General features: G+C 70.3%; 221 protein-coding genes, 4 tRNA genes, 7 pseudogenes and 1 riboswitch (1 of these 233 running past the window's edge). Of the genes and pseudogenes, 73 read left to right on the top strand and 159 right to left on the bottom strand.

Going from position 1 to position 226,760, the window contains the following annotated elements; translation table 11 throughout:
- The 31 genes from truA to rpsJ all read right to left on the bottom strand — a co-directional run.
- Positions 1–854: the 5' portion of a tRNA pseudouridine(38-40) synthase TruA gene (gene truA, locus QF032_RS23820; protein WP_307045306.1), read on the bottom strand. Its footprint begins 4 nt before the window's first position; 854 of the gene's 858 nt are visible here — the first part of the coding sequence; it begins with the start codon at positions 852–854; the stop codon falls past the left edge of the window.
- Between the two features lie 139 nt (positions 855–993).
- Positions 994–1,479, bottom strand: a complete 486-nt coding sequence (gene rplQ / locus QF032_RS23815) for a 50S ribosomal protein L17 (RefSeq protein ID WP_107442405.1) — start codon at positions 1,477–1,479, stop codon at positions 994–996.
- A 214-nt stretch (positions 1,480–1,693) separates the two neighbouring features.
- The gene (locus tag QF032_RS23810) at positions 1,694–2,716 is read right to left on the bottom strand and encodes a DNA-directed RNA polymerase subunit alpha (protein ID WP_307045305.1); all 1,023 of its coding nucleotides are present in this window, start codon (positions 2,714–2,716) and stop codon (positions 1,694–1,696) included.
- A 122-nt stretch (positions 2,717–2,838) separates the two neighbouring features.
- The gene (gene rpsK / locus QF032_RS23805; protein ID WP_010354218.1) at positions 2,839–3,243 is read right to left on the bottom strand and encodes a 30S ribosomal protein S11; all 405 of its coding nucleotides are present in this window, start codon (positions 3,241–3,243) and stop codon (positions 2,839–2,841) included.
- 65 nt (positions 3,244–3,308) lie between these two features.
- Positions 3,309–3,689: a 30S ribosomal protein S13 gene (gene rpsM / locus QF032_RS23800; protein ID WP_020132619.1), complete on the bottom strand. Its 381-nt coding sequence runs from the start codon at positions 3,687–3,689 to the stop codon at positions 3,309–3,311.
- A 215-nt stretch (positions 3,690–3,904) separates the two neighbouring features.
- On the bottom strand, positions 3,905–4,018 hold the full coding sequence (gene rpmJ, locus QF032_RS23795) for a 50S ribosomal protein L36 (protein ID WP_003998809.1): 114 nt from the start codon (positions 4,016–4,018) through the stop codon (positions 3,905–3,907).
- A 72-nt stretch (positions 4,019–4,090) separates the two neighbouring features.
- Positions 4,091–4,312 (bottom strand): translation initiation factor IF-1, encoded by a 222-nt coding sequence (gene infA, locus QF032_RS23790; RefSeq protein WP_003948620.1) that lies wholly within the window; start codon positions 4,310–4,312, stop codon positions 4,091–4,093.
- Between the two features lie 189 nt (positions 4,313–4,501).
- A complete protein-coding gene (gene map / locus QF032_RS23785) occupies positions 4,502–5,338 on the bottom strand; it encodes a type I methionyl aminopeptidase (protein WP_307045304.1) in 837 nt (278 codons plus the stop codon).
- Between the two features lie 206 nt (positions 5,339–5,544).
- Positions 5,545–6,207, bottom strand: coding sequence for an adenylate kinase (locus QF032_RS23780; protein ID WP_307057414.1), 663 nt, complete (start codon positions 6,205–6,207; stop codon positions 5,545–5,547).
- Positions 6,207–7,520, bottom strand: coding sequence for a preprotein translocase subunit SecY (gene secY, locus QF032_RS23775; protein ID WP_307045302.1), 1,314 nt, complete (start codon positions 7,518–7,520; stop codon positions 6,207–6,209). Before secY ends, QF032_RS23780 begins: the two co-directional genes overlap by 1 nt.
- A 259-nt stretch (positions 7,521–7,779) precedes the next feature.
- Entirely contained in the window at positions 7,780–8,235 is a 456-nt protein-coding gene (gene rplO, locus QF032_RS23770) for a 50S ribosomal protein L15 (protein WP_057584672.1), read from the bottom strand.
- Positions 8,236–8,237: 2 nt separating this feature from the next.
- Positions 8,238–8,420, bottom strand: a complete 183-nt coding sequence (gene rpmD, locus QF032_RS23765; protein WP_030788246.1) for a 50S ribosomal protein L30 — start codon at positions 8,418–8,420, stop codon at positions 8,238–8,240.
- Entirely contained in the window at positions 8,420–9,028 is a 609-nt protein-coding gene (rpsE, locus tag QF032_RS23760; RefSeq protein ID WP_013001409.1) for a 30S ribosomal protein S5, read from the bottom strand. The genes rpmD and rpsE overlap by 1 nt, the downstream gene beginning before the upstream one ends.
- Positions 9,029–9,069: 41 nt before the next feature.
- A complete protein-coding gene (gene rplR, locus QF032_RS23755) occupies positions 9,070–9,453 on the bottom strand; it encodes a 50S ribosomal protein L18 (RefSeq protein WP_057584673.1) in 384 nt (127 codons plus the stop codon).
- A 3-nt stretch (positions 9,454–9,456) separates the two neighbouring features.
- Entirely contained in the window at positions 9,457–9,996 is a 540-nt protein-coding gene (gene rplF, locus QF032_RS23750; RefSeq protein WP_057584674.1) for a 50S ribosomal protein L6, read from the bottom strand.
- Positions 9,997–10,020: 24 nt separating this feature from the next.
- Entirely contained in the window at positions 10,021–10,419 is a 399-nt protein-coding gene (gene rpsH / locus QF032_RS23745; protein WP_030788259.1) for a 30S ribosomal protein S8, read from the bottom strand.
- A 214-nt stretch (positions 10,420–10,633) separates the two neighbouring features.
- Positions 10,634–10,819, bottom strand: coding sequence for a type Z 30S ribosomal protein S14 (locus QF032_RS23740; protein WP_030890724.1), 186 nt, complete (start codon positions 10,817–10,819; stop codon positions 10,634–10,636).
- A 5-nt stretch (positions 10,820–10,824) separates the two neighbouring features.
- Positions 10,825–11,382: a 50S ribosomal protein L5 gene (gene rplE, locus QF032_RS23735; RefSeq protein ID WP_030788262.1), complete on the bottom strand. Its 558-nt coding sequence runs from the start codon at positions 11,380–11,382 to the stop codon at positions 10,825–10,827.
- The gene (rplX, locus tag QF032_RS23730; protein WP_030039760.1) at positions 11,382–11,705 is read right to left on the bottom strand and encodes a 50S ribosomal protein L24; all 324 of its coding nucleotides are present in this window, start codon (positions 11,703–11,705) and stop codon (positions 11,382–11,384) included. The genes rplE and rplX overlap by 1 nt, the downstream gene beginning before the upstream one ends.
- A gap of 2 nt (positions 11,706–11,707) precedes the next feature.
- A complete protein-coding gene (rplN, locus tag QF032_RS23725; protein ID WP_003998823.1) occupies positions 11,708–12,076 on the bottom strand; it encodes a 50S ribosomal protein L14 in 369 nt (122 codons plus the stop codon).
- Between the two features lie 118 nt (positions 12,077–12,194).
- Positions 12,195–12,485, bottom strand: a complete 291-nt coding sequence (gene rpsQ / locus QF032_RS23720) for a 30S ribosomal protein S17 (protein WP_069770397.1) — start codon at positions 12,483–12,485, stop codon at positions 12,195–12,197.
- On the bottom strand, positions 12,485–12,709 hold the full coding sequence (gene rpmC / locus QF032_RS23715) for a 50S ribosomal protein L29 (RefSeq protein ID WP_003998824.1): 225 nt from the start codon (positions 12,707–12,709) through the stop codon (positions 12,485–12,487). Before rpmC ends, rpsQ begins: the two co-directional genes overlap by 1 nt.
- On the bottom strand, positions 12,709–13,128 hold the full coding sequence (gene rplP, locus QF032_RS23710) for a 50S ribosomal protein L16 (RefSeq protein ID WP_006140905.1): 420 nt from the start codon (positions 13,126–13,128) through the stop codon (positions 12,709–12,711). Before rplP ends, rpmC begins: the two co-directional genes overlap by 1 nt.
- Before the next feature lie 5 nt (positions 13,129–13,133).
- Positions 13,134–13,970 (bottom strand): 30S ribosomal protein S3, encoded by an 837-nt coding sequence (gene rpsC, locus QF032_RS23705; RefSeq protein ID WP_057584676.1) that lies wholly within the window; start codon positions 13,968–13,970, stop codon positions 13,134–13,136.
- On the bottom strand, positions 13,970–14,317 hold the full coding sequence (gene rplV / locus QF032_RS23700) for a 50S ribosomal protein L22 (protein WP_003974262.1): 348 nt from the start codon (positions 14,315–14,317) through the stop codon (positions 13,970–13,972). The genes rpsC and rplV overlap by 1 nt, the downstream gene beginning before the upstream one ends.
- 42 nt (positions 14,318–14,359) lie before the next feature.
- The gene (gene rpsS / locus QF032_RS23695) at positions 14,360–14,641 is read right to left on the bottom strand and encodes a 30S ribosomal protein S19 (RefSeq protein ID WP_020132632.1); all 282 of its coding nucleotides are present in this window, start codon (positions 14,639–14,641) and stop codon (positions 14,360–14,362) included.
- 12 nt (positions 14,642–14,653) lie between these two features.
- Complete coding sequence (rplB, locus tag QF032_RS23690) at positions 14,654–15,490, bottom strand: 50S ribosomal protein L2 (RefSeq protein WP_306949763.1); 837 nt, start codon at positions 15,488–15,490, stop codon at positions 14,654–14,656.
- A gap of 40 nt (positions 15,491–15,530) precedes the next feature.
- Positions 15,531–15,950, bottom strand: a complete 420-nt coding sequence (rplW, locus tag QF032_RS23685) for a 50S ribosomal protein L23 (RefSeq protein WP_057584678.1) — start codon at positions 15,948–15,950, stop codon at positions 15,531–15,533.
- Positions 15,950–16,609: a 50S ribosomal protein L4 gene (gene rplD, locus QF032_RS23680; RefSeq protein WP_057584679.1), complete on the bottom strand. Its 660-nt coding sequence runs from the start codon at positions 16,607–16,609 to the stop codon at positions 15,950–15,952. The genes rplW and rplD overlap by 1 nt, the downstream gene beginning before the upstream one ends.
- 8 nt (positions 16,610–16,617) lie before the next feature.
- A complete protein-coding gene (gene rplC, locus QF032_RS23675; RefSeq protein ID WP_057584680.1) occupies positions 16,618–17,262 on the bottom strand; it encodes a 50S ribosomal protein L3 in 645 nt (214 codons plus the stop codon).
- A gap of 17 nt (positions 17,263–17,279) precedes the next feature.
- Positions 17,280–17,588 carry a 30S ribosomal protein S10 gene (rpsJ, locus tag QF032_RS23670; protein ID WP_003948644.1) on the bottom strand — a complete coding sequence of 103 codons (309 nt, stop codon included), beginning with the start codon at positions 17,586–17,588 and terminating at the stop codon, positions 17,280–17,282.
- Positions 17,589–18,087: 499 nt separating this feature from the next.
- On the opposite strand from rpsJ, the gene QF032_RS23665 reads away from it, so the two are divergent.
- From QF032_RS23665 to QF032_RS23640, 6 genes and pseudogenes are all read left to right on the top strand, one after another.
- Entirely contained in the window at positions 18,088–18,678 is a 591-nt protein-coding gene (locus QF032_RS23665; protein ID WP_307057412.1) for a hypothetical protein, read from the top strand.
- Positions 18,675–19,415, top strand: coding sequence for a hypothetical protein (locus QF032_RS23660; RefSeq protein WP_307057410.1), 741 nt, complete (start codon positions 18,675–18,677; stop codon positions 19,413–19,415). Before QF032_RS23665 ends, QF032_RS23660 begins: the two co-directional genes overlap by 4 nt.
- On the top strand, positions 19,415–21,145 hold the full coding sequence (locus QF032_RS23655) for a putative T7SS-secreted protein (protein ID WP_307057408.1): 1,731 nt from the start codon (positions 19,415–19,417) through the stop codon (positions 21,143–21,145). The genes QF032_RS23660 and QF032_RS23655 overlap by 1 nt, the downstream gene beginning before the upstream one ends.
- Entirely contained in the window at positions 21,146–21,442 is a 297-nt protein-coding gene (locus QF032_RS23650; protein WP_307057407.1) for a YrhB domain-containing protein, read from the top strand.
- Positions 21,443–21,451: 9 nt separating this feature from the next.
- Entirely contained in the window at positions 21,452–22,750 is a 1,299-nt protein-coding gene (locus QF032_RS23645; RefSeq protein ID WP_307057405.1) for a YrhB domain-containing protein, read from the top strand.
- A 60-nt stretch (positions 22,751–22,810) separates the two neighbouring features.
- Positions 22,811–23,113 (top strand): annotated as a pseudogene (locus tag QF032_RS23640) (ADP-ribosylglycohydrolase family protein); the annotation flags it as partial.
- 84 nt (positions 23,114–23,197) lie between these two features.
- Here QF032_RS23640 and QF032_RS23635 read toward each other — a convergent pair.
- The 5 genes from QF032_RS23635 to QF032_RS23615 all read right to left on the bottom strand — a co-directional run bounded on the left by QF032_RS23635 (position 23,198) and on the right by QF032_RS23615 (position 27,157).
- Positions 23,198–23,581, bottom strand: coding sequence for a hypothetical protein (locus QF032_RS23635; protein WP_307057403.1), 384 nt, complete (start codon positions 23,579–23,581; stop codon positions 23,198–23,200).
- Positions 23,582–23,731: 150 nt separating this feature from the next.
- The gene (locus QF032_RS23630) at positions 23,732–24,151 is read right to left on the bottom strand and encodes a hypothetical protein (RefSeq protein ID WP_307057401.1); all 420 of its coding nucleotides are present in this window, start codon (positions 24,149–24,151) and stop codon (positions 23,732–23,734) included.
- A 175-nt stretch (positions 24,152–24,326) separates the two neighbouring features.
- A complete protein-coding gene (locus tag QF032_RS23625; protein ID WP_307057400.1) occupies positions 24,327–24,896 on the bottom strand; it encodes a hypothetical protein in 570 nt (189 codons plus the stop codon).
- Positions 24,877–26,703 (bottom strand): alpha/beta hydrolase, encoded by a 1,827-nt coding sequence (locus tag QF032_RS23620; RefSeq protein WP_307057398.1) that lies wholly within the window; start codon positions 26,701–26,703, stop codon positions 24,877–24,879. Before QF032_RS23620 ends, QF032_RS23625 begins: the two co-directional genes overlap by 20 nt.
- A 19-nt stretch (positions 26,704–26,722) precedes the next feature.
- Complete coding sequence (locus QF032_RS23615) at positions 26,723–27,157, bottom strand: hypothetical protein (RefSeq protein WP_307057396.1); 435 nt, start codon at positions 27,155–27,157, stop codon at positions 26,723–26,725.
- 215 nt (positions 27,158–27,372) lie between these two features.
- Here QF032_RS23615 and QF032_RS23610 point away from each other — a divergent pair, with 215 nt between their 5' ends.
- Positions 27,373–27,615: a hypothetical protein gene (locus tag QF032_RS23610; protein WP_307057393.1), complete on the top strand. Its 243-nt coding sequence runs from the start codon at positions 27,373–27,375 to the stop codon at positions 27,613–27,615.
- On the opposite strand, the pseudogene QF032_RS23605 reads toward QF032_RS23610, so the two are convergent.
- Positions 27,589–27,678 (bottom strand): annotated as a pseudogene (locus QF032_RS23605) (hypothetical protein); the annotation flags it as partial. The gene QF032_RS23610 and the pseudogene QF032_RS23605 sit on opposite strands and share 27 nt — an antisense overlap.
- A gap of 49 nt (positions 27,679–27,727) precedes the next feature.
- Positions 27,728–27,977: pseudogene (locus tag QF032_RS23600) on the bottom strand (Scr1 family TA system antitoxin-like transcriptional regulator); the annotation flags it as partial.
- 712 nt (positions 27,978–28,689) lie between these two features.
- Here QF032_RS23600 and QF032_RS23595 point away from each other — a divergent pair.
- Both QF032_RS23595 and QF032_RS23590 read left to right on the top strand, forming a co-directional pair.
- Positions 28,690–29,574, top strand: coding sequence for a helix-turn-helix domain-containing protein (locus tag QF032_RS23595; RefSeq protein ID WP_307057392.1), 885 nt, complete (start codon positions 28,690–28,692; stop codon positions 29,572–29,574).
- Between the two features lie 49 nt (positions 29,575–29,623).
- Complete coding sequence (locus QF032_RS23590; RefSeq protein WP_307045293.1) at positions 29,624–30,217, top strand: Uma2 family endonuclease; 594 nt, start codon at positions 29,624–29,626, stop codon at positions 30,215–30,217.
- A gap of 146 nt (positions 30,218–30,363) precedes the next feature.
- On the opposite strand, the gene tuf is transcribed toward QF032_RS23590, so the two are convergent.
- The 4 genes from tuf to rpsL all read right to left on the bottom strand — a co-directional run bounded on the left by tuf (position 30,364) and on the right by rpsL (position 34,733).
- Positions 30,364–31,557, bottom strand: a complete 1,194-nt coding sequence (gene tuf / locus QF032_RS23585; RefSeq protein ID WP_057584687.1) for an elongation factor Tu — start codon at positions 31,555–31,557, stop codon at positions 30,364–30,366.
- Positions 31,558–31,721: 164 nt separating this feature from the next.
- Entirely contained in the window at positions 31,722–33,848 is a 2,127-nt protein-coding gene (gene fusA / locus QF032_RS23580) for an elongation factor G (protein WP_307045292.1), read from the bottom strand.
- A gap of 39 nt (positions 33,849–33,887) precedes the next feature.
- Positions 33,888–34,358 carry a 30S ribosomal protein S7 gene (gene rpsG / locus QF032_RS23575; protein ID WP_030788318.1) on the bottom strand — a complete coding sequence of 157 codons (471 nt, stop codon included), beginning with the start codon at positions 34,356–34,358 and terminating at the stop codon, positions 33,888–33,890.
- Between the two features lie 3 nt (positions 34,359–34,361).
- A complete protein-coding gene (rpsL, locus tag QF032_RS23570; RefSeq protein ID WP_003948652.1) occupies positions 34,362–34,733 on the bottom strand; it encodes a 30S ribosomal protein S12 in 372 nt (123 codons plus the stop codon).
- 627 nt (positions 34,734–35,360) lie between these two features.
- On the opposite strand from rpsL, the gene QF032_RS23565 reads away from it, so the two are divergent.
- The gene (locus QF032_RS23565) at positions 35,361–35,882 is read left to right on the top strand and encodes an RICIN domain-containing protein (protein WP_307057390.1); all 522 of its coding nucleotides are present in this window, start codon (positions 35,361–35,363) and stop codon (positions 35,880–35,882) included.
- Between the two features lie 450 nt (positions 35,883–36,332).
- On the opposite strand, the gene QF032_RS23560 is transcribed toward QF032_RS23565, so the two are convergent.
- From QF032_RS23560 to QF032_RS23510, 11 genes are all read right to left on the bottom strand, one after another.
- On the bottom strand, positions 36,333–40,232 hold the full coding sequence (locus tag QF032_RS23560; RefSeq protein ID WP_306949778.1) for a DNA-directed RNA polymerase subunit beta': 3,900 nt from the start codon (positions 40,230–40,232) through the stop codon (positions 36,333–36,335).
- A gap of 110 nt (positions 40,233–40,342) precedes the next feature.
- A complete protein-coding gene (rpoB, locus tag QF032_RS23555; protein WP_057584691.1) occupies positions 40,343–43,828 on the bottom strand; it encodes a DNA-directed RNA polymerase subunit beta in 3,486 nt (1,161 codons plus the stop codon).
- A 580-nt stretch (positions 43,829–44,408) separates the two neighbouring features.
- The gene (gene rplL, locus QF032_RS23550) at positions 44,409–44,789 is read right to left on the bottom strand and encodes a 50S ribosomal protein L7/L12 (protein WP_307057388.1); all 381 of its coding nucleotides are present in this window, start codon (positions 44,787–44,789) and stop codon (positions 44,409–44,411) included.
- A gap of 126 nt (positions 44,790–44,915) precedes the next feature.
- Complete coding sequence (gene rplJ, locus QF032_RS23545; RefSeq protein ID WP_057584693.1) at positions 44,916–45,446, bottom strand: 50S ribosomal protein L10; 531 nt, start codon at positions 45,444–45,446, stop codon at positions 44,916–44,918.
- A gap of 318 nt (positions 45,447–45,764) precedes the next feature.
- Entirely contained in the window at positions 45,765–46,556 is a 792-nt protein-coding gene (locus QF032_RS23540; RefSeq protein ID WP_307045289.1) for a hypothetical protein, read from the bottom strand.
- A 93-nt stretch (positions 46,557–46,649) separates the two neighbouring features.
- On the bottom strand, positions 46,650–47,582 hold the full coding sequence (locus QF032_RS23535; RefSeq protein ID WP_307045288.1) for a hypothetical protein: 933 nt from the start codon (positions 47,580–47,582) through the stop codon (positions 46,650–46,652).
- A 148-nt stretch (positions 47,583–47,730) separates the two neighbouring features.
- Positions 47,731–48,456 carry a 50S ribosomal protein L1 gene (gene rplA / locus QF032_RS23530; protein ID WP_306949783.1) on the bottom strand — a complete coding sequence of 242 codons (726 nt, stop codon included), beginning with the start codon at positions 48,454–48,456 and terminating at the stop codon, positions 47,731–47,733.
- A gap of 85 nt (positions 48,457–48,541) precedes the next feature.
- Positions 48,542–48,976: a 50S ribosomal protein L11 gene (gene rplK, locus QF032_RS23525; RefSeq protein ID WP_005481290.1), complete on the bottom strand. Its 435-nt coding sequence runs from the start codon at positions 48,974–48,976 to the stop codon at positions 48,542–48,544.
- A 171-nt stretch (positions 48,977–49,147) separates the two neighbouring features.
- A complete protein-coding gene (gene nusG / locus QF032_RS23520; RefSeq protein WP_306949784.1) occupies positions 49,148–50,011 on the bottom strand; it encodes a transcription termination/antitermination protein NusG in 864 nt (287 codons plus the stop codon).
- 80 nt (positions 50,012–50,091) lie between these two features.
- Entirely contained in the window at positions 50,092–50,379 is a 288-nt protein-coding gene (gene secE / locus QF032_RS23515) for a preprotein translocase subunit SecE (protein WP_057584698.1), read from the bottom strand.
- Positions 50,380–50,493: 114 nt separating this feature from the next.
- Positions 50,494–50,566: transfer RNA gene (locus tag QF032_RS23510), tRNA-Trp, on the bottom strand.
- A 227-nt stretch (positions 50,567–50,793) separates the two neighbouring features.
- On the opposite strand from QF032_RS23510, the gene QF032_RS23505 reads away from it, so the two are divergent.
- Positions 50,794–52,020 (top strand): pyridoxal phosphate-dependent aminotransferase, encoded by a 1,227-nt coding sequence (locus tag QF032_RS23505; protein ID WP_306949785.1) that lies wholly within the window; start codon positions 50,794–50,796, stop codon positions 52,018–52,020.
- A 123-nt stretch (positions 52,021–52,143) separates the two neighbouring features.
- Positions 52,144–53,175, top strand: coding sequence for an adenosine deaminase (locus QF032_RS23500; protein WP_307057386.1), 1,032 nt, complete (start codon positions 52,144–52,146; stop codon positions 53,173–53,175).
- A gap of 61 nt (positions 53,176–53,236) precedes the next feature.
- Here QF032_RS23500 and QF032_RS23495 read toward each other — a convergent pair whose 3' ends face one another.
- From QF032_RS23495 to QF032_RS23470, 6 genes are all read right to left on the bottom strand, one after another.
- Positions 53,237–54,292 carry a UDP-N-acetylmuramate dehydrogenase gene (locus QF032_RS23495; RefSeq protein ID WP_307057384.1) on the bottom strand — a complete coding sequence of 352 codons (1,056 nt, stop codon included), beginning with the start codon at positions 54,290–54,292 and terminating at the stop codon, positions 53,237–53,239.
- Positions 54,293–54,399: 107 nt separating this feature from the next.
- On the bottom strand, positions 54,400–54,831 hold the full coding sequence (locus tag QF032_RS23490) for a MaoC family dehydratase (RefSeq protein ID WP_306949788.1): 432 nt from the start codon (positions 54,829–54,831) through the stop codon (positions 54,400–54,402).
- A gap of 7 nt (positions 54,832–54,838) precedes the next feature.
- Positions 54,839–55,309 carry a MaoC family dehydratase N-terminal domain-containing protein gene (locus QF032_RS23485; protein ID WP_307057382.1) on the bottom strand — a complete coding sequence of 157 codons (471 nt, stop codon included), beginning with the start codon at positions 55,307–55,309 and terminating at the stop codon, positions 54,839–54,841.
- 121 nt (positions 55,310–55,430) lie between these two features.
- Positions 55,431–55,595, bottom strand: coding sequence for a 50S ribosomal protein L33 (gene rpmG, locus QF032_RS23480; RefSeq protein WP_003948671.1), 165 nt, complete (start codon positions 55,593–55,595; stop codon positions 55,431–55,433).
- 88 nt (positions 55,596–55,683) lie between these two features.
- A tRNA-Met gene (locus QF032_RS23475) sits at positions 55,684–55,756 on the bottom strand.
- Between the two features lie 46 nt (positions 55,757–55,802).
- Positions 55,803–55,875 (bottom strand) — tRNA-Thr (locus tag QF032_RS23470).
- Positions 55,876–56,177: 302 nt separating this feature from the next.
- Here QF032_RS23470 and QF032_RS23465 point away from each other — a divergent pair.
- Both QF032_RS23465 and QF032_RS23460 read left to right on the top strand, forming a co-directional pair.
- Positions 56,178–57,443 carry an amidohydrolase family protein gene (locus QF032_RS23465; protein ID WP_307057380.1) on the top strand — a complete coding sequence of 422 codons (1,266 nt, stop codon included), beginning with the start codon at positions 56,178–56,180 and terminating at the stop codon, positions 57,441–57,443.
- A 183-nt stretch (positions 57,444–57,626) separates the two neighbouring features.
- Positions 57,627–58,283, top strand: coding sequence for an SDR family oxidoreductase (locus tag QF032_RS23460; protein ID WP_307057377.1), 657 nt, complete (start codon positions 57,627–57,629; stop codon positions 58,281–58,283).
- A gap of 152 nt (positions 58,284–58,435) precedes the next feature.
- Here the strand turns inward: QF032_RS23460 and QF032_RS23455 are convergent, their stop codons facing one another.
- The gene (locus QF032_RS23455) at positions 58,436–58,648 is read right to left on the bottom strand and encodes a hypothetical protein (RefSeq protein ID WP_306955975.1); all 213 of its coding nucleotides are present in this window, start codon (positions 58,646–58,648) and stop codon (positions 58,436–58,438) included.
- A 107-nt stretch (positions 58,649–58,755) separates the two neighbouring features.
- Between QF032_RS23455 and QF032_RS23450 the strand changes: the two genes are divergently transcribed.
- Complete coding sequence (locus tag QF032_RS23450) at positions 58,756–59,052, top strand: hypothetical protein (protein WP_307045282.1); 297 nt, start codon at positions 58,756–58,758, stop codon at positions 59,050–59,052.
- A gap of 1,202 nt (positions 59,053–60,254) precedes the next feature.
- Here the strand turns inward: QF032_RS23450 and QF032_RS23445 are convergent.
- A complete protein-coding gene (locus tag QF032_RS23445) occupies positions 60,255–60,932 on the bottom strand; it encodes an AAA family ATPase (RefSeq protein ID WP_307057375.1) in 678 nt (225 codons plus the stop codon).
- Positions 60,929–61,687 (bottom strand): GntR family transcriptional regulator, encoded by a 759-nt coding sequence (locus QF032_RS23440; RefSeq protein ID WP_307057373.1) that lies wholly within the window; start codon positions 61,685–61,687, stop codon positions 60,929–60,931. The genes QF032_RS23445 and QF032_RS23440 overlap by 4 nt, the downstream gene beginning before the upstream one ends.
- Before the next feature lie 471 nt (positions 61,688–62,158).
- Between QF032_RS23440 and QF032_RS23435 the strand changes: the two genes are divergently transcribed.
- From QF032_RS23435 to QF032_RS23375, 13 genes are all read left to right on the top strand, one after another.
- The gene (locus QF032_RS23435; protein WP_307057371.1) at positions 62,159–62,428 is read left to right on the top strand and encodes a DUF6284 family protein; all 270 of its coding nucleotides are present in this window, start codon (positions 62,159–62,161) and stop codon (positions 62,426–62,428) included.
- Entirely contained in the window at positions 62,425–62,874 is a 450-nt protein-coding gene (locus QF032_RS23430; protein ID WP_307057369.1) for a Pycsar system effector family protein, read from the top strand. The genes QF032_RS23435 and QF032_RS23430 overlap by 4 nt, the downstream gene beginning before the upstream one ends.
- On the top strand, positions 62,871–63,743 hold the full coding sequence (locus tag QF032_RS23425) for a protein spdB (protein WP_307057367.1): 873 nt from the start codon (positions 62,871–62,873) through the stop codon (positions 63,741–63,743). Before QF032_RS23430 ends, QF032_RS23425 begins: the two co-directional genes overlap by 4 nt.
- Positions 63,743–64,090 carry an RRQRL motif-containing zinc-binding protein gene (locus tag QF032_RS23420; protein WP_307060347.1) on the top strand — a complete coding sequence of 116 codons (348 nt, stop codon included), beginning with the start codon at positions 63,743–63,745 and terminating at the stop codon, positions 64,088–64,090. The genes QF032_RS23425 and QF032_RS23420 overlap by 1 nt, the downstream gene beginning before the upstream one ends.
- 1 nt (position 64,091) lies before the next feature.
- Entirely contained in the window at positions 64,092–64,409 is a 318-nt protein-coding gene (locus tag QF032_RS23415; protein ID WP_307057366.1) for a hypothetical protein, read from the top strand.
- A 111-nt stretch (positions 64,410–64,520) separates the two neighbouring features.
- Positions 64,521–66,626, top strand: a complete 2,106-nt coding sequence (locus QF032_RS23410) for an FtsK/SpoIIIE domain-containing protein (protein ID WP_307057364.1) — start codon at positions 64,521–64,523, stop codon at positions 66,624–66,626.
- 247 nt (positions 66,627–66,873) lie between these two features.
- Positions 66,874–67,182, top strand: a complete 309-nt coding sequence (locus tag QF032_RS23405; RefSeq protein ID WP_307057362.1) for a hypothetical protein — start codon at positions 66,874–66,876, stop codon at positions 67,180–67,182.
- Between the two features lie 16 nt (positions 67,183–67,198).
- A complete protein-coding gene (locus tag QF032_RS23400; protein WP_307057360.1) occupies positions 67,199–67,513 on the top strand; it encodes a hypothetical protein in 315 nt (104 codons plus the stop codon).
- Positions 67,514–67,615: 102 nt separating this feature from the next.
- Complete coding sequence (locus QF032_RS23395; protein ID WP_307057358.1) at positions 67,616–68,701, top strand: DNA cytosine methyltransferase; 1,086 nt, start codon at positions 67,616–67,618, stop codon at positions 68,699–68,701.
- Positions 68,698–69,537, top strand: a complete 840-nt coding sequence (locus tag QF032_RS23390) for a bifunctional DNA primase/polymerase (protein WP_307057356.1) — start codon at positions 68,698–68,700, stop codon at positions 69,535–69,537. The genes QF032_RS23395 and QF032_RS23390 overlap by 4 nt, the downstream gene beginning before the upstream one ends.
- The gene (locus tag QF032_RS23385; RefSeq protein ID WP_307057354.1) at positions 69,537–71,015 is read left to right on the top strand and encodes an ATP-binding protein; all 1,479 of its coding nucleotides are present in this window, start codon (positions 69,537–69,539) and stop codon (positions 71,013–71,015) included. The genes QF032_RS23390 and QF032_RS23385 overlap by 1 nt, the downstream gene beginning before the upstream one ends.
- A gap of 462 nt (positions 71,016–71,477) precedes the next feature.
- Positions 71,478–71,666, top strand: coding sequence for a helix-turn-helix transcriptional regulator (locus tag QF032_RS23380; RefSeq protein WP_107442457.1), 189 nt, complete (start codon positions 71,478–71,480; stop codon positions 71,664–71,666).
- Positions 71,667–71,727: 61 nt separating this feature from the next.
- Positions 71,728–73,107: a tyrosine-type recombinase/integrase gene (locus QF032_RS23375; RefSeq protein ID WP_307057351.1), complete on the top strand. Its 1,380-nt coding sequence runs from the start codon at positions 71,728–71,730 to the stop codon at positions 73,105–73,107.
- A gap of 174 nt (positions 73,108–73,281) precedes the next feature.
- Here the strand turns inward: QF032_RS23375 and QF032_RS23370 are convergent.
- Positions 73,282–73,363, bottom strand: a tRNA-Tyr gene (locus QF032_RS23370).
- A 225-nt stretch (positions 73,364–73,588) separates the two neighbouring features.
- Between QF032_RS23370 and QF032_RS23365 the strand changes: the two genes are divergently transcribed.
- On the top strand, positions 73,589–74,077 hold the full coding sequence (locus tag QF032_RS23365) for a YajQ family cyclic di-GMP-binding protein (protein ID WP_057584707.1): 489 nt from the start codon (positions 73,589–73,591) through the stop codon (positions 74,075–74,077).
- Between the two features lie 67 nt (positions 74,078–74,144).
- Here the strand turns inward: QF032_RS23365 and QF032_RS23360 are convergent, their stop codons facing one another.
- The 13 genes from QF032_RS23360 to QF032_RS23300 form a co-directional block, all read right to left on the bottom strand.
- Complete coding sequence (locus QF032_RS23360; protein ID WP_057584708.1) at positions 74,145–74,411, bottom strand: GlsB/YeaQ/YmgE family stress response membrane protein; 267 nt, start codon at positions 74,409–74,411, stop codon at positions 74,145–74,147.
- A 272-nt stretch (positions 74,412–74,683) separates the two neighbouring features.
- Positions 74,684–75,076, bottom strand: a complete 393-nt coding sequence (locus QF032_RS23355; RefSeq protein WP_107442460.1) for a YccF domain-containing protein — start codon at positions 75,074–75,076, stop codon at positions 74,684–74,686.
- Positions 75,073–75,936 (bottom strand): zinc metalloprotease HtpX, encoded by an 864-nt coding sequence (htpX, locus tag QF032_RS23350; RefSeq protein ID WP_307057349.1) that lies wholly within the window; start codon positions 75,934–75,936, stop codon positions 75,073–75,075. Before htpX ends, QF032_RS23355 begins: the two co-directional genes overlap by 4 nt.
- Positions 75,937–76,139: 203 nt before the next feature.
- A complete protein-coding gene (locus QF032_RS23345) occupies positions 76,140–77,675 on the bottom strand; it encodes an NADH-quinone oxidoreductase subunit N (RefSeq protein WP_307057347.1) in 1,536 nt (511 codons plus the stop codon).
- On the bottom strand, positions 77,672–79,246 hold the full coding sequence (locus QF032_RS23340; protein WP_307057345.1) for a complex I subunit 4 family protein: 1,575 nt from the start codon (positions 79,244–79,246) through the stop codon (positions 77,672–77,674). Before QF032_RS23340 ends, QF032_RS23345 begins: the two co-directional genes overlap by 4 nt.
- A 6-nt stretch (positions 79,247–79,252) precedes the next feature.
- Positions 79,253–81,247 carry an NADH-quinone oxidoreductase subunit 5 family protein gene (locus QF032_RS23335; protein WP_307057343.1) on the bottom strand — a complete coding sequence of 665 codons (1,995 nt, stop codon included), beginning with the start codon at positions 81,245–81,247 and terminating at the stop codon, positions 79,253–79,255.
- Positions 81,244–81,645: an NADH-quinone oxidoreductase subunit NuoK gene (gene nuoK, locus QF032_RS23330; protein WP_307045260.1), complete on the bottom strand. Its 402-nt coding sequence runs from the start codon at positions 81,643–81,645 to the stop codon at positions 81,244–81,246. The genes QF032_RS23335 and nuoK (QF032_RS23330) overlap by 4 nt, the downstream gene beginning before the upstream one ends.
- Positions 81,645–82,322: an NADH-quinone oxidoreductase subunit J family protein gene (locus QF032_RS23325; RefSeq protein ID WP_306949799.1), complete on the bottom strand. Its 678-nt coding sequence runs from the start codon at positions 82,320–82,322 to the stop codon at positions 81,645–81,647. Before QF032_RS23325 ends, nuoK (QF032_RS23330) begins: the two co-directional genes overlap by 1 nt.
- Complete coding sequence (locus QF032_RS23320) at positions 82,319–83,035, bottom strand: NuoI/complex I 23 kDa subunit family protein (protein ID WP_307057341.1); 717 nt, start codon at positions 83,033–83,035, stop codon at positions 82,319–82,321. Before QF032_RS23320 ends, QF032_RS23325 begins: the two co-directional genes overlap by 4 nt.
- A 2-nt stretch (positions 83,036–83,037) precedes the next feature.
- Positions 83,038–84,006: a complex I subunit 1/NuoH family protein gene (locus tag QF032_RS23315; protein ID WP_307045258.1), complete on the bottom strand. Its 969-nt coding sequence runs from the start codon at positions 84,004–84,006 to the stop codon at positions 83,038–83,040.
- The gene (locus QF032_RS23310) at positions 84,003–85,460 is read right to left on the bottom strand and encodes an NADH-quinone oxidoreductase subunit C (RefSeq protein WP_307057339.1); all 1,458 of its coding nucleotides are present in this window, start codon (positions 85,458–85,460) and stop codon (positions 84,003–84,005) included. The genes QF032_RS23315 and QF032_RS23310 overlap by 4 nt, the downstream gene beginning before the upstream one ends.
- Entirely contained in the window at positions 85,457–86,125 is a 669-nt protein-coding gene (locus tag QF032_RS23305) for an NADH-quinone oxidoreductase subunit B (protein WP_307045256.1), read from the bottom strand. The genes QF032_RS23310 and QF032_RS23305 overlap by 4 nt, the downstream gene beginning before the upstream one ends.
- Positions 86,116–86,523, bottom strand: a complete 408-nt coding sequence (locus QF032_RS23300; RefSeq protein ID WP_107442472.1) for an NADH-quinone oxidoreductase subunit A — start codon at positions 86,521–86,523, stop codon at positions 86,116–86,118. The genes QF032_RS23305 and QF032_RS23300 overlap by 10 nt, the downstream gene beginning before the upstream one ends.
- A 200-nt stretch (positions 86,524–86,723) precedes the next feature.
- On the opposite strand from QF032_RS23300, the gene QF032_RS23295 reads away from it, so the two are divergent.
- The 5 genes from QF032_RS23295 (at position 86,724) to QF032_RS23275 (ending at position 93,984) form a co-directional block, all read left to right on the top strand.
- Entirely contained in the window at positions 86,724–87,944 is a 1,221-nt protein-coding gene (locus QF032_RS23295) for a sensor histidine kinase (protein ID WP_307045255.1), read from the top strand.
- A gap of 135 nt (positions 87,945–88,079) precedes the next feature.
- Positions 88,080–89,540 (top strand): sensor histidine kinase, encoded by a 1,461-nt coding sequence (locus tag QF032_RS23290; RefSeq protein ID WP_307057338.1) that lies wholly within the window; start codon positions 88,080–88,082, stop codon positions 89,538–89,540.
- 471 nt (positions 89,541–90,011) lie between these two features.
- The gene (locus tag QF032_RS23285) at positions 90,012–90,683 is read left to right on the top strand and encodes a response regulator transcription factor (RefSeq protein ID WP_266726382.1); all 672 of its coding nucleotides are present in this window, start codon (positions 90,012–90,014) and stop codon (positions 90,681–90,683) included.
- 282 nt (positions 90,684–90,965) lie between these two features.
- Positions 90,966–92,909 (top strand): 2-oxoacid:acceptor oxidoreductase subunit alpha, encoded by a 1,944-nt coding sequence (locus QF032_RS23280; protein WP_306949806.1) that lies wholly within the window; start codon positions 90,966–90,968, stop codon positions 92,907–92,909.
- Complete coding sequence (locus QF032_RS23275) at positions 92,902–93,984, top strand: 2-oxoacid:ferredoxin oxidoreductase subunit beta (RefSeq protein ID WP_307045252.1); 1,083 nt, start codon at positions 92,902–92,904, stop codon at positions 93,982–93,984. The genes QF032_RS23280 and QF032_RS23275 overlap by 8 nt, the downstream gene beginning before the upstream one ends.
- Before the next feature lie 93 nt (positions 93,985–94,077).
- On the opposite strand, the gene QF032_RS23270 is transcribed toward QF032_RS23275, so the two are convergent.
- A complete protein-coding gene (locus QF032_RS23270; RefSeq protein WP_307045251.1) occupies positions 94,078–94,464 on the bottom strand; it encodes a winged helix-turn-helix transcriptional regulator in 387 nt (128 codons plus the stop codon).
- A 96-nt stretch (positions 94,465–94,560) separates the two neighbouring features.
- Between QF032_RS23270 and QF032_RS23265 the strand changes: the two genes are divergently transcribed.
- The 4 genes from QF032_RS23265 to QF032_RS23250 all read left to right on the top strand — a co-directional run bounded on the left by QF032_RS23265 (position 94,561) and on the right by QF032_RS23250 (position 98,427).
- Positions 94,561–95,418, top strand: a complete 858-nt coding sequence (locus QF032_RS23265) for an SDR family oxidoreductase (RefSeq protein ID WP_307057336.1) — start codon at positions 94,561–94,563, stop codon at positions 95,416–95,418.
- Between the two features lie 149 nt (positions 95,419–95,567).
- Positions 95,568–96,518 carry an EamA family transporter RarD gene (gene rarD / locus QF032_RS23260; RefSeq protein ID WP_307057334.1) on the top strand — a complete coding sequence of 317 codons (951 nt, stop codon included), beginning with the start codon at positions 95,568–95,570 and terminating at the stop codon, positions 96,516–96,518.
- 140 nt (positions 96,519–96,658) lie between these two features.
- On the top strand, positions 96,659–97,198 hold the full coding sequence (locus QF032_RS23255; RefSeq protein ID WP_373430374.1) for a VOC family protein: 540 nt from the start codon (positions 96,659–96,661) through the stop codon (positions 97,196–97,198).
- Positions 97,199–97,473: 275 nt separating this feature from the next.
- A complete protein-coding gene (locus QF032_RS23250) occupies positions 97,474–98,427 on the top strand; it encodes a M28 family metallopeptidase (protein ID WP_306949812.1) in 954 nt (317 codons plus the stop codon).
- Between the two features lie 170 nt (positions 98,428–98,597).
- Here QF032_RS23250 and QF032_RS23245 read toward each other — a convergent pair whose 3' ends face one another.
- Positions 98,598–100,301 (bottom strand): tetratricopeptide repeat protein, encoded by a 1,704-nt coding sequence (locus QF032_RS23245; RefSeq protein WP_307057332.1) that lies wholly within the window; start codon positions 100,299–100,301, stop codon positions 98,598–98,600.
- Positions 100,302–100,518: 217 nt separating this feature from the next.
- On the opposite strand from QF032_RS23245, the gene QF032_RS23240 reads away from it, so the two are divergent.
- The 3 genes from QF032_RS23240 to QF032_RS23230 all read left to right on the top strand — a co-directional run bounded on the left by QF032_RS23240 (position 100,519) and on the right by QF032_RS23230 (position 103,002).
- Positions 100,519–101,037 carry a DUF6668 family protein gene (locus tag QF032_RS23240; RefSeq protein WP_307045247.1) on the top strand — a complete coding sequence of 173 codons (519 nt, stop codon included), beginning with the start codon at positions 100,519–100,521 and terminating at the stop codon, positions 101,035–101,037.
- Positions 101,038–101,068: 31 nt separating this feature from the next.
- Positions 101,069–102,325, top strand: a complete 1,257-nt coding sequence (locus tag QF032_RS23235) for an amidase family protein (RefSeq protein ID WP_307057330.1) — start codon at positions 101,069–101,071, stop codon at positions 102,323–102,325.
- A gap of 89 nt (positions 102,326–102,414) precedes the next feature.
- Positions 102,415–103,002: a flavodoxin family protein gene (locus QF032_RS23230; protein ID WP_307057328.1), complete on the top strand. Its 588-nt coding sequence runs from the start codon at positions 102,415–102,417 to the stop codon at positions 103,000–103,002.
- 34 nt (positions 103,003–103,036) lie between these two features.
- Here the strand turns inward: QF032_RS23230 and QF032_RS23225 are convergent, their stop codons facing one another.
- The 4 genes from QF032_RS23225 to QF032_RS23210 all read right to left on the bottom strand — a co-directional run bounded on the left by QF032_RS23225 (position 103,037) and on the right by QF032_RS23210 (position 107,789).
- Positions 103,037–104,119 carry an ABC transporter permease gene (locus QF032_RS23225; protein WP_307057326.1) on the bottom strand — a complete coding sequence of 361 codons (1,083 nt, stop codon included), beginning with the start codon at positions 104,117–104,119 and terminating at the stop codon, positions 103,037–103,039.
- Positions 104,106–105,080: an ABC transporter ATP-binding protein gene (locus QF032_RS23220; protein WP_307057324.1), complete on the bottom strand. Its 975-nt coding sequence runs from the start codon at positions 105,078–105,080 to the stop codon at positions 104,106–104,108. The genes QF032_RS23225 and QF032_RS23220 overlap by 14 nt, the downstream gene beginning before the upstream one ends.
- Before the next feature lie 167 nt (positions 105,081–105,247).
- Positions 105,248–106,513 carry a LolA family protein gene (locus QF032_RS23215; RefSeq protein ID WP_307045242.1) on the bottom strand — a complete coding sequence of 422 codons (1,266 nt, stop codon included), beginning with the start codon at positions 106,511–106,513 and terminating at the stop codon, positions 105,248–105,250.
- Between the two features lie 265 nt (positions 106,514–106,778).
- Positions 106,779–107,789 (bottom strand): polyprenyl synthetase family protein, encoded by a 1,011-nt coding sequence (locus tag QF032_RS23210; RefSeq protein WP_266727648.1) that lies wholly within the window; start codon positions 107,787–107,789, stop codon positions 106,779–106,781.
- Positions 107,790–108,551: 762 nt separating this feature from the next.
- Positions 108,552–108,753, top strand: a riboswitch (cyclic di-AMP (ydaO/yuaA leader).
- Between the two features lie 4 nt (positions 108,754–108,757).
- Here QF032_RS23210 and QF032_RS23205 point away from each other — a divergent pair.
- Positions 108,758–109,241 (top strand): annotated as a pseudogene (locus QF032_RS23205) (transglycosylase SLT domain-containing protein).
- Positions 109,242–109,250: 9 nt separating this feature from the next.
- Here QF032_RS23205 and QF032_RS23200 read toward each other — a convergent pair.
- Positions 109,251–110,075 (bottom strand): HAD family hydrolase, encoded by an 825-nt coding sequence (locus QF032_RS23200; RefSeq protein ID WP_107442488.1) that lies wholly within the window; start codon positions 110,073–110,075, stop codon positions 109,251–109,253.
- A 453-nt stretch (positions 110,076–110,528) separates the two neighbouring features.
- Between QF032_RS23200 and fahA the strand changes: the two genes are divergently transcribed.
- The 8 genes from fahA to QF032_RS23160 all read left to right on the top strand — a co-directional run bounded on the left by fahA (position 110,529) and on the right by QF032_RS23160 (position 120,538).
- Positions 110,529–111,740, top strand: coding sequence for a fumarylacetoacetase (fahA, locus tag QF032_RS23195; protein ID WP_307057322.1), 1,212 nt, complete (start codon positions 110,529–110,531; stop codon positions 111,738–111,740).
- 340 nt (positions 111,741–112,080) lie between these two features.
- Complete coding sequence (locus QF032_RS23190) at positions 112,081–113,019, top strand: M56 family metallopeptidase (protein ID WP_307057320.1); 939 nt, start codon at positions 112,081–112,083, stop codon at positions 113,017–113,019.
- A gap of 142 nt (positions 113,020–113,161) precedes the next feature.
- On the top strand, positions 113,162–113,950 hold the full coding sequence (locus tag QF032_RS23185; RefSeq protein WP_307057318.1) for a GntR family transcriptional regulator: 789 nt from the start codon (positions 113,162–113,164) through the stop codon (positions 113,948–113,950).
- A gap of 138 nt (positions 113,951–114,088) precedes the next feature.
- Positions 114,089–114,316 carry a 4Fe-4S dicluster domain-containing protein gene (locus tag QF032_RS23180; protein WP_020130156.1) on the top strand — a complete coding sequence of 76 codons (228 nt, stop codon included), beginning with the start codon at positions 114,089–114,091 and terminating at the stop codon, positions 114,314–114,316.
- Between the two features lie 16 nt (positions 114,317–114,332).
- Complete coding sequence (locus tag QF032_RS23175) at positions 114,333–115,676, top strand: ABC transporter substrate-binding protein (RefSeq protein ID WP_307045238.1); 1,344 nt, start codon at positions 114,333–114,335, stop codon at positions 115,674–115,676.
- Complete coding sequence (locus QF032_RS23170; protein WP_307057316.1) at positions 115,673–116,629, top strand: ABC transporter permease; 957 nt, start codon at positions 115,673–115,675, stop codon at positions 116,627–116,629. Before QF032_RS23175 ends, QF032_RS23170 begins: the two co-directional genes overlap by 4 nt.
- 280 nt (positions 116,630–116,909) lie before the next feature.
- Positions 116,910–117,608: an ABC transporter ATP-binding protein gene (locus tag QF032_RS23165; protein WP_307050256.1), complete on the top strand. Its 699-nt coding sequence runs from the start codon at positions 116,910–116,912 to the stop codon at positions 117,606–117,608.
- An 11-nt stretch (positions 117,609–117,619) separates the two neighbouring features.
- Positions 117,620–120,538 carry a fumarate reductase/succinate dehydrogenase flavoprotein subunit gene (locus QF032_RS23160; RefSeq protein ID WP_307057314.1) on the top strand — a complete coding sequence of 973 codons (2,919 nt, stop codon included), beginning with the start codon at positions 117,620–117,622 and terminating at the stop codon, positions 120,536–120,538.
- A 211-nt stretch (positions 120,539–120,749) separates the two neighbouring features.
- On the opposite strand, the gene recQ is transcribed toward QF032_RS23160, so the two are convergent.
- The 15 genes from recQ to QF032_RS23085 all read right to left on the bottom strand — a co-directional run bounded on the left by recQ (position 120,750) and on the right by QF032_RS23085 (position 139,115).
- Positions 120,750–122,819, bottom strand: a complete 2,070-nt coding sequence (gene recQ / locus QF032_RS23155) for a DNA helicase RecQ (RefSeq protein WP_307060343.1) — start codon at positions 122,817–122,819, stop codon at positions 120,750–120,752.
- A gap of 229 nt (positions 122,820–123,048) precedes the next feature.
- Positions 123,049–124,707, bottom strand: a complete 1,659-nt coding sequence (gene nuoN, locus QF032_RS23150) for an NADH-quinone oxidoreductase subunit NuoN (RefSeq protein WP_307057312.1) — start codon at positions 124,705–124,707, stop codon at positions 123,049–123,051.
- Positions 124,704–126,299 (bottom strand): NADH-quinone oxidoreductase subunit M, encoded by a 1,596-nt coding sequence (locus tag QF032_RS23145; protein WP_306949827.1) that lies wholly within the window; start codon positions 126,297–126,299, stop codon positions 124,704–124,706. The genes nuoN and QF032_RS23145 overlap by 4 nt, the downstream gene beginning before the upstream one ends.
- A gap of 5 nt (positions 126,300–126,304) precedes the next feature.
- Complete coding sequence (gene nuoL, locus QF032_RS23140) at positions 126,305–128,218, bottom strand: NADH-quinone oxidoreductase subunit L (RefSeq protein ID WP_307057310.1); 1,914 nt, start codon at positions 128,216–128,218, stop codon at positions 126,305–126,307.
- A 15-nt stretch (positions 128,219–128,233) separates the two neighbouring features.
- Positions 128,234–128,533, bottom strand: a complete 300-nt coding sequence (nuoK, locus tag QF032_RS23135; protein ID WP_003974374.1) for an NADH-quinone oxidoreductase subunit NuoK — start codon at positions 128,531–128,533, stop codon at positions 128,234–128,236.
- Complete coding sequence (locus QF032_RS23130; RefSeq protein ID WP_307045234.1) at positions 128,530–129,384, bottom strand: NADH-quinone oxidoreductase subunit J; 855 nt, start codon at positions 129,382–129,384, stop codon at positions 128,530–128,532. Before QF032_RS23130 ends, nuoK (QF032_RS23135) begins: the two co-directional genes overlap by 4 nt.
- Positions 129,381–130,022, bottom strand: coding sequence for an NADH-quinone oxidoreductase subunit NuoI (gene nuoI, locus QF032_RS23125; RefSeq protein WP_307045233.1), 642 nt, complete (start codon positions 130,020–130,022; stop codon positions 129,381–129,383). Before nuoI ends, QF032_RS23130 begins: the two co-directional genes overlap by 4 nt.
- On the bottom strand, positions 130,015–131,376 hold the full coding sequence (gene nuoH, locus QF032_RS23120) for an NADH-quinone oxidoreductase subunit NuoH (protein WP_307045232.1): 1,362 nt from the start codon (positions 131,374–131,376) through the stop codon (positions 130,015–130,017). Before nuoH ends, nuoI begins: the two co-directional genes overlap by 8 nt.
- On the bottom strand, positions 131,373–133,877 hold the full coding sequence (locus QF032_RS23115) for an NADH-quinone oxidoreductase subunit G (protein ID WP_307045231.1): 2,505 nt from the start codon (positions 133,875–133,877) through the stop codon (positions 131,373–131,375). Before QF032_RS23115 ends, nuoH begins: the two co-directional genes overlap by 4 nt.
- Positions 133,874–135,226 (bottom strand): NADH-quinone oxidoreductase subunit NuoF, encoded by a 1,353-nt coding sequence (gene nuoF / locus QF032_RS23110; RefSeq protein ID WP_306949833.1) that lies wholly within the window; start codon positions 135,224–135,226, stop codon positions 133,874–133,876. Before nuoF ends, QF032_RS23115 begins: the two co-directional genes overlap by 4 nt.
- A complete protein-coding gene (nuoE, locus tag QF032_RS23105; RefSeq protein ID WP_306949834.1) occupies positions 135,223–136,095 on the bottom strand; it encodes an NADH-quinone oxidoreductase subunit NuoE in 873 nt (290 codons plus the stop codon). The genes nuoF and nuoE overlap by 4 nt, the downstream gene beginning before the upstream one ends.
- On the bottom strand, positions 136,092–137,429 hold the full coding sequence (locus QF032_RS23100; protein ID WP_306949835.1) for an NADH-quinone oxidoreductase subunit D: 1,338 nt from the start codon (positions 137,427–137,429) through the stop codon (positions 136,092–136,094). Before QF032_RS23100 ends, nuoE begins: the two co-directional genes overlap by 4 nt.
- Complete coding sequence (locus QF032_RS23095) at positions 137,426–138,190, bottom strand: NADH-quinone oxidoreductase subunit C (RefSeq protein ID WP_307057308.1); 765 nt, start codon at positions 138,188–138,190, stop codon at positions 137,426–137,428. The genes QF032_RS23100 and QF032_RS23095 overlap by 4 nt, the downstream gene beginning before the upstream one ends.
- Entirely contained in the window at positions 138,187–138,741 is a 555-nt protein-coding gene (locus QF032_RS23090) for a NuoB/complex I 20 kDa subunit family protein (RefSeq protein WP_057584832.1), read from the bottom strand. The genes QF032_RS23095 and QF032_RS23090 overlap by 4 nt, the downstream gene beginning before the upstream one ends.
- Positions 138,742–138,755: 14 nt before the next feature.
- Positions 138,756–139,115, bottom strand: coding sequence for an NADH-quinone oxidoreductase subunit A (locus QF032_RS23085; RefSeq protein ID WP_007383963.1), 360 nt, complete (start codon positions 139,113–139,115; stop codon positions 138,756–138,758).
- Positions 139,116–139,855: 740 nt separating this feature from the next.
- On the opposite strand from QF032_RS23085, the gene QF032_RS23080 reads away from it, so the two are divergent.
- Positions 139,856–140,656 carry a C40 family peptidase gene (locus QF032_RS23080; protein WP_306949837.1) on the top strand — a complete coding sequence of 267 codons (801 nt, stop codon included), beginning with the start codon at positions 139,856–139,858 and terminating at the stop codon, positions 140,654–140,656.
- A 328-nt stretch (positions 140,657–140,984) separates the two neighbouring features.
- Here QF032_RS23080 and QF032_RS23075 read toward each other — a convergent pair whose 3' ends face one another.
- The gene (locus QF032_RS23075; RefSeq protein WP_306949838.1) at positions 140,985–142,292 is read right to left on the bottom strand and encodes a geranylgeranyl reductase family protein; all 1,308 of its coding nucleotides are present in this window, start codon (positions 142,290–142,292) and stop codon (positions 140,985–140,987) included.
- A 97-nt stretch (positions 142,293–142,389) separates the two neighbouring features.
- Here QF032_RS23075 and QF032_RS23070 point away from each other — a divergent pair, with 97 nt between their 5' ends.
- Both QF032_RS23070 and QF032_RS23065 read left to right on the top strand, forming a co-directional pair.
- Positions 142,390–142,896, top strand: coding sequence for a GNAT family N-acetyltransferase (locus QF032_RS23070; protein ID WP_307045229.1), 507 nt, complete (start codon positions 142,390–142,392; stop codon positions 142,894–142,896).
- Positions 142,897–143,028: 132 nt separating this feature from the next.
- Positions 143,029–143,343 (top strand): PASTA domain-containing protein, encoded by a 315-nt coding sequence (locus tag QF032_RS23065; RefSeq protein WP_306949840.1) that lies wholly within the window; start codon positions 143,029–143,031, stop codon positions 143,341–143,343.
- 103 nt (positions 143,344–143,446) lie between these two features.
- Here the strand turns inward: QF032_RS23065 and QF032_RS23060 are convergent, their stop codons facing one another.
- Complete coding sequence (locus QF032_RS23060) at positions 143,447–144,142, bottom strand: demethylmenaquinone methyltransferase (RefSeq protein ID WP_307045228.1); 696 nt, start codon at positions 144,140–144,142, stop codon at positions 143,447–143,449.
- A gap of 32 nt (positions 144,143–144,174) precedes the next feature.
- A pseudogene (locus QF032_RS40660) lies at positions 144,175–144,657 on the bottom strand (acyltransferase family protein); the annotation flags it as partial.
- 562 nt (positions 144,658–145,219) lie between these two features.
- Between QF032_RS40660 and QF032_RS23045 the strand changes: the two are divergent.
- Positions 145,220–146,293: a chitinase gene (locus QF032_RS23045; protein ID WP_307057302.1), complete on the top strand. Its 1,074-nt coding sequence runs from the start codon at positions 145,220–145,222 to the stop codon at positions 146,291–146,293.
- Between the two features lie 97 nt (positions 146,294–146,390).
- Here the strand turns inward: QF032_RS23045 and QF032_RS23040 are convergent, their stop codons facing one another.
- The 5 genes from QF032_RS23040 to QF032_RS23020 form a co-directional block, all read right to left on the bottom strand.
- The gene (locus QF032_RS23040) at positions 146,391–146,996 is read right to left on the bottom strand and encodes a hypothetical protein (RefSeq protein ID WP_306949844.1); all 606 of its coding nucleotides are present in this window, start codon (positions 146,994–146,996) and stop codon (positions 146,391–146,393) included.
- A 7-nt stretch (positions 146,997–147,003) separates the two neighbouring features.
- Positions 147,004–148,203, bottom strand: coding sequence for a cyclic dehypoxanthinyl futalosine synthase (gene mqnC / locus QF032_RS23035; RefSeq protein WP_306949845.1), 1,200 nt, complete (start codon positions 148,201–148,203; stop codon positions 147,004–147,006).
- A gap of 73 nt (positions 148,204–148,276) precedes the next feature.
- On the bottom strand, positions 148,277–149,173 hold the full coding sequence (locus QF032_RS23030) for a prepilin peptidase (RefSeq protein ID WP_307057300.1): 897 nt from the start codon (positions 149,171–149,173) through the stop codon (positions 148,277–148,279).
- A 93-nt stretch (positions 149,174–149,266) separates the two neighbouring features.
- Positions 149,267–151,111: a serine/threonine-protein kinase gene (locus tag QF032_RS23025; protein ID WP_307057298.1), complete on the bottom strand. Its 1,845-nt coding sequence runs from the start codon at positions 151,109–151,111 to the stop codon at positions 149,267–149,269.
- 38 nt (positions 151,112–151,149) lie between these two features.
- Positions 151,150–152,007, bottom strand: a complete 858-nt coding sequence (locus tag QF032_RS23020) for a menaquinone biosynthetic enzyme MqnA/MqnD family protein (RefSeq protein ID WP_307045223.1) — start codon at positions 152,005–152,007, stop codon at positions 151,150–151,152.
- A 288-nt stretch (positions 152,008–152,295) separates the two neighbouring features.
- Between QF032_RS23020 and QF032_RS23015 the strand changes: the two genes are divergently transcribed.
- On the top strand, positions 152,296–152,499 hold the full coding sequence (locus QF032_RS23015; RefSeq protein ID WP_073499902.1) for a cold-shock protein: 204 nt from the start codon (positions 152,296–152,298) through the stop codon (positions 152,497–152,499).
- Between the two features lie 249 nt (positions 152,500–152,748).
- On the top strand, positions 152,749–153,471 hold the full coding sequence (locus QF032_RS23010) for a class I SAM-dependent DNA methyltransferase (RefSeq protein ID WP_373430373.1): 723 nt from the start codon (positions 152,749–152,751) through the stop codon (positions 153,469–153,471).
- 4 nt (positions 153,472–153,475) lie between these two features.
- Here the strand turns inward: QF032_RS23010 and kstD are convergent, their stop codons facing one another.
- The 3 genes from kstD to QF032_RS22995 all read right to left on the bottom strand — a co-directional run bounded on the left by kstD (position 153,476) and on the right by QF032_RS22995 (position 159,074).
- Positions 153,476–155,230, bottom strand: coding sequence for a 3-oxosteroid 1-dehydrogenase (kstD, locus tag QF032_RS23005; RefSeq protein ID WP_307057296.1), 1,755 nt, complete (start codon positions 155,228–155,230; stop codon positions 153,476–153,478).
- 277 nt (positions 155,231–155,507) lie between these two features.
- A complete protein-coding gene (locus tag QF032_RS23000; RefSeq protein ID WP_307045221.1) occupies positions 155,508–157,433 on the bottom strand; it encodes an AMP-dependent synthetase/ligase in 1,926 nt (641 codons plus the stop codon).
- 294 nt (positions 157,434–157,727) lie between these two features.
- Positions 157,728–159,074: an acetyl-CoA C-acetyltransferase gene (locus tag QF032_RS22995; RefSeq protein WP_307045220.1), complete on the bottom strand. Its 1,347-nt coding sequence runs from the start codon at positions 159,072–159,074 to the stop codon at positions 157,728–157,730.
- A gap of 88 nt (positions 159,075–159,162) precedes the next feature.
- Here QF032_RS22995 and QF032_RS22990 point away from each other — a divergent pair, with 88 nt between their 5' ends.
- Entirely contained in the window at positions 159,163–160,527 is a 1,365-nt protein-coding gene (locus QF032_RS22990; RefSeq protein ID WP_307060339.1) for a 3-oxoacyl-ACP reductase, read from the top strand.
- Complete coding sequence (locus QF032_RS22985) at positions 160,527–161,417, top strand: MaoC/PaaZ C-terminal domain-containing protein (RefSeq protein WP_307057294.1); 891 nt, start codon at positions 160,527–160,529, stop codon at positions 161,415–161,417. Before QF032_RS22990 ends, QF032_RS22985 begins: the two co-directional genes overlap by 1 nt.
- Positions 161,418–161,485: 68 nt before the next feature.
- On the opposite strand, the gene QF032_RS22980 is transcribed toward QF032_RS22985, so the two are convergent.
- The 8 genes from QF032_RS22980 to QF032_RS22945 form a co-directional block, all read right to left on the bottom strand.
- On the bottom strand, positions 161,486–162,130 hold the full coding sequence (locus QF032_RS22980; protein WP_306949855.1) for a TetR/AcrR family transcriptional regulator: 645 nt from the start codon (positions 162,128–162,130) through the stop codon (positions 161,486–161,488).
- A 39-nt stretch (positions 162,131–162,169) separates the two neighbouring features.
- Complete coding sequence (locus tag QF032_RS22975) at positions 162,170–162,475, bottom strand: DUF4229 domain-containing protein (RefSeq protein WP_307057292.1); 306 nt, start codon at positions 162,473–162,475, stop codon at positions 162,170–162,172.
- A gap of 93 nt (positions 162,476–162,568) precedes the next feature.
- Positions 162,569–163,093, bottom strand: coding sequence for a GNAT family N-acetyltransferase (locus tag QF032_RS22970; RefSeq protein ID WP_306949857.1), 525 nt, complete (start codon positions 163,091–163,093; stop codon positions 162,569–162,571).
- A gap of 104 nt (positions 163,094–163,197) precedes the next feature.
- Complete coding sequence (gene mqnE / locus QF032_RS22965; RefSeq protein WP_107442524.1) at positions 163,198–164,361, bottom strand: aminofutalosine synthase MqnE; 1,164 nt, start codon at positions 164,359–164,361, stop codon at positions 163,198–163,200.
- A gap of 149 nt (positions 164,362–164,510) precedes the next feature.
- Entirely contained in the window at positions 164,511–164,966 is a 456-nt protein-coding gene (locus tag QF032_RS22960; RefSeq protein ID WP_307045217.1) for an Lrp/AsnC family transcriptional regulator, read from the bottom strand.
- A 68-nt stretch (positions 164,967–165,034) separates the two neighbouring features.
- Complete coding sequence (locus tag QF032_RS22955) at positions 165,035–165,697, bottom strand: UbiX family flavin prenyltransferase (RefSeq protein ID WP_306955981.1); 663 nt, start codon at positions 165,695–165,697, stop codon at positions 165,035–165,037.
- 66 nt (positions 165,698–165,763) lie between these two features.
- The gene (mqnP, locus tag QF032_RS22950) at positions 165,764–166,669 is read right to left on the bottom strand and encodes a menaquinone biosynthesis prenyltransferase MqnP (RefSeq protein WP_306949859.1); all 906 of its coding nucleotides are present in this window, start codon (positions 166,667–166,669) and stop codon (positions 165,764–165,766) included.
- Entirely contained in the window at positions 166,666–168,123 is a 1,458-nt protein-coding gene (locus tag QF032_RS22945; protein WP_307045216.1) for a menaquinone biosynthesis decarboxylase, read from the bottom strand. The genes mqnP and QF032_RS22945 overlap by 4 nt, the downstream gene beginning before the upstream one ends.
- A gap of 87 nt (positions 168,124–168,210) precedes the next feature.
- Here QF032_RS22945 and QF032_RS22940 point away from each other — a divergent pair, with 87 nt between their 5' ends.
- The gene (locus QF032_RS22940; RefSeq protein ID WP_306949861.1) at positions 168,211–168,606 is read left to right on the top strand and encodes a PLD nuclease N-terminal domain-containing protein; all 396 of its coding nucleotides are present in this window, start codon (positions 168,211–168,213) and stop codon (positions 168,604–168,606) included.
- Here QF032_RS22940 and QF032_RS22935 read toward each other — a convergent pair.
- Positions 168,593–168,703 (bottom strand): annotated as a pseudogene (locus QF032_RS22935) (DUF397 domain-containing protein); the annotation flags it as partial. The gene QF032_RS22940 and the pseudogene QF032_RS22935 sit on opposite strands and share 14 nt — an antisense overlap.
- Positions 168,675–169,589 carry a helix-turn-helix domain-containing protein gene (locus QF032_RS22930; protein WP_307057290.1) on the bottom strand — a complete coding sequence of 305 codons (915 nt, stop codon included), beginning with the start codon at positions 169,587–169,589 and terminating at the stop codon, positions 168,675–168,677. The pseudogene QF032_RS22935 and the gene QF032_RS22930, both read right to left, overlap by 29 nt.
- 123 nt (positions 169,590–169,712) lie before the next feature.
- On the opposite strand from QF032_RS22930, the gene QF032_RS22925 reads away from it, so the two are divergent.
- Entirely contained in the window at positions 169,713–170,306 is a 594-nt protein-coding gene (locus QF032_RS22925; protein WP_307045214.1) for a DUF7848 domain-containing protein, read from the top strand.
- Here the strand turns inward: QF032_RS22925 and QF032_RS22920 are convergent.
- The 11 genes and pseudogenes from QF032_RS22920 to hemL form a co-directional block, all read right to left on the bottom strand.
- Entirely contained in the window at positions 170,270–170,566 is a 297-nt protein-coding gene (locus tag QF032_RS22920) for an ATP-binding protein (protein ID WP_307057289.1), read from the bottom strand. The two genes, QF032_RS22925 and QF032_RS22920, sit on opposite strands and share 37 nt — an antisense overlap.
- A gap of 143 nt (positions 170,567–170,709) precedes the next feature.
- Positions 170,710–171,705 (bottom strand): isopenicillin N synthase family dioxygenase, encoded by a 996-nt coding sequence (locus QF032_RS22915; RefSeq protein ID WP_307057288.1) that lies wholly within the window; start codon positions 171,703–171,705, stop codon positions 170,710–170,712.
- Positions 171,706–171,721: 16 nt separating this feature from the next.
- The gene (locus QF032_RS22910; protein ID WP_307045211.1) at positions 171,722–172,183 is read right to left on the bottom strand and encodes a nucleoside deaminase; all 462 of its coding nucleotides are present in this window, start codon (positions 172,181–172,183) and stop codon (positions 171,722–171,724) included.
- Between the two features lie 638 nt (positions 172,184–172,821).
- A pseudogene (locus tag QF032_RS22905) lies at positions 172,822–172,968 on the bottom strand (RNA polymerase sigma factor); the annotation flags it as partial.
- Between the two features lie 120 nt (positions 172,969–173,088).
- The gene (gene ccsB, locus QF032_RS22900) at positions 173,089–174,222 is read right to left on the bottom strand and encodes a c-type cytochrome biogenesis protein CcsB (protein WP_307057287.1); all 1,134 of its coding nucleotides are present in this window, start codon (positions 174,220–174,222) and stop codon (positions 173,089–173,091) included.
- Complete coding sequence (gene resB / locus QF032_RS22895) at positions 174,219–175,976, bottom strand: cytochrome c biogenesis protein ResB (RefSeq protein WP_307045210.1); 1,758 nt, start codon at positions 175,974–175,976, stop codon at positions 174,219–174,221. Before resB ends, ccsB begins: the two co-directional genes overlap by 4 nt.
- 3 nt (positions 175,977–175,979) lie before the next feature.
- Complete coding sequence (locus QF032_RS22890) at positions 175,980–176,753, bottom strand: cytochrome c biogenesis CcdA family protein (RefSeq protein WP_373430371.1); 774 nt, start codon at positions 176,751–176,753, stop codon at positions 175,980–175,982.
- 1 nt (position 176,754) lies between these two features.
- Positions 176,755–177,357: a TlpA family protein disulfide reductase gene (locus tag QF032_RS22885; protein WP_306949868.1), complete on the bottom strand. Its 603-nt coding sequence runs from the start codon at positions 177,355–177,357 to the stop codon at positions 176,755–176,757.
- Between the two features lie 66 nt (positions 177,358–177,423).
- Complete coding sequence (locus QF032_RS22880) at positions 177,424–178,749, bottom strand: hypothetical protein (protein WP_307060337.1); 1,326 nt, start codon at positions 178,747–178,749, stop codon at positions 177,424–177,426.
- Between the two features lie 208 nt (positions 178,750–178,957).
- Entirely contained in the window at positions 178,958–179,668 is a 711-nt protein-coding gene (locus tag QF032_RS22875) for a histidine phosphatase family protein (RefSeq protein ID WP_306949869.1), read from the bottom strand.
- Complete coding sequence (gene hemL, locus QF032_RS22870) at positions 179,665–180,984, bottom strand: glutamate-1-semialdehyde 2,1-aminomutase (RefSeq protein WP_307045209.1); 1,320 nt, start codon at positions 180,982–180,984, stop codon at positions 179,665–179,667. The genes QF032_RS22875 and hemL overlap by 4 nt, the downstream gene beginning before the upstream one ends.
- 393 nt (positions 180,985–181,377) lie before the next feature.
- Here hemL and QF032_RS22865 point away from each other — a divergent pair, with 393 nt between their 5' ends.
- The gene (locus tag QF032_RS22865; RefSeq protein WP_306949871.1) at positions 181,378–182,019 is read left to right on the top strand and encodes a hypothetical protein; all 642 of its coding nucleotides are present in this window, start codon (positions 181,378–181,380) and stop codon (positions 182,017–182,019) included.
- A 305-nt stretch (positions 182,020–182,324) separates the two neighbouring features.
- Here QF032_RS22865 and QF032_RS22860 read toward each other — a convergent pair whose 3' ends face one another.
- The 6 genes from QF032_RS22860 to QF032_RS22835 form a co-directional block, all read right to left on the bottom strand.
- Positions 182,325–184,850 (bottom strand): SpoIIE family protein phosphatase, encoded by a 2,526-nt coding sequence (locus QF032_RS22860; RefSeq protein ID WP_307057285.1) that lies wholly within the window; start codon positions 184,848–184,850, stop codon positions 182,325–182,327.
- A gap of 235 nt (positions 184,851–185,085) precedes the next feature.
- Entirely contained in the window at positions 185,086–186,567 is a 1,482-nt protein-coding gene (locus tag QF032_RS22855) for a sensor histidine kinase (protein ID WP_373430370.1), read from the bottom strand.
- Positions 186,568–186,578: 11 nt separating this feature from the next.
- Positions 186,579–187,301, bottom strand: a complete 723-nt coding sequence (locus QF032_RS22850; RefSeq protein WP_307045207.1) for a response regulator transcription factor — start codon at positions 187,299–187,301, stop codon at positions 186,579–186,581.
- A 204-nt stretch (positions 187,302–187,505) separates the two neighbouring features.
- Positions 187,506–188,114, bottom strand: coding sequence for an FMN reductase (locus QF032_RS22845; protein WP_307057283.1), 609 nt, complete (start codon positions 188,112–188,114; stop codon positions 187,506–187,508).
- A complete protein-coding gene (locus tag QF032_RS22840) occupies positions 188,111–189,247 on the bottom strand; it encodes an LLM class flavin-dependent oxidoreductase (RefSeq protein WP_307045205.1) in 1,137 nt (378 codons plus the stop codon). The genes QF032_RS22845 and QF032_RS22840 overlap by 4 nt, the downstream gene beginning before the upstream one ends.
- 339 nt (positions 189,248–189,586) lie before the next feature.
- Entirely contained in the window at positions 189,587–190,243 is a 657-nt protein-coding gene (locus QF032_RS22835) for a TIGR03086 family metal-binding protein (RefSeq protein WP_307057281.1), read from the bottom strand.
- 62 nt (positions 190,244–190,305) lie between these two features.
- On the opposite strand from QF032_RS22835, the gene QF032_RS22830 reads away from it, so the two are divergent.
- A complete protein-coding gene (locus QF032_RS22830) occupies positions 190,306–191,127 on the top strand; it encodes a helix-turn-helix domain-containing protein (protein ID WP_307045203.1) in 822 nt (273 codons plus the stop codon).
- Between the two features lie 39 nt (positions 191,128–191,166).
- Here QF032_RS22830 and QF032_RS22825 read toward each other — a convergent pair whose 3' ends face one another.
- The 3 genes from QF032_RS22825 to QF032_RS22815 are packed head-to-tail and all read right to left on the bottom strand — an operon-like array spanning position 191,167 to position 193,507.
- On the bottom strand, positions 191,167–191,979 hold the full coding sequence (locus tag QF032_RS22825; protein ID WP_307045202.1) for a TIGR03943 family putative permease subunit: 813 nt from the start codon (positions 191,977–191,979) through the stop codon (positions 191,167–191,169).
- A complete protein-coding gene (locus QF032_RS22820) occupies positions 191,976–192,983 on the bottom strand; it encodes a permease (RefSeq protein WP_306955985.1) in 1,008 nt (335 codons plus the stop codon). Before QF032_RS22820 ends, QF032_RS22825 begins: the two co-directional genes overlap by 4 nt.
- A 50-nt stretch (positions 192,984–193,033) precedes the next feature.
- Positions 193,034–193,507 carry a MarR family winged helix-turn-helix transcriptional regulator gene (locus tag QF032_RS22815; protein WP_307045201.1) on the bottom strand — a complete coding sequence of 158 codons (474 nt, stop codon included), beginning with the start codon at positions 193,505–193,507 and terminating at the stop codon, positions 193,034–193,036.
- A gap of 267 nt (positions 193,508–193,774) precedes the next feature.
- Here QF032_RS22815 and QF032_RS22810 point away from each other — a divergent pair, with 267 nt between their 5' ends.
- Positions 193,775–194,551: an SDR family NAD(P)-dependent oxidoreductase gene (locus QF032_RS22810; protein WP_307045200.1), complete on the top strand. Its 777-nt coding sequence runs from the start codon at positions 193,775–193,777 to the stop codon at positions 194,549–194,551.
- Between the two features lie 57 nt (positions 194,552–194,608).
- Here QF032_RS22810 and QF032_RS22805 read toward each other — a convergent pair whose 3' ends face one another.
- Positions 194,609–194,914, bottom strand: a complete 306-nt coding sequence (locus QF032_RS22805; protein WP_306949882.1) for a hypothetical protein — start codon at positions 194,912–194,914, stop codon at positions 194,609–194,611.
- Positions 194,902–195,177: a hypothetical protein gene (locus QF032_RS22800; protein WP_159083160.1), complete on the bottom strand. Its 276-nt coding sequence runs from the start codon at positions 195,175–195,177 to the stop codon at positions 194,902–194,904. Before QF032_RS22800 ends, QF032_RS22805 begins: the two co-directional genes overlap by 13 nt.
- A 151-nt stretch (positions 195,178–195,328) precedes the next feature.
- Here QF032_RS22800 and QF032_RS22795 point away from each other — a divergent pair, with 151 nt between their 5' ends.
- Positions 195,329–196,585, top strand: coding sequence for a GNAT family N-acetyltransferase (locus tag QF032_RS22795; RefSeq protein ID WP_307045198.1), 1,257 nt, complete (start codon positions 195,329–195,331; stop codon positions 196,583–196,585).
- Positions 196,586–196,635: 50 nt separating this feature from the next.
- Here QF032_RS22795 and QF032_RS22790 read toward each other — a convergent pair whose 3' ends face one another.
- On the bottom strand, positions 196,636–197,829 hold the full coding sequence (locus QF032_RS22790; RefSeq protein ID WP_307057279.1) for an RtcB family protein: 1,194 nt from the start codon (positions 197,827–197,829) through the stop codon (positions 196,636–196,638).
- A gap of 211 nt (positions 197,830–198,040) precedes the next feature.
- On the opposite strand from QF032_RS22790, the gene QF032_RS22785 reads away from it, so the two are divergent.
- The 3 genes from QF032_RS22785 (at position 198,041) to QF032_RS22775 (ending at position 201,429) form a co-directional block, all read left to right on the top strand.
- Positions 198,041–198,892 (top strand): DUF3558 domain-containing protein, encoded by an 852-nt coding sequence (locus tag QF032_RS22785; RefSeq protein ID WP_307057277.1) that lies wholly within the window; start codon positions 198,041–198,043, stop codon positions 198,890–198,892.
- A 118-nt stretch (positions 198,893–199,010) separates the two neighbouring features.
- Positions 199,011–199,994 (top strand): DUF3558 domain-containing protein, encoded by a 984-nt coding sequence (locus QF032_RS22780; RefSeq protein ID WP_307045195.1) that lies wholly within the window; start codon positions 199,011–199,013, stop codon positions 199,992–199,994.
- A 76-nt stretch (positions 199,995–200,070) separates the two neighbouring features.
- Positions 200,071–201,429 (top strand): DUF2637 domain-containing protein, encoded by a 1,359-nt coding sequence (locus tag QF032_RS22775; protein WP_307057275.1) that lies wholly within the window; start codon positions 200,071–200,073, stop codon positions 201,427–201,429.
- Positions 201,430–201,530: 101 nt separating this feature from the next.
- On the opposite strand, the gene lysS is transcribed toward QF032_RS22775, so the two are convergent.
- On the bottom strand, positions 201,531–203,273 hold the full coding sequence (gene lysS / locus QF032_RS22770; protein ID WP_307045193.1) for a lysine--tRNA ligase: 1,743 nt from the start codon (positions 203,271–203,273) through the stop codon (positions 201,531–201,533).
- Positions 203,274–203,489: 216 nt separating this feature from the next.
- Between lysS and argS the strand changes: the two genes are divergently transcribed.
- Positions 203,490–205,259, top strand: coding sequence for an arginine--tRNA ligase (argS, locus tag QF032_RS22765; protein ID WP_307045192.1), 1,770 nt, complete (start codon positions 203,490–203,492; stop codon positions 205,257–205,259).
- A gap of 68 nt (positions 205,260–205,327) precedes the next feature.
- Here argS and QF032_RS22760 read toward each other — a convergent pair whose 3' ends face one another.
- Positions 205,328–205,795, bottom strand: a complete 468-nt coding sequence (locus QF032_RS22760; protein WP_307045191.1) for a peptidoglycan-binding protein — start codon at positions 205,793–205,795, stop codon at positions 205,328–205,330.
- A gap of 227 nt (positions 205,796–206,022) precedes the next feature.
- Here QF032_RS22760 and QF032_RS22755 point away from each other — a divergent pair, with 227 nt between their 5' ends.
- Entirely contained in the window at positions 206,023–206,808 is a 786-nt protein-coding gene (locus tag QF032_RS22755; protein ID WP_307057273.1) for a DUF4253 domain-containing protein, read from the top strand.
- Between the two features lie 45 nt (positions 206,809–206,853).
- Here the strand turns inward: QF032_RS22755 and QF032_RS22750 are convergent, their stop codons facing one another.
- Complete coding sequence (locus tag QF032_RS22750; protein WP_307045189.1) at positions 206,854–208,059, bottom strand: aminotransferase-like domain-containing protein; 1,206 nt, start codon at positions 208,057–208,059, stop codon at positions 206,854–206,856.
- A 253-nt stretch (positions 208,060–208,312) separates the two neighbouring features.
- Here QF032_RS22750 and QF032_RS22745 point away from each other — a divergent pair, with 253 nt between their 5' ends.
- Complete coding sequence (locus tag QF032_RS22745) at positions 208,313–208,528, top strand: hypothetical protein (protein ID WP_307045188.1); 216 nt, start codon at positions 208,313–208,315, stop codon at positions 208,526–208,528.
- Here QF032_RS22745 and hemB read toward each other — a convergent pair.
- From hemB to QF032_RS22715, 6 genes are all read right to left on the bottom strand, one after another.
- A complete protein-coding gene (gene hemB, locus QF032_RS22740; protein ID WP_307045187.1) occupies positions 208,525–209,517 on the bottom strand; it encodes a porphobilinogen synthase in 993 nt (330 codons plus the stop codon). The genes QF032_RS22745 and hemB overlap by 4 nt on opposite strands.
- Positions 209,518–209,785: 268 nt before the next feature.
- Positions 209,786–211,492 carry a bifunctional uroporphyrinogen-III C-methyltransferase/uroporphyrinogen-III synthase gene (locus QF032_RS22735; RefSeq protein WP_306949895.1) on the bottom strand — a complete coding sequence of 569 codons (1,707 nt, stop codon included), beginning with the start codon at positions 211,490–211,492 and terminating at the stop codon, positions 209,786–209,788.
- Positions 211,489–212,448 (bottom strand): hydroxymethylbilane synthase, encoded by a 960-nt coding sequence (gene hemC / locus QF032_RS22730; protein ID WP_306949896.1) that lies wholly within the window; start codon positions 212,446–212,448, stop codon positions 211,489–211,491. The genes QF032_RS22735 and hemC overlap by 4 nt, the downstream gene beginning before the upstream one ends.
- A 5-nt stretch (positions 212,449–212,453) precedes the next feature.
- The gene (locus tag QF032_RS22725) at positions 212,454–214,172 is read right to left on the bottom strand and encodes a glutamyl-tRNA reductase (protein WP_307045186.1); all 1,719 of its coding nucleotides are present in this window, start codon (positions 214,170–214,172) and stop codon (positions 212,454–212,456) included.
- Complete coding sequence (locus tag QF032_RS22720) at positions 214,169–214,933, bottom strand: redox-sensing transcriptional repressor Rex (protein WP_306949899.1); 765 nt, start codon at positions 214,931–214,933, stop codon at positions 214,169–214,171. Before QF032_RS22720 ends, QF032_RS22725 begins: the two co-directional genes overlap by 4 nt.
- Before the next feature lie 269 nt (positions 214,934–215,202).
- Positions 215,203–215,475 carry a glutaredoxin family protein gene (locus QF032_RS22715; RefSeq protein ID WP_306949901.1) on the bottom strand — a complete coding sequence of 91 codons (273 nt, stop codon included), beginning with the start codon at positions 215,473–215,475 and terminating at the stop codon, positions 215,203–215,205.
- 102 nt (positions 215,476–215,577) lie between these two features.
- On the opposite strand from QF032_RS22715, the gene QF032_RS22710 reads away from it, so the two are divergent.
- From QF032_RS22710 to QF032_RS22700, 3 genes are all read left to right on the top strand, one after another.
- Positions 215,578–216,516 (top strand): HAD family hydrolase, encoded by a 939-nt coding sequence (locus QF032_RS22710; RefSeq protein ID WP_307045185.1) that lies wholly within the window; start codon positions 215,578–215,580, stop codon positions 216,514–216,516.
- Between the two features lie 503 nt (positions 216,517–217,019).
- Positions 217,020–217,808: an ECF subfamily RNA polymerase sigma factor, BldN family gene (locus QF032_RS22705; protein WP_306949904.1), complete on the top strand. Its 789-nt coding sequence runs from the start codon at positions 217,020–217,022 to the stop codon at positions 217,806–217,808.
- 246 nt (positions 217,809–218,054) lie between these two features.
- Positions 218,055–219,290: a DUF5667 domain-containing protein gene (locus QF032_RS22700; protein ID WP_307057272.1), complete on the top strand. Its 1,236-nt coding sequence runs from the start codon at positions 218,055–218,057 to the stop codon at positions 219,288–219,290.
- Positions 219,291–219,455: 165 nt separating this feature from the next.
- Here QF032_RS22700 and QF032_RS22695 read toward each other — a convergent pair whose 3' ends face one another.
- The 8 genes from QF032_RS22695 to QF032_RS22660 all read right to left on the bottom strand — a co-directional run bounded on the left by QF032_RS22695 (position 219,456) and on the right by QF032_RS22660 (position 226,693).
- On the bottom strand, positions 219,456–220,535 hold the full coding sequence (locus QF032_RS22695) for a lysophospholipid acyltransferase family protein (RefSeq protein ID WP_307057269.1): 1,080 nt from the start codon (positions 220,533–220,535) through the stop codon (positions 219,456–219,458).
- Positions 220,536–220,549: 14 nt separating this feature from the next.
- Positions 220,550–221,641 (bottom strand): NAD-dependent epimerase/dehydratase family protein, encoded by a 1,092-nt coding sequence (locus QF032_RS22690; protein ID WP_306949909.1) that lies wholly within the window; start codon positions 221,639–221,641, stop codon positions 220,550–220,552.
- A 311-nt stretch (positions 221,642–221,952) separates the two neighbouring features.
- A complete protein-coding gene (locus QF032_RS22685; RefSeq protein ID WP_003948845.1) occupies positions 221,953–222,051 on the bottom strand; it encodes a 30S ribosomal protein bS22 in 99 nt (32 codons plus the stop codon).
- A 178-nt stretch (positions 222,052–222,229) separates the two neighbouring features.
- Entirely contained in the window at positions 222,230–222,442 is a 213-nt protein-coding gene (locus tag QF032_RS22680; RefSeq protein ID WP_004984898.1) for a helix-turn-helix domain-containing protein, read from the bottom strand.
- A 134-nt stretch (positions 222,443–222,576) separates the two neighbouring features.
- Positions 222,577–223,392: a phosphatase gene (locus tag QF032_RS22675; RefSeq protein ID WP_307045182.1), complete on the bottom strand. Its 816-nt coding sequence runs from the start codon at positions 223,390–223,392 to the stop codon at positions 222,577–222,579.
- Positions 223,393–223,487: 95 nt separating this feature from the next.
- Positions 223,488–224,660, bottom strand: a complete 1,173-nt coding sequence (locus QF032_RS22670) for an acetoin utilization protein AcuC (RefSeq protein WP_307045181.1) — start codon at positions 224,658–224,660, stop codon at positions 223,488–223,490.
- Positions 224,611–225,840 (bottom strand): MFS transporter, encoded by a 1,230-nt coding sequence (locus QF032_RS22665; RefSeq protein WP_307057266.1) that lies wholly within the window; start codon positions 225,838–225,840, stop codon positions 224,611–224,613. The genes QF032_RS22670 and QF032_RS22665 overlap by 50 nt, the downstream gene beginning before the upstream one ends.
- Before the next feature lie 103 nt (positions 225,841–225,943).
- Positions 225,944–226,693 carry a VC0807 family protein gene (locus QF032_RS22660; RefSeq protein ID WP_307057264.1) on the bottom strand — a complete coding sequence of 250 codons (750 nt, stop codon included), beginning with the start codon at positions 226,691–226,693 and terminating at the stop codon, positions 225,944–225,946.
- Positions 226,694–226,760: the final 67 nt, after the last annotated feature.

The raw sequence follows: 226,760 nt of genomic DNA, 5'->3' as shown, positions 1-226,760 counted from the left end.
CAGCACCCGGCCCCGGGCAGCGTCCGCCGGTTGCGCGCCTCCTTGCTGCGCGCGGCGAGCAGCTCGTCCGCCGGGTAGCCGACCTCCTCCAGCGTCAGTCCGTGCGGCCGCACGACGTGCACGGCCGAGTCCCGCACGCCCGCCGCGAGCACCTTGGCGGGCCACTCCGGGCCGCGGTGCCCGTCCCCCACGAACAGCAGCGCCCCGATCAGCGAACGCACCATGTTGTGGCAGAAGGCGTCGGCCCGGACGGTCGCGGTGACGATCCCGTCGTCGCCCTTGGTCAGACTCAGCTCCTGGAGCGTGCGGATGGTGGTCGCACCCTCCCGCTTCTTGCAGTACGCGGCGAAGTCGTGCTCGCCGAGCAGCTGCCGGGCCGCCTCGTTCATGGCGTCCACGTCGAGCGGCCAGTCGTGCCACAGGACGTGCCCCCGCAGCAGCGGATCGACGCCCCCGGGGTTGTCGGTGACCCGGTAGGCGTACCGCCGCCAGATCGCCGAGAACCGCGCGTTGAACCCGCTCGGCGCCTCCCGCAGGGCCCACACCCGCACGTCCTTCGGCAACCGCCCGGCGAGCCGCTTCAGCAGCTTCTCGTGGTGCTCACGCCAGACCGCCTCCGGCAGATCGACATGCGCGACCTGGCCCCGCGCGTGCACCCCGGCGTCGGTGCGCCCGGCCACCGTCAGCTCGTACGTCGTCCCGCCCGAGCGGGTGACGGTCCGCAGCGCGTCCTCGATCTCCCCCTGCACGGTCCGCCGTCCCCCGGCCTGCTTGGCCCATCCGGAGAATTCGGCCCCGTCGTAGGACAGGTCCAGCCGCACCCGCACGAACCCGGGCTGTGCTTCGTCACTCACGTACAGATCCTCTCAGCAACACAAAAGCGGGCCCGCTCCTCGAAGGGAGCGGACCCGCGATCGCCCCAAGGGGCGCGTGGAACCGCGCGAGGGGCCACGGCGAACCCGCGGCCGCGGACGCACAGCCCCCGCAGAACGCTTACGCGTCCTTCGACTCCTCGGCGGGAGCCTCGTCGGCCTTGGTCTCCTCGACCTTGGCCTCCTCGGACTCCTTGACCGCACGCTTCGTGGCGGCCTCGGCCTCGCCCGTCGCCTGCTGCGCGACGGTCAGCGCCTCGACCAGCTCGATGACGGCCATGGGCGCGTTGTCGCCACGGCGGTTACCGATCTTGGTGATGCGGGTGTAGCCACCGGGACGGTTCTCGTAGCGCGGGCCGATCTCGGTGAAGAGCGTGTGCACGATGCTCTTGTCCGTGATGACCTGGAGCACCTGACGGCGGTTGTGAAGGTCGCCCTTCTTCGCCTTGGTGACCAGACGCTCGGCGTACGGACGCAGCTTGCGCGCCTTCGCCTCGGTGGTGGTGATGCGGCCGTGCTCGAACAGCGCCTTCGCGAGGTTCGCGAGGAGCAGCTTCTCGTGCGCGGCGCTGCCGCCCATACGGGCACCCTTGGTGGGCTTCGGCATGGTGTCTCTCCTAGGTGTCTGCCCCGGCCGTATCAGGTACCGGGGTCAGTATCCGAGCAGACGGTCGTCTGTCGAAGATCCGGACGCCTTGTCAGCGCGTCCGGAGGATCCGCGCCCCGTAGGGGCGCGGGGCGGTGTCGAACTGCGACTCCGTCGCGTGGGCGCGACCCTCCACGACGGACCCGCAGTCACGAACCGGCGGCCCGCGGAGCGCCTAGTACTGCTCGGTCTCCACGAACCCCGCGTCCGCGTCGTCGTCGGCGCCGAAGGCGTCGGCGGCGGCGGTCGGGTCGAATCCGGGCGGGCTGTCCTTGAGGGCCAGGCCCATGCCGGCCAGCTTCGCCTTGACCTCGTCGATCGACTTCGCACCGAAGTTGCGGATGTCGAGCAGGTCGGCCTCGGAACGTGCCACGAGCTCACCCACGGAGTGGATGCCCTCGCGCTTGAGGCAGTTGTACGACCGGACGGTGAGCTCGAGCTCCTCGATCGGCAGCGCGAGGTCGGCGGCGAGCGCGGCGTCCGTCGGGGACGGGCCCATGTCGATGCCCTCGGCGTCGATGTTCAGCTCGCGGGCGAGACCGAACAGCTCGACCAGCGTCTTGCCCGCGGAGGCCATGGCGTCACGGGGACGCATCGCCTGCTTGGTCTCGACGTCGACGATCAGCTTGTCGAAGTCGGTGCGCTGCTCGACACGCGTGGCCTCGACCTTGTACGTGACCTTGAGGACCGGCGAGTAGATCGAGTCGACCGGGATACGGCCGATCTCCTGACCGATCTGCTTGTTCTGAACAGCCGAAACGTAACCGCGGCCGCGCTCGACCGTCAGCTCCATCTCCAGCTTGCCCTTGCCGTTGAGCGTGGCGAGGACGAGGTCGGGGTTGTGCACCTCGACACCGGCCGGAGGCGCGATGTCGGCGGCGGTGACCAGACCCGGACCCTGCTTGCGCAGGTACATCACGACCGGCTCGTCGTGCTCCGAGGAGACGACCAGCTGCTTGATGTTGAGGATCAGGTCGGTGACGTCCTCCTTGACGCCCGGCACGGTGGTGAACTCGTGCAGGACGCCGTCGATGCGGATGGACGTGACCGCCGCACCCGGGATCGACGACAGGAGGGTCCGACGGAGGGAGTTGCCGAGGGTGTAGCCGAAGCCCGGCTCCAGCGGCTCGATCACGAACCGGGAGCGGAACTCGTCGACGACCTCTTCGGTCAAAGAGGGACGCTGAGCGATCAGCATGGATGAATCCTTCAGTCAGGGGCGCCCGCTATTTGACGCCCGACTCGGTACTGCAAGGGTACGGGCGGCACGCCTTGAACAGGACGTGCCGCCCGAAACCCGAAACCTGAGACGACCGTGCGTCAGACGCGGCGGCGCTTCGGCGGACGGCAGCCGTTGTGCGGGGTCGGGGTGACGTCCTGGATGGAGCCGACCTCGAGGCCCGTGGCCTGCAGGGAGCGGATGGCGGTCTCACGACCGGCGCCCGGGCCCTTGACGAAGACGTCGACCTTGCGCATGCCGTGCTCCTGCGCGCGACGGGCAGCCGACTCGGCGGCCATCTGCGCGGCGAACGGCGTGGACTTGCGGGAGCCCTTGAAGCCGACGTGGCCGGCGGAGGCCCACGAGATCACGTTTCCGGCCGGGTCCGTGATGGACACGATCGTGTTGTTGAACGTGCTCTTGATGTGCGCCTGGCCGTGCGCGACGTTCTTCTTTTCCTTGCGGCGCACCTTCTTGGCAGCGCCCTGACGTCCCTTGGGGGGCATCTATTAACTCCTACGGGAGGTGGTCGGTCCTACAGCGAAGACCGCTGATGAGCGTCCGCTGAGGACTACTTCTTGCCCGGCTTCTTCTTGCCGGCGATGGCGCGACGCGGGCCCTTGCGGGTACGAGCGTTCGTGCTGGTGCGCTGACCGCGGACCGGCAGACCACGACGGTGACGGAGACCCTGGTAGCAACCGATCTCGACCTTGCGGCGGATGTCGGCCTGGATCTCGCGACGGAGGTCACCCTCGGTCTTGATGTTGGCGTCCACGTACTCGCGGATCGCGACGAGCTGCTCCTCGGAGAGGTCGCGAACGCGGGTGTTCGGGTCGACGCCGGTCGCTGCCAGCGTCTCCTGGGAAAGGGTCCGGCCGATGCCGAACACGTAGGTGAGGGCGACCTCCACACGCTTTTCGCGCGGGATGTCAACACCGGAAACGCGTGCCATTCAATGGCTCCAGTTTGATCTTCGGAGGTCTGCCACAGGACCGACTCCCAGCCGCCGTCCTCTTCACTGCGGAAGATTTGGTACGGACTGGGTCCCCGGCCTCCGAACCGGGGGTGTCAGGCGGTGCGACCGCCCGGGCCCTGCGTATGAACATATTCAGCTCGCGTCGCGCGAAGTCTCTGCGATGTGGTGCAGAGGGTGTGATCTCTGAGCGATCAGCCCTGGCGCTGCTTGTGGCGCGGGTTCTCGCAAATGACCATGACCCGACCGTGACGGCGGATCACCCTGCACTTGTCGCAGATCTTCTTGACGCTCGGCTTGACCTTCATGGGATGTGAGGTTCTCCGGGTCAGTTGCCGGCAACCCCGCACGCGGGAGAGCGCACGGAGCCGGGGCAAGATCTACTTGTAGCGGTAGACGATCCGGCCACGCGTCAGGTCGTACGGAGACAACTCCACCACGACCCGGTCGTCAGGGAGGATACGGATGTAGTGCATACGCATCTTGCCGCTGATGTGCGCCAGGACCTGGTGGCCGTTCTGGAGCTCGACCTTGAACATGGCGTTCGGAAGAGACTCGACGACAGTGCCCTCGATCTCGATGGCACCTTGCTTCTTGGCCACGCTTCGCCCTTCGAATCGACTACCTTGATCGACTCCCCCACCCATTCCCCGAAGGGTGCATGCGGACATGCGGGTGCACGGGAGTCGACGAGTCAGTCTACGTCAGGGCCGACGGAAACACGAATCGTGAAGTCTGCCCCGCCGGGGAGATCCTTAAGCGGCACTGCCTGCCCACCCTGTCCAGCCGCTCTAGGCCAGCGGATCGGGCGCGGCCTCCACACCGTGCTCCGCGAGCTTCGCCCTGCCGCAGTCGGGAGCGGTCAGCACCAGCGGCCCCGCCTCCGTCAGCGCGACCGAGTGCTCCCAGTGGGAGGACCACGTGCCGTCCGTCGTGATGACCGTCCAGTCGTCCTCGAGGACCTCGGTGCGCGGGGTGCCGAGGGACACCATCGGCTCGATGGCGAGGCAGAAGCCCGGCACCAGCTTCGGCCCCTTGCCCCGCCGGCGGTCCACGTAGTTCAGCAGATGCGGGTCCATGTGCATCTCGGTGCCGATGCCGTGGCCGCCGTAGTCCTCGACGATGCCGTAGCGGCCGCCGCCCGGCTTGGGCTGGCGGCGGATGTAGGTCTCGATCGCGCGCGAGACGTCCACCAGGCGGTTGCCCGGCTTCATCGCGGCGATCCCGGCCCACATGGACTCCTCGGTGACCCGGGACAGCTCGACCAGCTCCGGGGCGTGGCCGCCGCCCACGAACGCCGTGTACGCCGCGTCACCGTGCCAGCCGTCCACGATCGCGCCGCAGTCGATGGAGATGATGTCGCCGTCCTTGAGGACGACCTCGTCGGAGGGGATGCCGTGGACGACCACGTCGTTCACCGAGGTGCAGATCGTCGCCGGGAAGCCGCCGTACCCCAGGAAGTTCGACTTCGCGCCGTTCTCCGCCAGCACCTTGCGGGCGACGTCGTCGAGGTCCTTCGTGGTCGCCCCGGGCACCGCCGCTTCCCGCGTCGCCGCGTGGATGGCGGCGACGACAAGCCCCGCCGCCCGCATCTTGGCGATCTGCTCGGGGGTCTTGATCTGCACCATGACGGTCTGCGCCTCCTGGGCCACTGGTATCGCGACGCTCCACAATACGCGTACGCACGCATGTACGCCGACGCGGCCGAGGCGTCACCCCTTCCCGGACCGGGCCCCGGAACGCGGGACGCCCGGCGGGGAGACCCCGCCGGGCGTTCTGCGCAGAATGCTCGCCGCACCGCACACCGGTCGTCGACCGCGGGGTGCGAAGGCTGCTACTCGCCGTCCTCGTCGCGCCGGAGTGCGTCCATGGCACGCGCCGTGACCTCGTCGACCTTGCCGAGCGCGGAGATGGTGACGACCAGCCCCTGCGCCTTGTAGTAGTCGATGATCGGCTCGGTCTGCGTGTGGTAGACCTCCAGCCGGGTCCGGACGGTCTCCTCGGTGTCGTCGTCCCGCTGGTACAGCCCGCCGCCGCAGACGTCGCAGACGCCCTCCGCCTTCGGCGGGCTGTAGGTGGCGTGGAAGACGTGGCTGGAGTCCTTGCGGCAGATCCGCCGGCCGGCGATCCGCTTGACGACCTCTTCCTCGGGGACCTCGAGGTCCAGCACCGCGTCCAGCTTCATGCTCTCGGTCTGCAGCACCTCGTCGAGCGCCTCGGCCTGGGACACGTTGCGCGGGAAGCCGTCCAGCAGGAAGCCGCCCTCGGCGTCCGGCTGCTCCATGCGGTCCTTGGCCATCGCGATGGTGACCTCGTCCGGCACCAGGTTGCCCGCGTCCATGTAGGACTTCGCGAGCTTGCCGAGCTCCGTCTGCTGGCTGATGTTGGCCCGGAACAGGTCGCCCGTGGAGATGTGCGGGATCGACAGGTTCCTGGCCAGGAACGCGGCCTGCGTTCCCTTACCGGCACCCGGCGGCCCGACGAGCACGATTCGCATCAGCGGAGGAACCCTTCGTAATTGCGCTGCTGGAGCTGACTCTCGATCTGCTTCACCGTCTCGAGACCCACACCCACGATGATCAGGATGCTGGTCCCGCCGAACGGGAAGTTCTGGTTCGCGTTGAAACCGACCAACGCCATCGTCGGCACGAGAGCGATCAGACCCAGGTACAGCGAACCCGGCCAGGTGATCCGGTTGAGCACGTACGACAGGTACTCAGCGGTCGGCCGACCAGCCCGGATGCCCGGGATGAAGCCACCATACTTCTTCATGTTGTCGGCTACTTCCTCGGGGTTGAAGGAGATAGCCACGTAGAAGAACGCGAAGAAAACGATCAGCAGGAAGTAGGTGACGATGTAGATCGGGTGGTCGCCCTTGGTCAGGTTGGTCTCGATCCACGTCTTCCAGCTGGAGGTTCCGCTGGAGAACTGGGCGACGAGAGCCGGGATGTACAGCAGCGACGAGGCGAAGATGACCGGGATCACACCGGCCTGGTTCACCTTGAGCGGGATGTACGTCGAGGTGCCGCCGTAGGACCGGCGGCCGATCATGCGCTTCGCGTACTGCACGGGGATCCGGCGCTGGGCCTGCTCGACGAAGACCACCAGGCCGACCATGACCAGGCCGACCAGGACGACGGTGCCGAACTCGATCCAGCCTCCCGCCAGCGTGCCCTGCTTCTTGATGGCCCACAGCGCGGAGGGGAACGTCGCGGCGATCGAGATGAACATCAGGATCGACATGCCGTTGCCGATGCCGCGGTCGGTGATGAGCTCGCCGAGCCACATGACCATGGCCGTACCGGCGGTCATGCAGACGACCATCACGATCGTGGTGAAGATCGCGCGGTCCGGGACGATGCTCGAGGCGACCGAGCAGCCGGAGAACAGGGCGCCGCTGCGGGCGGTGGCCACCAGGCCGGTGCCCTGCAGGATGGCGAGGGCCACCGTGAGGTACCGCGTGTACTGCGTGATCTTCGCGGTGCCGGCCTGGCCCTCCTTCTTGAGGGCTTCCAGGCGTGGGATGACCACGGTCAGCAGCTGGAGGATGATGCTCGCCGTGATGTACGGCATGATCCCCAGCGCGAAAATGGTGATCTGCAGCAGCGCGCCGCCGCTGAACATGTTCACCAGACCGAAGATTCCCTGCTGGCCGGAAGCTTCGTCCACACAGCGCTGAACGGACGTGTAGTCGACGCCGGGGATCGGGATGTGCGTGCCGACCCGGTAGACGACGATGATCCCGAGCGTGAAGAGCAGCTTCTTGCGCAGGTCGGGCGTCCTGAACGCCCGGGCGAACGCGGTGAGCACGGTGCCTCCTGCGACCCCCGCGCATCTGCGTCAAGGGTGACGGTCTTGAGGGTCCAATAAGAACAACGACTTACGACAACGACATGAGTAACGGTCGACTGCCGCTCAAGGTGCCCTCTTGGGGGAACCTTGTGAAAAGTGGGCAGTGCTGGTCACCATACCCGCGACACACCCGCCCTAGGAACGACCAACCGGGGATACCCCATTTGTGGGGTATCCCCGGTCGGGATCGATCAAGTCATCGAGACGCCTGAGGTGATCAGATGAGCTCGGTGACGGTACCGCCGGCGGCGGTGATCTTCTCCTTGGCGGAGCCGGAGACGGCGTCGACCGTCACCTGCAGTGCCACGGAGATCTCGCCCTGGCCCAGGACCTTGACGAGGCTGTTCTTGCGAACGGCGCCCTTGGCGACGAGACCCTCGACGGTGACCTCGCCACCCTCCGGGTACAGCGCGGCCAGCTTGTCGAGGTTCACGACCTGGAACTCGGTCTTGAACGGGTTCTTGAAGCCCTTCAGCTTCGGAAGACGCATGTGGAGGGGCATCTGCCCGCCCTCGAAGCGCTCCGGAACCTGGTAGCGGGCCTTCGTGCCCTTGGTACCACGACCGGCCGTCTTACCCTTCGACGCCTCACCACGACCGACACGGGTCTTCGCGGTCTTGGCGCCCGGGGCGGGACGGAGGTTGTGGATCTTGAGCGGGTTGTTCTCCGCCATGATCAGTCGACCTCCTCGACCGTCACGAGGTGGCGGACGGTGTGCACCATGCCGCGGAACTCGGGGCGGTCCTCCTTGACGACCACGTCGTTCAGGCGCTTGAGCCCGAGCGAACGCAGGGTGTCACGGTGGTTCTGCTTGCTGCCGATGTACGACTTCGTCTGCGTGATCTTGAGCTGAGCCATTACGCAGCACCAGCCCCGGCACGCGCACGAAGCAGAGCCGCGGGAGCGACGTCCTCGAGGGGCAGACCACGGCGAGCCGCGATCTCCTCGGGACGCTGCAGGCCCTTCAGGGCCTCCACGGTCGCGTGCACGATGTTGATCGCGTTCGACGAGCCGAGCGACTTCGACAGGATGTCGTGCACGCCGGCGCACTCGAGCACGGCACGCACCGGGCCACCGGCGATGACGCCGGTACCGGGGGAAGCCGGCTTGAGCAGGACGACGCCCGCAGCCTTCTCGCCCGTGATCGGGTGCGGGATGGTGCCCTGGATACGCGGGACCTTGAAGAAGTGCTTCTTGGCCTCCTCAACACCCTTGGCGATGGCGGCCGGCACCTCCTTGGCCTTGCCGTATCCGACACCCACGGTGCCGTCACCGTCGCCCACCACGACCAGCGCGGTGAAGCTGAAGCGACGACCACCCTTCACAACCTTGGCGACACGGTTGATCGCGACGACGCGCTCAACGTACGCGGTCTTCTCGGCGGCAGCAGCGCCGCCGTCACGGCCCTTCCGGTCCCGCCGCTCGCCGCCACCGGCACCGCCACCGCGGCGCTGGGGTCCAGCCATTGGAATTACCTCTCTCTGTTTCCGCTAGCTACGGAACCGACTCAGAACTTGAGTCCGGCTTCGCGGGCGGCGTCCGCCAGGGCGGCGATGCGCCCGGCGTACTGGTTACCACCACGGTCGAACACGACAGCCTCGACACCGGCGGCCTTGGCGCGCTCGGCGACCAGGGCGCCGACCTGCTTGGCCTGCGAGGACTTGTCGGCCTCACCACCGCGGATCGTGGTGTCCAGGGTCGACGCCGACGCCAGGGTGTGACCCTTGATGTCGTCGATGACCTGAGCCACGATGTGGCGGTTGGAGCGCGTTACGACCAGGCGCGGACGCTCCGCCGTACCCGAGATGTGCTTACGGATCCGGATGTGGCGACGCTTGATCGCGGCACGCTTGTAAGCGTCGCCCTTGAGGATCTTCTGTCCGTATGCCATGGCTTACTTACCCGCCTTTCCGACCTTGCGGCGGATGACTTCGCCCTCGTACTTGACGCCCTTGGCCTTGTACGGGTCGGGCTTGCGCAGCTTGCGGATGTTGGCCGCAACCTCGCCGACCTTCTGCTTGTCGATGCCCTCGACCTGGAAGCGGGTCGGGGTCTCCACCTTGAAGGTGATTCCCTCGGGCGCCTCGACGGTGATCGGGTGGCTGTAACCGAGCGCGAACTCGAGGTTCGAGCCCTTCGCGGTCACGCGGTAACCGACACCACTGATCTCGAGCTTCTTCACGTAACCCTCGGTCACGCCGGTGATCATGTTCGCCACCAGCGTGCGGGACAGGCCGTGCAGGGCCTTGCTCTGACGCTCGTCGTTGGGGCGAGTGACGTTCAGGACGCCGTCCTCAGCCTTGGCGATCTCGATCGGCGAAACGACGGTGTGGGTCAGCGAGCCCTTGGGGCCCTTGACCGAAACCGTCTGGCCGTCGATGGTGACGTCCACGCCGGCGGGAACCGTGATGGGGAGCTTGCCAATGCGCGACATAGCTGTTTCCTCCGTTCCCTTCCGCTACCAGACGTAGGCGAGAACTTCTCCGCCTACGCCCTTCTTGCCGGCCTGCTTGTCGGTGAGGAGACCGTGCGACGTGGAGATGATCGCCACGCCGAGGCCACCGAGCACCTTGGGCAGGGAGGTGGACTTCGCGTAAACCCGGAGACCGGGCTTGGAGATCCGCTTGATGCCCGCGATGGAGCGCTCACGGTTCGGGCCGAACTTCAGCTCGAGGGTGAGGTTCTTGCCGACCTCGGCGTCCTCGACCTTCCAGCCCGTGATGAAGCCCTCCTGCTGGAGGATCTCCGCGATGTGAGACTTGATCTTCGATGCCGGCATCGTCACGGAGTCGTGGTACGCCGAGTTCGCGTTCCGCAGACGCGTCAGCATGTCTGCGATCGGATCAGTCATGGTCATGAATTGGCCTGTGGCCTCTCTCGCCGGGGTTTCCTGGTGCGCCATCCCTCTCCCCGATCCGAGACGGGACGGGTGCGGCGCGGTGGACCTACGGCGTAGTAAGTCGTACGGGCGACCGTCAGGGCGCCCAACCCTCCCAGCCTAAGCCATGGAGGGGTGGGCACCTGACACGCCCATTGCTTACCGAGAGCCTCTGGAAACCCTAAAAGGGGTTTTACCAGGAGCTCTTGGTCACGCCCGGCAGCTCGCCACGGTGAGCCATCTCACGAAGGCACACACGGCAGAGGCCGAACTTGCGGTACACGGAGTGGGGACGGCCGCAACGCTGGCAGCGGTTGTACGCGCGCACAGCGAACTTGGGCTTGCGAGCAGCCTTCGCGATCAGAGCCTTCTTCGCCATCTCGCTCACGCCTCCTTGAAGGGGAAGCCGAGGTGACGAAGGAGCGCACGGCCCTCAGCGTCGTTGGTCGCCGTGGTGACCACGGTGATGTCCATACCCCGGACACGGTCGATCTTGTCCTGGTCGATCTCGTGGAACATGACCTGCTCCGTGAGACCGAAGGTGTAGTTGCCACGGCCGTCGAACTGCTTGGGGGACAGACCACGGAAGTCGCGGATGCGCGGGAGCGCGAGCGACAGGGTGCGGTCCAGGAACTCCCACATGCGGTCGCCACGAAGCGTGACGTGGGCGCCGATCGGCTGACCCTCGCGCAGCTTGAACTGCGCGATGGACTTGCGGGCCTTGGTGACGGCCGGCTTCTGACCGGTGATCGTGGTGAGGTCGCGGATGGCGCCCTCGATCAGCTTGGAGTCGCGGGCGGCGTCGCCCACACCCATGTTGACCACGATCTTGACGAGGCCGGGGATCTGCATGACGTTCTCGTAGGAGAACTCCTCACGCAGCTTGCCCGCGATCTCCTCGCGGTACTTCGTCTTCAGACGCGGAGTGGTGGTGGTAGCCATCAGATGTCCTCACCCGTCCGCTTGGCAACGCGGATCTTGTTGCCCTCGTCGTCGAAGCGGTAACCGACGCGCGTGACGACCTTGTTGCCGTCCTTCTCCACGACCAGCTGAACGTTGGACACGTGGATCGGGGCCTCGGTGGTCACGATGCCGCCGGCCTGCGAGCCCTTGGCGGTCGGACCGGCCTTCGTGTGCTTCTTGACCCGGTTGACACCCTCGACCAGGACACGGTCCTCACGGGGGAAGGCCGCGATGACCTTGCCCTGCTTGCCCTTGTCCTTACCGGTGATGACCTGGACCAGGTCGCCCTTCTTGATCTTCATGCTTACAGCACCTCCGGAGCCAGCGAGATGATCTTCATGAACTTCTTCTCGCGCAGCTCGCGCCCGACCGGGCCGAAGATGCGGGTGCCGCGAGGGTCGCCGTCGTTCTTCAGAATGACGGCGGCGTTCTCGTCGAAGCGGATGTACGAGCCGTCCGGACGGCGGCGCTCCTTGACGGTGCGAACGATGACCGCCTTGACGACGTCACCCTTCTTCACGTTGCCACCGGGGATCGCGTCCTTGACGGTGGCGACGATGACGTCACCGATGCCCGCGTAGCGGCGACCGGAGCCACCGAGCACACGGATGCAAAGGATTTCCTTCGCACCAGTGTTGTCGGCGACACGCAGTCGCGACTCCTGCTGGATCACGTCTATCTCCTGTTTGTCTGCCGGTTCCCGGCAGGGGCCGCCTCGTCACGAGGTGAGCCCCTGCCGAGCCTGGCGGAACTGTCCTGCGGGGCCCCTATGTGTTAGGGCCGCAGGAGAATTACTTGGCCTTCTCGAGGATCTCGACGACGCGCCAGCGCTTCGTCGCGGACAGCGGCCGGGTCTCCGCGAGGAGGACACGGTCGCCGACGCCCGCGGCGTTCTGCTCGTCGTGAGCCTTGAGCTTGTTCGTACGGCGGATGACCTTGCCGTACAGCGCGTGCTTCACACGGTCCTCGACGGCGACGACGACGGTCTTGTCCATCTTGTCGCTGACGACCAGACCCTCGCGGGTCTTGCGGAAGCCACGGGCCTCGGTCGTGGTGTTCTCAGTCACGTTGCTCTCGCTCATCAGGCGCTCTCCACCGTCTCGATGCCCAGCTCGCGCTCACGCATCAGGGTGTAGATCCGCGCGATGTCCTTACGGACGGCCTTGAGCCGACCGTGGTTCTCGAGCTGACCCGTCGCCGCCTGGAAGCGGAGGTTGAACAGCTCTTCCTTGGCTTCGCGGAGCTTCGCCAGAAGCTCCTCGTCACCCAGTTCGCGCAGCTCGGACGCCTTGGTACCGGCCGACATCACGCTTCACCTGCCTCGCGCTTGACGATCCGGCACTTCATCGGCAGCTTGTGGGCTGCGCGAGTGAGGGCCTCACGGGCGATCTTCTCGTTGGGGTAGGACAGCTCGAACATGACCCGTCCCGGGTGCACGTTCGCGATCCACCACTCGGGAGAACCCTTACCGGAACCCATGCGGGTCTCGGCAGGCTTCTTCGTGAGCGGGCGGTCCGGGTAGATGTTGATCCAGACCTTGCCGCCACGCTTGATGTGGCGGGTCATCGCGATACGGGCCGCCTCGATCTGGCGGTTGGTCACGTACGCCGGCGTGAGGGCCTGAATGCCGTACTCGCCGAACGAGACCGTCGTACCGCCCTTGGCCTGACCACGGCGCTTCGGGTGGTGCTGCTTGCGGTGCTTGACCCTACGGGGGATCAGCATGTCGGTCAGGCCTCCGTTCCGGTGCTCTCAGCCGGAGCGGCAGCCGCCGGAGCCTCGGCCTTGGGGGCCTCGGCAGCGGGAGCCTGCTGCGGCTTACGACCGCGACCGCCACGCTCGCCGCCACGGCCACCACGGGCCGGGCGGTCGGCGCCGCCGCCGCCACGGGCCGGGCGGTTGCCGGCGCGGGCTGCGGCGTTCTCGGCGCGGACCTCGGCGATGTTCTTGACGTCGCCCTTGTAGATCCAGACCTTCACGCCGATGCGGCCGAAGGTCGTCTTGGCCTCGAAGAAGCCGTAGTCCACGTTCGCGCGGAGCGTGTGCAGGGGCACGCGGCCCTCGCGGTAGAACTCCGAGCGGGACATCTCGGCGCCGCCGAGGCGGCCACCGCACTGGATCTTGATGCCCTTGGCGCCCGCCTTCATCGCCGACTGCATGCTCTTACGCATGGCGCGACGGAAGGAGACGCGGGAGGAGAGCTGCTCGGCGACGGCCTGGGCCACCAGCTGAGCGTCGACCTCGGGGTTCTTCACCTCGAGGATGTTCAGCTGGACCTGCTTCTTGGTCAGCTTCTCCAGGTCGCCGCGGATACGGTCGGCCTCGGCGCCGCGGCGGCCGATGACGATGCCCGGACGCGCGGTGTGGATGTCGACGCGGACGCGGTCACGGGTGCGCTCGATCTCCACCTTCGAGATACCGGCGCGCTCCATGCCGGACGTCATCATCCGACGGATGGCGACGTCCTCGCCGACGTATTCCTTGTACGACTTGTCGGCGTACCAGCGGGACTTGAAGTCCGTGGTGATGCCGAGCCGGAACCCATGCGGGTTAACCTTCTGGCCCATTACCGGGTCCCTTCCTTGCTGCTGACGACCACGGTGATGTGGCTGGTCCGCTTGCGGATCCGGTAGGCGCGGCCCTGGGCACGCGGACGGAACCGCTTCAGGGTCGGGCCCTCGTCGACGTACGCCTCGGAGATGAAGAGGCTGTCGGCGTCAGTGTGGTCGTAGTTGTGCGCGGCGTTGGCGATGGCGCTGTCCAGCACCTTGCCGACCGGCACGCTCGCGGCCTGCGGGGCGAAACGCAGGACCGCCTGAGCCTCCGTGGCGTCCATGCCACGGATAAGGTCCACCACCCGGCGGGCCTTCATGGGCGTGACGCGGATGTACCGCGCCTGGGCCCTGGCTTCCATGGTTGTCCTTCCAGTGTCTGTCATGGTCATTCCACCCCGCTGTTAGCGGCGCTTCGACTTCCGGTCGTCCTTGACGTGACCCCGGAAGGTGCGCGTCGGCGAGAACTCGCCGAGCTTGTGGCCGACCATCGACTCGGTGACAAACACCGGAATGTGGGTCTTGCCGTTGTGCACCGCGATCGTGTGACCCAGCATGGCCGGGATGATCATCGAGCGACGGGACCAGGTCTTGATGACGTTCTTGGAACCGGCTTCGTTCTGGGCGTCCACCTTCTTTACGAGGTGTCCGTCGACGAAGGGCCCCTTCTTGAGACTGCGCGGCATCTAAACCCGCTCCTAGCGCTTCTTGTTCGTCTTGCGGCGGCGGACGATGTACTTGTTCGAAGCCTTCTTCGGCGAACGAGTACGACCCTCCTTCTGACCCCAGGGGCTGACCGGGTGGCGACCACCGGAGGTCTTGCCCTCACCACCACCGTGGGGGTGGTCAACCGGGTTCATCGCCACACCGCGAACGGTCGGGCGGACGCCCAGCCAGCGCTTGCGGCCGGCCTTGCCCCAGTTGATGTTGCTCTGCTCGGCGTTGCCGACCTCGCCGACCGTGGCGCGGCAGCGCTGGTCGACCAGGCGGATCTCACCGGACGGCATGCGGAGGTGGGCCATGGTGCCCTCCTTCGCGAGCAGCTGCACGGAGGCACCGGCGGAGCGGGCGAACTTGGCGCCGCCACCCGGACGGATCTCGATCGCGTGGAGCGTGGTACCGACCGGGATGTTGCGGATCGCCAGGTTGTTGCCCGGCTTGATGTCGGCCCCGGGACCGTTCTCGACGCGGTCACCCTGCTGCAGGTTGCGCGGGGCGAGGATGTAGCGCTTCTCGCCGTCGGCGTAGTGCAGCAGCGCGATGCGCGCGGTGCGGTTGGGGTCGTACTCGATGTGCGCGACCTTCGCCGGCACGCCGTCCTTGTCGTGACGACGGAAGTCGATCACTCGGTAGGCGCGCTTGTGTCCGCCACCCTGGTGGCGAACGGTCACACGACCGGCGTTGTTACGGCCGCCCTTGCTGTGCAGCGGGCGGACCAGCGACTTCTCCGGCGTGGACCGCGTGACCTCGACGAAGTCGGCGACGCTGGAGCCACGACGGCCCGGCGTAGTCGGCTTGTACTTGCGGATTCCCATTATTCAGTCCTCGTCCGATATCGGACGATCCGGACCGCCCTCAGGCGGTCGGACCGCCGAAGATGTCGATACGGTCGCCCTCGGCAAGGGTCACGATCGCGCGCTTCGTGCCGGCACGCTGACCGAAACCGGTCTTGGTGCGCTTGCGCTTACCGATGCGGTTGATCGTGTTGACCCCGGTGACCTTGACCGAGAAGACCGCCTGGACGGCCTGCTTGATCTGGGTCTTGTTGGCGTTCGGGTCGACGATGAACGTGTACTTGTTCTCGTCGAGGAGCGCGTAGCTCTTCTCCGACACGACCGGCTTCAGCAGCACGTCACGGGGGTCCGTGTACGCCTTGCTGGGCGCGGTGACGACGGTGTTCTTGCCCTCGGCCTCGTGACGCTTCGCCTTGGCGACGCGGGCGGCCTTGGCGGCCTTGGCCGCCTTGGAGGCGATGCTCGGGTGACGCGTAGCCATCAGGCGTCACTCCCTTCGGTGTCGTTGGCCTTGTTCGGGCCGGACACGAAGGACTCAAGAGCGGCCTGGGTGAAGACCACGTCGTCCGAGACGATCACGTCGTACGTGTTCAGCTGGCCCGGCTCCAGGATGTGCACCTGGGGCAGGTTGCGGGCGGACAGCCACGCGGCCTCGTCGGCGCGGTCGACGACCAGGAGCAGGTTCTTGCGCTCCGAGATCTTGCCGAACAGCGTGCGAGCGGCCTTGGTGGAGGGAGCCTCGCCCTCGATCACGCCGGTGACGACGTGAATGCGGTTGTGGCGGGCCCGGTCGGTGAGGGCGTGACGCAGAGCGGCAGCCTTCATCTTCTTCGGGGTCCGCTGCGAGTAGTCACGCGGCTGCGGGCCGTGGACGACGCCACCGCCGGCGAACTGCGGCGCGCGGGTCGAGCCCTGGCGCGCGCGGCCGGTGCCCTTCTGACGGTAAGGCTTCTTACCGCCACCGCGAACCTCGCCGCGGGTCTTGGTCTTGTGCGTGCCCTGACGGGCAGCCGCGTTCTGCGCGACGACGACCTGGTGGATCAGCGGGATGCTGACCTTCTCCACGCCGAAGATCTCCGCGGGGAGCTCGACGCTACCGGTCTTCTCGCCTGCAGGCGAAAGGATGTCAACAGTGCTCATCGGTTACCTCAGGCCCCCTTGGCCGCGGTGCGGACCAGGACGAGGCCGCCGTTCGGACCGGGGACAGCGCCCTTGATGAGCAGCAGACCCTTCTCCGCGTCAACGGCGTGGACGGTCAGGTTCTGGGTGGTGACACGCTCGTTGCCCATGCGACCCGCCATGCGGAGGCCCTTGAACACGCGGCCCGGGGTGGCGCAGCCACCGATGGAACCGGGCGAGCGGTGCTTGCGCTGGGTGCCGTGTCCGGCGCCGAGGCCCTTGAAGTTGTGACGCTTCATGACACCGGCGAAGCCCTTGCCCTTGCTCTTGCCGGTCACGTCGACCTTCACGCCGGCCTCGAACACCTCAGCGGTGATCTCCTGGCCCAGCGTGTACTCGGAGGCGTCCGCGGTGCGGATCTCGACGAGGTGGCGACGGGGAGTGACGTCGGCCTTGGCGAAGTGACCCTTGAGGGGCTTGTTCACCTTGCGCGGGTCGATCTCGCCGAAGGCGATCTGGACGGACTCGTAGCCGTCGCTGTCGTTCGTACGGACCTGGGTGACGACGTTGGGGCTGGCCTTGACGACGGTGACCGGAACAACGCGGTTGTTCTCGTCCCACACCTGCGTCATGCCGAGCTTCTCGCCCAGGATGCCCTTGATCTGCTTGGTCATATCTCAGATCACCGGCCTCAGAGCTTGATCTCGATGTCGACACCGGCCGGGAGGTCGAGTCGCATCAGAGAGTCAACGGTCTTGGGGGTCGGGTCGAGAATGTCGATCAGGCGCTTGTGCGTGCGCATCTCGAAGTGCTCGCGCGAGTCCTTGTACTTGTGCGGCGACTTGATGACGCAGTACACGTTCTTCTCAGTGGGCAGCGGCACCGGGCCCGCGACCGACGCACCAGTGCGGGTCACCGTCTCGACGATCTTCTTCGCCGAGGAGTCGATGACCTCGTGGTCGTAGGCCTTGAGCCGGATGCGGATCTTCTGTCCCGCCATGGCTACTCAGTAGTCCTGTCTCTTTGTCCGCTCCGGAACCCGATGTTCCATTTCACCTTCTCCTCCGACCCACGCGGTCGGGCGTGTCGCTCTCCCGCTGACACAGATGTCCCTTGTTCGAACATCCCTGCGGAATGCACACGGCCCTACCGGAACCGCAAGCCGGGGGCGGAAGGCCCACCGGGCGCCTGGCCGGTGCCGCACTGCACTTCCCGAAAGATTCCCGTACGTCCGCCCCAGCGCTGCCATCAGGCAGTTAGGGCGACGAGTACTGTGGGACTCGCTTCCGGTCCTCCCGGCGGGAGGCGCACAGCATCAACACTCGACCGAGCAACTCCGACAGTCTGCCATATGGGGCACGCCCTCCGCCAATCGGGCCGGAGACAATACCCCGGACGTGACGCAGGTCAAACGCAGGGTGTGGAGAGTGTGTGCGAGCCGGGTGCCCGCGCGCCCCCGGAACGACCTCCGGTGACAGGTCCTCGCCATAATCGTCGGCATGTCTGAGTACGGGGGCAAGGCGAGCGGACCGCCCCAGAACAGTGTTCCCAGGTCACGTCTCGAGGACTACGCGGAGATGACGGCCCCGCCGCGGGAGCCGTCCGAGGGGCGGCCGAGGCCGCCGGCACCGGAACCAGCGGCAGCACCCGCGCCGCCGGACGTGGCCGCACCATCGCCGGCGCCGACTGCGGACGGCCCGGAGGCCGAGGCCCGGCGGCGATGGTTCACCGACCTGCTGGAGGAGTTCCGGCAGACCGCGGTACTGGTCCCGCTCGGCGACGGACCCGGCCCCGACAGCGAACGGGGCCTGCTCACCGCGGACCTGAACGGCGTCCGGTTCATCCTGGCCTTCTCCGACGAGCAGGCACTGTCCCGGTACGCCCTGGCCCGGGGCGAGTACCACCGCGAGTGGGCTTACCAGACGATCCTCGGCGCACGGCTGCTCGATGTGGCCGTGCCTGCGGCGGGCGTGCCCTGCGGGGTGGCGCTGGACTGCGCGGACGGCCCGGACGGCGCGGTGTTCCCGCCGGTCAGGGGCGTCGTACCGGACGAGGTGGCCGTGGATCGTGAGCAGGGGGGCGCCTGGTGAGCGGCGGTGAGGAGCAGCTGATCGGCGGCGGCGTGCCGGCGGACGGCGCATGGGTGCCCGTGAACGGCGGCGCGCCCATGAGCGGGGCCGCCGAGCCGGACCTCAAGGCGGTCGGCCTGGATCTGATAGCCAAGGGGCTGACCGAGGCACTGGGCGAACTCAAGGAGCTCGGCATGGTCGGCATGGCCGGCGCCGGGCGCGGCTTCGGCGACATCTCCCTGTCGGGGCTGGAGCTGGGCCACGACGGGCTGACCGAGACGTTCGGCTCGTTCTGCGAGCGCTGGGAGTGGGGCGTGCGCTCCCTGATCAACGAGGGCAACGGTTTCGCCGTCAAGACGGGACTCGCGGCCGGCACCCTCCACGAGACCGAGGAATACGTCGGGGGCACGTTCAAGGTGGTCACCAACTCCCTCATCGGCAATCCGTACGCCTCCGAGGACGAGGTCACCCGGATGGGCTGGGGCGACATCGCCACCTCCGGCGTCTTCAGCGGCGACGTCGACTACAGCCAGGAGTCCTTCGACCGGGCCAGCGAGAACATCAAGCAGGGCTGGAAGGACGCCGGCCGCGATGTGATGACCTCGCGGACCGTCGGACCCCTCGGCCTCAATCCCGAGAACCTGCACGACACGTTCGGGGTCTCGGACGCCGAGTACGACAAGATGCTGGACGACACCTTCGGCCCCTCGCCCGAGGCTCGCGCCCAGGCGGCCCAGCAGCAGGGTGGGGAGGGCTGATGGGGATCGTCGACGACATCAAGGGCGGTCTGAACAGCGGGCTGGAGTACGGCGAGAAACTCGTCGACGAGGGCAAGAAGAAGCTCGGCGAGGGCATCGACTACGCCACCGACAAGGTCGGCGACGGCCTCGACCACGTGGGCCTGCACAGCGCCGCCGACGCGGTGGAGGACTTCGGCGACGAACTCGCCTCCGACCTCGGCGCCACCCCCGGGGAACAGCAGCTCGGCCAGACCGAACAGGCCGACGAGCTCGTCCACGGCAGCCCCGCGAAGATCCGGGCGAGCGCCAAACACCTCAAGGACTTCCAGGCCGCGTTCGACAAAGTCGGCACCGGGATGAAGAAGGTCGACTCGGCCGGCTGGAAGGGGGTGGGCGGCGACGTCTTCCGCGAGAAGTTCGGCGTGCATCCCATGAAGTGGCTGTACGCGGCCGATGCCTGTGAGGCGGCGGGCGTGGCTCTGGACGCCTACGCGGACACGGTCGAGTGGGCTCAGCGGCAGGCCCAGGAGGCCGTCGAGCAGTACAAGAAGGGCAAGAAGGCCTCCGTGGACGCCGTGGAGGCGTACAACAAGAAGGTCGACGCCTACAACGCCAAGATCAAGGCCGACCAGGATCCGGGGCCGCAGCCCGAGCCGTTCCACGATCCGGGCATCGAGGGGATGAGGGCAGCGCGCGCCAGGCTCGCTCAGGCCCGCAAGCAACGCAACCTCGTCGCCGGTGAGGCGCAGACCCAGGTCAAGGCGGCGCTCGCGCACGCCCCCGCCGAACCACCGCCGCTGGACCGGTTCGGCAGCGACCTGATCGACGGCTATCAGGCCGTCAACACCGAGCTCACCCATGTCATCGGCGGCGCCCTCAAGGGCACGGCGGGGTTGCTGAACTTCGTGCGCGGACTGAACCCCACTGATCCGTACAACCTCATGCATCCGGCCGAGTACATCCAGAACGTCAACATGACGCTGGCCGGACTCGTCTCCACCGCCGCCCACCCCGAACGCGTCGTCCAGGCGACGGTGGACGGCTTCAGGAAGGACCCTTCCGAATTCACCGGCAGACTCCTGCCCGAACTGCTCGGGACGAAGGGCGCGGGACTGGCCCGCGGCGGGCTGCGGCTGGGGATGAAAGAAGGTCTGGAGAGCGGCGCGGCCCAGGGCCTCAAATACGGGGACGAACTCGTCGCCGGGCAGAAAACGGCTGAGGCGGCCGCTAATGCCCCCAAGGACTGGAGTGGTCTCGCCCGCAGCACGGATCACGTGTCGGAGAGGGCCATTCATGCCGACTCGGTGGATCCGAAGGTGGCCCAGGAATTCCTCGACGACCAGTATCCGTGGCTGAAGGACATCAACAACCGCTGGGAGGACGGGTACACGCAGAACTGCGCGCACACCACGGTCTCGACCGCGCGCCGGATCGAGGACATCGAGGTCAGCGCGGCGCCTCGGCCGGGCCCCGGACACCTTCCGTTGGAGCCGTTCAAGGTCCTGGACGAGACCCAGCCCTGGCGGAAGGCCGACAGCTACGATGATCTCATTCGCGACCTACAGGCTCGCGGCGACGGGGCGAAGAGTGCCGTCTTCATCGGCCGAGGAAATTCGGGCCACTTCTTCAACGCGGTGAACACCGACCACGGAGTGGTCTTCCTCGACGGGCAGACCGGAAAGCTCGCCACCCTGGAGAAGAACGTGGTGGAAATCCAGCACGTCCCCTACGAGAAGGTAGTCAAGTAGATGCCGAGCAGAGACGAGGCGTTGGATTCCGCGGCCGCGCTTCTCAGGGCGGTCTATCCCGAGAAGACGGAATCGCTGGTCATGCTTCCGGAGAAGTCCGTCGAATACCCCTACGGATGGGCGGTCGCCTTCGACTGGAAAGAGCACATCGAGACCGGGGACTGGCTGCTGTCGCCGATCACCAGCGTGGTCGTCGTGCCGCACGACGGAGGAAGGGCCCACTTCCCGCCGAGCGCCTTTCCGGTGGACGACTACATGTCCCGACGCGCCTCGGGCAACTGGCCCCCCAAGGAGTAGGCAGCCGTGATGAGCCCTGACACCCGAGCGGCCGCGTGGCTGACCGAAACATACCGGGGTCTGGTCGAACTCTCCGTTCCGCAACCGGTGCACGAGACTCCCACCGCGTGGATGTTCTCCTGCCGGACCCTGACCCAGCCGGGCTACCCCGCCACGCCCATGCTCGCGGCCTCCGTCGTCGTCCCGAAGGACGGCAGCCCGGTCTTCCACCCGTCGGCCAGCGACCCCCTCGGGGACATGGACGCGGTCGACCCCCGGCAGGCGGCGCGCAGGGTCACCGACCAGGCACGCAGGATCAACGCGCGCGGCTGTCTGGTGGCCGTGCACTCCGCTGTCGAGCGTGCCCCGTCGGTCCCGTTGCCCTGGCAGCCCTCCGACGAGGCGCCCGGCTGGTGGTCCAGGCTGACCCGGCGCTACTTCCCGTCATTCCAGCGGGTTCCCGTGCGCGGCTGGGACGACGTGATCGGCGCCATGAGCGAGCCGGGTCCCGACACGCGGGGCGTGGTCTGGGTCCGCCGCGCGATCGGCGGCGCCGAGGCGTCCGGGAACCTCCTCTACGCACACAACAACAACGGCCAGGTGGTCCTGCTGGACGGCCTGACCTCGTCCCTCGCCAGACTCGACAGAGCGGACCTGGTGCACGAGCTGGTCCTCCTGCGCTCCCTGCCCGCGACGCGGGAGGCCCCGCCGCAGGCGTGGGAGCGGGAGGCGCACGACTTCGCCTCCGCGGCAGCCAAGGCCCGGCTGTGGCTCGACGACGCGTACCACGGACAGGTCGACCTGGTGGCGCCGACGGCCGAGGACGAGATCCGGCGGGGCTGGGTCTTCTCCTGCAACACCAGGCGGTTCCTGGACGGCGGACGCTGGCAGGACGCCATGCTCGACGCGACGGTCGTCGTCCCCAAGGACAACGGCGCCCCGTTCGGCCTGCCCAACGCGGAGCCCTGGGCCTGGCTGGCGCGCTGGAACGCCGGCGAGAACCCGGGTCCGAAAGGCTTCCCCCCACCGCCCCCGCCCGGCCGCGCCAGCTGGTTCGAGCCGACGCTCGCGGAGCTGGGCACCGTCCTGTCCACGTCCGAGCACGTCGACTGGCAGACCGCGGCGGACGCCTTGTCGGCCCTGGCCGCCGGCGCGCGGGCGCTGGTCTGGGTACGGCGGACGGACGGCCGGTCGCGAGAAGCGGTGGGGTGGCTGCTGAACGCCGTCGTGACGGAGGAGGGCGTGATGCTGCTCGACGGTTCGTCCGACGCCCCCCTGTCACTGGACCCGGCAGGAGTCCACCGCCTGCACGTGATCCGCTACCGCTGAAACACCGGAAGCCACGCCGGCCCTGGGCCTGCCCGCACGAGCGGAGAAGGGAATCCTGCCCTGGACACCGTCGAGGCGGCGCTGCGCGCCCCGGATCCTGAGCGGGACCCGTGCGCGGCGGTCGGCGCGGGCTGGATCGCCGAGGAAGCGCTCGCAGCGGGCCTGTACTGCTTCCTTCTCTTTCCCGAAGAGCCGGTGACCGCGGTGCGCCGGGCGGCGTGGTCGTCGGGCGACTCGGACTCGATCGCGGCGCTGGCGGGGGCGTTCGCCGGGGCTTCGATGGGGGCGTCCGCCTGGCCGGGAGCCTGGTCCCGCGGCGTCGAGCACCGTGAGCGGATCCGCATGATGGTCGCCCCCTGGGACACGGGCCTGACCTCGCGCGGCTCGCGTGATTCCGGTGGCGCCCGTGGTGGCCGTGTTCGTGGCCGTGGCTGAGGCGCCCCCGGCCTACGCCTCGGGCGGCATCGTGAAACTCGCGGGGAGCCCTCCGCCGGCCTTGCAAACGAGCAGGCCGGCAAGGGCTCGGCTCGACTCGTACGCGACACCAAGCGTGTCCTGCCGAGCCGCGTCCTCGGCTTCGGACGTTTCGTACCTGCTACGGACTTCACCCCGCAGGAGGATGGTCGCTCCGGCACCCGCGGAGAACTTGTCGCTGGTGCACTCGAAATAGAGCACGCCCACCTTGACACCGGCGAGGGCGGCCTTGCCCATGCGGTATTCCTTGAAGATCGAGGCGGCCTTTCCCTTTCCCGGAGGATCCTCAGCCAGGGAGAAGCGGATGCGCACCGAGTCGAGCCCCGAAGATCCCTTGTACGCCCCGCAGAAATCCACGTGCGGAGCGCACCCTGCCGAGTCCTGCCATCGCACCGGCGCGCATCACACCTCGGGCGGCATGCTGAAGCTGCTCGGCAGGCCGGGCGTTCGACTGACAACGAGCCAGCGCGACAATCGCCGCCGCCACCATGACTCGCACTCGCGGGCTCATTCGGACCGGTAACAGGAAGATTCAACCGTCACCTCGATGAGCGAAGGGTCATCACCGTACTTTCGCTCATCAAGCAAGCGCAGATCGACCGCAAATTCCTTGCCTTTGGACTCGGCGACGATTTGCGGGCTCTTGGCCACGCTTCCGTCGACTCCAGCCATAACTATTGCCCAGCCCTTCTCGGGCAGCCCTGCTCGCAGGCGGTCCATGGATTTCTCCACCTCTGCCACGGGAACCTGATAGACGCTCCATGGATGGCGAGCGCGGTAGACCTTTTCGCTGGAGTCATAGTTCGCGCACGGAGAAGTCATGGCTCCGGCGTCATCGACCTTTCCCTTCAGCGCCATGATCTCAAGGATTCGGCTGGACGTCTGCTCGACCTCCGCCTTGACCGCATCAATGTCACGCACCTCCATTTCAGGCTCCTCACTCTCCCGCGAGCACGCGGCCAGCAGGAAACAAGCCGCTACCGCGCACGAAACCTTTACCCATATCCTCTTCACGGTCACCTTGCGAGATTTTCCGAAAGTCACGCTTCCGTGGTTGCGCCCGCGGATCATGGCGGGGCCAACGGACCGGAAGCTCCCGCCGCTACTCCGAGCCGCCCGCCGGCCGGAAGCACCTTGAGTACAGGTTCACCTCGATGAGCGGCTCGTGGCCGTCCAGTCCCTTGAGCCAGGTGATCTCGGCCTGGCTGAACGTCTTTTTGTGGACGGCCAGAATCTGCATGTTCTTGTTCTTGCTACCGTCGTCGCCGACCTTCTCGATCTTCCAGCCCTGCTCGGGGAGCCCCTGGCGCAGATTGGCCATCCCCTTCTCCATGACGTCGTTCCCCACTCCATAGGCCGACCACGGATGGCGGATCCGGAGCAACTTCCCCGTGTCGCCGTCGCCTGTGTCGCAGGGCTGAACGTTCGGCCCCGGTTCCGTGACCTTGATCTTGATGTCCATGACATCGAAGATCCGGCTGGAGATCCCCGAGACCTCGGTCTTGACCGCCTCGGTGGACCGGGACTGTGGCTCGTAGTCCAATGAGTTCTCACTCCCCTTTGTAGATGAACAGCCGGCCGTCAACACGAGAGCGAGCACAGCGAACAGCAATATCGCACCAAGGGACGCGCCCTTGCGGAGCTGAGGACTCTCAGTCGTCCAGAACGACATCTCCGTACCTTCCTGTGATCACTCGGGCCTGGTTTTTCAAACTGACCGATGCCTCGTGGCCGTTTGTATCCCAGAATCCGCTGTGCCCGTCCGAGTCGCTTTTCATCACGTTCCCACCGAACGATTCGTCAGTGGGGATGGTCAGGTTGTCACCGAGCCCCATCAAGCGACCGCCTTGGCGTACGAACTGGTCGTCCCCAGGTCCGCCCATCGCCCAGACGTGGTTCGCACCCACACCGAAGTCAGCCGCGTGATCTGCTTGGACGCCCGGGCTTCCTGCGAACATGTAGTCGTCCACGGCCTCGGGGTCTTGCCAGCTCCCCGACTGTGCGGAGGCGCCGACGACCGTGCTTCCGTAGCTGTGCCCGAGAACCGTGGTGTGTGCGGTGGTTCCGGTGGCCTCCTCATGGGCTGCTCTGCTTCCTTGGAGGAAGTCGTACAGGCGAGGACCACCCTCCTCCGCGCGCGATCCGCTGCTCGCCTCCGGAACGATGCTGTCCGGAGCGTCGTAGTCGAGCCAGGTGATCGTGGACACCTTCTGGCCGGGAGCGAGCTTGGAGCTCTCCGCCCACAGCGTCTCTCCGCGTCCGAGGTCTCCATGAGTGTCGTTCTCCCCGATCTTCTCGAGGCCGGCATGGGTACCGGGGACGTACACAGCCACGTGGTCCGCCACGTCCGGATTTCCGTTAGCCATGATGATCTTCCCGTCGTCCAGCCCCACGGGGTCGAAGCCGAGCAGATAGGCCTCGGGCAGGCCCCCTTCACCGGTCCGGTCGAACCGGTCCTGTATGTACTGCATGCCCTTGAGGTGCTGCTTCAGCTGCTCGGAGCGGTCCCCGTACTCTCTGTGCCAGTCCATCCATTCGTCGGTGTGGACCTTGGACGGATAGCCACCGGCAGTAATCCAGGTCCACTCGTTGGCCGGCGGCTTCGGGATCGAATCCAACTCCATCCGCATCTTGGCGCGCGTCTCCTCCAGCACCATGCGGTTAGCCTCGTCGCGAGCCGTGGCGGGCAGACCGTCCATCCCACCGACGGCGTCTGGGCGCATGGAGATCCACGCGGCCTGCTCCTCGGCGTTCAGGCCAGTCCACCATTCCGCGTTCGACTCCGGAGTACCGTCCTTGGGCGGTTGCGGAAGCGAGTCGAAATACTTCTTGCCTGCCTCCGCGACGCCCTTCGTGTCCGAGGACGCGTCGGCCCAGTCGCTGTCGGAGACGGTCAGGTCGTCGTCCGCCTTCAGCGCGCGCAGCTTCGGAGCCCACTTCTCGTCGGCCTCCGTAGCCTCCTTCAGCGCTGCGGCTATCTGGTCGGCGTAGTCCTGCGCCAGGCGGTGGTTCGGATTGGGGTCGAAGTTGGCCGCCTGCCGGCCGACCGCGGCGGCCGTGCCGTCCGTCAGACCGCTCACCGTGCCACCGTCGGGAATCTTGCCGTCGGCGTCCTTCTCCCCGCCCGCCGGGTAGGAGACCGAACCGTCCGCGTGCACGGTGAGCTTGGCGGCCTGAGCGCCGTCGAGGGCCGCGTCGAGCTTGGTCTTGGCGGCTCCCACCTCGTAGGAGAAGGCTTCGATCGCGGTACTGACGAGACCGCATTCCACCTGGATGTAGTGGAAGTTCTTGCCCAGTTCCGTCAGTTGGTTGATCGCGGCGGTCGCGGCCTCGCCCTTCAGCGCTTTACGCATCGCCACGGCGATCTGGTTCTCGATGCGATCCTTGGCCGCGCTCGCCATGTCCGAGGTGCTGCGGTATCCGTCGGCCGCTTCCGAGTACTCGGTGGGCTTGAGGGCCTTGAGCGTCGCGAGGTCCATGACGTCTCGTTACCGCCCCTCAGCCCTTGCCGCCGACGGCCGGAGTATCCGCGTACTCCACCTTCATGTTGCCTATCTCGGCGTTGATCGCCTCGTCCGTCTTCAACTGGTCGCTGCCGGCCTTCTCCAGCAGACCGGAGAGCTTTCCGCAGCGGTTACCGACGTTCTTGACGTACGTCTCCCACGAGCGGTAGACGTCCTTCTGGGCGGCCGCGGTCAGACAGCCGGCGTCCTCGCCGATGCCCTTCTGGCCGTCCGCCAGCTTGACCTCCACCTTGCCGAGGTCCTCGCGCAGTGAGCCGACGTCACTGCCGGCCTTGGACCAGGCCGGCTTGTTCGAGACCAGTGTGCCGCCGCTGCCACCCGGGTCGAGCGGAACGTGGTTCAGTTGCATCTGGGTCCCGTGCCGCTCAGCCGCCGCGCTTTTGAGCTGCTCCCACTCGTCCCACGCCACGCGTGTCTCCCGTTGTCCCCGTTGTCACTGCAAACTTGACATGTACCGTAGCGCGGTCCTCGCGGAGCCAGTTGAGTACCCGTACCTACGTCGCGGACGTACGTGTTCGGATGCATCGGGCGCGTGGCGCTGGTGAAGTGGAGCCATGACCGAGACCGAGACCCTGCCGGCCCCCGCTTCACGAGCCCCACAAGACGTGGTGGAGAGCCCCCTTCGTGGCTTCCGTGTTCGGGCTGCCGGTCCTCGCGATGGAGTACGCCCTCGTCCGGCATCACCATGGCATGGGGCAGTACGGCGGCATGTTCTACACGGCCATGGCCCTGTACGCCCTCGCCTGGGTGCTGCCGCACCGTCTCTCGTTTCGGATGCCCCGCATCCTGGCGGCCGGCGCAGCACTGCTGATCACGCTCTTCCCGGTGGGGCTCCTGGTGCTACTGGCCGCGATGGTCTCCGCCTGACGCGTACGTCACGAACTCCGTCCAGGCGGCCGAGGCGACGTGGAACGCGGGGCCGTCGACGACCTTGGAGTCACGGACGTGGACGGCGGCGGGGGTGGTGGCGACTTCGACAGATGAAACTGATCTCCGGTGCGGGGGTCCCGGTCGAAGACGGACTTGCGCGCCACGCGAGCAGCCACACCCCGAACGACCACGTCCTCCGCGTACGCGGGCCGTCGCATCCGCAGCAGCGCTCTCGTGTACTCAGGCGTCTGCAGCAGCCCGTGGACGCTCAACGGATCGTGGAGCTGGATTTCGACCGCCCTCGCCTCCAGCTCCGCGATCTCCCGCCCCTATTTCGGGTACTGGACCCTCTTCACGTCCCCCGGCGTCGCCCTCCGCGACTTCGACGTGCGCCTGTCCTCCACGCCCCGCGGAGCCGGCCGGCCCGGCTGCTCGCCACCGAGCAACTCCGCGTCCGGGGGCTGCCGCTGGACCCGGCCGCGCTCCTCGTCGCCGAGCCGGCCGCCGACGCCGTCATCCACGGACGCCTCCCCGGCCGTGACTTCCGCCTGCTCCTGTACGTCATCGGCGACGCCCTCCGCATCGAGGTCACGGACCCGCGCGGTGACCGGATGCGGCGCCTCGAACCGGGCGGCGGGGAAGGCGAGTCGGACCGCGGGCTGCTGCTGGTGGACGCGCCGGCCGACCGCTGGGGGGGTGCACGAGGGACGGTGGCCGCGCAAAACGGTCTGGGCCGAGATCCGCACGTCGCCGGCACCGGAACCCGATCTTCTGCACCTCGGTGACAGGGGCGCTCTTTTTTCCAAGGACCACCGGGGTGAAAGGACCCCACCAAGCCCCACCCCTCCCGCCCGCCGCGCAAACTCACTACCGCGAGTGAATATGCCAACTGGGGTGGATTCGGGGTGGGTTGTCTGCTCTACGCTCAGCGCAGCAGCACCGCTTCATCGGCTGCACCCCCCACGCCGCAGACACACGAATGGCCCCCGCAGGGACTGGCATCCCTTGCGAGGGCCTGACCACCTGGGAACACAACTTCCCGATGGACCTCACCAAGGACAAGCCTCCCTGATGAACACGGAAAACCCTAGCGCGCCCTCGGGTGCCAAGTCCCGCATCCCGGGCAGAACCCACCCTCACGTGGGTGGTCTGACCCACGACAACGCGCGCCACACCACCCGCTTCACGGTGATCGGCAACCACCTCGCCCAGCACGCGGAGCTGTCGTTGCTCGCGATCGGCCTGGGTGTGCGCATCCAGTCGCTGCCCCCGGGCGTCCGCGTCGACATCAGGACCCTCACCGCGCGCTTCCCCGAAGGGTCGGTCCGTATCGCCGCCGCGTTGCGCGAGCTGGAGGCCCACGGGTACCTCCGCCGCGAACGCACCCGCGTCCCCGGCGGCCGGATCATCACCCGCACGGTCTCCTGCAACCAGCCCGGTCACCGTGATCGCCGTCCGGCCTCGGACCACGCGCCGACGGGGCCGGCGGCCGCGCCTCAGCCCCGCGACACTCCGACCCGCAAGCCGCAGCCCCGCAAGGCGCTCCCCGACGTGCCCCGCCCCGCGTACCCGGCCCCCGCGCTCCTCCAGGCGGCGACGGATCTTCTCGCACGCCTCCGCCGCCACGACTCCCGCCTCCTGCTGTCCGCCACGGACGTGGAGCACCTCGCCCCCGGCGTCGCTGCCTGGCTGGAGCGGGATGTCAGCCCCGCAGCCATAATGCGAGCGCTCACCGCGGACCTCCCACCAGACCCGCTGCGCCGACCGGCCGCCCTCCTGGCCCACCGCCTCGCCGCCCAGCTCCCGCCCCCGCCGCCCTTCCGGACGCCACCCGAGACTCCACCGCCCGTGCGAGGCCCCCTCCCCACCTGCGACGGCTGCGACCGGCCCTTCCGCTCGCCGACCCCGGAGCTCCTCTGCCGCGACTGCCGACCCGATCGCCCTGAGGCCGCCTAGCATGAGCGTGACGATCCTTGCCCCCGGGCACCGACGAGGAGCGAGCGCCATGACCATCGCCTCGGACCACACGCAGCACGGTGCCTCCCTCCTCTACCGGGCCATGCGGGACTTCGTGGAGTCGACGGACGACAACCTCCCCGGCAAGTTCGAGATCACCAAGGAAGGGATCGTCCTCGACATGATGTCGCCCACGAGGCCGCACGAGCTCACCGTGCTGCGCGTCCGGAAGCGCCTGGAAAAGGCGATGCCGGACGAGATCGTGGCCCACACGGGTGAACCCGACGTGGAGGACGAACCCGAGGGCATCATGCGCCGTCCCGATGTGATGGTGATCGCCGAGGCGGACATGGAGGGAGAGGGCTCCTTCGATCCCCGGTCACTCGTCGCCGCCATCGAGGTGGTCTCCCGCTCCAACCCGGACAACGACTGGGTCAGCAAGGTGCGCGACTACCCGCTGATGGGCATTCCCGTCTACGCGATCTTCGACCCCCGCACCGGAACGGGCGCGGTCCTCAGCGACATCCACCCCACCCCCGACGGCCCCCGCTACGCCACGCGCAAGGACTTCGTCTACGGCGAGGACGTCACCGTCGCGGACTGGACCGTCTCCACAGAGGATCTCCCCCGCTACCCCGACTGACCGGCTCCACCGAGGTCTCCCCCGCTACCCCGCCCATGGGCCCGCCCTCCCGCGCCGTCCATGCGAAAGGGCCCGTACGACCGGAGTCGTACGGGCCCTCTCAGGTTGCTCAGCTCAGGCTGGAGCTACCAGGTCGATCAACGGACTTACTTGTTGATCTTGGTGACCTGGCCGGCGCCGACCGTCCGGCCACCCTCACGGATGGCGAACTTCAGGCCCTCTTCCATGGCGACGGGCTGGATGAGCTCCACCTTCATCTCGGTGTTGTCACCCGGCATGACCATCTCGGTGCCCTCGGGGAGGGTCACGACGCCGGTCACGTCCGTCGTACGGAAGTAGAACTGCGGACGGTAGTTGTTGAAGAAGGGGGTGTGACGGCCACCCTCGTCCTTCGACAGGATGTAGGCCTGGGCCTCGAACTCGGTGTGCGGCGTGACCGAACCCGGCTTGATGATGACCTGGCCGCGCTCGACGTCCTCGCGCTTGATGCCACGAAGCAGCAGACCGACGTTCTCACCGGCCTGGCCCTCGTCGAGCAGCTTGCGGAACATCTCGATGCCGGTGACCGTGGTGGTGGTCTTGTCCTGCTTGATGCCGATGATGTCGACGGTCTCGTTGACCTTCAGGACACCACGCTCGATACGGCCGGTGACGACCGTACCGCGACCGGTGATCGTGAAGACGTCCTCGACGGGCATGAGGAACGGCTTGTCGACGTCACGCTCGGGGGTCGGGATCGACTCGTCGACCGCGGCCATGAGCTCCAGGACGGTCTTCGCCCACTCCGGGTCGCCCTCGAGGGCCTTGAGCGCCGAGACCTTGACGACCGGCAGGTCGTCGCCCGGGAACTCGTACTCGGAGAGGAGCTCACGGACCTCGAGCTCGACGAGCTCCAGGATCTCCTCGTCGTCCACCATGTCGGCCTTGTTCAGGGCGACGACGATGTACGGAACGCCGACCTGGCGGGCCAGGAGCACGTGCTCCTTGGTCTGCGGCATCGGGCCGTCGGTGGCGGCGACGACGAGGATGGCGCCGTCCATCTGCGCCGCACCCGTGATCATGTTCTTGATGTAGTCCGCGTGACCGGGGCAGTCGACGTGGGCGTAGTGACGCGTCTCGGTCTGGTACTCGACGTGCGCGATGGAGATGGTGATACCGCGCTGGCGCTCCTCAGGAGCCTTGTCGATCTGGTCGAAGGCCGAGGCCTCGTTCAGGTCCGGGTACGCGTCGTGCAGCACCTTGGTAATGGCGGCCGTGAGGGTCGTCTTACCGTGGTCGATGTGACCGATGGTGCCGATGTTGACGTGCGGCTTAGTCCGCTCGAACTTCGCCTTCGCCACTGGGGTCCTCCTGGGAGTGGTTCTGGAACGCCTTGCTTCATCGGCGCCAGGTGATCTTTGCTGTCAAATCCCGGGGCCGGGGCAAACACTCACGATCCTTGACGAATGCGGGTGGTTGCCCCAGAGGCTCCGGAGTCAAGCCTAAAGCGTGTGAACGCGGAGCGTTACTCGCCCTTGGCCTTCGCGATGATCTCCTCGGCGACGTTCCGGGGAACCTCGGCGTAGGAGTCGAACTGCATCGAGTAGCTCGCGCGACCCGACGTCTTGCTGCGGAGGTCGCCGACGTAGCCGAACATCTCCGACAGGGGCACCAGGCCCTTGACGACGCGGGCACCGGCCCGCTCCTCCATGGCCTGGATCTGACCACGGCGGGAGTTGATGTCGCCGATGACCTCGCCCATGTAGTCCTCGGGCGTGGTGACCTCGACGGCCATCATCGGCTCGAGCAGCACGGGGCTGGCCTTGCGGGCGGCCTCCTTGAAGGCCTGCGAACCGGCGATCTTGAAGGCGAGCTCGGAGGAGTCGACCTCGTGGTAGCCGCCGTCGAGCAGGGTGACGCGCACGCCGGTCATCTCGTAACCGGCGAGGATGCCGAACTGCATGGCCTCCTGCGCACCGGCGTCGACCGAAGGGATGTACTCCTTCGGGATACGACCACCGGTCACCTTGTTCACGAACTCGTACGAGGCGTCGCCGCCCTCGATCGGCTCGATCGCGATCTGCACCTTGGCGAACTGGCCGGTACCGCCGGTCTGCTTCTTGTGCGTGTAGTCCACCCGGTCGACCGTCTTGCGGATGGTCTCGCGGTAGGCGACCTGCGGCTTGCCGACGTTGGCCTCGACCTTGAACTCACGGCGCATACGGTCGACCAGCACCTCGAGGTGCAGTTCGCCCATGCCGCCGATGATGGTCTGGCCGGTCTCCTCGTCCGAGTGGACCTGGAACGACGGGTCCTCCTCGGCCAGGCGCTGGATCGCGATGCCCAGCTTCTCCTGGTCGCCCTTCGACTTGGGCTCGATGGCGACCTGGATGACCGGAGCCGGGAAGTCCATGGACTCCAGGATCACCGGGTTCTTGTCGTCGCACAGCGTCTCGCCGGTCGTGGTCTGCTTCAGACCCATGACGGCGACGATGTCGCCGGCGCCGACCGCCTCGATCTCCTCACGCTTGTTCGCGTGCATGCGGTAGATCTTGCCGATGCGCTCCTTCTTGCCCTTGACGGAGTTCAGCACGGCAGTGCCGGACACCAGGCGGCCCGAGTAGACCCGGACGAAGGTGAGCTTGCCCAGGTGCGGGTCGCTCATGATCTTGAACGCGAGGGCGGACAGCGGCTCGTCGTCGGACGGCTTGCGCTTGACGACCTCCTCCGGGTCCTTCACGTCGTGGCCCTCGATGGCCTCGACGTCCAGGGGGGAGGGCAGGTAGCGCACGACCGCGTCGAGCAGGGGCTGGACGCCCTTGTTCTTGAACGCGGTGCCACAGAACACCGGGGTGACGGTGATGCCGTCGGACTTGCCGGACGCGATGGTGATACGACGGATCGCGGCGTACAGCTGCTCCACGGAAGGCTCCTGGCCCTCCAGGTACAGCTCCATGATCTCGTCGTCGTTCTCGGCGACGGTCTCGACGAGCTTGCCGCGGTACTCCTCGGCAGCCTCGGTGTGGGTGGACGGGATGTCGACGACGTCGTACATCTCACCCTTCTCCGCCTCGGCGGACCACACGAAGGCCTTCATCGTGACCAGGTCGACGACGCCCTTGAAGTCGGCCTCGGCACCGATCGGCAGCTGCATCACGATCGGGGTCGCACCCAGGCGGCCGCTGATCATGTCGACGCAACGGTGGAACTCGGCACCGGTCCGGTCGAGCTTGTTGACGAAGCAGATGCGCGGAACGCCGTAACGGTCCGCCTGACGCCACACGGTCTCGGACTGGGGCTCGACGCCGGCAACGCCGTCGAACACCGTCACAGCGCCGTCGAGCACACGCAGGGAACGCTCCACCTCGACGGTGAAGTCGACGTGACCCGGGGTGTCGATGATGTTGATGGTGTGGTCGACGTCGGCGAGCGGCCAGTGACAGGTGGTGGCAGCAGAGGTGATCGTGATGCCACGCTCCTGCTCCTGCTCCATCCAGTCCATGGTCGCGGCGCCGTCGTGGACCTCACCGATCTTGTAGGAGACGCCGGTGTAGAACAGGATCCGCTCGGTGGTGGTCGTCTTGCCCGCGTCGATGTGGGCCATGATCCCGATGTTGCGGACCTTGGCCAGGTCAAGTGAAGTGGTAGCCATAAGGCTTTCGTCTTCTCTCGGTCTCGATGTGGGTAGCGACTACCAGCGGTAGTGCGCGAAGGCCTTGTTGGACTCGGCCATCTTGTGGGTGTCCTCACGCTTCTTCACAGCGGCGCCGAGGCCGTTGGACGCGTCGAGAAGCTCGTTGAGCAGGCGCTCGGTCATGGTCTTCTCGCGACGGGCGCGGGAGTAGCCGACGAGCCAGCGCAGCGCCAGGGTGCTCGCGCGGCCGGGCTTGACCTCGACCGGAACCTGGTAGGTCGCGCCACCGACACGGCGGGACTTGACCTCGATGGTCGGCTTGATGTTCTCGAGAGCGCGCTTCAGCGTGATGACCGGGTCGTTGCCGGTCTTCTCGCGCAGGCCCTCCATGGCACCGTAGACGATGCGCTCGGCGGTGGAGCGCTTGCCGTTCAGCAGCACCTTGTTGATGAGCGACGTGACAAGAGGAGAACCGTAGACCGGGTCGATGATGACCGGGCGCTTCGGGGCAGGGCCCTTACGAGGCATTTCTTACTTCTCCTTCTTGGCGCCGTAGCGGCTGCGGGCCTGCTTGCGGTTCTTGACACCCTGGGTGTCGAGGGAGCCGCGGATGATCTTGTAGCGAACACCCGGCAGGTCCTTCACACGGCCACCACGCACGAGCACGATGGAGTGCTCCTGCAGGTTGTGTCCCTCACCCGGAATGTAAGCGGTGACCTCGATCCCGCTGGTCAGACGCACACGCGCGACCTTACGCAGGGCCGAGTTCGGCTTCTTCGGGGTGGTCGTGAACACGCGCGTGCAGACGCCGCGGCGCTGAGGAGAACCCTCGAGTGCGGGCGTCTTGTTCTTCTCGACCTTGTCCTGCCGGCCCTTACGGACCAGCTGCTGGATCGTAGGCACTACTTCTCCGGTTTCTGTGTGCCGATTTGTACAGCTAACCTGGAACTTCGCCGACCCACGCGGTCGGGTGTGTCGGACCTGCGGACTTCCGCCGCGAGGCAGGAAGGGGCGCGGATCGCGGTGGCCATTGCTACGGCCCCGATGCGGTTGCAGACACGCACATGGGCCAGGGCACACCCCAGGCACAAGGTCTGAGCGTACCTAGCGCACCGACTCCGGTCAAAACAAAGGCGGCAGGACGGGACGCCGGGCCCGCTGCACGCCCCAACAGGGGGTATGGAGTGTGCGACACCCTCCTCGTCACAGCGGGTCGACGGAGGGAACGGTCGCGGCAGGCCCGACCGGACCGTACGCGCTTCAGGCACCGGACTCTCGCGACTCGCCGATAGCGACGACGCGGCGACGTCGCGGCCGCGGAGCCTGGCTCATGAAACTTGAGCGTTTGATAAAACCGGCCACCAATGAATGCCATCTGATAATGTTTCAGCAATGGCCCCCGCGGTATAGACCACACGAGGTCCGAAGGTTTGGCACTCCGAGACATCCAAGCCGGAGTATCAAGGTCGATTTTCGGCCGGTCCTGCCTTCTCCCGACCGCGGGAAATTCATCCCTGGAAGAACTCCGGAGTGATTTCCGATATGAATAGGTTTACGCGCGTCACCATCGCGGCAGGTGCCACGTCGGCCGCATTGTCGATGCTTGTCGGGTTCGCACCGACCGCATCCGCGGCGACCGGCCCGCGGATGATCAACGCGAACGGCTACTGCCTGGGAAGCCAGAACGGAGCCAACAAGACAAACGCTATTCAGTGGTACTGCAACAAGAACCCCGATCAGGTGTGGGGCCTCCACTCGGCGGGGTCGGACTCCCGCGGGACCTACTACCGGGTGACCAACGACAACGGCCAGTGCCTGGGCATCAGCGGTACCTCGAAGGCGTCTGGCGCAGCTGCCACGGTGTGGGACTGCAACGGACACAATGACCAGCTGTGGTACTGGCAGAATGGCTCGGGCGCGGGGTGGCACAAGCTGATCAACAGGAATTCGGGGATGTGCCTCGGCACCTCGGGAAGCGCTGTCGGTGCCAAGGCAATTCAGTGGTCCTGCAATGGCAACCCCGACCAGGAGTGGGCCCCCTTGAACGGCTGAGTGCCGCGCACCCCGTCTCGACGGCGTGAAGCAGTGGGCCGGCACTCCAATACGGTTTCACGGCCCGCCGCGGGTCGGCGAGTCCACGACACACGGACTTTGATGACCCTTGAATGCTTCTTTTGTGCGCCAGTAAATTGATATGAGCGAGGCTCCTCCTCGTTGTCGCGGTGGTCTACACCCCACGACAACGAACGAGGAGCCTCGTTTGTATGTGCTCGAGCCGGGCTGACGTCCTGAATGAGCTGGTTGAGAATTTCCTCCTGGCTCATTTCCGGCCGAAGTGTGAGACGGCTGCTGGTGATCTGGGAAACGGCACGCGGCATCCCCGGCCGCCCCTCCGCCCGTCAGAGCCCCGTCAGCGGCCCCCTGCCGACGTCTCCCGGTCACGCCGAAGGGCGGCCACCCCCCAACGGGGGTGACCGCCCTTCGGTACCTCAGACGTACGCCTTACTGGTTGTACGGACCGTAGTCGTAGTCCTCCAGCGGAACGGCCTGGCCGGAGCCCGTGCCGAACGGCGAGTAGTCGATGTCGTCGTAGCCGACGGCCGAGTACATCGCGGCCTTGGCCTCCTCGGTCGGCTCGACCCGGATGTTGCGGTAGCGGGACAGACCCGTACCGGCCGGGATGAGCTTACCGATGATGACGTTCTCCTTGAGGCCGATCAGGGAGTCGGACTTGGCGTTGATCGCCGCGTCCGTCAGCACCCTGGTCGTCTCCTGGAAGGACGCCGCCGACAGCCAGGACTCCGTGGCCAGCGAGGCCTTGGTGATACCCATGAGCTGCGGACGACCGGAGGCCGGGTGACCGCCCTCCTGCACCACACGACGGTTCTCGACCTCGAACTTCGAGCGCTCGACGAGCTCGCCGGGCAGCAGCTCGGCGTCGCCGGACTCGATGATCGTCACCCGGCGGAGCATCTGCCGGATGATGATCTCGATGTGCTTGTCGTGGATCGACACGCCCTGCGAGTTGTAGACCTTCTGGACCTCGCCGACCAGGTGGACCTGGACGGCACGCTGACCCAGGATGCGCAGCACGTCGTGCGGGTTGGTGGCACCCACGGTGAGCTTCTGGCCCACCTCGACGTGCTCGCCCTCGCTGACCAGGAGACGGGCGCGCTTGGAGATCGGGAACGCCGTCTCGTCGCTGCCGTCGTCCGGCGTGATGACGATCTTCTTCGTCTTCTCGGTCTCCTCGATCCGCACGCGGCCGGAGGCCTCGGAGATCGGGGCGACACCCTTCGGGGTACGGGCCTCGAAGAGCTCGACGACACGCGGCAGACCCTGGGTGATGTCGTCACCGGCCACACCACCGGTGTGGAAGGTACGCATCGTCAGCTGGGTGCCGGGCTCACCGATGGACTGGGCGGCGATGATGCCGACCGCCTCACCGATGTCGACCAGCTTGCCGGTGGCCAGCGAGCGGCCGTAGCACATGGCGCACGTGCCGACCTGCGACTCACAGGTCAGGATCGAGCGGGTCTTGACCTCCTCGACACCGTGGCGCACCAGCTGGTCGATGAGCACGTCGCCCAGGTCCACGTTGGCCGGCGCGATCACCTTGCCGTCGATGACGACGTCCTCGGCGAGCATGCGGGCGTAGACGCTGGTCTCCACGTCGTCCGCCTTCTGCAGGACGCCGTTCGCGTCCTTCGAGGCGATCCGCAGCTTCAGACCGCGCTCGGTGCCGCAGTCCTCCTCGCGGATGATGACGTCCTGCGAGACGTCCACCAGACGACGGGTCAGGTAACCCGAGTCGGCGGTACGCAGGGCGGTGTCCGCGAGACCCTTACGGGCGCCGTGCGTGGAGATGAAGTACTCCAGCACGGACAGGCCCTCACGGAAGGACGCCTTGATCGGACGCGGGATGGTCTCGTTCTTCGCGTTCGACACCAGACCACGCATACCGGCGATCTGCCGCATCTGCATCATGTTTCCTCGGGCGCCCGAGTCAACCATCATGAAGATGGGGTTGGTCTTGGGGAAGTTCGCGTTCATCGCCTCGGCGACCTCGTTGGTCGCCTTGGTCCAGATCGCGATGAGCTCCTGCGTGCGCTCTTCCTTGGTGATCAGACCACGCTCGTACTGCTTCTGGACCTTCTCGTCCTGCGCCTCGTACCCGCGGACGATCTCCTTCTTCGCCTCGGGGACGACGACGTCGGAGATGGCCACGGTGACACCGGAACGGGTCGCCCAGAAGAAGCCGGCCGCCTTCAGGTTGTCGAGCGTCGCCGCCACGATGACCTTGGGGTAGCGCTCGGCCAGGTCGTTGACGATCTCGGAGAGCTGCTTCTTGCCCACCGAGTAGTCGACGAACGGGTAGTCCTCGGGCAGCAGCTCGTTGAAGAGCGCGCGGCCCAGCGTCGTACGCAGCCGGAAGGTGTCACCCTGCTGCCACTCCGGGTCGCCCTCCTCCTGCGCCGGCGGCGTCCAGCCACGCGGCGGGATGGTGCCCACCGGGAAGCGGATGTCGATCGGCGACTGCAGCGCGAGCTCACCGGCGTCGAACGCCATGATCGCCTCGGCCGTGGAGCCGAAGGACCGGCCCTCGCCCTTGGTGTCGCGCAGCTCGCCGTCGGTGGTGAGGAAGAACAGACCGAGGACCATGTCCTGGGTCGGCATCGTCACCGGACGGCCGTCGGCGGGCTTGAGGATGTTGTTCGAGGACAGCATCAGGATGCGCGCCTCGGCCTGCGCCTCCGCGGAGAGCGGCAGGTGGACGGCCATCTGGTCGCCGTCGAAGTCCGCGTTGAACGCGGTGCAGACGAGCGGGTGGATCTGGATGGCCTTGCCCTCGACCAGCTGCGGCTCGAAGGCCTGGATGCCCAGGCGGTGCAGGGTGGGCGCACGGTTCAGCAGCACCGGGTGCTCGGCGATGACCTCTTCGAGGACGTCGTACACGACGGTGCGGCCGCGCTCCACCATGCGCTTGGCGCTCTTGATGTTCTGCGCGTGGTTGAGGTCCACGAGCCGCTTCATCACGAACGGCTTGAACAGCTCCAGCGCCATCGCCTTCGGCAGACCGCACTGGTGCAGCTTCAGCTGCGGACCGACGACGATCACGGAACGCGCGGAGTAGTCCACACGCTTGCCGAGCAGGTTCTGACGGAAGCGGCCCTGCTTGCCCTTGAGCATGTCGGACAGCGACTTCAGCGGACGGTTGCCGGGGCCCGTGACGGGGCGGCCACGACGGCCGTTGTCGAAGAGCGCGTCGACGGCCTCCTGGAGCATGCGCTTCTCGTTGTTCACGATGATCTCGGGCGCGCCGAGGTCGAGAAGCCGCTTCAGACGGTTGTTGCGGTTGATCACACGGCGGTACAGGTCGTTCAGGTCGGAGGTCGCGAAGCGGCCACCGTCCAGCTGCACCATCGGGCGGAGGTCCGGCGGGATGACCGGCACGCAGTCCAGGACCATGCCCTTGGGGCTGTTGCTGGTCTGCAGGAACGCGGAGACGACCTTCAGGCGCTTGAGCGCACGGGTCTTCTTCTGGCCCTTGCCGGTACGGATGATCTCGCGGAGACGCTCGGCCTCCTCGTCGAGGTCGAAGGACTCCAGGCGCTTCTGCAGCGCGGCGGCGCCCATCGAGCCGTCGAAGTACGTGCCGAAACGGTCACGCAGCTCGCGGTAGAGGAGCTCGTCGCCCTCGAGGTCCTGGACCTTGAGGTTCTTGAAGCGGGTCCACACCTCGTCGAGACGGTCGATCTCGCGCTGCGCACGGTCGCGCAGCTGCTTCATCTCGCGCTCGGCGCCTTCGCGCACCTTGCGGCGTACGTCGGCCTTGGCGCCCTCGGCCTCGAGCTCGGCCAGGTCGGTCTCGAGCTTCTTGGCGCGGGCCTCCAGGTCGGAGTCGCGGCGGTTCTCGATCTGCTGACGCTCGACGGAGACGTGCGCCTCCAGCGAGGGCAGGTCACGGGTCCGGCGCTCGTCGTCGACGTACGTGATCATGTACGCCGCGAAGTAGATGACCTTCTCGAGGTCCTTGGGAGCCAGGTCGAGCAGGTAGCCCAGACGGCTCGGGACACCCTTGAAGTACCAGATGTGGGTGACGGGGGCGGCAAGCTCGATGTGGCCCATCCGCTCACGACGCACCTTGGCGCGAGTGACCTCGACGCCGCAGCGCTCGCAGATGATGCCCTTGAAGCGGACGCGCTTGTACTTGCCGCAGTAGCACTCCCAGTCCCGGGTCGGACCGAAGATCTTCTCGCAGAAGAGTCCGTCCTTTTCCGGCTTGAGCGTGCGGTAGTTGATCGTCTCGGGCTTCTTGACCTCGCCGTGGCTCCACTGACGGATGTCGTCAGCGGTAGCCAGACCGATCCGGAGCTCGTCGAAGAAGTTGACGTCGAGCACTATGCGTCAATCCCTCTCAGGGTTGTAAGTCTTGGGGTCTGATACGGGGGTCCCGGGGCCGGCCGGAGGTTCAGGGAATTTCATCGCCGAACCTCCGGACCGGACTCCCGTCAGACCTCTTCGACGCTGCTCGGCTCGCGCCGGGACAGGTCGATGCCGAGCTCCTCCGCCGCGCGGAAGACGTCCTCGTCGGTGTCACGCATCTCGATGGACATACCGTCGCTGGACAGCACCTCCACGTTCAGGCAGAGAGACTGCATCTCCTTGATGAGCACCTTGAAGGACTCGGGGATGCCGGGCTCGGGGATGTTCTCGCCCTTGACGATGGCCTCGTAGACCTTCACGCGGCCGGTGACGTCGTCGGACTTGATGGTCAGGAGCTCCTGGAGGGCGTACGCGGCGCCGTATGCCTCCAGCGCCCACACCTCCATCTCACCGAAGCGCTGACCGCCGAACTGCGCCTTACCGCCCAGCGGCTGCTGGGTGATCATCGAGTACGGGCCGGTCGAACGGGCGTGCAGCTTGTCGTCGACCAGGTGGTGGAGCTTGAGGATGTACATGTACCCGATGGAGATCGGGTCCGGGAACGGCTCGCCGGAGCGGCCGTCGAACAGCCTCGCCTTGCCGGTCGGCTGCACCATGCGCTCGCCGTCGCGGTTCGGGATGGTGTGGTTCAGCAGACCCGCGAGCTCGTCCTCACGGGCGCCGTCGAACACCGGGGTGGCGACGTTGGTGCCCGGGGCGACCTGGTCGGCGCCGATGACCTGCAGGCGCTGCGCCCAGTCCTCGCCGAGACCGGAGACGTCCCAGCCGCGGCTGGCGAGCCAGCCGAGGTGGATCTCCAGCACCTGTCCCGGGTTCATTCGGGACGGCACACCCAGCGGGTTGAGGATGATGTCGACCGGGGTCCCGTCCTCGAGGAACGGCATGTCCTCGATGGGCAGGATCTTGGAGATGACGCCCTTGTTGCCGTGACGGCCGGCGAGCTTGTCACCGTCCGTGATCTTGCGCTTCTGCGCCACGTAGACACGAACCAGCTGGTTCACGCCCGGCGGCAGCTCGTCGCCCTCTTCACGGTCGAAGACGCGGACGCCGATGACCTTGCCGATCTCGCCGTGCGGCACCTTCAGCGAGGTGTCACGGACCTCACGGGCCTTCTCGCCGAAGATCGCGCGCAGCAGGCGCTCCTCCGGGGTCAGCTCGGTCTCGCCCTTGGGCGTGACCTTGCCGACCAGGATGTCGCCGGCGACGACCTCGGCACCGATGCGGATGATGCCGCGCTCGTCGAGGTCGGCGAGGACCTCCTCGGAGACGTTCGGGATGTCCCGGGTGATCTCCTCCGGGCCGAGCTTGGTGTCACGGGCGTCGACCTCGTGCTCCTCGATGTGGATCGAGGAGAGGACGTCGTCCTGCACGAGGCGCTGCGACAGGATGATCGCGTCCTCGTAGTTGTGACCCTCCCACGGCATGAACGCCACGAGCAGGTTCTTGCCGAGCGCCATCTCGCCGTTCTCGGTGGCCGGGCCGTCGGCGAGGACCTGACCGGTGATGATCCGGTCGCCCTCGTTGACGATGACCTTCTGGTTGACCGAGGTGCCCTGGTTGGAGCGCGAGAACTTGGCCAGGCGGTACGTGATGTACGTGCCGTCGTCGTTGGTCGTGGTGATGTAGTCCGCGGAGACCTCCTGGACCACACCGTCCTTCTCGGCCTTGACCACGTCGCCGGCGTCGACGGCGGAGCGGTACTCCATGCCGGTGCCGACGAGCGGGGCCTCGCTCTTGATGAGCGGCACGGCCTGACGCATCATGTTCGCGCCCATGAGGGCACGGTTGGCGTCGTCGTGCTCGAGGAACGGGATCATGGCGGTCGCGACCGACACCATCTGGCGCGGCGAGACGTCCATGTAGTCGACGTCGTCACCGGGGACGTAGTCGACCTCGCCGCCACGACGGCGCACCAGGACGCGGTTCTCGGTGAAGCGCAGGTCGTCGTCGAGCGTGGCGTTGGCCTGCGCGATGACGAAGCGGTCCTCCTCGTCGGCCGTCAGGTAGTCGACCTCGTCGGTGACGACACCGTCGGTGACCCGGCGGTAGGGCGTCTCCACGAAACCGAACGCGTTGACGCGGCCGTAGGAGGCGAGCGAGCCGATCAGACCGATGTTCGGGCCTTCGGGCGTCTCGATCGGGCACATGCGGCCGTAGTGCGACGGGTGCACGTCACGGACCTCGAAGCCGGCCCGCTCACGGGAGAGACCACCCGGGCCAAGAGCCGACAGACGGCGCTTGTGGGTGAGACCCGACAGCGGGTTGTTCTGGTCCATGAACTGCGACAGCTGGCTGGTGCCGAAGAACTCCTTGATGGAGGCGACGACCGGCCGGATGTTGATCAGGGTCTGCGGCGTGATCGCCTCGACGTCCTGGGTCGTCATCCGCTCGCGGACGACTCGCTCCATCCGCGCCAGACCCGTGCGGACCTGGTTCTGGATGAGCTCGCCGACGCTGCGCAGACGACGGTTGCCGAAGTGGTCGATGTCGTCGGTCTCGACGACGATCGTGGTGCCGTTGTCCGCACCCGTCTCGGTCTCGCCGGCGTGCAGCTTGACCAGGTACTTGATCGTCGAGATGACGTCCTCGACGGTCAGCACGCCCGCGTCGAGCGGAGCGTCTGCGCCCAGCTTCTTGTTGACCTTGTAGCGGCCGACCTTGGCCAGGTCGTAGCGCTTGGGGTTGAAGTAGAGGTTCTCGAGCAGCGTCTGCGCGGCCTCACGCGTGGGGGGCTCGCCCGGACGCAGCTTGCGGTAGATGTCGAGCAGCGCGTCGTCCTGGCCCTGGGTGTGGTCCTTCTCCAGGGTGGCGCGCATGGACTCGTACTCGCCGAACTCCTCGAGGATCTGCTCGGTGGTCCAGCCGAGAGCCTTCAGAAGGACGGTGACGGACTGCTTGCGCTTGCGGTCGATGCGCACACCGACCATGTCGCGCTTGTCGATCTCCATCTCCAGCCAGGCACCCCGGGAAGGGATGATCTTGGCCGAGAAGATGTCCTTGTCGGACGTCTTGTCGATGGAGGAGTCGAAGTAGACACCCGGCGAACGGACCAGCTGCGACACCACGACACGCTCGGTGCCGTTGATGACGAAGGTGCCCTTGTTCGTCATGAGCGGGAAGTCGCCCATGAAGACCGTCTGGGACTTGATCTCGCCGGTCTCGTTGTTGGTGAACTCGGCCGTCACGAAGAGCGGGGCCGCGTACGTGAAGTCACGGTCCTTGCACTCGTCGATGCTGTTCTTCGGCGGCTCGAAGCGGTGGTCGCGGAACGTCAGCGACATCGACCCGGAGAAGTCCTCGATCGGGGAGATCTCCTCGAAGATCTCCTCCAGACCCGACTTGGTGGGGACGTCCTGACCGGACTCCAGAGCCGCCTCGACCCGACTCTGCCAGGCGGTGTTCCCGAGCAGCCAGTCAAAGCTCTCGGTCTGCAACGCGAGCAGGTTGGGAACCTCGAGTGGCTCCTTGATCTTTGCAAAAGAGATGCGCAGCGGGGCAGTGCTGGCGGCGTTGTTCGTATTCGAGGTCGAGGCGTTGCGCGAGGCGGCCAAGAGGGGGTCCTTCCGAGGGCTCGGACTCACTACGCGCGTACCGGCCCCTCAGTCCCGGGCACGGAGACAGATTTTCCCCGATTGGCGAAAAGGCCAGGTGGGAGATGATCTGATCGTCCGGACTCAAGTGAGGGCATGCCCCTGGTGACGGGCAGGGGACAGCTAACAGGCAGCGCAAAGGGTCAGTGTAGCCAGTTGGCACACTGATGTCCAGTGCGGGTTCTTCGAGACCCTCGTAGTTCTCAACGCCCTCGGTCCGGTAGCCCTCAATCGCACGGTGATACTGCCCTCTTCGTCGTCGATCCATGCCTCGGATACGGATCCTTGTGACGACGCGTCCTGAGAATTGCGCGCTGCGTGCGGTTCGTCAAGGCCCCCTGGCGCGAGCCGGGGCGCTCGGAGACACGACGAAGATCACCATACCCCCCGCTCAGAGGGGTATGAGGCAACCGTGGCCGTGCTTCCAGGAACGCCGAAGAGCGACCACCCAGATGGATGATCGCTCCTCGGTGCGTGGGCGTTACAGCCCCGGGAGGGGCAGTTTCAGCCTTCGCGTGCGGTCGTCGCCGACCGCGGGGTGTTACTTGACCTCGACGGAGGCGCCGGCGGCCTTGAGGGACTCGGCAGCCTTCTCTGCGGCCTCCTTGGCGACCTTCTCGAGAACGGGCTTCGGAGCGCCGTCCACGAGGTCCTTGGCCTCCTTCAGACCCAGGGAGGTCAGCTCACGCACGACCTTGATGACCTGGATCTTCTTCTCGCCCGCGCCGGTGAGGACGACGTCGAACTCGTCCTGCTCCTCAGCGGCCTCGACGACGGCGGCCGGGCCCGCGGGGGCGGCGGCGACCGCGGCGGCGGCGGTGACGTCGAACTTGTCCTCGAACGCCTTCACGAACTCGGAGAGCTCGATGAGGGTCATCTCCTCGAACTGCGCGAGCAGGTCTTCCTGGCTGAGCTTCGCCATGGTGGGCGATCCTTCCACTAATTCGGCTGGTGCCGGTATGTACATGTGTGGCGGGCGTACTGTCGGCCCGCTACGACCTCTGCCTCAGGCGGGACGCCTCAGGCGGCGGTCATTTCGCGAGCCGAGTTACTCGGCACCGCCCTGCTCGGCCTGCTTGGCGCGAAGAGCGTCCACGGTGCGGACGAGCTTCGAGGGAAGCGCCTGGAAGAGCTGAGCAGCCTGAGACTGCTTGCCCTTGAAGGCACCCGCCAGCTTGCTGAGCAGAACCTCGCGGGACTCGAGGTCCGCAAGCTTCTTGATCTCGTCGGCGGACAGCGCCTTGCCGTCAAGGACACCGCCCTTGATGACGAGGTTCGGGTTGTCCTTGGCGAAGTCACGAAGACCCTTCGCCGACTCCACCGGGTCACCGGTGATGAAGGCGACCGCCGTCGGACCGTTGAAAAGGTCGTCGAGCGTGTTGATCCCGGCCTCGTTGGCCGCAATCTTGGTCAGCGTGTTCTTCACCACGGCGTACTGGGCGTTCTCACCGAGCGAACGACGCAGCGTCTTGAGCTGCGCCACGGTGAGACCCCGGTACTCGGTCAGCACGGCGGCGTTCGAACTGCGGAACGCGTCCGTCAGCTCGGCTACCGCGGCAGCCTTGTCGGGCCTTGCCATAGAGCGTCGGCCTCCTTCCGGGTGATGAGGACCGCTCAGAAGGGGCTGTGACAGACGAAACGCCCCGGCGCAGGCGCACGGGGCGTAGCTCGACCGGACGAATTCCGTGGAAGGAGTTCTGTTCGGGAGCACATCCACTGACACCTGCGCGGGTCGTCCGCATTGCAGCGGATCCTTCGGCCACCGCACCCTCTGCTGAGTGCACGGCAACGACCAGCGGTCTTTGGCTTCTGCAGGAGCGTACGTGAACCGGTCGCCGTCAAGCAAATCCGCCCGTACGGGGACCGGCCGGGTGCCCGGCCGGCGGACCGGCGGAGGTCAGTCAGCGGCCTTCCGCAGCTGCTCGGCCAGGTCCATGGTGTCCGAGGCCGGCGGCGCCTTCACGGTCACGGGCTTGCCGAAGTCGGAGAAGGTGATCGTCAGGTCGAGCGGGCCACGCCGTCCGAAGCCCTGCATGCGCAGCTGCCGGGTGCGGTCCTCGGCGTCGACCCACAGGTCCATGGTGAGCTCGTCCACGCCCAGCTTCTCGTACTGGGCGAGGCTCTTCTCGGTGCGCTGCCGGATCTTCGTCGGCTTGCCCTCGTAGGAGGCGCGGATCTCGTCGATGGTGGCCGTGCCCGCGTAGTGGTCGGTGCGGACGCCGCCGACGGTCTCGGAGCCGGCCTTCTTCAGGTCGTCTGCGGCGGCCAGGAAGCCGGTCTCGTGCGCCGGGTTGTCGCGGACCTTGTCGGACATCCCGCCGTTGGCGCCGGGCTTCCCGAACCTGACCCAGTGCTTGCCGTCCTCGTCGGCTTCGCCGGTGCCTATGTAGAGCACCCCGCCGACGAACCGGAACTCGCCCGTACCCTTGTCGGGGCCGCTGAGCACGGTGGACTTCAGGCTCATGACCTGCGGCTTCGTGCCGATCGCGGCCTCGCCCCGAATCCGGCCCTCCTCCGGTGTCCGGCCGTTCGTGCGGTAGCGCAGGGACACCGGCTGTTCCGCCTTCTCCGCGGCCCGCGTGACCGCCGCCGCGGCGGACGAGTCACCCCCGCTCCCCGTACCGCCCACCGCCGCGCAGCCGCTGACGAGCAGCACGGACAGCCCGAGGACACCCACGGCAGACCTCATCCAATTTCCCCCAGAACCCCGTACAGAGAACACACGGTCGACGCACAGCAAGACCGTGAAGGTATCCCATGATCCCGGAGGAGGTCCCGTGAATTACGAGCCGCCGGCCGCCTCCTGCTGCTTCACCAACTCACGGAAGTCCGTCGTGTCGCCGGCCGGGGGCGCCTCGGCCGAGACCTCGGTGCCGTAGTCGCTGTAGAAGGCGGTCTGGCTGTACGCGCCGGCCGTGGTCTCGCCCTTCTCGACCTTCTTGGCCAGCAGGTCCCGGTCGTCGACCCAGATGTCGACGGTCTCGGTGGTGACACCGGCCTGTTCCAGCGTCTTCTTCAGCTCCTCGAGCTGGCTCCGGCCGAGGTGGGAGTTCTTCTCGGCGAGGTCGGCCACCTCGACCGTGCCGGAGTAGTGCGTGGTGTTCCGGCCCCGCACCTTCTCCCGGCCGACCTCGCGGACGTCACCGGAGGCCAGCAGCAGCTTCACCGACTGGTTGGGAGTGGTGTTCGTGAGCTGGTCCTTCAGATACGCGCCGGAGCCGCCGCCGAGCTTCTCCAGGTCGTCGTACGCGTACTTGATCCAGTGTCTGCCGCCGGCCTGCCCCGCGAAGGAGTCGCCCATCCTGGCGTAGTAGGCGTCGGGCAGGTACCGGGCCTCCATGGAGGTGGCGCCCATCTGCCGCATCGTGTCGGCCATGGTGCCGCCGGTGTACGTGATGGTGAGCGTGCCGGTGAGGCCGTCCTTCCAGCCCAGTACGCCCTCCGCGGTCATCGACATCACCGAGCCCATGGCCGTGGTGGACTCGACCTTCGCGGAGTCGGCGCCGTCGGTGGACTTCTCGGCGCTCCGCAGCGCCGCGACGGGGCTGAGCCGCGGGCTGCCGCCCCCGGCCTCACCGGAGCCGCCCGCGCCCCCGGAGCCGCTCGCTCCGCCGGAACCGCCCGGGCCGCCCGATCCGCTGCAGGCCGTCGCCCCCGCCAGCAGGATCACTGCCGCGATCGAGAGGCCCGCACGGCGCACACTCGTGCACTTCATTCGTCCCACCCCCATGGAATGCCCGTCCCTGGAAGGTAACGCACAGCACCGACAGTCGTACGAAGAAAGAGAGGTACGACAAAAAGGGACGAGCCCCGCACCTCGAAAGGTTGCGGGGCTCGTCGCCGACTCGGGCGAACCGTCAGGTTCAGACCGCGGCCGGGTCCTCCTCGACGAGAAGGTTCCGGGTGCGGTTCGGGTCGACCGGGACGCCGGGGCCGATCGTGGTGCTGATCGCGGCCTTCTTGATGTAGCGGCCCTTGGCGGCGGACGGCTTCAGACGGAGGATCTCCTCCAGCGCCGCGCCGTAGTTCTCCACCAGCTTGTCGTCGTCGAAGGACGCCTTGCCGATGATGAAGTGCAGGTTCGAGTGCTTGTCGACGCGGAACTCGATCTTGCCGCCCTTGATCTCGGTCACGGCCTTGGCCACGTCCGGGGTCACGGTGCCGGTCTTCGGGTTGGGCATCAGACCACGCGGGCCGAGGACGCGGCCGAGGCGGCCGACCTTGCCCATGAGGTCCGGGGTGGCGACGACGGCGTCGAAGTCCAGACGCCCCTTCGCCACCTCGTCGATCAGTTCGTCGGAGCCGACGATGTCGGCGCCCGCGGCCTCCGCGGCCGCAGCACGGTCACCGGTCGCGAAGACCAGGACCCGGGCGGTCTTGCCGGTGCCGTGCGGCAGGTTCACGGTGCCACGGACCATCTGGTCGGCCTTGCGCGGGTCGACACCCAGGCGGAAGGCGACCTCGACGGTGCCGTCGAACTTGCTCGTGGAGGTCTCCTTGGCGAGACGGACGGCCTCGAGCGGGGCGTAGAGCTTCTCCCGGTCGATCTTGGCGTCCGCAGCGCGGAGGGACTTGCTGCGCTTGCTCACTACTGCTCCAGTGTGTCTTGAGGAGTCGTGGTACGGGCCGAGCAGGCCCTGCCACGGTGCTACGAAGGTGCTACGGGGCTGGGGATCAGCCCTCGACCGTGATGCCCATGGAGCGGGCGGTGCCGGCGATGATCTTCGACGCGGCGTCCAGGTCGTTGGCGTTCAGGTCGGGAAGCTTGGTCGTGGCGATCTCACGGACCTGCGCCTCGGTGATCTTGGCGACCTTGGTCTTGTGCGGCTCGCCCGAGCCCTTCTCGACACCCGCGGCCTTGAGGATCATCTTCGCGGCCGGCGGCGTCTTGGTGACGAAGGTGAAGGAGCGGTCCTCGTAGACCGTGATCTCCACCGGGATCACCCAGCCACGCTGCGACTCGGTCGCGGCGTTGTAGGCCTTGCAGAACTCCATGATGTTGACGCCGTGCTGGCCGAGCGCGGGGCCGACCGGCGGCGCGGGGTTGGCCGCACCGGCGTTGATCTGGAGCTTGATGAGCCCCGTGACCTTCTTCTTCTTGGGAGGCATTGCTCTCTCCGGGTCCTAGTGAGAGTTTTTTCAGCCTTCCGGTCCGGATGATCCGGATGGAGGCATACCGCACAACGATAACGGGTATCTCTGCGCGGCCAAAAACCGAGCAGGTCAGGCGAGCTGTGACAGCCCGCCTGACCTGGTCGGAGGCGTGTGTTCCAGAAGGAGCTAGTTCTTCTGGATCTGGTCGAAGCTGAGCTCGACCGGGGTCTCGCGGCCGAAGATCTCGACGAGGCCCTTGACCTTCTTCGAGTCGGCGTTGATCTCGTTGATCGTGGCCTGCAACGTGGCGAAGGGGCCGTCGGTGACGGTGACCGAGTCGCCCACCTCGAAGTCCAGCACCTGGACCTCGACCTTGCGGGCCGGAGCCGGCTTGCCCTCGGCCTCGGCGGCCTCACGGGCGGCCTTCTCCTCGGCCTCCGGGGCGAGCATCTTGACGATCTCGTCCAGGGTCAGCGGGTACGGGTCGTAGGCGTTGCCCACGAAGCCGGTGACGCCGGGGGTGTTGCGGACGACGCCCCAGGACTCGTTCGTCAGGTCCATGCGCACCAGCACATAGCCGGGGAGCTTGTTCTGACGGATGGTTTTGCGCTCGCCGTTCTTGATCTGCGCGACCTCTTCCTGCGGCACTTCGGCCTGGAAGATGAAGTCCTCGACGTTCAGCGAGACGGCGCGCTGCTCCAGGTTGGTCTTCACGCGGTTCTCGTAGCCGGCGTACGTGTGGATGACGTACCACTCGCCGGGGAGGGTGCGCAGTTCCTCGCGCAGGGCGACGACGGGGTCGACCGGCTCGGCCGGCTCTTCCTCTTCGGCTTCCTCGGACTCTTCGGCGACGGCCTCGTCGGCGTCATCGTCCTCGGCGCCCGCGGCGTCCTCGTCCTCGACGTGCAGCGCGGCTTCCTCCGCGGGCTCGCCCGCGTCGGCCTCGGCAGCCTCGAACTCGTCCACCTCGTCCGAGCCCTCGACGATGTCGAGCTCGTCGTCCACGGACTCGTTCGGCTCGATGGCGTCGTTCAGGTTCTGGTCAGACACGGTGGCTGCTTCTTCCTGGATACATAGGGGTGGAACATGCGAAAGGGGCGCCGGATACCTCGGCGCCCTTCGCTCTAGGCTCAGCCAAAGACATACTTGGCGGCGTGGCTGAGTCCATAGTCAATCACGGTCACCAGGCCGATCATGATGACGACGAACACGATCACCACGGTGGTGTACGTCGTCAGCTGACCTCGAGTGGGCCATACGACCTTGCGGAGCTCCGCAACGATCTGGCGGTAGAAGAGCGCGAGGCGCTTCAGCGGGCCCTTCTTGGCGCGCTTGCCGCCCTTACGAGCCTTCTTCTTCGCCTCAGGCGCCTCGTCCTGGGCATCAGGCGTGTCGATGGAGCCCACGGCGTCCGCCATTCGTCCTCACCTGTTCCCGGGTCGTGGCCGTGCCGCGCCCGGTCTGAGCCGCACGGCGAGTGCATTGCTGTACGTACATGCGCTGCGCACACATCCTGGTGACGGAGTGTGTAGCAGGGCCGGAGGGACTTGAACCCCCAACCGCTGGTTTTGGAGACCAGTGCTCTACCAATTGAGCTACGACCCTTTGTGTGTCCCCAACGTACCGCATCCGCCCGGGTGCTCGGTGTGCACCTGATGTGGCGCGGCTGTCGAAGGCCAACGACGTGTGAGTGTACGTGGTCTTGAGCGCCTCGTCGAACGGAAAGCGGCCTTGATCGGATTCCTTCGGATGTTCTCTTTGCTGACCGGTCGGCTGACCAGTCCGTGAAACCCGTGTGCCGGGCCCGTTTCCGGTCTGAAACCATGGGCCCCATGAGCGCTGCAACCCCTCCCACCGACCGCCGGGTCTCCGCCCGAGTCGGCGCGATCTCCGAGTCCGCCACCCTCGCCGTGGACGCCAAGGCCAAGGCCCTGAAGGCCGCCGGGCGTCCGGTGATCGGCTTCGGCGCCGGCGAGCCCGACTTCCCGACCCCGGACTACATCGTCGAGGCCGCGATCGAGGCCTGCAAGAACCCCAAGTTCCACCGGTACACGCCGGCCGGGGGTCTGCCCGAGCTGAAGGCCGCGATCGCCGCGAAGACGCTGCGTGACTCCGGCTACGAGGTCGAGGCCTCGCAGATCCTGGTCACCAACGGCGGCAAGCAGGCCATCTACGAGGCCTTCGCCGCGATCCTCGACCCGGGCGACGAGGTCATCGTCCCGGCCCCGTACTGGACCACGTACCCGGAGTCGATCCGGCTGGCCGGCGGCGTCCCGGTGGACGTGGTGGCCGACGAGACGACCGGTTACCGCGTCTCCGTCGAGCAGTTGGAGGCGGCCCGCACGGAGCGGACGAAGGTCGTCCTGTTCGTCTCCCCCTCGAACCCGACCGGAGCGGTCTACAGCGCCGAGGACGCCGAGGCGATCGGCCGCTGGGCCGTCGAGCACGGCCTGTGGGTCATGACGGACGAGATCTACGAGCACCTCGTCTACGGCGACGCGACGTTCACCTCGCTGCCGGCGATCCTCCCCGAGCTGCGCGACAAGTGCATCGTCGTCAACGGCGTCGCCAAGACGTACGCGATGACCGGCTGGCGGGTGGGCTGGATCATCGGCCCGAAGGACGTCGTCAAGGCCGCGACGAACCTGCAGTCGCACGCCACCTCGAACGTCTCCAACGTGGCGCAGATCGCCGCCCTGGCCGCCGTCTCCGGCGACCTGTCGGCCGTCGAGACGATGCGCGAGGCCTTCGACCGGCGCCGCAGGACGATCGTCCGGATGCTCAACGAGATCGACGGCGTCGTCTGCCCGGAGCCCGAGGGCGCGTTCTACGCGTACCCGTCGGTGAAGGCGCTGCTCGGCAAGGAGATCCGCGGCAGGCGTCCGCAGACTTCGGTCGAGCTGGCCGCGCTGATCCTGGAGGAGGCCGAGGTCGCGGTGGTGCCGGGCGAGGCCTTCGGCACCCCGGGGTATCTGCGGCTGTCGTACGCGCTGGGCGACGAGGACCTCGTCGAGGGCGTGAGCCGTATCCAGAAGCTGCTGGCGGAGGCCAGGGACTGACGTCCGTCTCCCCCACGGGACCGCATGCCGACGCCGGCGTGCGGTCCCGCTGCTTTGTGCGAGCAAGACCACGTTCGGGGAAAGTGCTACCGAGACGCCCGGGACGTACGGCAGGATCGCTGAATGGAGCGTGTACGTGATGTCTCTGAGCTGCCGAAAGCCCATCTGCACCTGCACTTCACCGGGTCGATGCGGGCCACCACCGTGCTGGAACTGGCCGACAAGTACGGCGTGCACCTGCCGGACGCACTGACCGAGGCGCTGACCAGCGGGGAGCCACCCAAGCTGCGGGCCACGGACGAACGGGGCTGGTTCCGCTTCCAGCGCCTGTACGACGCGGCCCGGTCGTGTGTGCGGGAGCCGGAGGACATCCAGCGGCTGGTGCGGGAGGCCGCCGAGGAGGACCTCAAGGACGGCTCGCACTGGCTGGAGATCCAAGTCGACCCGACGTCGTACGCGCCCCGGCTGGGCGGGCTGATCCCGGCGCTGGAGATCATCCTGGACGCGGTGGAGACGACATCGCGCGAGACCGGGCTCGGCATGCGGGTCCTCGTCGCGGCGAACCGGATGAAGCACCCCCTGGACGCCCGCACCCTGGCCCGGCTGGCCGTGCGGTACGCGGACCGCGGGGTGGTCGGCTTCGGGCTCTCCAACGACGAACGCAGGGGCATGGCCCGGGACTTCGACCGGGCGTTCGCGATCGCCCGCGAAGGCGGGCTGCTGTCCGCCCCGCACGGCGGCGAGCTGACCGGCCCGTCGTCCGTCCGCGACTGTCTGGACGACCTGTACGCGAACCGGCTCGGGCACGGCGTACGCGCGGCCGAGGACCCCCGGCTGCTGAGGAAGCTCGCCGAACGCGGGGTGACCTGCGAGGTCTGCCCGGCCTCGAACGTCGCCCTGGGCGTGTACGAGAAGCCCGAGGACGTCCCACTGCGCACCCTGTTCGACGCGGGCGTCCCCATGGCGCTGGGCGCCGACGACCCGCTGCTCTTCGGCTCGCGCCTGGCGGCCCAGTACGAGATCGCCCGCCGCCACCACGCCTTCACGGACGAGGAGTTGGCGGAACTGGCCCGGCAGTCGGTGCGGGGCTCGGCGGCGCCCGAGGACGTACGCCGGAAGCTGCTCTCGGGCGTGGACGACTGGCTGGCGTCCTGAGCGCCCCGCCGAGCCCCGGCTGGTGAGCCGCGCTCCCCGGGCCCCGGGAGCCGGTCGGGGCCTACAGCCCGACGCCCACCATCACCGGCTCGTTGACCAGGGTGACCCCGAAGGCGTCGCGCACGCCGGCGACGACCTCGCGGGCCAGCGCCAGCAGGTCTTCCGTGGTCGCCTCGCCCCGGTTGGTGAGGGCGAGCGTGTGCTTGGTCGAGATGCGGGCGGGGCCGCTGCCGTACCCCTTGGTGAAGCCCGCCTTGTCGATCAGCCAGGCGGCCGAGGTCTTGGTGTGCCCCTGGCCGGCCGGATAGGCGGGCGGCTCGGCGCCCTCGCCCAGCCGCTCCTTCACGCGCGCGTGGAACGCGGCGAAGTCGGCGTCGGTGAGGATCGGGTTGGTGAAGAACGAACCGGCCGACCAGGTGTCGTGGTCCTCGGCGTCCAGCACCATGCCCTTCCCTGCGCGCAGCGTCAGCACGGTCTCGCGGGCGTCGGCGAGCGGCACCCGGTCGCCCGGCCCGACGCCCAGCGCGCGTGCCGTCTCGGCGTACTTCAGCGGCGCCGACAGCCCGTCCGCGTCCTCCAGCTCGAAGCGGACCCGCAGGACGACGTACCGGTCCGGGTCGGCCTTGAAGCGGCTGTGGCGGTAGGAGAAGGCGCACTCCTCGGCGGCGAGCGTGACCGTCTCACCCGCCCGGCGGTCGTAGGCGATCACCTCGGTGATCGTGCTGGAGACCTCCTGGCCGTACGCCCCGACGTTCTGGATCGGGGTGGCGCCCGCCGAGCCGGGGATGCCGGCCAGGCACTCGATGCCGGCCAGACCGGCCGCCACGGTGCGGGCGACGGCGTCGCTCCACACCTCGCCCGCGGCCAGCTCCAGCCGCGTCCCGGTGAGTTCGCAGCCGCGGGTGGCGATGCGCAGGGCCGTCCCCTCGAAGCCCTTGTCGCCGATGACGAGGTTGGAGCCGCCGCCGACGATCAGCAGGGGCGTGCCGGCCGCGTCGGCCTCGCGCACGGCTGCGATCACCTCGGCGTCGGTGGTCGCGGTCACCAGCCTGGTGGCGGGGCCGCCCAGCCGGAAGGTGGTCAGCGGGGCGAGCGGGGCGTCGTGGAGTTCCTGCACGCGCCCAGCCTACGAGACACCGCCGACAGCCCGGCCCGCCCGTCACACGTAAGGGGCGCCTCCTCATAGGAGACGCCCCTTACCGCCGGCTGCCGGCTGCCGGCTGCTCAGGCCAGTCGTACGACCGCCCGTGACATTCCCAGGACCTTCTGGCCGCCGCTGGTCACCGTCAGGTCCACCCGCACGGTGTTGTCGTCGAGCTTGGCGGCCACCTTGCCGGTGACCTCGATCACCGCGCCCTGGTCGTCGTTCGGGACGACGACGGGCCTGGTGAAGCGGACGCCGTAGTCCACGAGGGCGCCCGGGTCGCCGGTCCAGTCGGTCACGACGCGGACCGCCTCGGCCATGGTGAACATGCCGTGCGCGATGACGTCCGGCAGGCCCACCTCCTTGGCGAACTTCTCGTTCCAGTGGATGGGGTTGAAGTCTCCGGAGGCGCCCGCGTACTGCACGAGCATGGCGCGGTTCACGGGAAAGGACCGGGCCGGCAGTTCGGTGCCGACCTCGACGTCGTCGTAAGCGATCTTCGTTGTCGTCATCGGTTCCTCACGCCTCCCCGTCGGTCTGCGCCTGCTCCGCCGCACGGGCGACCAGCTTGGTCCAGGCGGTCACGACGTGCTCGCCGGTCTCGTCGTGGACCTCGCCGCGGATGTCCAGGATGTCGTTGCCCGCCATGGACTTCACGGCCTCGATGGTCGAGGTGACGGTCAGGCGGTCACCGGCGCGCACCGGGCGCTTGTAGGCGAACTTCTGGTCGCCGTGCACCACACGGCTGTAGTCGAGTCCCAGCTGCGGGTCCTGGACGACCTGTCCCGCCGCCTTGAAGGTGATCGAGAACACGAAGGTGGGCGGCGCGATCACATCGGCGTACCCGAGTGCCTTGGCGGCCTCCGGGTCGGTGTACACCGGGTTGTCGTCCCCCACGGCCTCGGCGAACTCGCGGATCTTCTCGCGGCCGACCTCGTAGGGATCGGTGGGCGGGTAGCTCCGCCCGACGAAGGACTGGTCGAGCGCCATGGGCCTCGGCACCTCCTGGTTCTCTGCGTCGCTGTGCGTCGCTCTACTGACCGGTACGGGTCGCTCAACGACACGAGGCCGCCCCCGATCACTCGGGGACGGCCTCGCATACGAGCCTGATTTATCGCGTTTCGCGGTGCGCGGTGTGCGCGTTGCAACGCGGGCAGTGCTTCTTCATCTCCAGTCGGTCCGGGTTGTTACGCCGGTTCTTCTTGGTGATGTAGTTCCGCTCCTTGCACTCCACGCAGGCCAGCGTGATCTTCGGGCGGACGTCGGTGGCAGCCACAGGAGTGCTCCTTGACGAACGGATGGGACGATTAACGCATAAAAGAGTAGCCGATCGAAGGACCGACCCCACAATCGGCTACTGTCAGTAGCGGTGACCGGACTTGAACCGGTGACACAGCGATTATGAGCCGCTTGCTCTACCGACTGAGCTACACCGCTTTGATGGGATCGGGCCCCGCCTCGCGACGGGAACCTCACCCACCAGAGCCCCAATACGGAATCGAACCGTAGACCTTCTCCTTACCATGGAGACGCTCTACCGACTGAGCTATTGGGGCGAGCGATGAAGACATTACACGGTCCGCAGCCGTTCGCCCAAATCCGTTTCGCGAGGCCTCCCGGGCCCCGTACCCGGCCCCCTCCGGAGGCCGTCCGCCCGCCCATTTCCCCGAGGTCACAGGGGTCTCTGGAGCCCCTTCGGCACCGCGGACCACACCGGTACGACTATTGCGCTCCTCCCCGCCCTCGCCGAAGTGCCGCCCTAGGCTCGACTCACTCTGCGTGATCACGCGTCCCACCGTGACGCCTGCGTCCTCAGCGTCCCCTGCGCCCCGCACAGTCCCGAGCCCCCTGGAGCCCGATGCCCGACAACCGGCCGCAGTCGCCCCACCCGTGGTCGTCCTCCGGCGCCTTCTCAGGCACACCGGACCCGGCCGCCCTGCTGTTGTGCGGGGCGCGGCTGACGGACGGCCGCACCGTGGACGTACGGCTGGGCCGAGGGCGCATCGAGGCGGTCGGCACGGCCGGCAGTCTGGCGACCGGGCCGGCCCCCGGCGGCGCACGCGTGGACCTCGACGGCTACCTCCTTCTCCCGGCCCCCGCCGAGCCGCACGCGCACGCCGACACCGCGCTCACCGCGGACGCCGACGGCCCCGTCTCGTACGCCCCCGAGGACGTCCAGCGCCGCACCACAGAGGCGGTGCTGCTGCAACTCGGCCATGGCGCGACCGCGCTGCGCGCCCATGTGCGCGTGGGTGACGTCCAGGGCCTCGGCGCGCTGGCCGCCGTCCTGCGGGCCCGGCGCTCACTGCGCGGGCTGGCGGAGCTGACGGCGGTGGCGATGCCGCGCGTGCTGACCGGCGCGGCCGGCGCGAACGGGCTCGCCATGCTGCGGGACGCGGTGAAGATGGGCGCCGCGGTGGTCGGCGGCTGCCCGGACCTGGACCCCGATCCCGCCGGTTACGTGGAGACCGTCCTCGATGTCGCCTCCGAGCACGGCTGCCCCGTCGACCTGCACACCGAGGCAACCGACCCGGCCCGGCTCGCCCGCCTCGCCGCGATGGCCGGCGGTCTGCGGCCGGGCGTCGCCCTCAGTCCCTGCGGCGGGCTCGACCGTCTCCCCGCCGAAGCGGTCGGCCGCACCGCCGACCAACTGGCCGCCGCCGGCGTGACGGTGGTCTGCCTGCCCCAGGGCGGCTGCGGCGCCGTCGAGGGCCGGAGCGCCGCGCCCGTACGGCTGCTGCGCGCGGCCGGGGTGCGGGTGGCCGCCGGCAGCGGCGCGTTGCGGGACGTCTGCAACCCCGTGGGCCGCGGCGACCCCCTCGAGGCGGCCTACCTGCTCGCCTCCCGGCACGGCCTGCGTCCCGAGGACGCCTACGACGCCGTCAGCACCGCCGCGCGGGCCGCGCTGGGCCTGCCCGAGGTCCGCGTGGAGGCCGGCTTCCCCGCCGACCTCCTCGCCGTCCGCGGCGACCGGCTGGCGGGGGTCCTGTCGCTGGCGTACAGCCGCATCGTGATCCACCGCGGGCGAGTGGTGGCTCGCACGAGCGCCGTCCGCGAGTACTGCAACTCCGCGGCCGCGGAGGAGCTGGGCCTGCCACGGCAGGGGCGGGGCGGGCCGCCGTAACGCCACGCGGGCCGGGTGGGCGGGCAGTGCGGCGGCGGACGCAGTGGGGCCGCCCGCGCCCGTACGGCACCGGACGTGGCCGTGCGGTGACGGGTGGGGTCGTGCGGTGACGGACGGGTTGGTGCGGCGGCAGGTGGGGTGGTGCGGCGGCGGACGGGGTCGCCCGGGCGTACGGTCGGAACCATGCGCATTGTCATCGCTGGTGGTCATGGTCAGATCGCGCTGCGGCTGGAGCGGTTGCTCGCCGCGCGCGGGAACGAGGTCGCGGGGATCATCCGCAAGGCCGAACAGGGCGACGACCTGAGGACGGCCGGCGCCGAACCGGTCGTCCTGGACCTGGAGTCGGCGTCCGTCGACAAGGTCGCGGAGCGGCTGCGGGGCGCGGACGCGGCGGTCTTCGCGGCGGGGGCCGGCCCGGGCAGCGGGGTGCAGCGCAAGGACAGCGTGGACAAGGGCGCGGCCGTGCTGTTCGCGGACGCGGCGGTCCGGGCGGGTGTACGGCGCTTCGTGGTCATCTCGTCCATGGGCGCGGACCCGGAGCACCAGGGCGACGACGTCTTCGACGTCTACCTGCGCGCCAAGGGCGAGGCGGACGCGTACGTGCGGGGCCTGGACTCCCTCGACTGGACGATCCTGCGCCCTGGCGCGCTCACGGACGACGCCGGGACCGGCCTGGTCCGCCTGGAGGCCCGCACGGGCCGTGGTTCCGTCCCTCGGGAGGACGTGGCCGCCGTACTGGCGGAGCTCCTGGAATCGCCGGCCACGTCGGGGCTCACCCTGGAGCTGGTCAGCGGCTCGACGCCGGTGCCGGTCGCCGTGAAGGCGGTGGCGGGGAACTGAGGGGGCGGTCCGAGGGCGACCGGGACGGCCCGAGGGCGGCGGCCTGAGGGCAGCCGCGACGACCGTCCGGGCGACGGGCGACCGGGCGACCGGGCGATCGGGGTCGCGCGCCACGCTGCCGCCGGCGGGCACGCGCGCCGGCGTGGACGCGTCTAGAAGAGCGGCAGCTGTCCGGGGAACCCCGGGACCGCATACCCGTCCAACGACGGCTGGACGGCCCCCAGTTGTGCCGTCCTGCGGGAGCCCGGGCAGGAGACGAGGTCCCCGCTCTCCCGGGTCCCGGGCGGATCGTGCCGGGCGAACCGTCCGGCCACGACGGCGATCTCGCGACGGCACTCCGGGCAGCTTCTACGACGGCTGGACAGGCTGGACATGAGGTCAGTGTGCCCCAGTGGGCCACGCGGGTACCCCGCGGCCGGACGCGCCCCGCTCGCCGCGCGGAACCGCCGTCACCTGCCTAGCATCCGTACACGTGGCACATACCTTCCAGGAACTCGTGGAGAAGCAGCGTGCGGCCGACGAGGCGCACGCGAGGGTCGAGCAGTTGCGGGACGCGTACGGCGCGCCGACGACCGCTCCTTGGTCGGAGACCCAGACGGACACCTACGAGACGGCCTGGCGCGCCTGGCGCGACCTCGCCCGCGACGCCCAGACCTCCGTGACGGAGTACGCCAAGGGCGAGCAGAAGCCCCGCACCGACGTCGAGGTGGAGGTGAAGAGGGCGGCGAAGACCCCCCAGGGGGAGGACGGGGCGCCGGAAAACGGCTGAAGCCTTTGCGGAGCCGGGATCGGCCCCCGGACACGAAGAAACCCCTCCGCTCTGCGTTTCCGCAGTTCGGAGGGGTTACCTCTCTCAGCGTGGCGGCGCCAGGATTCGAACCTGGGAAGGCTGAGCCGGCAGATTTACAGCGGGCCCAGTTCACACCCCGCGACCTGCGGTTCCCTCCATGTGCTGCGATACCGGGGAACACCTGGGGGAAGACGGTCAGGCCCTACCGCCGTGGGTTTGCCACGCCCTTCAACTAGTGTCGCCAGGGAAAGCGGCTAACCTACTCCACATCAATCCCCAGATCGTCTCGATTAGGACGGTGCCGAGCATCGCGGAGAGTTGGTCAGAAATTGCACATAGTGCCGGTTTCGCCTTGACCGCCTAGCAATAGGCCTGCACTGACGACTCCCCTATCGCCAAAATGTGAAATGCCGTCTCAGTGATTTCACTGGGCACGACGGACCTCAGACACCGGGCCAGTACTTGCTTCCCGCCATGCGCATAAGCTCCGTTTCAGTATACAGGCGACTTGTCCGGAGACTGGTCATCTCCGCCACACTGTGCAGGTACGCGGAATCGCATTGCAGCTTCTGCATCTGCTGCACAGCCGTTCGGGTCGGCAACGAACCACAGTAAGACGCGGATTTATTTATGTACCACCCCACGGGGTGAAGGGTGGTCGCCGCCGCAGGAGTCGCAGCCAGGATAGCTGCCGCAAATGCGGACAATCCGACTGAAAACCCGACAAGCCTCGCTTTTGCCTGCTTCTTCACTGAAGCCCCCAAGAATCAATGCATCGTGGTTCCTGTGCTTAACCACTGGATCATTACACAGCCGACCCGCTCGCTTCGAGGTGGTTTCAGCCATTCACTGTGCGGAATCCGGTCACGGTTGAGGAGCTCTGGGCCTTTACGTTCGAGGAGAAATCAGCCTCTCAGATGTCTCGAACTGGCAGGCCGGGGCAATTACTGGCAAAATGCATCGCTCGTACCGGATCAAGGCAATGATATGGGCATGTCGGAGTGATTTCATCGTCGTTAATTGATCCACCACAGGGCGCTTTAGGGCAGATGCAGCCTGGCCCAGCCGCATTTTCTACTCCAGGCACGGTATTGTGTATGATTTCTCTCTTCAAGTCTTTCCACCTTCTGAGGCTTCGTGTTGGGCGATCAAAAAAACTTTTCGGTCGAGCTGAGTGATCGCTAGGAGCGAGCGGAGTCCAAGAAAGCGAACACACCCGCAGGGCTTCCCTCGTACAACAGGTGGCGCTCCTCTGACTGAGGGGGGATGAATCGAGCGCGATACCGCTGTAGGTCGTTCTCAGAGAAGTAAATCGAGTTGGGATCGTCGGCGTGAAATATGTTGCGCTTGCTGATCCGCGCCCAAAGCTCTTCGTGGCTTGCTTCGAGATATACGAGCACGGGGGTGGCTCCGACGTCGGTGGCGATTGCTCGCCACCTAGCCCGATCCTCGGGCGTCCAAAAGCCGTGATCGACCACAACATCATGACCAGCCTTGAGTTGCTCCCTTAGTTCATCCGCCACGTCATCGAGGACCGGCCGCTCAAGGGTTGGGAAGGTGCCTCGGGGGAAGTCCACTCCATATACGCCGTGCCGGCGATACATCTCTTCGTCCGGGCACATCCGCACGAACCCACGATCTGTGAGGGCACGTGACAGCGTGGTCTTGCCAGAGCCGGGGAGCCCGGCCATCAGGACGCAGAACGGTGGGCGCAGTGACATCGGTCCCGCCATCGTCTGGGAGATGGCGGCCATCTCCGCTTCGGCTTCGAGCGTGATTGTGCCAGCTCTACAGACCGCATGGGACGCCCGCGGGCCGGCTTCAAGCGCAGGCGCGCGCGTTTCATCAACGGCCGTCAAGGAGACACCTCCGATTCTGTGCGCCATGTACGGCCAGGGCCCCCAAGGTCCACGCCGTATTCGACGACGTTGCCCTCACTGTCGACGAACCTTGCCGTCATCACGACTACCGGTTCCGCCAGCGAGTCTTCGGGATCCAGCTCCAACAGCCGTGCGTACTCAGGGGTGATCACGCGAGCAGAGGCGCTGTCGATGCGGTGACTGATCGGGTGGCCTGTCGCCTGGGCAATGAGCTGAAGCGACGTTCCTCCTGTCAGGCGCTCGCTCGCTGCCAGTTGGGGGATCAGCTTCCCGTACCGGGCGGGAATCCATGACGTGCTGTGGGCCACGATGCCGTGCCGGTCTCGGTAGACCCGGCTTCGGCGGATCACATCGGAGCCGGGCTTGAGGTCCAGCGCCTGGGCCACTTCGGCGGGCGCGGGCACCACACCGGCTTGATGCGAGTCGGACCGTTCGCCTGCCCCCCAACTGGACCCGGTGCGGCGACCTCGGTCCTGGCGCTGCGCCCGCGAGGACATCGGAGCCGGCTGGTCCAGAACCTCCGTCCCGATGCCGTGAATCCCTCGGACGAGACCCTCGTTGCGCAGCTTACGCAGGGCCTTTTCCGCCGTCGCGGTGCTCACCTTCCACTCTTCCGCGAGGTTCTTGATGCTCGGCAAGAGTGACCCCGGCTGTAGCTGACCGGACGTAATCAGCTCTGTGTAGTGGGCGGCAATCTTCGCGTATGGGGCCCGATTGTCGGCCTGGCCTGCCATGTCCCTACTCCCTGTCGTCACTTCCCTGAGGTTCCCTAGCCTACCGCTTGACACCGCAGGGAACCCTAGGGAACCTTAGGGATGTGCCCGCCGGTCACTTCGGGGAACGGCGGTCGCTGAACCTCGGCAGATCTGTGTGCAAAGCGGATGTGAACCGAGGGGTGCGCCAACGCCCGGAGGGCTCCGTGAAACGGGCTCGAAGGAAGCGACAGCAGCTTGAGAACTCAACAGCGTGCCTGGGAGGCCGTCCCTCCCCTGCCAACAAGAGGACGGATGCGTGCGGGCTCGCCCGCACGCGACTGCATGACCAGCCTCCGCAGCGCTTCGCTGTGGCCGGTTGCCTCCGCTGCACGTCTCGTACGTGCAGCGCTGAGGGGAGCCGGATCTACCGACTTCAACGGCGCGCGGCCCCGGTGCTCGAACACCGGGGCCGCTGTTCGGGCCGTTCCTGTGTGAGAGGAACCAAGACCCATGAAGCACATCGGTGCTGCTCAGGTGGTTGTTACCACCAACGTCTTCGACCGTGAGCCGACGCTCGCGGAGCTGGACGCGATCGAGCTGGAGTCCCCGCTGATCCTGGCGGAGGTCGACCTGCTCGACGCCCAGATCATGACCCTCGACCGTCCCGCGAACGAGGTCGACGCCCGCCGCATCCGCCGCGCCCGTAGCCGGGTGCTGGCGGCGCGGCGGGACCTGGTCAACCGCACGGCCGGCGTGGTGCTGTCGGGCGGTGCGGCATGAACACCTCGACTGAGAGCCTGACGGTCGCACTCGCCGAGGTGAAGGCGGAGATCACGCGGACGGACAGCAAGACCGGGCTGTTGCTGGCGTTCGTCGGCGCGGTCCTGGCCGGGACGTGGACGGTCACCCGGGGCCTGCCGCTGAACGTGGCCGCTTGTGTGGTGGGCGGTCTGGGGATGGCGGTGCTGGTCGGTGCGGCCGGGCTGCTGCTGCGGTCGGTGCGTCCGAACCTGAACGGCCGGCACGGCTTCCCGCTGTGGGCCACCCTCACCGCCGAGGAGATCACGACCAGCATGAGCGGCCGGGACCTCGCCGCCGACGTGGCCGGGCTGTCTCGTCTGGCGGTCGCGAAGTTCACGTGCCTGCGCCGCGCGGTCGACCTGACCTGTGCAGGCGGCGCGCTGCTGCTCCTCGCCGCCCTGCTCACGACCGGGGGTGCGGCGTGAACGCCAAGACCGCACGGCCGGCCGTCGCGATGACGGCCGTGTCTATGGTCCTCACCCTCGCCGTGGTGGTGATGTGGCTGGGCACGGCGATGCCGTGGCCGGTCGCTCTGGTCGTCGGTCTGGGCATCGACGGGGGATGGCTGGCCACCCTCGCCTACGAACGCCGTCTCGCGGCGCAGGGCGACCACAGTCACGCGGTGACGGCGGTCGGCTGGTGCTTCGGCCTGCTCGCCACAGGCGTCCTGGTCGCCCACGCCCTCACCGCCGAACAGTCCACCGGGGCCTGGCTGGCCGTCGCCTGGCTTCCCGTCGCGGCCAAGGCCTTGTGGCTGGTTCACGGCATGTGGGAGCGCACCGCGCTCACCCCGGCCGCGCTCGGTGCCATCCGGGGCATTCAGCAGGAAGCGCGGGATGAGGCGGCCGTGGCGCGGGCCCGGCTGAGGGCCGACGCGTCCACCGAGGAGACACGGCTGACGGCCGTGACGGCGGCCGGCGCGCGCGTCGCGAGGGTGCAGGCGAAGACCGCTGCCACCCTCGCGGGGGCGTGGTCGACGCTGGAGACGGCACGGCAGGGCGAGGCCACCGGACGGGCCCTGACCTGCGTGACGAGCACCGTCACGCCCGGCGTCACGCCCGGCGTCACACCCCGCTGGGAACTGCCGGTCTGGGGTCCGGTCGAGCCGCTGGCGACGCTGGCGTTGGAGTCCGCTCCCGCGCTCACGGACGCTGAGCTTGACGCCCTGGTCGACACGATCCGCCACAGCCAGACCCCGGCCCTGTCGTATCGCGAGATGGCCGTGCGCTTCCGGGCGGCCGGCCACTCCGCGTCCGAGGTGCGGCTGCGGGCGGCATGGAAGCGCGTCGCCTGATGGGCGCGCTGCCGGTCTACCGGTGGCACCTGGCCCCGGACGGCTACGCCACCCGCCGCCAGCTCCGGGCCCGCGACCTGCGGCCCGGCGGTCAGGGCGTCGCCGCTCAGCTGGAACGGCCGCGCCGGCGCCGCGGCCCGTTGGTCGCCTACCTCTACCGCGTCGAGCACGCCAAACCGGTGCGGCCGATGACGCCGGCGAAGTGGGCGGCGCTGGCCAAGGCCAACACGGCCCGCCGCACCTGCCCGCGCTGCCGCACGGACGCGGGATACGTGATCCCGCCGTCGCTCGGCATGTGCGTGCCCTGCGCCTACCCCGAACCCGCCGACGCTTTGAGGAGTGCCTGACATGGGCAAGCCCGACACCCGCAGCATCGACCGCGAGATCAGCAAGACGACCCGAAAGCTGGAGGCGGTCCGGCGGGGCGAGATGTGGCCGCTGACCAGTGCCGAGCGGCGCGCCGTGATCGGCGCGCTGGCCGGTGGTTCCTACCGCGTCCTGCGCGGCAAGAGCGCCTCCCGGCAGGAGAACCGGCTGGACAACCTCTCCAGCTCGGTCGAGACCCGCCTGACCGCTGAGCTGACCGCGCTGCACATGGAGCGGGCGCGCATCGTGCGCGAGGCCGCCGCCGCCAAGGCCGCGAAGAAGTCGTCCGGCTGGTGGTGACACCCGCCCGCCCCGCCTGAACCACCCGCCGGGACGGCCCGCCGTCCCGGCCCCTCACCCCTTCCCGCACGCCCTTCCTGCCCCGCTGTGGGGTGTTGAGGAGACTTCCGCATGTCCGAGAACGTCGTTCACCTGCACAAGAACACCGACCCCCCGGCCGTGACCACGCTGACCGTGGTGCCCGACCCGGCACCGCCAGCACCGGTCCCGCTGTGGGTACGCTCCGGGCGCGCCGTCAAGACGGCCGTCACGCACGAGCACACCCGCGCCGCCGGCCGTGCCGCCGTCCGCCACACCCTCTACGTCGCCGGTGGGGCGCGGATCGTGGCCCGTCGCACGTGGGACGGGAAGACCGCGGCCCGCTACGAGCGGTTCATGCGGGCGGCGGAAGCCGCGGGGAACATGGACGCGGCCATGGAGTGGGAGGAGCGCGCGCAGCGCTTCCGCGACGCCCGCCACCGCCGCCGCATGGACCTGCTCCACTCCCCGCTCGACGCGGCCAAGGGCGTCGCCGTGGGCACCGGGATGGGCATAGGCGCACTCGTCGCCCTCGGCGTCGTCATGGCCATCGCGAACCACGACGTCACCGACGTCATCACCCCCATCGCGGCCGTGATCCAGTTCATCAACCTGCTCATCACGATCGTTCAGGTGGTGTGGGGCCCGCTCGTGACCCTAGGCCCGTTCCTCGCCCTGCTCGCCCTGTGGGCCGTCGGCAGCAAGCAGCAGGCCGCCCCGGCATGGGCGATGCCCGCCACCGTCCGCAATGGCGAGGGCGAGCCGATCACCCCGTCCATCGTGGTCAAGGCACTGCGCGACCTCGGGGTGTCCGCCCTGGCCAAGGCCATCAAGGAGATGGGCGACGCCGGCGCGTCCATGCTCGGACCCATCCGCATCGCCGGATGCGGCGTCGAGGTCGACGTCACCCTGCCGTCCGGGGTGGCCACGAACGAAGTGCAAAACCGTCGCCGCAAGCTCGCGGAGAACCTGACCCGGCACGAGCACGAGGTGTTCATCACCATCCCCCAGGCCGCGCGCACGGTGCGGCTGTGGGTCGCCGACTCCGGCGCGCTCGACGAGCCGATCGGCCCGTCCCCGCTGGTCACCGACGAGACCATGACCGCCGACTACGCCAAAGGCCGCGCCCCCTGGGGACAGGACCTGCGCGGCGACGCCGCCGCGCTGAGCCTGTATCAGCGGCACCTACTCATCACGGGTCTGTCCAACCAGGGCAAGACCGTTGCCCTGCGCTCTCTCGCTCTGTGGGTGGCGCTGGACCGGTCGGTGCAGTTCCTCATGGGCGACCTCAAAGGCGTGGGCGACTGGGCCATGTTCGACGGCCTCGCCGCGACCCTGATCCAGGGGCCGACGGATGAGCACGTCATGCAGGTCACGGAGATGGTCGAGGGCGCGGTGGAGGAGATGAACCGCCGCATTCAGGCACCGCCCGGCACCGTGTTCCCGCCGCTGATCGTGGTGGTCGACGAGGCGCAGGTCGCGTTCATGTGCCCGGCCGTGGACGAGGACAAGCGACCCTACGGCGGCTCCAAGGCCACGTCCCGCTACTTCATGGCCGTCCGCAAGATCCACAACCAGGGGCGTGCGGTGAACGTCCTGATGTGGCAGGGCACGCAGGACCCCACCGACCAGAACCTTCCCAAGCTGGTCCGCGAGGGCGCGCACACCCGCGCCTCCCTCGCGCTGGGCACCGAGCAGCAGGCTCGTATGGCGCTGGGGGACAAGGCAGTCGACGGCGGAGCCGCGCCGAACATGCTGCGTCCCGGCTTGGACAAGGGGACGCTGGTCGTCGCGTCCGACGGCATCAAGATTCCGGCCGGGCAGGCGTCCATCACGGTGCGCACGCACTACATCGACGACGACGCGGCCAAGGCCATCACCGACCGGGCCAAGGCCCTGCGCGACGGCGTCACCACGCTGCACGCCATCGAGCGCGGCGAGGACCGCGACCCGCTCGCCGACATCCTGGCCGTCCTCGGCGACGCCTCCCGCGTCCTGACCGCCGACGTCCTCAAGCGGCTCACGGCGTTGAACGCGGATGCCTACGGCCGGTGGACGCCCGGCGACCTCAAGCGCGTCCTGGAGGACGCCGGCGCGGAGCCCTACAAGTCCGACGGCCGCATGGTCGTCGGCCGCGACCGCGTCGCCCGCGCCCTCACGAACCAGGGCGACCAGGGTTCCGCTTCCGCCGACGGATGACGGGGAGGAGACCCCGCCCCGGCCAGGGAGGCAGGGAGAACTCCCTGAACCCCTCCCTGCCCCGCCTCCCTGGCCTTGACCTGCACTGATGATCTCTCAGGGAGGCAGGGAGGCCCGCAGGTCAGCCCCCTGAAACCCCCTGTTGAGGCCTTCCCGAAGGGGGTGGTTCTTCCTCCCTGGCCGATGGCCGGGAGCCGTTCCGCATACGTCCCGCACGATCCCGCCGCGCGCCCTCGAAGGGGGACCCATGCGCCGCACCGACCCGCCCGGCACCCTCGCCCCGCACATCCCCGCCGACGCCTACCGCCGCGCACAGACCACCGGCCAACCCCTCGTCATCGTCATCCACACCACCGACCCCCACGGGCGCCCCCTGGCCGCCTACCTGTACCCGCTCGCCGTCGCCACCGCCGGCGCGGTCGGAGTCTTCGCGACCGTCGCCGCGCTGCTGGCCCTGCTCGACTTCGCCGTGCACACCGCCGTCTCGATCGCCGCCGCCACCGGCCCCGTAAGCGTCGGCGGCATCACCCTCAAGCTCTTCGGCTCCAAGCGCTGACAGGAGACCACCACCCATGAACACCCACCTCACCCGCGATCCGTTCCCGACACCCGAGCAGGCGTACGCGAACGCCCCCAGCATCCTCGACGAGATCGGCTGGACGGCCCGCACCCTCGCCGCCCGGCAGTGCTTCACCAAGCTGGACCGGGTCTTCTACCTGCGCAAGGCGGCCCTGCTCGACCGCATCGCGCTGCTCGACGAGCCGGACACCCCCGGCGAGGTCACCGAGACCGCCGTCGCGGCGGCCTCTACGTGCTCGACCTGGATCGGGCCGACGTCATCTGTGACCCGCGCGACTACGTCCGTCAGCAGTACGCCCGCACCCTGACCGACCACCAATAGCTACACCAAGGGCGACCCCCATTCCGCCAAGAACCCGGGGTCGCCCTTGCCAACCAGCCAGCAACTGACCTGTTGGAGGTCTCCCAGCATGACGCAACCCACCGACATGAGGCGAGTGCCCGGCTCGCCGCCGACGATCGTCGCCCTGTGCGCCGGCTACGGCGGACTCGAAGCGGCGATCCGGGCCCGCATCGGCGGCCAGGTCGCCGCCTTCGCCGAGAACGACCCGCATGCCGCTGCCGTGTTCGCCGCCCGACACCCGGACGTGCCCAACCTCGGGGACATCCGCACCGTCGACTGGGACCTGGTCCGGGACGTGTTCCGGCCGGACGTGATCGGTGCCGGTTTCCCCTGCCGCAACACCTCGAACGCTGGACGAAGGGACGGGATCAATGGGCAGTGGTCGCGCGTATGGAAGAACGTCGCTGAGGCTGTGGGCCACGTTCGACCGCGTCTCGTGTTCCTGGAAAACGTGGCGGCGCTCCGCTCGCGGGGGCTGGACGTCGTCGCCGCGGACCTGGCCGCGCTCGGGTATGACGCGCGCTGGACATGTCTACGAGCTGGTGACGCCGAAGTCGGTGCCCCGCACGAACGCGACCGCTGGTTCGCAGTTGCCCATCCCGCTGATGCCGACCCCCACCAGCTCGGACGGCACTGGCGGCCCCGGAACGTCGCCGAAGCGCAAGTGCGGGTTGAACCTGCGCACCGCCGTCACGAGGCTCCCCGCACCCCCGCATCAGTGAGTCTGCTGCCCACCCCGGCGGCCCGGGACTGGAAGTCGGGGGCGTCGAACCTGCTCGAACGCAACGCCCGCCCGCTCAACGAGGTGGCCGTCAACCTGCTCGCCGGCGTGGACACGACCCTGTCCGGGCCGGTCCGGCCCGACGCGCGATGGGTGGCCAGTGACGGCACTGACTACGGGCCCGCGATCCGCCGTTGGGAGCGCATCACCGGACGGGCGGCACCGTGTCCGACCGAACCGGGCACACGCGGAAATCGGCGTCTGTCGCCGCTGGGCCTGCCCGAAGGATGGGTCACCGCCGTACCCGGCATCCCCCGCAAGGAACAGCTCAAGATCCTGGGTAACGGCGTCGTGCCCCGCCAGGCCCACCACGCCTACGGCCGGCTGCTCGGAACCGCTGCGGCCATGCCGGCGGGGGAGGCGGCGGCATGAACGAGCACCTGCACACGGCTCTCCAACTGGCCTCCTCCCAGATCCCGGTCCTGCCGCTGCGAGCGGGAAAGGTCCCGTTCGGCAACTGCCGCCGCTGCACCGACAACGCGTGCGGCGGACGGCCCAACATGAAGAACGCCGGGCCGTGCGCCTGCCCCGGCACCTGCCACGCGTGGGCCGCCGCGACCACGGACCCGGACATCATCCAGTCCGCCGTGTGGCGGCGCGCATGGCTGCGGGCGAGCGCGGTCGCCTACCACCCCGGCGGAGCATGGCTGACGGTCGTGGACCTGGACAACGCCGACGCGGTCACGTGGGCACGCGAGAACCTGCCGGCCACACAGACCGTGCCCACCACCCGCGGGGAGCACTGGATCTACCTCGGGCCGATGCAGTCCGCCAATGCGGTCCGGCCGGGCGTCGACATCAAGTCGACGATGTCCTACGCCCGCTATCTCGGGCCCGGCACCGGGACCATGACCACCCTGCCGGACACCGTGCGCGCATTGGTCATGAAGAAGCCTGCAGCGGTCCGGCCGGCATCACTGGCCATCACTGTGCCCGCGCCGGCCGGTGGTGGGGAGTGCAGGCACCGCACGCCCGTCTACCTCGAGCGGGGCATCGCCATGGCCGAGCAGCGCATCACCGACGCCCGCGAGGGAATCCACGCCGACGTCTATCGGACGTTCCTCGCCGTGCTGTCCGCACACGGCCGGTGCGGTTGCCTCACCGACGTCCACATCGGGCGGCTGTTCACCGCCGCGCAGGCCAAGGGCGAAACCGTCCGGCACTGCACGGATGCGTGGACCAACGCCCGCACCCGGTTGGGACTGTGATGGCTGACGACGACAAGACTCCCGCCCGCGACGTCATCGCCGACTACGCACAAGCGCACTTCCGGTACTTCCGCACCGCCGACGGAACCGTGTACGCGCAGAAGAACGGCCACCCCGTGGCCCGGCCGATCCGCTCACAGGGCACCTCGGGAAGCCACCGACAGGAACTCATGGTCGGCCTCTTCAACGACGGACACGGCGTGTTCAACGGAACCGCCCTCAAGGAGGCGTTGGACTTGATCGAAGCACTCGCCATGAGCCAGGACGTTCAGCCCGTCCACATCCGCGTCGCACCGGGATTCGACGGCGCGACCTGGCTCGACCTCGGCCGCGACGACGGACAGTCGGTCCGTATCCACCCCACCGGCTGGGACGTCGTCACCCCCGACCCGCGCGAGGTGTGCTGGCGGCGCACCCAGCTCACCGGGGAACTCCCCCTGCCCGCCAAAGACACCGCCGGCAAGGGCATCGATCTCCTGCTGCGGCTGTGCAACTTCGCCAACGCGGAGACCGAGTGCCTGGCCATCGCGTGGCTGATCGGCTGTCTCGGCCCGTCCGTGCCCGTGCCGGCACCGTTCCTCACCGGCCCGCAGGGCGCGGGCAAGTCCACCGGCGGCCGGATGCTCGTGCGGATCATCGAGGGCATGAGCGGCGACCTGCGCCGCGCCCCCAAGGACGAAGAGAACCTGATCGCGGCCGTGGCCGCCGGATGGGTCACCGCCCTGGACAACCTCTCCCACCTCGCCCCGGACCTGTCCGACCTGATGTGCTGCATCGTCACCGGAGCCGAGACCATCAAACGCGCCCTCTACACCGACGGCGACGTCGTACGCGCCCGCTACCGCCGCCCCCTGCTCCTGACCGGCATCGACGTCGGTGTCATCCGTCCCGACCTCGCCGAACGGCTCCTGCCGCTCCGCCTGGAACGCCCCCGCACCCGGCGCACCGAAGCGGAACTGTGGGCGGAATTCGAGGAGGTGCTTCCCATCGTCCTCGGCTCCCTCCTGGACCTCACCGTGCAGGTTCGGGCAGCGGAGGTGGACATCCCCACCGACCTGCGGATGGCCGACTTCGCCCATCTGTGCGCGCAGCTCGACGCGGCAACCGGGCTGGGAGCGCTCAACGCCTACCGGGCCAGCCTGGACGACCTCAACGACGACGTCATCGAGGGCGACCTGTTGGCACAGACGGTGCTCAAGCACGCCGCGAGCCTGGAGGCGGGGGCGGAGCAGCGGATGACGTCTGCCGAGTGGCTGCACTGCCTCACGGGCCTCTACAGCGGCGAGGACTGCCGTCCCCTGCCGAAAGGGTGGCCGACCACGGGCAAGGTGCTCTCAGACCGTCTCAAGCGGCTTCAGCCCACCCTCGCCGCCCGGGGCGTGCTCATCGACTGGGGGCGCACCAAGACGGCCCGCTACATCGAGATGACCCGGCCGCCGGCACCGTCGCACCCCCACGAGCAGGAACCGGCGTTCTGACCGGCACCACACCGCCCGCACAAGCAAGAGGAGCACGCCCCCGCCAGATGGGTGCTCCTCTTGCTGTTCGGCGGCGGCCGCCGCCCTGCACGGGTTGTGCCGCGAAGCGGCTCCTTCTTCACGCTCTGAGCCGCGCACCACAACAGACACCACCCTTTCTTTTTTCCTAAGAGAAGAGACGCTGCGTCACCCGCGTCACCCAAGGCCGGAAAACGGCCGCTGACCTGCCGAAAGAGCGGTGACGCAGACCCGCTTCGGCTGCGTCACCCCGCGTCACCCGCGTCACCCGGTGACGGACGCCTGCGTCACCGATGACGCATCTCCAAAACGCTGCGTCACCAGAAAACCGCAGGTCAGCGCCGCGAATGACACAGATGACGCGGTGACGCAGAAATCCGCACCTCGGACACACAGCCCATCCGTCCTCGCCCAGCCCCTGAACTTTGCGAAGGAGTCACCACCTTGGCCCGCCCCAAGATGCTCAAGCTCCCCGAAGTCCTCGAAGAGATCGAGATGAGCCGCGCCGCCTTCTACCGCATGCGTGCCCGGGGCAAGGCCCCGAAGCTCATCAAGCTCCCCAACGGTCAGCTCCGCTGCCGCCGCACCGACCTCGACGCGTGGTGGTCGTCCATGGAAGACGTCGCCGCCTGACCACCCCCCGCACACACGAGACACGAGGGGCCCGCTTCCGGCGGGCCCCCTTGGAGTTCATATGGCACTGACCTACGACGTTCGCCTCTACTCCACCGAGGTTCGCAAGGATCGCCCGAAGCCCTACCGTCTGCGCTGGCTGGTCGGGGAGCGGAAGCACTCGAAGAGCTACACACACAAGGTCCAGGCCGAGGGGCGTCGCTCGGAACTCATGTCTGCCGTGCGGCGCGGCGACCAGTTCGATGAGGAAACGGGACTGCCCGTCTCCGAGCTGCGCGCCAAACAAGGCTCCATCACCTGGTACGAGCACAGCCGTGCCTACATCGACCGCAAGTGGGCGCTGGCCCCGGCAAAGTCGCGGAAGAACTACGCCGATGCGCTGGCAACCATCACTCCCGCGCTCGTGAAGACCAAAAAGGGGATGCCTGACACCGCGCTATTGCGGCGTGCGCTGTACGGATGGGCGTACAACCGGAACCGCTGGAACGAGACCCCACCTGACGACGTGGCCCGCGCCCTCGCCTGGGTCTCCAAGCATTCCATGCCGGTCACGGCACTGGAGGATCCAGCGACCGTACGTCGGGCCCTGGACGCATTGTCCCTGCGGCTGGACGGGAAGGAGGCAGCGCCGAGAACCGCCAAGCGCAAGCGGGCCTGCCTGAGTGACGTCCTCGGGCTCGCCGTGGAAGAGCAGTACTTCACGATGCCGGTCAACCCGATCACGGCCGTGAAGTGGACCGCCCCGAAGTCGGTGGAAGCCGTGGACCCGGAGAGCGTTGCCAACCCCCGCCAAGTCCGCGCGCTGCTCGCCGGCGTGCGAGAGCAGGGCCCGCGCGGGCGGCACCTGGAAGCGTTCTTCGGATGTCTGTACTACGCGGCCATGCGTCCCGCTGAGGCCGCCGGATTACGCGTGAGCCAGTGCCACCTTCCGGAGACGGGATGGGGGATGCTCACTCTGCGCCAAGGGATCGTCCGGGCAGGACGAAGTTGGACCGACGACGGGGTGGCTCACGAGATGCGCCATCTCAAGGCCCGTGCAAAGAACGATTCCCGTCCGGTTCCGATCCCGCCGCACTTCGTCCGCCTACTGCGGCAACACATCGCCACGCACGGCACGGCACCCGATGGCCGGCTCTTTCGTACGAACCGCAATGGCCTGCTACAGGAGACCGGCTACGGGGAAGTGTGGGCCAAAGCCCGAAAGGACGTTCTGAACGAGGCAGAAACGGCCTCACTGCTGGCCCGCCGTCCCTACGACCTTCGGCACGCCGGCGTTTCGTTCTGGCTCAGTTCTGGCGTGGACGCCATGGAGTGCGCCCGGCGTGCCGGCCACAGCATCGCGGTACTGCACACGGTGTACGCCAAGGTGCTCGACCAGACGCGGGAGCACGCGAACAGCCGCATCGACGCCGCTCTTCGGGAGTGGAACGAGCCGGAGTGACCATGCTCACCCCCGGGGGACACCTGGGGGACACGCACTGATCAAAGGTGGGATACGGGCGGTACGAGGTGAGACACGTCCACGCCCCGTCCACAGCCGATCGAACGACGAGGGACAATGAGAAACCCCCTCTGACCAGGCAATTAACCTGGTCAGAGAGGGTTTCACTCAGCGTGGCGGCGCCAGGATTCGAACCTGGGAAGGCTGAGCCGGCAGATTTACAGTCTGCTCCCTTTGGCCGCTCGGGCACACCGCCGGGTTTGCCGCCTGTTCGAACCGCTTTCGGCGGTGCTCCCTGGCAACGACGTAAACGATACCCGATGCACAGGGGTGCTTCGCCACCTGATTCCGCGCCGCCCGGAGGGGGCGGGGTGGCTAGGCTTGTGCGGATGCGACCCGGGATCACGCCGGGCTCGGCGGTCACCCTCACGTGCGCCGATACGCACCCTGATACGCACCCCGATACAAGGAGCCACAGGACATGGCCGACTCCAGTTTCGACATCGTCTCGAAGGTCGAGCGGCAGGAGGTCGACAACGCCCTCAACCAGGCCGCCAAGGAGATCTCCCAGCGCTACGACTTCAAGGGCGTGGGCGCCTCGATCTCGTGGTCCGGTGAGAAGATCCTCATGGAGGCGAACTCCGAGGACCGGGTGAACGCTGTCCTCGACGTCTTCCAGTCCAAGCTGATCAAGCGCGGCATCTCGCTGAAGGCGCTGGACGCGGGCGAGCCGCAGCTTTCCGGCAAGGAGTACAAGCTCTTCGCGGACATCAAGGAGGGCATCTCCCAGGAGAACGCGAAGAAGGTCGCGAAGCTCATCCGCGACGAGGGCCCCAAGGGCGTGAAGGCCCAGGTGCAGGGTGAGGAGTTGCGGGTCAGCTCGAAGAGCCGCGACGACCTGCAGACCGTCATCACCCTGCTCAAGGGCCAGGACTTCGACTTCGCGCTGCAGTTCGTGAACTACCGGTAGCCGACCGCGGGAGCGAGGGTGGACGCCCGGTCGGCGTCCGCCCTTGCGCTCGGTGACCGCAGCGGACTCAGTCGCGTGAGTTGCCGAACAGCAGGCGGTAGACGATCAGGAGCACGAGCGATCCGCCGATCGCGGCGGCCCAGGTGGCGCCGTCGTAGAAGTCCTTGGCGACGGGGTGGTCCAGCCAGCGGGCCGAGATCCAGCCGCCGATGAACGCGCCCGCGACACCGATCAGGGTCGTGCCGACGAATCCGCCCGGGTCGCGCCCGGGCAACAGGACCTTGGCGATGACTCCGGCCAACAACCCCAGGATGATCCAGCTGATGATGCTCATGCCCTGAACCTGCCCTTCCGTGCTGTGCCCGTGCTGTCCGGGCACTGTGATGTCGGTCGCCCCGGACGGGCCGCGCTCTCTCCGGCACGCCCCGCGTCCTTCGTGGCACGCGGGTCCGTGCCGTGCTGATCGGAACGACGCATGACGGTGACCGACGGTTCCGGCATCGGTGGACAGCCCGGGCAACGCGCCCACCTGCGAGGGCGAACGCCATGCCCGCGCGGTCAGGCGGTCAGGCGGTCAGGCGGTCAGGCGGTCAGGCGGTCAGGCGGTCAGCGTGAGGCGAACGGCTGGTCGGTGGACACGATTTCGCGGCCCAGCGGGAACAGCGAGACCGGGATCAGCTTGAAGTTCGCGATGCCGAACGGGATGCCGATGACGGTCAGGCACAGGAGGAAGCCGGTGACGATGTGGCCGAGGGCCAGCCACCAGCCGGCGAGCACCAGCCACAGCACGTTGCCGAGGCAGGAGGGCGCGCCCGCGTCACGCCGCTCGACGGTCGTGTAGCCGAAGGGCCAGAGCGCGAAGACGCCGATACGGAACGCGGCGACGCCGAAGGGAATGCCGATCACCGTGATGCAGAGCAGTACTCCTGCGAGCAGGTAGCCGAGGAACAGCCAGAAGCCGCTCAGGATCAGCCAGATGACGTTCAGGATGGTCTTCACTGGGGGCGACCTGCCATTTTCTCGAGCCGGGCGATTCGCTCCGCCATCGGCGGGTGCGTCGAGAACATCTTGGACAGTCCCTGGCCCGGGCGGAAGGGGTTCGCGATCATCATGTGGCTCGCAGTCTCGATACGGGGCTCCGGCGGAAGCGGAAGCTGCTTGGTGCCCGTCTCCAGCTTGCGCAGGGCGCTCGCGAGCGCCAGGGGGTCACCGGTGAGCTGGGCGCCCGAGGAGTCCGCCTCGTACTCCCGGGACCGGCTGATGGCGAGCTGGATGAGGCTGGCGGCGAGCGGGCCCAACAGCATGATCAGGAGCATGCCCAGGATGCCGGGGCCGTCGTCGTCGTCGGAGCGGCCGATCGGGATGAGCCAGGCGAAGTTGACCAGGAACATGATCACGGAGGCGAGCGCGCCGGCGACCGAGGAGATCAGGATGTCGCGGTTGTAGACATGGCTGAGCTCGTGGCCGATGACGCCGCGCAGCTCGCGCTCGTCGAGGAGGCGCAGGATGCCTTCGGTGCAGCACACGGCGGCGTTGCGCGGATTGCGGCCGGTCGCGAAGGCGTTGGGCGCCTCTGTCGGGGAGATGTACAGGCGGGGCATGGGTTGCCGGGCCTGGGTGGAGAGCTCGCGGACGATCCGGTACAGGGCCGGGGCCTCGAATTCGCTCACGGGCCGGGCGCGCATCGCGCGTAGAGCCAGCTTGTCGCTGTTCCAGTACGCGTACGCGTTGGTGCCGAGCGCGATCAGAACCGCGACGACGAGCCCCGCACGGCCGAAGAAACTGCCGAAGACGATGATGAGTGCCGACAGCCCCCCGAGGAGTACTGCGGTCCTGAGCCCGTTGTGCCGGCGGTGCACGGTACGCCCTCCAAGTCGTGCGGCAGGGGAACCCTTTGCTTGCGGATCTTCCTGTTCTCCGGTGGCACTGGTGTCGTGATGTCACCTCCAGTGCACCCTCCCGTACTGGTCAACGCCAGGCGGGAGGCACGAGTTCCCTTGTGCGCGGGGCCAGGGGTGTGAGCCGTCCGGGTGAGGACGGGCCCTCGCACGCGCGCGTGGGGTCAGAAGAGACCGGTGTCGGCGAAGCGCAGGATCAGCTGGGGCGCTCCGGAGAGGGCGATGCCGACGGCCGCGGTGAGGGCGATGGCGGCGGTGAGGGGGGCGGGGACACGGTGTTTCTCGGTTTCGCCCTCACGCGCGCGGAACAGCAGCGCCGTCCACTGGAGGTAGTAGTACAGGGCGATGACCACGTTGACAGCCATGACGACGGCGAGCCAGCCGAGTCCGGCGTCGACGGCCGCCGAGAAGACGGTGACCTTCGCGAAGAGGCCGATGACGCCCGGCGGCAGTCCGGCGAGGCAGAGCAGGAAGAAGGCCATCAGGAGGGCGGCCAGGGGGTTTCTGGTGTAGAGGCCGCGGTAGTCCGTGAGCCGGTTCGCCGTGCTGGTCCGGCCCACGAGGGCGGCCACCGCGAACGCGCCGAGGTTCACCGCGGCGTACATGAGGGCGTACGCGACGGTGGAGCCGACGGCGTGCTCGGCGTCGTCGGAGTACGCGGCGGCGGCGATCGGCACGAGGAGATAGCCGGCCTGGCCCACGGAGGACCAGGCGAGGAGGCGTACGGCGCTGTACCCGCGCGTGGCCTGCTGGCGGAGCGCGCCGACGTTGCCGACGGTCATGGTGAGGGCGGCGAGAGCGGCCAGGGCGGGGCCCCACACGTCGGCGTACGACGGGAAGCCGACGACGGTGACGAGGATGAGGCCGGAGAAGCCGACGGCCTTGCCGACGACCGACAGGTAGGCGGCGATGGGCAGGGGGGCGCCGACGTAGGTGTCGGGGACCCAGAAATGGAAGGGGACGGCGGCAGTCTTGAAGGCGAAGCCGACGAGGGTGAGGACCACGCCGGTCTGGGCCAGGGTGTGCAGCTGGCCGTCGACGCGCTGGATGCGGTCGGCGACCTGGGTGAGGTAGAGGGTGCCTGTCGTCGCGTACACGAAGCTGATGCCCAGGAGGCTGACCGCGGTCGCCGTCACGGACGACAGGAAGAACTTGAGTGCGGCCTCGGAGGACTTGCGGTCGCCGTGCCGGATGCCGACGAGGGCGAAGGCCGGCAGGGAGGCGACCTCCAGGGCGACGACCAGGGTGGCCAGGTCGCGGGAGGCGGGCAGCAGGGCGGCGCCGGCGGCGGAGGACAGCAGCAGGAACCAGAACTCGCCCTCGGGGAGGCGCCCGCGCGCGTCCTTGAGAGCGGTGACCGACAGCAGGGCCGCCAGCAGCGCTCCCCCGAGCACCAGGAACTGGACGACCAGGGTGAAGTGGTCTGCCGTGTAGCTGCACGCGTGCGTGTCGCCGGTCAGGCAGAAGGTGGCGCGGTCGCCGTCCAGGAGGGGCAGCAGAAGGGCCGTGGAGGCGGCGAGCCCGGCGACCGAGAACCAGCCCAGCAGCGGCTTGCGTGCCTCGCCGGCGAAGAGGTCGGCGACGAGGACGACCAGGGCGACGACCGCCGCGAGGGTGGGCGGTGCGATGGCAAGCCAGTCGACGGACTGGACCACGGACTCGGCCAGGGCCTGGGCCGGGGGGTGGGCCACGGAGCTCATCGGGTGCCTCCTGCGAGGAGCTGCTGCACGGCCGGGTCGGTGAGGCCGAGGAGTGCCTTCGGCCACAGGCCGGCGACGACGGTGAGGGCGACGAGCGGTGTCCAGGCCACGAACTCGTAGGTCTGCACGTCGGCGAGGCGCGGGGTGTCCTGCCGGACCGTGCCCATGCAGACCCGCCGGACCACGACGAGCAGGTAGGCGGCCGTCAGCAGGGTGCCGAACGCGCCGATCGCCGTGAACGCGAGGAACGCGGGGCGGCTGAGGCCTTCGGCCGGGTCGAACGCGCCGAACAGGGCGAGCATCTCGCCCCAGAACCCGGCGAGACCAGGAAGGCCGAGCGAGGCGACCGCGGCGAAGGCGAGGAGGCCGCCGAGGCGGGGGGTCCTGCCGTACAGGGCGGCGCCGGTCTGCTCGGCGAGGGTGTCCAGGTCGGTCGTGCCGGTGCGGTCCTTCAGGGCTCCGACCAGGAAGAAGAGCAGGCCGGTGATGAGACCGTGGGCGATGTTGGCGAAGAGGGCGCCGTTCACACCGGTCGGCGTCATGGTCGCGATGCCGAGGAGGACGAAGCCCATGTGGCCGACGGACGAGTAGGCGATCAGCCGCTTGAGGTCGCCCTTCGCTCCCTGCTGGGCGAGGGCCAGGCAGGCCAGCGACCCGTAGATGATCCCGACGACGGCGAAGGCGGCGAGGTAGGGCGCGAAGACGCGGAAGCCGTCCGGCGCGACCGGCAGCAGGATGCGGACGACCCCGTACGTGCCCATTTTCAGCATCACGCCCGCCAGCAGGACCGAGCCGACGGTCGGGGCGGCGGTGTGGGCGTCGGGCAGCCAGCTGTGCAGGGGCCACATCGGGGTCTTGACCGCGAGCCCGAGCCCGATCGCGAGAACCGCGACGACCTGCACGGATGTGGTCAGCGACCGGCCGTTGTCAGTGGCGAGTGCCACCATGTCGAAGGTGCCCGCCTTGAGTCCGATCAGGAGCAGGCCGAGCAGCATGACCACGGAACCGAGCAGTGTGAAGAGGATGAACTTCCAGGCCGCCTGGGTCCGGCCGGCGCCACCCCAACGGGCGATGAGGAAGTACATCGGGATGAGCACGGTCTCGAAGGCGAGGAAGAACAGCAGCAGGTCGAGCACGGCGAAGGTCGCCAGGGTGCCGGACTCGAGCACGAGCACCAGGGCGACGAACGCCTTGGGCGAGGGGCCCGCCGGGAGCTTGAAGTAGGAGTAGAGCGCGCAGAGGAAGGTCAGCAGCGCGGTCAGGACCAGGAGGGGGAGCGAGATGCCGTCGATGCCGAGGTGGATGCGCACGTCGAGTGCGGGGATCCAGCTGATGTCCGTGGTGGCCTGCATCTTCGACGGATGGTCGTGGTCGAAGCCGACCGCGAGGGCGATCGCGGCGAGAAGGATCACGCCGGTCACGGTCACGCCGTGGCGGAGGACGGCCTGCTCGGGCGACTTCCCCTTCAGCCCGGGCGGAGCGGGCAGCAGTGCGGCGGCGGCGCCCAGGAGCGGGCCGACCACGACGAACGCCAGAAGAACCTGCATCACGGACTCGTTGATAGGGATCACGCCTGCTCACGCTCCCGAGGCGACGAGAAGGGCGGCGACCGCCAGGACGACGGTGCCGGCGAGCAGCGCGCTCACATAGGTCTGGACGTTGCCGGTCTGGGCGCGCCGTACGGCGAACCCCAGCCAGCGGGGCAGTGCGCCCGCACCGCGGACGTAGGTCTCCACGACCTCGCGGTCGAGGAACCGGACCAGCCGCGCGCCGGCCTGCACGGGGCGCACGAACAGCGCGTCGTACAGGGCGTCCAGGTGGAAGCCGACAGCCGCGTGGCGGTGCAGCGGGCCGAGCAGGAGCCGCCCGGGGTCCGCCGGGTCGGGGGCGGAGGCCACGTCGCCGTAGGCGGGTGCGTGCGTCGCGATGGCCTCGGCCTCGACCTGCGCCGCATCGGCCTCCGGGTGGGCGGCCACCGCGCCCAGAGGGGTTCCGGCGGCGAGCCCGGCGAGGTGCCGCCAGGCGGCGAAGGTGACGAGTCCGCCTGCCAGCGCGAGGCCGGTGCCCACTACGGAGGTGGTGAGGGTCGGGGCGAGGTCGTCGCCGTCGAACCAGTCGGGGAGCGTGCGGTAGGCGAGCGCGCCGAGGGCGAGGGAGGGCACCGCAAGCACCCACAGCACCACCGTCATGGTCAGCGGCTGGCGGCCGTGATCGGGCGCTTCGGCTCCCTGGCCGCGGAAGGCCAGCAGCCACAGACGGGTCGCGTAGGCGGCGGTCAGGAGGGCGGCGACCAGCCCGGCGACGAGGACGATCCAGCCGGCGGCGCCGGGGACCTGCGCGCTGTGGCCGGTGGTCGCGTGCTCGGCTGCGCCGAGGACCGACTCTTTGGAGAAGAAACCGCTGAACGGCGGGATGGCGGCGAGCGCGAGGAGCGCCACGGTCATCGTCCAGTAGGCGTCGGGGACACGGTCGCGCAGGTGGCTCATGCGGGACATGGCGGCCAGCGAGTTGGTGCCGGCGGCGTGGATGACCACACCGGCCGCGAGGAACAGCAGCGCCTTGAAGGCGCCGTGCGAGAGGAGGTGGAAGACGGCGGCGCTCCGGTCGCCGACGGCGAGGGCGCCCGTCATGTAGCCGAGCTGGCCGATCGTCGAGTAGGCGAGGACGCGCTTGATGTCGTCCTGGGCGAGCGCGGCCAGACCGGATCCGACCATCGTGACGCCGGCCATCACGGCGAGCACGACCATCGCGGCCGCCGAGGCCTCGAAGACCGGCAGGAGACGGGCGACGAAGTAGACGCCGGCGGCGACCATCGTCGCGGCGTGGATCAGCGCGGAGACGGGTGTGGGGCCGGCCATCGCGTCCGGGAGCCAGGTGTGCAGCGGGAACTGCGCGGACTTCCCGGCCACGCCCGCGAGGAGCAGCAGGGCGACGACGGTCGGATGGTCGAGTCCGCCGTGCGCGACGGCGCCGAGGACCTTCGTGATGCGGAAGGAGCCGGCGTCGGTGCCGAGGGCGAACAGGCCGATGAGGAAGGGGACGTCGCCGAGCTTGGTGACCAGGAAGGCCTTGATGGAAGCGGCGCGGGCCTCCGGGGTCTCCCAGTAGTGGCCGACGAGGAAGTAGGAGCAGATGCCCATGACCTCCCAGCCGACCAGCAGCACGATCAGGTCACCGGAGTAGACGACCAGCAGCATCGCGGAGGTGAAGAGGGAAACCAGCGCGGCGTACGAGGCATAGCGCGGGTCGTCGCGCAGGTAGCCGGTCGAGTAGATCTGCACGCAGGTGGCCACGAGAGCGACCAGGACGGCGACGAGGGCGGCGAATCCGTCGATGTGCAGGGCGAGTTCGATCGGGACGGATCCGGTGGGAGTCAGCTCGGTGGCCGCGTCGACTGCCGCGTCTCCGCCCTGGCGCACCGCGACCGCCGCGGCCAGCGCGAGCGCGGCGAGGGTCGGCAGGACGGCGAGCGGGCGGACGAAGCCGGGTGCGGTTCGGCCCAGGAGCAGGCCGGCGGCTGCGCCGAGGAACGGAAGGAGGGGGACGAGGACGGCGAGGGTGGTCGTGGTCACGCGGTGGCCTCAGCCTTCTCGGCGGCCGCTCCGGTCGCGGGGGCGTCGCTGTCGGAGCCGTCGGCGGCGGGGGTCTCGTGGCCCTCGGCGGTGTCGCGGAGCCGGTCGACGTCGGCGGTGCCGCGGTTGCGGTGGACGGCGAGGACGATCGCCAGGCCGATGCCGATCTCGGCGGCGGCGATGGCGATGGTGAACAGGGTCAGGGCCTGACCGGAGTGCAGGGTCTCCTCGGCGGTCCTGCTGAGCCAGACGTCGAACGCGACCAGGTTGAGGTTGACGGCGTTGAGCATCAGCTCGACCGACATCAGGATCAGGATCGCGTTGCGGCGGGCGAGGACGCCGTACAGGCCGGTGCAGAAGAGGAGAGCGGAGAGGACGGCGGGATAGGCGAGGTGCATCAGCGGGCGCCTTCCTGCTCGGCCGGGTTCTGCCGGGCGTCCGGGACGGTGGGAGAGCTCTCGGATTTTCCGGAACTGTCCGTGACGGGTCGGGAACCATCAGTGACGACCCGGGCGTTCACAGGGGGAGAGCTCGAATCGGCTTTCGCCTTGCGGGACAGGACGATCGCGCCGACCAGCGCCGCGAGGAGGAGGACGGAGAGGGCCTCGAAGGGAAGGACCCAGTTCTGGAAGAGGCTCGCGCCGGTGACCTCGGTCGAACCGGCGGCCGGGCCGTCCAGCTCGATCCAGGTGGCACGGAAGGCGTCGACGACCACCCAGACCAGGGCGGCGGCCGCGGCGACGGCGACCGTGAGGGCGGCCCAGCGGTTGCCGGAGTCCGCGTCCGGCGAGCGGCCGATGGGGGCCTTGGTGAGCATCAGACCGAAGAGGAGGAGCACGACGACGGAACCGACGTAGATGAGGACCTGCACCCAGGCGATGAACTCGGCGGTGAGCAGGAGGTATTCGACGGCCAGACCGCCGAGGGCGACCACGAGCCACAGAGCCGCGTGCACCAGCTGCTTGGTGGTGACGGTGACGAGGGCGGCGCCGAAGGTGACCAGTCCGACGAGAAGGAAGGCGATCTCGACGCCGGTCGGGGAGAGGAAGCCGTGCGGGGCCTCGGCGAGGGTCACGCGTCTCCTCCCTCGGGCCCGGTGGACTCCGGCCCGGTGGACTCCGGCCCAGTGGACTGAGGTCCGGTGGACTCGGGTCGGGTGGACAGGGGTCCGGTGGACTCGGGTTCGGTGGACTCGGCTCGGGCGGCGGCGGACAGCTTCTCGGCCGTCTTGCGGGCGGCCGCGATCTCCTTCGGCTCCTCGGCGGCCGGGTCGAGGGCCGGTGGGGCCGGCACGGTCCACATCCACTCGCGGAGCTTGTCGCGCTCGTGGGTGAGCTCGTGGATGTCGGTCTCGGCGTACTCGAACTCCGGGGACCAGAACAGCGCGTCGAAAGGACAGACCTCGATGCAGATACCGCAGTACATGCAGAGCGAGAAGTCGATGGCGAAGCGGTCGAGCACATTGCGGCTGCGCTCGCGTCCGCCGGGAGCGGCGGGCGGCACCGTCTCCTTGTGGGAGTCGATGTAGATGCACCAGTCGGGGCACTCGCGGGCGCACAGCATGCAGACCGTGCAGTTCTCCTCGAACAGTCCGATGACCCCGCGGGTGCGGGGCGGGAGTTCGGGCTGGGCGTCCGGGTACTGCTGGGTGACGGTCTTCCGCGTCATCGTGCGGAGGGTGACGGCCAGGCCCTTGGCGAGGCCGCTGCCGGGGATCGACAGACGGGGCCGCCCGGAGGAAGCCGCCGGGGCCGCCGGGGTGTGGTGGTCGGGTGACGGGCGGGACATGGCTACTGGATCACCACCTTGACGATGCCGGTGAGGGCGATCTGGGCGAGAGAGAGGGGGACGAGCAGGGTCCAGGAGAACTTCTGCAGCTGGTCCTCGCGCAGGCGGGGGTAGGTGACGCGCAGCCAGATGACGACGAAGGCGAGGACGGCCGTCTTGAGCAGGGTCCAGACCCAGCCGAGGCCGTCGCCGCCCCAGGGGCCGTGCCAGCCGCCCAGGAAGAGGACGGTGGTCAGCCCGCACAGGACGACGATCCCGGCGTACTCGGCGAGGAGGAAGAGAGCGAAGCGCAGGCCGGTGTACTCGGTGTAGGCACCGAAGATGATCTCCGAGTCGGCGACCGGCATGTCGAAGGGAGGGCGCTGGAGTTCGGCCAGACCGGCGATGAAGAAGACGACCGCTCCGGTGATCTGCCAGGGCAGCCACCACCACTCGAACGCGTCGACGATGCCGGGCAGGGAGACCGTCCCGGCCGCCATCGCCACCGAGGCGGCGGTGAGCAGCATCGGCAGTTCGTAGGCGAGCAGCTGAGCGGCGGTGCGCAGGCCGCCGAGAAGGGAGAACTTGTTGGCGCTGGCCCAGCCGGCCATGAGGGAGCCGAGCACGCCGACGCCCATCACGGCGAGTACGAAGAAGATCCCCGCGTCCAGGACCTGGCCCACGGCGCCCTCGCCCGGGCCGATGGGGATGGCGAGGAGGACCAGCAGATACGGCAGGAGGGCCACGGCCGGCGCGAGCTGGAAGATCCGGCGGTCCGCGCCCGCGGGGACGATGTCCTCCTTCTGCGCGAACTTCACGCCGTCCGCGACGAGCTGGGCCCAGCCGTGGAAGCCGCCCGCGTACATCGGGCCCAGGCGGCCCTGCATATGGGCCATCACCTTGTGCTCGGTCTGACCGACGATCAGGGGGAAGGTGAGGAAGACGACGAAGACGACCAGAAGTCGCAGGGCGACGTCGAGAGCGTCGTTCACTGCGGGCCTCCTGCGGGGTCGTCATCGGGGGCGGGACGCTCTGAACTCGGGGGCTCGGAGGTCGGACGCCCAGGGCGCGGACGCTCGCGACTCGGACGCTCGGGACTCGGGTCTGCTGCCGGCTCTTCGTCCGCCTGCGGCTTCGGGGCGGCCGACGGCTCGTCCGCTGCCTGAGGCGTCGGGGTAGCCGTCGCCTCGTCGTCCGCCTGCGGCTTCGGGGCGGCGGGCGGCTCGTCCGCTGCCTGAGGCGTCGGGGTAGCCGTCGCCTCGTCGTCCGCCTGCGGCTTCGGGGCGGCCGACGGCTCGTCCGCTGCCTGAGGCGTCGGGGCGGCCGACGGCTCGTCCGCTGCCTGAGGCGTCGGGGTAGCCGTCGCCTCGTCGTCCGGAGGCGGCTTCGGGGCGGCCGTCGCCTCGTCGTCCGCCTGGGACTTCCGGGCGGCCGGCGGCTCGTCGTCCGCCTGCGGCTTCGGGGTAGCCGGCGCCTCGTCGCCCGGCTGCGGGGCGTCGAAGGCGGGGCGGGCGTGGTGCCAGGGGGCGTCGGACGAGCGGGGGGCCGTGGAGGGGCGGGCCGGGGGGTCGGAGGGGGCCGCCGGGGACTGGGGGCGCTGGGAGGCGGAGCCCTGGGAAGCGCTGCGGGCGCGGCGCGGTCCCGCCGGGGTGCCCGGGGTCGCTGGAGTCGGGTCGGCGGTGGGCGGTGCTGTCGCAGGCGGCGTGGGTGCCGTGCCGGGGCCGCCCGTGGAGTCGGACGCTGTCGCCGGGGGCGGTGTCGCCGTCGGGGCCGTCTGGCTGGATGACCCCTGGGAGGCGGTGCGGGCGCGGCGGACGGGGCGGTCGCCTGTCGCACGGGCGGCCGGGGTTCGGGCGGGGCGGGCCGGGGCCGGGGGGAGCTGGCCCTTCAGGGGTCCCCACTCGTTGGGGTCGGGGACACCCGGGGGAAGCATCTGCCGGCGCTTGGGTCCGCCGTGCTCGGACTCGCCGGGCTCCTTCGCGCCGGGCCAGGCCTTGGCGACGCGGGCTGCCAGGACGAAGTCCTTGCGCAGGGGGTGACCCTCGAATGTCTCGGGAAGGAGGAGGTGGTCGAGTGCGGGGTGGCCTTCGAAGGCGACGCCGAACATCTCGTGCGTCTCGCGTTCGTGCCAGGCGGCCCCCGCGTAGACGTCGACGGCGGAGGCGAGGGTCGGGGCGTCGTGCGGGATCGTCGTGCGCACCAGCAGGCGGCGCACCGGGGACAGGGCCACGACGTGCGCGGAGACGCGGAAGCCGGTGCCGGGTTCGTCGACGGCGCTCAGCCAGTCGAAGTAGGTGCAGGACAGCCGGTCGCGGGCCACGCGCAGGGCGGCGGTCCAGGCGGCCGGCGGGACGTCCACGGTCAGGACGTCGTAGGACTCCTCGGCTGTGGCGTCCGGGCCGAAGAGGTCCTCGGCGGGGGCGGGGAGCCACCCGGTGGTGGTCATCGGTCCTCCTCGGCCGGCTCCGCCGGTGACACCGGGGGGCGTACCAGGCCGCTCTGCAGGGCCGCGGTCGAGGGACGCGACGGGGCAGGGCGGGCGGGGGACGTGGCGTAGCGCTCGTCGAGGGACTCGCGCGCGATCTTCTCCTGGAGTTTGAGGATGCCCTGGAGCAGGGCTTCCGGGCGGGGCGGGCAGCCCGGCACGTAGACGTCCACGGGGATGATCTGGTCGACGCCCTTGGTCACCGAGTACGAGTCCCAGTAGGGGCCGCCGCAGTTGCTGCACGCGCCGAAGGAGATGACGTACTTCGGCTCGGGCATCTGCTCGTAGAGGCGCTTCACGGCCGGGGCCATCTTGTCCGTGACCGTGCCGGAGACAATCATCAGGTCGGCCTGGCGCGGACCCGGCGCGAAGGGGATGACACCGAGGCGGATGAAGTCGTGGCGGGCCATCGAGGCGGCGATGAACTCGATCGCGCAGCAGGCGAGGCCGAAGTTGAAGACCCAGAGCGAGTAGCGGCGGCCCCAGTTCAGGATCACCTTCATCGGCTCGGGGGCGAGTCGGGCGAGGGAGCCGAGCCGCCTCGGCTCGGGCAGCAGAACGGGCTCCGACGCCGCCTGTTCCGGCGTGGCCGGCCGGGGCGCGTTCGGTTCCGGCGTCACGCCCATGTCAGGACGCCCTTCTTGTATGCGTACAGCAGGCCCACGGTGAGGAAGCCGAGGAAGACGAACATCTCGACGAGCGTGGTCGTGCCGTAGCCGGGGGCGGCGAAGACCGTCGCCCAGGGGAAGAGGAAGATCGAGTCGACCGCGAAGATCACGTAGAGGAAGGCGTAGACGTAGTAGCGGACCTGGGTGTGCGCCCAGCCCTCGCCGACGGGGTCGACTCCGCACTCGTACGTCAGAAGCTTCTCCGGGGTGGGGACCACCGGTCGCAGAAGGCGTCCCGCGCCGAAGGCGACGGCGACGAACAGCACGCCGACGACGGCGAGCAGCCCGACGACGGAGTAGGACTGGAAGTAGTCGGCCGCAAAGTCCGCCGCGACATCGACGGTCGGTTCCCGCACGTCCGTCCCCTCGCTCCCTGACCTCAGCCTCTTCGGCGGCAGGCCGGTTCGACGATCTGTACGCACGGGAGTCTAGGCCCTGATAAAGAGACGGTAAGCAGCCCGTCACAGGTCGGGACGCGAGGCGGGGGTTTTCCCCCGGTAGCGGAAGGCGGCAGACCTCATGGCGCGGGGTCGCACGGGGCGGCAGGCTGGCCCGTATGACCGCTTCCGCCAGCCGTTCCGCCGTCCCTTCGGGTTCCTTCGGACCACCGGGCCCGGGGCACGACGACCGTCTGCCTCCGGCCCGTGCCGCGTTCGATCCCCAGACGTGGCGGGAGATCGCGCATCTGCTCACCAATCTGCCGATGGCGTTGATCGGGTTCACCTATGTGATGGCGGTGATCGTCACGGGGGCCGCGATGACCGTGACGGTGGTGGGGTTCCCGTTGCTCGCGCTCGGGCTGGGCGGGGCGCGGCTGATGGGCCGGTTCGAACGGGCTCGGGCGCGCAAGCTGCTCGGGGTGCGGATCGACGAGCCGAGCCCGCTGCCGCTGCGCAGAGCGGGCGGCCTGCTGCAGCGGCTGTGGCTGGCGCTGAAGGACCCGGTGGCGTGGCGCACGGTGCTGTACGACCTGATCCGGCTGCCGTGGGGCGTCGTCACGTTCAGCGTGGTGGTGCCCTCGCTGTTCGTGCTGTGGCCGGTGCTGCCGTTCCTGGCGCGCGGGCTCACCAACGCGGACCGGGCGATGGTGCGGGGTCTGCTCTCCCCCTCCGACGAGCTGGAGCGGCGCATCGCGGAACTGGAGTCCGACCGCGGGGTCGTGGTCGACACGGCGGCCGCCGATCTGCGGCGCATCGAGCGCGATCTGCACGACGGGGCGCAGGCCCGGCTGGTGAACCTGGCGATGGGGCTGGGTCTGGCCAAGGAGAAGCTGCTGGAGGGACAGGCCGACGACGTCGTCGCGGCGATGGTGGAGGAGGCGCACGGCGAGGTGAAGCTGGCGCTGCAGGAGCTGCGGGACCTGGCGCGCGGCATCCACCCGGCCGTCCTGACCGACCGCGGGCTGGACGCGGCACTGTCCTCGGTGGCGTCGCGCTGCACGGTGCCGGTGAAGGTGACCGCCGACCTGACGAGCAGGCCGGCGCAGGCCATCGAGGGCATTGCCTACTTCACCGTCTCGGAGCTGCTGCAGAACGTCAGCAAGCACAGCGGGGCCCGGTCGGCCTCGGTCGACGTGTGGCGGACGGACGACCGGCTGCTCATCCAGGTGTGGGACGACGGCCGGGGCGGCGCGCGGCTGGACGGCGGATCGGGGATGCGGGGGCTGGCGGAACGGCTGGACGCGGTCGACGGGCTCTTCGTCGTGGAGTCGCCGGAGGGGGGTCCCACGACGGTGACCGCGGAGCTCCCCTGGCGGGACCGGGGCGGGAAGCCGTGACCGCGCGAGGTAGGGAAAACCCCCCTTCCGAGAGGCCGACGGACTCCATGGTCCGCGCGGCGGCCGCCGAGGAGGCTGGGAGGTAGGGATCGACAGCCGCGCGATGAGCGGGGACGAGCAGAACGGACGACGCCGATGACCACGCAGTACGACGACCGGCACGACCAGTACGGGCAGCACGACCAGTACGGGCAGCACGACCAGTACGGGCGGCACGACCAGTACGCGGGGCACGACGGGAACGAGCGTGACGGGCGCGGGTACGGGCCTGTGGCCGAGGCCGGGCAGCGGGTCCGGGAGCGTCGGCACCTGCTTCCGGCGGGACTGCGTGAGCCGCTCACCGCGCGCCACTGGCGGGAGCTCCTGTACGTCCTGCTGAGCCTGCCCATCAGCATCGTGCTGTTCACCTTCGCGGTAACGACGGTGTCGCTGGGGGCGGGCCTGCTGGTGACGTTCCTCGGCATCCCGGTGCTGGCGGCGGGCCTGACGGCGTGCCGGGGCTTCGGGGCACTGGAGCGGGGCCGGGCGCGTGGACTGCTCGGTCTGGAGGTGGCCGCCCCCGAGCCGCTGCGGCCGCGCGGAAGCGGTGCGACGGCCTGGATGGCGGCCGTCCTCAAGAGCGGCACGTCCTGGCGGAACGCCCTGTACGCGGTGCTGCACATGCCGTGGGCGGTGTTCTCGTTCGGCGTCACGGTGGCGGTGTGGTCGGCCGGCTGGAGCATGCTGACGTATCCGCTGTGGTTCTGGGTCTTCCCGATGTACGCCGGTCAGGGCGGCATCCAGCTCTACGGCGACCAGCACCACAGCGTCTACCTCGACAACCCGTTCGAGATCGCCGTGACGGCGCTGGTGGGACTGCTCATCACGCTGGCCACGCCGTGGATCGTGCGGGCGCTGACGACGGTGGACCGCCTCCTGGTGCACGGGCTGCTGGGGCCGTCGTCGCTGGGTGCGCGGGTGGTGGAGCTGGAGTCCGACCGCGGGATCGTGGTGGACACGGCGGCGGCCGATCTGCGGCGCATCGAACGCGATCTGCACGACGGGGCGCAGGCCCGGTTGGTGGCGCTGGCGATGGATCTCGGCATGGCGAAGGAGAAGCTGCGGGACGACCCGCAGACGGCGGCGCGGATGGTCGGCGAGGCGCACGGCGAGGTGAAGACGGCGCTGCAGGAGCTGCGGGACCTGGCGCGCGGCATCCACCCGGCCGTCCTGACCGACCGCGGGCTGGACGCGGCACTGTCCTCGGTGGCCTCGCGCTGCACGGTGCCGGTGAGGGTGGACGTGGACCTGGCCGAGCGGCCGGCTCCGGCGATCGAGGGCATCGCCTACTTCACCGTCTCGGAGCTGCTGCAGAACGTCAGCAAGCACAGCGGGGCCCGCTCGGCCTCGGTCGACGTGTGGCGGACGGACGACCGGCTGCTGCTGCAGGTGGCGGACGACGGGGTGGGCGGAGCGGACGCCTCCGGCGGGGGGTCGGGGCTGGCCGGGCTCGCCGGACGGCTGGACGCGGTCGACGGGATCCTCGTCGTGGACTCACCGGTGGGCGGTCCCACCCGGATCACCGCGGAACTGCCCTGGCGCGGCGGCCAGGTCTGAGACCTTCGGCCTCGCGGCCCTCGTCTCCCCCGGTCTCCCGTCACGCGGCTGCGGCCCCTCCGCTCCCAGCACCCGGCTACGGGCCCCCTCCTCTCCGCCCCCGGCTCCCAGCCCCTCCTTCCATCCCCCGGGCTCCCGGCCCCCCTTCCATCCCCCGGGCTCCCGGCCCCCCCTTCCATCCCCCGGGCTCCCGGCCCCCCTTCCATCTCCCGGGCTCCCATTCACTCCTTCCGTCACCCGGTCCCGGTCCCTCTCCTTCCGTCGGCCGGCTCCCGGTCCCTCTCCTTCCGTCGCCCGGCCCCACGGCCCCCTCCTCTCGTCGCCTCGGCCGGCGGCTGAAAAGGCGGTGGGCCGGGGCCGTTTTCACGTCGTCCTCCACCCGGGCCCGACTCTTGCGGGATAGAGACGAGCCTGTTGCTGAAATGCTTGACTGGTTCGAACGACGGGTGGACGGCTGGGGGGCCGAGGATCGTGGAGGACAGGGTGCGGGTGGTCATCGCCGAGGATTCGGTGCTGTTGCGGGAGGGACTGACCCGGTTGCTCACCGACCGTGGGCATGACGTGGTCGCGGGGGTCGGCGACGCCGAGGCCCTGGTCAAGACGATCACCGAACTGGACGACGAGGGCGCGCTGCCCGACGTCGTCGTCGCGGACGTGCGGATGCCGCCGACCCACACGGACGAAGGCGTGCGGGCCGCCGTCCAACTGCGCAAGGCACACCCCGGACTCGGCGTGCTGGTGCTGTCACAGTATGTGGAGGAGAGGTACGCCACCGAACTGCTGGCCGGTTCCAGTCGCGGGGTCGGATATCTCCTCAAGGACCGGGTGGCCGAGGTGCGGGAGTTCGTGGACGCCGTGGTGCGGGTCGCCGAGGGCGGCACCGCGCTGGACCCGGAGGTCGTGGCGCAGCTGCTCGGCCGGAGCCGGAAGCAGGACGTGCTGGCCGGGCTCACCCCGCGGGAGCGGGAGGTCCTCGGGCTGATGGCCGAGGGGCGGACCAACTCGGCGGTCGCCCGGCAGCTGGTCGTCAGCGACGGGGCCGTCGAGAAGCACGTCAGCAATATCTTCCTGAAGCTCGGACTGTCTCCGAGTGACGGAGATCACCGCCGGGTACTGGCAGTTCTCACCTATCTGAATTCATAAACAGATGGCACTGTGCCGTGCGTCGGGTGAGGAAATCAGAGGGGGGAACTCGGAGGAAGCGGCGGAGATACATCACAGAACCGCGGCGGGATTCCGGAGCGTCTGACGGAGGAGAGCCGGGGGGCGGGAAATCATGGTTAGCGGGGGTGCCGGGCCGTCTCGGGACAGTGACCGTCATACGAATGGCCGAAGGAAGGCGACCCTTACCGACGTAGGGTTGATCCGTGGAGGGCCTTCGGGAAGGGCGCTCCGGGACAGCCGCCTCGAGGGAGGTCCAGTTCAGTGACCAGTCAGGTCAGCCCAGCAGAACAGGCCGACGGAACCGACGGAGCGGATGCGGCCGTCGTGGGAGAGCAGCGCAAGCCCGGCGGGACGAAGGACGTCCGCCGCCTCGACCGGGTGATCATCAGGTTCGCGGGGGACTCCGGCGACGGCATGCAGTTGACGGGTGATCGTTTCACTTCGGAGACGGCGTCGTTCGGCAACGACCTGTCGACGCTGCCGAACTTCCCGGCCGAGATCCGCGCCCCCGCGGGAACGCTGCCGGGGGTGTCGTCGTTCCAGCTGCATTTCGCCGATCACGACATCCTCACTCCGGGCGACGCGCCGAATGTGCTGGTGGCCATGAACCCGGCGGCGTTGAAGGCGAACATCGCCGATGTGCCGCGCGGGGCCCAGATCATCGTCAACACGGACGAATTCACCAAACGCGCCATGCAGAAAGTCGGGTACGCGGCCTCGCCGCTGGAGGACGGCTCCCTCGACGGTTATCAGCTCCACCCGGTCCCGCTGACCACCCTGACCGTCGAGGCTCTCAAGGAATTCGACCTCACCCGTAAAGAGGCCGAGCGCAGCAAGAACATGTTCGCGCTCGGTCTCTTGTCGTGGATGTACCACCGGCCCACCGAGGGCACCGAGAAGTTCCTGAAGTCGAAGTTCGCGAAGAAGCCCGACATCGCGGCCGCCAACATCGCCGCGTTCCGGGCCGGCTGGAACTTCGGGGAGACGACCGAGGACTTCGCCGTCAGTTACGAGGTCGCCCCGGCCGCCCAGGCCTTCCCGGCCGGCGTCTACCGCAACATCTCCGGCAACCTGGCCCTGTCCTACGGCCTCGTCGCCGCCTCCCGGCAGGCCGATCTGCCGCTGTTCCTGGGCTCGTACCCGATCACCCCGGCCTCGGACATCCTGCACGAACTGTCGAAGCACAAGAACTTCGGCGTGCGCACCTTCCAGGCCGAGGACGAGATCGCCGGGATCGGCGCGGCGCTGGGTGCGGCCTTCGGCGGGTCGCTGGCGGTGACCACGACGTCCGGTCCCGGCGTGGCGCTCAAGTCGGAGACGATCGGCCTCGCCGTGTCGCTGGAGCTGCCGCTGCTCGTGATCGACATTCAGCGCGGCGGGCCGTCGACGGGCCTGCCGACCAAGACCGAGCAGGCGGACCTGCTGCAGGCGATGTACGGCCGCAACGGCGAGGCCCCGGTGCCGATCGTGGCCCCGCGCACCCCGGCCGACTGCTTCGACGCCGCGTTGGACGCGGCCCGTATCGCCCTCACCTACCGCACCCCGGTGTTCCTGCTCTCGGACGGCTATCTGGCCAACGGTTCGGAGCCGTGGCGCATCCCGTCGCCGGACGAGCTGCCGGATCTGCGCGTGCAGTTCGCGCAGGGCCCCAACCACGCCCTGGCCGACGGCACCGAGGTCTTCTGGCCCTACAAGCGCGACCCGCACACCCTGGCCCGCCCCTGGGCGATCCCCGGCACGCCGGGTCTGGAGCACCGCATCGGCGGGATCGAGAAGCAGGACGGCACGGGCAACATCTCCTACGACCCGGCCAACCACGAGTTCATGGTCCGTACCCGTCAGGCCAAGATCGACGGCATCGAGGTCCCGGACCTCGAGGTCGACGACCCGCACGCCGCCCGGACCCTGGTGCTGGGCTGGGGCTCCACCTACGGGCCGATCACCGCGGCGGTACGGCGGCTGCGCGCCGCCGGGACGCCGATCGCGCAGGCCCATCTGCGTCACCTGAATCCCTTCCCGCGCAACCTCGCAGCGGTGCTGAAGGGGTACGACAAGGTCGTCGTCCCCGAGATGAACCTCGGCCAGCTCGCCACCCTCATCCGCGCCCGCTATCTCGTCGACGCCCACTCCTACAACCAGGTCAACGGCATGCCGTTCAAAGCCGAGCAGCTCGCCGCGGCGCTCAAGGAGGCCATCGATGACTGAGACGTCGACACACCGCCCCGGCGGCACCCCCGAGGCGCTCACCCTCGTGCCCAAGGCCGAGGCCCGGCAGTCCATGAAGGACTTCAAGTCGGACCAGGAGGTCCGGTGGTGCCCGGGCTGCGGCGACTACGCGATCCTCGCCGCGGTGCAGGGCTTCATGCCGGAGCTGGGTCTGGCGCGGGAGAACATCGTCTTCGTCTCCGGGATCGGCTGCTCGTCGCGCTTCCCGTACTACATGAACACCTACGGGATGCACTCCATCCACGGCCGCGCCCCGGCCATCGCGACGGGCCTGGCCTCCTCGCGCAGGGACCTGTCGGTCTGGGTCGTGACCGGCGACGGCGACGCCCTGTCCATCGGCGGCAACCACCTCATCCACGCCCTGCGCCGCAACGTCAACCTCAAGATCCTGCTGTTCAACAACCGGATCTACGGCCTCACCAAGGGCCAGTACTCCCCTACCTCCGAAGTCGGCAAGATCACCAAGTCGACGCCGATGGGCTCCCTGGACTCACCCTTCAACCCGGTGTCCCTCGCCATCGGCGCGGAGGCATCCTTCGTCGCCCGCACCGTCGACTCCGACCGCAAGCACCTCACCGAGGTGCTGCGCCAGGCTGCCGCCCACCCCGGCACCGCGCTGGTCGAGATCTACCAGAACTGCAACATCTTCAACGACGGGGCGTTCGACGCCCTGAAGGACCGTGAGACCGCCGAGGAGGCGGTGATCCGGCTGGAACACCGGCAGCCCATCCGGTTCGGGGCAGGGCTGGCCAAGGGAGTCGTCCGCGACCCGGCGACCGGCGATCTGGAGGTGGTGGCGGTGACACCGGAGAACGAGGCCGACGTCCTGGTCCACGACGCGCACGCCACGTCCCCGACCACCGCCTTCGCCCTCTCCCGTCTCGCCGACCCCGACACCCTGCACCACACGCCCATCGGCGTGCTGCGCTCGGTGGAACGGCCCGTCTACGACACGCAGATGGCGGACCAGCTCGACACCGCCGTCGAGCAGCACGGCAAGGGCGACCTCGCCGCGCTGCTGGCGGGCGGCGACACCTGGACCGTCGCCGGCTGAGACGTACGGCGCGGGCGGACGCGGCGCACCCCGGCGCGATGCGATGCGCGATCGGACGCGGTACGCGATGGGCGCGTGCGACGCGGTGAGCGGCTAGCGGGCCCGGGACCTGTGGTCCCGGGCCTCGTCGTATGTCCGGCGGGCCTGCTCCACGTCGGGCATGCGCCGGTGCGTCCAGTCGGCCAGTGCGCGCACCTGCTCCGCGGCCTCCCTGCCGAGGTCGGTGAGGGAGTAGTCGACGCGGGGCGGGATCACCGGCTTGGCGTCGCGGTGGACCAGGCCGTCCCGCTCAAGGGTCTGCAGGGTCTGGGTCAGCATCTTCTCGCTGACCCGCCCGATCGCCCGGCGCAGTTCGCTGAACCGGTACGAGCGGTCGAGGAGGCGGATCAGCACGAGGACGCCCCAGCGGCTGGTGAGGTGCTCCAGGACCAGCCGGTGCGGGCACATCGTGTCGTCGGCCCTCTGGGTGCTTACTGCCATGCCAGTACCTTACTTCAAAGTGGGTACTTTCGCTGAGTTAGCGCACCACCTATGGTTAGCGCATCACCGCAGCCCCCACCAGGAGTGTCTGAAGCCATGAGCATCGTCGTCACCGGAGCCACCGGAAACCTCGGCCGTCACGTCGTCGAGCAGCTGCTGGAGAAGGTTCCCGCAGAGCAGATCACCGCCGTCGTGCGCGACGAGGCCAGGGCCGCCGACCTCGCCGCCCGCGGCGTCAGGCTCGCCGTCGCCGACTACAACGCGCCCGAGTCCTTCGACGGCCTCTTCGCCGCCGGCGACAAGGTGCTCCTCATCTCCGGCAACGAGTTCGACAAGGGTCGCGTCGGCCAGCACAAGGTCGTCATCGACGCCGCGAAGGCCGCGGGAGTCGCCCTCCTCGCCTACACCAGCGCCCTCGGCTCGCTGACCGCCGCCCTCGCCGACGACCACAAGGGCACGGAGACGGCTCTCCTCGCGTCCGGCCTCCCCTACTCGCTGCTGCGCAACGGCTGGTACAACGAGAACTACACCGAGCAGCTGGCCCCCGTGCTGCAGACCGGCGCGGTCACCCAGGCCGCCGGCGAGGGCCGCGTCGCCTCCGCCGCCCGGGCCGACTACGCCGCCGCCGCGGTGGCCGTCCTCACCGGCGAGGGGCACGAGAACACGACGTACGAGCTGAGCGGCGACACCGCCTGGAGCTTCGCCGAGTACGCGGCCGAGCTGAGCCGGCAGACCGGACGGGAGATCGCCTACAACGCGGTCTCGGTCGACGACTTCGTCGGCATCCTGACGACCCACGCCGGACTCCCGGGCCCGCTCGCCGCGATCCTGGGCGGCGTGGAGGCGTCCATCGCGAAGGGCGAGCTGGCCGGCACCAGCGGCGACCTGTCCCGGCTGACCGGACGTTCCACCACCCCGATAGCCGACTCGATCGCGGTCGCGCTCAAGGGCTGACGCGCCTCGGCGCGGGTACGCGGCTCACCCCGCCCCCGTCTGTCATGACCGTATGGCGATACGGGCATGACAGGCGGGGGCGCTCGGCGTTACCGTCGTCCACGCATGCCCGACGTGGGAGGGCCTGCCGCGAGAGAGAGGGGCCCGTGGTGGCCGGGACGTCGAAGAGCGAGGGCCGGATAGGTCTGCTGAACGGCTTCGCGGCGTACGGGATGTGGGGCCTCGTGCCGCTCTTCTGGCCGCTGCTCAAACCGGCCGGGGCGACCGAGATCCTCGCCCACCGCATGGTGTGGTCCCTCGCCTTCGTCGGCGTGGCGCTGCTCGTGGTGCGACGCTGGGCGTGGGCCGGAGAGCTGCTGCGGCAGCCCCGTCGGCTGGCGCTCGTGGTGGTCGCCGCGGCCGTCATCACCGTGAACTGGGGCGTCTACATCTGGGCCGTCAACAGCGGCCACGTGGTCGAGGCGTCCCTCGGGTACTTCATCAACCCGCTGGTCACCATCGCCATGGGGGTGCTGATCCTCAAGGAACGGCTGCGGCCCGCGCAGTGGGTGGCGGTCGGCGTCGGCTTCGCGGCGGTGCTGGTGCTGACCATCGGCTACGGCCACCCGCCGTGGATCTCCCTCTGCCTCGCCTTCTCGTTCGCCACCTACGGGCTGGTGAAGAAGAAGGTCAACCTCGGCGGGGTCGAGTCGCTGACCGCCGAGACCGCCGTCCAGTTCCTGCCCGCGCTGGCCTACCTGATCTGGCTTTCCGTGCACGGCCACGCCACCTTCGCGACGGAGGGCACGGGGCACGCGGCGCTCCTCGCCTCCACCGGTGTCGTCACCGCCCTCCCCCTCGTCTGCTTCGGCGCGGCGGCGATCCGCGTGCCGCTGTCCACGCTGGGTCTGCTGCAGTACCTGGCCCCCGTCTTCCAGTTCCTGCTCGGCGTCGTCTACTTCGACGAGGCGATGCCGCCCGAGCGCTGGGCCGGCTTCGGCCTGGTCTGGCTCGCGCTGGTGCTGCTCACGGCGGACGCGTGGCGCTTCGCGCGCCGCCCGAAGAGGCACGTCGAGGTGACCGAGGCGTCGATGGCGACACCCGCCCCCGCGGACGCCTGACGACCGCACGCCTGACGACGCGGACGCCTGACGACCAGACGCCTGACGACCAGACGCCTGACGACCGGACGCCTGACGACCGGACCCCCTTCCGGGCGATCCTCGGGCGCGGCGGCGTGCTCGCTGGTTGAGTGGACGGCATGACGCAGACACCCGCATCGTCGTCCTCCGCCGCATCCCCGACCTCCCCCGCCTCGGAGTCCGAGGCCGCCTCCGCGGCCGCGCCGCCCACGCCCGTGCACTGGAAGCTCGTGATCGACGCCGCCGACCCGCACGCGCAGGCCGACTTCTGGGCCGCGGCGCTGCACTACACGGCCGAGGACAACGCCGCTCTCATCGAGCGGTTGCTGGAGACGGGCGCGCTGCCGGGCGCGGCGACGGTGGAGTTCCACGGCCGGTCCGCCTTCCGGGACCTGATCGCCGTGCGCCACCCCGACGACCCGTACGACCCCGACAGCGGCACCGGACTCGGACGGCGGCTGCTGTTCCAGCGGGTTCCGGAGGCCAAGACGGCGAAAAACCGGCTCCATCTGGATCTGCACCCCGGTGCGCGGCGGCGGGCCGAGGAGGTGACGCGGCTGACGGCGCTGGGGGCGAGCGTGCTGCGGGAGGTCAAGGAGCCGTCCGGTGAGTGGGTGGTCATGGCCGACCCCGAGGGGAACGAGTTCTGCGTGCAATAGGGCGTGTTTCGGCAGCAGCGTCGTCCGCCCGAAGCGCAGACGGACTGTCGAACACGCCCTGGGCCGGACGGTGGGCCCCGCGCGCGGGTCGCCGCGTCGGGGCGGCCGGGTCGCGGACGCCGATGCCCCGGGTCCGGCGTCCTTTTGTCCGAGCCTGCGTCCTGTGTCGCGTTGGCGCTCTTGACGCGTAGTCAGCGAGAGTTCACCATCCTGGGACCCCACTCACTGTGGAATCCCTGTGATCCGGTGATTCCCGAGGAATTCGGAGCCCCCACATGAAGCTCCCCGTCTCCGGCCGCGCGGCGGCCGCCGGCGCCGCCTCGATTGTCATGCTCCTGACCATAGGATCGACGGCGGGCGCGGCCCCCGCACCCGGGCCCGCCCCCCTCGCCGCCGCCCCCGACATCCCGGTGGCCAACGTCAAGGCGCACCTGGCCCAACTGCAGTCCATAGCCACCGCCAACGGCGGCAACCGCGCCCACGGCCGGGCCGGCTACAAGGCCTCGCTCGACTACGCGAAGGCCAAGCTGGACGCCGCCGGGTACACCACCGTCGTCCAGCAGTTCACGTCGTCCGGGCGCACCGGCTACAACCTGATCGCCGACTGGCCCGGCGGCGACACCGGCCGGGTCGTCATGGCCGGCTCCCACCTCGACAGCGTCACGGCGGGCGCGGGCATCAACGACAACGGCTCCGGATCGGCGGCTGTGCTGGAGCTCGCCCTGACCGTGGCCCGGACCGGCTACCAGCCGACCAAGCACCTGCGGTTCGCCTGGTGGGGCGCCGAGGAGCTGGGCATGGTCGGCTCCCGGTACTACGTCAACAACCTGTCCTCGACGAACCGCGCCCGAATCAGCGGCTACCTCAACTTCGACATGATCGGCTCGCCGAACCCGGGCTACTTCGTCTACGACGACGATCCGGCCATCGAGAAGACCTTCAAGGACTACTTCGCCGGCATCGGCGTGCCGACGGAGATCGAGACCGAGGGCGACGGCCGCTCCGACCACGCCCCCTTCAAGAACGCGGGCGTGCCGGTGGGCGGCCTGTTCAGCGGCGCCGACTACACCAAGACGGCGGCGCAGGCGGCCAAGTGGGGCGGCACGGCCGGCCGGGCCTTCGACCGCTGCTACCACTCGTCCTGCGACACCTCCGCCAACATCGACGACACGGCCCTGAACCGCAACGCGGACGCAGCCGCGTACGCGGTCTGGACGCTGTCCTCCTGACGAGGTTCCTGACGGGGTTCCTGACAGAGCTCCTGACGGCTTTGCCGAGGGCCTCCCCGACGGCGTTCGTGACGGCGTGCCCGACGGGGGCCCCGGCACTGTCGTCCTGACCGGGGCCCGGCCCGCGCCGGGCCACGCTGCGTCTCCTGGTCGCTACCCGCTCCTGGCCGCTACCCGCCCGACCTGCGGGCGCGTGCGGCCAGCCGGAGCATGCGCGCGCGGGCCGACTCCAGCTCCTCGACGTCGTCCGCGGCGGGGCCCTCCTCGGCGGTGAGCTCCGTCCACAGGCCGAGGAGTTCCGTCCCCAGGTTGAGGCCCTGGAAGGGGTCGCGCACGGCACGCCAGGCCGCGGCCGCGCTCTGGACGTTGCCGTACGCGCCCTCCCCGTCCCCGGCCCGGCGGTGGATGCCGGCCAGTTCGAGGGAGAGATGGAAGGCCCGCAGCGGGTCACCTGACAAGTAGGCGATGTAGGCGCTGAGTTCGCGCAGCCGGAGCACTTCGGGGTGCTCCGGCCCCAGCGTCCCGGACGCCTCCAGCACGGTCCGCTCCGCGAGTTCGGTCGCGACGTCCGTCCGGCCCGCCCGTACGGCCTCGTTGATCCGGGCGATCGGCTCGGCGAGGAGCGCGGGCGCTCCGCCGTCTCCCTGGAGGGTGCGGGGGTCGTCCCCGAGCACCGCCTCCGCGACCGCGTCGAAGCCCCGGGCGGGGGTGGGTTTGAGGTCGGGATCCAGGCCCGAGACGGAGATGAGCCCCTCGGGGACGAGCGGCGTGGGGCTGGGGGTCGAGGTGAGGGTGGAGGGAGGGGCGGAGACGGGAAGCGGGAGCGGAATCGGGACCGAGGGCGGGTTCGGTGCCGGGGGCGGTGTCAGGGCCGGGGCCGGGAGCGCGGTCGGGGCCGGGCTCGCGGCTTCCGGGTTCGGCTGCTCGTCCATCGCCGGGGGCGGGCCGAACACGCCGGTCGGGGCGGCGACCGTGCCGGGTGCCGGAACGTCGCCCGGGAATTCCCCGGAGTCCGGCCAGGAACTCGTCGCGCCTTGCGGCTCCGGGGCCGACTCAGGGACCGGCTCCGGTACGACCCGGAGTGCGTACGTGGGGGCCGGGTCCGGGTACGAGACCGGCGTCCGCGCCACCACCGCCTCCGCCTCGGGCACCGTGGGCAGGGGGAACGTGGGGGTGACGTCCCGCACCGGCTCGGACACCGGGCGCAGGAGGTGCGTGGCACTGTCCCGCCGGGGCTCGGACGGCCGTCCCTCCTGGACGACGGCGGGTGCGGCCGGGGCGGCGGGCGCGACCGGCGCGGAACTCACCGGAGCGGAGACGAACGGGGCCGGCGAGCCCGGCTCCGACACGCTCGAGGCCGAAGAGCTCGAAGCCGAAGAGCTCGATGTCGACGAGCCAGAGACCGACGAGCTTGCGGCTCCGCCCCGCGACGTCGCCTGGGTGTCCTCGGACACGACCGGCGGAGCCGTGAGCGGCGGAGCCGGGGCATGGGCCGGAGTCGCGAGCGGCGGAGCCGGGGCAGGCGCCGGGGCATGTGCCTGGGCCGCCGGGACCGGGGGCGCCGGTGTGCGCAGGGGCTCCGCCGTGAAGTGGCTGGAGCCGTCCGGGTCCACGCGCAGGGGGACGACGTAACCGATGCGTTCGTCGTGGACGGTGGCGAGGACCGAGTGGCCGGTGGCGAGGGCGATGCGGTGCAGGTGGCCGAGGACGGCGCGCTGGATCTCCTCGCCGTCGACCGCCGCGACCGGCACACCCCCTATCGTCGCCGTGCCGCCCGCGCCCCCGCGCACATGGACGTCGAGCGGCGCCACCACGGCGGCCGGGGGGCCGGCGTGCTTCTGTTCCCGCTTCTTCTCGCGGCTGAGTCGAGACATCGGTTCCTCACTCGGATGCGCCGTCACGCTCCGGTCGTCCACGTACGCATACATGTACACGTACTGTTGAGTCTCTCCGAGCGCTCCCGGTCCTCACGTCACCACGACGTCACAGCCTCGTTCCAGGAACCCACGCCCCCCTCTCGGGACCGCGCCGGGAACCGGCCGGAACCCGGGCGGGCCCGGAGGAGCGGCGACGACCGGGAGGAACGCGGGGATGTGGACGACGGACGGGCAACGGGGGCCGGACATCTGGATCCGCGGGCCGGTGCCCGCACCGGACCCGGTGCCGCCGCCCCACCCCCCTGTCGCCACGCCCCGGCGCTTCTCCTGGGTCGCCACGCACGGCGGGGCCGGCAGCACGACGCTCGCGGCGGTCTACGGCGGCCACGACTGCGGGCGCGGGTGGCCCGGCGCCGGCGATCCGCCGTCCGTCCTGCTGGTCGCCCGCACCCATGCGACGGGGCTGGAGTCCGCCCTGCGCGCGCTGGAGGCGTTCCGACGCGGGGGCGCCCCGCAGGGGCTCGACCTGGACGCGGTGGTTATCGTCGCGGACGCGCCGGGACGGCTGCCGCGGCCGCTCGTCCAGCGGGTTCGGGAGATCGAATCGGTCATCGACGTCTACCGCGTGCCGTGGGTGGCGGACTGGCGGCTCGGCGACCTGGCCGGCGGCCCGCCGCGCGAGACCCAGCCGCTGTCCCGCCTCACCGGGGCGGCGGCCGGACGGGCCCGCTGAGCGGGCGCGGGCCGGCCGGGCACGTCCCGGGATGAGGGCGGCCGGCCCCTGGGAGTGGCCTGCGGCCGTGGAGCTCGCCGGGGCGGTGCGGGCCGGGCGGCTCACGGCGGTGGACGTCGTCGGCGAGGCGCTCGGCCGGATCGCCGCGGCCGACCGTTCCCTGTGCGCGTTCGCCGAGGTGTGGGAGGAACGGGCCCGTGCAGCGGCGCGTGAGACAGACGCGCGGATCGCGGCGGGCGAGCGGCTGCCGCTGGCCGGGGTGCCCATCGGCGCGAAGGGGCGGTACGGGCTGCGTTCGGCGGGCCCGCTGATCGCCGCCGGCTGTGTGCCGGTGGGGGCGACCGCCGTGCCCGGCGCGGAAACGCCCTGGCAGACGTGGGGACTCGGCGCCCACGGCCGGACGGTCAATCCCTGGCGTGCCGACCGCACGCCCGGCGGCTCCTCGGCGGGCGCGGCGGCAGCGGTGGCCGCCGGCCTCGTCCCGCTGGCGACCGGCAGCGACGGCGCGGGCTCGGTGCGCATCCCGGCCGCGTGGTGCGGGGTGATCGGCCTGAAGACCACGAACGCCCGTCGACCGCCCGGGGAGCGGGAACAGGACCACGAGCACGAGTACGAGCGGGAACAGGAGCAAGAGCAGAAACGGGAGCGGGGGCGGACGGGAGGGCGGTCCGGGGACCGTACGGGGCTGGCGGCGCCCGGTGTGATCGTCCGGTACGCGGCGGACGCCGCGGCGTACTGGCGGATCACGGCCCGGGAAACCGCTACAGAAATGACCGAAAGAGCGAACCCCGATCCGCCCGTCGCCGCCTTCTCCCCCGATCTGGGCTTCGCCGGCCCCGACCCCGAGCCGGTCGCCCTGGCCCGGGCCGCCGCGACGCGTCTCGCCGCGGCCGGAATCGTACGGCTGCCGCCCTCAGTGACCCCGCCGCGCCTGGAGGACCCCGCTGCGGCCTGGCTGGCGCTGCGCACCCCCGGCGCGGACCGCGGCCCCGCCGAACGCGTCCGTGCGGCGAACGACCGGCTGCTGGCCGCGTTCTTCGCACGGGCGGACCTGCTGCTGACGCCCACCACCCCGAACCCCGCGCACGGTCACGAGGGCCCGGGTGACCGGTTTTCGACGGCGCTCACCTGGGCGTTCAACCTGAGCGGTCATCCGGCGACCAGTCTCCCCGCGGGGATCGGCGAGGACGGCTGTCCGCTGGGACTCCAGATGATCGCGGCCCACGGCGGCGAGGCGACGCTGCTGGACGCCGCCCGGGCCGCCGAGAGCCGGCACCTCCTGAGCTGACCGTATATACTTGCGTGCACATTTAATGCAGGCGCATACTGTTTCCCGTACCGACCCTGCACCACACGCCGATCACCGGGGGATCAGACATGACACGCCGCAACGTCCTTTTCGTGCTGGGCAGCAGCCGTCCCGACGGCAACACCGAGTCGCTGGCCCGCGCGGCAGCCGAGCAGTTGCCGTCCGACGCGGAGCAGACATGGATCAGCCTCGCCGAGCACCCCCTGCCCGACTTCGCCGACCAGCGCCACGACATCGACCACGTCCGCCCGACCGAGGGCAGCGCCGCCCTGCTGCTCGACGCCACGCTCGCCGCGACGGACATCGTGATCGCGTCCCCGCTGTACTGGTACTCGGTCTCCGCGCAGACCAAGCGCTATCTCGACCACTGGTCGGGCTGGCTGCGCACCCCCGGCCTCGGTTTCGAGACGACGCTGGCCGGGCGCACCCTGTGGGGCGTCACCGTGCTGGCCGACGAACAGCCCTCGGTCGCCGACCCGCTCGTCGGCACGCTCCGCAACTCGGCCGCGTACCTGGGGATGCGCTTCGGCGGGGTGCTGCTCGGCAACGGCAGCAAGCCCGGCGACGTCCTGAACGACACCGACGCGCTGGCACGGGCGAAGACCTTCTTCGCACAGGACGCCCCGCTCGCCCGCTTCCCCTACGAGACCCGCTGAGCGCGCGCGGAGGGGCCGTCGAGGCCCGTGCCGGCTACGCGGTGACGTCCTTCGTCGTGAAGCGCGCCCAGGCCGCCGAGCCGAAGAACGCCGCGTACAGCGCCTGGAGGCCGAGGTTCTTCTGCAGGTCGTCCCAGTAGACCGGCTCGCGCATGAGGTCGGCGAAGGACAGCCAGTAGTGCGAGAAGAAGTACGGCTGGAGCGCGTCGAGCTGGGGGATCTGGTCGAGGATCTGGACCGTGATCAGCAGGCCGACGGTCGTCGCCATCGCCGCGATGCCGCTGCCGGTGAGCGTCGAGACGAACAGGCCGAGCGCCGCCACGCCGGTCAGGGAGAGGGCGACGACCACGGCGATCAGCAGCGCCCGAAGCAGTCCGTCCCCGAAGCCGATCCGGGTACCGGAGATCGTGGTCAGATCGCCGAGCGGGAAGAGCAGCGCCCCGACCGTCAGCGCCGAGAGCGCGACCACGAGGGTGGCGACGAGGCAGAAGGTCATGACGGTCGCGTACTTGGCCAGCAGGAGGCGGGAGCGGCCGGCCGGGGCGACCAGGAGGTAGCGCAGGGTGCCCGCGTTCGCCTCGCCGGCGATCGCGTCGCCCGCGATGACGCCGATCGCCATGGGCAGGAAGAACGGCAGGGTCACGGCCAGCGCGGTGAAGACCAGGAACAGGCCGTTGTTGGTGACCTGCGCGATGAACGCGGGTCCGCCGCCACCCCCTCCCCCGCCGCCGGGGCCGCCCGGCCCGCCGTCGCCCGTCTCGAGCCGCACGGCGATCCCGACCAGGACCGGCACGGACGCCAGCACGCCCAGCAGGGCGAGGGTGCGCCAGCGCCGGAAGGTCGTCAGCAGTTCGCTGCGGAACAGTCCGAGCGTCCAGGTCCACGAACGCGGCCGGGACGGAAGCCGGGCAGGGGTCCGGCTCCGGGACGGCGAACGGGTCTGGGAGGGGGAACGGCTGGGGGAAGGGGAGCGGGTCTCGGACGGGGAACGCGTCCGGGAAGGGGAGCGGATCTCGGACGGGAAACGGCTCGCTGCCGGCTCCTGGCCGGACGGGTCGCTTTCCGCGGAGCGGGGGCGGTGGTCGTCGTCCACCGGTTCCGTTTCAGCCCGCGACATCGAAGCCCTCCCCCGTGAGTGCCACGAACGCGTCCTCCAGAGAGGCCCGTTCGACGGCGAAGCCGCGGACGCGGACGCCCGCCGTCACCAGCGCCGCGTTCAGGTCGGCCGGATCGCGGTCCGGCGGCGGCGCCTCCGTGCTCACCCGGTCCTCGCCGACGACGACGTCGGCCGCGCCCTGCTCCTTCAGCACCCGGGCCGCGTCCGCCGGGTCCGGGGTCGTCACGACCAGCCGCCCGCGGGTCCCCGCCGCGAGGTCCGCCACGGGGCCCTGCACGATCAGCCGGCCCCGCGCCATCACCGCCGCGTGGGTGCACACCTGCTCGATCTCGTCGAGCAGGTGTGAGGAGAGGAAGACGGTCGTGCCCTCCGAGGCCACCTCCCGGATCAGCGAACGGATCTCCCGCATGCCCTGCGGATCCAGCCCGTTCGTCGGCTCGTCGAGGACGAGCAGCCGGCGGGGCTGCAGCAGGGCCGCCGCGAGCCCGAGACGCTGCTTCATGCCGAGGGAGTACGCCTTCGCCTTCTTGCCCGCGGCGGCCGTCAGCCCCACCCGGTCCAGCGTCGCCTCGACCCGCGCACGCCGGGTGCGCGGGTCGGCCGTCGGATCGGCGGCGTCGTACCGCAGCAGGTTGTCCCGGCCGGAGAGGAAGCCGTAGAGGGCGGGCCCCTCGATCAGGGCCCCGACGTGCGGCAGCACGGCCCGGACGGCCCGCGGCATGGGTTGCCCCAGGACGCGCGCCGTGCCCGCCGTGGGCTCGATGAGCCCCATCAGCATGCGGATGGTGGTCGTCTTGCCGGAGCCGTTGGGCCCGAGGAAACCGAAGACGCTGCCCGCCGGGACGGTGAGGTCGAGGCCGTCCACGGCGAGCTGTCCGCCGCGGTAGCGCTTGGTGAGGGCGCGGGTGCGGATGACGGCGTCGTCGGCGTGGACGGGTACGTCGACGTCGACGTCGTCCATGGGCTCCCTCACCGGCTTCCTCTCCGCGACGCCCTCACCCGAAGGGCGCCGGCCGCGCTGTGCCTGCTGCGCGCTCGGGCACCGTGCTCACGGCACTGTGCCCGCCGCGCCGCGCCGCGCCGCACCTGCTCCGCGGTGCACGCTCCGTACGGTGGCCGCGCCGCTCCTCACTTCCCCGCGTCGGCGGCCTTCACCAGGGCGTCCTTGGTGACCGCACCGACGTAGACCTTGCCGTCGTCCGTCATCAAGGCGTTGATCAGGCGGGTGGAGAAGACGGTCCCGGAGCCGAACTTGCCGCTCACCTTGTCCCCGAGGGAGCCGAGGAACCCGCCGAGGTCGCCGCCTGCCTCTGCTCCCGAGGGAGCGCCCTCGCCGCCGGCGCCGAAGACGGCGACCGAGGTCCAGCCCTCGCCGATGACGTCGAGGCCCTCGGGACCGCCCTGGCCGCCGAAGGCCTCGGCGAAGCCGTCGGAGCCGCCGTGCCCGGGGGCCGGCCTGCCTCCCTTGTCACCCCTGCCGGACTCTTCGCCCTTGCCCGCCTCGTCGCCCTCGGTGACCTTCGCGCCCTTGGGGGCGGTGAAGTCGAAGGTGGAGGCGGCGGGCTTGGCGAAGGTGACCTGGGTGAAGCCGGCGTCCACGACGGCGGCGCCGCCGCTCGCCGGGGTCAGCGTGAACTTCAGCGGCAGGCCCGTCTTCGCGTCCACCGCCACGCTGATCGCGCCCACCGTGGACCCGGACTGCTTCGGCTTCACGAGCAGCTTGTAGGCGTCGCGGCCGGCGACCTGGACCGTGCCGTCGACGGTCACGGACGTCGTGTCGTCGACCGCCTTCAGGGCATCCTCGGTGAGGTCCTTGGGCGTCGCGGGAACGGGGGACTCCGCCTTCTTGCCCGTGCTCTCGTCGACGGTGGAGTGGTAGACCTCGTTGGACCCGCTGTCGTACCCCCACACGTTCTTGCCGTTGTGGATGACGCTGTATTCGGCGGCGTTCTCCAGCAACGAGAGCTTCTGCCGGTCCGGACCGTCGGCGGCGACGCGCAACGTGTGCGTGCCGGAGGCGAGTTCGGTGAGCTTGGCGGACGGGTCGGCGGCCGAGCCGTCGTCGCCCTTGGCCGCCCCTGAGAGAAGCCCGCTCTCCAGCCCGCCGAGGTCGGGCAGCCCGAGATCCGTAGTGATCTTCACCGTGCCGGACAACTGCTGCACGTCCGAAGCGGCGATCTTGTCGAGGAGCTGCTGTGCGGTGATCTTCGGCAGGTCGGGGTCGCCGGAGTCGGCGAGCGCCGGGACCAGTCCGATCGTCGCGGCCGCGACACCGATCACGGTGACCGGAACGACGTACCGCACGGCCTTGCGCCGCCCGACGCGCAGGTCGTCGGCCTCCCCGCCGGTGGCGTCCCCGCCGGTCATGGTGTCGTCGGATGCCTTCGGTGCCATGTGTCCCTTACCTCCGTCGTCGGCGGCGGCTGGTCATCACGCTGAACGTCCCACCCCGAGCCGCCATTCTCACCCGAATCGGTGAGGAGTGGTGTTTTCCGTGGTTCCCATCTGACCAAATCGACTCCTCGGAAGCGTCAGCCCGAGGGCTCAACTCCGCGTACACCTGCGGTATGACACGGGAGCGCCAGGACTGCTGCGGACCCGTAGGGGTAGCGACGGCTCGACGCGGGTGCGGTCAGTGATCGGGACTCGCGGGGAGGGTTCAGCCCGCCCGGTGGACCACCGCGTCGCAGAGTTCCATCAGCGCCGCCTTCGCGTCGCACTCGCGCAGCGGCGCCAGCGCGGCCCGCGCGTCGTTCGCGTACCGCACGGTGTCCCGGCGGGCCTGCTCCAGCGCCGGGTGGGCCCGAAGGGCCTCGATGGCCTCGGCGAGCCGGGCGTCGTCGCTCAGGTCGGAGTCCAGCAGTTCGCACAGCGCGACGTCCTCGGGCAGGGACAGGCGCGCGGCCCGCTCCCGCAGCCTCAGCACCGGCAGGGTGGGCACGCCCTCGCGAAGATCGGTGCCGGGCGTCTTGCCGGACTCGTGCGAGTCGGACGCGATGTCCAGCACGTCGTCCGCCAGCTGGAAGGCGACGCCGAGCCGCTCGCCGTACTGCGTCAGCACGTCGACGACCGTCTCGTCGGCGCCCGACATCATGGCGCCGAACCGGCACGCCACCGCGACCAGCGAACCGGTCTTGCCGCCGAGCACGTCGAGGTAGTGCTCGACCGGGTCCCGTCCGTCCGTGGGCCCCGCCGTCTCCAGGATCTGGCCGGTGACCAGCCGCTCGAACGCCTCCGCCTGTACCCGCACCGCCTCCGGACCGAGGTCGGCCAGGATGTGCGAGGCGCGCGCGAAGAGGAAGTCACCGGTGAGGACGGCCACCGAGTTTCCCCAGCGGGCGTTCGCGCTGGGGACCCCGCGCCGTACAGCGGCCTCGTCCATCACGTCGTCGTGGTACAGCGTGGCCAGGTGCGTCAGTTCCACCACCACGGCCGACGGCACGATGCCCGGGGCGTGCCTGTCCCCGAACTGCGCCGCGAGCATCACGAGCAGCGGGCGGAACCGCTTCCCGCCCGCCCGCACCAGGTGCTGGGCGGCCTCCGTGATGAACGGAACCTCACTCTTGGTGGCCTCGAGCAAGCCTTCCTCGACAGCCGCCAATCCGGCCTGGACATCGGCTTCCAGAGCCTGGTCCCGCACGCTCAGCCCGAACGGCCCGACGACGGTCACGAGGGGTCTCCTGTCTGCTGGTGTCTACTGGCGATTACGCGGTTTGTCGATAGGTCGCTGCCATCACTCGAGTCAGCGTATCCGGTCACGTTTCGATCACCGATAGCCCCCACGTCCCCCGGGGGCGAATGCACTCGCCCGCGAGGTGCGCGCATCGGGCCAGACCGTATCCGATCACGTCCGCGATGTTTCCGATCAGCCCATACGAAGAGATGTTCATCGGGTTGCCGCGAAGGGCCGAATCATGTTCCACACCGGGGCCGGCGCCCGACCGGGGGTTCCGCCTCGGCCCGGCGGCGAGCCCCGCCCGCCCGTCCCAGCCCTGGGTCCGCCCAGCCCTGGGCCACCCTCCCCCGGGTCGCGGCGGCATGAACATGCCGCACACGAGGCCTTCCCGGAACAACCACGAGGCCTTCCCGGAACAACGGGGTGTACGGCGGTAAGCGCAACGGGACACCACGGACGACGGCCCACCTCTCCCATGCGCCATAACAAGCGACTTGGGGCCAATGCCCGATTAGTCGGTCTTGTGATTCCTCGTGACATGGCTCACTGGCCCCGGCATATCGGGCAGGATCCGCCGCCCCTCGATCCACCGCCCCCACCAAGCGAGTTGACGGTTTGCACCCACAAAGGATCAAGCGCCCCATACGGCACAGATCAAGGTCAATAGGGGTCATCTGTGAATCCGGTACTTGTTCCGGACATGTGCTCTCGCATACGTTCCCGGCCTGTCGGGCGGACGCCTAATCCTGCCGCCGCCCGTAACACCCACCGAGAAACGCATGGCAGGAGCGGGGGAACCAGGTAGGTCGCCGCAGCGCATCGCTCTGACGTTCTGGACATCCAGAGCTTTTCGGACGATCCGTTACGGCTTGGGGTGAAGTCGCGTCCGCCAGGACGCGACCGGGCAGCTCCCGCCCGAACCCGACAGCTCACCTCGCAGGCGACGGAGAGGAAAACTCGTCATGCCCGCTGCCGCTCAGCGCTCCACCCGCACCTCCCGCCTCGCCCGCAGGCTCGCCGTCGCCGGCACCGGAATTCGCCGTACTGGCGCTCCCGCTCATCGGCGCGACCACCGCCTCCGCGGCCACCACGCCGACCGTCGCCACCGCGAGCAGCCTCGGCTACTCCGACAACCTCGACGGCTGGATCCGCGCCTCCCTCCAGGTCATGTCGCAGCACGGCATCCCGGGGACGTACAACGGCATCTACCGCAACGTCATCCGCGAGTCCTCTGGCAACCCCTACGCCATCAACCTCTGGGACTCCAACGCCGCCGCGGGCATCCCGTCCAAGGGCCTGCTGCAGGTCATCGACCCGACCTTCCGCGCCTACCACGTCGAGGGCACCTCCTGGGACTCCTACGACCCGGTCGCGAACATCACCGCCGCCTGCAACTACGCGGCCGCGCGCTACGGCTCGATCGACAACGTCTTCGGCGCCTACTGACCCCCGGGCTCACGGAAAGAGTCTTTCGAGGACGACGGCCACGCCGTCGTCCTCGTTCGACGTCGTCACCTCGTCGGCCACCGCCCTGAGTTCGGGATGGGCGTTGGCCATCGCGACACCGCGCGCCGCCCAGTCGAACATCGGGATGTCGTTGGGCATGTCCCCGAAGGCGACGGTGTCCTCGGGCCGCAGCCCGAGGTGTTCCGCGGCCAGCGCCAGACCCGTCGCCTTGGTGATCCCGCAGGGCTGCAGCTCGACCGTGCCGGGACCCGACATGGTGACCGTCGCGAGCGAGCCCACCACCGAGCGGGCCGTCGCCGCCAACTCGTCGTCGGACAGGGTGGGATGGCGCAGCAGCACCTTGCTGATCGGCTCGCACCACAGGTCGTCGCGACTGCCCACCCGCAGGGCCGGCAGCGTCGGGTGGGGCATCCGGTAGCCCGGTTCGATGAGCGTGAGCCCGTCGACGCCGTCCTGGTCGACCGCCGCGTACAGCTGCCCGACCTCCGCCTCGATCTTGCCGAGCGCGGTCTCCGCCAGCTCCCGGTCCAGGGTGACCGACCACAGCAGGCGGTCCGCGCCGGCGTCGTACAGCTGCGCCCCCTGTCCGCACACCGCGAGTCCCCTGCTGTGCAGGCGTTCGAGGAGCGGTCGCACCCGGGGCGCGGGCCGTCCCGTCACCACCAGGTGGCGTGCGCCGGCGGCGGCCACCCGCGCGAGCGCGTCGAGCGACCGGTCGGAGAAGGTGTCGTCGCCGCGAAGCAGCGTTCCGTCCAGGTCTGTGGCGATCAGGGAGTACGCGGTGCGCGCGGCATATGCGGTGGGTGCGGCCATGATCAGAGAATACGGATCCCGCACCCCCCGGGTTCGACGGGAAGCGAACGACGTCCAGGTCCTGCCCTGTTCTGCCAACTCTCCTTGCGTGACTGGTCTTGACGCGTCCCGGGACTGGCTCAATGAAGCGGTTTTCTGACGCATCGCCGGGGAGCGGGCGGTCAAATGCCTCCGCACCGGTTCGAGATCACGCACCGGTTCGAGATCACAGGCAGGTTCGAGATCACGCACCGGTTCGAGATCATGGGCCGGACCGTGAACCGCCCGGGGACGGACGGCCGGACGTCGGGCGCCGCGGGCCGAAACGCCCCGCCGGCCCGTCCCCCATGTCGTTTTCGCCAGGTCAGCCGTAACGTGTGGCCCGGCTCGCCGCACCCGCGCGACATCCGCCCGGTGTCCGGTGACCACGACATGGCGAGTATCAGAGAGTGCAGGAAAGAGAGGCAGTACCCGATGCCCCCCTTCGACCTTCCCGAGGGCGATCCCTTCGGCCCGCACAACCTCCCGTACGGCGTGTTCTCCCTCTCGGGCTCCATCGGTCGGACCATCGGTGTCCGGTTCGGCGACCACGTGCTGGACGCGGGCGCGGCAGCCCGCGCGCTCGGCTCGCCCCACGCGGAGCTGCTGTCGGTGCCGACTCTGAACCCGCTGCTCGCGGCGGGCCGTGCCGTCTGGTCGCAGGTGCGGCGCCTGCTCACGGAGTGGCTCACCGACCCCGCTCACCGCCCCACCGTCGAACCGCTCCTGCATCCCCTGTCCGCGGTGTCCCTGCATCTCCCCTTCGAGGTCGCCGACTACGTCGACTTCTACTCCTCCGAGCACCACGCGCGGAACGCCGGCGCGATCTTCCGCCCGGACGCCGACGACACGCTCCTCGCCAACTGGAAGCACCTGCCGATCGGTTACCACGGGCGCGCCGGCACGGTCGTGGTCTCCGGAACGGACGTGGTGCGTCCCTCGGGCCAGCGCAAGGCGCCCTCCGACCCCGCCCCCGTCTTCGGCCCGTCGGTGCGGCTCGACATCGAGGCCGAGGTCGGCTTCGTGGTCGGTGTGCCGTCGAAGCAGGGCAGTCCGGTCGCGCTGGCCGACTACCGTGAACACGTCTTCGGGCTGTGCCTGCTCAACGACTGGTCCGCCCGTGACATCCAGGCCTGGGAGTACGTGCCCCTCGGCCCGTTCCTCGGCAAGTCGTTCGCCACGTCGGTGTCGGCGTGGATCACCCCGCTGGAAGCTCTGGACGAGGCCCGGACGACGCCCCCGCAGCGGACCCACCCCCTCCTCCCCTATCTGGACGACTCCCACGCCGAGCCCGCCGGCTACGACCTGCGCATCTCCATCGCGGTCAACGGTCACGTCGTCTCCGAGCCGCCCTTCTCCGCCATGTACTGGACGGCCGCGCAGCAACTGGCCCACCTCACGGTCAACGGGGCCTCCCTGCGCACCGGCGACCTGTACGGCTCGGGCACCGTGAGCGGACCGAACCCGGACCAGCTCGGCTCCCTCCTGGAGCTCACCTGGAACGGCCGTGACCCGCTGGAACTCCCCGACGGCAAAAGGGCGTTCCTGGAGGACGGCGATGTGGTGACCCTGTCGGCGTGGGCTCCCGGCCCCGACGGCCTGCGGGTGGGCCTGGGCGAGGTCAGTGGCCGGGTGGTCGCCGGGTGAGGTCCCGCTCACGGTCACGGTCACGCTCTCGCCCCGAACCTCGACCTCGATGACGGACGGAGCGACGACGTGCGGGACGACGTGCGGGGCGACGACGTGCGGGACGGCGTCCGGTGCGCCGGCCGGCTTCGGAGCCCGCGCCCGGACAGGGTGGATCGGGCCGAATCCGGGCGTCGGCTTGGGCTGACTCCCGGGGTAACCGCCGTCATACTGGCGGCGGGCGCGGTCTTCGTACCGGGCCCGCCGCCCGTGGCAGGCCGCACGTGTGCGCGCCGCCGGCACGCACTTCGCGTCCGTGTGGCGCGCGCCCTCTTCCCGACCAGGATCCGGAGCCCCCGGCATGACCGTCTGCCTGCTCCTGCTGAGCATCGTCGGCCTGGCCGCCGCGGTGCCGGCCCCGCGTGCGCTGACCCGCTCCGCCTGGCCCGAGCGGGAACCGGTGGTGGGGCTGTGGGTGTGGCAGTGCCTGGTCGCCACCGTCCTGCTGTGCTGCCTGACCGCCCTGGTGCTGGGTGCCGCGGCCGTCTTCCACACCGTCCGCTCGCGGGTCTTCGCGCCCGCCCCGGCGGCGGTCACGGCGGCGTACGACCTCTCCGCCGCCCCGCTGTGGGCGACGGCCCTGACCCTGCTGCTGGCCTGCGGGGCCGCCTGGACCACCGCCATGCTCGCCCGCGAACTCGTCGAGGCGCGCCGACGCCGTGACCGGGCACGGGCCCACCTGCACGAACGCGCCCCCGACCTGCCTGCGGGCCTGCCGCCAGCCCGGGGCCCATTGCTCGTGCTGGAGGACGAGTACCCGGACGCCTGGTGGATGCCCGGCAACCCACCCCAGTTGATCGTGACCACCGGCGCCCTGCACCGCCTCACCCCCCACCAGCTGGACGCCGTCCTCACCCATGAGCGCGGCCATGCCCGCGCCCACCACGACTGGCTGCTCCACCTGTCCACCGCCCTTGCCACCGGCTTCCCCCGCATTCCGCTCTTCTCGCACTTCTGCGACCAGACACACCGCCTGGTCGAACTCGCCGCCGACGACACGGCGTCACGCCGCTGCGGGCACCTGACCACGGCGCTGGCCCTGATCGAGCTGAACCAGCACCGCGGCGTCCTGTCCTGCGCCTCGAGTCACCGCCTCCTGGGCGAGCGCGTCGACCGCCTCCTCGAGCCGCCCCCGCGCCTGCTGCGCAGACACCGGGCGCTGACGACGACCGTGGCCACGCTGATCCCGCTGCTGCCGCTGCTGATCACCTTCGCCCCGGGACTGACCGCGCTGTCCTGAACTCGCGGATCTCGCCCCGAACTGGCGGATCTCCCTCGACGGACACCCGTTTCCCCAGGTCAAGCCCATGTCTGACGTTGCCGCAGATGGCGCAACATTCCGGCAACACTTGTTTTCCTAGTAGGTCGGTATGGTTCAAAACATGCCAGCCACCGACCGCATCCGAGACCACGTCGGCCAGGGCGCGACCACCGTCGCCGCCCACCGTGCGCGACGTCGGCTGCGCGCGGACCAGGCACGTCAGCTCGCCGACCTCCTCCGTCGCCAACTGCTCACCGGCGATTTCCCGGCCGGCGCGCTCCCCCACGAGGCGACCCTCGCCGCCGACTACCGCGCCTCCCGCAACACCGTCCGCGAGGCCCTCGACCTGCTGCGGGCCGAAGGTCTGGTGGAACGCCTGCCCGGTGTCGGCACGATCGTCGTGGCACAGAAGTACCCCCATGGGCTGGACCGTCTGATGGGGCTCGCGGAGACCCTGCACGAACACGGCCACGTCACGAACGAGGTCCGCACGATGGGCCCCGTCGCCGCACCCGCACCGGTGGCCGACCGCCTCCGTGTCCCGCCCGGCGCCGATGTCCTCTACATCGAACGCCTGCGCCGCCTGGGCGGCGTCCCCCTCTCTCTCGACCTCACCTACGTCCCGCTCGACATCGGCGTCGATCTGCTGGGCGCCGATCTGGAGAACACCGACGTCTTCCGTCTCCTCGAGGCCCTCACCGGGCAGTGCCTCGGCCACGCCGAGATCACCCTGGAGGCGGTGAACGCGGACGCCCACTCCGCCGCCGTACTGGAGGCGCCGCGCGGGTCGGCCGTCCTGATGCTCGAACGCCTCACCCACCTCGCCGACGGACGCCCGGTGGACCTGGAGTTCATCCGCTTCCGCGGCGACCGCATCTCGATGAGCGGCCGCCTGCACCGCTCGCTGTGACCTTCCATCTCCCGCCGCCCTCCGCCAGCCGTCCGCCCTGCTTCCCGCTCTCACCCCTTCATCGTTCGGCGAGGCCCCATCGGTTCGCCGCCGCACGGGATTTCTCAGAATTTCTCGGGACCTTTTTCGGAGACAGCCATGACCCTGGCACCCCAGCGGGCCGACGTGCCCGTGACCATCGACGAGTCGAAGTGCATCGACGGCTGCACCCTCTGCGTGGACATGTGCCCGCTGGACTCCCTCGCCATCGACGAGAGCAACGGCAAGGCCTACATGCACGTCGACGAGTGCTGGTACTGCGGCCCCTGCGCGGCCCGCTGCCCCACCGGAGCCGTCACGGTCAACATGCCCTACCTGCTCCGGTGAAAGGCCCGCATCTCCCATGAAGCCCAAAGCAGCCGTCGCGACCGCCGCCCTCCTGCTGTTCCCGCTCGCCGGGTGCGGCAGCGCCGAGGCCGGCAGCGGCTCCGCGGTCACCGTCACCGTCGGCTACCAGTCCAAGACCATCAACACGGTCACCGCGGGCACCCTCCTGCGCTCCCTCGGCTATTTCGAGAAGGAACTGAACGCGCTCGGCGACGGCAAGACCTACAAAGTGGAGTGGCAGGACTACGCCACCGGCGCCCCCATCACCGCGCAGATGACCGCCGGGAAGATCGACATCGGCTCGATGGGCGACTTCCCGCTCCTCATCAACGCGGCCCGCGGCAAGCAGCTGAACCAGCCCACACACCTGGTGTCGATCACCGGATACAACCTCCGCGGCGGCCTCAACACCATCGTCACCGCGCCCGACTCCCAGCTCGCCTCGCTCCAGGACCTCAAGGGCAAGAAGGTCTCCACCAGCGTGGGCTCCGCCGCCGACGGCACCCTCGTGCGCGCCCTGCAACGGGCCGGCATCGACCCGGACAAGGGCATCGAGAAGCTCAACCAGCAGCCGGCCGTGGGCGCTTCGGCGCTCTCCGCGGGCAGCGCCGACGCCCTCTCGCAGTTCGTCGCCTGGCCCGGCCTGCTCACCTACCAGGGCAAGGCCAAGGCCCTCTACGACGGCGCCCAGCTGAACCTGGCCACGTTCCACGGCGTCACCGTCCGCGAGAAGTTCGCCAAGGAGCGCCCCGCGGTGCTGGAGGCGTTCCTGAAGGCGCAGTCCGAGGCCACCGCCTATCTGAACGACCACCCCGTGGCCGCCGCCGAGAGTGTCGCCAAGGCCACCAAGCTGCCCGCCGAGGTCGTCTACCTCTACAACGGCGCCCACGGCATCTCCACCTTCGACCCGGCCGTCAAGCCGCAGCTGGTCTCCGCCCTCAAGAAGGACGTGTCGATCCTCAAGGAGGCGAAGCTCACCGGCGACGTCGACGTGGACTCGTTCGTCGACGACCAGTACGTCAGGAAGGCGCTCGGCTCGTCGTACGCCCGGCAGCTCGCCGCCGCTCCCCCGCCGGCGGCGAGCGAGGTCTGGCCGAAGGGCGACGCCACGAAGACCCTCGCCTTCAAGACGCCCGCCGAGCTGCTGAACTACGTCGCCGGCCACAAGGACGAGGTCCGCGCCGCCTACGTCCCCGACGCCACCACCGGCACCCTGTGGTTCGCCGACAAGGCGGTCTGGGTGGCCGACGGCACGACCCTCCTGCCCTTCGTCACCCCGGACACCGCGCAGGTCTACGTCGCCGCGCACGGCGGCGCACGCGTCGTCACGTACGCCGACGCCCTGGGGCGGGCGTCATGACCCGGTATGCGCTGCGGGTCGCCTCGGTGGCCGCCGCCCTCGGTGTGTGGCAACTGCTGACCAGCCTGAACGTCGACCTGTGGCTGCGGTTCTCGCAGTTCCCGACGGTCGCCGACGTGGCCCGCGCCTTCGCGGACCGGATGGCCGGCGACGACTACTGGACCGATCTCACCGACAGTCTCACCCGCATCCTCAGCGGCTTCCTGCTGGCCGCCGTCGTGGGTGTCGCCACGGGCGTGCTCGTGGCGCGCTCGCGGCTGGCCGAGGACCTGCTCGGGCCGATCCTCGAGGTCGTGCGGCCCATCCCCGCGATCGCCCTGGTGCCCGTCTCGATCCTCCTCTTCCCGTCCAACGAACAGGGCATCGTCTTCATCACCTTCACCGCCGCCTTCTTCCCCGTCATGGTCTCCACCCGGCACGCGGTCCGCGCGCTGAGCCCCGGCTGGGAGGAAGCGGTGCGCACCATGGGCGGCGGCCGGTGGCGGATCCTGGGCTCGGTCGTGCTGCCGGGTGCGCTGCCCGGCATCTTCGGCGGGCTCTCGGTCGGCATCGGCGTGTCGTGGATCTGCGTGATCTCCGCCGAGATGATCTCCGGCCAGTACGGCGTCGGCTACCGCACCTGGCAGGACTACACGGTCGTCGACTACCCGGGCGTCTTCGTCGGCATGGTCACGATCGGCGTGCTCGGCTGGGCCACCTCGACGGCCGTGGAACTCCTCGGCCGTCGGCTGACCCGCTGGCTGCCCCGCACGTCGTACGTTCCCGCGGGCCGGCCGCGTCCGCGGCACCTCGGGGCGCCCACGCCGGGACCGCACTCGTCCGCTTCGGCCTCCTCCGCCGCCGTCCCTTCTGCCTCCACCTCTTCCGGCTCCGCCTCTTCCGGCGACGCCGCAGACGACGCCGTCCACACCGGACCCGAACCCGAGGGGACGCGCCATGAGCACCTCGTCTGACACCCGCGAGACCACGGGCCCCCCGACCGGGACGGCCGCTGCCGGCACGCGGACCTCCGACACCACGCCCTCCGACGCCACGGCCCCCGACGTCACGGTCTCCGACGTCTCGGTCTCCGACGCGGAACCCACCGGTACGAAAGCAACCGTCGCGGAAGCCACCGCAACGGCAACGGGCGGCACCCGAACGGACGGCGCCCAGGCAGACGACAAGCAGGCGGCCGCCACCGCAACGGGCTCGCCCGCACGAGGCACCCGGCTCACCCTCCGCGCGGCCGCTCTGGGCCGCCCCGACGCCGCCGCCCTCGCCGACGTGGACCTGGACGTCTCACCGGGCGAGATCCTCACCGTCGTAGGCCCTTCGGGCTGCGGCAAGTCGACACTGCTGCGCACGTTCGCCGGGCTGCTGCCCCAGCTGGGCGGCGCAGTCGAGCAGGACGGCCTGCCGATCGGCGGACCCGCGGCGGACCGCGCACTGGTCTTCCAGGAGGACGCCCTGCTGCCTTGGCGCACCCTGCTGGCCAACGTCGAACTGCCCCTCGCCATCCAGGGCCTTCGGCGCGCGGAACGCAGGAGGAAGGCCGCCGACTGGCTCGAACGGGTCGGACTCGCCGACCGCGCACGGCAGTTGCCGCACCGCGTCTCCGGAGGGCAGCGCCAGCGGGCACAACTGGCCCGCGCCCTCGCCACGGGCCCGCGCGCCGTCCTCATGGACGAGCCGTTCGGCGCCCTCGACGCCCAGACCCGCGCCGGCATGCAGGACCTGCTGGTGGAGGTGTTGCGGGGGACCGGGGCGACCGTCGTCTTCGTCACGCACGACGTGGACGAGGCCCTGTTCCTCGGCGACCGCGTGGCCCTGCTCGGCGCGGGCCGGCTCGTCGCCGTACGGGACGTACCCCGCCCCCGCGATCGCGGCGCCCACGACGACCCCGCGCGCGCGGCCCTGCGGCGCGACGTCCTGACCTCCCTGAGCTCCTGAAAGGCACCCCGGTGGACACCCCCCTGCAGATCCCCGCGCTCACCGACGCCGAGGAACTGACCTGCGACGTCCTCGTCATCGGCGGCGGCACCGCCGGCACCATGGCCGCCCTGACCGCCGCCGAGCGCGGCGCGAACGTGCTGCTCCTGGAGAAGGCCCACGTCCGCCACTCGGGTGCGCTCGCGATGGGCATGGACGGCGTGAACAACGCCGTCATCCCCGGCCGCGCCGAGCCCGACGACTACGTCGCCGAGATCACCCGCGCCAACGACGGCATCGTCGACCAGTCCACCGTCCGCCAGACCGCCACCCGCGGCTTCGCCATGGTGCAGCGCCTGGAGTCGTACGGCGTGAAGTTCGAGAAGGACGAGCACGGCGACTACGCGGTCCGCCAGGTCCACCGCTCCGGCTCCTACGTGCTGCCCATGCCGGAGGGCAAGGACGTCAAGAAGGTCCTGTACCGGCAGCTGCGGCGGCGCGAGATGCGTGAGCGCATCCGCATCGAGAACCGGGTGATGCCGGTGCGCGTGCTGACGGCCCCGGACGACGGGCGGGCCATCGGCGCGGTCGGCTTCAACACCCGTACGGGGCAGTTCGTCACCGTCCGCGCGGGCGGCGTCATCCTCGCCACCGGCGCCTGCGGCCGCCTCGGCCTGCCCGCCTCCGGTTACCTGTACGGCACGTACGAGAACCCCACCAACGCGGGCGACGGCTACGCCATGGCCTACCACGCGGGCGCCGAGCTCACCGGCATCGAGTGCTTCCAGATCAACCCGCTCATCAAGGACTACAACGGCCCCGCCTGCGCCTACGTCGCGAACCCCTTCGGCGGCTACCAGGTCAACCGGCACGGCGAGCGGTTCGTCGACTCCGACTACTGGTCGGGCCAGATGATGGCCGAGTTCGCGGCGGAGGTCGCCAGCGACCGTGGCCCCGTCTATCTGAAGCTGAGCCACCTCCCCGAGGAGTCGATCGCCTCCCTGGAGTCGATCCTGCACTCCACCGAGCGCCCTTCCCGCGGCACCTTCCACGCCGGCCGCGGTCACGACTACCGCACCCACGACATCGAGATGCACATCTCCGAGATCGGCCTGTGCGGCGGCCATTCGGCGTCGGGCGTGAGGGTGGACGAGCACGCCCGCACCACCGTCCCCCGGCTGTACGCGGCGGGCGACCTCGCCTGCGTCCCGCACAACTACATGATCGGCGCGTTCGTCTTCGGCGACCTGGCCGGCTCGGACGCCGCCCGCTACCAGGCGTACGACGGTGAGCTGCCCGCCGATCAGCTGCGCCAGGCGCACGAGTTGATCTACCGCCCGTTGCGCAACCCGGAGGGCCCGCCGCAGCCCCAGGTCGAGTACAAACTGCGCCGCTTCGTGAACGACTACGTCGCCCCGCCGAAGTCGGGCGCGCGGCTGTCGCTGGCCCTGGAGTCCTTCGAGCGAATGCGCGACGACATCGCCGAGATGGGCGCGCGGACCGCGCACGAGCTGATGCGCTGCGCCGAGGTCACCTTCATCCGCGACTGCGCGGAGATGGCCGCGCGTGCCTCCCTCGCCCGCACGGAGTCCCGCTGGGGCCTCTACCACGACCGGCTCGACCACCCTCATCGCGACGACTCCTCCTGGTTCCACCACCTGGATCTGCACAAGTCCCCCTCCGGTGCGATGGAGTTCACGGCCCGGCCCGTGGCTCCTTATCTGGTGCCGATCGACGAGTTCACCCCCGTCGGGGGCCCTTCGCGGCACATCGGCGAGGTTCACGCCGAGAACGTGGCGACGGCCGGTTCGCGCGAGGTGGCGCCCGTCGCCGCGGGGGTCGAGGCCTTCGCGGCGGAGGCGGACGTCTCGGCTTCCGCCGTGCCCGAGCCCGCCCTCGACCACGCCTCCTCTCCCCGGTCGTCGTCCCGTCTGCTCGAACTCGTCGCCCTCGCCGAGGAGGAGCCCGAACTCGGAGCTCTGCTGCCCTACTTGTCCGACGCGGCGCCCGCCGTCAGGCGCGAGGCCGTGGCCGTCCTCACCGAGACCCTGCCCTCGGGCACCGGCCCCGCGCTGGCCCGAGCGCTGCGCGACCCGGCACCGGCGGTACGCTCCGCCGCCGCGGCCTCGCTCCGGGAGCTCGTCGAGACCCTGCCCGCTGAGCCGGCCCTTCGGGACGGCCTCTCCGCCGCGCTGGCCGAGCCCGACCCGGTCGTCCGTGCGGCGGCCCTGGACGTGCTGCGCGCCCTCCGTCTCGGGGACGCCGCCCTGTTCGCCGGCTCCCTCACCGACGCGGACATCGCCGTCCGGATCGAGGCCGTCCGCGCTCTGGTCTCCGTCGACGCCGCCGACGAACTGGCCCGCGCGGCGAACGCCGACCCGTCCCGCGAGGTCCGTGTCACGATCGCCAAGTCCCTGGCCACGGTGGCCGCCGGGCGCCTGAGCGGCGGCACGTCGACGGAAACCGGGGGCGGCGACGGCATCGGCGCGCTGTCCGTCGTCGGTGCCGCCTCGGTCACGGACGGTGGTTCCGACTCCGCCTCCGGAGCCGGCACGGGCGCGGGTCCGGGCGTCGACCTCGACCAGGACGTCGTTCACACGGCGCTCGTCCGTCTGGTCGACGACCCCGACGCCCTGGTCCGTGCCGCCGCCTATGGGGCGCTGGGCACGACCGGCTGCCCCGCGCCGCTCGCCGCCCGAGCAATGGAGGCCCTGGCGGACCCGGCGTGGCAGGTCCGTGCCGGCGCTGCCACCGCGCTGTCCGTGACCCACCCCGACACGGCCGTACCCGTCCTCGCCAAGACCCTGGCCGATCCCAACGCGGACGTCCGCAAGGCCGCCGTCCTGGCTCTGACCCGCCTCCGCGCCTCGGAGGCCGCCCGAGCCGCTCTCGCCACGGCGACGACCGACTCGGACGCCGACGTCAGGGCCTACGCGGGCCGCGCCCTATGACGTACGTGCCCGGACCGGCAATCACGGGCCGGGCACATCCAGGACCACCGCGGCACGAACGCCGCCTCCGCCTCCGTCCCCGGCTCGGCCCGGCTCCGGCTCTGACGTCGGCTCCGGCTCGAACTCGGCCTCGGACTCGGGCGCGGCCCCCGGTGCCCGGGCCCCGGGACACGACATCGGGGCTCCGGACGGAACCGAGGGAGCCGGCTCCCTATGTCCAGTCCTCGGGCGCGGGCTCTTCGTCCACGTCGGGCCAGAGGTCCGAAGCGCCCGGGTCCATGGCGGCGTTCCCGGCGACGGTGTGGGCACCGGTTCCGGCACCGGCACCGTCGGCAGCCGAGCCCTCGGCCGCAGCCGCGGCGGCGCCACCCTGCGGGGGGCCGCCCAGCGAGGCCAGGACCGCGACCACGCCCTCTCCGTACGTCACCAGCTTCTTCTCACCGACCCCGCTGATCCCGCCGAGTTCCCGCACCGACGTCGGCCACACCGTGGCGATCTCCCGAAGCGTGGCGTCGTGGAAGATGACGTACGCCGGAACGCCCTGCTCGCGGGCCTGTTCCGCGCGCCAGGCGCGCAGCGCCTCGAAGGCCGGCAGCAGTTCCTCGGGCAGCTCGGCCGCGGCGGCCTTGGACCCCTTGCGGCCGGACGAGGAACCACCCGCCGCCTTGGACGACGTGGCCGGCCTCTTCGGCTCCTTGCGCAGCGGTACGTCCCGCTCGCGGCGCAGCACCGCCCCGCTGGCCTCCGTCAGCACGAGGGTGCCATACTCGCCCTCCACCGCCAGCAGTCCCTGCGCCAGCAGCTGACGGACGACTCCTCGCCATTCGCCCTCGGTGAGATCCTCGCCGATTCCGAACACGGACAGCTGGTCGTGGTCGAACTGGATCACCTTGGCCGTGCGCTTGCCCATCAGGATGTCGACGATCTGCACGGCGCCGAACTTCTGCCCGCGCTCGCGCTGCAACCGCACCACCGTGGACAGGACCTTCTGGGCCGCGACCGTGCCGTCCCAGGTCTCCGGAGGGGTGAGGCAGGTGTCGCAGTTGCCGCAGCCCGCCGCGTCCGGTTCCTGGCCGAAGTAGGCGAGGAGCTGTCCACGGCGGCACTGCGCGGTCTCGCACAACGCCAGCATCGAGTCCAGGTGGGCGCCGGCCCGCCGCCGGAAGGCCTCGTCGCCCTCACCGGACTGGATGAGCTTGCGCTGCTGTATGACGTCGTTGAGGCCGTATGCCATCCATGCCGTGGACGGCAGCCCGTCGCGGCCGCCGCGCCCGGTCTCCTGGTAGTAGCCCTCGATCGACTTCGGCAGGTCGAGGTGGGCGACGAACCGCACGTCCGGCTTGTCGATGCCCATGCCGAAGGCGATGGTCGCGCAGACCACCAGGCCGTCCTCGCGCAGGAACCGGGACTGGTGGGCCGCGCGGGTGCCCGCGTCGAGACCCGCGTGGTAGGGGACCGCCTCGACGCCGTTGCGCGAGAGGAACTCGGCCGTCTTCTCCACGGAGTTGCGCGAGAGGCAGTAGACGATGCCCGCGTCCCCCGCGTGTTCCTCGCGCAGGAAGCTCAGCAGCTGCTTCTTGGGGTCGGCCTTCGGCACGATCCGGTACTGGATGTTGGGCCGGTCGAAGCTCGCCACGAAGTGCCGGGCCGACGGCATGTTGAGCCGCTGGGTGATCTCGTCGTGGGTGGCACGGGTCGCCGTCGCCGTGAGGGCGACCCGCGGGACGTCGGGCCAGCGCTCGCCGAGAACGGCGAGGGTGAGGTAGTCGGGGCGGAAGTCGTGGCCCCACTGGGACACACAGTGCGCCTCGTCGATCGCGAACACCGCGATCTTGCCGCGGGACAGCAGCTCCTGGGTGGACTCCAGACGCAGTCGCTCCGGTGCGAGGTACAGCAGATCCAGCTCACCGGCCAGGAACTCGGCCTCGACCACACGCCGCTCGTCGAAGTCCTGCGTGGAGTTCATGAACCCGGCGTTCACGCCCAGCGCCCGCAGCGCGTCCACCTGGTCCTGCATCAGCGCGATCAGCGGGGAGACCACGATCCCCGTTCCCGGTCTGACCAGGGCGGGGATCTGGTAGCAGAGCGACTTGCCACCGCCGGTCGGCATGAGGACCACCGCGTCCCCGCCGGCCACCACGTGCTCGATGACCTCTGCCTGCGCGCCGCGGAAGGCCTCGTATCCGAAGACCCGGTGCAGCGTGGCCAACGCCTCGCTGTCGGTCCGCTCCGGTGTCCCGGTGATCCCTGTCATCTCGCTGATCCCGCCCGTCGCGCCCATCGTCTGGTCCCCCGTACGTCGCCCTTCGACCACTGCCTCCACGATAGGGGTCCGCACCGACACCGCCGGAGTTATCCACAGACCCGATCCGGTGACTCTGCGTGATGACCCCGGTGGCGGGCGGCCTCGCTCGCTCACCCGTGCGACAACGGTGGGCCCGGCTCCCCTCGGGTCGGGGAACCGGGCCCACGACGCCGGCAAGTGCCCACCGGCGCGCCTCGTCGTCGGCTCAGCGCACGAACACTCCGGCCTGGTTCGCCAGGTCCAGGAAGTACTGCGGCGCGACGCCGAGCACGAGCGTGACCGCCACGCCCACGGCGATCGCCGTCATCGTCAGCGGTGACGGGACGGCGACCGTCGGGCCCTCGGGCCGCGGCTCGCTGAAGAACATCAGCACGATCACCCGGATGTAGAAGAACGCGGCGATCGCGGACGAGATCACGCCGACCACGACCAGCGGTGCCGCGCCACCCTCCGCCGCCGCCTTGAACACGGCGAACTTACCGGCGAACCCGGAGGTCAGCGGGATACCGGCGAAGGCCAGCAGGAACACCGCGAACACGGCCGCCACCAGCGGCGACCGCCGGCCGAGCCCCGCCCACTTGGACAGGTGCGTCGCCTCACCGCCGGCGTCGCGCACGAGGGTGACCACGGCGAACGCGCCGATCGTCACGAACGAGTACGCGGCCAGATAGAACAGGACGGACGAGACGCCGTCCGGGGTGGTCGCGATGACGCCGGCGAGGATGAATCCGGCGTGCGCGATCGACGAGTACGCCAGCAGCCGCTTGATGTCGGTCTGCGTGATCGCGACGATCGCACCGCCCAGCATGGTGACGATCGCGACGCCCCACATCACCGGCCGCCAGTCCCAGCGCAGCCCGGGCAGGACGACGTACAGCAGGCGGAGCAGCGCACCGAACGCGGCCACCTTGGTCGCCGCGGCCATGAAGCCGGTGACGGGGGTCGGCGCACCCTGGTAGACGTCGGGCGTCCACATGTGGAAGGGCACCGCGCCGACCTTGAACAGCAGGCCCATGACGATCATCGCGGCGCCGATGAGCAGCAGCGCGTCGTTGCCCATGGTGTCGGCGAGCGCCGGGTTCACGTTCTGCACCGTTCCGTCGACGACCTGCGCGATCGTCGCGTACGACACCGATCCCGCGTAGCCGTACAGCAGGGCGATGCCGAAGAGGGTGAAGGCGGAGGCGAACGCCCCGAGGAGGAAGTACTTGACCGCGGCCTCCTGCGACATGAGCCGCTTGCGGCGGGCCACCGCGCACAGGAGGTACAGCGGCAGCGAGAAGACTTCCAGGGCGATGAAGAGCGTCAGCAGGTCGTTGGCCGACGGGAAGACCAGCATGCCGGCGACCGCGAACAGGAGCAGCGGGAAGACCTCGGTGGTCGTGAAACCGGCCTTGACGGCGGCCTTCTCGCTGTCGCTTCCGGGGACGGAGGCCGCCTGGGCGGCGAAGGAGTCGACCCGGTTGCCGTGTGCCTCGGGGTCGAGCCGCCGTTCGGCGAAGGTGAACGCGCCGACCAGGGCGGCCAGCAGGATCGTGCCCTGCAGGAAGAGGGCGGGCCCGTCGACCGCGATCGCGCCCATGGCGGCGATGCGCGCCTTCGTGGTGCCGTACCCGCTCTCCGCCAGCCAGATCACCGCGACGAAGGCGGAGACCAGCGCGACGGCGGTCAGGATCAGCTGGGCGTAGTAGCGGTGCTTGCGCGGCACGAACGCCTCGACCAGCACCCCGATGATCGCCGCGCCCACGACGATCAAGGTGGGCGACAATTGCCCGTACTCGATCTTCGGCGTGTCGATCTTCGAGATCGGTTCGGTCGCGGCTGCCGCCGTTGTCCACAGGCCGTGGACGGCTGATGCGCTCACTTGGCCGCCTCCACCTCGGGCTGGGGGTCCTTCTTGTGTACGTCGGACAAGGTCTGCTTGACCGCCGGGTTCACGATGTCCGTGACGGGCTTGGGGTAGACGCCCAGGAAGATCAGCAGCACGATCAGCGGGGCGACGACGGCGAGCTCACGCGCGCGCAGGTCCGGCATCGCGGCGACTTCGGGCTTGACCGGCCCCGTCATCGTCCGCTGGTAGAGGACCAGGGTGTAGAGCGCGGCGAGGACGATGCCGAAGGTGGCGATGATGCCGACCACCGGGTAGCGCGCGAACGTGCCCACCAGCACGAGGAACTCGCTCACGAAGGGCGCGAGCCCCGGCAGCGACAGCGTCGCCAGACCGCCGATCAGGAACGTGCCGGCCAGCACCGGTGCGACCTTCTGCACCCCGCCGTAGTCGGCGATGAGCCGCGAACCGCGCCGCGAGATCAGGAATCCGGCGACCAGCATCAGGGCCGCCGTCGAGATGCCGTGGTTGACCATGTAGAGCGTCGCGCCCGACTGGCCCTGGCTGGTCATCGCGAAGATGCCCAGGATGATGAACCCGAAGTGCGAGATCGACGCGTACGCCACCAGCCGCTTGATGTCCCGCTGGCCGACGGCGAGCAGCGCCCCGTAGATGATGCTGATCAGCGCCAGAACAAGGATCGCGGGCGTCGCCCACTTGCTCGCCTCCGGGAAGAGCTGGAGGCAGAACCGGAGCATCGCGAAGGTGCCCACCTTGTCGACCACCGCCGTGATCAGCACTGCGACAGGAGTGGTGGCCTCGCCCATGGCGTTGGGCAGCCAGGTGTGCAGCGGCCACAGCGGGGCCTTCACCGCGAAGGCGAAGAAGAAGCCGAGGAACAGCCAGCGTTCGGTGTTCGTCGCCATGTCGAGCGTGCCGTTGGCGCGGGCCTCGGCGATCTCCGTGAGCGAGAAGTTCCCGGCGACCACGTAGAGGCCGATCACGGCGGCCAGCATGATCAGACCGCCGACCAGGTTGTACAGGAGGAACTTGACCGCCGCGTACGACCGCTGGGTGGCCGCCGTCTCCTCGCCATGCGCGTGGGCACGGTCCCCGAAGCCGCCGATGAGGAAGTACATCGGGATGAGCATGGCTTCGAAGAAGATGTAGAAGAGGAAGACGTCGGTGGCCTCGAAGGAGAGGATCACCATGGCCTCGACGGCCAGGATCAGAGCGAAGAAGCCCTGCGTGGGCCGCCAGCGCCCCGCAGCGAAGCTGCTGAGAGACGCGTCGCCGGTCTCCAGCGGGTCGGCGTCGTGCCAGCCCGCGAGGATGATGAACGGGATCAGCAGCGCGGTCAGCGCGACGAGCGCGACCCCGATGCCGTCCACGCCGAGTTCGTAGCGGACGCCGAAGTCGGCGATCCAGGAGTGGGATTCGGTGAGCTGGTAGCGGGCGCCGTCCGGGTCGAAGCGGACCAGGACGACGATCGCCAGGACGAGTGTGGCGACGGAGAAGAGCAGCGCCAGCGCTTTGGCGGCGTTGCGCCGGGCGGCCGGCACGGCGGCCGTGGCCACCGCCCCGATCGCCGGGAGCGCCGCCGTCGCTGTCAGCAGAGGAAAGGACATCGGTATCAGACCGCCCTCATCAGCAGGGTCGCGGCGACGAGGACCACCGCACCGCCGAACATCGAGACCGCGTACGACCGCGCGTAGCCGTTCTGCAGTCGGCGCAGTCGCCCGGAGAGGCCGCCGACCGAGGCCGCCGTGCCGTTGACGACTCCGTCGACCAGGGTGTGGTCGACGTAGACCAGGGAGCGCGTGAGGTGCTCGCCGCCGCGGACCAGCACGACGTGGTTGAAGTCGTCCTGGAGCAGGTCGCGCCGGGCGGCCCGGGTGAGCAGCGACCCGCGCGGGGCGACGACCGGGACGGGGCGGCGGCCGTACTGGGCGTAGGCGATCGCCACGCCGATCACCAGCACCACCATCGTGGCGAGGGTGACGGTGAGGGCGCTGACAGGCGAGTCGCCGTGGGAGTGGCCCGTGACGGGCTCCAGCCAGTGCAGGAAGCGGTCGCCGATGCTGAAGAACCCGCCGGCGAACACCGATCCGAACGCCAGCACGATCATGGGGATCGTCATGGACTTCGGGGACTCGTGCGGGTGCGGCTCGTGGCCGTCCGCGTCGGGCTGCCAGCGCTTCTCACCGAAGAACGTCATCAGCATCACGCGTGTCATGTAGTACGCGGTGATGGCCGCGCCGAGCAGGGCGCATCCGCCGAGGATCCAGCCCTCGGTGCCGCCCTTGGCGAACGCCGCCTCGATGATCTTGTCCTTGGAGAAGAACCCGGACAGCCCCGGGAAGCCGATGATCGCGAGGTAGCCGAGACCGAAGGTGACGAAGGTGACCGGCATGTACCTGCGCAGGCCGCCGTACTTGCGCATGTCGACCTCGTCGTTCATGCCGTGCATGACCGAGCCCGCGCCGAGGAACAGCCCGGCCTTGAAGAAGCCGTGCGTCACCAGGTGCATGATCGCGAAGACGTAGCCGATGGGACCGAGGCCCGCGGCCAGCACCATGTAGCCGATCTGCGACATGGTCGAGCCGGCCAGCGCCTTCTTGATGTCGTCCTTCGCGCAACCGACGATCGCACCGAACAGGAGCGTGACGGCGCCGACGACGGTGACGACGAGCTGCGCGTCGGGCGCGCCGTTGAAGACGGCGGCCGATCGGACGATCAGATAGACGCCCGCGGTCACCATGGTCGCCGCGTGGATGAGGGCCGAGACGGGCGTCGGGCCCTCCATCGCGTCCCCGAGCCAGGACTGCAGCGGCACCTGGGCGGACTTGCCGCAGGCGGCGAGCAACAGCATCAGGGCGATGGCGGTGAGCTTGCCCTCCGTCGCGTCACCGGCGATGCCGGGCTCGCCCTCCGTCCCGAGCAGCGGGCCGAAGGCGAAGGTCCCGAAGGTGGTGAACATCAGCATGATGGCGATGGACAGACCCATGTCGCCGACACGGTTGACCAGGAACGCCTTCTTCGCGGCGGTGGCGGCGCTGGGCTTGTGCTGCCAGAAGCCGATGAGCAGGTACGACGCGAGACCGACGCCCTCCCAGCCGACGTACAGCAGCAGGTAGTTGTCGGCGAGGACGAGCAGCAGCATCGCCGCGAGGAACAGGTTCAGGTAGCCGAAGAAGCGGCGCCGCCGCTCGTCGTGCTCCATGTACCCGATCGAGTACAGGTGGATCAGCGAGCCGACGCCCGTGATCAGCAGCACGAACGTCATCGACAACTGGTCGAGGCGGAAGGCGACGTCCGCCTGGAAGCCCTCGACCGGGATCCAGCTGTACAGGTGCTGTGTCAGCGTGCGGTCTTCGGCGCTCCTGCTCAGCAGGTCGCTGAAGAGGACGACGCCGATCACGAAGGAGGCGGCCGCGAGCAGCGTGCCGATCCAGTGGCCGACGGCGTCGAGCCGGCGGCCGCCGACCAGGAGGACGGCCGCTCCGAGCAGGGGCGCCGCGATCAGCAGCGCAATCAGGTTGTCCACGATTCTTCCGACCCCTTACAGCTTCATCAGGCTGGCGTCGTCGACCGAGGCCGAGTGGCGGGAACGGAACAGCGACACGATGATCGCGAGTCCGACCACGACCTCCGCGGCGGCGACGACCATCGTGAAGAAGGCGATGATCTGGCCGTCGAGATTGCCGTGCATCCGGGAGAAGGCGACGAAGGCGAGGTTGCAGGCGTTGAGCATCAGCTCGATACACATGAAGACGACGATCGCGTTGCGCCTGATCAGCACGCCCGTGGCACCGATCGTGAACAACAGGGCCGCGAGATAGAGGTAGTTGACGGGGTTCACTTCGACGCCTCCTCGGTCCGCCGGGAGTTCGGCCCCAGGCGGGGCGGGTCGATCGCGGCCCGATCCAGACGCTCCTCGGCGCGCTGTTCGAGGGCCTTGAGGTCGCTCAGCGCCTCGGCGGACACGTCCCTGATCTGACCCCGCTCGCGCAGTGTCCTGCTGACCGTGAGCTCGGACGGGGTGCCGTCGGGCAGCAGGCCCTGGACGTCCACCGCGTTGTGCCGCGCGTACACGCCGGGGGCCGGCAGCGGCGGAACGTGCGTGCCCTCACGGACGCGCTGCTCGGCCAGCTCCCGCTGGGTCCGGGGCCGCTCGGTGCGCTCGCGGTGGGTGAGCACCATGGCGCCCACGGCCGCCGTGATGAGCAGGGCGCCGGTGATCTCGAAGGCGAAGACGTACTTCGTGAAGATGAGGGCGGCGAGGCCCTCCACATTGCCGTTCGCGTTCGCCTCGGTGAGGCCGTTGAACTCCGTCAGGGAGGCGTTGCCGATGCCGCCGATCAGCAGGACGCCGAAGCCGAGACCGCACAGCAGGGCCAGCCAGCGCTGCCCCTTGATGGTCTCCTTCAGCGAGTCCGCCGCGGTGACGCCGACGAGCATCACCACGAACAGGAAGAGCATCATGATCGCGCCGGTGTAGACCACGATCTGCACGATGCCCAGGAAGTAGGCGCCGTTGGCGAGGTAGAACACCGCCAGGACGATCATGGTGCCGGCGAGGCAGAGCGCACTGTGCACGGCCCTCTTCATGAAGACGGTGCACAGGGCGCCGATCACCGCGACCGTGCCGAGCACCCAGAACTGGAAGGCCTCGCCGGTCGAGGTGGCGTAGGCGGCGAGCTGCGCGCTCATCGGCCGACCACCTCCTCCGACGCCGGCTCGCCCTCGCCCGACGTGGACGCGGCCTCCTGCGGGCCCTCGCCCTTGGAGACGGCCGTCTGGCGTTCCGTGCCGGGCGCGGCCTCCGTGACCAGACCCCGGTAGTAGTCCTGCTCGTCCATGCCGGGGTAGATGGCGTGCGGCGAGTCGACCATGCCCTCGTCGAGACCGGCGAGCAGCTGCTCCTTGGTGTAGATCAGGTTGGCGCGGCTGGAGTCGGCCAGCTCGAACTCGTTGGTCATCGTCAGCGCGCGCGTGGGACACGCCTCGATGCACAGGCCGCACAGGATGCAGCGGGCGTAGTTGATCTGGTAGACGCGTCCGTACCGCTCGCCCGGGGAGTAGCGCTCCTCGTCGGTGTTGTCCGCGCCCTCCACGTAGATGGCGTCGGCGGGGCAGGCCCAGGCGCACAGCTCACAGCCGACGCACTTCTCCAGGCCGTCCGGATGACGGTTGAGCTGGTGCCGTCCGTGGAACCGGGGAGCTGTGGTCTTCTCCTGCTCCGGGTACTGCTCGGTCAGCCGCTTCTTGAACATGGCCTTGAAGGTCACGCCGAAGCCGGCCACGGGGTTCTGGAAACCGGGCTTGGTCTCCTTGGGCTCCTCAGCCATCGGACGCCTCCTTTCCATCCAGCGATCCGTCACTCACAGTGTCCGCTCCACCACTGACAACGAGCTCCCGCTCCCGGCTCGGACGACGCCTCGGCACCGGCGGCAGCTCCTGCCCCGGCAGCGGCGGGACGGGGAACCCGCCCGCCATCGGGTCGAAGTCGGCCGGCTCGGCCGGCGTCTGAGCCTCCTTGCGCGCGTTGCGGAACATGTCCACGACGAAGGAGAGCAGCAGCAGGACCAGGACGCCGCCGCACACATAGAGGGCGATGTCGGTGAAGTCGTAGTTCTCGTTGCGCAGGGTCCGTACGGTCGCGACGAGCATCAGCCACGTCACCGATACCGGGATCAGGACCTTCCAGCCGAGCTTCATCAGCTGGTCGTAGCGGACGCGGGGGAGCGTGCCGCGCAGCCAGATGAAGAAGAACAGCAGCAGCTGCACCTTGACGACGAACCAGAGCATCGGCCACCAGCCGTGGTTCGCTCCCTCCCAGAAACCGCTGATCGGCCAGGGGGCGCGCCAGCCGCCGAGGAAGAGCGTGGTCGACACGGCGGAGACCGTCACCATGTTCACGTACTCGGCGAGCATGAACATCGCGAACTTGATCGACGAGTACTCGGTGTTGAAGCCGCCGACCAGGTCGCCCTCGGACTCCGGCATGTCGAAGGGGGCGCGGTTGGTCTCGCCGACCATCGTGATGATGTAGAGAACGAAGGAGACCGGCAGCAGGAGGATGTACCAGCGGTCCTGCTGCTGCTCGACGATCGTCGAGGTCGACATCGACCCCGAGTAGAGGAACACCGAGGCGAACGCCGCGCCCATGGCGATCTCGTAGGAGATCATCTGCGCGCAGGACCGCAGGCCGCCCAGCAGCGGGTAGGTGGAGCCGGAACTCCAGCCGGCCAGCACGATGCCGTAGATCCCGACCGAGGCGACGGCCAGCACGTAGAGCATCGCGATCGGCAGGTCGGTCAGCTGCATCGTGGTGCGCTGGCCGAAGATCGAGATCTCGTTGCCGGCGGGCCCGAAGGGGATCACCGCGATCGCCATGAAGGCCGGGATGGCCGCGACGATCGGCGCGAGGACGTACACCACCTTGTCCGCGCGTTTGACGACGAGGTCCTCCTTCAGCATCAGCTTGATGCCGTCGGCGAGGGACTGGAGCATGCCCCAGGGACCGTGCCGGTTGGGGCCGATGCGCAACTGCATCCAGGCGACGACCTTGCGCTCCCAGACGATGGAGAACAGCACGGTCACCATCAGGAAGGCGAAGCAGAAGACCGCCTTGACGACGACCAGCCACCAGGGGTCGCGGCCGAACATCGAGAGGTCCTCAGCGGCGAAGTACGGGCTCATGCCTCCACCTCCTTGGGGGCGTCGGCGGCGAGCGTCGCCGGGCCGATGCGTACGAGGGAGCCGGGCGTGGCCCCGGAGTCGGAGGCGACGCCCCGGCCGGTGGAGTTCAGCGGGAGCCAGACCACCCGGTCGGGCATCTCGGTGATCCGCAGCGGAAGTGCGACCGTTCCGGCGGGTCCGGTGACGGCGAGCAGGTCGCCGTCCTCGACGCCGGCCTCGGCGGCCGTGGCGGGCGACACACGCGCGTGTGCCGCGTGCCGGGTCCCGGCGAGCGCCTCGTCGCCCTGCTGGAGGACGCCCTGGTCGAGCAGCAGACGGTGCCCGGCGAGGACGGCCTCCCCGGCGGCGGGGCGCGGCAACTGCGCGGCCGGCTCGGTGGGCTCGGAGGCTCCGGAGCCCTCCCAGGCCCCGAGCCGGTCGAGCTCCGCACGGGCGGTGCGCAGATCCGGCAGGCCGAGATGGACGTCCATGGCGTCGGCCAGCATCTGCAGCACGCGCGCGTCGGCGGGCACCACCCGGCGGGTCATCTGGTCGGGCTTCAGTGCCGCCTCGAAGAAGCGGACCCGGCCCTCCCAGTTGAGGAAGGCGCCCGGCTTCTCGGCGACCGCGGCCACCGGGAGGACGACGTCGGCGTGCTCGGTGACCTCACCGGGCCGCAGCTCCAGCGACACCACGAAGCCGGCCTCGGCCAGCGCCTCACGCGCGCGTGCCGGGTCGGGCAGGTCCGCGACCTCGACGCCGGCGACGAGCAGCGCCTGAAGTTCGCCGGAGGCGGCGGCCTCGACGATCTGCCCGGTGTCCCGGCCGTAGCGGTGCGGGAGTTCGGCCAGGCCCCAGGCCGCGGCGACCTCCTCACGCGCGCGGGGGTCGGTGGCCGGGCGGCCGCCCGGCAGCAGCGACGGCAGGGCGCCCGCCTCGATCGCGCCCCGCTCCCCCGCCCGGCGCGGAATCCACACCAGCCGGGCGCCGGTCGCCGAGGCGGCCCGCGCCGCAGCGGTCAGACCGCCCGCCACCGCCGCCAGCCGTTCGCCGACGACGATCACCGCGCCCTCGGTCCGCAGCGCTTGTGCGGCCGTGGCACCCGCGTCCGCCAGGCCGACGCCGCTCGCCAGCGCGTCCAGCCACTCGGTCTCCGTGCCCGGAGCGGCAGGCAGCAGTGTGCCGCCCGCCTTCTCCAGACCTCGCGTGGCGTGCGTGGCCAGCGAGAACACCCGCTGGCCGTGCTTGCGCCAGGCCTTTCGCAGCCGCAGGAAGACACCGGGCGCCTCCTCCTCCGACTCGAACCCGGCCAGCAGGACGGCGGGCGCCTTCTCCAGGGAGGAGTACGTGACGCCCGTACCGTCGAGATCGCGGCCGCGGCCGGCCACGCGGGCGGCCAGGAAGTCGGCCTCCTCGCTGCTGTGCACCCGCGCGCGGAAGTCGATGTCGTTGGTGTCGAGCGCCACGCGCGCGAACTTGCTGTAGGCGTAGGCGTCCTCGACGGTGAGACGGCCGCCGGTCAGTACGCCGGTCCGGCCGCGGGAGGCCAGCAGCCCCTGAGCCGCGATCTGCAGGGCCTCCGGCCAGGAAGCCGGTACGAGGTCCCCCTCGGCGTTGCGCACCAGGGGCGTGTCGAGCCGGTCCCGCTGCTGCGGGTACCGGAACGCGAAGCGCCCCTTGTCGCAGATCCACTCCTCGTTGACGTCGGGGTCGTCGGCGGCCAGCCGCCGCATGACCTTGCCGCGCCGGTGGTCGGTGCGGGTGGCGCAGCCGCCGGAGCAGTGCTCGCAGACCGACGGGGAGGAGACCAGGTCGAACGGCCGGGAGCGGAATCGGTACGCCGCCGAGGTCAGCGCGCCGACCGGGCAGATCTGGATGGTGTTGCCGGAGAAGTACGACTCGAAGGGGTCGCCCTCGCCGGTGCCCACCTGCTGCAGCGCCCCCCGCTCGATCAGCTCGATCATCGGGTCGCCCGCCACCTGGTTCGAGAACCGGGTGCAGCGGGCGCACAGCACGCACCGCTCCCGGTCGAGGAGCACCTGGGTGGAGATCGGGACGGGCTTCTCGTAGGTGCGCTTCCTGCCCTCGAAGCGGGATTCGGCCTGGCCGTGCGACATGGCCTGGTTCTGCAGGGGGCACTCGCCGCCCTTGTCGCAGACCGGGCAGTCCAGCGGGTGGTTGATGAGGAGCAGCTCCATCACACCGTGCTGCGCCTTCTCGGCGACCGGCGAGGTGAGGTGGGTCTTCACCACCATGCCGTCCGTGCACGTGATCGTGCAGGACGCCATCGGCTTGCGCTGGCCCTCGACGTCGACGATGCACTGGCGGCAGGCGCCCGCGGGGTCGAGGAGGGGGTGGTCGCAGAAGCGGGGGATCTCGATGCCGAGCTGCTCGGCGGCCCGGATGACCAGGGTGCCCTTGGGCACGCTGATCTCGGCGCCGTCGATCGTCAACGTCACGAGATCTTCCGGCGGGACCGCCGCCTCGCCGCCTCCGGAGGGAGCGCTGGTGGTCACCGTCATGCGTTCACCTCCGTGTGCTTGTCCGCCCACGCCGTCGACTTGGCCGGGTCGAAGGGGCAGCCGCGGCCCGTGATGTGCTGCTCGTACTCCTCGCGGAAGTACTTGAGCGAGGAGAAGATCGGCGATGCGGCGCCGTCGCCGAGGGCGCAGAAGGACTTGCCGTTGATGTTGTCGGCGATGTCGTTCAGCTTGTCGAGATCGGACAGGGAGCCCTTGCCTGCCTCGATGTCACGCAGCAACTGCACGAGCCAGTAGGTGCCTTCGCGGCACGGCGTGCACTTGCCGCAGGACTCGTGTGCGTAGAACTCGGTCCACCGGGTCACGGCGCGCACCACGCAGGTCGTCTCGTCGAAGCACTGCAGCGCTTTCGTGCCGAGCATGGAACCCGCGGCGCCCACTCCTTCGTAGTCGAGAGGGACGTCGAGGTGCTCGTCGGTGAACATCGGCGTCGAGGAGCCGCCCGGCGTCCAGAACTTGAGCCGGTGCCCGGGTCGCATGCCGCCGCTCATCTCGAGGAGTTGGCGCAGGGTGATGCCGAGCGGGGCCTCGTACTGGCCGGGGCTCGCGACGTGGCCGCTGAGGGAGTAGAGCGTGAAGCCCGGGGACTTCTCGCTTCCCATCGACCTGAACCATTCCTTGCCTTTTTGCAGGATGGCGGGAACTGACGCGATCGACTCGACGTTGTTCACCACAGTCGGGCACGCATAGAGGCCCGCGACCGCAGGAAAGGGGGGACGAAGCCGCGGTTGACCACGGCGGCCTTCGAGCGAGTCGAGCAGCGCGGTCTCCTCACCGCAGATGTACGCGCCGGCGCCGGCGTGCACGGTGAGCTGGAGGTCGAGTCCGCTGCCCAGGATGTTCTCGCCGAGGTATCCCGCCGCGTAGGCCTCGCGCACGGCCTCGTGCAACCGCCGCAGAACAGGGACGACTTCACCACGCAGATAGATGAAGGCATGAGACGACCTGATGGCGTAACACGCGATCACGATGCCCTCGATGAGGCTGTGCGGGTTCGCGAAGAGGAGCGGGATGTCCTTGCAGGTCCCGGGCTCCGATTCGTCGGCGTTGACAACTAGATAGTGCGGCTTTCCATCCCCCTGGGGAATGAACTGCCATTTCATTCCCGTCGGGAATCCCGCGCCGCCTCGCCCGCGCAGACCGGAGTCCTTGACGAACGCGATCAGTTCGTCCGGCGACATGGCGAGCGCCTTGCGCAGGCCCTCGTATCCCTCGTGCCTTCGGTAGACGTCCAGGCTCCAGGACCTGTCCTCGTCCCAGAAGGCCGACAGCACGGGTGCGAGCAGCTTCTCGGGGCTGCTGCCTTTCAGCTCGGGTGCCAAGGTCATCACTCCCCCTCCTCGGCGGTAGGCCCTGCCGGGTGAGCGGGGTCGGAGGCCGACGTGTCCTGTGGCGCGTCGTGCGAACTCAGGTGCTCGGTGGGCGACGGCTCGTGGACGGCCCGGTCCCGCGGCTCGTCGTGCGGCCCGCCGTCGCGCGGGTGGACCACGCGCGCGGGTGCGGTCTCTCCCTTTGCCAGGCGAAGACCCACCAGTGACGCCGGTCCCGCACTGCCGCTCGCCTCGACGGCCCCTTCCCGCTCGTCGGGGAAGCCCGCCAGGATGCGGGCGGTCTCCTTGAAGGAACAGAGCGGCGCCCCGCGCGTCGGGGACACCGTGCCACCGCTGCGCAGGTCGTCCACCAGGCGCTTCGCGCTCTGCACGGTCTGGTTGTCGAAGAACTCCCAGTTGACCATCACGACCGGCGCGAAGTCGCAGGCCGCGTTGCACTCGATGTGCTCCAGAGTGATCTTTTTGTCGTCGGTGGTCTCACCATTGCCGACACCCAGGTACTCCTGGAGCTCGTCGAAGATCGCGTCGCCGCCCATCACCGCGCACAGCGTGTTGGTGCAGACGCCCACCTGGTAGTCGCCGCCGGGGCGGCGCCGGTACATGGTGTAGAAGGTGGCGACCGCGGTGACCTCGGCGGTGGTGAGGTCCAGCACGTCGGCGCAGAAGCGCATCCCGGTGCGCGTGACGTGCCCCTCCTCCGACTGCACGAGGTGCAGCAACGGCAGGAGCGCGGACCGGGAGTCGGGGTAGCGGGCGATGAGCTCGCGCGCGTCCGCCTCCAGCCGGGCTCGGACGTCGTCCGGGTAGGCGGGCGCGGGCAGTTCGGGCATGCCCAGGCTGACGCCCCGCTCGGAAGAAGAGGTGGTCACCGGTCGACGCCTCCCATCACGGGGTCGATGGACGCGACGGCGACGATCACGTCGGCGACTTGGCCGCCCTCGCACATCGCCGCCATGGCTTGCAGGTTGGTGAAGGACGGGTCGCGGAAGTGGACCCGGTAGGGGCGGGTGCCTCCGTCGGAGACGGCGTGCACTCCGAGCTCGCCCTTGGGCGACTCGACCGCCGCGTACGCCTGGCCCGGCGGCACACGGAAGCCCTCGGTCACCAGCTTGAAGTGGTGGATCAAGGCCTCCATGGAGGTACCCATGATCTTCTTGATGTGGTCGAGGGAGTTGCCGAGACCGTCGGGGCCCAGGGCCAGCTGGGCCGGCCAGGCGATCTTCCGGTCGGCGACCATGACCGGACCGGGCTGCAGCCGGTCCAGGCACTGCTCGACGATCCTGAGCGACTGGCGCATCTCCTCCAGACGGATCAGGAAGCGGCCGTAGGAGTCGCAGGAGTCCGCGGTCGGGACGTCGAAGTCGTACGTCTCGTAGTCGCAGTAGGGCTGGGTCTTGCGCAGGTCGTGCGGCAGGCCGGTGGAGCGCAGGATCGGGCCGGTGGCGCCGAGGGCCATGCAGCCGGCCAGGTCGAGGTAGCCGACGTCCTGCATGCGGGCCTTGAAGATGGGGTTCCCGGTGGCGAGCTTGTCGTACTCGGGGAGGTTCTTCTTCATCTTCTTCACGAACTCGCGGATCTGGTCCACCGCGCCGGGCGGCAGGTCCTGGGCGAGTCCGCCGGGGCGGATGTACGCGTGGTTCATCCGCAGGCCCGTGATGAGCTCGTAGATGTCGAGAATCATTTCACGATCGCGAAATCCGTAGATCATGATCGTGGTGGCGCCGAGTTCCATGCCGCCCGTGGCGATGCACACCAGGTGCGACGACATCCGGTTCAGCTCCATCAGGAGCACCCGGATGATCTTGGCCCGCTCGGTGATCTGGTCCTCGACTCCGAGGAGCTTCTCGACGGCGAGACAGTAGGCGGTCTCGTTGAAGAAGGACGTCAGGTAGTCCATGCGCGTCACGAACGTGGTGCCCTGCGTCCACGTGCGGTACTCGAGGTTCTTCTCGATGCCGGTGTGCAGGTAGCCGATGCCGCAGCGGGCCTCGGTGACCGTCTCGCCGTCGATCTCCAGGATGAGGCGGAGCACCCCGTGGGTGGAGGGGTGCTGGGGGCCCATGTTGACGACGATGCGCTCGTCGTCGGCGCGGGCCGCGGACTGGACGACCTCGTCCCAGTCGCCACCGGTGACCGTGTAGACGGTGCCCTCTGTGGTCTCGCGCGCCGAGGCGGACGCGGCTGATGACTGCGTGCTGCTCACGAGTACGACCTCCGCTGGTCCGGAGCCGGGATCTGGGCGCCCTTGTACTCGACGGGGATGCCGCCGAGGGGATAGTCCTTGCGCTGCGGATGGCCCGGCCAGTCGTCCGGCATCATGATCCGCGTGAGGGCCGGGTGGCCGTCGAAGACGATCCCGAAGAAGTCGTAGGTCTCGCGCTCGTGCCAGTCGTTGGTGGGATACACGGGGACCAGGGACGGGATGCGCGGATCGGCGTCCGGGGCGCTGACCTCCAGGCGGATCAGCCGGTTGTGGGTGATCGAGCGCAGGTGGTAGACGGCGTGCAGTTCGCGCCCCTTGTCGTGCGGGTAGTGCACGCCGCTGACGCCGGTGCAGAGCTCGAAGCGCAGGGCGGGGTCGTCGCGCAGGGTGCGGGCGACCCGGAGCAGGTGCTCGCGCTCGATGTGGAAGGTGAGCTCGTCGCGGTCGACGACCGTCTTCTCGATCGCGTTGCCGGGGAGGAGACCCTGCTCCTCCAGGGCGCCCTCCAGCTCGTCGGCGACCTCGTCGAACCAGCCGCCGTAGGGCCGGCTCGCCGCCCCCGGGAGCCGGATCGAGCGGACCAGGCCGCCGTAGCCGGAGGTGTCGCCGCCGTTTTCGGCGCCGAACATGCCGCGCTGGACGCGGACCTCCTCCCCGCCCTGGCCGCGCTGGCCGGGGAGGTTGGAGGCGGAGAGGTCCTTCTCGGGGTTCACCCCGTTCGAGGAGCCGTTCGCGCCGTGGGTGCCGTTCGCGTCGCTCACCGCAGCAGCCCCTTCATCTCGATCATGGGCAGGGCCTTCAGCGCCGCCTCCTCCGCCTCGCGGGCCGCCTCCTCGGCGTTCACGCCCAGCTTGGAGTTCTGGATCTTGTGATGGAGCTTGAGAATCGCGTCCATCAGCATCTCGGGCCGCGGCGGGCAGCCCGGGAGGTAGATGTCCACGGGCACGATGTGATCGACGCCCTGGACGATCGCGTAGTTGTTGAACATGCCGCCGGAGGAGGCGCAGACGCCCATGGAGATGACCCACTTGGGGGCGGGCATCTGGTCGTAGACCTGGCGGAGCACCGGTGCCATCTTCTGGCTCACCCGGCCGGCGACGATCATCAGGTCGGCCTGGCGGGGCGAGCCGCGGAAGACCTCCATGCCGAAGCGCGCCAGATCGTAGCGGCCGGCGCCGGTCGTCATCATCTCGATGGCGCAGCAGGCCAGACCGAACGTGGCGGGGAAGACGGACGCCTTGCGCACCCAGCCCGCGGCCTGCTCGACGGTGGTCAGCAGGAATCCGCTCGGCAGCTTTTCTTCGAGTCCCATGACTTAAAGGCCCCTCAGTCCCATTCCAGGCCGCCGCGCCGCCACACGTACGCGTACGCCACGAAGACGGTGAGCACGAAGAGCAGCATCTCCACGAGCCCGAAGACACCCAGGGCGTCGAAGGTGACGGCCCAGGGGTAGAGGAAGACGATCTCGATGTCGAAGACGATGAAGAGCATCGCCGTCAGGTAGTACTTGATGGGGAAGCGCCCGCCGCCGGCCGGCGTGGGGGTCGGCTCGATACCGCACTCATAGGCCTCGAGCTTGGCGCGGTTGTACCGCTTCGGCCCGATCAGCGTGGCCATGACCACGGAGAAGATCGCAAAGCCTGCCCCGAGGGCTCCCAGTACGAGGATGGGCGCATACGCGTTCACCGCTCCTCGCTCCTCTCAGTCGGCACTGACTGCTGGCGATGACATCGGGCCGGCTCCGGCCCGCAGGCCCGCGAACCCCGCCCGTCCAGACGAAGATCGCGAACATGTGAAGCAGGTCACAAGCCCAACTGCCTCGCATCCTATGCCCGCCGCTCTGTGATCTGCGACACGGGGTATTACACAAGCTTTGTGATCTCCACCACCTGACGAACGATCATGAAGTCGTATCAGCGGTGATCTTCGTACGCGAAGCGTCAGAGTGATCACAAGAAGTGACATTTACGCTCGTCATCGCAGGCCGGAGAGGCGTCTCCATATCAAGAGGCTTCCCTTGCATGCAAATTGGAGATGGACGCGGGGTACTGGTAGAGGACCGCGTTCACACATCAGAGGGAGGGCGGGGCCGGATGTGGACGCGTGCACGCGTTCACGAGCGGAAGCGGTCGTGCCGCAGGCGCGAGACGCAGGCGCTCCGGTAACCGTTCCGTGACCTCCGCCACACCCGTGAGGGTCACTTAAGAGCGGGGCTTGGCCATCTGTCACGACCGGTGGTAGGCGCAGGGCAATTCGGGCGTAACCGCGAAACATCATGATCACAGGCTTGATCACGTGCGTCCGCAATGTCCGTTACGGCGTCAATAAAGAACCCGAGGCAGGGAATTTGGGGCGTCCGTTGAACAACTGTGGCGCACCACACGTTTCTTGAAGGTATGGAGGAGCCCCTGATACCGGTTGTACCCATGTCCCTCACCGCTCACATACGCAGCCACCGGAAACCCCGCCGCAGCGCGTCGACGATCGCGATGCGGGCCGGAGTCGCCAGTGGTGTTCTCGGCACGCTGGCCGTCGCCACAGCAGCCGGCTCGGCCAACGCCGCCGAGCCGGTGACGCAGACGCTCGAACTGCCCGTGCTCACCGGCGACCTGGCAGCCCAGGTCGCGCAGTCGGCTCAGGCCACGCAGCAGGCCGCGGCGAACTACCAGCTTCACGCCGAGCGCGACGCCGCCGCCGCGGCCGCCGCCAAGGAGGCCAAGAAGGACCTGGCCGACGCCAAGGCCGAGGCGAAGAAGAAGGCCGAGGCCGCCCGTAAGGCCGCCGCCGAGCGGGCCACGCGATCCGCCGAGCGGACCACGCTGACCTCGACGTCGAGCAGCGCCTACAGCAGCACGAGCTCCTCCACGGCGACGGGTTCGGCCGCGGCCGTCATCGCCTTCGTGAAGGCGCAGATCGGTGACGCCTACGTCTCCGGCGGCACCGGCCCCAACTCCTGGGACTGCTCGGGCCTGATGCAGACCGCCTTCAAGCAGGTCGGCATCGACCTGCCGCGCGTCTCGCAGGACCAGTCGACGGCCGGCACCCAGGTGTCCCTGGACAACCTGCAGCCCGGCGACATCCTCTACTGGGGCAGCGCGGGCAACGCGTACCACGTGGCGGTCTACGTCGGCGACGGCATGTTCGTCGGCGCGCAGAACCCGTCCACCGGCGTGGCCGAGAAGCCGCTGTCGTACGACCCGCCGAGCGGTGCGGTGAGGGTGCTCTGACCGCTCCCAGGCGCCTCTGAGGGCGCCTCACGCACGCAAGGGCCGCAGCCGCTCGGGGGCAGCGGCCCTTCGGGCTGTCCGGGCGCGCCCGGCCCCGACGGGGCGGGCGGCGGTTCGTCACCGTGCGCCACCGCGAGGGCGGACCTCGCCGGCCGCCCGGCGGGCGTCGGCCTGCGGCTGTTCGCTCACGACCGGCGGAAGGGCGAAGATGCCCGACATGTCGGGCACTTCATCAGGGGGCAGGCCTGCGGGAAGAGGTCTGCGCGCGTCGGCCGCCGCACGGCGGGCTCGCGCCGTCCCTGCGGGCCCGCCGTGCGCAGCGGTCGGGTCAGGCCTTCGGGGCCACCTTGCTCAGGCCGTTGATGATGCGGTCCATCGCGTCGCCGCCCGTGGGGTCCGTCAGGTTGGCGAGCATCTTCAGCGTGAACTTCATCAGCATCGGGTGGGTCAGGCCGCGCTGGGCCGCGATCTTCATGACCTTCGGGTTGCCGATGAGCTTCACGAAGGCGCGGCCGAGCGTGTAGTAGCCGCCGTAGGTGTCCGCGAGGATCTGCGGGTACCGCTGCAGGGCGAGTTCGCGCTGGCCGGGGGTGGCGCGGGCGTGGGCCTGCACGATGACGTCGGCGGCGAGCTGCCCCGACTCCATGGCGTAGGCGATGCCCTCGCCGTTGAACGGGTTCACCAGGCCCCCGGCGTCGCCGACCAGCAGCAGGCCCTTGGTGTAGTGGGGCTTGCGGTTGAAGGCCATGGGGAGGGCGGCGCCGCGGATCGGGCCGGTCATGTTTTCGGGGGTGTAGCCCCAGTCCTCCGGCATGGACGCGCACCAGGCCTTGAGGACCTCGCGCCAGTCCAGCTCCTTGAAGGAGTCGGAGGTGTTCAGCACGCCGAGGCCGACGTTCGACGTCCCGTCGCCCATGCCGAAGATCCAGCCGTAGCCGGGCAGCAGCCGGTCCTCGCCGGGGCCGCGCCGGTCCCACAGCTCCAGCCAGGACTCCAGGTAGTCGTCCTCGTGGCGCGGGGAGGTGAAGTAGGTGCGGACGGCGACGCCCATCGGGCGGTCCTCGCGGCGGTGCAGGCCCATCGCCAGGGAGAGACGGGTGGAGTTGCCGTCGGCGGCGACCACGAGCGGGGCGTGGAAGGTGACTTCGCGCTTCTCCTCCCCCAGCTTGGCGTGCACGCCGGTGATGCGGCCGGTGCGGTCGTCGACGATCGGGGCGCCGACGTTGCAGCGCTCGTGGAGACGGGCGCCCGCTTTCTGGGCCTGGCGGGCGAGCTGCTCGTCGAAGTCGTCACGCTTGCGGACGAGGCCGTAGTCGGGGAAGGAGGCCAGATCGGGCCAGTCCAGCTGGAGGCGGACGCCGCCGCCGATGATGCGCAGGCCCTTGTTGCGCAACCAGCCGGCCTCCTCGGAGATGTCGATGCCCATGGCCACCAGCTGCTTGGTGGCGCGCGGGGTGAGGCCGTCGCCGCAGACCTTCTCGCGCGGGAACTCGGTCTTCTCGAGGAGGAGTACGTCGAGTCCGGCCTTGGCGAGGTAGTAGGCGGTCGTGGAGCCGGCCGGTCCCGCGCCGACGACGATGACGTCGGCGGTGTTCGCGGTGAAGGGCTCGGAGTGGGGCTCGGTCACGGCGGTCACGGCGGGATCTCCCCAAGTTCGGAATCTGCGTGCCGACCGGCACTGGACACGGGCAGTCTATTCAGCAGAATTGATCACCCGGCTGAAGGGCTGCCCAGTGAACCGAGCTCTCCCCGTAGTACGGCTGCGCGTCCCCACGGACGAGGACGCGGTCGCCTGGCACCGGGTCTTCGACGATCCGGACGTCATGGAGTTCCACGGCGGGAGATCCGCGGAGCTCTCGGTCTACGAGGAGCTCACCGCCCGCCAGCGCCGGCACGACGCCGAGCGCGGGTTCTGCCTGTGGACGCTGTTGGACGCGGACGACCGGGTCATCGGGTTCACCGGGGCCCAGCCGTGGCCGCGGGAGTGGGGTCCCCGGGGAGAGATCGAGATCGGGTGGCGGCTCGGGCGGGAGCACTGGGGACGCGGATACGCGACGGCGGCGGCCCGGTCGTCGCTGGAGCGGGTGCGGGCGGCCGGGGTGCCGGAGGTGGTGGCCATGGTGGACTCGGGCAACAAGCGGTCCATCGCCGTGGCCGAGCGGCTGGGGATGCGCCTCACGGAGACGTACCCGAGGCCCGGGTCGACACGGGAGGCGCGCTGTTACCGCCTCGCCTGGTGACGACCTCGGTCACTCTACGTGACATTCGGCTACGGAAAGACACCTGACGCTTCCGGACGGCACCCCCGGGCGGTTACCCTTCCAGTACCGCTGGGGGTGACATCTGTGCCCATACCACCCAAAACACCTGGAGTGCGTGTGCCCAGGTTCGTCGGTCTGATGGCCGTGGACGCGCGCGAGGCGGCTGCGGCGCGGGGTGTGCTGCTGGCCGCTCCGGACCGGCCCGACTTCTACCGCACGGTCGTCGACTACGTCGTACGGCAGTACCCGCCGCCCGGTGCCGAGGTGCCTCGGGGCGCCGTCGTCACCGTGTGGTTCGAGTTCCGCGAAGGGGAGGGCGGCGGAGGCGCGGGCGTACGCGAACCGCGCGTGCCGCGGCCGGGCGGGGGCGGGCTGGAGCGCGAGCTGGACCGGCCGAAGGACCCCTTCGAGGCGATCACCGGGTGACGACGGTCCTCGGGTGCCGGCGATCACCGGCCACCGGCGGTCCTCGGGTGCCGGCGGTCCTCGGCCGCCGTGGCGGTGCCCGCCGCTGCGTCCCAGGCGTGTCTCAGGCCTCCTTGAAGCCCCGGTGCAGGGTCACCACGCCGCCTGTCAGGTTGCGCCAGGCGACCTTCGACCAGCCCGCCTTGCGCAGGTGCTCGGCGAGGGCGGCCTGGTCGGGCCAGGCGCGGATGGACTCGGCGAGGTAGACGTAGGCGTCCGGGTTCGAGGAGACCGCGCGGGCGACGGGGGGCAGGGCGCGCATCAGGTACTCGGTGTAGACGGTGCGGAAGGGCGCCCAGGTGGGGTGCGAGAACTCGCAGATCACGACGCGTCCGCCGGGCCGGGTCACCCGGTGCATCTCGCGCAGGGCCGCGTCGAAGTCCTGTACGTTGCGCAGGCCGAAGGAGATGGTGACGGCGTCGAACGAGTCGTCCCGGAAGGGCAGCTTCGTCGCGTCCCCGGCGGTGAACGGCAGCCAGGCGTGGTTCCTCTTGCCGACCTGGAGCATGCCGAGGGAGAAGTCGCAGGGGACGACGTACGCGCCGGTCCGCGCGAACGGGAGGGAGGAGGTGGCCGTGCCGGCGGCGAGGTCCAGGACCTTCTGCGCCGGGCGGGCGTCGACCGCCTTCGCGACCTCCTTGCGCCACCGCCGGTCCTGGCCGAGCGACAGGACGTCGTTGGTCAGGTCGTACCGTTCCGCCACGCGGTCGAACATCGAGGCGACTTCGTGGGGCTGCTTGTTCAGGGAAGCACGGGTCACCCGGCCATTGTGTCAGCCCCTCCCCCGCCGGCTCACGGCAGGAGCCTCGGCTTCCTGCGCGCCGCCACGTCCTCGACCCATCCGCACAGCAGCACGAAGACGCCGATCAGCAGCCAGCCCACGCCGAACATGAACCACTGGCTCTCCAGCGGCAGGTACGTCTCGAACGCGGGCACGTCCCAGAAACGGTCGATCAGCGGGACGGCGAGGATCAGGGCGATCTCGTGCCAGAGGTAGATCGTCACGGCGCGCGCGTTGAAGACGGTGACGATCCGGTTCGTCCGGCGGAAGCGGGTGAGCCGGGCGAAGTCGATGCGGAAGCACGCCTTCGCCCACAGCAGCAGCATGACGAAGCCGGCCGACCAGAAGGCCTGCGCGAGGGGGTTCTCGTCCAGGTCGTAGGTGCCGAAGTCCGCCTGGTGGGCGAAGGCGTACCAGCCGCCGAACCCGAGCGCCGCCAGGGACGCCATGACCACCGCGGCGGGATTCGCGAGCCGCAGGACGCCGTCACGATGCCCACCTCGTCGCCGAACGGCAGCAGGGAGGACGGGGTCAGCGAGGTGCCCCAGCCCATGAAGGCGGCCCCGAGCACGACCGCGTACACGAGACAGCCGACGCCCAGAAGGAGACCCATCCGGCGCAGCAGCCTCGACCTGCGGCCGGAGGTGTCGACGAACACGGGCCCCTCGGCGGAGGCGTCGTCACGTTTGCTGCTGCGACGGCCGCCACGACTGGCGGCACGGCTTTCGATGGCGGGCTCGGATTGCATTCACCGGATATTAGGGAGCCTTTATGTGGGGCAAACTCTGCGCTCCATATGAGAGACCCGTGAGAAACACCCGATCCTGTCACTTGCCTGAGAGATACCCGAAAGACGTGCGCAACTCCGATCCCCTACAGCAGGGTTGATTGCCCCTTTTTGGGCGGACGGATATCACGTTTTGCGCACTTGAGTCCCCGAACCGACTGTGTGCCCACTGTTCCCGCGCGATGCGTCGAGATATGAGACATTCCCCGTTCGGGAACGCACATGGTTTCCCGTCCGAGGCAGCAATCACGAGAGCGGGTGCTTACGCAATGAGGAGTCTCCTGGTGCCGACGGCCGGGGTCGCCTGCCTGATCGCCCTGACGCTGGCGGGATGCTCCGCGGAATCCGACGGCGCGTCGGACGCGGCGCCCGCGGCCACCGGCCCGGCCGGCGGGCGGTCCGCGAGCGGCTCGCCGACCACCAGTCCCGAGGAGTCCGGTGCCGGCACCCGCAGCGGCACCCGCGCCGGCCCCGGTTACGCGCCCTATGTGAGCGCGGACGAAGCCTCCGGCAACGATTCCGCCGGCTCCCCGACGACGTACAACCTCGCGTTCGTCATCGCCGACGGCCGTGACTGCACGCCGAAGTGGAACGGCGTCGACGCCATCGGGGACAAGGCGGTGAGGTCCCGCATCTCCGCGCTGACGAAGACGGGCGCCACGGTGCGCGTCTCCTTCGGCGGAGCGTCCGGCACGGAACTGGCGGCCGCCTGCGACAGCGCGCCGGCCCTCGCGAAGGCGTACGGGGACGCGCTCGACGCGGCCGGCTCCACACAGGCCGACTTCGACGTCGAGGGCGACGAGCTGACCGACTCCGACTCGGTCGCCCTGCGCTCCGCGGCGATCGCGGCACTGCAGAAGGAACGTCCGGACCTGGAGGTCACCTTCACGCTCCCGGTGATGCCCTCCGGGCTGGACGCGGACGGCCTGGCGCTGCTGGCGTCCGCGAACAGGCACGACGTCCAGGTCTCCACCGTCAACCTCATGACGATGAACTACGGCGAGTCGTACGCCGGTGACATGGGCGGATACGCGATCACCTCGGCGACGGCCGCGCAGGCGCAGCTGAAGAAGGCGTTCGGGACGGACGACTCCGCCGCGTGGAGGGGGATGGCGCTGACGTCGATGCTCGGCACGAACGACGTCGACAACGAGACGTTCACACTCGCCGACGCGGCCCAGGTGCGGGCGTTCGCCGAGGAGAAGGGCATCGCCTGGGTGTCGATGTGGTCGACGTTCCGGGATCAGGAGTGCGAGGCCGGCTCCGCCACGGACGACGCGTTGACCGACTGCAGTGGGGTCGAGCAGGAGGACGGGGCCTTCGCGGAGGCGTTCTCGGGGTAGGGCACGGGGACGTCAGGCCCGTGTGCCGGCTGCGGGTTCGCCGTGACAGGTCGCCCCGTTCTCCGCGTCCCTCCCCCGCCTCCCTGGCGGGCGGCTCTCACCGGCGCCGGTAGACGAGGCGGCCGTCCGCCACCGTGGCCACGCACGTGCCCGCGCCGCGCTCGGCGAGTTCGGCCTCGTCCCGTACGTCGAACACCGCGAAGCGGGCCGCGGAATGCCGCTCCCGCGGCCGCGCGAACTCCACCGGGATCCCGGCGGCGTACGGGTCCAGCGCGGGTGTCCCGCCGGGACGTCCGATCCGGCCCATGCCCGCCAGCGCGGAGCGGTGCAGGGCCTCCCGCACCGTGCGGTTGCGCAGGTCCTCGCAGGCCGCCCTGACCGTGCCGTGCGCCAGCATGCGCTGCACACAGCGCCGGACGCTCGCGTTCCAGCGGGCGTCGTCCATGGTGAGGGCCGCCAGCGCGTCCCCGGTCAACGGCTCGACGCCCAGTTCGTCGGCCTCGCGGGGGTCCGGGTGGTACGCCTCCTCCAGCAACTCGTTGCCGTGCAGGTTGATCAGCCCCGGAGTGAGGATGCCGGGCCAGGTCCGCACGCGCGCGCCCGGATGGGCGGCGACGAGTTCCGCCAGCGGCCCGGCGTCGGCGATCCACGCACCCTTGACGGCGAGTGCCCGGCCCCTGGAATCCGCGTGAATGGTCAGCATGCGGGGGCTAGTTGGACGCCAGCAGCTTCAGCTCGGGATGAGCCGTGCCGCCCTCGATCGCCGTGGACGAGATGTGGGACATGACCCGCTCGTCGACCGGGTCGTTCGCCGGGTCGTCGTGCACGACGAGGTGCTCGTACGTCGTGGCGCGCTGGGCCGGGACGCGGTCCGCCTTCCTGATCAGGTCGATGATCTCCAGGCGGTTGGAGCGGTGCTTGGCGCCGGCCGAGGAGACGACGTTCTCCTCCAGCATGATCGAGCCGAGGTCGTCGGCGCCGTAGTGCAGGGAGAGCTGGCCGACCTCCTTGCCGGTGGTCAGCCAGGAGCCCTGGATGTGCCGCACGTTGTCGAGGAACAGACGGGCGACCGCGATGATCCGCAGGTACTCGAAGAGGGTCGTCTGGGTGCGGCCCTTGAGGTGGTTGTTCTCGGGTTGGTACGTGTACGGGATGAAGGCGCGGAAGCCGCCCGTGCGGTCCTGCACGTCACGGATCATCCGCAGGTGCTCGATGCGCTCGGCGTTGGTCTCGCCGGTGCCCATCAGCATGGTGGACGTCGACTCGACGCCCAGTCCGTGCGCGGTCTCCATGATCTCCAGCCAGCGTTCGCCGGACTCCTTGAGCGGGGCGATCGCCTTGCGCGGCCGGGCGGGCAGCAGTTCGGCGCCGGCGCCCGCGAAGGAGTCGAGGCCGGCCGCGTGGATCCGGGTGATCGCCTCCTCCACGCCCACCTTCGAGATCCGCGCCATGTGCTCGACCTCGGACGCGCCCAGCGAGTGGATCACCAGCTGCGGGAACGCCTTCTTGATGGCTGCGAAGTGCCGCTCGTAGTACTCGACGCCGTAGTCGGGGTGGTGGCCGCCCTGGAACATGATCTGGGTGCCGCCGAGCTCGACGGTCTCCGCGCAGCGGCGCAGGATGTCGTCGAGGTCGCGGGTCCAGCCCTTGGCCGTGTCCTTGGGGGCCGCGTAGAAGGCGCAGAACTTGCACGCCGTGACGCACACGTTCGTGTAGTTGATGTTCCGCTCGATGATGTACGTGGCGATGTGCTCGGTCCCCGCGTACAGACGACGGCGTACGGCGTCGGCGGCCGCGCCCAGCGCGTGCAGCGGGGCGTCGCGATAGAGGTCGAGAGCCTCTTCGGGGGTGATCCGCCCACCGGCGGCGGCACGGTCGAGGACGGACTGAAGTTCGGCCTTCTCGGTCACCGGGAGCGTCCCTTTCGTCAAGGGTTGTGGACAGACCGATCCAGCCTACGCCAGCCCTCCCGACGCCCCGACCTCAGGCCGCGTACGCGCCGACCAGCAGCCCGGCGAGCGTCCCCACGAGCATGAACGGCCCGAAGGCGATCAGCATCCCGCGTCCCGCCCGCCCCACGACGAACAGCGCGCCGCCGTACAGCGCGCCGAACAGGAACGCGGCGAACGTGCCCAGCATGACGGTCGGCCAGCCGTACCAGCCGAGGACGGCGCCCATGCCGAGCGCGAGCTTCACGTCGCCGAAGGCCATGCCGCCGGGGTTGACCAGGTGCAGCACGAGGTAGCCGGCGCCGAGGGCGAGCGCGCCCAGCAGGGCCGTCGTCCAGTCCCCGGCGTGCTCGGGGAGCAGCGCGGCCAGACCCAGCAGGGCGAGGGCGGCGACCGCGAGCGGGAGGGTGAGCGGGTCGGGCAGCCGCCGCACCCGTACGTCGACGACGGCCAGCAGCACCCCGGCCGGAGCGAGCGCCAGCCACACGGCCGACTCGGGCCGCACACCGGTCGCCACGGCGAGCGCGGCGCACACGAGCGCGGTGAGGACGGGGAGCAGAAGGGCGCCGGGGGCGACGGTGTCGGCGCAACGGCGACAGCGCGCGCGTCCGAGCCAGCCCCGCATCGGATGCCCGGCCGGACAGGCCGCCCGCCAGCCGCCGGCCGACTCGGCCCGCTCGTCCCGCTCTTCCTGTGCTTCCGGCACTTCCGGCGCTTCCGCCGCTTCCGCCGCTTCCGCCGCTTCCGCCGCTTCCGGCCCGTCCTGCCCCGCCGTCTCGTCCTGCTCGTCCCGCTCCTCGGTCTGCTCGTCCCGCTCCTCCTGCGGTGGCACGGAGAAGCGGTAGGCGGCGCGCGGCAGCAGGGCGCCTGTCACGGCGCCCCACAGCGCGGCGACGGCGGCCAGCGTCAGGTCGCTGGGAGGTGTGGTCATCATCAGAGATCGTAGGGACAGCAGGGACACGGGGGAGGGCACGGGCACGGAATCCGTCGGCACGACATCGTCCGGCCGGCCTCCCCAGCACCGTTATTCGACCTTCGACATCCGTGCGACCGGGTTGCCCTCCGCCGCGCTCTCGGAGGTGTAGGTCAGGTCGTCGCCGGTCGGGGTGAGCCGGATCGGGTGCGGCTTCGGATTGCAGCCGCCGTGGTTGTCCGCTGCGCCCACGGACGTGGCGACGACCTCCTTCGCGGTCACCTTCTTCAGCGTCAGGACGTCGACGCAGACACCGCCGAGCACGTCCGTCTGCCGCAACTCCCCCAGTTTCCCGCCGACGACCGCCTGGTGGACCGTCACCCGGAACGTGCCCATCGGGAGGGCCCCGTCGAGGCCGCTGCCCTGCCCCTCCCAGGTTCCGACGTACCGGGCGGGAAGCGCGGCAGCCGTCGAACCGCCGGTGGCTCCGGGACTCGCCGAGGGCGACCGCCCCTCGGTGGCGCCGGGGCTCGCCGAAGCCGTCGGGACCGTGGAACTCGCGTCGCTGCCGGCCTCGGTGTCCTGGCCGCCGTCGCCCGGCAGCAGCCGGAACAGCAGCACCGAGCCGACCGTCACCGTCGCCATCGCGCCGGCGACCGCCAGCGCGACGGTGCAGCTCAGCCGCCGCCCGCGACCGCCCTCGCCCGGCGTCGCGCTGCCCGCCACGGTGACCGAGAGCCGGCCGCGGCTGTCGGAGCCTCCAGCGTGTTCGGAGCTTCCTGAGTGCTCGGTTTCGGCGGCTGCGGGTCCGGCGTCCCGGGGCGTCGGCACGGGCAGGACCACGGGCACGGCGGCGGAGCGGTCGGCCCGGTCCGCCGGAGTCGCGGGAGTCGCGTCCATCACCGGTGGCGGCCCGAACACCCCCAGCGAGGCCGGCGGGCTGCCCGCCGGGGCCCTGCCCGACGGCGCTCCCGCGACCTCCCCCGACGTCATCGCCGCGCTCCCGAAGCCGACCGGACCGGACGCTGCGGGCTCCGCGCCGGCGTGCGTCCCCTCCAGGTTCAGCAACTGGACGGCGCTGCGCCCCAGTTGTTCCACCAGCGCTCCGGGCAGCCAGCCACCCGCCACCAGCCGGGCCGCGCCCTCGGGCGCGAGGCGCCGGGCCACCTCCGCGGGGGACGGCCGCGCGGCCGGCTCCTTGGCGAGGCACGCCTCGGCGACCGCCCGCAGTTCACCGCGCAGCCCGCCCTCCGGCGAGCCGAGCTCCGGTTCCTCGTGGACCACCTTGTAGAGGAGCGCGGCCGACGAGTCACCGGGGAACGGGGACCGCCCGGTCGCCGCGTACACCAGCACCGCGCCGAGCGAGAAGACGTCGGCCGCGCCGGACGCGCCCCTGCCGAGGATCTGTTCCGGGGCCATGTAGCCGGGCGAGCCGACCGAGACGCCTGTCGAGGTGAGCGAGGCGGTGCCGTCGGTCGCGCGGGCGATGCCGAAGTCGATCAGCAGCGGGCCGTCGACGGTCAGCAGCACGTTGGACGGCTTGACGTCCCGGTGCACCAGGCCCAGTTCGTGCACCGTGCCGAGGGCCTCCGCCAGGCCGGCGCCCAGCACGCGCACCGAGTGCTCGGGCAGCGCCCCGCCGGACGCGACCGCCGCGGCCAGGGACGGCCCGGCCGCGTAACCGGTGGCCACCCAGGGCACCGTCGCCTCCGGGTCGGCGTCCAGGACCGGCGCGGTCCACGCCCCGCCGACCCGCCTCGCGGCCTCGACCTCGCGCCGGAAGCGGGCGCGGAACTCCTCGTCGAGCGCGAGGTGCGGATGCACGATCTTCACGGCCACCGTGCGGCCTCCGGCGCTGCGGCCGAGGTAGACCCGGCCCATGCCGCCGGAGCCCAGCCGGCCGAGCAGCCGGTAGGGCCCCACGGTCGTGGGTTCACCGTCTCCGAGCGGCTGCATCGGCGCCACCCCCTCCCCCGTCAGGACTCCGTAGGAGACTACGCAGATCGGGGCCGGAGCAGTTCCACCCTGACGTCCGCCGGGAAGCCCGTGGTCGGGCCGACCCGGCGGGCGAACTCCGCCACGGCCTCCAGCTGGGGCGCGCCGAAGCGGAAGTCGAGGGTGGTGAAGTACCGCTCGAGGACGTCTTCGTCGAACTCCTCCCAGCGGGCCGCCTGCTCGGCGACCTTGCCGACCTCCTCCAGGGAGAGGTTGCGGGAGTCGAGGAAGGCCTGGTGGACCTCGCGGGTCAGGACGGGCTCGCGCTCCAGGTAGTCGCGCCGGGCCGCCCACACCGCGAAGACGAACGGCAGCCCGGTCCACTCCTTCCACAGCCGACCGAGGTCGTGCACCTCCAGGCCGAACCGCGGCCCGTCCAGCAGATTGGCCCGCAGCGCCGCGTCGCCGATGAGGACGGCGGCCTCGGCCTCCTGCATCATCAGGCTCAGGTCGGGCGGGCAGGTGTAGTAGTCCGGCCGGACGCCGAAGCGGTCGGCCAGGAGCAGCTGCGCGAGGCGCACCGAGGTCCGGGAGGTCGAGCCGAGGGCGACCCGGGCGCCGTCGAGCTGGTCCAGCGGGACCTGCGAGACGATCACACAGGACATCACCGGACCGTCGCAGCCCACGGCGATGTCGGGGAAGGCGACCAGGTCGTCGGCGTTCTTGAGGAACTCGACGAGGGTCACGGGCCCGATGTCGAGATCGCCCCGCACGAGCCGCTCGCTGAGCTTCTCCGGGGTGTCCTTGGTCAGGTCGAAGTCGAGGAGCGTGCCGGTTCTCGCGAGCCCCCAGTAGAGGGGCAGGCAGTTGAGGAACTGGATGTGGCCGACGCGCGGCCGGGTGCGAGAATTGTCCACATCGCGAGGCTAGACCCCGTCGGGTACGCTGCGGACTCCGCCCCCCGAGTCAACCCCTTTCATGGATCTTCAAACGTCCGAGTGACGTGATCTTGACCTCTATTGCTTTCGGCTGCCCACATGCTAGGCTCGCCGCAAGTTGCAGTTTGGTTTCCCTTGCAGTACAGAGCCTGCGGAGCATGTAACCGCGGGCTCTCGTCGTATTCAGACGTATGCAGTTGTGCGGCACTTGCTTTCACGCTTGCAGGGTTCTGGAGCAGGGCAACCCTTTGGGCCCAAGGAGGGCTTATGGCTACCGGAACCGTGAAGTGGTTCAACGCCGAAAAGGGCTTTGGCTTCATCGCCCAGGAAGGCGGCGGCCCCGACGTCTTCGTCCACTACTCCGCGATCAACGCGCAGGGCTTCCGCTCGCTCGAGGAGAACCAAGCGGTCTCCTTCGACGTGACGCAGGGCCCGAAGGGTCCCCAGGCGGAGAACGTCACCCCCGTCTGATCTTCACACCCTGAGATCGCAAGTCTGAGAGCAGTACCCAAGGAGCCCTGTGCCGCTCGGCACGGGGCTCCTGCCTTTCCCGTCGGCCTCGGGCATTCGGTCCTCGGGCTTTCGGTCCATCCACCCTCGGCCCAGCGGTCCTTGGTCCATCGGCCTTCGGTCTTCGGTCTTCGGTCTTCGGTCTTCGGTCTTCGGTGAAGTGGCGTATATCCGCTGCGGTGTCGGTCGGGACTCCTAGGCTCGCCACCCATGACCGACATGGACACCGCCGCCGGCAGCCCGAAGCCCACTCCCGCTTCCGCTCCCGCCTTCGTCACGACCACCCGTGCCTTCTACGACGCCGTCGCGGAGGACTACGCCGAGCGGTTCCGTGACGACCTCGCCGCGCGGCCGCTCGATCGGGCCGTGCTCACCGCCTACGCCGAGCTCGTCGGGGCCGGCGGCCGGGTGGCCGACCTGGGCTGCGGTCCCGGCCGGACCACCGCACGGCTCGCCTCGCTCGGGCTCGACGTGTCCGGGCTCGACCTGTCGGAGTCGATGCTGGCGATCGCCCGGCGTGAGAACCCGGGGATCCGTTTCGAGCAGGGCTCGATGCTGGAGCTGGACTTCCCCGACGGGGCCCTGGACGGAGTGGTCTCCTACTACTCGTCCATCCACACCCCGCTGGACGAACTGCCCGCGCTCTTCGCCGGATTCCACCGCGTGCTGGCCCCTGGCGGCCACCTCCTGCTGGCCTTCCAGGTCGGCGACGAGCCCCGGCACTACGACCGTCCCTGGGGCCACCCGGTCTCCATCGACTTCGAGCGCCGCCGCCCGGAGGCGATGGCCGGGCTGCTCACCACGGCCGGCTTCGCCGTGCTGTCGCGCACGGTGCGGGAGCCGGACGCGGACCTCGGCGAGCCGGCCCCCCAGGCGTTCCTGATCGCCCGCAGGCCCCCGGCCCCCGAGGCCGAGCCCCTGGACCCGGCCTAGATTCCTAGAGCGCCCCCGCGAGGTCGAGGGCCGCGACGTACCCGAAGGTCATCGCGGGCCCGATCGTCGAACCGGCGCCCGCATAGCTGTGCCCCATGACCGCCGCGCTGGCGTTGCCGGCGGCGTACAACCCCGGGATGACCGAGCCGTCGGGGCGCAGCACCCGCGCGCGGGCGTCGGTGCGCAGCCCGCCCTTGGTGCCGAGATCGCCGGGGACGATCCGAAAGGCGTGGTAGGGAGGCAGCCACAGGGGGGCGAGACAGGAGTTCGGGAGGACCCCCGGGTCCGTGTAGTAGTGGTCGTACGCGCTGTCGCCGCGCCCGAAGTCGGTGTCGTCGCCCTGCCGCGCGAGCGTGTTGAAGCGATCGACGGTGGCGCGCAGGGCGGGCCCCGGAACGCCGATGGCGGCGGCGAGGGCGTCCAGGGACCAGGCCCTGTGCGCGGCCCCCGAGCTGTACCAGTCGGCCGGGAAGGGGAAGGTGGGGGCCACGTCCTTGAAGAGGTAGCGGTTGCGGTAGTTCTGGTCGGTGATCAGCCAGGCCGGGATCGCGGGGTCGGTCGGGTTCTGGTCGTACATGGTGTGGACGACGTCGCCGTAGGGGGCGGCCTCGTTGACGAAGCGGCGGCCGGCCGCGTTGACCAGGAGTCCGCCCGGGAGGGTGCGTTCGGCGAGGCAGAACCAGGGCTGGCCGGGGAGCGGGATCGCCGGGCCCCACCAGGCGTCGTCCATCAGGGCGAGGTCGGCGCCGAGCCGCTGTCCCGCCCTGATGCCGTCCCCGGTGTTCTCCTTCGCGCCGACGCTCCACTCGGTGCCGATCGGGCGGCGCTGGTACTGGGCCCGCATGGCCGCGTCGTGCTCGAAGCCGCCGGAGCCGACGACGACCCCGCGCCGGGCGCGCACCAGGCCCGGCGCACCGTCGCGGGTGACCACCGCCCCGACGACGGCGCCGCCTTCGACGTGCAGGTCGGTGAGGGGGCTGGAGAGCCAGACCGGCACTCCGGCGGCGCGCAGCCCGAGCCGCAGGCCGCCCGCCAGGGACTGGCCCATGGTGAGCGGCTTCTGCCCGAGGAGCGCGGCCTTCGTGCCCCGGGCCAGGCACTCGGCGGCGACGGCGGCGCCCCGCGCGCTGACCGCGGTCAGGTTGAGCCACTTGTAGTCGGCGCTGAAGACCACCATCCCGGCCGGGACCTGGAGGTACGACGGGTTGAGGCGGGCCAGGTCGGCGCCGAGGAGGTTGCCGTCGAGCTGGTCGGGCTCGACGGAGCGGCCGCTCGGGAGACCGCCGGGCAGCTCGGGGTAGTAGTCGCTGTAGCCCTCCATCCACCGGAAGCGCAGCGGGCTGTGGGCCATGACAGAGGCGATCATCGCCGGACCGTGTGCGAGGAAGGCGCGCTGCCGGTCGGCGGGGACCTCCGGGCCGACGACCGCGGCGAGGTAGGCGGCGGCTTTCGCGGGGGTGTCGGGGACGCCTGCGGCGAGGATCACCGGGTTGTTCGGGATCCAGATACCGGCGCCGGACCGGGCGGCCGAGCCCCCGTAGGTGGCCGCCTTCTCGACGACCACACAGCTCAGTCCCTGCCGGGCCGCGGTCAGCGCGGCGGTCATCCCGGCCGCGCCGGAGCCGACCACGACGACGTCGTACGTGCCGAGGAGCGGCAGGTCGGCGGCGCGGGCGCCCTGTTGCATCCCCGTGGCAACAGCGAGCCCGGCACCGGCGGCGCCGGCCAGCAGGTGTCTTCGGGACGGGGATCCGGTCATGTCCACTCCAGCCCAGACGGAACGCGCGAGGACCGGGAATGTCGCGCGGGGGTCTTGGGAAGTCAAGGGCCACTACGTCCGGTTCGTGAACTCCGTTCCTTCCGGGGCGGGTTCGGCCGGCACCGTCTTCCCCGACTCCAGGACCCCGCCCCCCCTCCTGCCTCGCCCCCACGACGTGGGCGCACTTCCTCGCTCACGGCGTGGGGCGATCCCTACCGGGTACGGGTCAGGCCTGGCCGCAGGACCACGGGCCGATACGACGCAGAAAAGCAGACGTTCACCTCTCGTACAGACCTTCGACCTCCGCCGCGAAGTCCCGGAGGACCGCCTCGCGGCGGAGTTTCATCGACGGGGTGAGGTGGCCGGCCTGTTCGGTGAAGTCGGTCGGCAGGATGACGAAGCGGCGGATCGACTCGGGGCGGGAGACCAGTTTGTTGGCCTCGTCGACCGCCCGCTGGAGCACGGCGTTCAGTTCCGCGTCGCCGATGAGCAGTTCCGCCGGCACCGGGTGCTTGCCGTTCATGTGCCGCCAGTGGGTGAGACCGTCGGGGTCGAGGGTGAGCAGGGCGGAGACGTAGGGGCGGCCGTCGCCGAGGACCATGGCCTGGGAGATCAGGGGGTGCGAGCGCAGCCAGTTCTCCAGCGGCGCGGGAGCGACGCTCTTGCCGCCCGCCGTGATGATCATCTCCTTCTTGCGGCCGGTGATCGTCAGATAGCCCTCGTCGTCGAGTTCGCCGAGGTCACCGGTGGCGAGCCAGCCGTCGGGGGCGGCGGGGACCACTCCACCGGCCGCCGGGTCCCAGTAGCCGCGCAGCACGTGGTCGCCGGCGATGAGGATCTCGCCGTCCGCGGCGATGCGGATCTTCGTGCCGGGCAGCGGCCAGCCCACGGTGCCCAGACGGGGTTTCATCGGCGGGGTCACCGTGGACGCGCCCGTGGTCTCGGTGAGGCCGTAGCCCTCGTAGATCTCGATGCCCGCGCCGAGGTAGAAGGCGGACAGGCGCCGGCCGAGGGGGGAGCCACCGCAGATGGCGTGGCGGACCCGGCCGCCCATGGCGCCTCGGATGCGGCGGTAGACGAGCGGGTCGTAGAGGGCGCGGGCGGCGCGCACGGTGGCCCCCGGGCCGGATCCGGCGCCGGTCTTCTGCGCCTCGACGGCCTCGCCGTAGCGGCGGGCCACGCCCACGGCGCGGTCGAAGGAGGACAGCTTGCCGCCCGCTTCGGCCTTCGCGCGGGCGGTGTTGAAGATCTTCTCCAGCATGTACGGGATGGCCAGCAGGCAGGTGGGTCTGAAGGCCGCCAGGTCCGGCAGGAGTTGGTCCGCCTTCAGGCTCGGGGCGTGGCCCAGGCGGACGCGGGCGCGGATGCAGGCGATGGCGACCATCCGGCCGAAGACGTGCGACATGGGGAGGAAGAGGAGAACGGAGAGCTCGTCGTCGTTCTTGGCCTTGAAGACCGGGTAGAGGAGTTCGATCGCGTTGTCGACCTCGGCGAAGAAGTTGCCGTGGGTGAGCGCGCAGCCCTTGGGCCGGCCGGTGGTGCCGGAGGTGTAGATGAGGGTGGCGAGGGTGTCGGGGACGAGCATGCCGCGGCGGATCTCGACCTCGGCGTCCGGCACCCGCTCGCCCGCCTCGATCAGCCGGTCCACATGTCCCTTCTCCATGACCCACAGGTGCTGGAGGTCGGGCAGCCGGTCGCGCTCGGGGCCGAGGGCCGCCGCCTGGCCCGCGGTCTCGGTGACGAGGGCGACCGCGCCGGAGTCCTGGAGGATCCAGCGGGTCTGGAAGACGGAGGAGGTCGGGTAGACGGGCACGGTGACCAGGCCGGCCGCCCAGGCCGCGAAGTCGAGCAGGGTCCACTCGTAGGTCGTACGGGCCATGATGGCGAGCCGGTCGCCGGGCGCCAGCCCCTCCGCTATCAGCCCGCGGGCCACGGCGTGGACCTGGGCGGCGAAGCGTTCCGCCGTGATGTCGGTCCAGTGCCCGTCCGCTCCACGGCGGCTGAGGACCACCGACTCGGGGACGGCCGTCGCGTTGTCGTAGGGCAGGTCGGCGAGCGAGCCGTACGTCACCGGGCGGGCGAGGGCCGGCAGGGACGCCTCCCGTACGGCGCCGTCCAGTCGTCGCGTCTCGGGTTCCACAAGTGCGGGAGGAGCGTCGGGGTCGGCGTAGGCCGAGCCGGCGGCTGAGTACGGGGTGGACACGGGCGGCTCCCTGGGCGTGCAGCGAAGAAACTGCTTGCTGCATGACGTACGTGCTTCGCGCACCGTCGCGTTCAACCGGGATGCTCCCTAAGAAAGGGGTTACCGCCAGTTAGGTAGGGGATCGTACGGCGCTCACATGTGGGGCTTGTGCGTGTTCCGGGATGTTCCGGGGTCGGGTCTGTGCAATCTCAGGGGGTATGTGAGGAATCTTCAGGTTTGTCGCGGCTTCACCGGACTTCATCAGACCTCACCGGCCTCCACCGGTCTGCACCGGTCTTTACCGGTCTTCGGTGTTCACGCCCGCTCCAGGATCGCGGTCACTCCCTGGCCGCCCGCCGCGCAGACGGAGATCAGGCCGCGCGCAGGTCCGTGCTGTTCCGTGAGCAGCTTGGCGAGCGTCGCGACGATGCGGGCGCCGGTCGCCGCGAAGGGATGGCCGGTGGCGAGCGAGGAGCCGGCCACGTTCAGCCGGTCCCGGTCGACCGGGGCGAGGCCCTGCTTCTCCCAGGCCGCGAGCGTCGCCAGCACCTGAGAGGCGAAGGCCTCGTGGACCTCCACCAGATCGAAGTCCTCCATGCCCAGGCCGGCCCGTTCCAGCATGCGCGGGACGGCGTACGCGGGAGCCATCAGCAGGCCGTCGCCGGCCCCGCTTCCCCCGTCCGCCGCGTCGCCGCGCACGAAGTCCACGGCCGCCGTCTCGTAGGCCGTCAGGTAGGCGAGCGGCTCCAGGCCGCGTGCCTCGGCCCACTCCTCGGAGGCGAGGAGGACGACCGCGGCGCCGTCCGTCAGCGGGGTCGAGTTGCCCGCCGTCATGGTCGGTTCGGGGCCGTCGACGCCGAACACCGGCTTCAGCCGGGCCAGTTTCTCGACGGTGGAGTCCGGCCGCAGGTTCTGGTCGCGGGCCAGGCCGTGGAACGGGACGACGAGGTCGTCGAAGAAGCCGCGCTCGTAGGCGGCCGCGAGGCGCTGGTGGCTGGCGGCCGCCAGCACGTCCTGGGCCTCGCGCTCGACGCCCCAGACGCGGGCGGTGACCGCGGCGTGTTCGCCCATGGACAGACCGGTGCGCGGTTCGGCGTTGCGCGGGATCTCGGGGATCAGATGGGAGGGGCGGATCTGCGCGAGCGCCTTGAGACGGGCTCCGGCCGTCTTCGCCCGGCGGGCCTCCAGGAGGATGCGCCGCAGCCGGTCGTTGACGCCCAGCGGCGCGTCGCTCGCGGTGTCCGCGCCGCCCGCGATCGCCGAGTCGGTCTGGCCGAGGGCGATCTTGTTGGCGGCGGCGATCACGGCCTGCAGGCCGGTGCCACAGGCCTGCTGGATGTCGTAGGCGGGGGTGCGGGGGTCGAGCTTCGAGCCGAGGACGGTCTCGCGGGCCAGGTTGAAGTCGCGGCTGTGCTTGAGGACGGCCCCGGTGACCACCTCGCCCACCACGCCGGGGACGTCGAGGGCGTACCGGCTCACCAGCCCGTCCACCGCCGCCGTCAGCATCTCCTGGTTGGAGGCGGTGGCGTAGGGGCCGTCGGAGCGGGCGAAGGGGATGCGCGAGCCGCCGACGATCGCGACCCGGCGGGCGCGCGGGGGCTCGGAAGGACTGTGGAACGAGGGCTCCACCAGCTTCAGCCGTGACGGCTCCGAGGCACTCATCTCGACCTGCTCCTCACCCTTGACCTAGACTTACCCCGGGTAACCTTACTCCAGAGTAAGCATGTGTGCCGAGCCCGTGGGAGAGAACATGGCCGACCGCTATCTGAGCTTCACCGCCACCGCACCGGGCCGCTTCCTCACCCGCAGGCTCGGCCTTCCGCAGCCGGCGGCGCTGCAGCGCTGGTCAGCCGAACGCCCCTCCTTCACCGGCTCCTTGATCCACCTTACGGCCGGGAGGTCCACGCTCGGCCTCGCGCCGGTGCTGGCCCGCGCCGGCCTGCCGCTCCACGGCCCCGAAGGCACGGGCGGAAACGACGTCCCGGACCCCGCCGCCGTCGTCCTCGACGCGACCGGAGTCCGGGACGTCGACGCGCTCGCCGAGGTGCACGCGGCCCTGCACCCGGTGGTGCGGTCGGTCGCGGCGAGCGGCCGGATCGTCGTCCTCGGCGCGCCCCTCGACCCCCACGACCACTGCCAGGCGGCCGTCCAGCAGGCCCTGGAAGGGTTCGTGCGGTCCCTCGGCAAGGAGATCGGACGGGGCCGGACCGTCAACCTCGTCCGGCTGACCGACGCCCGGGCCGCCGAGTCCACCCTGCGCTTCCTGCTCTCCCCCAAGTCGGCCTACGTCAGCGGTCAGGTGATCGGCGTGACGGCCGGCGGCTCCCCCGGTGCCCTTGGCGCCCCCGGCTCCGACGGCCCCGACGGCCCCGACGACTGGTCGCTCCCCCTCGCCGGCCGCACCGCGCTCGTCACCGGCGGCGCACGAGGGATCGGTGCGGCCGTCGCCGAGCGGCTGGCCGGGGACGGCGCGCGGGTCGTCGTCCTCGACGTGCCGCAGGCCGAGGAGGACGCCCGCCGGGTCGCCGAACGGCTGGGCGGCACCGCCCTCGCACTCGACGTCACGGCGGCCGACGCGGGTGAGCGGATCGCCGCCGAGCTGCCCGGCGGACTGGACGTGCTGATCCACAACGCGGGGATCACCCGGGACCGCCGGCTGGTCAACATGCCCGCCGAACGCTGGAGTTCGGTGCTCGACGTCAACCTGGCGAGCGTGCTGCGCACCACGGACGCGCTGCTCGCCAAGGGCGTGCTGCGGCCGGGCGGGCGGATCGTGGCCACCGCCTCCATCGCCGGACTCGCGGGCAACGCCGGCCAGACGAACTACGGCGCGAGCAAGGCGGGGATCGCGGGACTCGTACGCACCCTGGCGCCCCACGCGCTCGCCGAGCACAAGGTGACGGTGAACGCGGTGGCGCCCGGCTTCATCGAGACGAAGATGACGGCCGCGGTGCCGCTGTTCATCCGCGAGGCGGGCCGGCGCATGAACTCCCTGGCACAGGGCGGGCTGCCCGTGGACGTCGCCGAGACCACGGCGTGGCTCGCGCACCCCGCCTCCGGCGCGGTCAACGGGCAGGTCGTGCGGGTGTGCGGCCAGAGTCTGCTGGGGGCGTAGTGCGCACGCCGACGACCCTGACCGCGCCTCCGTCCCTCGGCCCACTGCTCGCCCGCGGGGCGCTGCGCTCCCCCTTCAAGCACCCCCGCCCGGGCGTCTCCTTCTCCGGCGCCGGCCACCGCCTCGTGCTGCCCGGCCTGCGCGTGGACCCGACCCGGCTCGCCGCCTACGAGCGCGTCTGCGGCTTCCCGACCGGCGAGGACTCCCTGCCGCTCACCTACCCGCACGTCCTGGGCTTCCCGCTGGCCATGAGCATCCTGAGCGGCCGGGACTTCCCGCTCCCGCTGCTCGGCCTCGTCCACACGTCGATCGAGATCACCCGCCGCGCCGCCCTCGCGTCCGCCGGGATCTACGAACTCTCTGTGCACGTCGAGGAGTTGGCCGCGCACCGGCGCGGGACGGAGGCCGTCGTGGTCACCGGACTGCGGCAGGGCGGCGACATCGTGTGGGAGTCGACGAGCAGATACCTCGCCCGGCACGCCACCGAGGCCGCGCCCGCCGCCCGGGAGCCGGAGCCCGGCCCGCTGCCGGTGCTCGACGAGTGGCGGCTCGCCGCCGACGTCGGCCGGCGCTACGGCGCGGCCTCCGGCGACCGCAACCCCATCCACCTCCACCCGCTCACCGCCCGGCTCTTCGGCTTTCCCCGGGCCATCGCGCACGGCATGTGGACCGTCGCCCGCTGCCTCGCCGCCCACGGCGTCCCGCAGCGGGCCCGGGTCCGGGCCGACTTCCGGGCTCCGGTCCTGCTGCCGGGCACGGTGTCGTTCGCGTCGGACGGTGCACGGTTCGCCCTGTGCGGCACGGGAGACCCGGCCCGGATCCACGTGACGGGACGCGTGGATCCCCTGCCCGGCCCGCTCCCGCGCACGGGTGCCGCACACGCACCGTGAGCACCCGCCCCGACCCGCGGGTGAGCCCGCACCGACCGGCGGCCGTCCGCCCGTCAGGCGCTCGCCGGTCAGGCGGGCGGTGGGGACCAGGGGCGGTCGTTCATCAGGTTGCCGAGGCCCGCCCAGGCGAAGTTCATCAGGGTGGCCGCCGCCTGGTGGGAGGAGACGGTGTCGTCGGTGTTGGCCCAGGCGGCGAGCGACTCGGCGGCCCCGACCAGGGCCTCGGCGAGCCCGGCGACCTCCCGTTCGGGCAGGTCGGGGTCACGGTGGGCCTCCCGGGCCGCTATCGCGATCAGCTGCGTGACGAACGCGACGATCTCCTCGCGCATCGCCGCGACCTCGCCGGCGAAGGGCTCGCCGTGCGTGCGGGCCTGGAGGTGCAGGAGGGACCAGGCGTGCGGATGCCTCCCGGTGTGCGCGAAGAACGCCCGCAGTCCGTCCCACAGCTGGCGGTCGGCGGGCAGATCCGTGCGGACACCGGTGCGGACCGCCTCGACGAGGGACTTCGCCTCCCGCCGGATACAGGCGGTGAAGAGGTCTTCCTTGGAGTTCAGGTACAGGTACACCAGCGGCTTGGACACGCCCGCGAGTTCCGCGATCTCGTCCATCGACGCGGCCATGTACCCGCGGCGGCCGAAGGTCTCCACGGCGGCGTCCAGCATCTGCTGCTCACGGACCGCACGCGGCATCCGCTTGGTCTTCACGGCACCCATGGGGCAAGACTAGTTGGGCTCCGCGGTCGGCAGCCCCGTTCAGGACGCCTGCTCCTGCGCCCGGCCCTGGGCCGAGTCGACCGCCTCGTCCTCCTGGCTCCGGTTGGCGTCGAGGTTGGCCTTCATACGGTCCACCCGCTCGACGACCGCCACCGAGGCACGGTCGCGTTCCTTGCGCAGCACGACGAAGCTGATCGGCGCGGAGATCACCAGGGCCAGCAGGACGATCCACATGCCGTTGGAGTCACCGAGGCCGCGCGGGACGACGCCCGAGTAGACGAGTCCCCAGACGGCCAGGAGGCAGCCCGCGAAGACACCGAGGCGCATCAGCGTGTAGCGGAGCATCTCAATCCAGACTTCCGATTCCAAAGGGGGCCACCGTCCAGTGAAGCACGCCCGGCTCCCGGTCTTGCAGCGGGGTGGACCGGCCTGCGGGCGTCACACCAGCGGCAGCAGCATGGTGATGTCGTCGCGGTCGTCGCCCGGCGCGACCCGGATCGCACCGGGCACCCGGCCGACCTCCTGGTAGCCGCAGGAGCGGTAGAAGTGCTCCAGGCCGAGCCCGCCGCGGCAGCCGAGCCGGATCGCCTCGATGCCGTCGAAGCCGCGGGCTGCGTCCGCGGCGGCGGCCAGCAGGTCGCGACCGTACCCCTTGCCCTGGTGGCGGGGGTGGACCATCACCGTGTACAGCATCACCCAGTGGGTCTGGAGGCGATGGCTGTTGAAGGCGAGGAACGCGGCCGCCGCCACCTCGCCCGACGCGTCGTGACCGACGAGCAGCCGGTTGCGGCCCTCGGCCATGGCCGCGAGCTGCCGCACCAGATCCGGCCGGATCTCGTCGCGCGACACGGGCGCGACGAAGCCGACGGCGCCGCCCGCGTTGGAGACGTCCGTCCACAGGTCGAGGACGCCGTCGCGCAGGGCCGGGGTGACAGCGGGGTCCAGGGTGAAAGTAAGGGACACGACAGGATAGTAACCCTTACGGCATGCGTCGCGCCGTCGCTTCCGAATTCCGGACGGCCCCCCGCCCCCGGCCCTGGCCCCCGACTCTCGACCCCCGGCCGGTGTCACACCCGCATCGGCTGCGGCGACTCGCGCAGTGCCGGGTCGGGGCCGTCGTACTCGCGGATGATCTCGTAGCGGGTGTTGCGCTCCACGGGGCGGAACCCGGCGTCCCGGATGAGGTCCAGCAGGTCCTCGCGGGTCAGCTTGTTCGGCGTGCCGTAGTTGTCGGCGTCGTGCGTGATCTTGTATTCGACGACCGAGCCGTCCATGTCGTCCGCGCCGTGCTGGAGCGCGAGCTGCGCGGTCTGGACGCCGTGCATCACCCAGAAGACCTTCACGTGCGGGACGTTGTCGAAGAGCAGCCGCGAGACCGCGAACGTCTTCAGCGCCTCCGCGCCCGTGGCCATCGTCGTGCGGGCCTGGAGCCGGTTGCGGACCTTGCCGTCCTTCATGTCGACGAAGTCGTGCTGGTAGCGCAGCGGGATGAAGACCTGGAAGCCGTTCGTCTCGTCCTGCAGCTCACGCAGCCGCAGGACGTGGTCGACGCGGTGGCGGGGCTCCTCGATGTGGCCGTACAGCATGGTGGCCGGCGTCTTGAGCCCCTTCTCGTGCGCGAGGCGGTGGATGCGCGACCAGTCCTCCCAGTGGGTGCGGTGGTCGACGATGTGCTGACGGACCTCCCAGTCGAAGATCTCCGCGCCGCCGCCGGTCAGCGACTCCAGGCCGGCGTCGATCAGCTCGTCGAGGATCTCCGAGGCGGTGAGCCCGCTGATCGTCTCGAAGTGGTGGATCTCCGTCGCCGTGAACGCCTTCAGCGAGACGTTCGGGAGGGCGGCCTTCAGCTCGCGCAGCGAGCGCGGGTAGTAGCGCCACGGCAGGTTCGGGTGCAGGCCGTTGACGATGTGCAGCTCGGTGAGGTTCTCGCCCTCCATCGCCTTGGCGAGCTTCACCGCCTCCTCGATGCGCATGGTGTACGCGTCCTTCTCGCCCGGCTTGCGCTGGAAGGAGCAGTAGGCGCAGGAGGCCGTGCACACGTTGGTCATGTTGAGGTGGCGGTTGACGTTGAAGTGCACGACGTCGCCGTTCTTGCGGGTCCGCACCTCGTGCGCGAGTCCGCCCAGCCACGCCAGGTCGTCCGACTCGTACAGCGCGACGCCGTCCTCACGGGTCAGCCGCTCACCGGCCCTGACCTTCTCCTCCAGCTCGCGCTTGAGCCCGACGTCCATGCCCACACCTTTCACCGACGACCTACCGACGACCTGCCGACGACTGCCGACGGTTTCCCGCCGGCTGTCCCGCCGACCGGCTTCCCGGCCGGCCGACTTCCCTGCCGGCCCGGCTTCCTGCCGACCCGACCCACCGTACGTCTTCGCGCCTACACCTCTTCGGGCAGCTCCCCGACGCGGTTCTCCCACTTCGTCGACAGCACGATGGTGGTACGGGTCCGGGACACGCCCTTGGTCCCGCTGAGCCGGCGGATGATCTTCTCCAGACCGTCGACGTCCGTGGCCCGCACCTTGAGCATGAACGAGTCGTCGCCGGCGATGAACCAGCAGTCCTCGATCTCGCTCAGGTCCTTGAGCCGGGCCGCCACGTCCTCGTGGTCGGCGGCGTCGGACAGCGAGATGCCGATGAGGGCGATGACGCCGAGGCCAAGCTGGGCGGAGTTCACCGTGGCGCGGTAGCCCGTGATGACGCCGGCCGCCTCCAGCCGGTTGATGCGGTCGGTGACACTGGGTCCCGACAGGCCGACGAGGCGTCCCAGCTCCGCGTACGAGGCCCGGCCGTTCTCCCGGAGGGCCTGGATGAGCTGCCTGTCCACCGCGTCCATGCGAATCGAAGCCTTCCGATCAAGATTCCTGAAGAGATGAGAGGTACTGCGACTTGCTCAGACGGCGCTCATGAGGCACGGGTTCCGGCCGCGCCGCCCAGATCGCCGTCCCACCGGCGGTAGAGCCCGTGCGCGACCCCCGCCGCGTCGAGTACGCGCCCGGCGACGAAGTCGACCAGGTCCTGGATGTGGGTGGCCCCCGCGTAGAAGGCGGGCGAGGCGGGAACGACGCTCGCGCCGGCGTCGTCCAGCGCCACCAGGTGACGCAGTGTCTGCCCGTTCAGCGGGGTCTCGCGCACGGCGACGACGAGGGGCCGCCGCTCCTTGAGCGTGACGCTCGCGGCCCGTTGGAGAAGGTCCTTGGACAACCCGAGGGCGACCCCGGCGACGCAGGCCGTGGACGCGGGCACGATCAGCATCCCCTTGACGGGATACGACCCGGAGGACGGTCCGGCGGCGAGATCCCCCGCGCCCCAGTGCCGCACCCGGTCGCCGCTGACGTCCGCGTCGAACGCGCCCGGCTTGCCGTCGGCTCCGCGCGCGAGCCATTCCCGCAGGTCGTCCCGCCAGTGCGCGTCCCGGAAGGAGATACCGGTCTCGTCGAGCAGGGTGAGCCGCGAGGCCCGGCTGACCACCAGGTCCACGCTCTCGCCCCCGGCGAGCAGCGCACGCAGCACAGCGGCGGCATAGGGCGTACCGGACGCCCCGGACACCCCCACGATCCAAGGCACGCGCTGCGTTTCTCCTGCGTTCACACCTTGAGCGTACCCGTGGGCGCGGAGGTCTTCAGGACCGGACTACACCGTGAGCCCACGCACCATCAGGTCGGCGAGCGCACAGACGAACAGGCTGATGCCGATGAACCCGTTCGTCGAGAAGAACGCCCTGTTCAGCCGGGACAGGTCGTGCGGCCGGACGATCGAGTGCTCGTACACGAACGCGCCCGCGACGATCAGCAGCCCCAGCCAGAAGAACGCGCCGGCGCCGGTGGCCAGCGCGTACCAGACGAGCAGCGCCGTCGTCACGGCGTGGCAGACGCGCGCCCCCTTGATCGCCGCCGGGATGCCGAAGCGGGCCGGGACCGACATGACGCCGGTCTCCCGGTCGGTCTCGACGTCCTGGCAGGCGTAGATCAGGTCGAAGCCGCCGATCCAGACGCCGACGGCGAGACCGAGGACGACCGCGTCCCACGACCACTCGCCGGTGATCGCCAGCCAGCCGCCGATCGGCCCCATCGCCTGGGCCAGCCCCAGGATGGCCTGCGGGAAGTTCGTGAACCGCTTGCCGTAGGGGTAGACGACCATCGGGACGACCGCGATGGGGGCGAGCGCCAGGCAGAGCGGGTTGAGCATGGCCGCCGAGCCGAGGAAGACGGCGACGGCGATCAGCGCGCCCGTCCAGGCGTGCTTCACCGACATCGCGCCCGTCACCAGCTCGCGGTTCGCGGTACGCGGGTTACGGGCGTCGATCTCGCGGTCGATGATCCGGTTGACGGCCATGGCGAAGGTGCGCAGGCCCACCATGCAGACGGTGACCAGCAGCAGCCGGCCCCAGTGGATGTTGCCGTCCAGCTCGAACATCGCCGTCAGCGCGGCGATGTAGGCGAAGGGCAGCGCGAACACGGAGTGCTCGATCATCACCAGGCGCAGGAAGGCCTTCGTGCGCCCCGGCTGCTGCGGGAGCGCCGCGGAAGCGGAGGTCACAGGCCGTACTCCTTCCAGCGGCGGTCGACCCTGGCCGCCGTCTCCGGGTCGGACAGGACCATCTCGGGCCAGCCGCCGTCCCGCGTGTAGCCCTCCTCGGGCCATTTCCGGGTGGCGTCGATGCCCGCCTTGCCGCCCCAGAACTGCTGGTAGGAAGCGTGGTCGAGATGGTCGACCGGGCCCTCGACGATCGACAGGTCGCGGGCGTAGTCGGTGTTGCCGAGCGCCCGCCAGGCGACCTCGTGCAGGTCGTGGACGTCGCAGTCGGCGTCGACGACCACGATCAGCTTGGTCAGCGACATCATGTGCGCGCCCCAGACCGCGTGCATGACCTTCTGCGCGTGCTTGGGGTACTTCTTGTCGATCGAGACGATCGCGCAGTTGTGGAAGCCGCCGGCCTCGGGCAGGTGGTAGTCCACGATGTCCGGGACGATGATCTTGAGGAGGGGGAGGAAGAAGCGTTCCGTCGCCCGCCCCAGCGGCCCGTCCTCGGTCGGCGGCCGACCGACCACGATCGACTGGAGCAGCGGCCGCTTGCGCATCGTCACGCAGTCGATCGTCAGGGCGGGGAACGGCTCCTGCGGGGTGTAGAAGCCGGTGTGGTCGCCGAAGGGCCCCTCCGGCAGCGTCTCGCCCGGCTCCAGCCAGCCCTCGATGACGACCTCGGCCTGCGCCGGCACCTGCAGCGGGACCGTCTTGCAGTCGACCATCTCGATCCGCTTGCCCGCGAGGAACCCGGCGAACAGGTACTCGTCGATGTCGCCGGGGAGCGGGGCGGTGGAGGCGTAGGTGACGGCGGGCGGACAGCCGAAGGCGATGGCGACGGGCAGCTTCTCGCCCTTGCGGGCGGCGACCTGGTAGTGGTTGCGGCTGTCCTTGTGGATCTGCCAGTGCATGCCGATCGTGCGCTTGTCGTGGCGCTGGAGGCGGTACAGGCCGAGGTTGCGGATGCCGCTCTCGGGGTCCTTGGTGTGGGTGAGGCCCAGGTTGAAGAAGGAGCCGCCGTCCTGCGGCCAGGTGAAGAGCGCGGGCAGCGCGTCGAGGTCGACGTCGTCGCCGTGCAGGACGACCTCCTGGACGGGCGCGTCCTGCGGCTTCACCTTCTTCGGCGGTACGTGCGTCATCGCGCCGAGCTTCCCGAACGCCTCGCGCACGCCCACGAAGCCCTGCGGCAGCTCGGGCCGCAGCAGGCCGCCGATCTTGTCGCTGATCTCCGCGTACGACTTCAGCCCGAGGGCCTTCAGCAGCCGCCGGTCGGTGCCGAACACGTTCATCGCGAGGGGCATGCTCGACCCCTTCACGTTCTCGAAGAGCAACGCGGGACCGCCGGACTTCTGGACCCGGTCGACGATCTCCCCGACCTCCAGATACGGATCGACCTCGGCCTTGACGCGCTTGAGGTCGCCTTCGCGTTCCAGTGCCCTGAGCAGGGAACGAAGATCGTCGTAAGCCATGTGTCCCAGTATCGGCCACCCGCTACCCTGACCCCGTCACCGGGGCCGCCCAGGTCCCGTCACCGTCTTCCGGGAGAGCTCGCCACCATGCTCAGGTATCTGCCGTTCCTGCTGGTCCTGGCGCTGTGGATCTATGCCTTCATCGACTGCCTGAACACCCCCGAGGAGGAGGTGCGCGGGCTGCCGAAGGTGATCTGGGTGATCATCATCCTGCTCTTCGGCGAGGTGCTCGTGGGCCCGATCGCCTGGCTGGTCGCCGGGAAGACGCGGCACGCGCCGGCCGGCGGCTCCACGCCGTCGCAGTGGCACCGCAACCACCGCACGGAGTTCGTCGCGCCGGACGACAACCCCGAGTTCCTCAAGTCCCTGAAGGACGAGAACAAGAAGGACGAGAAGCTCCTCAAGGACTGGGAAGCCGACCTGCGCCGCCGCGAGGACGAGCTGAAGCGCCGCGAGTCGGGCGAGGAGCCTACGGAAGGCTGACGGCGTCCACGAACGCGGCCCAGGCGCTCCGCGCCACGACGATCACCGGGCCGTCGGGGTTCTTGCTGTCACGGACGGGGACGGCGGACATGAATCCGGGGGCGACTTCGAGACAGTTGCCGCCGTTCTCGCCGCTGTAGCTGCTCTTGATCCAGGTCGTCGCGCTGAGTTCGAACCTGTTCATGGTGGCCGTACCCCTCCATCGCGTCGCTGATCAGAACGACGGACTCGCGGGCCGACAGAGCGTCCGCCCTGAGCACATCATAGGTGCGGCTATGGCCGGCGAAGACGGCCGGATCGTCGTTGAAATGGCCGCGATCCACCGACTCCGAGTACACCCATCGGTGACCGTTGGGCAGCTCGATCAGCGACATCGACACATTGGGCCGCAAAAGCTCCGGGAAGTCCGCTGGGGCCACCTGAATACGGATATTGGCACGTCGACCGGCCTCCAGAAGATGCGCGCACTGGTCCCGCATGATCGTCGCACCCCCCACGACGTGGCGCAGGCAGCTTTCGTCCAGAACAACGACGTACAACGGACCGCCGTTTGCCAGAAACCGCTGCTGTCGACTCAGCCGAGCCCGTACACGCTCCTCTACCTCACGGCCACTCGTTACGCGTGAGAACAGAGCGTGCGCATACTCCGGGGTTTGCAACATGCCTGGCATCACGCGTTCTTGGTACTCCCAGAGCGACACCGCCTCCGCGTCCATCTCCGCTCGACGCCTGAACCAGTCCGGGTGCTCCACCTGCGGATACCAGTCGACGCGGCCCCACAGCCGGGCCAGCGCCCCGCCGGTGCCGAGGACTTCGTCGCAGGTCTTCGCGAACGGCTCCTGGGGAACCCGCGTTCCCGTCTCCACCCGGGCCACCAGGGACCGGTCACAGGGGATCGCCTTGGCCAGTCCGTCCTGCGTCAGCAGCGCCCCCTCGCGGAAGTGGCGCAGCAGCTCGCCGAACAGGGCGGCGTTGGTGGTCACGTGCGTCCCCCTCCGTGACAGGCGTCCGTTGGCACGCGTCGGGCATTGATACGCACCGTGCCCGCACGCGACGCTCGACACACCCAGAGTCACGAAGTCGGTACGGAGAGGGCACGGACGAGCATGGCCGAAAGCACCGAGAACCAGTTCGAAACGGGAACGGTCGTCTACGACCCCGCCTCGGACAGCGTCGGCGAGTACCGGGGCACAGTGGGCCCGTATGCGCTGCTGCGCCCGGTCGGCGGCGGCCGGGAGTGGGAGGCCCGCCCGGAGTCGCTGCGCCCGGCCACCCCCGGCGAACGCCTCAGCGCGGGCGTCCGCGCGGCCAACTCCCGCTCGTCCCAGCACTCTCCGGAGCCCCCCGCCCCCGTCCGCGACTGTGCGGCCTGCGCCGATCTGGCCGGGCTTCGCGACGACGCACGCGCCCGTCACGACGGCAGCGCCGAGACCGACGCGGACGTCCTGCTCCGCCGCCACCAACTCCGTTACCACGCGCCCCTGCTGGGGCTGCGGGAATCCGCCCTCGTACCGGACGCCCCCGCCGGGGCGGAGTACGAGACGGCCTGCACCGAGTGCCCCGCCGGGTCCGGGGCCCGGCGACACCCCGCCGACGTGGAGGCGTGGCGGCACGGGCACACCCGGGAGACCGGGCACGCCCGCTACCGCCGCACCGTCGCCGACTACGCGGTGTACGAGTCCCAGGTGTCCGTGCCCTGAGCGTCCAGGTGACGGGAGGAGACGGCAGCGGTCGGCAGCATGACCAGCGCGGTGACGCCGCCCGTCTCGTTGGGACGCAACTGGGCGCGGAATCCGTACAGCGCGCAGATGCGACCCACCACGAACAGGCCCATACGCTGACAGGTGTCGGTGTCCGGGGCCGTCGGCACGTCGGGCAGCCTCCCGTTGATGTCGGCGAGGCCCTCGGCGGAGAGGCCGAGTCCGCGGTCGTTGACCTCGATCAGCAACGTACGGGGCACAGCCGCCTCCTTGAGTTCTTCGGCAAGTGGCTCCAGCGTGCCGAGGACCAAGGGTGTTGCGGATGGAAACACCGCCTGTTTCCGCAGGTGGGAACAGGGCCCCACCGTGGGATGTGTGTTTCCGGCCGGAAACGGGACGCAGGTCAGCCGACGGTGATCGAGTTCAGCTTCTCGCGCAGGTAGACATGCGAGTCGACCGGCTCGTACGCCACCCTGCCGACCGGCGCGGGCACCGACTCCACGAGCGTCCCCGGGGTGCACTCGCCGAAGTAGACGAGGGACATCAGCTCCTCGGCGGGCTCGTCGGCCGGGGGCGGCAGGACCCGGTGCCGCCCGGAGCGCCAGCGGTCGCCGGTCCAACGGGCCAGCAGATCACCGACGTTGACGGTGAAGGCGGCCGGGTCGAAGGGCGCGTCCTCCCAGCCGCCGGCGTCCGTCCAGACCTGGAGCCCGCCCTTGCCGACCTGCCGGTCGAGGATCGTGACGGTGCCGAAGTCGGTGTGCGGACCGATGCGGAACTGACCGGGCTGCGGCTCGCCGACGACGTCGGTCCCCGGGTACCAGTTGATGTTGAAGCCGTAGGTGGGGTGGTCCATGTGGCGGGAGAAGAAGTCCGGTTCGAGGCCCAGGGCCCCGCCGAGCAGGGACAGCAGTTCCTTCTCCAGGTCGGCCATCCGCTCCAGGTACTCCTCGCACAGTGCCCGGAGCTGCGGCGTCTGCGCGGGCCAGACGTTCGGCGCGTACCACTCGGCGTTGATCACCGGGTCGTCGAAGGGCTCATGGGTGGCGAAGGTCAGGGACTCCTTGAGGTCGGGGGGCGTCTCGGTGCCCTCCGCGTAGCCGTTGGCCTCTGCGCCGGGTCCCAGCCAGCCGCGGCCGCCGACCTTCGCTGCGTACGGCTGCTTGGCCTCGGCGGGAAGGGTGAAGAACGCGCGGGCGGCCTCCCGGACACGGTGGCGCAGCACGGGGTCGACGCCGTGACCGGTGACCAGCAGGAAGCCCGCGGTCTGCAGGGCCTCGTCGACGGTGCGGGCGGTCGCGGCGCGGGTGCCGGGGTCGCCGTCCAGCCAGGGCCGCAGGTCGATGGTGGGGATGCGCGGACTCCGTCGGGCGGCGGGGCCGCTCAGGGAATCCCGCACGGAATCGCTCACTGAGTCATTCACCGATGTCCTCGTTCCACAGGGCCGGGTTCCTCTCGACGAAGTCGCGCATCATCGCGACGCACTCGGCGTCGTCCAGCAGCACGATCTGCACGCCGTGCTCCGCCAGCCAGTCGTGGCCGCCCCGGAAGGTCGTCGCCTCTCCGACGACCACCCGGGAGATGCCGAACTGGCGGACCAGACCGGAGCAGTACCAGCACGGGGAGAGGGTCGTCACCATCGTCGTGCCGCGGTACGACCGCTGCCGGCCCGCCGCGCGGAAGGCTGCCGTCTCGGCGTGCAGGGAGGGGTCGTCGTCCTGGACGCGGCGGTTGTGGCCGCGGCCGAGAAGCGTGCCGTCCGGGCCGTACAGTGCCGCGCCGACGGGGATGCCGCCCTCGGCGAGTCCGGCCCGCGCCTCGGCGACGGCGGTGGCCAGCCAGGTCCGGGCGGTCGGCCGATCCAGAAGGTGATCCATGGGCTCATGCTGCTGCGACGGGCGGCCGGGGGCAACGCCGGACCACTCGTCCGGGACGCCCGACGCCCGATCCTCCTGGTGCCGTGACCGGACCGGGCCGTTTCTGACGGCTCTTGGCGGGCCGGGTGGCTCTCGTGGTTGTCCGGCCAGGACGCTCGTACGGTGCGGCTGCACGAGCGCAAAGCGCCGGCCCCGGCCCCGGCCTTCGACCTTCGGCAAGGCCCAGTACCGCCGTCGCAACGCAGTCGAGAGGTGCATCGACATGCGGAGACAGTTACGCGCGGTGGCCACCGGTACGACAAGTCCACGACGGTTCCGACGCCGCGGCCTCAGCGAGGGCTTCGAAGACACAGCGGCACCCCGGCAGCTGCGGAAGCGGCTCGCCGCAGAAGGTGTTGTCCGAGGTCGGGGACGGATCCATCGCCAGGAGCTGGGCGAGCCAGACCTCATCACGCACGTCAGAGGCAGCCACCCCGGTGAGTAGTTGCGTGCCAGCCCTTCGTGAACAGGATTCTCGGGACACGACCCCCGCAGCGAAGCCTGGAACAACGCTGCTCGTGGACAAGCCCGCCGGCCCCTCGACGCGGTGGCCGCTGTCGGCGGGCTACGGAGCCAAAATCCTCGCGACCTTGCCTTCAAGCGTCCAGGAAGGTCAGCGAGACGACCTCCTCGGCGACCGTCCACTCCCCCGTGAGCCGGTAGGCGTGGTTGTAGACGGAGCGGGCGTAGGCGTCGAAGAGATCGCCGAAGGCGTCGTGGTCCCCCGCGCGGATGCGTTTTCTCAGCGCTCGCCGAGCGCTCGGGGTACTCGGGTTCGTATCCACGCCACGCCCATCTACCTGTCCGTACGCCGAAGGCCGGTTCCCGTGACCCAGGTCACAGGAACCGGCCTTCGGCAGGTCGGCTCAGAAGGTGATGCCGGTCAGCGCGCCCAGGGTCTTCACCTCGGCGTAGGAGTGCTTGCCGGAGATGAAGATGTTGACGCCGTAGTAGTTGAACAGCCAGCAGCCGAAGGCGAGCAGCGCCAGGTAGGCGGCCTTGCGGCCCTTCCAGCCGGCGGTGGCGCGGGCGTGCAGGTAGCAGGCGTACGCGACCCAGGTGATGAACGACCAGGTCTCCTTGGGGTCCCAGCCCCAGTAGCGGCCCCACGCGTCGCCCGCCCAGATCGCGCCCGCGATGATCGTGAACGTCCACAGGGGGAAGACGGCGGCGTTCACGCGGTAGGCGAACTTGTCGAGGGAGGCGGAGGCGGGGAGCCGGTCCAGGACCGAGTTCGCGAACCTGCCGGGCTTGCCGCCGGTAGCGAGCTTGTTCTCGTAGGAGTCCTTGAACAGGTACAGGATCGTGGCGACCGCGCCGACGTAGAACACCGCGCCGCAGAAGATCGCGGTGGAGACGTGGATGTACAGCCAGTACGAGTGCAGGGCGGGGACCAGCTGGTCGCTCGCCGTGTAGAGGACCGTCACCGCGAGGCCCAGGTCCAGCAGGACCGTGGTGATCAGGAACAGGCCGAGCCAGCGCACGTTCTTCTTCAGCGCGAGCAGGCCGAGGTACACGCCGACGGCCACCGTGGAGAAGGTGATGTTGAACTCGTACATGTTGCCCCACGGCGCCCGCTGCACCGAGGCCGCACGGGCGACCACGCCGCCCACCTCCACGAGGAAGGCGAGCACCGTGAGGGAGATGGCGATGCGGCCGTACATGTCGCCCTGCTCGTCGCCGCCGTGCGCGCCCGGCCCGTCGGGCACGTCACGCGCGCCGGCCGCGGAGCGCACCACGACCTGCGGCCGCTCCAGGACGGCGGTGGAGCCGCCCTTCGTCACGGTGACGGCCGGCCCCTTCGCCTTCGCGCCCTGCTGGGCGGTGAGCGCGGCGGCGGTCCGGCCGACCTTGCTGCGGCTGCCGAGGAGCCATTCGGCGATGTACGCGAAGAAGGCCAGGGTGTAGACGGCCATCGACGAGTAGATCAGCGTGTTGCTGATGCTCGCGAGATGTTCGTTGGTGGCGGCGGCCAACTCGGTCGCGGCGGCGAGAGTCACTGCTCAGCCCCTTTTTCGGCGGGTACGACGTGGGGGTCGGTGGATACGGCGTGGGGGTCGGTGGATCCGGGTGAGTCGCCCGAGTCGTCCGCGGGGTCGGGCGCCCCGGGGGTCTGGTCGTACAGGGTCGTGGCGAGAGCGCCGAGTTCCTCGGGCACCTTGGCGGACTCGCTGCGGCCGAGGCCGGCCATCTCGACGACCGTCACGCCGTCCGCGCCCCGCACGGCACGCACCCACACCCGGCGGCGCTGGACGAACAGGGAGGCGGCGAGCCCGAAGATCGCGGTGATCGCGCCGCCCAGCGCCCAGCCGCTGCCCGGCTGCTGGGTGATCTGGAAGTTGGCCCACTGCCGGGTGCTGTCGTAGGTGACCGTGCCCGCCCCGTCGGGGAGGGTCATCGTCTCGCCGGGCTTCAGGTTCTCGCGCAGCTGCGCGTTCTTGGAGTCCCTGAACTCCTTCATATGGGCCTTGTCGAGCTGGTACACGCTCCGCGGGATGCCCGAGTTGACGCCGAGGTCGCCGTGGTAGGGCGTCAGGTTCAGCACCGGGTTGCGCAGCGACGGGAACGTGGAGGCGGTCTCGCTGCCCGGCGTGTACGTCGGCAGGAAGAACGCCGAGATGCCCAGCTGCTCGCTGACGCCCCGGGCGTTCCGGTAGCCGTCGAGGACCTTGATCACGCCCGATGAGGTGACGTTGGAGTCGAGCGGCAGCAGCGGGACGGCGTCGTGGAAGACGACCTTGCCCTTTCCGTCGCGGACGGTGATCACCGGGGCGTAGCCGTGGGCGGTGAGGTAGACCTTCGAGTCGTCGATCTCCAGCGGGTGGTTGACCTTGACGAGGGTCTTCGCGTCCTTGCCGTACGCGCCCACGCTGTAGGTGAGGGCGGCCTGGTAGGTGCGCGGGGTGCCGGTGTTGGGGCCCGAGGTCTCGTAGGTGCCGGTGAACTTGTCCAGGGAGAAGCTGAACGGGTTCAGGTCGTCGGTGTCGAAGAGGTTGCCGGACTTGAAGTCGTCGTAGGAGATGAGGGTGTTGGAGAAGCCGCTGCTGCCCTCGACGAGGAGCTTGTTGCCCTCGGACTTGAAGAGCTGGCCCCAGGCGAAGGCGACCAGCATCACGATGAGGGCGATGTGGAAGGCGAGGTTGCCGACCTCGCGCAGATAGCCCTTCTCCGCGGCGACGGCGTCCCCGCTCGCGTGGACGCGGAAGCGGCGCTTCTTCAGCAGTGCCACCGCGGCCTCGCGCACCTGCTCCGGCTCGGCCCGCGTACGCCAGGTCGTGTAGGCCGGCAGCCGGGTCAGCGTCCTCGGCGCACCCGGCGGGCGGCCGCGCAGCTGACCCACGAACTGCCAGGTGCGGGGCACGATGCAGCCGACGAGGGAGATGAACAGCAGCAGGTAGATCGCGGAGAACCACGCCGAGCTGTAGACGTGGAAGAGACCGAGCCGGTCGTAGACGACCGCGAGGCTCTCGTGGGCCCGGCGGAAGTCGGCGACCTTCGTCTCGTCGTTGCCGGACTGCGGGATCAGCGAGCCGGGGATCGCCCCGAGCGCGAGCAGCAGCAGAAGCAGCAGGGCGATCCGCATGGAGGTGAGCTGACGCCAGAACCAGCGGGCCCAGCCGACGACGCCCAGGCCGGGCATGTCGGCGAGCGAGTCCGCGGGCGCGGTCGACAGCTGGGAGCCGGCGGCGCCGAGGCCCTGCTCCTCGGCGGCCGGCGTCTCACCGGGGCCGGCGTTGGCCGTGCTCTTGCTCATGGATCAGATCCCCACAGTGAAGCCGGCGGACCAGGACTGCATGTCCTGCACGATGCGGTCCCAGGCGCCGGTCAGCAGCAGCAGACCGGTCACGATCATCATCGTGCCGCCGATCCGCATCACCCAGACGTAGTGGCGCTTGACCCAGCCGAAGGCGCCGAGCGCCTTGCGGAAGGCGACCGCGGCGAGCACGAACGGCACGCCGAGGCCGAGGCAGTAGGCGACGGTCAGTATGGCACCGCGGCCCGCGCTCCCCTGCTGGGAGGAGAGGGCGATGACGGAGGCGAGGGTCGGACCGATGCAGGGGGTCCACCCGATGCCGAACAGGGCGCCGAGGAAGGGTGCGCCGACGAGCCCGGCGACGGGCCTGCGGTGGAAACGGAACTCCCGCTGCGTCATCCAGGGCATCAGGCCCATGAAGAAGACACCCATGAGGATCATGAGCACGCCCAGCACCTTGGACAGGACGCCCTGGTTCTCCTGGAGCGTCTGGCCGAAGTACCCGAACAGGGCCCCGCCGGAGACGAACACGGCGGTGAAGCCGAGGACGAACAGGGAGGCGCCGGCGACCATCCGTCCCCGCCGGGCCTCGGCGAGGTCGGTGCCGGTCACGCCGGTGACGTAGGAGAGATAACCCGGCACGAGCGGCAGGACGCAGGGCGAGAAGAAGGAGACGAGACCGCCGAGCAGGGCCAGCGGCAGGGCGAGCAGCAGGGCGCCGCTCATCACCGTCTGGTTCGGGTCGGTGGCGGCGGCGAACGTGGTGAGCGCGCTCACGTCACTTCTCCGCGAGGATCGGGGCGATCATCTTGCGCAGCTTCTCCTCGCTGAGCGCGGCCAGCGAGCGGGCGGCGATCTTCCCCTCCCGGTCGATGACCAGCGTGGAGGGGATGGCCTGCGGGTTGAGCGTGCCCTTGCGGAAGCGGAGGATCAGCTTGCTGCTGGGGTCGTACAGGCTGGGGTAGGTGACGCCGTACTGCTCCTCGAAGGCGAGGGCGCTGCGCGCCTGGGGGTCGGCGACGTTGATGCCGACGAACTGCACGCCCTTGCCCCGCAGGTCCTTGGAGACCTTCTCGAAGTTGGGCGCCTCGGCGCGGCACGGGGCACACCAGGAGCCCCACACGTTCAGGACGACGACCTTGCCCTTGAAGGAGGCGACGTCCAGCTGCTTGCCCGCGACGGTCTCACCCGACAGGTCGGGGACCTGCGCCCGCTGCCCCTTCTCGGCGGTGGAGATGCCGTCCTTGCCGAGGACGAAGTTGGTGCCGCCGCCCCCGCCCGACGTGCCGCCGGAGCCGCAGGCGGACAGCAGCAACGCGGCGGCGACGGCGCCCGCGCCGAGGACTGCGGGGCGGCGCGGACGGATCCATGCGGCACTCATGTGAAAAGTTTCGCATGCCCGTTCTGAGGATCTTGCGCACCCCCCTTGCGGGGGGAAAACCGCATTTCAGGCGGCAGACGCGGAGCCCGTCGGCGACTTCGGAGCCGTCGGCGACTTCGGCGTCTTCGGGGTCGCGGCCAGGAACGTCTTCCAGCCGCCGGCCGGCTGCTGCCCGACCTCGAGGGTGCGCAGCTTCTCGAGCACCTCGGGCTTCTGGACGTCGATCCAGTCCACGAACTGCCGGAAGGAGACGATGCGCACGTCCGCGCCCTTCTCCTTCTCGCGCGCGATGTGCTTGAAGGCCTCCTCGACGGCGTCCATGTAGATGCCGCCGTTCCACTGCTCGAAGTGGTTGCCGACGAAGAAGGGCGCTCGGTTCGTCTCGAATGCCCGCTTGAATCCCTGTATGTAGGCCTGGGCGGACTGCTGCCGCCAGCCCGGGTAGTTGTGGGCGGGCGCCTTGGTCGAGTTGACCGACTGGTTGGCGAGCATGTTGTAGTCCATCGAGAGGACCTCGAAGCTGCGGCCCGGGAAAGGTATCTGCTGCAACGGCAGGTCCCAGAGCCCGCCCCTCTTCTTCGGCCACACCTGACGGCCGCCCGGCGAGGAGGCGTCGTAGCGCCAGCCGAGGGCGCGGGCGGTGGGCAGCAGGTTGTCCTGGCCGAGCAGACAGGGCGTGCGGCCGCCGACGAGTTCCTTGTCGTAGTCGAAGGGCAGCGCGGGCAGGTCGGTCCAGCCGGTGTTGGTCCGCCACTCCTTCACGAACTTCTTCGCCTGGTCTATCTCGCTGCGCCACTGCGCCGGCGTCCACTTGCCGACCGAGCCGTGGCCCTCGCCGCAGAAGTGGCCGTTGAAGTGGGTGCCTATCTCGTGCCCCTCGAGCCAGGCGCGGCGCACTCCCGCGAGCGTCATCTTGACGTGCTCGTCGGTGAGATAGCCGATGTCGGAGGCGCCGCGGGGGTTGTTCGGCGGGTCGTAGAGCCGCTTCTTCGACTCGGGCAGCAGATACAGCCCGGAGAGGAAGAACGTCATGCTCGCGCCGTGCGCCTTGGCGAGGTCGAGGAAGCGGTCGAAGAGTCCGTTGCCGACCTCGCCCGCGCCGTCCCAGGAGAAGACCACGAACTGCGGCGGCTCCTCGCCGGGCTGGAGCGGCACCGGCTTGGCCGGCTGGTGGGGCTGCTTGCCGGTGAAGGACGTGGAGCCGTCACCGAGGGGGCGGGCGTCGGCCTTCGGACGGGGGCTGCCGGAGCCGCCGCCCTTGGCGCCCTTCTTCGCATCACCGGCGGGGGAGGGGTCGTCCGAACTCGTGAGGCTGCCGCAGCCGGCCAGTCCGGCCACGGCCGCGGCTCCGGCCCCGAGTCCGAGTGCTCCCCTTCGGGTGATCGTGCGCATGGCGTCCTCGTTCATCAGATCCTCAGGTGGTCACCCATTCAGAGGACATGATGAACGACAGGGTTCCGTCGATAGTTCCGGATTCGGTAACAGAAGGGGGATTTCAGCCACGCGGCCGGGCCCGGCGGACCGGAGCGCCCGGCCGGGCGGCCGTCACCACCTGTCACCCCGCCTCGGCAGGGCGGCCCCCATCCCCCGCCACCACCCGTTATGCGCCGAAGGCCTTGCCCTTGCCCTGCACCGGCTTGGCTCCGGCGCGCAGGTGCGCCGGCACCAGGTCGAGGGCCGGTTCGGTGTACCCGACCGACATGATCCGGTCGCCCTGGTACGTGAACGTCGTCAGCGAGGCCAGCGTGCACTGCCGCTTGCGCGGGTCGTGCCACAGCCGCCGCCGCTCGACGTAGGACCGCACGATCCAGATCGGCAGCTGATGGCTGACCAGCACGGCCTCGTGCCCGCGGGCCGCGTCCTTCGCCGCGTCCAGCGCGCCCATCATCCGCACGACCTGGTCGACGTAGGGCTCGCCCCAGGACGGCTTGAACGGGTTGACGAGGTGCTTCCAGTTCTCCGGCCGGCGCAGCGCCCCGTCCCCGACCCCGAACGTCTTGCCCTGGAAGACGTTCTCGGCCTCCAGGAGCCGCGCGTCGGTGGACAGGTCGAGCCCGTGCGCCTTCGCGATGGGGGTCGCCGTCTCCTGCGCCCGCTCCAGCGGGGAGGCGACGACGTGCGTGACGTCGCGGGAGGCGAGGTGCTCGGCGACCCGGTCGGCCATCTGCCGGCCCAGCTCGGAGAGGTGGTAGCCGTCGAGACGGCCGTAGAGCACGCCGTCGGGGTTGTGAACCTCGCCGTGCCGCATGACGTGGACGACGGTGATGTCCTGGGCGGCGCCGTTCTTCCCGGAATTCTCGAAGGTGCTCATTCCGCCGTGGCCTCCGCAGCCGCTCGGGCCGCCGCCGGGAGGGCGTCGGCGATTCTCTGGACGGCCGTGTCGTCGTGGGCCGTGGACACGAACCAGGACTCGAAGGACGACGGCGGCAGGTAGACGCCGTTCGCCAGCAACGAGTGGAAGAAGGCGGTGAAGCGGAACGACTCCTGCGCCTTGGCGTCCTCGTAGTCGCGGACGGGACGGTCCGTGAAGAAGACGGAGAACATGTTGGAGGCGCTCTGCAGCGTGTGCGCGACGCCTTCCTTGGTCAGCGCCTCGGACACCAGCGACTGGATCCGCGTGGAGACCTCGTTCACCTTGACGTACGCGGCGTCGTCGAGGAGCCGGAGCTGGGCCAGGCCGGCCGCGGTGGCGACCGGGTTCCCGGAGAGCGTCCCGGCCTGGTAGACGGGCCCGGCCGGCGCGAGGTGCTCCATGACGTCGGCCCGCCCGCCGAACGCCGCGGCGGGGAAGCCGCCGCCCATGACCTTGCCGAAGGTCATCAGATCGGGCGTGACCCCGTCGATCCCGAACCACCCGGAGCGGCTGGTGCGGAAGCCCGTCATCACCTCGTCGGAGACGAACAGCGCGCCGTTGGCCCGGCAGGCGTCCTTGAGACCCTGGTTGAACCCGGGCAGCGGCGGCACGACGCCCATGTTCCCGGGCGAGGCCTCGGTGATCACGCAGGCGATCTCACCGGGATGCCGGTGGAAGGCCTCCTGCACGGACTCCAGGTCGTTGTACGGCAGGACGATCGTGTCGCCGGCCTGCGCGCCGGTGACCCCCGGGGTGTCGGGCAGGGCGAAGGTGGCGACCCCGCTGCCCGCCGCCGCGAGGAGCGAGTCGACGTGCCCGTGGTAGCAGCCGGCGAACTTGATCACCTTGGTGCGCCGGGTGAAGCCGCGGGCGAGCCGGATGGCCGACATGGTGGCCTCGGTGCCGCTGGACACCAGGCGCACCTGGTCCACGGGCCCGACCCGCGCCACGATCTCCTCGGCGAGCGCGACCTCGCCCTCGCCGGGCGTGCCGAAGGAGGTGCCGCGGGTGACGGCCGCCTGCACGGCGGCGATCACCTCGGGGTGCGAGTGCCCGAGGATCATGGGCCCCCAGGAGCAGACCAGGTCGACGTATTCCCGCCCGTCGGCGTCCGTCAGATACGGGCCGGCGCCGGACACCATGAACCGCGGCGTGCCGCCCACGGCGCGGAACGCGCGCACCGGCGAGTTCACGCCGCCCGGCGTGACCACGGACGCACGGTCGAACAGCGCCTGCGAGACGGGCGCATCGTATGAATAGGGCAGTTCGCTCATGACCTGCGACTTCTCCGACCTTCTCCGACTTGCTGGACTCCGGTTGCCAGTGACCTCCCAGGGTAGGCCAGCGACGGACGGGCCCCATGGGGCGTGCCGTCGCCGGCCGCGACGGCGGCCGCCCGGACCGGGCCCGTGCCGCGGTCGCGGCCCCCTCCACGGCCAGGCCGCGGCGTACGCGGCTCCGCCGGCCGCTTCACCATCTGCGAAACTGAGTCGGAACGGGCCTGACAGACGTAGCTCTCACCGACCGTGTGTCGAGGGACTGCGAGTTTCCTGCGGACAGGTGTTTCACCGCACGTTTCGGCGGGCGGCCGTGGGGGAGGTCACTGACACGATGATCGGGTTGCGCGGCGGCGCCGGCGCGTCCTAGAAAAGCAGTCGGGTGGAGATATGCATCGCGGTGGCGGACTGGGCGAGGGGACTGACGACCTGGGTCCTCGACGTGCCCGGCGGGGCAGGCACCGGCGCAACGCGGAGGAAAGCGGCGAAGCACGACAGACGCAGGCACAAGGCGCATCGAGCGAGTCCGAGCGGGTCGACCGGCGGGTCGACCAGGTCGACCGTCTCGAGGCGGGAAGCAGGAATGGTGGTCGGGTGGGGGTGACGTACAAGTACTTCGGCGCGCCGGACGGCGCCACGGCGGCCCGCGTCCCGATCTCGATGCGCCCCGAAGAGCTCGGCGGCGACGAGCTCGGCATGAACGGCATGTTCACCAAGATCAAGCCGGAGACCATGGCCGCGATGGTCCTGACCGGCATCGAAGGCGTCCCCCTGCACAAGGTGCCCCCGCTGGAGCTGGTCGTCCTCCACCCCGACTACGCCGTCGTGAAGCTCCCCATGACCGTCGTCGACCCCCTGCGCGACATCGGCGAGGAAGCGGTCGGCGCGGCCGCCTTCATCTGGTCGACGGTCCCGGACCGCGGCGGCCCCCGCGACGCCTTCAACGTGTACCAACTCCTGCACGAGTGGCAGGACTTCTCACACCGGCTGCACGAAGCGGGACACCAGCCGTACTGCCTCGTCTGGCCGTGAGGCGGTTTCCGGCGCCCGCGGGATCGTGGGTCTTCGGCCAACTGGCCTTTTTCGGCGGTGGGTTCAGGTGCAGGTGATGGGCCGCCCGGCGGTGATGACGGGGCGGGGCGTGTCAGGATGGCGATCTGACAGTCACTCATGGACGGAGCCCCGCGCCATGTCCTCTGCCCTCGGCGGCGACGACGGTCCCTCTCTGCGGATCGACACGAGCAAGCCGCACCCCGCCCATCGGCATCTACGGCGGAGTGGCCCGCAAGGATGACTGACCGACCCCCCGCTCCGGGCAGGCGGGGCAGGGGCCGGGCTCAGCTCCAGGCGCCTTCGCCCTCCGGCCCCCCGATCTCCTGCTCCGCCCAGATCGTCTTGCCCTTGGCGCCCGGGCGGGCGCCCCAGCGCCGGGACAGCTGGGCGACCAGGAGCAGTCCGCGGCCGCCCTCGTCGTAGGTGCGGGCACGGCGCATGTGGGGCGCCGTGCCGCCGGCGTCGCTGACCTCGCAGATGAGGGTGCGGTCATGGATGAGCCGCAACTGGACGGGCGGTTCGCCGTGCCGGATGGCGTTGGTGACCAGCTCGCTCACGATCAGCTCGGTGACGAAGGCGGCGTCGGCGAGCCCCCAGTCCGCCAGCCGGCCCACCGCCTTCTTCCGGGCGTCGGCGACCGCGGCCGGGTCGGCGTCCACGTCCCAGGTGGCGACGCGGGAGGCGTCCAGCACCCGGGTGCGGGCGAGGAGGAGCGCCACGTCGTCGGCGGGCGTCCGGGGCAGCAGGCTGTCGAGGACCGCGTCGCACATGACGTCCAGGGAGGCCGCCGGGGCGGTCAGGGACCGGCACAGGCGGGCGGCGCCGTCGTCGACGTCGCTGTCGCGGGACCGGGAGGTGATGAGGCCGTCGGTGTAGAGGGCGAGGAGACTGCCCTCGGGCAGTTCCGTCTCGAGCGCCTCGAAGGGCAGCCCGCCCAGGCCCAGCGGAGGCCCCGCGGGCAGCGGCAGCAGTTCCACCGTGCCGTCCGGGCGCGCGACGGCGGGCAGCGGGTGGCCGGCCCTGGCCAGCGTGCAGCGGCGCGTCACCGGGTCGTACACGGCGTACAGGCAGGTCGCCCCGACGTCGCCCGCGGTCCCCTCGTCACCGAGCGTGTCGGCCTCGGTGGCCAGCCGGCCCACCAGGTCGTCGAGGTGGGTGAGCAGTTCGCCGGGGGGCAGGTCGATGTCGGCGAGGGTGCGCACGGCCGTGCGCAGCCGCCCCATGGTCGCCGAGGCGTGGATGCCGTGGCCCACGACATCGCCGACGACGAGCGCGACCCTGGCCCCGGACAGCGGGATCACGTCGAACCAGTCGCCGCCCACCCCGGCACGCGCGTCGGACGGCAGATAGCGGGAGGCGATCTCCATCGCGGACTGCTCGGGCAGCCGCTGCGGCAGCAGGCTGCGCTGCAGGGTGACGGCCGTCCGGCGCTCGCGGGTGTAACGCCAGGCGTTGTCGATGCAGACCGCCGCCTTGGCCGCCAGCTCCTCGGCCAGCACCACGTCGTCGTGCTGGAACGGTTCCGGACGCCGGTGCCGGACGAGGACGGCGACGCCCAGCGCGGTACCGCGCGCCGTCAGGGGGACGGCGATCACCGAGTGGAGACCGAAGTCCCGGATGCGAGCCGTGCGCACCGAGTCCCCGGCGACCCAGGCGGCGATGGCGGACTCGGTCACCTGACGGCGAACGGCCCGTCCCGTGCGCAGGCTCTCGGCCGGCGGCGAGCTCTCCGGGTACACGTCGACGTCGCCCGGCTGGAGGACGGCCTCCGGGGCGCCCGGCAGCACCGACCGGTGGGCGACCCGGCGCAGCGGCAGGGGCCCGCCGGTCGTGGTCTCCTCCTGCCCCGCCTCGAACGAGGTCAGCAGGTCGACGCTGACGAAGTCGGCCAGGCCCGACACGGCCACGTCGGCCAGCTCCTGTGCCGTCCGGGTCACGTCGAGGGTGCTGCCGATCCGGGTGCTGGCCTCGGCGATCAGCTGGAGGCGCTGACGGGCCCGGTGCTGCTCCGTCATGTCGTGCCCGGTGGACGCCACACCCAGGACCCGGCCGTCCGCGTCCTGCACCCGGTAGAGATCGACCGCCCAGGCGTGCTGCCGGCTCTCGCCGGGGGCCCGCGCGACGTTCGCCACGTGCCGCGGCTCACCGGTCTCCAGTGTCCGCCGCATCAGACGCTCGACGTCCCGCGCCGACGCCGTGGGCAGGACGTCGGTGATCCGCAGGCCGCGCAGATACTCCTCGCCCAGGCCGAGCGCGCGCTGTGCGGCCCGGTTGGACCGGCAGAAGCGCAGGTCCGTGTCGTGCACCGAGGTCGCGCAGCAGGGGGACTCGAGGAAACCCCACCGCATGAGCGCCTCCTCGTCGGTCCGGGGCGGCGATCCCGGCACCGCGCAGACCAGCAGCCAGTCCCGGACGCCGTCGTCCCGGGTCCGGTGATGCGCGACGACCCTGACCTCCACGGGACGGCCGTCCCGGCGCCGCAGCACGAGCACCCCGTGCCACCGCGGCAGGTCGGCGAGGGCGAGCCCGGCGGTCGAGGAGCCGGCCAGGGGCACGTCTGTGGGGGGTACGCCTGTGGCGGGCGGGTCGGTGGGGGGCGCGACGGCCGAGGGCTGGGTGGTCGCGGGCGGGAGGTCCAGGGCGGGCGGGGTGTGGGCGAGCAGGGTCGCGGCCGGGCGGCCGACGACCTCCTCCAAGGTGTAGCCCAGCAGTCGTACGGCGCCCGCGTTCCAGCCCGTGACAGCGCCCTGTTCGTCGACGGTGACCCGCGCGGTGAGCACCTCGCCACCGGCCCTCGATGCCTCGCTCATCTCACTCTCCCGCGGAATGCGTAACCCGTATCATTCCCCGGCACATACACACATACACGGAATAACTCACATTTCCGCGACAGCGCCGGGGCCGCCCGGCCGCCGGCGGCCAGGAGCAACAGCGCCCCCTCCCGACGGCGGTGGGGTCACCGGCGGTCCGTCGTGACGGCGGTCCGTCGCAGTGGCGGCCGGTCGCGACGGCGATCGGGTCCGACGGTGATCGGGGCCCCGTCGCTCACACCCCTTCCGGTGCTTCTTCCGGGCCCCGGCGCCCCTCCGGCAGGCTGCCGCCCACGGTGAAGCCGATCACCGAGCCGCCGCCCGCGCGCCGCGCGGCGAACGGCGCGCCGCCGTGGGCCAGCGCCACCTCGCGCACGATGGACAGACCGAGGCCGGATCCGGGCCGGGAACGGGCGTCGGCGGCGCGGTAGAAGCGGTCGAAGACGCGTGTCAGGTCGGCCTCGGCGATGCCGGGCCCGCGGTCGAGGACCTCGACGCGGACGACGCCCGGCCGGGCGGGCCCGGTGACGGCGATCTCGACGGGCGCACGGCCGTCCCGGTCGAACTTGGTGGCGTTCTCCACGAGGTTGGACACCGCCCGCTGGAGCATGCCGGGCCGCCCGTAGGAGCTGGTGTCGCCGGACGCCCGGAGCACGATCTGCCGTCCGGTGCGGCGACGGGCGAGGGCCGCCACCTCCTCGGCGAGGTCGGCGAGGTCCAGCTTGCGCGGCGGCTCGGCGTCGGACTGGCCGGCCGCGAGGTCGACGAGCTCGTTGACCAGGTCGGTCAGCTCCCGGGCCTCCTGGCCGAGGTCCGCCACCAGCTCGTCGCGGATGTCCGGCGGCAGCTCGTCGATGCGGTGCAGCAGGGAGATGTTGGTCCGCAGCGACGTCAGCGGCGTGCGCAGTTCGTGCCCCGCGTCCTGGACGAGCCGCCGCTGGTCCTCCTCCGACTGAGCCAGCCGGCCCAGCATGCGGTCGAACGCGCGGCCCAGCCGGCCCACCTCGTCGTGGCCGGTGACGGGCACCTGCACGCCGAGCCGCCGGGTGCGGGCGACGTTCTCGGCGGCGGTCGTGAGGATCACCAGGCGGTGGGTGATGCGCCGGGCCAGCCACCAGCCGAACAGCCCCGCGGCCGTCACGACCGCGGCCATCAGGATCAGCGTGCGCTGCTGGAGCGCCCGCAGCAGGTCCTCGGTGTCACTGAACTCCTGCGCCACCTGGACCGCGCCCCGCCCGCCGCCGAGCGAGACGGTCGCGATGCGGTAGACGTCGTTGCCGACGTCGACGTCCTTGTGCTCGGCCATCTCCCCGGCGTCGGCGGCGCCCGCCACCGTGCGGTCGGCGGCCACCACCGGCAGCCCGGGGGTGCCGCCGTCCACGACGGTCCCGTTCGGGCCGAGCACCTGCACGTCCGTGCGGGCCGGCCGCACGATGTCGTGCCCGGGCTCGGCCGAGGAGAAGTCCTCCGGCGCCATCCGCTGGTCGCGCACCTCGTCCCGCAGGTCCTGCACGACCTCGTCGAACACCGACTCCTGGTCGACCCGGACCAGCCGGGCGGCCGCCGAGTAGGACAGCACGCCGACGAGGACGGTGACGGCGGCCGTCACCGCCGCGAAGGACACCGCGAAGGTGGTGCGCAGCGACACCAGCTTCGGCCGCGGCCGGGACGGGAACGAGGGCAGCAGCCGGCGCAGCACCGGGCGCTGACGGCTCACCCGCGCGGCCCTCAGTCCTCGCGCAGCACGTAACCCACGCCGCGCACGGTGTGGATCAGCTGCGGCGCGCCGGGCTGGTCGAGCTTGCGGCGCAGGTAGCCGACGTAGACGGCGAGGTTCTTGGAACCGGGGCCGAAGTCGTAACCCCAGATGCGGTCGTAGATCGTGGAGTGGTCCAGGACGATCCCGGCGTTGCGCACCAGCAGTTCCAGCAGCTCGAACTCGGTGCGGGTGAGCTCCAGCTCCCGCCCGCCCCGCCAGGCCCGCCGCGCCTGCGGGTGCATGCGCAGCCCGGCCGCCTCCACGTGGCGCTCCGCCGTCGGCTTGGGGGCGTCGGGGACAGTCGCGGCGGGCACGGCCGTGTCGGGGCTGGTCCGGCGCAGCAGCGCCCGCAGCCGGGCGAAGACCTCCTCGACGTCGAACGGCTTGACGACGTAGTCGTCGGCGCCCGCGTCGAGTCCGGCGATCCGGTCGGCGGTCTCCACCAGCGCGGTCAGCATCAGGACGGGCGTGCGGTCGCCCTCGGCGCGCAGCACCCGGCAGACCTGGAGGCCGTCGATGCCGGGCATCATCACGTCGAGGACGAGCACGTCCGGCGGGTTCTTATGGGCCTGTGCCAGCGCCTCGACCCCGTCGGCGACCGCGGTGACCCGGTAGCCCTCCAGAGCCAGGGCGCGTTCCAGGGCGTTGCGGATGGCACGGTCGTCTTCGGCGAGCAGCACGGTGGGAGGCACCTGCCCAGTCTGCCAAGGCCGCCGGCGGTTGGGCCGGGGGGACGGTCCTCCAGTCGCCCTTCTTACTCGGCTCTCACCGTCCGGGTGGACGTGCCACACGCCGACGCCCCCCGGACCGGCCGGGTCTCCCCGTCCGGCGCTCGGAGGGCGGCGTGGGCAGCGGTCACCGGGCGCCGGCACTCGGAGGGGCGGCGTGGCCGGCGGTCACCGGGCGGCCAGTGCCGCCAGCTGGTCGGCGAAGGGCACCACCGTGACCTCGTCCTGGTCGGCCCTCGCCAGCCGGGACGGCGACGACGGCGTCGACAGGCCCGTCATCAGCGCGGCCAGCTCGCCCGCCGCGCGGTCGATCCGCTCCGGCAGGCCCTGCGCGCCCCAGTCCTCCGAGGCCGCGTAGACGGCCGTCGGGACGACGACGGCACGCAGGTAGGAGAAGAGCGGCCGCAGGGCGTGCTCCAGCACCAGCGAGTGGCGTGCGGAGCCGCCCGTGGCGGCGACCAGCACCGGTTTGCCGGCCAGCGCGTCCGGGTCGAGCACGTCGAAGAAGGACTTGAACAGGCCGCTGTAGGACGCGGAGAACACCGGGGTGACGACGATCAGTGCGTCCGCCGCCGTCACCGCCTCCAGCGCGGCCGCGAGCCGCCGTCCGGGGAAGCCGTTGGTGAAGTGGTGGGCGATCTCGACGGCCAGGTCGCGCAGCTCCACGACCTCGACGTCCACGGACGCGTGCCGTTGCACCGCCCCGGCGAGCCGGTCGGCCAGCAGCCGGGTGGACGACGGGACGCTCAGCCCCGCCGAGACCACGACGAGCTTCATGCCACGACCTCCTTCTCCGCCTTGCCCCCGCCGGTCCCGTCGGTGCCGCCGGTCCCCGCGGCCTGCTTCCCCGCGAGCAGCGACCCGTGGGTCGGCGCGTCCGGCACGTCGGCCGGACGGCCCACGGCGAACTCCTTGCGCAGTACCGGCACGACCTCCTCGCCGAGCAGGTCGAGCTGCTCCAGCACGGTCTTCAACGGCAGCCCGGCGTGGTCCAGGAGGAACAGCTGACGCTGGTAGTCGCCCGCGTACTCGCGGAACGACAGGGTCTTCTCGATGACCTGTTCCGGCGTGCCGACGGTCAGCGGGGTCTGGTCGGTGAAGTCCTCCAGGGACGGCCCGTGCCCGTAGACCGGCGCGTTGTCGAAGTACGGCCGGAACTCGCGCACCGCGTCCTGCGAGTTCCTCCGCATGAACACCTGGCCGCCGAGTCCGACGATCGCCTGCTCGGGCGTGCCGTGCCCATAGTGCGCGTACCGGGCCCGGTACAGCTCGACCATCCGCTTGGTGTGGTCGGCGGGCCAGAAGATGTTGTTGTGGAAGAAGCCGTCGCCGTAGAACGCGGCCTGCTCGGCGATCTCGGGCGAGCGGATGGAGCCGTGCCAGACGAACGGCGGCACGTCGTCCAGCGGGCGGGGCGTGGAGGTGAAGCCTTGCAGCGCGGTGCGGAACTTCCCCTCCCAGTCGACGACGTCCTCGCGCCACAGCCTGCGCAGCAGGGCGTAGTTCTCGATGGCGAGGTTGATGCCCTCGCGGATGTCCTGGCCGAACCAGGGGTAGACCGGGCCGGTGTTGCCGCGCCCCATCATCAGGTCCACGCGCCCGTCGGCCAGGTGCTGGAGCATCGCGAAGTCCTCGGCGATCTTCACCGGATCGTTCGTGGTGATGAGGGTGGTGGAGGTGGAGAGGATCAGCTTCTCGGTCCGCGCGGCTATGTAGCCGAGCATGGTGGTCGGGGACGAGGGCACGAACGGCGGGTTGTGGTGCTCGCCGGTCGCGAAGACGTCGAGGCCGACCTCCTCCGCCTTCAGCGCGATCGCGACCATGGCCTTGATCCGCTCGCGCTCGGTCGGCGTACGGCCCGTGGTGGGGTCCGGCGTGACATCGCCGACGCTGAAGATCCCGAACTGCATGGTCGCTCACCCTCCAGGTTGTTGACGCTTCAACTATACCCGGAGAACGGCGACCCGCCCACGGCTATTCCCTCGCGACCCGCCCACGGCCATCCCGCGCGGCTCCCTCGCGACCCGCCCACGGCTATCGCCTCGCGGGCCGGCCCATGGCTGTTCCTCCGCAACCAGCCCATGACTGCCGTCGGCGACCCGCCCCCGGCGTTCCCGGCGGCCCGCCCCGGTCGCTCCCCCTCTGGTCACTGCTGCCCGGCCGCACCGACACCACCCGCACCGACACCACCCGCATCGGCCGCACCACGCGCACCACCGGCATCGGCCGTATCGGCCGCGAATCTCCCTTCAAACCTTCCAGTGCGGGTCACGGCCGGTTCGCGCGAGCAGCCGTTCGAAGGGCGAAGCGTCCTCGGCGGCCGCCACCGCCTCGCCGAACACCCCCGTCCGCCGGGCCGTCGGCTCCAGCACGGCGACCGCCCCCGCCAGCTCCGCCACCACCGCCTCGTCGGCCTCCGGGAACTCCTGGCCGGTGGCCCGCGCCAGATCCCACACGTGCACGGTCAGGTCCAGCAGCGCCATCGAGCCGACCAGCCGCGCCGGCATGTCCATCGCCCCCGTGGTGCCCTCCTCGGCGCCCGGCGCGGACCAGGCCGCCACCAGCCTGTCCGTCTCCGCCACCAGCCGCGCCCGCCAGTCCGGCCCCGCACCCACCCGGTCGGGAGTCTCGCCGAAGTCGGACGCCTCCTTCGCCGCCAGCCGCTGGAACTGGACGACCACCTGGAACACATGGTTGACCAGGGCCTTCACGTCGTACTCCGCGCAGGGCGTGGGGCCGGCCAGCGCCGCGTCCGGGATGCCCCGCAGCACCGGCTCGGCCCGCTCGCGCGCCCTGCCGAGCAGGTCGCCGATGCCGTACGCGCTCCCTCGGTCGCCGCCGGTGCCGATACCGTCACCGCTGCCGATAGCGCGGTCGATGCCGCTGCCGCTGCCGTCGATGTCCATACCTCGACCGTAGGGGCACCCGACGTCGCCCGTCTTGAAGAAACGCGACGTACGATCCGGGCATGGCCGCCTCCCGCCGCGACACCCGCGGGATCGTCGACCCGGCCGGGCTGCTGGCCCGCGTACGGTTCCGCCGCCACCGGCCCGCCGAGCCGCTGCGCCGTCACGTCGAGACGTACTGGCTGATCGACTGGGACCTGCCCGAGCCGTACGCCTCCCACATCGTCCCGCACCCGTCCGTCAACCTCAGCTTCCAGTGGGAGGAGGCCGACGGCCCGCCCTACGGCGAGCTGACCGGCGTCGCCCGCGGCCTCTACACCAGGAAGCTCACCGGCCGGGGACGGGTCTGCGGGGTGAAGTTCCGGCCCGGCGGCTTCCGCCCGTACGCCCCCGCGGAACCCGTCGCGCACTGGACCGGCCACGTCCTGCCCGCCCGGGACGTCTTCCCCCGGGCCGGCGGCGACACGCCCCGGACGGTGACCGGCCCGGCCGACGACCTCGGCCGGGTCGCCGCGCTCGACGCCTTCCTGCTCTCCCTGGACCCCGAGCCCGACCCGCGCGCCGACCAGGCCATGGACCTCGTCGAACAGATCCGCGCCGACCGCACCGTGCGCCGTGTCGCCGACCTCGCCCGCGCCGAGGGCCTCTCGGTACGGGCGCTGCAACGGCTCTTCGCCGCCTATGTCGGCGTCAGCCCGAAGTGGGCCATCCTCCGCTACCGCCTCCACGAGGCCCTGGAACTCGCCGGCACCCGGCAGGACCTCGACTGGGCCGGCCTCGCCGCCGACCTCGGCTACGCCGACCAGGCCCACCTGGCCCGCGACTTCACCTCCACCGTCGGCATCCCCCCGGCCGCCTACGCCCACGCCGCCCGCACACCGTAGGCCCGCGCCCATCCCGTACCTCGGGCCCGGTCTGCGGGCTCAGGACGTCAGCGGCAGTGCGTCCATGTACGCGTTGGACGGCTTGGGCGCCTTCGCCACGCTCCGGGCGTCCAGCGCGACCGCCGCCGACGCCGTGCCCAGCGTCCCGCCCGGATGCCAGGTGCCGGTGACGTTCACCCAGGTGTCCGCCTTCGGCGCGGCGGCCCCGTGGACCAGCACCTTCACCGACGACGCGTCCGCCGCACAGCAGTTGACGATGATCCGGGTCAGATACCAGCCGTGCCCGCCCGGGGCCGGTGTGACGAACCCGGTCATCACCACGGTCCGCTTCCCGACGGCCCGCGACCGGTCCTGCTGCACCCGCTGGGTGAAGTCGGTCAGCGTGATCGGCAGCGGCGAGGTGGCCGGCAGCGGGTCGAATCCGTCCTCCTCCACCGCGACCGCCCTGGCCGGCTCACGCGAGGCGGTGTACGAACCGAGCGCGGGCGGGGCGTAGAACAGCAGGCTCAGCACCGGCAGGAACAACAGCCACGCCACCCGCGGCACCCGGGAGTGATCGTGCCCGTGCGCGTCCTCGCCTCCGTCGCCGTCAGGCCGACGCCCATGCCCATGCCCGTGGCCGTTCCCATGCCCGTGCGCGTCCCCGCCCCCGTCCCGCGCGCCGCCCGGCCGCCGGCCCCACGTTTCCGCCGCCGCCCACGCGCCCAGCGCCACCAGCACCGCTCCCGACGCGATCAGCAGCGGCCGCATGCCCGGCTTCACCAGGTTGAGGTACAGGTCGGTGAAGAGCGCGGCGTGCAGCAGCCCCAGGCCGCTGAGCACCAGCAACACCGCTTGCGCGAACCGCCTCACAGCAACACCCCTCCGATCACCGCGCTGCACACCACCGCGACCACCGCCGTGGCCGCCGAGAACCGCACCGCGAAAGCCCGCCCGAACGTCCCGGCCTGCAACGCGATCAGCTTCAGGTCGACCATCGGCCCCACCACCATGAACGTCAGCCGCGCCACCGGCGAGAACCCGCTGAGCGACGCCGCCACGAACGCGTCGGCCTCGCTGCACACCGCCAGCACGATCGCCAGCGCCGCCAGGAACAGCACCGACAGCCACGGCGACCCCGCGAACGTGTCCAGCACCGAACGCGGCACCGCCACGTTGAACGTCGCCGCCGCCATCGCCCCCACCACCAGAAAGCCCCCGGCGTGCAGGAAGTCGTGCTGGAAACCCTGCCGGAACTCCTGGAACCGGCTGTGTCCCGGCACATGTCCCGCCGGCCGGTCGGTCCGCGGCCGCAGCCACTCCTCCCGCCCCAGCCAGAGCCACAGCCAGCCCATCGCGGCGGCCGTCACCAGCGACGCCACCAGCCTCGCCAGCACCATCTCCGGACGGCCCGGGAACGCCACCGCCGTCGCCGTCAGCACCACCGGGTTCACCGCCGGCGCCGACAGCAGGAACGCGAACGCCGCGGCCGGCGTCACCCCCCGCCCGATCAGACTGTTCGCCACCGGCACCGACGCGCACTCGCACCCCGGCAGCACCACTCCCGCCGCCCCCGCCACCGGCACCGCCAGCGCGGGCCGCTTCGGCAGCACCCGCTGGAAGACACTCGCCGGCACGAACGCGTTGATCGCCCCCGACAACGCCGTCCCCAACAGCAGGAACGGCAGCGCCTGCACGGTCACGGCCAGACACACCGTCCGCCACGCCTGCACCGCCGGCTCGTCCAGCGACCGCCCGACGACCACCAGCAGCACACCCGGCACCACCGCCGCGCCGAGCAGCAACAGCGGCCAGTGCCGCGGCAGCCCACGCCCCGCGGGAGCGCCCGCCACGCCGCCGGCCACGCCGTTCGCCACGCCGTCGGCCACCGCCCCGGACGGCCGTATGTCCGTCTCCCGCACCCGCCCTACACCCGTCCTTCCCGCAACCGCACGGCCTGCTCCGCGCCGGACTCCACCGTCCGCCGCATGCGCCGCACGATCACCGCGAGCTCGGAGTCCGCGAGATCGTCGAAGAGCGGCGTCCAGTCGCCGCCCAGCCGCTCCCGCATCCGCCCGAACTCCGCGATCCGCTCCGGCACGGTCGCCACGAGCACCCGCCGCCGGTCGGCCGCGTCCCGCTCGCGCACCACATGGCCCGCCTTCTCCAACCGGTCCACCCGCCGGGTCGCCGACCCCGTGGTGAGGCCCGTCAGCTCCGCGACCCGGCCCGTCGTCACCGGCTCCCGCTCCAGCGCCGGCAGGTTCAGACACCGCAGCTCCGTGGGGTGCAGCCCCAGCCGGTCCGCGGGCGCCTGATGGAACGGGGCATACGCGGCCGCGTACCGGCGGGAGACCACGGACGGCTCGTCCAGCAGCCGCGACCGCACGTTCTGGGACATCGCTCCCCTTCGCCGGCGCCGTCGTGGGCGCAGTCGTCGGCGCAGTCGTCGACGCCGTCCGCAGATCGTACGACGCACCGGTCCCACGATCCTCAGACGAAGTACGCATTCCCGGTGTCCGGCACCAGCGCCGCCTGACGGCCATTGCCCCGCAGCGGCGCCGGCCACCGGCACGGACCCCCGGCCGGGCGCAGATCCCGCCCGCCTATCCTGGCCGTAGCCCAGCCGCACCCCGTCCCGCCCGCCACCCCGTCCGAGGAGCAGTCCATGGCCGCCGCCGCACCGTCCACCGCCTCCCGCATCGCCGTCGTCACCGGTGCGAGCAGCGGAATCGGCGCCGCGACCGCCCGGGAGCTCGCCGCGGCCGGCTACCGCGTGGTCCTGACCGCCCGCCGCAAGGACCGCATCGAGGCGCTCGCCGAGGAGATCACCCGCTCGGGCGGCTCCGCGACGGCCTACCAGCTGGACGTCACCGACCGCGCGGCCGTCGACGAGTTCGCCACCGCCTTCCGCACGATCGGCGTGCTCGTCAACAACGCCGGCGGCGCACTGGGCGCCGACCCCGTCGCCACCGGCGACCCCGCCGACTGGCGCACCATGTACGAGACGAACGTCCTCGGCACCCTGAACGTCACCCAGGCCCTCCTCCCCCAGCTCGTGGCGAGCGGCGACGGCACCGTGGTCGTGGTCTCCTCCACCGCCGGACTCGGCACCTACGAGGGCGGCGCGGGCTATGTCGCCGCCAAGCACGGCGCGCACGTCCTCGCCGAGACCCTCCGCCTGGAGATCGTCGGGCAGCCGGTCCGGGTCATCGAGATCGCCCCCGGCATGGTGAAGACCGACGAGTTCGCCCTCACCCGCTTCAGCGGCGACCAGGACCGGGCCGCCAAGGTCTACGAGGGCGTCGCCGAACCCCTCACCGCCTCCGACGTGGCCGAGACGATCACCTGGGCGGTGACCCGCCCCAGCCACGTCAACGTCGACCTCCTCGTCCTGCGCCCCCGCGCCCAGGCGTCGAACACCAAGGTCCACCGCGAGCTGTGAGCCCGCCGCGGCGCCCCTTTGCGGCACGGGACGCACAGGGGGCGCCGCCGCACGCGGTCACGGACCGGTGCAGCCGGGATCGTCGACGATCACCGCGTTGGCCGGGACGATGACGACGTCGTCGTCGTCATCGGCCTGCACGAACTTCGTCGTGGCGTATCCACGCCGGCCCTTCCCTACGCACTTCGTCGCCAGGTTCCCGAATCCGTCCGGGAAGTTGTAGACCTCGGCCGGGGTGTCCTCCCCGGCCCGCCCGGCCACCGGGGCGTCGGCCTTGCCCCGCTCGTCGTAGTACTCCTGCGAGCACCCGCCGAGCAGCAGCGCGAGAGCGCACGCGACACCGGCCGCCGTCAGCCGCCGCACGTCTTGTCCTCGACGATCTGCACGTTGGACGGACCGGTCGCGTTGGTCGTCACATACGCCCGGTACCCGTGCCCCACGCACTTCGTGGCCAGGTTCCCGAACCCGTCGGGCATGTTGAACACCTCGGCGGGCGTGTCGTCCCCCGCCTTCCCCTGCACCGGGGCGTCTCCCTTGCCCCGCTTGTCCTCGTACTCCTGGGAACAGCCGGCCAGCGTCCCTACGGCCAGCAGCACCAGCCCCGCGGCCCAGACTCCCGCACGCATCCGCTCGCGCTCCATTGCAGAACCCCCGTTCTCCCGTGTCCCCGTGCCCGTAGGCCCACATGTCGCACCCTCGTTCGAGCAAGCTCGAAGGTGCAGCTGAAGACACCACCGCACCCCGCCCCGGTTCCCACCCCGCCGTAAGGTCTGGTCCGTGGACCGACACATACCTTTCGAGACGCTGCACAACTTCCGCGACCTGGGCGGATATCGCACCGGAACCGGTCACCGGATCCGCCCGGGACGCCTGTTCCGCGCCGACTCCCTCGGCAAGCTCACCACCGGCACCCCGGACTGGGACCGCTTCCTCGCCCTCGGCATCGGCACCGTGATCGACCTGCGGCATCCCCAGGAGATCGAGGCACGGGGCCGCGTCCCTGAGCACGGCTCCTTCGCCTACCAGAACCTCAGCATCGAGCACCGCCCCTACAACCAGGCGGCGCTGACCCCGGACCTCGATCCCGGCCCCTACCTCTGCGCCCGCTACATGGAGGTCGCCGAGGACGGCGTCAAGGAGATCGCGGCGGCGCTGCGCCTGGTGGCCGAGGCGGAGGAGGGCCTGGTCTTCCACTGCGCCTCCGGCAAGGACCGCACCGGCCAGCTCGCCGCCCTGGTCCTCGCCCTCCTCGGCGTCCCGGACGAGACGATCATCGAGGACTTCAGCCTCACCGAACTGGCCACCCGGGCCCTGCTGGACGACTGGCGGGCCCGCAACGACGGCCGCTCACCGTCCTGGCCGGCCTTCGGCCGCGCCCCCGAGGCGGCGATGCGCCTGTTCCTGGCGGCCCTGCGCGAGCGCCACGGCTCGGTCGAGGCGTACGTGACGCACGCCCTGGGCCTGGACGCGGCCGAACTGTCCACGGCCCTGCGCTCCCGCCTCCTCGAACCGTTCCCCACCACCTGGCCGGAGCCGGTCTACCGCCGAGCCGCCCCCGCCGACGCCCCTGCCCTGGTCCGCCTGCGCGACACGGCCGCCCTGTGGCAACTGGCCCGCGGCATCCGGCAATGGCTGCCGGGCGAGAAGACCGAGGCCCACTTCCTCGACCGCATGCGCGAGGGCGAGGTCTGGCTGGCGCACACCGGCGCCGCCCTCACCGGCGGCTACGAACTCTGGTGGGACGACCCGGCGGCCTGGGGCCCCCGTCCGCCCGAGGCGGGCTACATCCACCGCCTGATGACGACCCCCCACACCGCCCCGCCCGGCGCCGGCCGCAGGCTGCTGGCCCACGCCGAGTCCCGCGTCACCGCCGCCGGCCGCCCCTACGCCCGCCTCGACTGCCTCTCCGCCAACCCCCGCCTGCGCGCCTACTACGAGTCGGCGGGCTACACCGTCGTAGGCGAACAGCGAGCGAAGGACGGCGGCACAGGCAGCCCCTACGCGGTCACCCTGCTGCAGAAACGCCTCATGTGAACCTGCGGACGAGGCCCCCGCTCACGGGAGACTCGTCCGCTCGACCCTTCTCAACCCTTCACGCAGATGAACTGCTTCAGCTTCGCCACGACCTGCACGAGGTCCCGCTGCTGGTCGATGACCTGCTCGATCGGCTTGTAGGCGCCCGGAATCTCGTCCACGACGCCGGAGTCCTTGCGGCACTCCACGCCCCGCGTCTGCTCCACCAGGTCCCTCGTCGAGAAGCGGCGCTTGGCCGCGGTCCGGCTCATGCGCCGACCCGCCCCGTGCGAGGCCGAGTTGAAGGCCTTGTCGTTGCCCAGGCCCTTCACGATGTACGAGCCCGTGCCCATCGAGCCCGGGATGATCCCGTACTCTCCCGAACCCGCCCGGATCGCGCCCTTCCGCGTGACCAACAGGTCCATGCCCTCGTAGCGTTCCTCCGCCACGTAGTTGTGGTGGCAGGAGATCTCCTGCTCGAACGTCGGCTTCGCCTTCTTGAACTCCTTGCGGACCACGTCCTTCAGGAGCGCCATCATGATCGTGCGGTTGTACTTCGCGTACTCCTGCGCCCAGTAGAGGTCGTTGCGGTAGGCCGCCATCTGCGGGGTGTCCGAGATGAAGACCGCGAGATCGCGGTCGACCAGGCCCTGGTTGTGCGGGAGCCTCTGGGCCACGCCGATGTGGTGATCCGCCAGTTCCTTGCCGATGTTGCGGGAACCGGAGTGCAGCATCAGCCAGACCGCCCCGTCCTCACTAGTGCAAAGTTCAACGAAGTGATTGCCGGAGCCCAGCGTCCCCATCTGCCGGCCCGCGCGTTCGCGGCGGAACCTCACCGTCTCCGCGACGTCGTCGAACCGACGCCAGAAGTCGTCCCAGCCGCCGGCGGCCAGGCCGTGGAACTGCCCCGGGTCCACGGGGTCGTCGTGCATCCCGCGCCCCACCGGAACGGCCTGTTCGATCTTCGAGCGCAGCCGGGACAGGTCCCCCGGCAGGTCGTTCGCCGTCAACGACGTCTTGACCGCCGACATCCCGCACCCGATGTCGACCCCCACCGCCGCCGGACAGACGGCCCCGCTCATGGCGATGACCGAGCCGACGGTCGCGCCCTTGCCGTAGTGGACGTCCGGCATGACCGCCAGGCCCTTGATCCAGGGCAGGGTGGCCACGTTGCGCAGCTGCTGCAGCGCGCCCTCCTCGACCGACGCCGGGTCGGTCCACATGCGGATGGGTACTTTCGCGCCCGGCATTTCCACGTACGGCATATCGCCCTCATTCCCCCGGATGACCAACAAAAGTAGTGAGTCGCAAAACCGGTGCCAAGGTCGCCGAAAACGGACGGCGGACCGGCATCCACGGTGGTGCGTGCGATACACATTGTCTGCAGGGACCGGCCCCGCCCGGCAAGCGATTAACCAGCGGGGACGCGGGCCCGGAGACCGAACATCCCGAAGTGACCGTCGAGAGGAGCCGACCGTGCTGCGGAAGGCCTACGTACCCGGCGTCGTCGCGCTCCTCGCGGCGCTGCTGGCCGGCTGCACCGGCGGCTCGGACGACACCGGCTCGGACGACAACTCCAACCCGGGCGAGGCCGGCACGTCGGCGCCCGCCGCCCAGCCGGGCAGGTACACCACGCTGCCGGAGGCGTGCGGCGTGGTGAGCCGGGCCACGCTCGACTCCCTGCTTCCCGGCATCCAGCAGCTCACCGACGCGACGCGGCGCGACACGGCCTACGCCGGCGAGGCGACCCTGACCTACGACACGGACCGCAAGGTGGGGTGCCGTTGGAAGGTGGAGTCGGCGGAGGCCACCGATCACCTCCTCGTCGACTTCGAGCGGGTCGTCTCCTATGACAACGCGGTGAGCGACGACTCCCAGGCGGAGACCCTCTTCGCGAAGAGGGTGACGGCGGCCGACCTGCCGGCGCCCGTCGCGTCCGCCACGGCCGGCGTCTCCCCCTCCACGAGTGCCACGGGCTCCCCGAGCGCGGGGGCCCCGTCCCCGTCCACGGCCACGGCCACCGCCTCCGGCTCACCGTCCGCCGCCTCGCCGACGGCCTCGGCCTCCTCGACGGTCGCGCCGGCCGATCTGCAGCCCCGGCTGCTGGACGACCTCGGCGACGAGGCGTTCGTCGACGACGCCCTCGGGAGTTCCGGTTCGACGGTCAAACAGCGAACGGTGACTGTGGCGTTCCGCACGTCGAACGTCATTGTGACCATCCAGTACGAGGAGCAGCCGGCGACGCTCGGAGTGACGCCGGACAGTGAGGACATGCAGGACAAGGCCCGGAAACTGGCCGCGCAGTTGGTCGACGCGCTGGCCGGCTGAGGCCGGTTCGGGGCGGTCGGCGCCCCGCCCGCGAAGCCTTCGAAGCGGAGCCGCACAGAGTCTTCACCGCGTACCGTGGCCCCTCGGACCCGATCCGACCGCAGGAACCACGAGCGTCATGAGTGAAGGAACCATGCAGCGACGAGCCCAGCGAGACGGCCAGTTCAACCAGCGCGAGGAGCGTGACGAGCGAGCGAAGCGCGCAGGAGGGCTCAACCGCCTCCTGGCAGCCGCGGTCACCGTCCCGGTCATGCTGATCGCCGCGGGCTGCTCCTCGGACTCCGGCTCGGACGACGCCTCGAAGGACGCCGCCGCCACCGGTTCCGCCGCGGACTCCGCCGCGAGCGCCGCGCCCACCGTGCAGGCAGCCGCGTACCAGAAGCTGCCTCAGGCGTGCGCGGTGGTGTCGAAGAAGACGCTGACCGAGCTGGTGCCCAAGGGGGTCACCTCCGGCAAGGAGGGGACGACCGGGGACACCGCGGACCGGGCGAGCTGTTCATGGTCGAGCCTGGCCAACAACGGCGTGAAGGGTTCGCAGTTCCGCTGGCTGAACGTGTCGCTGCTGCGTTTCGAGTCCGACGCGACGACCGGCGACGGCGAGTCGCAGGCGAAGACGTACTACGCGAAGCAGGTCAAGGACTCCCAGGCGGTGGCGGGCGCGACCAACGCGAAGTCGCAGCCGGTCCCGGGGACGGGCGACGAGGCGACGCTGGTGCGGTACGACCTGAAGAAGACCGAGGGCGCCTTCAAGCAGCAGACGGTGGTGGCGCGGGTGGAGAACGTCGTCGTCACGCTGGACTACAACGGGGCCGGTCTGGCGGGCGACAAGGCGCCGAGCGCGGACGCGCTGTCGGCGTCGGCGCAGAAGGCGGCGAAGGAAGCGGTGGCGTCGGTGCGGTCGGCCAACGGCGTGGGCGGCGGCGGGAGTTCGGAGGGCTCGTCGGCCGGTTCGCCGGCCGGCTCCGCCTCCCCGTCCCCGTCGAAGTCGTCCTCCGTCTCGCCGGGCGAGGGGGCTTCGCTGCCGTCGTCGGCGACCCCGAAGGCGACGGCGTCCAAGGCGCCCGCGGCGGCCCCGAAGGCGACCGCCTCCGCCAAGAGCTGACGGTCCGGAAAGGCGTGCACCGCACACATGTGCCACCCTGTTGCGCGCAAGAGCACGCAAGGGGAGGGGAGTACGGGTGTCCGAGCGAATACAGCTGACCCGGACGCACCGCGTTCTCATCGGCGTGGTCGTGACCGGCGCTGTGATCATCGCCGGCATCGGCTTCGCCGGTTCGTACGCGGCCGTCCGTGAGCTGGCCCTGGAGAAGGGCTTCGGGAACTTCTCGTATGTGTTCCCGATCGGCATCGACGCGGGTATCTGCGTCCTGCTGGCCCTGGATCTGCTGCTGACGTGGATCCGCATTCCGTTCCCGCTGCTGCGGCAGACGGCGTGGCTGCTGACCGCGGCGACGATCGCGTTCAACGGTGCGGCGGCCTGGCCGGATCCGCTGGGCACGGGCATGCACGCGGTGATCCCGATCCTGTTCGTGGTGTCGGTGGAGGCGGCCCGGCATGCGATCGGCCGGATCGCGGACATCACGGCGGACAAGCACATGGAGGGCGTGCGCATCACGCGCTGGCTGCTCTCCCCCGTGCCGACGTTCCTGCTGTGGCGTCGTATGAAGCTGTGGGAGCTGCGCTCCTACGACCAGGTGATCAAGCTGGAGCAGGAACGTCTCGTCTACCAGGCGAGGCTGCGTTCGCGCTTCGGCCGCGCCTGGCGGCGCAAGGCGCCGGTGGAGTCGCTGATGCCGCTGCGGCTGGCCCGTTACGGCGTTCCGCTGGCGGAGACCGCTCCGGCGGGCCTGGCGGCGGCGGGGATAGAGCCCGCGCTGCTGCCTCCGATGCCGACCCAGGCGCAGTCGCAGTCGCAGTCGCAGCAACAGTTGCCCTCACAGGCGCAGGCCCCGGCTCAGCTCCGGGAGCCGGCGGCGCCGGTGCCCGCGCGGAATCCGCAGGAGTTGGCGGCGGGCTTCGGGCAACAGCCGCAGCCCCGGCAGGCGCAGCAGCCGTCCGGACGGCCGGGGCAGCCCGGGTCGCCGGAGGAGGAGCAGAGCCCCTGGTTCCAGGCGATGCCGCACGAGGTCACCTACCAGGGCGGTTACGACCCGACGTACGACCCCGCGGAGCAGTACGCCGACTGGTACGAGGAGCAGCGGGACGCCGAGCAGTACGCGGACCAGTACCAGGAGGAGCCCCCGGCCCAGGAGCCCTCTCCGGAGGAGACCGGATCCTTCCCGATCCCGGTGGGTCCGGGGCGCAGCCGTGAGCTGGGCGGGGGCGGTGGGACTCCGCTCGTCGAGCCGGACGAGGAGGCGTACTACCAGGTCTTCAAGCAGTCGATAAGCATCGGCGGCTACCCGACGCCGAGTCAGTTCAGCGACGACGTGGAGGCGACGTTCGGCGCTCCGCTGCTCGACGCCGAGGCCAAGCGCATGGTGATGCGCTTCCAGAACCGTCACGCGGCGGAACTCGAAGAGGACCACATCGCGTAGGGCGGGTCACGCCAGGAGCCGTCCGGTGGGTCACGACGGCGGACGGCGACGGAGGGGCCCCCGGTGTCGGCACCGGGGGCCCCTCCGTCGTCCGGCCGGGTCTACTCCCCGAGCAGGGCCCGTACCCGGTCCTGGCCGACGGCCAGCAGCAGGGTGGGCAGCCGGGGGCCGGTGTCTCGTCCGACCAGCAGGTGGTAGAGCAGGGCGAAGAACGTGCGCTGGGCGGTCTTGATCTCCGGCGGCAGTTCCTTGGGCGTGGCGTCGGCGGAGAAGCCGGCCTGGACCTTGGGGACGCCGTAGACGAGGTGGGTGAGGCCGTCGAGGGACCAGTTGGCGGCGAGTCCGTCGAGGAGGAGCCGCAGGGACTGCTGGGCGGCCTCGTCGAGGGACTTGAGCAGTTCGGCGTCCGGCTCCTGGCGCACGACGGTGCGCTGGTCGGCGGGGACGTGGGTGTTGATCCAGGCCTCGGCCCTGTCGTACCGGGGCCGGGCCTCGTCGAGGGAGCCGAGCGGGTTGTCCGGGTCGAGCTCGCTCAGGATGCGCAGGGCCTGCTCCTGCTCGCCGGCGGTGATGTCGGCGACGGAGGCGAGGGTGCGGTAGGGCAGCGGCCGCGGGGTGCGCGGCAGCTCGGCGCCGGCGGTCCGCACCGCACGCGCGTGTGCGGCGACGTCGGCGGGCAGGGCGGAGCCGTCGGCGACCTTGCCGTCGAGCTTGTCCCACTCGTCGTAGAGCCGCTGGATCTCCTGGTCGAAGGCGATCTTGAAGGACTGGTTGGGGCGGCGGCGGGCGTAGAGCCAGCGCAGGAGCTGCGGTTCCATGATCTTCAGCGCGTCGCCGGGGGTGGGCACGCCGCCCTTGGACGACGACATCTTCGCCATGCCGCTGATGCCGACGAAGGCGTACATGGGCCCGATGGGCTGCTTGCCGCCGAAGATGCCGACGATCTGGCCGCCGACCTGGAAGGAGGAGCCCGGGGAGGAGTGGTCGACGCCGGAGGGCTCGAAGACGACGCCCTCGTAGGCCCACCGCATCGGCCAGTCGACCTTCCAGACCAGCTTGCCGCGGTTGAACTCGTTGAGCCGGACGGTCTCCGAGAAGCCGCACGCGGTGCAGGCGTACGTCAGTTCGGTGGTGTCGTCGTCGTAGGAGGTGACGGTGGTGAGGTCCTTCTCGCAGTTGCCGCAGTAGGGCTTGTACGGGAAGTAGCCGGCGGTGCCGGAGGAGCCGTCGTCCTCGTCGGCCGCGCCGGAGCCCTCGGCGGCTTCCAGCTCGGCCTCGTCGAGGGGCTTCTGCTGCTGCTTCTTCGCCGGGGCCTTCTTGGTGCGGTACTGGTCGAGGATCGCGTCGATGTCGGCGCGGTGCCTGATCGCGTGCAGGATCTGCTCGCGGTAGACGCCCGAGGTGTACTGCTCGGTCTGGCTGATGCCGTCGAACTCGACGCCGAGTTCGGCGAGGGACGCGGTCATCGCGGCCTTGAAGTGCTCGGCCCAGTTCGGGTGGGACGAGCCCGGCGGGGCCGGGACGGAGGTCAGCGGCTTGCCGATGTGCTCGGCCCAGGAGTCGTCGACGCCCGCGAGGCCGGCCGGCACCTTGCGGTAGCGGTCGTAGTCGTCCCAGGAGATGAGATGGCGCACCTGGTGTCCGCGGCGGCGGATCTCGTCGGCGACGAGGTGCGGGGTCATGACCTCGCGGAGGTTGCCGAGGTGGATGGGGCCGGAGGGGGACAGTCCGGAGGCGACCACCACAGGTTTGCCGGGGGCCCGACGCTCCGACTCTTCGATGACCTCGTCCGCGAAACGGGAGACCCAGTCGGTGGTCTCGGTGCTCTGAGCCACGATCGGCACGTCCTTCTTTCTCCGGGGCAGCCGGTACGGTCGACGGCTGGAGTCCCCATTCTCCCAGCTCCGCCCGCAACCGCGAAAACACCTTTACGAGACCGTGCCCCGGCCGCCGCTCCGGCCGCCGCCCCGGCACCGCCTCCCGCGCCCCGACAACCGGTTTGCCCCGCGTGGGATACTGGCGGCGTCTACCGATCCCACGAGGAGAACGGCTCCCACCCCATGACCTCGGTCACGTCGCTCACCGATCTCGTCCGTCAGTGCCTCGCGAACGCCCTCTCGGCCACCCTGCCGGAGGCCGGTGCGGACCCGCTGCTGCGACGAAGCGACCGGGCCGACTTCCAGGCCAACGGCATTCTGGCGCTGGCCAAGAAGGCGAAGGCGAACCCGCGGGAGCTGGCGACGCAGGTCGTGGCGAACGTGGTGTCGGGTGAGGTGATCGGGGAGATCGAGGTCTCGGGCCCCGGCTTCCTCAACGTCACGGTCACCGACGAGGCGATCACCCGGAACCTGGCGGCGCGCTACGCCGACGACACGGCCCGCCTCGGCGTGCCGCACGCGGCACAGCCCGGCACGACGGTCATCGACTACGCCCAGCCCAACGTGGCCAAGGAGATGCACGTCGGGCACCTGCGGTCGGCGGTGATCGGCGACGCGGTGGTGCGGATCCTGGAGTTCGCCGGCGAGACGGTCGTGCGCCGGCATCACATCGGCGACTGGGGAACCCAGTTCGGCATGCTCATCCAGTACCTGGACGAGCATCCGCACGAGCTGGACCACAAGGACGCCGAGGTGAGCGGCGAGGAGGCGATGTCGAACCTCGACCGCCTCTACAAGGCGGCCCGCCGGCTCTTCGACTCCGACGAGGAGTTCAAGACGCGCGCCCGTCGCCGGGTCGTGGACCTCCAGGCGGGCGACCCGCACACGCTCGCCGCCTGGCAGAAGTTCGTCGACGAGTCCAAGATCTACTTCTTCTCCGTCTTCGAGAAGCTGGACATGGAGATCCGCGACGAGGACATCGTCGGCGAGTCGGGCTACAACGACATGCTGCACGAGACCTGCCGTCTGCTGGAGGAGTCCGGGGTCGCGGTCCGCTCCGAGGGCGCGCTGTGCGTGTTCTTCGACGACGTCAAGGGCCCGGACGGCAACCCGGTGCCGCTGATCGTCCAGAAGTCCGACGGCGGCTTCGGCTATGCGGCGACCGACCTGTCGGCGATCCGCGACCGGGTGTTCCAGCTGAAGGCGGACACGCTGCTGTACGTGGTGGACGCCCGTCAGTCGCTGCACTTCAAGATGGTGTTCGAGACGGCGCGGCGGGCCGGCTGGCTCAACGACGACGTGACGGCGCACCAGTTGGCTTTCGGCACGGTCCTCGGCAAGGACGGCAAGCCGTTCAAGACCCGTGAGGGCGAGACGGTGCGGCTGGTCGACCTGCTGGACGAGGCGGTCGACCGGGCGACGGCCGTGGTCGGCGAGAAGCGCGAGAAGGTCGGCCTGACGGACCGGGAGGTCGCGGAGAACGGCCGGTACGTGGGCATCGGGGCGGTGAAGTACGCCGACCTGTCGACGTCGGCGGTGCGGGACTACAAGTTCGACCTGGACCAGATGGTCTCGCTGAACGGCGACACGTCCGTGTACCTCCAGTACGCGTACGCCCGTATCCAGTCGATCCTGCGCAGGGCGGGCGAGGCCCGGCCCGCCGCCCATCCGGAGCTGGCGCTCGCCCCGGCGGAGCGGGCGCTGGGTCTGCACCTGGACCGGTTCGGGGAGACGGTCGCGGAGGTGGCGGCGGCGTACGAGCCGCACAAGCTCGCCGCGTACCTGTACCAGCTGGCCTCGCTGCTGACGACGTTCTACGACCAGTGCCACGTGCTGTCGCCCGACAACGCGCCGGAGGTCGTGGAGAACCGTCTGTTCCTCGTGGATCTCACCGCCCGCACCCTGCACCGGGGGATGGCGCTGCTGGGCATCCGGACGCCCGAGCGGCTCTGAGACGCCGGAAGCACGCGACCGCGGCCCGCTCTCCCCACGCCGGGGAGAGCGGGCCGCGGTCGTCGGCGTCAGCAGGGGTAGAAGACGCTCATCTCGTTGGCGAACCGCTTGAACGCGGCCTTGGTGTTCGTGCCCGCTTTGCCGTCGATGCTGTCGTTGTAGTCCCAGCCGAAGGCCAGCATGCGCTGCAGCGCGCGGATCGTGTTGGCGCCGGGGTCGCCGTCGATGTCGTCGTTGTAGTTCCAGTACTCCTTGAGGTGGCGCTGCATCGCCTTCCAGCTGTTGGTGCCCAGCTGGCCGTCGATGTCGCCGGTGTACCGGGCCGGGGCGCCGCGCAGGAAGCACTGCACGTTCTTGGCCTGCTGAGAGCTGAGGCCGAAGTTCTGCGTCGCGAGGATCGCGGCCTGGGCGCCCACGGCCGCCTGTGAGGCGCCGGCGGTGTCCGCGGCGGTGGCCGCGCCGGCCCCCGCCAGGGTTCCGGCTGCGATCCCGACGGCTGCGGTGAAGCCGACGAGCGTCTTGGTCAGAGCTCGCATTCTGTCCCCTCCGATGGTTGGCGGCCGGCCGAAGCGACCGGCTCGACAACGAGACTGGGGGCGCGGGGCGCCGGTCGCCACCGTCGCCGGGAAACTGACGTCCCCACGGGACGACCACCACGCCGACCTGCGGGGACGTGACGTCCCGAGACGTGTCGGCGGGACGGCCGCGAGGGCGGGAGGCGGCCGGGAACCGCATGTCAGTGCCTGCCCGTACAGTCGCCGGCATGGCGACTCTTCCCAATCCGCTGCCCAAGCTGGCGTCCGATCCGAGCGGGCGCTCCCTCGGGCTGCAGCTCCCCCCGGGGAGGCTGATCGACGCGACCGACGAGGGTCCGTGGCACGAGCCGTTGCTGTGGCATGCGCAGCGGTCGGCCGCGCCGGGCAACTGGACCGCGCTCGGGGCGCGTTCGGCGCGGGCGGGGCTCCTGCCGGTGCTGGTCGACCTGGGCGGCTCCCAAGGCGGCCCGCAGGACTGGGAGTTGGCGCCCGGGGAGATGTCGTATCCGGGCGATCACGACGCGGAGGACGTGCTCGTGGAGTACTGGGAGGAGTGCGCGGCCGACGGCGAGGAGTGGCCGGGCCTGGCCGGCGGCCTCACTCTGGCCTCCGATCCGGACGTGCGCGCCGCGCAGGTCGCCGACGCGCTGGCCGGCGAGGGCGGCTCCCCCTTCGCCGCTCTCCATCTCGCCCTGGTCCCGGCGCGCCGCAGCGCGGACGTGCCCGCGGCGCTCGGCTGGACGGGCCCGGCCAACCACGAGAACGACACCGCCCGGCTCTGCGCGGTGCTGCGCTCGTGGGAGGACCGCTTCGGCATACGGGTCGTCGGGCTCGGCTTCGACGTGCTGGTGCTGTCCGTGGCAGCGCCGCCCGCCACGTCCGCGGAGGCGGCGGCGGTGGCCGCCGAGCACTTCGCGTTCTGCCCGGACAACGTCCTCCAGGGCGACGGGGACCTGGCGTCCTACGCGGAGCGGCTCGTCGGCGAGCACGCCTGGTCCTTCTGGTGGGACTGACGGCGCTCCCCACGGCCGTCACGGCCGCCCTGCCCGTCGCACCCGTCACCCCTTGAGTCCGCGCTCCAGCCTGCGCAGCCCCTCCGCGATCTCCCGCGGCGTCTGCGTCACGAAACACAGGCGCAGCGTCGAGCGGTCGGCGTCGCCCGCGTAGAAGGGGGCGCCGGGCACATAGGCCACGTCCTGGGCGACGACCTGCGGGAGGAGGGCCGTGGTGTCGTACGCGTCGGGGAGGCGGGCCCAGAGGAACATGCCGCCCTCGGGAGTGTTCCACTGCGACCCGTCCGGCAGTGCCGCGCCCAGCCCCGCCAGCATGGCGTCGCGCCGTTCGCGGTACACGGAGGCCACCCGGCCCACATGGGCGTCGAGATCCTCGACGGCCAGGTAGCGGGCGGCGGCGAGCTGGTTGACGGTCGGCGTGTGCAGGTCCGCGGCCTGCTTGGCGACGACGCAGGCCCGCCGCAGTTCGGCGGGGGCGCGCAGCCAGCCCAGCCGTATGCCGGGGGCCATGACCTTGGAGAAGGAGCCGAGCAGCACCGTGCGGTCGTGGGCGTCGGGGTGAGCGGCGATCCAGGGCACACGGGCCCCGTCGTAGCGGAGTTCGCCGTAGGGGTCGTCCTCCACGATCCACAGGCCGTGCCGGGCGGCGACGGAGGCGAGGGCGGCGCGGCGTGGGGCGGGGAGGGTTCGGCCGGTGGGGTTCTGGAAGGTGGGGACGGTGTAGAGCAGCTTGGGCCGTTCGCGGAGGACGAGGTCCGCGAGCGCCTCGGGGTCGGGGCCGTCCGCGTCGCCGGGCACGGCGAGGATCCGCGCCCCCGCGAGCCCGAAGACCTGGAGGGCGGCCAGGTAGCAGGGGGCCTCGACGAGGACGGTGTCGCCGGGGTCGAGCAGCGCGCTCGCCAGCAGGGACAGTGCCTGCTGGGACCCGGTGGTGACGAGGAGGTCGTCGGCGGCGGTGGGCAGCCCGCGGGCCGTCGTCCGGGCGGCGAGCCGTTCCCGCAGAGCCGGTTCGCCCTCGGTCGTGGAGTACTGCAGGGCCTGCGCCGGGGCCTCCTCCAGCACGTGCCGGAAAGCGGCGGCCACACCGTCGCGGTCGAACAGCTCGGGCGCGGGCAGCCCGCCCGCGAAGTTGATCACCTCGGGGCGGGCGGTGACGGCGAGGATGTCCCGCACGGGCGAGCCGCCGATCGACCGGCTGCGGGCGGCCAGCGGGGGAACCGAGCGGGGCGCGGACACGGATGCGACAGTCATGTCCGCAGCCTAGGGAGATACGTGCCGCCTACACCCGGGTTTCTGCCATGTGGACGGCCCCGGAAGCCGGACGCCTGTGCCGCCGGTGTGTCCGCACCCGGCGGCCACGGGCGGCTCCGCAGGCCGTCGGGCGTCCCACACCCCGTCCCGCATGGGCGGCGTTCATGCAGGTAGGACGCCGTGGGACCGTTCCGGCGTCCCGAATCGGGCCACGGATGTGGAAGGCGCGAGCCGTACGGCACAGGCTTGCCTCATGTCCCATCGCCCCGCTCCCCCCACCCGGCGTCGTGTCCGTCTGCTCGCCGTCGCGCTCACCGCCGCCGCGGCGCTCACCCTCACCGCGTGCCATGACGGCGAGGGCCTGCGCGACGAGGGCCCGTCCAGCTCCAGCACCCTGAACGGCTCCGGCCCGGTGACCGGCTCAGGCTTCGGCCCCGGTTTCGGCCCCGGCTCCGGTGACCTGAGCTAGCGCAGTTTCCGGGCCGCCTCGGTGGCCCAGTAGGTGAGGATGTTCCGGGCGCCGGCCCGCTTGATCCCGGTCAGCGTCTCCAGGATCGCCCGGTCGCGGTCGATCCAGCCCTTCTCGGCGGCGGCCTCGATCATCGAGTACTCGCCCGAGATCTGGTAGGCGACGACCGGCACGTCCACGGCGTCGGCGACCCGGGCGAGGATGTCGAGGTAGGGGCCGGCCGGCTTGACCATGACCATGTCCGCGCCCTCCTCCAGGTCGAGGGCGAGCTCGCGCATCGACTCGCGGAGGTTGGCCGGGTCCTGCTGGTAGGTCTTGCGGTCGCCCTTCAGCGAGGAGCCGACGGCCTCCCGGAACGGCCCGTAGAAGGCGGACGCGTACTTGGCGGTGTACGCGAGGATCGAGACGTCCTCCCGCCCGATCTGGTCGAGCGCGTCGCGGACGACGCCGATCTGCCCGTCCATCATCCCGCTGGGCCCGACCACGTGGGCGCCGGCGTCGGCCTGCACCTGCGCCATCTCCGCGTACCGCTCGAGGGTGGCGTCGTTGTCGACGCGTCCCTCCTCGTCCAGCACGCCGCAGTGCCCGTGGTCGGTCGTCTCGTCCAGGCACAGGTCGGACATGACGAGCAGGTCGTCCCCCACCTCGGCGCGGACGTCCCGCAGGGCGACCTGCAGAATCCCCTCCGGGTCGGTCCCCGGCGTCCCGACAGCGTCCTTCTTGGACTCCTCCGGCACGCCGAACAGCATGATCCCGGAGATCCCCGCCTCGACGGCCTCCAGCGCGGCCTTCTTCAGACTGTCCCGCGTGTGCTGCACGACCCCCGGCATCGCCGTGATCGGCACCGGCTCGCTCACGCCCTCCCGCACGAACGCGGGCAGGATGAAGTCGGCCGGATGCAGGCGCGTCTCCGCGACCATGCGCCGCATGACGGGAGTGGTGCGCAGCCGCCGGGGCCGCGTCCCGGGAAAAGATCCGTACGTCGTCATGCGCCCTACGCTACGCCCGGCCCGGGAAACCACTTGCCGACGTCCTGTCGACCCCGGGCGGGGTGCCCCGGCGCGGGTCGCCCGGACTGCGCCCGGCGCCTTCCGCGGCGATACCGGCCGGTCCCGGCCCGCGCGGCGACCGAGGGCGCTGCCCCTCGGCGGCCCTTCGGACGAGAGCTCCGTCGACGAAACCCGCTTCGCCCGGGCCCCTTTCAGGGCAGGCGCGGGGGCCCGGGGGCCGCAGCCCCCGGGACGGTCACCCCACCGCTCAGGTCGCCCGCCTCCGGCGCGCGCCCGGCCGGCGCTCGCTCGGGCGGCTGACCGGGTCCCCGGCCTCCTGGGCCGCCGCGCGCCGGCGCAGACCGAAGTCGGCCAGCGCCTCGGCGAGCTTGTGCACCGACGGCTCGGGAGCCATCACGTCGACCCGCAGCCCGTGCTCCTCGGCCGTCTTGGCGGTCGCCGGGCCGATGCACGCGATGACGGTGACGTTGTGCGGCTTGCCCGCGATGCCCACCAGGTTGCGCACGGTGGACGACGACGTGAAGAGCACGGCGTCGAAACCGCCGCCCTTGATCGCCTCGCGCGTCTCGGCCGGCGGAGGCGAGGCCCGCACGGTCCGGTAGGCGGTCACGTCGTCGACCTCCCAGCCCAGCTCGATGAGCCCGGCCACCAGGGTCTCGGTGGCGATGTCGGCGCGCGGCAGGAACACCCGGTCGATCGGGTCGAAGACGGGGTCGTAGGGCGGCCAGTCATCGAGGAGCCCGGCGGCCGACTGCTCGCCGCTCGGCACCAGGTCCGGCTTCACGCCGAAGGCGATCAGCGCCTTCGCGGTCTGCTCGCCCACCGCGGCCACCTTGATGCCCGCGAAGGCACGCGCGTCGAGCCCGTACTCCTCGAACTTCTCCCGCACCGCCTTGACGGCGTTGACGGAGGTGAACGCGATCCACTCGTAGCGGCCGGTCACCAGGCCCTTGACGGCGCGCTCCATCTGCTGGGGCGTGCGCGGCGGCTCGACGGCGATCGTCGGCACCTCGTGCGGCACGGCCCCGTACGACCTCAGCTGGTCGGAGAGCGAGACCGCCTGCTCCTTCGTGCGCGGCACGAGGACCTTCCAGCCGAACAGCGGCTTGGACTCGAACCACGACAGCTGGTGGCGCTGGGCGGGGGCGGAACGCTCGCCGACCACCACTATCACCGGCCGGCCGCCCTCCGGGGAGGGCAGCACCTTCGCCTGCTTCAGCGTCTGGGCGATCGTGCCCAGCGTCGCCGACCACGTCCGCTGCCGGGTCGTGGTGCCGGCCACGGTGACCGTCATCGGTGTGTCCGGCTTGCGGCCCGCCGACACCAGCTCGCCCGCGGCCGAGGCCACCGAGTCGAGGGTCGTCGACACGACGACCGTGCCGTCGGAGGCGCCGACCTCGGTCCAGCAGCGGTCCGAGGCCGTGCGCGCGTCCACGAACCGGACGTCCGCGCCCTGCGCGTCGCGCAGCGGCACACCGGCGTACGCGGGCACGCCGACGGCGGCCGCGATGCCGGGGACCACCTCGAAGGGAACGCCGGCGGCCGCGCACGCGAGCATTTCCTCCGCCGCGTACGTATCCAGTCCCGGGTCCCCGGACACCGCACGGACGACCCGCCTGCCGCCCCGCGCGGCCTCCATGACAAGATGTGCGGCATCGCGCACAGCGGGTGCCTCAGCGGTTGTTGACGTGCCGTCAACGATCGTCGGGCGGGGTGCGCCCGTGAGCGCGAGCGGGTCCGGCGAAGGACCCGCGTCCGCGTTCACGACGGCGACACCCGGCCTGGCGTGCGTCCGCACCACGTCGAGCACCTCGTGCTCGGCGACGAGGACGTCCGCGTGCGCCAGCGCCTCGACGGCGCGCAGAGTCAGTAGCCCCGGATCCCCGGGTCCGGCACCCAGGAAGGTGACGTGCCCGTGTTCAGGACCGGCGGCTGGAAGGGCGGTGGGGCTCACTGTGCTCGCTCCCCCATCAGACCGGCCGCGCCCTGGGCGAGCATCTCGGCGGCGAGTTCGCGACCGAGCGCCATTGCCCCGTCGTGCGTCTCGGGCACGGGACCGGTGGTGGACAGCTGCACCGTGCGAGCGCCGTCGGTGGTGCCGACGACGCCGCGCAGGCGCATCTCCTTGACAATCTGCCCGTCGGCCAGAAGGTCGGCCAGCGCGCCCACAGGGGCGCTGCAGCCGGCCTCCAGGGCGGCGAGCAGGGACCTTTCGGCAGTGACGGCGACCCGGGTGAAGGGGTCGTCGAGTTCGCCGAGCGAGGCGATCAGCGCCGCGTCGTGCGCGGCGCATTCGATCGCCAGTGCTCCCTGGCCGGGAGCGGGCAGAACCGTGTCTATCGACAGGAAGTCGGTGACCTCGTCGATGCGGCCGATGCGGCTCAGGCCGGCCGCGGCCAGCACCACCGCGTCCAGCTCGCCGTCGTGCACGTACCGGATCCGGGTGTCGACGTTCCCGCGTATCGGCACGGTCTCTATGTCCAGCCCGTGGCTGCGCGCGTACGCGTTCAGCTGCGCCATGCGGCGCGGCGAGCCGGTGCCGATGCGCGCCCCGCGCGGCAGGTCGGTGAACTTCAGCGCGTCCCGGGCGACGATCACGTCACGGGGATCCTCGCGCACCGGCACGGCGGCCAGGACCAGGTCCTCGGGCTGCGTGGTGGGGAGGTCCTTCAGCGAGTGAACCGCGAAGTCGACCTCACCCCTCGCCAGCGCGTCGCGCAGCGCGGTCACGAAGACGCCCGTGCCGCCGATCTGCGCCAGCTGCTCTCGGGAGACGTCGCCGTAGGTGGTGATCTCGACGAGTTCCACGGGCCGTCCGGTCACCCGGCTCACGGCGTCCGCGACCTGCCCGGACTGGGCCATGGCGAGTTTGCTGCGCCTGGTCCCCAGTCTCAGTGCTTTCGTACTCATGCCGCTCATGCCGGCCCTCGGTTCTGTGCGTTCTTCTCGGTGCTGTCCTCGGCCCGGGACACGGCGGCCACCGTCTCCTGGTCGAGGTCGAACAGGGTCCGCAGCGCGTCCGCGTACCCGGCGCCGCCGGGCTCGGCCGCGAGCTGCTTGACCCGGACGGTCGGCGCGTGCAGCAGCTTGTCGACGACGCGCTTCACGGTCTGCGTGATCTCCGCCCGGTGCTTGTCGTCCAGGCCGGGCAGCCGCCCGTCGAGCCGGGCGATCTCGCCCGCCACGACGTCGGCGGCCATGGCGCGCAGCGCGACCACGGTCGGGGTGATGTGCGCGGCCCGCTGTGCGGCGCCGAAGGCGGCGACCTCGTCGGCGACGATCCGCCGCACCTGGTCGACGTCGGCGGCCATCGGCGCGTCGGCGGAGGCCTCGGAGAGCGACTCGATGTCGACCAGCCGCACCCCGGCGAGGCGGTGCGCGGCCGGGTCGACGTCCCGCGGCATCGCGAGGTCGAGCAGGAAGAGGACGGGCTGCGGCCGCGTCGGCGTGGCGACCGGCTCGGGCCTGCGGCGCTCGGGGATGCGGCCGACGGCGGCGGCGGTCGCGGCGAGCGCTGTGATCAGCTCGGCGTCGGTCTCGGGGCTGCGGCGGGCGGCGAGCCGGCGGTCCACGGTCGCGTTGTCGACCCAGGCGGCGTGCTGCTCCAGCGTGGCCGCGTCCATGCCGGCGACGGCGGCCTCCCCCATCACGGAGAAGCCGGCCTGCTGCACGGCGGACTGCTGCACGGCGGCCAGGTCGAGCGGGCAGTTCTCGTCGGCGCCGGCCGAGGTGTGCGGCAGCGGCCGTACGTCCGGGGTCGCGCTCTGTTCGTCGAAGGCGGCGGGCGCCCCGGTGCGGCCCTCGACGGCGGCGGCGACCGCTTCCGCCGTCAGGACCAGGCCCGTCGCGCCGGTGCAGGAGACGGCCAGGTCGGCACATGTCAGCTCGGCCGGCACCGATTCCATCGGTACCGCGCGGGCCGACACGTCCGTGCCGCCGGCCTCCGCCAGTATCTGGGCGAGCCGCTCGGCCCGGTCGAGGGTGCGGTTGGCGACCACGATCTCGGCGACCCCGGCCCGCGCGAGCGTGGCGGCGGCCAGCGACGACATGGAACCCGCGCCGATGACGAGGGCCCGCTTGCCCCGCGCCCACCCGGTCACGTCCTCGCCGGTGGCGAGCTGCTCCAGGCCGAAGGTGACCAGGGACTGCCCGGCGCGGTCGATGCCGGTCTCGGAGTGCGCGCGCTTGCCGACCCTGAGGGCCTGCTGGAACAGGTCGTTCAGCAGCCGTCCGGCGGTGTGCAGCTCCTGCGCCCGGGCCAGCGAGTCCTTGATCTGCCCGAGGATCTGCCCCTCGCCGACGACCATGGAGTCCAGCCCGCAGGCCACCGAGAAGAAGTGGTGGACGGCGCGGTCCTCGTAGTGCACGTAGAGATAGGGAGTGAGCTCCTCGATGCCGACGCCGCTGTGCTGGGCGAGCAGCGTGGAGAGCTCGGCGACGCCCGCGTGGAACTTGTCCACGTCGGCGTACAGCTCGATCCGGTTGCAGGTGGCGAGGACGGCGGCCTCGGTGGCCGGTTCGGCGGCGACCGTGTCCTGGAGCAGCTTGAACTGGGCGTCCGTGGACAGCGAGGCGCGCTCCAGCACGCTCACCGGGGCGCTGCGGTGGCTCAGTCCGACGACGAGGAGGCTCATGCCGGCATCACGGCGGGCACGTCCCCGTCGGGTCCCTGGTCGGTGGAGGCGTCGTGGCCGGCCGGCGCGGGGGCGGCGGCGTCGCTCGCCGCGGCCTCCTCGACGGCCTTGCGCTGCTCGTGGAAGGCGAGGATCTGCAGCTCGATGGAGAGGTCGACCTTGCGCACGTCGACGCCGTCGGGCACGGACAGCACGGTCGGCGCGAAGTTCAGGATGGAGGTGATGCCGGCGGCCACGAGCCGGTCGCAGACCTGCTGGGCGACGCCCGGCGGGGTCGTGATGACGCCGATGGAGACGCCGTTCTCGGAGATGATCTTCTCCAGGCCGTCGCTGTGCTGCACGGCGATCCCGGCGACCTGCTTCCCGGCCATCGCGGGGTCGGCGTCGATGAGCGCCGCGACCCGGAACCCGCGCGAGGCGAACCCGCCGTAGTTGGCGAGCGCCGCGCCGAGGTTTCCGATGCCGACGATGACGACCGGCCAGTCCTGGGTGAGGCCCAGCTCACGTGAGATCTGGTAGACGAGGTACTCGACGTCGTAGCCGACACCGCGGGTTCCGTAGGAGCCCAGGTAGGAGAAGTCCTTGCGCAGCTTCGCGGAGTTGACGCCCGCGGCGGCCGCGAGCTCCTCGGAGGAGACCGTGGGCACCGAGCGCTCCGACAGTGCGGTCAGCGCGCGGAGGTACAGCGGAAGCCGGGCGACGGTGGCCTCGGGAATCCCTCGGCTACGGGTCGCCGGTCGGTGAGTTCGGCCAGTTGCCACGGTGCTCCTGCGGGTAGAGCGGGGCTGCAGGCGGTCACATGTTCCCAGACCGCCCCGTCGACAGCAGGCTATGTCTTTGTGAACGCGTGCACAAAGATGGTGTCCGATTTGCCCGGCCAACGTGACCGGGGTCACGCGCGTCATTACAGGGGGCAAACCGTCACTCTCCTCGTGAATCCCGCCCCCGAGACCAAAGCGCCATCGATCCTAAGCGACGTCCGGTACGTCCTTGTACTGCTCGGTCAGTTCCCTTCCGGTCCCATCCGTCCTCATCCGGCGAGCTCCTTGCGGAGTCGCCCCTCGTCCACCCGCCAGAAGGTGTGCTGCCTGCCGTCCACCAGGACCACCGGGATCTGCTCCCAGTACTGCTCGTACAGGTCGCGGTCGTCGGCGATGTCCTTCTCCTCCCAGGGCACACCGAGCTCCCCGCAGACCCGCGCGATCACCCGCTCCGCGTCGTCGCACAGATGGCAGCCCGCCTTGCGGATGAGAGTGACCGACCGCTCGTGCGCGTCGGTCCGGCGTCGGAAGAGGGGAGTCATGGCGCCATTGTCGCGCTTTCGGCGACGGGACGGCCGCGAGTGTTCACACGTTGCCAACCTCATGGATCCGGAACCGCCGAACGGACTGGCTATGCTCACGCCATGGCCGCTCTAGGATGGCTCACTCCCCGTAGGCGTTCCGCCACGGCGCGGAGCGTGTTGGCAGGCGAGGCCTCGGCCGAGGCAGCCCGCAAGTCCACCCAGGAAGCCCTGGACTCCCAGGACGCCCTGGACACCTCAGGCCGGGAACCGCAGTTCCCGGTGCACGGCGACGCGATGGCCGCCGCCTTCTTCGACCTCGACAACACCGTGATGCAGGGCGCCGCGCTCTTCCACTTCGGCCGCGGCCTCTACAAACGGAAGTTCTTCGAGACCCGCGATCTGGTCCGCTTCGCCTGGCAGCAGGCGTGGTTCCGGCTGGCCGGCGTCGAGGATCCCGAGCACATGCAGGAGGCCCGCGACTCGGCCCTGTCGATCGTCCAGGGCCACCGCGTCTCCGAGCTGATGTCGATCGGCGAGGAGATCTACGACGAGTACATGGCCGAGCGCATCTGGCCGGGCACCCGCGCCCTGGCCCAGGCCCACCTGGACGCCGGCCAGAAGGTGTGGTTGGTCACAGCCGCCCCGGTGGAGATCGCCCAGGTGATCGCCCGCCGGCTCGGCCTCACCGGCGCGCTGGGCACGGTCGCGGAGTCGGTCGACGGCGTCTACACCGGCAAGCTGGTGGGCGAGCCCCTGCACGGACCCGCCAAGGCGGAGGCGGTGCGCGCGCTGGCGGCGGCGGAGAACCTGGACCTCTCGCGCTGCGCCGCGTACAGCGACTCCCACAACGACATCCCGATGCTCTCGCTGGTCGGCCACCCCTACGCCATCAACCCGGACGCCAAGCTGCGCAAGCACGCCCACAGTCTGGACTGGCGGCTGCGCGACTACCGCACCGGCCGCAAGGCGGCGAAGGTCGGCATCCCCGCGGCGGCGGGCGTCGGCGCGGTGGCCGGCGGCACGGCGGCGGCGATCGCGCTGCACCGGCGCCGGCGCTGAGCCGACCGGCGCGCGGGGCGGGGCTCGCGGGAACAAGGACAGGGCCGAGCGGCCGGACGGTACGACACCGCCCGGCCGCTCCATCGTGCGCCCCACGGCCACGCGCCGGCACCCGCCCGTGTCCGGCGCCTCTCCCCCGCCGGCACCCCGCCCGTGTCCGTCACACCGGCGACAACACCCCACACCCACGAGCAAACCCGGCCAATCCGACGGCCGTACCCGCGTAACCCCGTATCCAGTCCCGTTGTCCGCGCACCGCCACAACACGCCCTGGACCGACCCGAAACTCAAACCCTTTCGATCAACAATCGCTCAGCCTGCATCACTTGATCGAGCGCCAATAGGCCACAGAAGCGACGTAATCGATGATTTGAGCAACTCGGCGTAGCAGGCCCTGTACGAAGCGTTATTCTCCTCAGACGCAATCCGGTACCCCTCCTGTCGCTACGACGGGTGAAAGGTTCCGCACTGCACGTGATGGAAGCTCTGCCTCTGGGAGTCCCGTGTACCCACACGTCGGGGTTGACACCTCGGGCCTGGCTACGCTGCGCGCAACGGTCGCTACGGTCCAGGACCTGTTGCGCGGCTTCGTCCCCACCGCGTACGCCGGCCCCGCCTTCGCCACCGCCGCTCCGGCGGTGGGCCCCTGCTACGCACTGGCGGAAGGCAGCGCCGCGGTCGGCAGAAGAGGGCGCTCGACCAGCGGCGCGACCACCGCCACCCGCCGACCGGCCGCCGACAGCGACAGCGCCCGGATGATGGACCTCGTCGAACGAGCTCAGGCCGGCGAGGCCGACGCCTTCGGGCGGCTGTACGACCAGTACAGCGACACCGTGTACCGCTACATCTACTACCGGGTGGGCGGCAAGGCGACCGCCGAGGACCTCACCAGCGAGACGTTCCTGCGCGCCCTGCGCCGCATCGGGACGTTCACCTGGCAGGGCCGCGACTTCGGCGCCTGGCTCGTCACCATCGCCCGCAACCTCGTGGCCGACCACTTCAAGTCGAGCCGCTTCCGGCTCGAGGTGACCACCGGCGAGATGCTCGACGCCAACGAGGTCGAGCGCTCCCCCGAGGACTCCGTCCTGGAGTCCCTGTCCAACGCCGCACTGCTGGACGCGGTGCGGCGGCTCAACCCCCAGCAGCAGGAGTGTGTGACGCTCCGGTTCCTGCAGGGTCTCTCCGTCGCCGAGACCGCTCGGGTGATGGGCAAGAACGAGGGCGCCATCAAGACCCTCCAGTACCGGGCCGTCCGCACCCTCGCCCGGCTGCTGCCGGAAGACGCCCGCTGACCGCCCCCGCCCGCAGCCCACTGTCGGCGTTCCCCAACTCACGTTCAGTGAAAGTCCGTTGCCTTCCCGATCCGATCATCCGCAGTCCGTAACCCAAGTGCCGCGCCAGTCGTTGTGCGGGATACAGGCTCCCTGTGGTCACGTCCTGGCCGACCCCGATCACTCGATCGGGTGCAACCGGCACAGGGCGTGCAACCCTCAGTACCCCAAGGGAGTCGACCGTCATGACGAGAGGAGGTGCCGCCCGTGATCGCGAACGTATCGGCGCACCGGCGGGCGAACGCCTTCGCCCAGGCCCTGGAGGAGCAGTCCGCCCAGGGCACGGCGGCCGAGCAGACCGAAGGATCACCGCCGGCGCCCGCCGCTGCGGACCAGACCGGGCAGGGCCAGCTGCTGGCCCTCGCCACGAGTCTCGCCGAGCTGCCCAAGCCGGAACTCGATCCCGAGGTCAAGGTCGTCCAGCGGGCCCAGTTGGTCGCAGCGATGGAGGCCATGCTGCAGGCTGGCACCGCGGGAGGCGAGGCAGCGGACCTGTCGGTCCCCGAACAGCGATCCCACCGGGGCAAGGGCACACACAGGGCCGGCCCGCTGGGCAAGTTCCGGCCACGTTCCCGCCTCGCCAGGGGCCTCACCGCGGGCGGCCTCAGCGTCGGCGTCGCGGCGGGAGCCTTCGGCGGGGTCGCCGCGGCGAGCTCCGACGCCCTGCCCGGCGACGGGCTGTACGGGCTGAAGCGCGGGATCGAGGACTTCAAGCTCAACTACCTGGCCGACGGGGACGACGAACGCGGTCGCACCTACCTCGACCAGGCCTCCACCCGGCTCGGCGAGGCCCGTAGGCTCATGGAACGGGGCCGCAGCGGCGACCTCGACCACGAATCCCTCGGCGAGATCCGGCGCGCCCTGAACGGCATGCAGCACGACGCGTCGGAAGGCCATCGCCTCCTCCACGAGGCGTACGCGCACAACCCCGACTCGCTGGGCCCCATCCAGGCCCTCGAGGCGTTCTCGCGCTCGCACCGCGAGGCGTGGGGTGCCCTGCGCGAGCGGCTCCCGGTCCAGCTCGGGGACGTCAGTCAGCAGGTCTCGTCGGTCTTCGACGCCATAGACGACGAGGTCGCCCCGCTGCAGTCCCTGCTCCCGCGGCCCCCCGCCCCGGGCGGCCGTGACACCCGTCACGGCACCGGGTCGGCGTCCACCGGCAGCTCCTCGGACACCGGTCGCGGGACCGCGCCGGGCGGCGGCAAGGACACCTCCGACGACACCGGGGGCGACACCGGCAGCCCCAGCAGGTCCGCCACGTCCGGGACGGACGACGACGGCCTCCTCGGCGGCAACACCGGCGGCCTCCTCGACCCCCCGAAGGACACCGGCGGCACCGCCCCGACCACCACCCCGCCCCTCACCCGGCCCGACGTCACCCTCCCGCCGCTCCTCCCGGGCCTCCTCCCGGGCCTGGGCATCGACGGCGAGGACGCGGAGTAGCACCACCGCACACGGCGATGGGGGCGCCTCTTCTCGGAAGGGGCGCCCCCATCGGCGTGCCCGCGCGCCGAACGGCCCAGGGGACAGGCCGTGGAACGGCCGACGACGCCGCCAACCCGCAATGGCCGGCTGCCGGCAGTCGGCGACGACACAGCCTGCGAGCGGCTAGAAGAACACCGAGCGCCGCTGCACCAGCAGCTTGTACAGCGTGTGCTGGATCTGTTCGCGTACCTGATCCGTGAGGTTGAACATCAGCATCGGATCCTCCGCCGCCTCCGGCGGATAACCGTCCGTCGGGATCGGCTCGCCGAACTGGATCGTCCACTTCGTCGGCAGCGGGATCGCGCCCAACGGGCCCAGCCACGGGAACGTCGGCGTCAGCGGGAAGTACGGGATGCCCAGCACCCGGGCCAGCGTCTTGGCGTTGCCGATCATCGGGTAGATCTCCTCGGCCCCGACGATCGAGCAGGGAATGATCGGGACGCCCTTGCGCAGGGCCGTCGAGACGAAGCCGCCCCGGCCGAACCGCTGAAGCTTGTACCGCTCGTTGAACGGCTTCCCGATGCCCTTGAAGCCCTCCGGCATCACCCCGACGAGCTCGCCCTGGCCGAGCAGCCGTTCGGCGTCCTCCGCGCAGGCGAGCGTGTGCCCGAGCTTGCGCGCCAACTCGTTGACGACCGGCAGCACGAAGACGAGATCGGCGGCGAGCAACCGCAAGTGACGGCCCGCGGGGTGCTGGTCGTGGACGGCTACCTGCATCATCAGGCCGTCCAGCGGCAGCGTCCCGGAGTGGTTGGCGACGATCAGCGCCCCGCCCTCGGCCGGAATGTTCTCGACGCCCTTCACCTCGACCCGGAAGTACTTCTCGTACAGCGGCCGCAGCAGGGACATCAGGACCTGGTCGGTCAGCTCCTCGTCGTAGCCGAAGTCGTCGACCTCGTAATCGCCCGTGAGCCGCCGTCGCAGGAAGGACAACCCGCCCGCGATCCGCCGCTCCAAGCCGCCCCCGGCCTCATCAGGCCGTTCCTCACCCGTCACAGGAACATCATCCAGCCCGGGCGCCCCGGTGTGCAGGGGCTGGACCTCGCCGACCGGGCCGTTCTCACCGATTTCGCCGAGTTCCAGGACCTGCGCGGGCTCGCCGTTCTTGCGCCGGCTCCCCGCGCCCCGTCGCCGGGACGGCCGCGCCACGGCGCTCCCCCGGGACCGGTCGTCGTCGAACGGAATGACCTTGGCGTCCGCCATCGTTGATGCGCTCCTCAGTTGGCGCTCTGCGTCGGGGGGGTGACCGGGGACCGGTCCGGGGCCGTGCCACGGGCGCCGCCCGGCAGCGGCAGCGCGGCGATCCGGTCGACCACCCCGGCGACGGCCTCCGCCGGAAGCAGACCCGGTCCGTGGGCGCGTGCGAAGTCCTCGAAGGTCTCGGCCGTCGTGTACCGGGGTGTGAACCCCAGCGTCTCGCGCATCTGGACCGTCGACACGACCCGGCCGTGGGTGAGCAGCCGGATCTGTTCCGGCGAGAAGTCCGTCATGCCCAGCGTACGCACCAGGGAGCCCGCCCAGGTGACGGCGGGCAGCAGCAGCGGCACGGTGGGCCGCCCGAGCCGCCGTGAGCACTGCGACAGCAGCAGCACCCCGTCCCCGGCGATGTTGAAGGTGCCGCTGTTGAGCGTGCCCCGCTCCGGCTCGTGCGAGGCGATCCGCAGCACCTGGATCACGTCGTCCTCGTGCGCGAACTGCAGCCGGGGGTCGTAGCCGAACACCGTGGGCAGCACGGGCAGCGCGAAGTACGAGGCGAGCGGCGTCTCGGCGGTGGGCCCGAGGATGTTGGCGAACCGCAGCACGCACACGGCGACGTCCGGCCGCCGCCGGGCGAACCCGCGGACGTACCCCTCCACCTCGACGGTGTCCTTGGCGAAACCGCCGCTCGGCAGCGCCTTGGCGGGTGTGGTCTCGGTGAACACGGCCGGGTCCCGGGACGCGGACCCGTACACGTTGGTGCTGGACTTCACGACGAGCCGCTTCACGTTCGGCGACTTCTGACAGGCGCCGAGCAGCTGCATCGTCCCGATGACGTTGGTCTCCTTGACCGTGGTCCGGCTGCCGCTGCCCAGCGCGGTCGCCGTCACGTCCAGGTGGACGACCGTGTCGGCGCCGGTCTCGGCCAGCACCCGCGCGATGGTGGGCTGCCGGATGTCGGCCTGGATGAACTCGGCGCCCCCGAGATGATGCTCGGGCCGCACGACGTCCACGGCGACCACCCGGTCGACCCGTGGGTCCCGCTGGATCCGCCGTACGAAGCGGCCCCCCAGCTGACGGGCCACTCCGGTAACGAGCACGACCTTTCCCAAGATCCGCGCCTTCCTTCCGTCCTGGAACCGCCGGCTGCCGCACCGGGTTCCCGTCTGCGGGCCAACTTAGCGGGTCGGTGTCGCCCTGTGACGACTGCCCGAAGCGCGAAATGACGAGATCCGGGCGGTCGTAGGACCCACACCGGCCATCATGCCGGTCCAGGCATGCGCACGGCGTTCAACGGACCGCACGGCGCCCGGATATGCGTGTGGCCCCCCACCGACGGATCGATGGGGGGCCACACCACGCCTACGCGGCTCGCGTCGCGCGAAGGACGCGCGAAGAAGCAGAACGTGCCTGCTTCTCGCGCCTACTTCTTGTTGCGACGCTGAACGCGCGTGCGCTTGAGCAGCTTGCGGTGCTTCTTCTTGGCCATCCGCTTGCGCCGCTTCTTGATAACAGAGCCCACGACTACCCTCGCTCACTTCTCATCACTCGGTGCTGGGCGCCATGGGCCCATACGACCTACGAGGGGCTAGCCTACCCGCCTGAGCGCTGAGGTCGTAATCGAGGGCGGAAGGGCCCGGGACGGCACTGACGGCCGGGCCCCTCACCGATGGGCCTGCCCGGCAGGCAGGCCCCGGCCGTCAGGCGGTTTCCACCCCCACGTAGCTCTCGCGGAGGTACTCGTGAACCGCTTGCTCGGGGACGCGGAAGGACCGCCCCACCCGGATCGCGGGCAGATGACCACTGTGCACCAACCGGTACACGGTCATCTTCGACACTCGCATCACCGAGGCGACTTCCGCCACGGTCAGGAACTGAACCTCGTTCAGAGGCCTCTCGCCAGCTGCAGCCATGACACACCTGAACCTTCCGCACTCGACTCGACGGCCACCGGCTTCCCCTTCCGGTGACTCTTCGTCGCTGCGTGCTCACTCCCCAATGTAGGGGCGGGTGATGCGAGTGGGGAAGAGGTGCACCCATCAGCGGCCTACTGTGACAGACACGCTCGATTGAGTACGTAGCGGGTCAGCGGCCTGTAGTAATCGGACCGCACGGCGTCATCAAGCGGAACGGCCACCGAGACGACCCCCTCGGCCTCTCCCACGAACAGCGCGGGGTCGTCGGTGTCGGCCAGCCCGACCGCCTCGAACCCCAGCTGACCAGCCCCGCAGACCCATCCGTGGTCCCCGATCACCAGCTCGGGCAACGGCCCGCCGGCCTCGGCCGCCGCGGCGAGCGCCACCCGAACCGGCAGCGGAGAATGACTGTGCGCACCGGTCGCACAACCGGCGCGTTCGCCCTCCGCCTCCCGGACGACCGCCACCCCTCGTACGTAGTCCAGGGCGTGGGGGCGTAGGCCGAACCGGGTCGTTATGTCGACACAGCGACCCTGCGCCGGGGTGAGAACTTCACATCCCGCCGTCTGCAAAGCGTCCGCAAGACCGGCGTAGAAACCCAGCAGCCGCTGCGGATGCCCGGTACCGAGCAGCACCGCCGCGCCACGCTGGGCGACCGAGACGAGCCGCTCCGCGAACGCGTCGAGAGCGGCCAGAGTCCGCTCGGGATCGATCACATCATGCCCCGACACGCATCCCGGATCGGCCGAAACCCCACACTTGTCCGCCATCAGCGCGAGCACCTCCCGCTGCCCCCAACTCCCCGCAGGATCGAGCCCGATCAGCACGCGCGGATCCCGGGCGGCGAAGAGCCGATAGCTCCGCAGACTCACCTCGCGGGAGGTCGCGACCACCCCGGCCAACCGCGCGGCGAGCAGATGCGCCCGAAGCGCCCCGGTACTCAACACCCAAGCGATCCTGACGGACGAGAACGCCCACCGGCCACAAACCCCAAGAACACCGCACAGTCGGCGTAAGCCCCACCCGCCCCCGGACCCCGGGCCTACGCCAGCAGCCCCCGCAACGGGAACACCGCCCGCCGAGTGGCCAGCACCGCCTGATCCAACCGATCGGCGGGGTCGTACCCCGAGTCCCACCCGGCCCACCCCACCGGCCACCGCCCGTCGGTCATCCGCATCGGCCCCAACTGCCGCGTACGAGCGAAGACGTCCTGCCGCCACCCCTCCGGAATCACCGTCTCCGGCGGCACCGGCACCCCACCCGCCACCCCCACCAGATGCGCCCACGACCGCGGCACCACGTCCACCACCGCGTAGCCGCCACCGCCGAGCGCGATCCACTTCCCCCCGGCGTGCTCGTGCGCCAACTCATGACAGGCCACCTGCACCGCCCGCTGCGCGTCGAGCGACACCGCGAGATGGGCCAACGGGTCCTCGAAGTGCGTGTCGGCCCCGTGCTGGGTCACCAGCACATCCGGCCGGAAGTCGGCGATCAGCTCCGGCACCACCGCGTGGAACGCCCGCAGCCACCCCGCGTCCCCGGTCCCGGCCGGCAGCGCGACGTTCACCGCCGACCCCTGCGCGGCCTCTCCACCGGTCTCCTCCGGCCAGCCCGTCTGCGGGAACAACGTCCGCGGATGCTCGTGCAAGGAGACCGTCAGCACCCGCGGGTCCTCCCAGAACGCCGCCTGGACCCCGTCCCCGTGATGCACGTCCACATCCACGTACGCGACCCGCCGCGCCCCGAGCTCCAACAGCCGGGCGATCGCCAGCGAGGCGTCGTTGTAGATGCAGAACCCGGACGCTCCCCCGGGCATCGCATGGTGCAGCCCGCCCGCGAAGTTCACCGCGTGCAGCGCCTCGCCCCGCCACACGGCCTCGGCCGCCCCCACCGACAGCCCGGCGATCAGCGCGGACACCTCGTGCATCCCCGCGAACGCCGGGTCGTCCATCGTCCCCAGTCCGTACGACTGGTCCGCCGCCGCCGGCTCGGCCGACGCCGCCTTCACCGCGTCGACGTAATCCTCCCGGTGCACGAGCCGCAGCGTCGACTCCCCGGCCGGCTTCGCCGAGACGACGTCCACCTCCCGGTCCAGCCCCAGGGCCCCGACCAGTCTCCGGGTCAGATCCAGCCGGACCGGATCCATCGGATGCCCGGGCCCGAAGTCATAGCCCGTTACTGCCTCGTCCCACATCAGCTGTGCGCGGCCGCTCATGCCCGTCACCGTATCGGTCCGGTTGAGCCGCGAACGAACGGGCGTACGCCAACGTCACCAGCACCAACACCATCGGCACGACCATCGCCCCCCGATAGCTCCACGCGTCGCCCAGCGCCCCCACCAACGGCGACCCGACCAGGAACCCGACGTAGTTGAAGATGTTGAGACGGGCGATCGCCGCATCCGAGGCCCCCGGGAACAGCCGCCCCGCCGCCGCGAACGTCTGCGGCACCAGCACGCACAGGCCCAGCCCCACGAGGGTGAACCCCAGCATCCCGACCCACGCCCCCGGCGCGACCGCCACCACCGCGAACCCCGCCGCCGCGACCAGCGCCCCCAGCCGCACCACCGCCGCGGCCCCGAACCGCCGCACCCCGAAGTCCCCGATGGCCCGCCCCAGCAGCGTGGTCACCATGTAGACGTTGTAGGGGACCGTCGCCAGCTGCTCCGAGCTCCCCAGCACGTCCTGCAGATACTTCGCGCTCCAGTTGGAGACCGTCGAGTCCCCGATGTAGGCGAAGCTCATCACCAGACACAGCGGCAGCAGCACCTTGAAGACGAGGCCCGTCTCGCCGCCGCTCGCCTTCCCGTCCTCCACCGCCGCTCCGCCGGCCTCCGCACCCCCGTCCACGTACCACCGGCTGCCCAGCAACGCCGCCGGCAACAGCACCGCCACCACCGGCAGATACGACACCCACAGCGCCAGATGCCAGTGCGCCCCCGCCCAGGCGAGCGAGGCCCCCAGGATCCCGCCCAGGCTGTACACCGCGTGGAAGCTGAGCATGATGCTGCGCCCGTACGTCCGTTGCAGACTCACCCCGAGCATGTTCATCGAGGCGTCCAGCGCACCGACGGCCAGTCCGAACACGGCCAGGGCGACCCCCAGCTCGGCCATTCCCCGCCCCGCCCCGACCCCGAGCAGCGCCAGCAGCACCACCGGCTGGGACCAGCGCAGCAGCCGGCTGGGCGGTATCCGCTTCACCAGCTGCTCGGTCGTCACACTGCCGACGCCCGCGAGGACCGGGACGGCGGCCAGGAAGGCGGGCAACAACGCGTCAGAAACCCCGTACCTGTCCTGGATGGCCGGAATCCTGGTCACGAGCAACGCGAAGGCGACCCCCTGCGCGAAGAAGCTGAACGCCAGAGAGGCCCTACCGCGCCGCAGCACATCTGTCATGGCGGCGAGCGTAGGGCCCCTGCGTACTCGTGGGTAGATCCAGCCAAAGATGAATTCTCTTCAGCTTTCCGGACCGCCGGGTCCGGCCGGCCGCCGACCCTTCCTACCGGGCGAGGGCCGCCTCGGGCCGCACGGCCCGAAGCCCCTCGACCTCCACACCGTCCCCCGCCTCGGCGTCCGCCACGCCGGCGTCCGCGGCCTTCGCCTCGAAGGACACCATCGCCTCCATCGGCCCCGCGCCCAGCGCCCCGCCGAGCACGATCCCCAGCACGATCGCCACGATCATGATGACCGAGCCGAGCCACACCATCGTGTCCACCGGCACCGTATAGGCCCCGACGACCCGCACGACGCACTCGGCGAGCAGCACCGCACCCCACACGACCGAGAAGGCCCGCTCCCGCTTCCGGAAGTCCTCCGACGCCACCGACGCCCCGCTCGCCAGCCGCTCCCACGCGGCGTCCCGGACGGCGTTCCCCTTCACCAGGAACGGCTTGAGCGCCGCGGTCATCATCGGCTTCCCCAGCATCACGGAGACCAGGATCCCGATCCCGACCGTGCTGCTGACCCCGCTGTCCTTGGCCAGCATCAGCCGCGGGTCACCGGCGACGAAGCTGAGCACCAGTCCGACGACGTTGACGACGAGGATCAGCCCGGCGAGCCCGTTGAGCGTCCGCTCCCTGGCCACGCTCCACAGCGTCCGCGCCGCCGGCACCACGCTGCTCCAGCCGAGAGCGGCGAAGGTGCTCATCCCGAACGCGCCTTTGAAGAGGTAGTACGACCCGAGCGGCACCGCCACGTCCACGATGAGCGGGGCGAAGGCGTTCTGCTTCTTGTGCTGGTTCGTCGTCATGCACACAGCTTCGCGGCCGGGAGGGGTCTCCCAGTAGAAACGATCGTCCGGAGCTCGGCATGACAAT

It is taken from the genome of Streptomyces achromogenes, assembly GCF_030816715.1.
Lineage (GTDB): Bacteria > Actinomycetota > Actinomycetes > Streptomycetales > Streptomycetaceae > Streptomyces > Streptomyces achromogenes_A.
This window is presented reverse-complemented; position numbering and strand designations above follow the sequence as displayed.

Bases quoted from the DNA above. Each gene is read 5' to 3' on its own strand.
- QF032_RS23295 (WP_307045255.1), top strand. From the start codon at position 86,724: ATGACCGCTTCCGCCAGCCGTTCCGCCGTCCCTTCGGGTTCCTTCGGA.
- rpmC (WP_003998824.1), bottom strand. From the start codon at position 12,709: ATGTCGGCCGGTACCAAGGCGTCCGAGCTGCGCGAACTGGGTGACGAG.
- QF032_RS22945 (WP_307045216.1), bottom strand. From the start codon at position 168,123: ATGGCTTACGACGATCTTCGTTCCCTGCTCAGGGCACTGGAACGCGAA.
- rpsS (WP_020132632.1), bottom strand. From the start codon at position 14,641: ATGCCGCGCAGTCTCAAGAAGGGGCCCTTCGTCGACGGACACCTCGTA.
- QF032_RS23185 (WP_307057318.1), top strand. From the start codon at position 113,162: ATGCCAGCCACCGACCGCATCCGAGACCACGTCGGCCAGGGCGCGACC.
- secE (WP_057584698.1), bottom strand. From the start codon at position 50,379: ATGGCGGACGCCGTGGGCTCCATCGACACGCCTGATGCCCAGGACGAG.
- rplC (WP_057584680.1), bottom strand. From the start codon at position 17,262: ATGACCAAGCAGATCAAGGGCATCCTGGGCGAGAAGCTCGGCATGACG.
- QF032_RS23740 (WP_030890724.1), bottom strand. From the start codon at position 10,819: ATGGCGAAGAAGGCTCTGATCGCGAAGGCTGCTCGCAAGCCCAAGTTC.
- rplJ (WP_057584693.1), bottom strand. From the start codon at position 45,446: ATGGCAAGGCCCGACAAGGCTGCCGCGGTAGCCGAGCTGACGGACGCG.
- QF032_RS23345 (WP_307057347.1), bottom strand. From the start codon at position 77,675: ATGAGCTCCGTGGCCCACCCCCCGGCCCAGGCCCTGGCCGAGTCCGTG.
- QF032_RS23250 (WP_306949812.1), top strand. From the start codon at position 97,474: ATGAAGCTCCCCGTCTCCGGCCGCGCGGCGGCCGCCGGCGCCGCCTCG.
- QF032_RS22660 (WP_307057264.1), bottom strand. From the start codon at position 226,693: ATGACGACGAACCAGCACAAGAAGCAGAACGCCTTCGCCCCGCTCATC.
- rpsG (WP_030788318.1), bottom strand. From the start codon at position 34,358: ATGCCTCGTAAGGGCCCTGCCCCGAAGCGCCCGGTCATCATCGACCCG.
- QF032_RS22760 (WP_307045191.1), bottom strand. From the start codon at position 205,795: ATGCGAGCTCTGACCAAGACGCTCGTCGGCTTCACCGCAGCCGTCGGG.
- QF032_RS23115 (WP_307045231.1), bottom strand. From the start codon at position 133,877: ATGACGGTGACCACCAGCGCTCCCTCCGGAGGCGGCGAGGCGGCGGTC.
- QF032_RS22925 (WP_307045214.1), top strand. From the start codon at position 169,713: ATGGCCGAAAGCACCGAGAACCAGTTCGAAACGGGAACGGTCGTCTAC.
- QF032_RS22780 (WP_307045195.1), top strand. From the start codon at position 199,011: ATGAGTGAAGGAACCATGCAGCGACGAGCCCAGCGAGACGGCCAGTTC.
- argS (WP_307045192.1), top strand. From the start codon at position 203,490: ATGACCTCGGTCACGTCGCTCACCGATCTCGTCCGTCAGTGCCTCGCG.
- fahA (WP_307057322.1), top strand. From the start codon at position 110,529: ATGCCCCCCTTCGACCTTCCCGAGGGCGATCCCTTCGGCCCGCACAAC.
- QF032_RS23235 (WP_307057330.1), top strand. From the start codon at position 101,069: ATGAGGGCGGCCGGCCCCTGGGAGTGGCCTGCGGCCGTGGAGCTCGCC.
- rpsM (WP_020132619.1), bottom strand. From the start codon at position 3,689: ATGGCACGCGTTTCCGGTGTTGACATCCCGCGCGAAAAGCGTGTGGAG.
- QF032_RS22680 (WP_004984898.1), bottom strand. From the start codon at position 222,442: ATGGCTGCAGCTGGCGAGAGGCCTCTGAACGAGGTTCAGTTCCTGACC.
- QF032_RS23780 (WP_307057414.1), bottom strand. From the start codon at position 6,207: ATGCGAATCGTGCTCGTCGGGCCGCCGGGTGCCGGTAAGGGAACGCAG.
- QF032_RS22980 (WP_306949855.1), bottom strand. From the start codon at position 162,130: ATGGGTGCCGTGAAGACCAAGCGGATGCCGCGTGCGGTCCGTGAGCAG.
- QF032_RS23620 (WP_307057398.1), bottom strand. From the start codon at position 26,703: ATGGACCTCGCGACGCTCAAGGCCCTCAAGCCCACCGAGTACTCGGAA.
- QF032_RS22845 (WP_307057283.1), bottom strand. From the start codon at position 188,114: ATGAAGCTCGTCGTGGTCTCGGCGGGGCTGAGCGTCCCGTCGTCCACC.
- rplW (WP_057584678.1), bottom strand. From the start codon at position 15,950: ATGGCTACGCGTCACCCGAGCATCGCCTCCAAGGCGGCCAAGGCCGCC.
- rplO (WP_057584672.1), bottom strand. From the start codon at position 8,235: ATGGCGGAGAACAACCCGCTCAAGATCCACAACCTCCGTCCCGCCCCG.
- QF032_RS23505 (WP_306949785.1), top strand. From the start codon at position 50,794: ATGAGCGCTGCAACCCCTCCCACCGACCGCCGGGTCTCCGCCCGAGTC.
- rplB (WP_306949763.1), bottom strand. From the start codon at position 15,490: ATGGGAATCCGCAAGTACAAGCCGACTACGCCGGGCCGTCGTGGCTCC.
- hemC (WP_306949896.1), bottom strand. From the start codon at position 212,448: ATGAGTACGAAAGCACTGAGACTGGGGACCAGGCGCAGCAAACTCGCC.
- QF032_RS23320 (WP_307057341.1), bottom strand. From the start codon at position 83,035: ATGTCCCGCCCGTCACCCGACCACCACACCCCGGCGGCCCCGGCGGCT.
- QF032_RS22860 (WP_307057285.1), bottom strand. From the start codon at position 184,850: ATGAGCGAGGCATCGAGGGCCGGTGGCGAGGTGCTCACCGCGCGGGTC.
- QF032_RS23400 (WP_307057360.1), top strand. From the start codon at position 67,199: ATGAACACCCACCTCACCCGCGATCCGTTCCCGACACCCGAGCAGGCG.
- QF032_RS23810 (WP_307045305.1), bottom strand. From the start codon at position 2,716: ATGCTGATCGCTCAGCGTCCCTCTTTGACCGAAGAGGTCGTCGACGAG.
- QF032_RS22865 (WP_306949871.1), top strand. From the start codon at position 181,378: ATGCATCGCGGTGGCGGACTGGGCGAGGGGACTGACGACCTGGGTCCT.
- QF032_RS23395 (WP_307057358.1), top strand. From the start codon at position 67,616: ATGACGCAACCCACCGACATGAGGCGAGTGCCCGGCTCGCCGCCGACG.
- rpmD (WP_030788246.1), bottom strand. From the start codon at position 8,420: ATGGCTCAGCTCAAGATCACGCAGACGAAGTCGTACATCGGCAGCAAG.
- rpmJ (WP_003998809.1), bottom strand. From the start codon at position 4,018: ATGAAGGTCAAGCCGAGCGTCAAGAAGATCTGCGACAAGTGCAGGGTG.
- QF032_RS23460 (WP_307057377.1), top strand. From the start codon at position 57,627: ATGCGCATTGTCATCGCTGGTGGTCATGGTCAGATCGCGCTGCGGCTG.
- QF032_RS23390 (WP_307057356.1), top strand. From the start codon at position 68,698: ATGAACGAGCACCTGCACACGGCTCTCCAACTGGCCTCCTCCCAGATC.
- rplF (WP_057584674.1), bottom strand. From the start codon at position 9,996: ATGTCGCGCATTGGCAAGCTCCCCATCACGGTTCCCGCCGGCGTGGAC.
- nuoK (WP_307045260.1), bottom strand. From the start codon at position 81,645: ATGCACCTCGCCTATCCCGCCGTCCTCTCCGCTCTCCTCTTCTGCACC.
- rpsH (WP_030788259.1), bottom strand. From the start codon at position 10,419: ATGACCATGACTGATCCGATCGCAGACATGCTGACGCGTCTGCGGAAC.
- QF032_RS23360 (WP_057584708.1), bottom strand. From the start codon at position 74,411: ATGAGCATCATCAGCTGGATCATCCTGGGGTTGTTGGCCGGAGTCATC.
- rplP (WP_006140905.1), bottom strand. From the start codon at position 13,128: ATGCTGATCCCCCGTAGGGTCAAGCACCGCAAGCAGCACCACCCGAAG.
- QF032_RS23440 (WP_307057373.1), bottom strand. From the start codon at position 61,687: ATGGCAGGCCAGGCCGACAATCGGGCCCCATACGCGAAGATTGCCGCC.
- nuoH (WP_307045232.1), bottom strand. From the start codon at position 131,376: ATGAGCCCGTACTTCGCCGCTGAGGACCTCTCGATGTTCGGCCGCGAC.
- QF032_RS22835 (WP_307057281.1), bottom strand. From the start codon at position 190,243: ATGGACATCGACGGCAGCGGCAGCGGCATCGACCGCGCTATCGGCAGC.
- QF032_RS23490 (WP_306949788.1), bottom strand. From the start codon at position 54,831: ATGACGACAACGAAGATCGCTTACGACGACGTCGAGGTCGGCACCGAA.
- QF032_RS23040 (WP_306949844.1), bottom strand. From the start codon at position 146,996: ATGCTGACCATTCACGCGGATTCCAGGGGCCGGGCACTCGCCGTCAAG.
- QF032_RS23415 (WP_307057366.1), top strand. From the start codon at position 64,092: ATGGGCAAGCCCGACACCCGCAGCATCGACCGCGAGATCAGCAAGACG.
- QF032_RS23365 (WP_057584707.1), top strand. From the start codon at position 73,589: ATGGCCGACTCCAGTTTCGACATCGTCTCGAAGGTCGAGCGGCAGGAG.
- QF032_RS23220 (WP_307057324.1), bottom strand. From the start codon at position 105,080: ATGGACGACGTCGACGTCGACGTACCCGTCCACGCCGACGACGCCGTC.
- QF032_RS23420 (WP_307060347.1), top strand. From the start codon at position 63,743: ATGGGCGCGCTGCCGGTCTACCGGTGGCACCTGGCCCCGGACGGCTAC.
- QF032_RS23175 (WP_307045238.1), top strand. From the start codon at position 114,333: ATGAAGCCCAAAGCAGCCGTCGCGACCGCCGCCCTCCTGCTGTTCCCG.
- QF032_RS23010 (WP_373430373.1), top strand. From the start codon at position 152,749: ATGACCGACATGGACACCGCCGCCGGCAGCCCGAAGCCCACTCCCGCT.
- fusA (WP_307045292.1), bottom strand. From the start codon at position 33,848: ATGGCTACCACTTCACTTGACCTGGCCAAGGTCCGCAACATCGGGATC.
- QF032_RS23215 (WP_307045242.1), bottom strand. From the start codon at position 106,513: ATGGCACCGAAGGCATCCGACGACACCATGACCGGCGGGGACGCCACC.
- QF032_RS23290 (WP_307057338.1), top strand. From the start codon at position 88,080: ATGACCACGCAGTACGACGACCGGCACGACCAGTACGGGCAGCACGAC.
- kstD (WP_307057296.1), bottom strand. From the start codon at position 155,230: ATGACCGGATCCCCGTCCCGAAGACACCTGCTGGCCGGCGCCGCCGGT.
- QF032_RS23385 (WP_307057354.1), top strand. From the start codon at position 69,537: ATGGCTGACGACGACAAGACTCCCGCCCGCGACGTCATCGCCGACTAC.
- rplD (WP_057584679.1), bottom strand. From the start codon at position 16,609: ATGAGCACTGTTGACATCCTTTCGCCTGCAGGCGAGAAGACCGGTAGC.
- QF032_RS23305 (WP_307045256.1), bottom strand. From the start codon at position 86,125: ATGGGCGTGACGCCGGAACCGAACGCGCCCCGGCCGGCCACGCCGGAA.
- QF032_RS22710 (WP_307045185.1), top strand. From the start codon at position 215,578: ATGGCCGCTCTAGGATGGCTCACTCCCCGTAGGCGTTCCGCCACGGCG.
- QF032_RS23090 (WP_057584832.1), bottom strand. From the start codon at position 138,741: ATGGGACTCGAAGAAAAGCTGCCGAGCGGATTCCTGCTGACCACCGTC.
- QF032_RS23225 (WP_307057326.1), bottom strand. From the start codon at position 104,119: ATGTCGCGGGCTGAAACGGAACCGGTGGACGACGACCACCGCCCCCGC.
- QF032_RS23485 (WP_307057382.1), bottom strand. From the start codon at position 55,309: ATGGCGCTCGACCAGTCCTTCGTCGGGCGGAGCTACCCGCCCACCGAT.
- QF032_RS23170 (WP_307057316.1), top strand. From the start codon at position 115,673: ATGACCCGGTATGCGCTGCGGGTCGCCTCGGTGGCCGCCGCCCTCGGT.
- QF032_RS23655 (WP_307057408.1), top strand. From the start codon at position 19,415: ATGGGGATCGTCGACGACATCAAGGGCGGTCTGAACAGCGGGCTGGAG.
- QF032_RS23145 (WP_306949827.1), bottom strand. From the start codon at position 126,299: ATGTCCTTTCCTCTGCTGACAGCGACGGCGGCGCTCCCGGCGATCGGG.
- QF032_RS22695 (WP_307057269.1), bottom strand. From the start codon at position 220,535: ATGGCGGACGCCAAGGTCATTCCGTTCGACGACGACCGGTCCCGGGGG.
- QF032_RS22755 (WP_307057273.1), top strand. From the start codon at position 206,023: ATGGCGACTCTTCCCAATCCGCTGCCCAAGCTGGCGTCCGATCCGAGC.
- resB (WP_307045210.1), bottom strand. From the start codon at position 175,976: ATGAGCAAGAGCACGGCCAACGCCGGCCCCGGTGAGACGCCGGCCGCC.
- QF032_RS23430 (WP_307057369.1), top strand. From the start codon at position 62,425: ATGAACACCTCGACTGAGAGCCTGACGGTCGCACTCGCCGAGGTGAAG.
- QF032_RS22715 (WP_306949901.1), bottom strand. From the start codon at position 215,475: ATGACTCCCCTCTTCCGACGCCGGACCGACGCGCACGAGCGGTCGGTC.
- QF032_RS23410 (WP_307057364.1), top strand. From the start codon at position 64,521: ATGTCCGAGAACGTCGTTCACCTGCACAAGAACACCGACCCCCCGGCC.
- QF032_RS23255 (WP_373430374.1), top strand. From the start codon at position 96,659: ATGACGCAGACACCCGCATCGTCGTCCTCCGCCGCATCCCCGACCTCC.
- QF032_RS22875 (WP_306949869.1), bottom strand. From the start codon at position 179,668: ATGAGCACCTTCGAGAATTCCGGGAAGAACGGCGCCGCCCAGGACATC.
- QF032_RS22940 (WP_306949861.1), top strand. From the start codon at position 168,211: ATGCTCAGGTATCTGCCGTTCCTGCTGGTCCTGGCGCTGTGGATCTAT.
- QF032_RS22810 (WP_307045200.1), top strand. From the start codon at position 193,775: ATGGCCGCCGCCGCACCGTCCACCGCCTCCCGCATCGCCGTCGTCACC.
- QF032_RS22725 (WP_307045186.1), bottom strand. From the start codon at position 214,172: ATGAGCCTCCTCGTCGTCGGACTGAGCCACCGCAGCGCCCCGGTGAGC.
- QF032_RS23245 (WP_307057332.1), bottom strand. From the start codon at position 100,301: ATGTCTCGACTCAGCCGCGAGAAGAAGCGGGAACAGAAGCACGCCGGC.
- QF032_RS23200 (WP_107442488.1), bottom strand. From the start codon at position 110,075: ATGGCCGCACCCACCGCATATGCCGCGCGCACCGCGTACTCCCTGATC.
- hemB (WP_307045187.1), bottom strand. From the start codon at position 209,517: ATGACGACGTACGGATCTTTTCCCGGGACGCGGCCCCGGCGGCTGCGC.
- QF032_RS23500 (WP_307057386.1), top strand. From the start codon at position 52,144: ATGGAGCGTGTACGTGATGTCTCTGAGCTGCCGAAAGCCCATCTGCAC.
- QF032_RS23405 (WP_307057362.1), top strand. From the start codon at position 66,874: ATGCGCCGCACCGACCCGCCCGGCACCCTCGCCCCGCACATCCCCGCC.
- QF032_RS22750 (WP_307045189.1), bottom strand. From the start codon at position 208,059: ATGACTGTCGCATCCGTGTCCGCGCCCCGCTCGGTTCCCCCGCTGGCC.
- hemL (WP_307045209.1), bottom strand. From the start codon at position 180,984: ATGAGCGAACTGCCCTATTCATACGATGCGCCCGTCTCGCAGGCGCTG.
- mqnE (WP_107442524.1), bottom strand. From the start codon at position 164,361: ATGGACGTCGGGCTCAAGCGCGAGCTGGAGGAGAAGGTCAGGGCCGGT.
- QF032_RS23230 (WP_307057328.1), top strand. From the start codon at position 102,415: ATGACACGCCGCAACGTCCTTTTCGTGCTGGGCAGCAGCCGTCCCGAC.
- QF032_RS23015 (WP_073499902.1), top strand. From the start codon at position 152,296: ATGGCTACCGGAACCGTGAAGTGGTTCAACGCCGAAAAGGGCTTTGGC.
- QF032_RS22840 (WP_307045205.1), bottom strand. From the start codon at position 189,247: ATGCAGTTCGGGATCTTCAGCGTCGGCGATGTCACGCCGGACCCCACC.
- rplK (WP_005481290.1), bottom strand. From the start codon at position 48,976: ATGCCTCCCAAGAAGAAGAAGGTCACGGGGCTCATCAAGCTCCAGATC.
- rpsK (WP_010354218.1), bottom strand. From the start codon at position 3,243: ATGCCCCCCAAGGGACGTCAGGGCGCTGCCAAGAAGGTGCGCCGCAAG.
- rplR (WP_057584673.1), bottom strand. From the start codon at position 9,453: ATGGCATACGGACAGAAGATCCTCAAGGGCGACGCTTACAAGCGTGCC.
- rpsJ (WP_003948644.1), bottom strand. From the start codon at position 17,588: ATGGCGGGACAGAAGATCCGCATCCGGCTCAAGGCCTACGACCACGAG.
- rplV (WP_003974262.1), bottom strand. From the start codon at position 14,317: ATGGAAGCCAGGGCCCAGGCGCGGTACATCCGCGTCACGCCCATGAAG.
- QF032_RS23375 (WP_307057351.1), top strand. From the start codon at position 71,728: ATGGCACTGACCTACGACGTTCGCCTCTACTCCACCGAGGTTCGCAAG.
- QF032_RS22880 (WP_307060337.1), bottom strand. From the start codon at position 178,749: ATGCGCACGATCACCCGAAGGGGAGCACTCGGACTCGGGGCCGGAGCC.
- QF032_RS23435 (WP_307057371.1), top strand. From the start codon at position 62,159: ATGAAGCACATCGGTGCTGCTCAGGTGGTTGTTACCACCAACGTCTTC.
- nuoI (WP_307045233.1), bottom strand. From the start codon at position 130,022: ATGGCTGAGGAGCCCAAGGAGACCAAGCCCGGTTTCCAGAACCCCGTG.
- rplL (WP_307057388.1), bottom strand. From the start codon at position 44,789: ATGGCGAAGCTCAGCCAGGAAGACCTGCTCGCGCAGTTCGAGGAGATG.
- QF032_RS23630 (WP_307057401.1), bottom strand. From the start codon at position 24,151: ATGGAGGTGCGTGACATTGATGCGGTCAAGGCGGAGGTCGAGCAGACG.
- QF032_RS22830 (WP_307045203.1), top strand. From the start codon at position 190,306: ATGGCCGCCTCCCGCCGCGACACCCGCGGGATCGTCGACCCGGCCGGG.
- QF032_RS22800 (WP_159083160.1), bottom strand. From the start codon at position 195,177: ATGCGTGCGGGAGTCTGGGCCGCGGGGCTGGTGCTGCTGGCCGTAGGG.
- QF032_RS22815 (WP_307045201.1), bottom strand. From the start codon at position 193,507: ATGTCCCAGAACGTGCGGTCGCGGCTGCTGGACGAGCCGTCCGTGGTC.
- QF032_RS22885 (WP_306949868.1), bottom strand. From the start codon at position 177,357: ATGAGTGCCGCATGGATCCGTCCGCGCCGCCCCGCAGTCCTCGGCGCG.
- rpsE (WP_013001409.1), bottom strand. From the start codon at position 9,028: ATGGCTGGACCCCAGCGCCGCGGTGGCGGTGCCGGTGGCGGCGAGCGG.
- QF032_RS23270 (WP_307045251.1), bottom strand. From the start codon at position 94,464: ATGGCAGTAAGCACCCAGAGGGCCGACGACACGATGTGCCCGCACCGG.
- QF032_RS22910 (WP_307045211.1), bottom strand. From the start codon at position 172,183: ATGGATCACCTTCTGGATCGGCCGACCGCCCGGACCTGGCTGGCCACC.
- QF032_RS23130 (WP_307045234.1), bottom strand. From the start codon at position 129,384: ATGAGCGCGCAGCTCGCCGCCTACGCCACCTCGACCGGCGAGGCCTTC.
- QF032_RS22670 (WP_307045181.1), bottom strand. From the start codon at position 224,660: ATGAGCGGCCGCGCACAGCTGATGTGGGACGAGGCAGTAACGGGCTAT.
- QF032_RS23045 (WP_307057302.1), top strand. From the start codon at position 145,220: ATGAGGAGTCTCCTGGTGCCGACGGCCGGGGTCGCCTGCCTGATCGCC.
- map (WP_307045304.1), bottom strand. From the start codon at position 5,338: ATGGTGCAGATCAAGACCCCCGAGCAGATCGCCAAGATGCGGGCGGCG.
- QF032_RS22745 (WP_307045188.1), top strand. From the start codon at position 208,313: ATGTCCCATCGCCCCGCTCCCCCCACCCGGCGTCGTGTCCGTCTGCTC.
- QF032_RS23190 (WP_307057320.1), top strand. From the start codon at position 112,081: ATGACCGTCTGCCTGCTCCTGCTGAGCATCGTCGGCCTGGCCGCCGCG.
- rpsC (WP_057584676.1), bottom strand. From the start codon at position 13,970: ATGGGCCAGAAGGTTAACCCGCATGGGTTCCGGCTCGGCATCACCACG.
- QF032_RS23535 (WP_307045288.1), bottom strand. From the start codon at position 47,582: ATGAAGTGCACGAGTGTGCGCCGTGCGGGCCTCTCGATCGCGGCAGTG.
- QF032_RS23590 (WP_307045293.1), top strand. From the start codon at position 29,624: ATGACCATCGCCTCGGACCACACGCAGCACGGTGCCTCCCTCCTCTAC.
- QF032_RS23645 (WP_307057405.1), top strand. From the start codon at position 21,452: ATGAGCCCTGACACCCGAGCGGCCGCGTGGCTGACCGAAACATACCGG.
- QF032_RS23310 (WP_307057339.1), bottom strand. From the start codon at position 85,460: ATGACCACCACCGGGTGGCTCCCCGCCCCCGCCGAGGACCTCTTCGGC.
- QF032_RS23540 (WP_307045289.1), bottom strand. From the start codon at position 46,556: ATGAGGTCTGCCGTGGGTGTCCTCGGGCTGTCCGTGCTGCTCGTCAGC.
- QF032_RS23030 (WP_307057300.1), bottom strand. From the start codon at position 149,173: ATGACCACACCTCCCAGCGACCTGACGCTGGCCGCCGTCGCCGCGCTG.
- QF032_RS22960 (WP_307045217.1), bottom strand. From the start codon at position 164,966: ATGGACGCGGTGGACAGGCAGCTCATCCAGGCCCTCCGGGAGAACGGC.
- rplE (WP_030788262.1), bottom strand. From the start codon at position 11,382: ATGGCTACCACCACCACTCCGCGTCTGAAGACGAAGTACCGCGAGGAG.
- rpsQ (WP_069770397.1), bottom strand. From the start codon at position 12,485: ATGAGCGAGAGCAACGTGACTGAGAACACCACGACCGAGGCCCGTGGC.
- QF032_RS23240 (WP_307045247.1), top strand. From the start codon at position 100,519: ATGTGGACGACGGACGGGCAACGGGGGCCGGACATCTGGATCCGCGGG.
- QF032_RS23625 (WP_307057400.1), bottom strand. From the start codon at position 24,896: ATGTCGTTCTGGACGACTGAGAGTCCTCAGCTCCGCAAGGGCGCGTCC.
- QF032_RS23080 (WP_306949837.1), top strand. From the start codon at position 139,856: ATGTCCCTCACCGCTCACATACGCAGCCACCGGAAACCCCGCCGCAGC.
- rplX (WP_030039760.1), bottom strand. From the start codon at position 11,705: ATGAAGATCAAGAAGGGCGACCTGGTCCAGGTCATCACCGGTAAGGAC.
- QF032_RS23275 (WP_307045252.1), top strand. From the start codon at position 92,902: ATGACTGAGACGTCGACACACCGCCCCGGCGGCACCCCCGAGGCGCTC.
- QF032_RS23180 (WP_020130156.1), top strand. From the start codon at position 114,089: ATGACCCTGGCACCCCAGCGGGCCGACGTGCCCGTGACCATCGACGAG.
- QF032_RS22995 (WP_307045220.1), bottom strand. From the start codon at position 159,074: ATGAGTGCCTCGGAGCCGTCACGGCTGAAGCTGGTGGAGCCCTCGTTC.
- QF032_RS22790 (WP_307057279.1), bottom strand. From the start codon at position 197,829: ATGCCGTACGTGGAAATGCCGGGCGCGAAAGTACCCATCCGCATGTGG.
- QF032_RS23265 (WP_307057336.1), top strand. From the start codon at position 94,561: ATGAGCATCGTCGTCACCGGAGCCACCGGAAACCTCGGCCGTCACGTC.
- QF032_RS23025 (WP_307057298.1), bottom strand. From the start codon at position 151,111: ATGCAGCCGCTCGGAGACGGTGAACCCACGACCGTGGGGCCCTACCGG.
- QF032_RS23665 (WP_307057412.1), top strand. From the start codon at position 18,088: ATGTCTGAGTACGGGGGCAAGGCGAGCGGACCGCCCCAGAACAGTGTT.
- recQ (WP_307060343.1), bottom strand. From the start codon at position 122,819: ATGGGCGCGACGGGCGGGATCAGCGAGATGACAGGGATCACCGGGACA.
- QF032_RS22975 (WP_307057292.1), bottom strand. From the start codon at position 162,475: ATGCTCCGCTACACGCTGATGCGCCTCGGTGTCTTCGCGGGCTGCCTC.
- QF032_RS23595 (WP_307057392.1), top strand. From the start codon at position 28,690: ATGAACACGGAAAACCCTAGCGCGCCCTCGGGTGCCAAGTCCCGCATC.
- QF032_RS22990 (WP_307060339.1), top strand. From the start codon at position 159,163: ATGGCCGACCGCTATCTGAGCTTCACCGCCACCGCACCGGGCCGCTTC.
- QF032_RS22665 (WP_307057266.1), bottom strand. From the start codon at position 225,840: ATGACAGATGTGCTGCGGCGCGGTAGGGCCTCTCTGGCGTTCAGCTTC.
- QF032_RS23465 (WP_307057380.1), top strand. From the start codon at position 56,178: ATGCCCGACAACCGGCCGCAGTCGCCCCACCCGTGGTCGTCCTCCGGC.
- QF032_RS23650 (WP_307057407.1), top strand. From the start codon at position 21,146: ATGCCGAGCAGAGACGAGGCGTTGGATTCCGCGGCCGCGCTTCTCAGG.
- rplQ (WP_107442405.1), bottom strand. From the start codon at position 1,479: ATGCCGAAGCCCACCAAGGGTGCCCGTATGGGCGGCAGCGCCGCGCAC.